This is a genomic window from Streptomyces sp. VNUA24, from assembly GCF_029167005.1.
Classification (GTDB): domain Bacteria; phylum Actinomycetota; class Actinomycetes; order Streptomycetales; family Streptomycetaceae; genus Streptomyces; species Streptomyces scabiei.
The window spans coordinates 7,181,578-7,412,263 of the sequence record NZ_CP119143.1 but is presented as its reverse complement, the minus strand read 5'-3'; the positions used below and the strand labels follow the sequence as shown (position 1 = coordinate 7,412,263).

Below are 230,686 nucleotides of genomic sequence, written 5' to 3'. Positions count from 1 at the left end.
CCGAGCTGGTCGAGAAGGTGTGGGGCGACGATCTGCGGGTCGAGGGTGTGGTGGTGGAGTACCTGGAGGGTGTGGACGACCTGCCCGCGATCGTCGAGGACTTCGCCCCGGGGCCGGACGCGCGGCTCGGCGTGCTGGTCGACCACCTGGTCCCCGGCAGCAAGGAGTCCCGCATCGCCGCGTCGGTGACCAGCGAGCACGCGCTCGTCGTCGGGCACCCGTACATCGACATCTGGGAGGCGGTGAAGCCGTCGTCGGTGGGCATCGCGGCGTGGCCGCGGGTGCCGCGGGGGCAGGACTGGAAGACCGGGGTGTGCCGGGCGCTGGGGTGGCCCTCGGAGAACACCGGGGCGGTGTGGCAGGCGATCCTGGGGCGGGTGGGGTCCTACAAGGACCTGGAGCCGGAGTTGCTGGGGCGGGTGGAGGAGCTGATCGACTTCGTCACGGATAGCGGTGGGGCCTGACGTCGGGCAAGGTGGCGAAGTCACTCGTATCCAGTTCGACTCCCAGAATCTCCAAGGCCACTGGGTCACCGAACTTGGTGATCTGTTGCGTCAGATACTTCGCGTCTTCGCCCACTCCCTCGGGTCTGGTCAGCAGGACGCATTGCCCCATGATCGGGTCCAGGATGAGATAGGCAGGCACCTTGCCTGCTGCGTAGATCGACCTCTTGACCTCGTAATCCTGATGAACACTGGACTTGGAGACGACCTCCACCACCAGGCTGACCAGTTGGGCGGGCAACAGCCGGCCCGAAGCAGGCAAGAGGTCCCGCGCGACGACCACCAGATCCGGCACCGGCTCACTGGCCTCGGTCGGAATGTCGACGTCCTGTGTCTGAAGACGAGACCAGCGCGCTCGTGGAATCTGGTCCTGCACATCGACAACGATCATGTTGTGCACGATGTCAGGGCTGACCATCATCACGATCACCCCCCGGAGAAGCTCTACCTTGACGCCCTCGGGGGGCTCGAACTCCGCGAAGAACCTGGTCATCCCACGCTCGTCCACAGCGGTCATCTCCATGGCCTACATATCTGCCGCGTGCTATTGGCGGCAGCCTACGAACCAGGTTAGGTACCGAACCTCCGTTCCGTACCGATTCACCCACCCGGATGATCAGTCCACCAGGTCCCGCACCACCGCGTCCGCCAGCAACCGCCCCCGCAGCGTCAGCACCGCACGCCCCTCCTCGTACGGCCCCGTCTCCAGCAGCCCGTCGGCGAGCGCGCGACCGGCGGCCGCACGGCCGTCCTCCTTCAGCAGCGGCAGGGGGCACCCCTCCCGCAGCCGCAGTTCCAGCAGGATGCGCTCGACCCTGCGGTCCTCGTCCGACAGGAGCTCCCGCCCGGCGCCAGGGGAGCGCCCCTCCGCCAGCGCGCCCGCGTACGCGCCGGGGTGCTTGACGTTCCACCAGCGGACGCCGCCGACGTGGCTGTGGGCACCCGGTCCCGCGCCCCACCAGTCGGCGCCCCGCCAGTACAGCTCGTTGTGGAGGCAGCGCCCGGCGTCGGACGTGGCCCAGTTGGACACCTCGTACCAGTCGAACCCGGCGGCCGACAGCATCTCCTCGGCGATCAGGTACCGGTCGGCGTGGACGTCGTCGTCCGTCATCGGGACCTCGCCGCGCCGGATGCGCCGGGCGAGCTGCGTGCCCTCCTCGACGATCAGCGCGTACGCCGAGACGTGGTCGGGCCCGGCGCCGAGCGCGGCGTCCAGGGAGGCCCGCCAGTCGTCGTCGGACTCGCCGGGGGTGCCGTAGATCAGGTCGAGGTTGACGTGGTCGAAGCCGGCGGCGCGTGCCTCCGCGACGCATGCCTCGGGGCGCCCGGGCGTGTGCGTACGGTCGAGGATCTTCAGGACGTGCTGCCGGGCGCTCTGCATGCCGAAGGAGACGCGGTTGAAGCCGCCCGCGCGGAGGGTCTCCAGGTACGCCGGGTCCACGGACTCCGGGTTCGCCTCCGTCGTCACCTCGGCGTCGTCGGCGAGGGAGAACTCGTCGCGGATCGCCCCCAGCATCCGTACGAGGTCGTCGGCGGCCAGCAGGGTGGGGGTGCCGCCGCCGACGAAGACGGTGCGGACGGGACGCGGGTCGTCCCCGAGGACCTTGCGGGCGAGGCGGATCTCGTCGACGACGGTGTCCGCGTAGTTGTCGCGGGAGGCGAGGACACCGCCGGTGCCGCGCAGCTCGGTGGCGGTGTAGGTGTTGAAGTCGCAGTAGCCGCAGCGGGTCGCGCAGTACGGGACGTGCAGATAGAACCCGAGGGGCCGCTCGGCCGCGCCGGCCAGGGCGTGGGCGGGCAGCGCGCCGTCGTCGGGGACGGGCTCACCGTCGGGGAGTGCGGAAGGCATGTGCTCCATTGTCCCGCACCCCCGCGGGTCCTCATTCCGCCCGCAGCACCAGCAGTGCGAGGTCGTCGTCGGGGGGCCGGTCACCGAACTCGTGGACGAGCCGCCGGATGCGTTCGGCGGTGAGTTCGGCGTCGAGCCCGGCGCAGCCGGAGAGCGCGGTGGCGAGGCCGTCCTCGTCGTCGAACATGCGGGGGCCGCTGCGGCGCTCGGTGACCCCGTCGGTCACGCACAGCAGGGTGTCGCCGCGGCGCAGCTCGAAGGTCTCGGAGACGTACGCGGTGTCCTCGATCACCCCGAGCAGCGTCTGCGGCTCGGCCACGGCCCGTACGTCGCCGTCGGGGCCCAGCAGCAGCGGCAGCGGGTGCCCGGCGGAGGCGAGGGTGCAGCGGACGCCGCCGTCGACGGGGACGAGTTCGCCGTAGAGGAGGGACAGGAAGCGGGTCTGCGGGCCGTCGGGGTCGACGAGGCCGGGGTCGCCCGCCGTGACCAGGGCGCGGGCGGCGGCGTCGGCGGCCTCGGTGGCGTCGTCGAGGAGGAGCTGGTTGAGCCGGTCGAGGACGTCCGCGACGCCGTAGCCCTCGCGGGCGAGCAGCCGCAGCCAGGGCCGGGCGAGGCCGATGACGACGGCCGCCTCGGGGCCCTTGCCCTGGACGTCGCCGATCGCGAAGCACCAGCGGCCCCGGCCCGCCGGGAAGAGGTCGTAGAAGTCGCCGCTGGGTCCGCCCTTGTCGCACGGCTCGTAGACGAGCGCGCTGGACACACCGGGGATCTCGGCGACCGCGCCCGGCAGCAGTCCGCGCTGCAGGACACGGCTGATGGTGGCCTGGCGGGCGTACTGGCGGGCCGCGCCGATGGACAGCGCGATCCGCCGGCTGAGGTCCTCGACCAGCCCGGTCACCTCGTCGGGAAACCGCGGCAGCCCGGCCCGCCCGATGACGAGCGTCCCGAGCGGGCGTCCCCCGGCGATCAACCGGTACGCGAGCGCGGCACCGGGTGCGTCGCCTGCGCGAGCCGGGGCTTCGTCTCCTGCGCGAGCCAGGGCTTCGTCTCCTGCCCGGGCTGCGGCTTCGCCTCCTGCGCGCGCTTGAGCTGCGGTTGCGCCGCGCGCTTGAGCTGCGGTTTCGCTTCCGAGCACGGCTTCGTCGCCGGGTGCGGGGGCGTTGCCGCGTGCCGCTCGGGGGTCGGTCCCGGGTTCGGCCCCGGGCCCGGTCACGGCGTTGGACTCGGCTGTGGTCTCGGCTGTGGTCTCGGCTGTGGTCTCGGATGCGGCCCGGGTTTCGGCTCGGGGGTCGGTTTCGGGCCCGGCGGCGGTTCGGGCGTGGACGGCGTCGGCTGCCTCGGCCTCGGGCGCGGCTCCGGTGTCGGCCTCGGCCCCAGCCGTGGCTTCGGCGCAGGTCCCGGCCCGGGTCCCGGCTTCGGCACAGGCCCCTGCCCCTGCCCTTGCCCCTGGTTCGGCTGCGGGTTCGGCCCAGGTGCCGGCTCGGGCCCCGGCCTCGGCCTCCCGCTCCCCCGCCGGCCCGGCCCCGCCCCCGAACGAGCCCCCGTCCTCCGCCGGCCTCGGCCACGGCACAGGTACCGCCCGTGATCTCACCGAGTCGGGCAGTCTCGGGGGGTCCTTCTCCAGGGCCCGGCGGAGTTCCTCGATGCGGTTCTCGCTGCCGTGCCACACACGGGCGAGGCGGGGCGCGGGGCCGAGCGAGCCGTCGCCGCCGCGCCAGCCCAGCCCCTCCTCCTCCAGCCACACCGCGCACCAGTCGGCCAGTCTCGGCACGAGCAGCTGCCCGGCGAGCGCGGCGACGAGGTCCTCGTCCAGCTGTCCGGTGAGCAGGTCGGACGCCTCCGCGAGGAAGGAGAGCGCACCCCGGTTCAGCCACTCCCGGTCGTGCTCCCCGCCGGGCCGGGGCACGGGCGCGACGAGGCCGCCCGGGTCCACGTCCTGTCCGGGGCCCGCCGCACCGGCGTACGCCCGCGCATCCCCGGCGTCGTACCCCTCGGCCCCCTCGGCCCCCTCGGCCGACGAACCGCCCGCATCGCCGCCGTACGGCTCGAACACCCCCTCCACCGCCCCCACCGCCATCGCCCCGTCGACCGACAGCCGGGCCCAGACGGTCTTGGCGCCGGTCCGGTAGGTGATCCCCCAGGCTTCGCAGAGCGCGGCGACCAGGCGCAGGCCACGCCCGTACTCGGCGGCGCCGTAAGGCCGTTCGAGGAGGTACGGCCGCTCGGCGCCCTCGCTGCGTACCTCCCGGGAGGGATGGTGGTCCGAGACCTCCAGGAGCAGCCATCCGGCGGCCGCCGGGGCGTCCCGGCCGAGCCGGCAGACCAGGTCGACATCGGTGCCCGCGTGGACGACCGCGTTGGTGACCAGTTCGCTGACCACCACGAGCGCGTCCTCGACGACACGGGCCGGGAGCGCGGCGGCACCGGGCAGGCCCAGCTCGGCCCACTCCGCGAGCGCGGCGGAGACGAAGCGCCGGGCGGCTCCGGGCGCGAGCGGCCCGCCGGGAAGCGACAGATGCGCCGTCGCACGCCGGTCGAGTCCGGCGTACGCGGGCGCGGCGTGCAGGGACTCGGACCCGACGCGCGCCGGCGCATCAGAAGCGCAGGACACGATGTCCCGTTGCGTCGGAATGGCCCCCACTGAGCGGCTCCCTGAGAAAGTTCGGACGAATAGGCCTCAGGCGGCACGGCCAGAGTGACAGACTGACCACGCCCATAAGCGCCGAGTTACCGAAGTGGGCCACCATGAGCGAGAACAGTGGTACACGGATGTCCGAAAACGGCCGGAAGAACGGTCAAACGGACAGCCAGACGGACAGTCGAACGGACGGACTGATCCGGGCGGCCGATCTCCGCGCGCTGACCGCCGCCATGACCGCCGCGCGCGACGGCAGCTTCACGAAGGTCCCTCAGACGGGCCCCGCACCGGTCGCGGAGCTGTGCGCCCTCTTCAACCAGATCATCGACCGCAGTACCCACTTCGGCTCCGAAGTGCAGCGCGTACGGCGCGAGTTGGTCCGTCACGGCCGCCTCGACGAGCGGCTGTCGGCCAGTCCGGGCCAGGGCGCCTGGGCGACCCGGGTCGACGACGTGAACCAGACGCTGGACGCCCTGGTCGCCCCCGCCGCGAACGCCACGCGCGTGCTGGACGCGGTGGCGGGCGGCGATCTGACCCAGCGCGTCGACCTGCACGACGGCAACCGTCAACTGCGCGGCGATCTGCGGCGGTTGGGCCGCGCCGTGAACAAGATGGTGGACCAGCTGTCGCTGTTCACGGGCGAGGTGACCAGGGTGGCCCGCGAGGTCGGCACGGAGGGGCGTCTCGGCGGCCGGGCCAAGGTCCGTGGCCTGTCCGGGAGTTGGCGGGACGTGACGGAGGCGGTCAACACCATGGCCGCCCGGCTGACCGCGCAGGTGCGGGACATCGCCCTGGTGACCACCTCGGTGGCGCGCGGCGACCTCACCCGGACGGTGACCGTGGAGGCGACCGGTGAACTGCTGGAGCTGAAGCTCACCGTGAACACGATGGTGGACCAGCTGTCCGCCTTCGCCGACGAGGTCACCCGCGTCGCCCGCGAGGTCGGCACCGAGGGCCGGCTGGGTGGCCGGGCCCAGGTCCGGGGCGTCTCCGGGGTCTGGAAGGACCTCACCGACAACGTCAACTTCATGGCGTCCAACCTGACTTCGCAGGTCCGCAACATCGCCCAGGTCACCACCGCCGTCGCCAACGGCGACCTGAGCCAGAAGATCACGGTCGACGCGCAGGGCGAGATCCTGGAACTGAAGTCGACGATCAACACGATGGTGGACCAGCTCTCCGCCTTCGCCGGTGAGGTCACCCGCGTCGCCCGCGAGGTCGGCACCGAGGGAAACCTCGGCGGCCGGGCCCAGGTCCGGGGCGTCTCCGGCGTCTGGAAGGACCTCACCGACAACGTCAACTTCATGGCGGACAACCTGACCTCCCAGGTCAGGAACATCGCCCTCGTCTCCACGGCGGTCGCGCAGGGAGACCTCGGCAAGAAGATCACGGTCGAGGCGAAGGGCGAGATCCTCGAACTCAAGTCGACGATCAACACGATGGTCGACCAGCTCTCCGCCTTCGCCGACGAGGTCACCCGCGTCGCCCGCGAGGTCGGCACCGAGGGAAACCTCGGCGGCCAGGCGCAGGTCAGAGGCGTCTCCGGCGTCTGGAAGGACCTCACCGACAACGTCAACTTCATGGCCCTGAACCTGACCTCGCAGGTCCGCAACATCGCCCAGGTCACCACCGCCGTCGCCATGGGCGACCTCTCCAAGAAGATCACCGTCGACGCCCGCGGCGAGATCCTGGAGCTCAAGGACACCGTCAACACCATGGTGGAGCAGCTGCGGGCCTTCGCCGACGAGGTGACCAGGGTCGCCCGCGAGGTCGGCACCGACGGCGCGCTCGGCGGCCGGGCCCAGGTGCAGGGCGTGTCCGGTGTGTGGCGGGACCTGACCGACAACGTCAACTACATGGCGGACAACCTGACTTCCCAGGTCAGGAACATCGCACAGGTGACCACGGCGGTGGCCAACGGCGACCTGTCCAAGAAGATCGATGTGGACGCCCGCGGCGAGATCCTGGAGCTGAAGACCGCCATCAACACGATGGTCGACACCCTGTCCTCCTTCTCCTCCGAGGTCACCCGCGTCGCCCGCGAGGTCGGCTCCGAGGGCCAGCTCGGCGGCCAGGCCCGGGTCGAGGGCGTGTACGGCACCTGGAAGCGCCTGACGACGAACGTCAACGAACTCGCCCTGAACCTGACCACCCAGGTCCGCGCCATCGCCGAGGTCGCCTCGGCCGTGGCCCAGGGCGACATGTCCCGCTCGATCACCGTGGAGGCGCGCGGCGAGGTCGCCGAGCTGAAGGACAACATCAACCTGATGGTGGCCAACCTCCGCGAGACCACCCGCGCGAAGGACTGGCTGGAGTCCAATCTCGCCCGCCTCGCCGCGCTCATGCAGGGCCACCGCGACCTGATGGAGGTCGCCGACCTGATCCTGCGCGAGCTGACCCCGCTGGTGAACGCCCAGTACGGCGCCTTCTACCTGGCCGACCCCGACGAGGACGGCGCGGCCCCGCTCCCGGTGGCGCCCACCAAGGGCCTCGCGTTCATCGCGGGCTACGGCTCGGCGCAGGGCGCGACCGTGGAGACCGGCGGCCTTCCCGTGCACGGCCTGGTCGCGCAGGCCGCCCGCGAGAAGAAGCGGATCCTGGTGGAGGAGGCCCCACCGGGCTACATCAAGATCAACAGCGGTCTCGGGGAGGCGTCCCCGTCCAGCGTCGTGATCATCCCGATCCTCTTCGAGGACAAGCTCCTCGGCGTGATCGAACTGGCGTCCTTCTCCCGCTTCTCCGACGTCCACCTGGCGTTCTTCGACCAGTTCGTGAACACCATCGGCGTCGCCATCAACACCATCATCGCCAACTCCCGCACCGAGTCCCTGCTCGGCGAGTCCCAGCGCCTGGCCATGCAGCTCCAGGAACGCTCCGACGAACTCCAGGCGCAGCAGGCGGAACTGCGGCGCTCCAACGCCGAACTGGAGGAGAAAGCGGCCCTGCTGGCCACTTCCTCCCAGTACAAGTCGGAGTTCCTGGCGAACATGTCCCACGAGCTGCGCACGCCGCTGAACTCGCTGCTGATCCTGGCCCGGCTGCTCTCCGACAACCCGGACGGCCATCTCACCGACCAGGAGGTGCAGTTCGCGACGACGATCCACCGCTCGGGCTCGGACCTGCTGCAGCTGATCAACGACATCCTCGACCTCTCCAAGATCGAGGCGGGCCGGATGGACGTACGCCCCAAGCGTCTGCCGCTCATCAAGCTCCTGGACTACGTCCACGCCACGTTCCGCCCGCTCACCCTCGACCGCGGCCTGGCCTTCGAGGTCGCGGTCGGCGAGAGCGTGCCGCGCGAGATGTACTCGGACGAGCAGCGCCTCCAGCAGATCCTGCGCAACCTCCTGTCCAACGCGATCAAGTTCACCGCGTCCGGCCGGGTCGAACTGACCGTCGACCGCGTCAAGGACCCTGACCACCGCTTCACCCGCGAGCACCACGACGAGGTCATCGCCTTCGCGGTCTCCGACACCGGGATCGGCATCGCGGCCGAGAAACTCCCGGTGATCTTCGAGGCGTTCCAGCAGGCCGACGGCACCACCAACCGCAAGTACGGCGGCACGGGCCTCGGTCTGTCCATCAGCCGGGAGATCGCCGGTCTGCTGGGCGGCCGCATCATCGCCGAGAGCGTCCCCGGCAAGGGCTCCACCTTCACCCTGTACGTCCCCGTCTTCAGCCCCGGCCACGGGGTGACGGGCCCCGCCGACGAGGATCCCGGCAGCCTCGTACCCGAGCAGCTGACCACCGAGCCGTACCTCGCCGCGCACGACGGCGGCGCACACGACGGCGTCCACGACGACGCGCACGACGACGACACCTGGCCGGCCCCCACCAAGCTGGAGGCGTGGAGGGCGGGCCGCGCCGGCCAGGTCCTGCCCGGCCGCCGGGTGCTGATCGTCGACGACGACATCCGCAACGTCTTCGCGCTCACCCACGTCCTGGGCCGCGTCGGCATGCCCGTCCTGTACGCGGAGAACGGCCGCGAGGGCATCGAGACCCTGGAGCGCAACCCGGACGTCGAACTCGTCCTGATGGACATCATGATGCCGGAGATGGACGGCTACGAGACGATCTCCGCCATCCGCCGCACCCCCCGCTGGGCGGGCCTGCCCATCGTCGCCCTCACCGCCAAGGCCATGCCCGGCGACCGCGACAAGTCCATCGCCCGCGGCGCCAACGACTACGTCCCCAAGCCCGTGGACGTCGACCAGCTGCTCACGGTCGTCTGCGCGGTCCTGGACCCGGAGGGCACCCGCGAACCGGCGGACCCGGCACCCGGGCCGCGCACCGACGAGAACGAGGCACCCTCACCATGACCACTCGGGACCGGACCGACGGACGCGCGGGCATCCTCCTCGTCGACGACATGGAGGACAACCTGGTCGCCCTGGAGGCCGTCCTGGCATCCCTCGACGAGCCGCTGACACGCGCCCGTTCGGGCGAGGAGGCCATGAAGGCCCTCCTGCGGCAGCGCTTCGCCGTCGTCCTCCTCGACGTCCGGATGCCGGGCATGGACGGCTTCGAGACCGCCGCCCACATCAAACGCCTCGACCAGACCAAGGACGTCCCGATCATCTTCCTCACCGGTACGGACGCCGACGCCGGCTACGCCTTCCGCGGCTACGCCACGGGCGCGGCGGACTACGTCACCAAGCCCTTCGACCCCTGGGTGTTACGGGCGAAGGTGAGCGTCTTCCTGGAACTGCACCGCAAGACCCGCCGGCTGGAGACCCTGCTGACGAGCCGGCGGGAGCACGCGGACCAGGTCGACGCCCGGCTGGCGGCCCTGGAGAAACAGCTGACCCAGCCGGCCCCGGACCTCCCGGAGGTCCTCATACAGCTGCGGGACCTCCGCGCCCTGGTGACGAGGGACCGCGGCGACTGAAACCGAAGGGCTGAAACCGAAGGGGGCGGGGCCGCATCCGTACGCGGCCCCGCCCCCTTCACACCGTGCTACGCCTCGCGCGCACCGGCGTACATCTCCTCGATGAGGTGCGTGTACTCCTTCTCCACCACCGGCCGCTTCAGCTTCAGACTCGGCGTCAGCTCACCGTGCTCGACGTCGAGATCCCGCGGCAGCAGCCGGAACTTCTTGATCGTCTGCCACCGCTGCAGCCCCTCGTTCAGCTGCGTGACATGCCCCTCGATCATCTCCACCGTCGCCGGTGCCGAGATGACCTCCTCGTAGGACTTCCCCGCCAGCCCGTTCTCCGCGGCCCACGCCTGGATGGCCAGTTCGTCGAGTGCGATGAGCGCGGTGCAGAAGTTACGGTCGGCGCCGATCACCATCACGTTGGACGTGAACGGGCACAGCGCCTTGAACTGCCCCTCGATCTCGGTCGGCGCGATGTACTTGCCGCCGGACGTCTTGAACAGGTCCTTCTTCCGGTCGGTGATCCGCAGGTACCCGTCGGGCGACAGCTCCCCGATGTCACCGGTGTGGAACCACCCGTCGGCCTCCAGGACCTCCGCGGTCTGGTCCGGCAGCCCGTGGTAGCCCTCCATGATGCCGGGGCCGCGCAGCAGGATCTCGCCGTCGTCCGCGATGCGCACCTCCGTGCCGGGCAGCGGCTTGCCCACCGTGCCCGTACGGAAGGCCTCGCCCGGGTTGAGGAAGGACGCGGCGGAGGACTCGGTCAGGCCGTAGCCCTCCAGGATCGGGATGCCCGCGCCGGCGAAGAAGAAGCCGATCTCGGGCGCCAGCGCCACCGAACCGGAGACACAGGCCCGCAGCCGCCCGCCGAACGCCTCACGCAGCTTCTTGTAGACCAGCGCGTCGGCGACCTTGTGCTTGGCCTCCAGCCCGAACGGGACGGACGCGGTGCCGGTGCGCCGGAAGTTGTCCTGGCTGACCTTGGCGTACTCGCGGGCGACCCCGGCCGCCCACTGGAAGATCTTGTACTTGGCCGGGCCGCCCGCGCGCGCCTTGCCGACGACACCGTTGTAGACCTTCTCGAAGATGCGCGGCACCGCGGCCATGTACGTCGGCTGCACGACCGGCAGATTCTCGATGATCTTGTCGACCCGGCCGTCGACGGCCGTGATGTGCCCGACCTCGATGTGCCCGGCGAGGAGCACCTTGCCCATCACGTGCGCCAGCGGCAGCCACAGGTACTGCACGTCCGCCGGCTCCAGCAGACCGGTCGCGCCGATCGCCTTCGCCATGTACGCCCAGTTGTCGTGCGGCAGACGCACGCCCTTGGGACGGCCCGTGGTGCCCGAGGTGTAGATGAGGGTGGCGAGCTGGTCCTTGGTGATCGCGCCGACCTTGTCCTTGATCAGGTCGGGGTTCTTCTCCAGGTGGGCGGTGCCGCGCTTCTCCAGGTCGGCGAGGGAGAGCACCCAGTCCTCGGAGAGGTCCGCGCCCTCGGGGTCGATGACGACGACATGGGTCAGCTCGGGCAGCTCGGCCTTCTTCTCCCGGGCCTTGGCGAGCTGCGCGGCGTTCTCGGCGATGAGGATCCGGCTGCCGGAGTCGGACAGGATGTACGCCGATTCCTCGGCGTTCGTCTGCGGGTAGACCGTGGTGTTGGCCGCGCCCGCGCACATGATGCCGAGGTCGCAGAGGATCCACTCGATCCTGGTGGCCGAGGACAGGGCGATCCGCTGCTCCGGCTGGACGCCCAGCTCGACGAGTCCGGCCGCGATGGCGCTGACCCGTTCGGCCGCCTGGGTCCAGTTCAGCGACTTCCAGTCCGAGGGGCCCTCGCCGGAGGCCGGCGGCACGGGGTACCGGAAGGCCTCGGCGTCCGGTGTGGCCGCCACGCGCTCCAGGAAGAGGGCCGCCATGGACGGCGGGCGGTTCTCGATCAGGGTCTGTGTGTCGCTCACGACATCCTCCGGGGCACGCGACAGCGCGGCTGGCTCATGGACTGTGTGCTCAGGACTGCGCGGCTGGCTCAAAGCGGCTGTTGTTTAACTCGCGAGTAACCATCGAGTGGTGATCAGGGTAGAGCGCGACCGGCCGGTTCGTAAGGGGCGGCGGGCAGTCACTTTCCACCGGGAACGACCCTACGAACACGCACCGGCGTCTCCCCGACGACCTGCGGGCCCGTCACGCCGAAACGCGACGGGCCCGCATCATGCCCGAGTTTCCGGGGGTAACGGCGGCCGCCCCGCGGTCCGCCGCCCCCGCCGTCCGGTGGCTACTTCTTGCCCTTGCCGCCACCGGCGTTGTCGTCACTCGACAGAACGGCGATGAACGCCTCCTGCGGAACCTCCACGGAGCCCACCATCTTCATCCGCTTCTTGCCCTCCTTCTGCTTCTCCAGCAGCTTCCGCTTCCGGGAGATGTCACCGCCGTAGCACTTGGCGAGGACGTCCTTGCGGATGGCGCGGATGGTCTCGCGGGCGATGACACGGGACCCGATCGCGGCCTGGATGGGCACCTCGAACGCCTGCCGCGGGATCAGCTCGCGCAGCTTGGCGACGAGCCGCACCCCGTAGGCGTACGCGGCGTCCTTGTGGGTGACGGCCGAGAAGGCGTCCACCTTGTCGCCGTGCAGCAGGATGTCGACCTTCACCAGGCTGGAGCTCTGCTCACCGGTGGGCTCGTAGTCCAGGGAGGCGTAACCGCGCGTCTTCGACTTCAGCTGGTCGAAGAAGTCGAAGACGATCTCCGCGAGCGGGAGGGTGTAGCGGATCTCGACCCGGTCCTCGGAGAGGTAGTCCATGCCGAGCAGGGTGCCGCGCCGCGTCTGGCACAGCTCCATGATCGACCCGATGAACTCCGAGGGCGCGAGGATCGTGGCGCGTACGACGGGCTCGTACACGGAGTCGATCTTGCCCTCGGGGAACTCGCTCGGGTTCGTCACCGAGTGCTCGGCGCCGTCCTCCATGACCACGCGGTAGACCACGTTCGGCGCGGTCGCGATCAGGTCGAGCCCGAACTCGCGCTCCAGCCGCTCACGGATCACGTCGAGGTGCAGCAGCCCCAGGAAACCGACGCGGAAACCGAAACCGAGCGCCGCGGAGGTCTCCGGCTCGTACACCAGCGCGGCATCGTTGAGCTGGAGCTTGTCGAGGGCGTCGCGCAGCTCCGGATAGTCGGAGCCGTCCAGCGGATACAGACCCGAGAAGACCATCGGCTTCGGGTCCTTGTAGCCGCCGAGCGCCTCGGTGGCGCCCTTGTGCAGGGTGGTGATCGTGTCACCGACCTTGGACTGGCGGACGTCCTTCACACCGGTGATCAGATAGCCGACCTCGCCGACGCCGAGGCCGTCGGCCGCCTTCATCTCGGGGGCCGAGACACCGATCTCCAGCAGCTCGTGAGTGGCGCCGGTGGACATCATGCGGATCCGCTCACGCTTGTTGAGCTGCCCGTCGATGACACGCACGTACGTCACGACACCCCGGTAGGAGTCGTACACCGAGTCGAAGATCATCGCGCGCGCGGGCGCGTCCTGGACACCGACCGGGGCGGGAACGTCCGCGACGACCCGGTCCAGCAGCGCCTCGACACCCAGACCCGTCTTCGCGGAGACCTTGAGCACGTCCTCCGGGTCACAGCCGATGAGGTTGGCGAGCTCCTCGCTGAACTTCTCCGGCTGCGCGGCCGGCAGGTCGATCTTGTTCAGTACGGGGATGATCTTGAGGTCGTTCTCCATCGCCAGGTAGAGGTTGGCGAGGGTCTGGGCCTCGATGCCCTGGGCCGCGTCGACGAGGAGCACCGTCCCCTCACAGGCCGCCAGCGACCGCGACACCTCGTACGTGAAGTCGACGTGCCCAGGGGTGTCGATCATGTTCAGGATGTGCGTGTTGCCCGGATCGTCGGTCGGCGCCCAGGGCAGACGGACCGCCTGGGACTTGATCGTGATGCCGCGCTCACGCTCGATGTCCATGCGGTCGAGGTACTGAGCACGCATCTGCCGCTGCTCGACCACACCGGTCAGCTGGAGCATCCGGTCGGCGAGCGTGGACTTGCCGTGGTCGATGTGCGCGATGATGCAGAAGTTGCGGATCAGAGCCGGGTCGGTACGGCTCGGCTCGGGCACATGGCTAGGGATCGCGGGCACGCAGGGTCCTGATTCTTGAGGTGTCCGCAGCCGTCTGCGGTCTCGGGTCGGATCTGGCGGGTCTGGTACGTAGGCACCATGGTCCCACGGGCGGAGAACTGCGACCGGTTTGGGCCGACCCGTGGGCTGCTGGTAGCGTGGGCGGCTGTGTCTCATGCCCTCTCAGCAGGAGACACATCCCAAGGAAATCAAACGGTGTCCGAGGCATGTGCGGCGTGTCCTGCACGACCTCCATGGTCTCGTACACCTGTAGCTGAAAAGGCTCATTCGTGGCGAACATCAAGTCCCAGATCAAGCGGAACAAGACCAACGAGAAGGCGCGCCTTCGCAACAAGGCCGTCAAGTCGTCGCTCAAGACCGCGATCCGCAAGGCCCGTGAGGCCGCTGCCGCGGGTGACACCGTGAAGGCCACCGAGTACCAGCGCGCTGCCGCGCGTCAGCTCGACAAGGCCGTCTCGAAGGGCGTCATCCACAAGAACCAGGCCGCCAACAAGAAGTCGGCGCTTGCTTCCAAGGTCGCTTCCCTCCAGGGCTGAGCTTCACCTTTGATCTGACCGCCGGCTGGACCCAGAGCGGGCCCTCTCTCATCCGCTCCCACCCGGCACCCCGGACCCGTACGCGGCCTGCGTTCGCCACGCGGGTACAGGTCCACCTTCTTGAACCGAGGCCCCGCCTCCACCCCTTCCCCGGGGTGGGGGACGGGGCTTTCGGCACGGGAGCAGACCACCACCTGGGCCTACCAGAGGCTGGGGCCCGGTGTCTTTCAGGGGCGCGGGGAACTGCGCGACAAGCCCCAACGCTCCCGCACGTACGAACTCACCGCACCCCCATCCCCCTCCTGGGGTCGAAGGGGCAGCGCCCCTGGAGGATGGGACGGGCAGGGGCGGCGGGGGCGAGAAAACTCAGCCCCGCCGAGACCGAGCCGCCCGCGCGATCACCACAACCGCCTTCTCCAACGCGTACTCGGGATCATCTCCCCCACCCTTGACCCCCGCATCCGCCTCGGCCACGGCCCGCAACGCCACAGCCACCCCGTCCGGCGTCCACCCCCGCATCTGCTGCCGCACCCGGTCGATCTTCCACGGCGGCATCCCCAACTCCCGCGCGAGATCCCCCGGCCGCCCACCCCGCGCCGACGACAGCTTCCCGATCGCCCGCACGCCCTGGGCCAGCGCGCTGGTGATCAGCACCGGCGCCACCCCGGTCGCCAACGACCACCGCAGCGCCTCCAGCGCCTCCGCCGCCCGCCCCTCCACGGCCCGGTCGGCCACCTCGAAGCTCGACGCCTCGGCCCGGCCCGTGTAGTACCGCCCGACCACGGCCTCGTCGATCGTCCCCTCGACATCCGCGACCAGCTGCGACGCCGCGGCCGCCAGCTCCCGCAGATCACTCCCGATCGCGTCGACCAGCGCCTGGCACGCCTCGGGCGTCGCCGACCGGCCGAGCGTCCGGAACTCTCCCCGCACGAACGCCAGCCGATCCCCCGGCTTGGTCATCTTGGGGCACGCCACCTCCCGCGCCCCCGCCTTGCGCGCGGCGTCCAGCAGCGCCTTCCCCTTGGCCCCGCCCGCGTGCGACAGCACCAGGGTGATCTCCTCGGCGGGGGCCCCGAGATACGCCTTCACGTCCTTGACGGTGTCGGCCGACAGATCCTGCGCGTTCCGCACGACCACGACCTTCCGCTCCGCGAAGAGCGACGGACTCGTCAGCTCGGCGAGCGTGCCGGGCTGCAACTGGTCCGAGGACAGATCCCGTACGTCCGTGTCCGCGTCGGCGGCCCGCGCGGCGGCCACCACCACCTGCACGGCACGGTCGAGCAGCAGCTCCTCCTGCCCCACGGCAAGCGTCACGGGGGCGAGAGGATCGTCTTGGGCAGTCTTCTTGGCCATCCCGGACAGCATCCCACGCCCCACTGACAACCCGACCGCGTACGGTCCGCTCCCCCAGGGGGTGCGGGGACACCCGCGAGCACCCCCGGCGGAGCACTACGGCTCCTCCCGCCACCCCTCCCACTCCCCCGCGAACTCGTCCAACGCCACCGGATCGAGCCGCCCCCGCTCGTCCCGCAGCACCAACAGCCACTGCGCGTCCTCGGCGTCGTCCTCCCCCGCCAGCGCGTCCCGCACCAGCTGCGGCTCCTCGTCCAGCCCGAACCTCGCCCCGAGCGCCTCCGCCGCCTCCTCGGCCGCATCACGATCAGGCAGCACCAGCACATGTCTCACATCACTCACAGCCCCTATTCTCCGCCGCCCTTCTCCACGCTCCTCGGGGGCCTCCCCTCCGCCGGGAAAGCTTCTTCACGAGGATCGCCCGCGCCCTCCACCGTTATCGGCGGCTCGTCTGCTGATGTGGGCCTGCAGCAGTTTCGCGGCCGGACCGTGGCCGTAGTGGCGGGCCATGTCCATGGGTGTGCGGCCGTCCGGGTCTGCAAGCTCCGGATCAGCCCCGAAGGCCAGCAACACGGCCGTGGTACGCACCGTCAACGGCTGCCCGCTCTGCAGGGAGCCATCGCCCTCGGCGTCGATCGCGTGCGTCAGCAACGTCATGTTGCTGAAGACCTCGTCGGGATCGGAACCAGCGGCCAGCAACCGGGCCAGGGCCTCAGCATCCTCCTGCTCGACCGCTTGATGCGCGGGTGTCCAGTGGTCGCTCACCACGTCATTCAACCGCCCCCACCTCCGGCACCCGTCCCAACTCGATCCCGAAGCTCTCCCGGTACACCGCCAGCACCTCCGCGTCCGTCGTCGGCTCGGTCACCTCGCGGGCGCCCTTCGGCGAGGTGACCGTGAGGGTGCGGCCGCTGAGGGTGAGGCGGCCGCCGTCCTCGGTGACGCGGGAGCAGACCAGGGACCGGGTGAAGTGGGACTCCGGTGACGTGCTGTGCCACCAGGCCCCGGCCACGAAGTCCCCGAGCACGCGCGGCCTCACCTCCAGCCGGTACTGCGGCTTGCCGTCCCGGAACACATCCAGGTCCCCGAACTCACGCCCTCCGCCCTCCCGGTCCGCCTCGGCCACCCTGAACGTGCCCCCCGGGTCCGGCTGCTCCTCCCGGTTCCCGAACTCCAGCGGACGCTGGCTGTTCGCCCCGAACCCGACGTCGACCAGCCGGTCACCCCCGTCCACCGTCCGCACGCGCAGCGCCAGATGGTCGTACGGGATACCGAGCCGCTCCTGCTCGCCGTACACCCGCGCCGCGAGCAGCGTCACGTCGAACCCGAGTGCCGTGAGCAACGCCCCGAACAATCCGTTGAGTTCGAAGCAGAAGCCACCCCTGCGGCGCCCCACGATCTTGTCCAGCAGTTGCTTCTCCTCCAGGACGATCTCCTCGCCCAGGTGGATCGACAGGTTCTCGAACGGCACCGCCCGCAGATGGCGCAGCTGCAGTTCACGCAGCGCGTCGACCGTGGGCCGGGCCGGCTGCTCGGCTCCGAGGCGGCGAAGGTAGGCGTCAAGCTCTGCGGTGTCCATGACGTCAGTCTCTCGCCACGAGCAGCTCCTTCGCCGTCCCCGCGACAGCGATCGCGCCGTCCTCGTCCGTCCGCAGCACCGTGGCACCCCCGGCCCGCAGCGCGGCGACCGTACCGGGCGCCGGGTGCCCGTACGGGTTGTCCGCGCCCACCGAGATGAGGGCCAGCCGTGGAGCCATGGCACGTATCAGCCCCGGATCCTGGTAGGCCGACCCGTGATGGGCGACCTTCAGCACGTCCACGGCTCCCAGGGCCGCGGCCTCGGGGGAGCGTGCGAGCTCCCGCTGGCCCGGTGGCTCCAGGTCGCCCAGGAGCAGCAGGGTCAGCCCGGCCGTGCGGACCAGCATGGTCACGCTGGCGTCGTTCGGGCCGTCGGGCGTGGGGGCGTCGCCCGGTGGCCACAACACCCGCCAGGTGAGGCTTCCCGTGCGCCGCTCCTCACCGGCCACGGCCCTCGTCAGCGGGATACGGCGGGCCGCGGCCTGCTCGCGGACGAACGCGGCCTGTTCCGCGGGCTCCTCGAACCCGGTGGCCGCGATCGCCCCCACCGCGCGCCCTCGCAGCACCCCCGGCAGCCCCGTCACGTGGTCCGCGTGGAAGTGGGTGAGGACCACGAGCGGGATCTCGGTGATGCCCAGTGCCGTGAGGCAGCGGTCGGCCAGCACCGGATCGGGGCCGACGTCCACGACCACTCCGGCGCCCTCGCCCGCCGCCAGGACGGTCGCGTCCCCCTGTCCCACGTCGCACATCACCAGGCGCCAGCCCGGTGGCGGCCACCCGGTGATCACTCTGGTCAGCGGCGGTGGCTGCACCACGACCAGCAGGAACGCCACCAGACAGGCCCCCGCCAGATACGGATGGCTGACGATCCGCCGCCCGACGAGGACGACGACCACGGTGACCAGGGCGAGGAGCGACGCACCGGCCCAGCTGCCCGGCCAGTCCACTCCCGCGCCGGGCAGCGACGCCCCGGTGCGGGCGATGTCCGCGATCCAGCCGGCGGGCCAACTCGCGCACCAGGCAAGGCGTTCGGCGACCGGCATCGCCACCGGGGCCGTCGCCAGTGTGGCGAAACCCAGCACCGTGGCCGGGGCCACCGCGAACTCCGCCAGCAGATTGCACGGCACCGCCACCAGGCTCACCTTCGCCGACAGCACGGCGACGACCGGCGCGCACACCGCCTGTGCGGCCCCCGCCGCGGCCAGCGCTTCGGCCGGACGCGGTGGCACCCGGCGCCGCTGGAGCGCGGCACTCCAGCGCGGGGCGAGGGTGAGCAGTGCTCCGGTGGCGAGGACGGACAGGAGGAAGCCGTAGCTGCGGGCCAGCCAGGGGTCGTACAGCACCAGCAGCAGGACCGCTGTCGCCAGTGCGGGGACGAGGGACCTGCGGCGTCCCGTGACGATGGCCAGCAGTGCGAGGGAGCCGCAGGCGGCGGCCCGCACCACGCTCGGCTCGGGCCGGCACACGATCACGAATCCCAGGCTCAGCACACCGCCCGCCAGCGCGGTGGCCCGCAGCGGGATGCCGAGCCGGGGCGCGAGTCCCCGTCGCTCGGCCCGCTGTGCCAGCCCCGGCGGCCCGATGAACAGGGCCAGGAGGATGGTGAAGTTGGCTCCGCTGACGGCCAGGAGGTGGGTGAGGTCGGTGGCCCTGAACGCCTCGTCCAGCTCGGCCGGGACCCGCGAGGTGTCGCCGACGACGAAGCCGGGCAGCAGCGCCCGCGCGTCGGGGTCCAGTCCGTCGGTCGCCTCCCGCAGTCCGGCGCGCAGTCGTCCCGCGAGCCGCTGCACCCTGCTCGGTTCCTGCACCACCGCCGGCGCCCCGGCGCCCCGCACCCGCAGCACGGCCGCCACCCGGTCTCCCCCGGTCGTGGCGGGCCCGGCGTGCGCGTCCACCCGCACGCGGGCGGACGGCAGAAGCGACAGCCATGCCGCCCGGCTCTGCCGGTCGTCCGCGTCGACCAGGACCAGCACCGGTGTGCGTGTCGTCACGACCGTCCCGTCCGGGCCGCGCACCCGTCGTACCTCGGCCTGGAGAAGCACGGCGGACGGGGCCGCGTGGTTGCCGTGGATGCGGGGGCGGGTGAGCCGTGGGTCGGATGTCAGCTCGACCTCCGCGGTCACCCGGGCGTACCGCTCGGCCAGGGCGGGGACGGGTCCCCGCCGCAGATCCGCCCCGTGCAGCCCGGCGGAGGCGGCGGCCGCTCCGGCACACAGCAGCACGGCGGCGAGGGACACCTTCGTCCGAGCCCCGGCGTCTCTCCCCTGCGGTTCCCTGCTCCTCTCACGCCCCGGCTCCGGCCCCCGCCCTGATACCGGCCCCGACCTCGGCCCCAACCCCGACCCCGGCCGAGGGACCAGCAGGGCCGAGCCCAGCATCAGGCAGGCCACGACCACTCCCGTGGTCCACCCGAGCGAGGCGTGCACCATGAGTGCCGCCGTCCCCCACGCGGCCAGCGCCGGTGGCACGAGACGCAGATCCGTGGGGCCCTCCTGTCTGGGGTGGGCGTCGCCGAGCCGGGTGCCGGAGGCCGCGTGCACGGCGGGCCGGGGCGGAACGACCACCGCTGAGGCCGCCGCCGTGGCCCTCTCCCCCGTGCTCATGGCTGGACGAGGTCGCGCAGGTCGGCGAAGCGGCGGTCGCCGATGCCGTTCACCTCGCGCAGTTCGTCGACCGAGCGGAAGCCGCCGTGCCGGGTGCGGTGGTCGATGATGTGCTGGGCGAGGACGGGGCCGACGCCCGGCAGGGTGTCCAGCTGGTCGGCGGTGGCCGTGTTGAGGGAGACGGGGGTCGCGGGTGCGGTCCCACCGACGGCCGCACCCGCCCCGGCCGTCACGCCGGGCCCGTTCGGCGGTGCCGGACGTCCGACCAGGATCTGTTCGCCGTCCACGAGGATGCGGGCGCGATTGAGCCCGTCGGTGTTCGCGCCCGGTCGGACCCCGCCCGCGGCCCGCAGCGCGTCGGCGACCCGGGAGCCGGCCGGCAGTCGTCGGACGCCCGGCCTGCGCACCTTCCCGCCCACGTCCACCACGACCGACGGCCCGGTCGAGGCGACCGCTCCGGCCGGGTCGCCCGGCGCGGCCGCCGCCCGGCCTCTCCCGGGCTCGCCGAACGAGGCCGCCGAACCTCCCGAAGCGTCCGGGGCCCCGGCCCGTACCACCTCGGGTGCGCTCACGGACTGGGTCCGGCCCGCCCAGAAGTGCTGTGCCGCGAACACCGCCGCGACGAGCAGCACCACGCTCAGCGCGACGACGCTCTTCCGTTCGGTGGCGCACCGCGCCTGCAGCCAGAGCGGCAGCCGCTCCCGCAGGGCAGGCCCCATCCGCTCCCGCCACGCGCCTGCCGTCTCGCGCCCGCCGACACCCCCGCCGCCGGCGTCACGGCCGGACACGGACCTGCTGGTGGCGGCAGCCGTGTCGACGGCAGACACCTCGTCGATGCCCGCGGCCCTGTCGACGGCAGACACCTCGTCGATGTCCCCGGCCCTGTCGACGGCAGACACCTCGTCGATGTCCCCGGCCCTGTCGACGGCAACGGCACCCCTGACGGTGGCAGTCGCCCGTGTGGAGGTGCCAGGTCCCGTGGCGCGACCCACGGCCGCCCTGCCCCCACCGGGAGCCCCCGCATCCCCAGCCCCCTGCGCACGGAGCCCCCGAACGGCGGAGCCCCCGCCCGCTTCCCTCGTCATCCCTCCGGGCGCGCCCGGAGGCCCGTGTCCCGACTCCCTCGGTTGCCCGGCCCGCTCGGGGAACAGTGCCTCCGCGCGCAGGCGGAGCGTCTCCGCCGCTGCCCGGCGGCGGTCGGCCCTGCCGCGGGGCTGTCGGGGGCGGTGCCGGTCGCGGCCGTCGGAGGACGGGCCGCGGCCCGGTCCGCTGGTGAGGGTCGAGCTGCGTGAACGTGGTCGAAGTGCCATGCGACGAGGATCGGACACCTCCACCGACTGGCGATGATCTTGCTCGATTCCGGTGGATTACTCCCCGGTTGTGGATAACTCTGTCACCCACACGAGCGGTGAACGGCTCGGCGAGCCGGCTCAGCGGGGCGAGACGACCGCCGCGAGCAGCCCGGGTCCCGTGTGCGCCCCGATCACCGCCCCGACCTCGCTCACGTGCAGATCGGCCAGTCCGGGCAGCCGGGCCCGCAGCCGTTCCGCGAGCGCCGCGGCCCGTTCGGGCGCGGCGAGGTGATGGACGGCGATGTCGACCGGCGCGCTCCCCGCCCGCTCGGCGACGATCTCCTCCAGGCGGGCGATCGCCCTGGACGCCGTGCGGACCTTCTCCAGCATCTCGATGCGGCCGCCGTCGAGCTGCAGCAGGGGCTTGACTGCGAGCGCGGAGCCGAAGAGTGCCTGGGCCGCGCCGATCCGTCCGCCCCGGCGGAGATACTCCAGGGTGTCGACGTAGAAGAAGGCGGAGGTGCCCGCGGCCCGCTTCTCGGCGGCGGTGACGGCCTCGTCCGCCGTGCCGCCCGCCTCGGCGGACTCGGCGGCGGTGAGGGCGCAGAATCCGAGGGCCATCGCGACCATCCCGGTGTCCACCACGCGTACCGGCACGGGTGCCTCGCGTGCGGCGAGCACGGCCGCGTCGTAGGTGCCCGAGAACTCGGCGGAGAGGTGGAGGGAGACGATGGCCGTGGCGCCCGCCTCCGCGATTCTGCGGTAGGTCTCCGCGAAGAGTTCGGGGCTGGGGCGGGAGGTGGTGACGGATCGTCGCTTCTGCAGTGCCTGGGCGAGGGACCGTGCGGAGATCTCGGTGCCTTCGTCGAGTGCCTGGTCGCCGAGGACCACGGTCAGGGGCACCGCGATGATGCCGTGACGCTCCATCGCCGGCGGCGGCAGGTAGGCCGTGGAATCGGTGACGATCGCGACATGGCGGGACATGAGCTGGAGGTTACCCGCCGAGCGCCGTCGACGGCAGCCCGGCCCCTGTCAGCCGGGGCCGTGCGGGGCGGGCCTGCGGGTGGACGAGCCGGGTCAAGTCGTGCTCTCCGGGCGGGGCTTCTTCTGCCACGGGTACGTCGGCCGCGCGGCGGGTGGGGCGATGGCGGGCTGGGGCGGCGCCTCGGCACCACGGGAGTCATCGGCACGGGACTCGCCTTCGCGGGAGTCCCGGGACCCGCTCACGCGTGGGTCGGCCGGGCGGGCCTCGGGGGTCTCCTGCCAGGTCTGTCCCGTGGAGGTGGCGGGCTCGGGTTGGGGCGCCTCGGGCCAGACCGCGGCGGGTTCCGTCGTCCAGTGCCGCAGTGCGCCCGCTTCGACGTCGATGCGCGCGCTGAGCGTGTCCAGGTCGTCCTCGGCGAACTTGCGGGCCCGGTCGTGCGCGGCCCAGCGCAGCGAGTCGGCGGACTTCACGACCCGCTCCGTGCGCTCGCGCAGTGCGGGCAGGCGCTGGGCCAGCTTGCTCCGGTCCGGTTCGGGCTCCAGGCGCCGGAGTTCGTCGTCGAGCTCCCGGCCGTGCTTGCTGAGCTGTTCGAAGAGGGCCAGCGACTCCTTCAGGGACTCGTCCTCGCCCACTCCCGCCTGCAGGGCCTCCTGGGTGGCCCGCATCGACGTGCGCAACTTCAGCCGCAGGTCCGCCAGTTGTCCCGCCGGGCCGGGCTGGGCCAGGCTTCTGGCGCGCAGGGTGGTGTCCTCGACGGTCCGCTTGGCCTGGGTGATCGTACGGTCCACGCCGCGCTTGGCCGCGCCGACCGCCTTCACCGTGGCGTAGGCGCCCAGCACCACGAGCAGCACGAAGAGCAGGGCGACGACTGCGATGACGGCTTCCACGACGCGCTCCTCCTCCGACCGGCACGGCATGTGCTGCGGCGCTCTTCAACGGTAAACGCAACGGGCAGGTCCCGAGTTCCACCGGAACCCTGAACCTGCCCGTAGGGGACGACCCCGAACCGCTGCCGACGGCGGCCGCCGGACGACGCGCACCGCCACGCCGCCGGTGCCCCGTCACCAGCAGCCCGTCACCAGGTAACCGTCACCAGTCACCAGCCGCCCGGCACCCCGGACCCTCAGTCCGGACCCCGCAGCCCGCAGCCCGCAGCCCGCAGCCCGCAGCCCGCAGCCCGCAGCCCGCAGCCCGCAGCCCGCAGCCCGCAGCCCGCAGCCGACCGACTACCACCCGTGGCCCCGCCCGTGCTCCCACGGAGCGCCCCCGCAGAGCGCCCCCGCTCAGGTGACGATGTTCACCAGCTTCGGCGCCCGCACGATGACCTTGCGGATCGGTGCGCCGGCGAGCGCCGCGACCACCTTCTCGTCGCCCAGGGCCACCTTCTCCAGCTCCTCCTCGGAGATGGCCGGCGACACCTCCAGGCGGGCCTTGACCTTCCCCTTGATCTGGACGACGCAGGTGACGGCCTCGTCGACGACGTACGCGGGGTCGGCGACGGGGAAGTCCCGGTGGACGACCGAGTCGGTGTGGCCCAGCCTGCGCCACAGCTCCTCGGCGATGTGCGGGGCCAGCGGGGCGACCAGCAGGACCAGGGCCTCGGCGACGGGACGGGACACCGGGCCGCCCACCTTGGTCAGGTGGTTGTTCAGCTCGGTGACCTTGGCGATCGCGGTGTTGAACCGCATGCCCTCCAGGTCCTGCCGTACGCCGTCGATGGCCTTGTGCAGCGCGCGCAGGGTGTCCTCGCCGGGCTCGGTGTCCACGACGGTCACCTCTCCGGTGGCCTCGTCGACGACGTTGCGCCACAGCCGCTGCAGCAGCCGGAACTGGCCCACCACCGCGCGCGTGTCCCACGGCCGGGAGACGTCCAGGGGACCCATGGCCATCTCGTACAGCCGCAGCGTGTCGGCGCCGTACTCCTCGCAGATCGACTCGGGCGTGACGGCGTTCTTCAGGGACTTGCCCATCTTGCCCAGCAGACGGCTGACCTTCTCGCCCTGGTAGAAGTAGGCGCCGTCGCGCTCCTCCACCTCGGCGGCCGGCACCGCGAAGCCCCGGCTGTCGCGGTAGACGAAGGCCTGGATCATGCCCTGGTTGAACAGCTTGTGGAACGGCTCGGCCGAGGAGACGTGGCCCAGGTCGAACAGGACCTTGGACCAGAAGCGCGCGTACAGCAGGTGCAGCACGGCGTGCTCGGCGCCGCCGACGTACAGGTCGACACCGCCGTGCGGCTGTCCCTCGCGCGGGCCCATCCAGTACCGCTCGATCTCGGGGTCGACCAGCTTCTCGGTGTTGTGCGGGTCCAGGTAGCGCAGCTCGTACCAGCAGGAACCGGCCCAGTTGGGCATGGTGTTGGTCTCACGCCGATACCGCTTGGGGCCGTCGCCCAGGTCCAGCGTGACGTTCACCCAGTCCTCGTTGCGCGACAGCGGCGTCTCGGGCCGGGTGTCGGCGTCGTCCGGGTCGAAGGTGCGCGGCGAGTAGTCCTCGACCTCGGGCAGCTCCAGCGGCAGCATCGACTCGGGCAGCGGGTGCGCGACGCCGTCCTCGTCGTAGACGATCGGGAAGGGCTCGCCCCAGTAGCGCTGGCGGCTGAACAGCCAGTCGCGCAGGCGGAAGTTGACGGTGCCCTGACCGATGCCGGTCCGCTCCAGCCATTCCGTGATGCGTGCCTTGGCCTCGACGACACCCAGACCGTCCAGGGACACGCCCTCACCGGTGGAGTTGATGATCTTCGCGTCGTACGAGGCGAAGGCGTCCTCCCAGGTGGAGGTGTCCGTGCCGCGGCCGTCGGTGGGCTCGACGATGCAGACGACCGGCAGTTCGAAGGCGCGCGCGAACTCGAAGTCGCGCTGGTCGCCGGCCGGGACGGCCATGATCGCGCCGGTGCCGTAGCCCATCAGGACGTAGTCGGCGATGAAGACCGGGACACGCTCGCCGTTGACGGGGTTGGTGGCGTACGAGCCGGTGAAGACGCCGGTCTTGTCCTTGGCCTCGGCCTGCCGCTCGACATCGGACTTCGAGGCGGCCTGCGCGCGGTAGGCGGCGACGGCCTCGGCAGGGGTCGCGTGGCCGCCGGTCCACACCTCGTGGGTGCCCTCGGGCCAGGCGTCCGGGGTGAACTTGTCGACCAGCGGGTGTTCGGGGGCCAGGACCATGTAGGTCGCGCCGAACAGGGTGTCGGGGCGGGTGGTGAAGACCGTGATGTGCTCGCCGTCGACGGGGAAGTCGACGCGGGCGCCCTCGGAGCGGCCGATCCAGTTGCGCTGCTGCAGCTTGATGGCCTCGGGCCAGTCCAGCTCGTTCAGGTCGTCCAGCAGACGGTCGGCGTAGGCGGTGATGCGCATGTTCCACTGGCGCAGCTTGGCCTTGAAGACGGGGAAGTTGCCGCGCTCGGAGCGGCCGTCGGCGGTGACCTCCTCGTTGGCCAGCACGGTGCCCAGGCCGGGGCACCAGTTGACGGGTGCGTCGGAGGCGTACGCCAGTCGGTACTCGCCCAGGACGTCGGCGCGTTCGGCGGCGCTCAGCGCGCTCCAGGAACCGCCGCCGGGCAGGGCGCGCTCACCGGACTCGAACTGGGCGACCAGTTCGGCGATCGGACGGGCCCGCCCGGTCTCGTCGTCGTACCAGGAGTTGAAGATCTGCAGGAAGATCCACTGGGTCCACTTGTAGTAGTCCGGGTCGATCGTGGCGAACGACCGGCGCTTGTCGTGGCCCAGGCCCAGCCGGCGCAGCTGGGACTTCATGTTGGTGATGGCCGCTTCGGTGGTGACGCGGGGGTGCTCGCCGGTGGCGACGGCGTGCTGTTCGGCGGGCAGGCCGAAGGCGTCGAAGCCCAGGGTGTGCAGGACGTTGTGGCCGGTCATCCGCTGGAAGCGGGCGGAGACGTCGGTGGCGATGTAGCCCAGGGGGTGGCCGACGTGCAGTCCCGCTCCGGAGGGATACGGGAACATGTCCATGATGAACTTCTTGGGCTTGGCGGCCAGCTCGGCGTCGCCCGCCAGGTCGCCCGTGGGGTTGGGGGCGGCGTAGGTGCCCTCGGCGTCCCAGAAGTCCTGCCAGCGTGCCTCGATGTCGGCCGCGACGGTGGCCGTGTAGCGGTGGGGGCTGGCGTCCGCCGCCACGTCAGCGGCGGCGGGGTTCGTCTCGCTCATGATCCTCAAGGCTCCATCGATCGTCTCTGCCAGCGGCTGTGTCGTCGGGAAACGAAAAATCCCCTCACACAGGAGGGGACGCCGCGCCGATGCCGACCATGCCGTCTCGTCGGCGGTCGGGACTGATCAGCGCGGCTCACTAAGCAGAAGGCGTACGGCACGCATGCGTTCAGAGTACCGCAGCCCCCACAGCCGTCGCGACGAGGTTCGAGGCTTCGAGGGGTGCGGACCAGCGGCGTGTCCGCCACACGTTCCGGCCAAATAAGTTGAACTTTATTCAAAACTTACTTCGCGTAACCGCCGCTAACGGGCATCCTCGATGTGAGATTGGTCCTGGGTAACAGCGCAATAACTCAAACCTCGTACCGCTCGGTATTGGCACCACTTACAGTTCGACGAACGGGACCGCTTTCCCGAACTGTTCGGAGTTGCCCCCATGAACCCTCGTCGCAGTAACAGCTCGCTGCCCCAGACCGGCCGTTCGGCCTACGGGATGGCCACGGCTGCCGCTCTGCTGCTGATACCCGTAAGTGTGCTGGTCGGAGGTGACGCGTACCGGGAGTTCCTCGACTTCGGAGCGGGCGTGCTCTCGCTCGTCTCGCTAACCTGCTCGGTGCTCTGGGGGCTCGTCGCCCAGGACCGGACGCTGCTCACCGTGCGCCAGCGCATCATCGGCCAGGCCGTCCACCGGACGACCGCCATCGCCTCGGTCGCGTTCCTCGTGCTGCACGTGACGGTCAAGCTGGCGCTGGACCACGTCTCCGCGATCGCCCTGTTCCCCTTCGCCCTCGGCGTGACGGGCACGGGAGCGCTCATCGGCTTCGGCGCGACCGCCGGCTCCATGATGGTCTTCGTCGCCATCACCGGCGCGCTGCGCAGCAACTTCGCGTCCCCGGCGCCGGTCGCGGCGCGCTGGCGCGCGATGCACATGATGGCCTACCCGGCCTGGTGTTTCGCGCTCGTGCACGGACTCTACGCGGGTCGCGAGGCCAAGCCGGTCTTCGTGATCCTCTACTCCGCGGGCCTGATCGCCGTCGCCGCCGCCCTGCTGCTGCGCGCCGCGCCGCGCGAGGTCAAGCGCCAGGTGGTCGAGCGGGTCGCCGCCGTCCTCGGCACCGACGGCCAGCGGCCCCCCGAGGTCGACGAACTGGTGAAGTCCCGTGCCGCCCGGCAGGGCATGGACGAGTCCGGCGGCGGTCGCCGTGAGGGCGGCCGGCGCGACCAGATGCGCGACAGCGGCCAGTTCCCCCTGCCCGGCTTCGGCGGCGGACAGGGCAACCCTCCGCTCGGCGACCCGCTGGTGCCCCCGCAGCGCGGGGCGGCGGCCGCCGCCGACAGCGGCCCCGGTTTCGCGGCCGCGTACCGCGCGGTGTCGATGACGCCGCGTGCGCAGGAGCAGCCCACGGCGGCCTATCTGACCCAGCAGCAGCCGCCGTTGGACATGCAGCCCACCCAGGCCATGCCCCGGATGGACGACGGCTCGACCACGGGGAGCACCCGTTGGCCGGCCCCGTCCCCGCCGCCGGTCGGCGAGGCGCCCCCGTCGTCGTACGACCCGATGCAGGACACGTTCGCCGGACAGCCGCTGGGCGGGCAGAGCTACCCGGGCCAGACGTACCCGGGTCAGACCTACCAGGGCGAGACGTACAACACGGGCGCTTCCGAAACTTCCTACGGAACCCCTGAGACGAACGCCCCCTACGGCACGTACAACCCGAACGACACGTACAACAGCGGTCCCGCCACTGAGTCGCTGTCCGGCTACGACGACTACAACCAGCCGGGCTCGGGCGAACCCTGGAACGCGCCTTCCGGAGGATTTAAGTGAACGAGGCCCTTCCCGACGTCCCCGAAGTCCGAGTGGTGGGCCTTCCCCAGCTCACCTCGGGCTTCGACCTCGTCGAGAGACTCGACCTCCCCATGCACCTCAAGGTGCACGGTCCGCTCGAACCCATGGGCGGTGAGGCACTCGCCCAGCTGTCCGAGCGGATCAACCTCAAGGGCAGGGGCGGCGCGGGCTTCCCGTTCCACAAGAAACTGCGGTCGGTCGCCGAATCGGCGATCAAGCGCGGCATCCGGCCCGTCGTGGTCGTCAACGGCAGCGAGGACGAACCCGCCTGCCGCAAGGACACGGTCCTCATCAACCGTGCCCCGCACCTCATCCTGGACGGCGCCCTGCTGGTCGCCGAGGCCCTGGGCGCCCGTCAGCTCGTCATCGGGGTGACACGTGAATCCACCGAGCGCTCGATGGAGGCGGCGCTCGCCGAGCGCGGGCTGAGCAACCGGCGCGGCGCCGCCATCCGCGCGAGCGTGCAGCGCAACCCGGTCCGGATGGTCACCGGCGCCGCCGGCTCGCTGATCCGGTCCATCGACGGCGGGCCGCCCATTCCGCCGGGCCGCAAGACCAGCGCGTCCAAGAGCGGTGTCGGCGGCGCGCCGACCCTGCTCTCCAACGCCGAGACCTTCGCCCAGCTCGCCATCGGCGCCCGCATCGGCTCCGAGCGGTACGGCAACACCGGCCTGTACGACGAGCCGGGCACCGTCATGCTCACCGTCTCCGGCGCGGTCGCCCGCCCCATGGTGATCGAGGCGCCCACCGGCGTGCCGCTGCGCTACATCCTGCAGCTCGCGGGCGCACCGCCGGTCCCGCAGGGCGTGCTGACGGGCGGCTACCACGGCAAGTGGATCGACGCGGCGACGGTCAACGAGGCGGTCGTGTCGCGGAACTCACTGGACGCGGTGGGCGGTGCGCTCGGCGCGGGCGCGATCCTGCCGATCAGCCAGGAGACCTGCCCGCTCGGCGAGTCCCTCCAGGTCGCCAAGTGGCTCGCCGAGGAGAGCGCGGGCCAGTGCGGTCCCTGCTACCTCGGTCTGCCGGCCGCGGCGCGCGGTATGGAGGACATCCTCAACGGCGGCGGTCCGGCCGCCCTGGAGGCCCTGAAGCAGGTCGCCAAGAACGTGAAGCGGCGCGGCGCGTGTTCGCACCCGGACGGCTCCGCGATGTTCCTGGAGTCGACCATCAAGGCGTTCACGGACGACCTCGCCGCGCATGTCCTCGGCAACGGCTGCGGGCGCCCCGTCGAGGGCGTGCTGCCCCTCTTCGAGGGCGGCAGGATGCCGACCGGCCTCCCGGGCGGCGCCGGTCCCGAGGACACCAGCAGCCGGCAGAAGATCTTCGTCGACTGGACGCTCTGCCGGGGTCACGGCCTGTGCGCCGACATCCTCCCGGAGGTCTTCCAGCTCGGCGCCGACGGCTTCCCCACCGTCGCCCAGGCGAAGGTCCCGCAGTACGCCGAGGCCAAGGCCCTGCGCGCGGTGCGCCGCTGTCCCGCGCTCGCCCTGCGCCTGGAGGAGGACAACCGCGCCTCGGCCCCGTCCCGGAACCTCCCGGTCCTCTCCCAGGGCCGTGGCCGCCGGGCCCTGGGCAGCGGCCGCTGACGCACGGCACGGCGAAGGGCGGGTCACTCCGGTCGGGGTGGCCCGCCCTTCGCCGTCGGGCCCCTGTCGATCCGTCGCCGGTCGGGCGCCGGCAACGCAAAAGACCCCGTCCGTGTGGACGGGGTCTTCTCTGTGGAGCTAAGGAGAATTGAACTCCTGACCTCCTGCATGCCATGCAGGCGCTCTACCAACTGAGCTATAGCCCCTTGCCGTGCTGTCCGCCCGGTCTCCCTGGCGACGACGACAACATTACCGGTCCCCACGCGCACCACCAAATCGATTCCGGCGGACCGACACGCGAGGGCGATTTGCCCGGTTGTGCCGGATTCCGAACCGCCGTTTCCCCGACCGGCGTTCACGCCCCGCCGCCACGGCCACGACAAGGCCGCCGGGGCGGCCCTGGAGGCCCCGCGGCGGACAGGAGCAGGGCAGGGACGCGGAGTTGACGCTCAGGCCGTCACGAACGAGTAGAAGCGCTTGAGCGTGCAGTGCTCTTCGAGGAGCCGGCCGTAGATCGGCTCACCCTCCAGCTCGCGGTACGTCTCGATGGGATCGCCTTTTATGATCAGCGCCCGTGCGCATTCCTCGCACCAGTACTGGTAGTCGGCGTTGACGGGCTCCATGTCGCGGACGATGGGCGTGCCGCTGCCGCACCAGTCGCACTTCCTCCTGTGTGCACCCATCGTTCAGCTCCAGCTGTGGCCGCAGGCCGTGCACACGTAGGAGATCCCTCCGTTGTCACCGAGGACTTGGGCCACGTGGAGCGAGCCGCAGGAAGGGCAGAGGAGGGTGGTCTTGCTCCGCATCACCACCTTCACGGGAAGGTCGTGGACCCTCCCGCGGATGCTCGCAGGCATCGCTTCTCCCTCCCGTCGGGCCGCGCCCCCTTCCGGCCGTTTGATTCTGCCACGGCCGGACCAATACGGTCAGCGACGCCTTCGTACCAGTCCGGGCGAGGGCGGGAAGAAGACGTCGCAGAGCTATACGCCTGCGGGACGGGGACTGCTCAAGAAGGGACGCAGGTCACACACGAAAAATCCCGCTCCCTGACGGGAACGGGATCTTCTGTACCGATCTGTGGAGCTAAGGAGAATTGAACTCCTGACCTCCTGCATGCCATGCAGGCGCTCTACCAACTGAGCTATAGCCCCTTGCGTCACGCGGTGAACCGCGTGGTGTCCGGTCCCGCTCGGCGGGGCGAACAAGAAGAACTTTAGCCTGCGACCAGCCGGAAAGTGAAATCCGGGCCGCGGCCCCGGTGCGGGGCCGCGTACGGGAGTCAGTCGTCGTCGCCGAGCACCGGCTCGGGCAGCGTGCCGGCGTTGTGCTCCAGGAGCCGCCAGCCGCGGGCGCCCTCGCCGAGGACGGACCAGCAGCAGTTGGAGAGGCCGCCGAGGCTCTCCCAGTGGTGCGGCTCCAGACCGAGGAGACGCCCGATGGTGGTGCGGATGGTGCCGCCGTGGCTGACGACGACGAGGGTGCCGCTCTCCGGGAGCTTGTCGGCGTGCCGGAGCACCACGGGGGCGGCGCGGTCGGCGACCTCGGTCTCCAGTTCGCCGCCGCCGCGGCGGACCGGCTCGCCGCGCTTCCACGCGGCGTACTCCTCGCCGTGCCGGGCGATGATCTCCTCGTGGGTGAGCCCCTGCCAGACGCCCGCGTACGTCTCGCGCAGGCCCTCGTCGTGGCTGACCTCCAGGCCGGTGAGGGCGGCCAGCTCGGCGGCCGTGTCGGCGGCACGCCGCAGGTCGGAGGCGACGATCGCGTTCGGCCCCAGGGAGGCGAGCAGCCGGGCGGCGCGGCGGGCCTGGCCGAGACCGGTCTCGGTCAGCTCGACGTCCGTGGTGCCCTGGAAGCGGCGCTCGACGTTCCACGAGGTCTGGCCGTGCCGCCAGAGGATGAGGCGGCGGCCCTTCCCCTTGCGTCCTGCCGTGTCGGTGCCCGCGGTCACCGCAGCTCCTCGCCCGGCTCGGTGTCCTCCTCGGCGGCGCGCAGCTTGGCGTGCTCCTCGCCCTTGCCGCGGGTGGCCTTGGCGTCGGCGGGCAGGTCCAGCTCGGGGCAGTCCTTCCAGAGCCGCTCCAGGGCGTAGAAGACGCGCTCCTCGCTGTGCTGGACGTGGACGACGATGTCGACGTAGTCCAGCAGCACCCAGCGGGCCTCGCGGTCGCCCTCGCGGCGGACCGGCTTGGCGCCGAGCTCCTTGTTCAGCCGCTCCTCGATCTCGTCGACGATCGACTTGACCTGGCGGTCGTTGGGCGCGGAGGCGAGCAGGAAGGCGTCCGTGATGGACAGCACATCGCTGACGTCGTACGCGATGACGTCGTGCGCGAGCTTGTCGGCGGCCGCCTGCGCGGCGGTGGTGATGAGCTCGAGGGAGCGGTCGGTGGCGGTCACTACACGGCTTTCGGTCGTCGGTCAGGAACCCTCACGGGCTGACCCAAGGGTCTCACGGCCCACCGACGCCGCCCCACGTGTTAATCGATCAGGCCCCGGAGCGAGGCCGGTGCGGCGGCTCCGGGGCCTGATCCCGATCATGTTCGACGGGGTCGGCCGGGGGTCAGCCCGTGGTCCCGGTCGTTCCCGCCGCTCCGGTCGTTCCCGTCGTCCCCGTGGCTCCGGTGGTCCCCGTCGCTCCGGTCGTCCCGCCCGTGCCGGTCGTCTCGTAGTTCTGGCCGAGGACGACCGAGACGTCGGCGTTGGAGGTGGTCTCGCCCTTCCTCACGGCGCCGGCCGGGAGGCCGAGGGTCTTGGCGACCTCGACGGCGTCCTGCTTGCGGGACGCGTCGGAGTAGGTGACCCGGGAGGTGGCCTCGGGGGTGGCGGTCGTGCCGGCGTCGAGGAAGGTGTAGCCGCCGTTGAGGACGACGACGCGGGCCTGTTCGGTGGCGTCCTTCTCGCCGGTGGCGTTGCGGATGCCGACGCGGACCGCGTCCCCGGCGTCGGGGCTCTTCGCGGCGCCGCCGAGCAGGTCCTTGACCACGCTGTCGGAGTCCTCGGCGCTGAGCGTGCCGTCCTGCTGGACGGGCAGCAGCTCGGTCGCGTAGTCGCCGCCCTTGGCGTGGTCGGCGAGCTTGGCGAGGAAGGTGCCGAGGTCCTTGTCGCTCAGCGAGGGGTCGAGGATCTGGGCCAGGGTCTGCACGGTGACCGTGGCGGCCTGCGCGTCGGACGACAGCTTGCGCAGGACACCGCGCATGACCTGCCCGAACCGCTTGAGCTGCGCGTCCTGCGACTCGCCGGACGCCCGGTAGGTGGCGTAGGCGACGGCCATCTTGCCGCTGAGGGTCTGTGCCTTGCCCTTGGTGACGAGGGGGGCCGCCCCCTTCTTCTTCGCCTCCGGGTCGGGCACGTTCGCGTTCGTGTCGATGTCGATGTTGCCGACGAGCCCGACGAGGTTGTTCAGGTAGGGGGTGTCCAGCCGCCAGGTGCCCTCGATGTCGGTGCCGAGGACGGTGTCGAGCGCGTCGCGGGTGCCGGAGGAGCCGTCGTCGTCGACGGACTTGGCGAGGGTGGTCGTGGTGCCGTCGTCGGCGGTGAGGGCGAGGGCATTGGGGATAAGAACGGTGGCGCCCCGCTCGGTGGTGGTGTTGTTCACGAGCAGTGCCGTGGAGGTGCCGCCGCCCTTGGTGTCGTGCAGGTGGACGACGATCACGTCCCGTTTCTGGGCGGCCGCGGAGGTCGTGGTGCCGGTCCGCTGCTCGGAGGAGGAGCCGGGCAGCATGCCCGCCCACCACAGGGAGCCGACCCCGCCGACCACGACGAGGGCGAGGACCACCACCAGGGCGACCAGCCGGCTCTTGGCCCGCCGCTTGGCCTCCTCGCGGCGCTCGGTGCGGTTCTCGGTGAAGTTCAGCCAGTCGATGACGTCCTCGGAGTCACCGTCCGGCTCCTCGACGAAGGCGAACTGCTCGGTGCGGTACTCCCGTTCCCCGGCGCCGCCCTCCGGGGGGCCGTCGTCGGCGGGGGGCCCGCTCTCCCCGGCGGTCGTCGGCGGTGCCGACTGCTGCGGGATGTAGGGGGTCTGCTCGGTGACGGGCGTCTGCAGGCCGGTGGCGGCCGTCTGCCCGTAGGGGTCGTACGGGTCGTAGCCGGGCCCCGCCGTCTGGTGGCCCGGGTCGTAGCCCGCGCCGACCGTGCCGTACCCCTGCGGGTACTGCTGCTGGGCCTGCTGGGTCTGGCCGCTCGCGTACGGGTCGTAGCCGTAGCCCTGGCCGTAGCCCTGCTCCTGGGGCTGCTGTGTCCCGTAGGGGTCGTACGCCTGTTGCTGAGGCACCTGCTGGGCGGGCGCCTGTCGGTACACCGGCTGCCCGTACTCGTCGTAGCCGACGAGTTCGTAACTCTGGTCGCCGCCCCCGTAGCCGGCGTCGTATCGGTCGTTCACCGGTGCCCCTCTCGGCTCACTCGCCGCGGTACAGCTGCCGCTTGTCGATGTAGCGCACCACACCGTCCGGCACCAGGTACCAGACGGGGTCGCCCTTGGCGACTCTCGCACGGCAGTCCGTGGAGGAGATGGCCAGCGCGGGCACCTCGACCAGCGAGACCCCGCCCGCGGGCAGGCCGGGGTCGGTCAGGGTGTGACCCGGACGGGTGACCCCGATGAAGTGCGCGAGGGAGAAGAGCTCCTCGGCGTCGCGCCAGGTGAGGATCTGGCCGAGCGCGTCGGCGCCGGTGATGAAGAAGAGGTCCGAGTCCGCGTTCAGCTCGTGCAGTTCACGCAGGGTGTCGATGGTGTAGGTGAGGCCCTTGCGGTCGATGTCGATGCGGCTCACGGAGAAATGGGGGTTCTCCGCCGTGGCGATGACCGTCATCAGATAGCGGTCCTCGGCCGCCGAGACCGACTGGTGCGACTTCTGCCACGGCTGGCCGGTCGGCACGAACACGACCTCGTCGAGACCGAACTGCGCGGCGACCTCCTGGGCCGCCACGAGGTGCCCGTGGTGGATCGGGTCGAACGTTCCGCCCATGACGCCGAGACGGCGGCGGCCGGGTGCCGACGGGCGGTTTCCCGGTGCGCCGGAGGCACTGCCGGCCCGGCCGTCCGCGGTGTCGTGCGCCTGGTCCGCCGCCTTGTCGTGCTCGGGACCGGTAGGCATGTCCTGCTCTCCCATGCGTGGAGAGCCTACCGGCCCGGCCGACGCGCGCCGTTCGAACGTCTTTTTGCGCGGATTAGCGATCGCGGTTGAAACGGGTGGTGATCCACAGCAGCAGCATCAGGGCGAGGAAGGCTCCACCGCCGGTCAGGTAGGGGCTCAGGCTCTCGTGGTTGCCGCCGTGCTCCCCGCCGCCCTCGGCGGCGAGAGTGACCAAGTCGGCAGCGGTGCTGTGGAAGCTCATCGTCGGCGTGACCTATCCGGTGGTGGGATCGGGATGAAGACCCGCCCATCGTAAGCGGGAGCCTTCGCCGCGATCACGCCGACTCCGCCCAGGAGTGAACGCGGGCGGCGCCGGGCGCGTACTACGCGTGCGAGCAACCGTTCGCGGACGCGGCACGTCCTTCCCGTCGGCGGGCGTCAGTCGTCCCGCTTGTATCCCCGCAGCAGGAACCACGCCATCAGGACGGAGCCCAGGACCATCACGATCAGCACCACACGCAGCAGGTTGCCGGCTCCCTGTTCCTTCGCGGCGGCGTCCGCGGCATCGGTGAGCCAGGCGGACGCGGGCAGGTGCGGGAGATGCCCCATGAGATCGCTCCTTACGGTTGATGCCCTGTCACGGTAACTCCGCCTAGGCTGGACCCCGCTTCGGGGGCACCTTGGGCAATCAGACGCATGGGGGAAACATGCCGGAAGACAGCCACGAGCAGAACGGGCGCGAGAACGTGCCGAGCAGGCAGCGCAGGCGCTTCGAGGGGATCTCCTCCCGGGCGTACGAACACCCCGCGGACCGCTCGGCGCTGGTGGCGCTGCGCAAGCTCAGCGGCTTCGACACGGTGTTCAAGGCACTCAGCGGCCTGCTGCCGGAGCGCAGCCTCAGGCTGCTGTTCCTGTCCGACTCCGTACGGGTCTCGGACCAGCAGTTCACCCACCTCAACGACATGCTGCGGGACGCGTGCTACATCCTGGACCTGGAGAAGGTCCCGCCGATGTACGTGAACCAGGACCCGCAGCCGAACGCGATGTGCATCGGCCTGGACGAGCCGATCATCGTCGTCACCACCGGCCTCGTCGAGCTGCTCGACGAGGAGGAGATGCGGGCCGTCATCGGGCACGAGGTGGGCCACGCGCTCTCCGGGCACTCGGTGTACCGCACGATACTGCTCTTCCTGACGAGCCTCGCCGTGAAGATCGCCTGGATCCCGCTGGGGAACATCGCGATCATGGCGATCGTGACCGCGCTGCGCGAGTGGTTCCGCAAGTCGGAGCTGTCCGCCGACCGCGCGGGGCTGCTGGTCGGCCAGGACGTCCAGGCGTCGATGCGCGGTCTGATGAAGATCGCGGGCGGCAACCATCTGCACGAGATGAACGTGGACGCGTTCCTCGCGCAGGCCGAGGAGTACGAGGCCGGGGGCGATCTGCGCGACTCCGTCCTCAAGATCCTCAACGTGCTGCCCCGCTCGCACCCCTTCACGGCCGTGCGCGCGGCGGAGCTGAAGAAGTGGGCGGAGTCCCGTGACTTCCAGCGGATCATGGACGGGCACTACCCGCGGCGCAGCGAGGACAAGGACGCCTCGGTGACCGACTCCTTCCGCGAGTCGGCCAGTCACTACACCAGCAGTGTGAAGAACTCCAAGGACCCGCTGATGAAGCTGGTCACCGACATCGCGGGCGGTGCGGGCGACCTCGGCGGCCGGGTCCGCCGCGGGTTCGGCGGAGGCGGTGCGGCTACCGCCCAGGAGGACCGGCCCCGCGACGACGAGTAGGACGTCGGGTGCGGGTGCGGGCGCGAGAAGCGCCCGCACCCGCACCCGGCCTCACACCTTCGGCTGCGCACTCTCCGCCAGCGTCCCGCACAGCGCCGTCGCCGCCCCCGTGCCGTACGGGTCGGTCCCGGCGGCCGGGCCGCCGGCCTTCGCGGTCTGCCCCGCCAGCAGCGGTCGCAGATGGTTCGTGGTGTCGTCGGCGCAGGCCAGCGGCCCGGCCTGGACGTAGGAGACGACGACCTCGACCTGGTGGGTGCGCAGGTCGTCCTGGTCGAAGCGGAAGTGCAGCTCGCGCCGGACGGTGAACAGCGATGCCTCGGCGTCGGCCTTCTCGCCGGGTGGCCGCAGCGCGTACACCAGGGTGTGGGCGGCGACGACCTCCAGGGTGCCGGAGTCGAACTCGGCGGCCTGGAGGGTGCCCTGGACGCGGATCCGGTGGTCGGCGAGTGTCGCGCGGGACGGGTCGAAGCGGACGAGCCAGCCGGTGGGCGCGTGCCGTCCGTCGGCCGCCGGACGGTCGAAGCTCTGCTGGAACTGGTCGAGCTGCTCGGAGTCCAGCAGCCGTCGCACGGGCTGGACGGTGGTGCCGCCGAGCACCTCCGGGTCGAGTGCGGAGGCGACCAGGTACTCCTTGGCGATGGTCAGCGCGGAGACGACCTGGCTGTCGGTGAAGTGGGCGGTGCGCCGGGTGGCCGGCATCGTGATGCCCTCGGCGCCGATCCGGAACTGGGCGGCCGGGCTGTGGGCGTACAGCGTCTCGGCGTTCTCGGCGCCGGGCACGGCGGACTGCGGGGAGAGCGGGATCACGGTCATCCGCAGCGGCTCGGTGGGCTTGGCGGCCGGGGTGTCGTACGGGTGGCGGACGCCCATGTAGATCGCGGTGCCGAAGGCGAGGGCGACCAGCAGGACGAGGATCAGGACCTGCCGGGAGAGGCCGCGGCGGACGGCCGGGCGGCGCCGGACGGCGGGGGCGTGGTCGGAGAGGCGCTCGTGGGCGGAGAACTCCTGGATGCGGGCAGCGCGGACGAACGACTCGTCGAAGACGACGGATCGGTATTCGTCCTCTCCACCGCCGGGGGCGCCCTCAGGAGTCCCCTCAGGTGGGTTTCCTGGCCCGCCCATACCTTGAGAGTAGGTTCTGGGGCGCTTCGGTAAACGCGTCGGTGCACGACAACTTCTGACAGGTCCTCACCAGGTTCGCCCCTACGGGGCGGGCCGCCGGGGGCCCTGTCAGGGGGTGCGGGGGTCCGCGGAGACCGCCGGCTGGGAGAAGTCGGCGGAGGCGGAGGGTCCGGTCGGGATGCCCTGCTCCACACCGGTGGTGGCGGGGGGCGGGATCCGTTCGCCGCGGCCGGAGGAGGTGCCCCGGTAGACGGCGGTGAAGGCCAGCGCGACCATGCCGATGCCCATCACGAGGGCGAGGATCCAGGCGACGGGCCGGTGCCAGCGGGTCTGTTTGCCGTACGGCCTGCCGTAGGCCCCGTCGGCGGCGTAGCGGGCCTCCAGGACCTCGGGGTCGTCGAGGTCGTCCAGGTCGTCGTCGTGGCCGAATCGCGAGCCGAAGCGGTCGCCGTAGCGGTCGTCGTCGCCGTGCACGCCTCTGGAGCGCGAGCGGCGGGCCTCGGCCTCCTGGGCCGCGGCACGGGCCTCCGCGGCGGCGAGCAGGCGCTCGACCGCGGTCGGCTCGTGGACCTCGGCGGCCCGTACGAAGTCCTCGTCGAAGACCACGGAGGCGAACTCTTCGTCCATACCCCCGCGGTCGCGGTCGTCGTCGGGCTCCCAGCCGTCAGGGAACGGCGTGCCCCCCACGTCCTCCGGCACGGATCCAGAGTAGACCGGGGTGGTCAATTTGGGCAGACGGTAAGGAAATTCATCCGGTCCGCCAGCAGGGGCGCCTGGGCCGTTCGCGGGAACGGGCCGGCGCCCCGGGGGCCGCGTGCGGCTAGCGGCGGATGTGTCCGTCGCCGGTGACGATGTACTTCGTGCTGGTCAGCTCGGGCAGGCCCATCGGGCCCCGGGCGTGCAGCTTCTGCGTGGAGATGCCGATCTCGGCGCCGAAACCGAACTGACCGCCGTCGGTGAACCGGGTCGAGGCGTTGACGGCGACCGTGGTGGAGTCGACCAGCTGGGTGAAGCGGCGGGCGGCCTGCTGGGAGGTGGTCACGATCGCCTCGGTGTGGCCGGAGCTCCAGAGCCGGATGTGCTCCACGGCCCGGTCGAGCGAGTCGACGACGGCGGCGGCGATGTCGTACGACAGGTACTCGGTCTCCCAGTCCTCCGTGGTGGCCTCGACGACCGTGGCCCGGCTCTCCTTGGCGTAGGCGAGGACGCGCTCGTCGGCGTGCACCGTCACGCCCGCGTCGGCGAGCGCGTCGAGGGCGCGGGGCAGGAACTCGGGGGCGATGTCCTGGTGGACCAGGAGGGTCTCGGCGGCGTTGCAGACGCTGACGCGGTGGGCCTTGGAGTTGATGAGGATCTCGACGGCCGTGTCGAGGTCGGCGCCGGCGTCGACGTAGACGTGGCAGTTGCCCGTGCCGGTCTCGATCACCGGGACGGTGGACTCCTCGACGACCGTGCGGATCAGGGAGGCGCCGCCGCGCGGGATGAGCACGTCGACCAGGCCGCGGGCGCGCATCAGCTCGCGGACGGAGTCGTGGCTGTCGCCGGGGACGAGCTGGATGGCGTCGGCCGGCAGGCCCGCGCCGCCGACGGCGTCGCGCAGCACCCGGACGAGGGCGGCGTTGGACTCGTAGGCGGAGGAGGAGCCGCGCAGCAGGACCGCGTTGCCGGACTTCAGGCAGAGGGCGGCCGCGTCCACGGTCACGTTCGGGCGGGCCTCGTAGATGATGCCGACGACGCCGAGGGGGACGCGGACCTGGCGCAGGTCGATGCCGTTGGGGAGGGTGGAGCCGCGGACGACCTCGCCGACCGGGTCGGGCAGCGCGGCCACGTCACGGACGTCGGCGGCGATGGCGCGGATCCGCTCCGGGGTGAGCGTCAGCCGGTCGATGATCGCCTCGCTGGTGCCCGCCGCACGGGCCCGCTCGATGTCCTTGGCGTTGGCCTCGACGACGTCGCTCGTACGGACCTCCAGCGCGTCGGCGACGGCGAGCAGCGCGTCGTCCTTCTCCGCGCGCGGGAGCGGCGCGAGGTCGGCGGCTGCGGCCTTGGCGCGGTAGGCGGCCCGAGTGACCGGCGTCATGGAGTCGTACGGAGAGAGCGAGGTCATACAGGAAGGGTAGTGCGCCCGGCGGGGCGGTTCAGCGCGTGGTCCGAACCGCGAGACACCCGGCGCGGGGCGGCCCCGGGCCCTCCTTCCACGCCGTGCGGCCGCGGGGCGGTCAGAAGGGGTGGACGCCTACGGGTGTGGCCGGGGGCGACCCGTACCCCTCGGCGATGCGCTGGTGGTACGTCTGGCGGTCGATGACCTCCAGGCCGACGATCTCCCAGGGCGGCAGCCCGGCCGTCCGGCGGTGCTCGCCCCACAGGCGCAGGGCGACGGCGGCCGCGTCGTGGAGGTCGCGGGCCTCCTCCCAGTAGCGGATCTCGGCGTGGTCGTGGGCGTAGCGGCTGGTCAGCAGGAAGGGGTGGTCGTGGGCGAGCTGTTCCAGGCCGCGCCGCACCTCCTTGAGAGGGGCCTCGGGCCCCGAGACGCTGAGCGTGACGTGCCACAGCCGGGGCAGGTCCTGCGGCTTCTCGGCGCTCTCGCCCTCGTAGGTGTCCGAGGCGGCGACGCTGGTGAGCTTGCGCTCCTCGCCGGCCGCACGGGAGGGACCACCACCGCGGGACGCCGCGGCCCCGGGGCGCACTCGTCTCACGACGGCCTCCTTCGCAACGATCGGGGCTTCGCAACAGGTCGTGCGGAATCTCCCTGCGTCAAAGTTGAGCAGGCTCAGGAGCTTCGCGTGGTGGTTTTACGGAACGTGCACCGCGGGGGCCCGTGCTCTGCTCTCCCCACGGGGCCGCTGGTCAGGGGTGCAGGAGGACGAGATCGTCCCTGTGTACGACCTCTCGTTCGTACGCGGGACCCAGCTCGCGCGCCAGTTCCCGGGTCGAGCGGCCGATCAGCCGGGGGATCTCCTTGGCATCGAAGTTGACGAGGCCGCGGGCGACCGCCCGGCCCGTGCCGTCGCGCAGTTCCACGGGGTCGCCGGCGGTGAAGTCGCCCTCGACGCCGCCGATGCCGGCCGGCAGCAGCGAGGTGCGGCGCTCGACGACCGCGCGGACGGCGCCGTCGTCGAGGATGAGCGCGCCCTGCGGGGTGGAGGCGTGCTGGAGCCAGAGCAGCCGGTCGGCGGACCGTCGGCCGGTCGGGTGGAAGTAGGTGCCGGTGTCACGGCCGGCCAGGGCGTCCGCCGCGTGGACGGCGCTGGTCAGGACCACGGGGATGCCCGCGCCGGTGGCGATCGCGGCGGCCTCGACCTTGGTGACCATGCCGCCGGTGCCCACGCCCGCCTTGCCGGCGCTGCCGATCTCCACGTGCGCGAGGTCCTCGGGACCCCGTACCTCCGCTATCCGTGACGTGCCCGGCCTGCTGGGGTCCCCGTCGTACACGCCGTCCACGTCCGACAGCAGGACCAGCAGGTCCGCCCGGACGAGATGGGCGACGAGGGCGGCGAGGCGGTCGTTGTCGCCGAAGCGGATCTCGTCCGTGGCGACGGTGTCGTTCTCGTTGACGACGGGCAGCGCGCCCATCGCGAGGAGCTTGTCGAGGGTGCGGGAGGCGTTGCGGTGGTGGGCGCGGCGGCTCATGTCGTCGGAGGTGAGGAGCACCTGGCCGACGCGGATGCCGTAGCGGGCGCAGGAGGCCGTGTAGCGGGCCACGAGGAGGCCCTGGCCGACGCTGGCGGCGGCCTGCTGGCGGGCGAGGTCCTTGGGCCGGCGGCGCAGGCCGAGCGGCGCGAGCCCGGCGGCGATGGCACCGGAGGAGACCAGCACGACCTCCCGCTCTCCCCCGCTGCGGGCCTTGGCGAGGACGTCCACCAGGGCGTCCACCCGGTCGGCGTCGAGGCCGCCGGACGCCGTCGTCAGCGACGAGGAGCCCACCTTGACGACGATCCGGTGCGCCTTCGCCACTGCCTGCCTTGCCGCTGACACGCCTATCCCCAATGCTCCGAACAGCCCGGTGTGTGCACTTCGCAATCTACGGGAGCGGGCGGACCGGACGCGTCCTCATTTCGAGGGGCGGACGGCACGGTACCCGCCGGGGCGGGGGGCGGCGGCCGGTCGCCGGGCCGGGGGAGGAGGATGCAGGGACCGCACTCCAGGTCCCGCCCGTTATGTGCGGCTTCCGGTGATTGTTCCCACGGCGGATTGCTCCCCGGCCTCCCTAGGTCATACGGTCAGGGATCGGCCTTCCGCAGGCCGCCCCCGGAGTCACCCTCCCCCTCTTTGTCCGTCACCCCCTCCGCAGGAGCCCAGCCCGTGCCCTCCGCAGGCCCCCGTACCCGCCGCGTCGCGCAGCTCTCCGCGCTGTTCGCGATGTTCGCGCTCTTCACGGCCCAGATCGTTTCCGCGCTGCTGCCGAACATTCCCGTGTTCGTCGCCGCGAGCGCGGCGGGCCTTCTCCTGGACACGTTCCTGCAGTACCGGGACCCCGGACTGCTGGCACTGCTGGGCAAGATCCGCTTCGACGCGCTGGTGCGCCAGCTGATGCGCGACATGCTGATCCTGGTGGGGCTGCTGCGCATCGACGGGATCGACCCGTTGAGCGAGCAGGCACCGCTCCTGGTCGGCCTCCTCCTCTTCTACGGGGTGCACTTCGCCTGCCAGGCCGTCTCGGTGCTCGTGCGCCGCAGCCGGACGCTGCCGATCGTGACCCGCAACATCGACGCCTCCGCGCTGCGCCTGACGGCCGCGCCGCCGCGCATCCTGGCCCGCCGCCAGGCCCACCGGCTGCTGACCTTCTCGCTGCCGATCACGGCCGGCCTGGTGCTCACCGCGGCCACGCAGGACGCCACCTGGGGCGGCGTCGGCATCGGCGCCGGTCTCACCCTCCTGGCCGCGGGCACCGCGTACCTGGCGACCTGGCTGCTGCCGAGGAAGCGCGCGAAGAACGAGCAGCAGGTCATGGAGTGGCTGGACGCGTGGCTCGCCGACTACCGGCCGACCACCGCGATGTACTTCTCCGGCGGTACGACGTCGGCGTACCAGGCGAACATGTGGCTCTCCACGCTCTCGCAGCTGGAGAAGCCGCTGATCGTGCTGCGTGAGCGCTTCATGGTCCAGAAGATCGACGCGACGGACGTGCCGATCATCTGCTTCCCGAAGGTCGCCACGATGTTCTCGCTGGAGACCTCCACGCTGAAGATGATGCTGCACCCGGCCAACGCCGCGAAGACCTCCCAGGTGCTGCGCATCCCCACCGTCAAGCACGCCTTCATCAACCACGGCGAGAGCGACAAGCTGTCCTCCTGCAACCCGTACGCGAAGGCGTACGACGAGGTGTGGGTCGCCGGCCCCGCGGCGCGCGAGCGGTACGCGCTCGCCGAGGTCGGCGTCGAGGACAAGGACATCGTCGAGGTCGGCCGGCCGCAGCTGGCGCCGATCCGCCCGTACGCGGGCCCGCCGGCGGGCACGTACACCACCGTCCTGTACGCCCCCACCTGGGAGGGCTGGGACGGCAACCCGGGCAACACGTCCGTGGTGCTGGCCGGCGAGAACATCGTCCGGCAGCTCCTCGCCGACGACAAGGTACGGCTGCTGTACAAGCCGCACCCGATGACCGGCTCGGTCGACCCGCGCGCGGGTGTGGCCAACGAGCGCATCAAGGCGATGATCCGCGAGGCCAACGCCCGGCGCTCGGGCGCCCGGCCGGGTGCGGAGGCGGCCGCCGAGCTGACCCGTCGCGCGGCCGAGCTGGACCGGCTGACCTCCACGTCGTTCCGTTCCAGCGCGGACGAGATGGAGCGGATGCTGCTGCAGGGCACGCCCAGCGGGGACCGTGCGACGGCGATCGCCGAGGCGACGCTCGCCTGGGAGAGGGCGTACTGGGCGTCGTTCCCGGAGTGGGAGCACGGCATCGTGACCGAGGCGCGGCCCGCGATCTTCGCCTGCTTCAACGTGTCGGACCTGCTGATCAGCGATGTCTCCTCGGTGGTCTCCGACTGGCTGTCGAGTGAGAAGCCGTACTCGGTCGCCAACACGTCCGGGCTGCCGGAGGCGGCGTTCCGTGCGGCCTTCCCGACGGTCTCCGCGGGTGTCGTCCTGACGCCCGGGGCGGACGGTGTCCCCGCCCTCCTCGACGCGGTCCGCAACCCCGAGAAGGACGGTTTCGCCAAGGCCCGCGCCGAGCTCAAGGAGCAGCTGCTGGGTCCCTCCGACCCGCCGTCGCCGGTCCGCTTCGGCTCCGCGGTGAAGGCGCTCTGCGCCAAGGCCGACGACCGCCGTGTGCGGATGGAGTCGCGGATCGTCAACGACATGCCGTCGCCCCGGGAGGCCGGAGACGAGCTCACCGAGGGCGAGCCGAGCGAGACGAGCGAGGCCCTCGCGTAGGGACACGCCGACCGTACGCCGAAGGGCCCCGGAGAGATCCCGGGTTCTAGTGGTCGTCGCAACACCCCAGTTCAAGGGGTGCGATGGACTTCGAGGTTCGTGAGGAACGGGGCAACTACGGCGCCAAGCCTCTGGTCCGGGAGCGGGAGGAATACCTTCGGCTTGTGGATCTTGGGATAAGCAACACGGAAGCCTGCCGGATCGTCGGCATCAACCGCCGCACCGGCACACGATGGCGTTACGGCCGGCAGGCATCCGGGAAGAAGAGGGCGTACGCGCCCATCGCCGACACCGGGATTCCGTGGGAGCCCCATGAGGTGCCTGCCCGATCGGCGGCAGAGCCCGAAGCGGCTGGCCCGTCCCGGTACCTGGGCGAGGCCGAGCGCATCCACCTCGCCGACCGGCTGCGGGAGAAGGCGTCCATCCGCACGATCGCGGCCGAGCTGGGCCGCAGCCCCTCCACCATCAGCCGGGAGATACGCCGCAACCGGCGGCCCATGCCCAGGGGCGGCTGGGCCTACCAGCCATTCCACGCCCACCGTCGCGCCGAACGGCGACGCCCCCGTCCCAAGCCCGGCAAGATCGGGCAGAACCCCGAGCTGCGGGACTTCATCCAGGACCACCTCACCAAACGGTGGAGTCCGGAGCAGATCTGCCACGCTCTGCGCAGGCGCTTTCCCGACCGGCCGGAGATGCACGTGGTCCACGAGACGATCTACCAGGCCCTCTACGTCCAGAGCCGCGGTGAGCTGAAGCGGGAACTGACACGAGCCCTGCGGACCGGACGCGCCATGCGACGGCCCCGCCGTCAGGCTGCGAGCCGCAGGCAGCGGTTCCCGCACCCGATGGTCATGATCAGCGAACGGCCCGCCGAAGCCGCCGACCGCGCCGTTCCCGGCCACTGGGAAGGCGACCTCATCATCGGCGCCAACACCCGCTCCGCCATCGCCACCCTGGTCGAACGCAGCACCCGCTACCTGATGCTCCTCCACCTTCCCCACGGCCACAGCGCCGCCGCCGTCCGCACCGCGCTGGTCGACACCGTCCAGACCCTCCCACCCCACCTGAAACGATCTCTGACCTGGGACCAGGGCACGGAGATGGCCTACCACCACAACTTCACCGTCACCACCGACGTCCCGGTCTACTTCTGCGACCCGGCCAGCCCCTGGCAACGCGGCTCCAACGAGAACACCAACGGCCTGCTGAGGCAGTACTTCCCCAAGGGCACCGACCTGTCCGTCCACACCCGCGAGGACCTGGACGCCGTCGCCGCCGAACTCAACAGCCGCCCACGCAAAACGCTCGGCTGGGAAACCCCAGCCGAGCGTCTGTCTAAACTGCTCGCGGCTTGATCAACTCACCGCGGTGTTGCAACGACCCCTGGAATTCGCCGATCCGGGGCCCTTCGGCGTACGCGGTGCGCTCGGGACCTGCCCGGCGGCAGCCCTAGAACGGCTCGAAGTCGTCGTACTCCTTCTGGAGTTCGTCCCGCGCCGCCTGGCGGTCACGGCGACGCGTGACGGCCGGGCGGGGCTCCTCGAAGCGGTGGTCCTCGCCGCGGCGGCCGAGCATCTCCGCGCCGGCCATGACGGTCGGCTCCCAGTCGAAGACGACCGCGTTGTCCTCGGGGCCGATGGCGACGCCGTCGCCGGAGCGGGCGCCCGCCTTCATCAGCTCGTCCTCGACGCCCAGGCGGTTCAGGCGGTCGGCGAGGTAGCCCACCGCCTCGTCGTTGTTGAAGTCGGTCTGGCGGACCCAGCGCTCCGGCTTCTCGCCCCGGACGCGGAACAGCCCGTCCTCCTCCCGCACGACCGTGAAGCCCGCGTCGTCGACGGCCTTGGGCCGGATGACGATCCGCGTCGCCTCCTCCTGCGGCTTGGCGGCGCGTGCCCGGCCCACGAGGTCGGCGAGCGCGAACGACAGCTCCCGCAGGCCCGTGTGGGCGACGGCGGACACCTCGAAGACCCGGTAGCCGCGGGCCTCCAGGTCCGGCCGCACCATCTCGGCGAGGTCCTTGCCGTCGGGCACGTCGATCTTGTTGAGGACGACGATCCGGGGCCGCTTGTCGAGACCGCCGTACTGCGTCAGCTCCTCCTCGATGATGTCGAGGTCGGAGACGGGGTCGCGGTCGGACTCCAGCGTCGCGGTGTCGAGGACGTGGACGAGGACGCTGCAGCGCTCGACGTGGCGCAGGAACTCCAGACCCAGGCCCTTGCCCTGGCTCGCGCCGGGGATCAGTCCGGGGACGTCGGCGATCGTGTAGACGGTCTCGCCGGCCGTCACCACGCCCAGGTTGGGGACGAGGGTGGTGAAGGGGTAGTCCGCGATCTTCGGCTTGGCCGCGCTCAGCACCGAGATCAGCGAGGACTTGCCCGCGCTCGGGTAGCCGACCAGCGCCACGTCGGCGACGGTCTTCAGCTCCAGGACGATGTCGCCCATGTCGCCGGGCACGCCGAGCAGCGCGAAGCCGGGCGCCTTGCGGCGGGCGGAGGCGAGGGCCGCGTTGCCGAGGCCGCCCCGGCCGCCCTGCGCGGCGACGAAGGAGGTGCCGTGGCCGACGAGGTCGGCGAGGACGTTGCCCTGCCGGTCCAGCACGACCGTGCCGTCCGGCACGGGAAGGACCAGGTCCTGCCCGTCCTTGCCCGACCGGTTGCCGCCCTCGCCGGGCTTGCCGTTGGTGGCCTTGCGGTGCGGGGAGTGGTGGTAGTCGAGGAGCGTCGTCACCGACTGGTCGACGGTCAGGATGACGTCGCCGCCCCGGCCGCCGTTGCCGCCGTCGGGGCCGCCGAGCGGCTTGAACTTCTCCCGGTGGACGGAGGCACAGCCGTGGCCTCCGTTACCCGCGGCGACATGCAGCTCGACGCGGTCCACGAAGGTGGTCATGGTGGGTGCCTCCAGATACGCGTGATGCGTGGTGTACGGAAATGTCTTACCTGTAACACGTCAAAGGCGGACCCGCTTCCCGTACGGAAATCCTGTACGAGAAGTGAGGTCCGCCTCGACGAATCGCTCTACGGAAGCCTTGGCCGTGAAGACCGGGCGAGTCGGAAGACTCAGGCGGCCGGAACGATGTTGACGACCTTGCGACCACGGCTGGTGCCGAACTCGACCGCACCGGCGTTCAGCGCGAACAGCGTGTCGTCCTTGCCGCGGCCGACACCGGCGCCCGGGTGGAAGTGCGTGCCGCGCTGGCGGACCAGGATCTCACCGGCGTTGACGACCTGACCGCCGAAGCGCTTCACGCCGAGCCGCTGAGCGTTGGAGTCGCGACCGTTCCGGGTGGACGATGCGCCCTTCTTGTGTGCCATGTCTCCTCAGTCCCTTACTTCGCAGCCGCGGGGATCTCAGTGACCTTGATCGCCGTGTACTGCTGGCGGTGGCCCTGACGACGGCGGTAGCCGGTCTTGTTCTTGTAGCGCAGAATGTCGATCTTCTGGCCCTTGTGGTGGTCCACGACCTCGGCCTGGACCTTGATGCCGGCCAGCACCCACGGGTCGCTGGTCACAGCGTCGCCGTCGACGACGAGCAGGGTCGAGAGCTCGACCGTGTCGCCGACACTGGCGGTGGAAATCTTGTCAACCTCAACGATGTCGCCGACAGCAACCTTGTGCTGGCGACCACCGCTGCGCACGATGGCGTACACGCGGATCTCACTCTCTCGCTCGGGAACGGCACCCCCGCAGTCCAGCCGCCCGACATGCGAACGGCCTCTCCCACGGCGCCCGGCGCGCGGAAGGAATGAGGTTTACGGGGATGTGACGCGTCTCTACCTACGGACACGCCGACGGTCAAGGTTACGGGGCCACGGTCGAAGGGGTCAAACCGAGCCCCCCGCCCACCGCGTGACCGATGTCTCACCGCCCCCGAGCAGCCGTTTCCCGGCCGGGCCCGGGCTCCCCGCACCCGCCGGCACCCGGTACGCCGGTGCCCCTGCCGGGTGGTCTCCCACCCGGCAGGGGCACCGGCGGCAGCGGACCGTACGTCCGCCCGGGCTCAGCCCTCGTCGGTCGAGGCCGTGACCGTGGCCGACGTCTGCTCGGCGGCCACCGTGGTCTTCTTCGCGGCCGTCTTCTTCGTGGCCGCCTTCTTGGCCGTGGCCTTCTTCGCGACCGTCTTCTTGGCCGCCGCCGTCTTCTTCGTGGCGGCCTTCTTCGCCGTCGCCTTCTTGGCCGTCTTGCGCGCCGCCGTCTTCTTGGCGGGCGCCTCGGCCGCGGTCTCCCCGGTGGCCTCGGCGGCCTCCGCGACCGGCGCCTCGGCGGCCTCCCCGGCCGGGGTCGCGACCGTGTCCTCGGCGGACGCGGACGGGACCACGACCACCGCGGCCTCCGCCGACGCCGTGGGCGCCGTCGCCTTGCGCACGGCACGCCGACGCGGACGCGCCGGAGCCGCGCTCTCGGCGGTGGCGGCGGCCGCGGGCTGCGCGGCCTCGGCGGCCACGGCCGGCTCGATCTCCGTCACCGGCGCCTCGTGGACGACCGGCTCGGACACCGTCACCACGGTGTCCTCCACCGCCGCTCCGGCCGGGGCGCCCGCCGGAGCGGACACCTTCCGGGTGGCCCGGCGACGCGTACGGCCCTTGGGCGCCGCGTCCTCGGTGCTCTCGGCGGCGGGCGTCCCGACGGCTGTCGTCTCGACGACCGGTGTCTCGACGACCGGGTCCTCCACCGCCACGGGCTCCGCCTCGGCGGCCTCGCGCGGCTTCGGGGCACGGTCCTCGGAGACGGTGCCGGTCACGGACGCGCGGGACTTCGGCGCACCCGAGGGCGCGGACGCCCGCCGGGTCGCGCGGCGCCGCGAACGGCCCCGTCCGACCGCCGCCTCGGCCTCGGCGACGCTGCTGTACAGCTCCTCGTCCGGCTCGAACTCGGGGGCGGGCAGTGCCACCGGCTCGGCGACCTCGGCGGCCACCTCGGCCTCGGCCTGTTCGGTGGTCGTCTCCACCGGCTCGGCGGTCTCGTGCCCGGACACGTGCTCGTGGTCGTGCTCGTGCTCGGCGCCGCCGCGGCCGCGCTTGCGGCGCTTGCCGCCACCGCCGACGGCCGTCGGCTGGTCCATGTGCACGATCACGCCGCGCCCGTTGCAGTGGACGCAGGTCTCGGAGAAGGACTCCAGCAGGCCCTGGCCGACCCGCTTGCGGGTCATCTGGACCAGGCCCAGCGAGGTGACCTCGGCGACCTGGTGCTTCGTCCGGTCGCGTCCCAGGCACTCCAGCAGACGCCGCAGCACCAGGTCCCGGTTGGACTCCAGGACCATGTCGATGAAGTCGATGACGACGATGCCACCGAGGTCGCGCAGCCGCAGCTGACGCACGATCTCCTCGGCCGCCTCCAGGTTGTTCCTGGTGACCGTCTCCTCCAGGTTGCCGCCCTGGCCGGTGAACTTGCCGGTGTTGACGTCGACCACGATCATGGCCTCGGTCTTGTCGATCACCAGCGAACCGCCGCTGGGCAGCCACACCTTGCGGTCCAGCGCCTTCATCAGCTGCTCGTCGATGCGGTACGTCGCGAAGACGTCGACCTCGGAGGTCCACTTCTGCAGCCGCTCGGCCAGGTCGGGCGCCACGTGCGAGACGTATCCGTGGATGGTCTCCCAGGCGTCCTCGCCGCTGACGATGACCTTGGAGAAGTCCTCGTTGAAGATGTCGCGGACCACGCGGACGGTCATGTCCGGCTCGCCGTACAGCAGCGTCGGCGCGTTGCCGTTCTTCGCCTTCTTCTGGATGTCCTCCCACTGCGCCTGCAGCCGCTCGACGTCACGGCGCAGCTCGTCCTCGCTGGCGCCCTCGGCGGCGGTGCGCACGATGACGCCCGCGTCCTCGGGGACGATCTTCTTGAGGATGGTCTTCAGCCGGGCCCGCTCGGTGTCGGGCAGCTTGCGGCTGATCCCGGTCATCGACCCCTCGGGGACGTACACCAGGTAGCGGCCGGGCAGGGAGACCTGGCTGGTCAGACGCGCGCCCTTGTGGCCGATGGGGTCCTTCGTCACCTGGACGAGCACCGACTGGCCGGACTTCAGGGCGGACTCGATGCGGCGCGGCCCGTTGGCCATGCCGAGCGCCTCGAAGTTGACCTCGCCGGCGTACAGCACCGCGTTGCGGCCCTTGCCGATGTCGATGAAGGCGGCCTCCATCGACGGCAGCACGTTCTGCACCTTGCCGAGGTAGACGTTCCCGACGTACGAGGTCGACTGCTCCTTGTTGACGTAGTGCTCGACGAGCACGTTGTCTTCCAGGACGCCGATCTGGGTGCGCTCGCCGCTCTGGCGGACGACCATGACGCGCTCGACGGCCTCGCGGCGGGCGAGGAACTCGGCCTCGGTGATGATCGGGACGCGGCGGCGGCCCTGCTCCCGGCCTTCGCGGCGGCGCTGCTTCTTGGCCTCCAGACGGGTGGAGCCCTTGATGGACTGCACCTCGTCGGAGAACTCGGTCTCCTTGGCGCGGCGCTCCCGCGGCTCACGGACCTTGACGACCGTGCGCTCGGGGTCGTCGGGCGTCGCGTCGGCGTCGGTGCCGGAGTCACCGGCGCGACGGCGACGACGGCGGCGACGGCGGCTGCTGCTGGAGCCGGAACCGGAGTCGTCGCGCTCGTCGGCCTCGTCCTCGGCGTCCTCGTCCAGCTGCTCGGCGGTGTCCTCGGCGTCCTGCGCGGCCTGCTCGGCGGCGTGTTCGTCGCCCTCGGCGGCGTCGTCGGCGTCGGTCGCGTCACCCCGGCGACGGCGGCGCCCGCCCCGGCGGCGGCGACGGCGCGAGCCGGTGGACTCCTCCTCGCCGAACTCGTCGCCCTCGCCGGAGTCCTCGGCGCCCTCGTCGGGCTCCTCGGCGTCCTCGGCCTCGTCGGGCTCCTCGGTCACGACGGCGGCGGGCTGCTCGGCCGCGGCGGGTTCGCCCCGACGGCGACGGCGGCGGCGCGAACCGCCGGTGTTCTCCTCCTCGGCGAACCCGCCGAGGTCGGCGGTCTCGACGGTCTCCTCGACGTCCTCGGCCTCCACGGTCTCGGCCTCCGCCGCGGCGGCGGCCTGCGCGGCGGCCCGCTCCGGCGTCTGGAACATCGGCTCTGTGAAGACAGGGGCCTGGAACACGGCCACGGCGGGCCGGGACGGGCGGGACGGCGCGTCCTCGGCGACCGGCGCGGTCGGCGCCGAGAAGCCGCCGGCGGCCTTGCGCGCCGAGCGGCGGCGGGCGCGACGGGGACCGCCGTCCTCCGCCTCGGCGGCCGGAGCCTCCTGGACGGGCCGGGCCGGCGCGGTCTCGGCGGCGGGCGCCTCGACGGTCTTCGACGTGGTGTCCGCGGCGGCGACGGCCTCGGTGCTCTCGGGCGTCCCGGCGGGCGTGGTCACGCGGCGCGTGGCACGACGACGAGTACGGGCGGCGGGGGCCGCCTCCTCGACGGCGGCGGGCTCCTCGACGGCCGGAACCTCGGCCGGGGCCACCACCTCAGCGGCGGCGACGCTCTCCTCCACGGCCTGCGGCGCACCCGTCGGAGCCGAAGCACGACGGGTCGCACGACGACGCGGACGGGCAGCGGGCGCCGCCTCCTCGACAGCGGCGGGCTCCTCGACGGCCGGAACCTCGGCCGGGGCCACCACCTCAGCGGCGGCGACACTCTCCTCCACGGCCTGCGGCGCACCCGTCGGAGCCGAAGCACGACGGGTCGCACGACGACGCGGACGGGCAGCGGGCGCCGCCTCCTCCACAGCGGCGGGCTCCTCGGCAGTCTCCGCCACGGCGGTGGCGGTGGCGGGCACCACGGTCTCGACGACCTCGACGGCCTCGGTGTCCTTGGGCGCGCCGGCGGGCGCGGAGGCCCGGCGGGTCGCACGACGACGGGTGCGCGCGGGGGGCGCCGCCGCCTCGGCCGCCTCGGCTTCCTCGTCCGTCTCGGCTTCCGCGACGACCTCGGCGGTCGCGGGGGTCTCCTCCGCCTCGTCGGCGGACACGAGATCGTCGGTCTCGGCGGCGGGTACGGCCGGAGCGGTGCTCTCCGCGGCGGCCTCGGAGGCGGCCGACGGGGGTCCCGCGGGGCGGGACGCGGCGCGGCGGCGACGGCGCGGCGGCAGGGTGTCGCTCGGTGTGTTCTGCTCGGAGCCCTGCGCGGGCTCTGCGGATTCGATCGATTCGGGCATGCGGGCGTTTCTCCCGTCGGGCTCCCGGGCGCCGCGCCCGGTCCGGCAGAGGCCGGTGACGTCCGCGGCTCGCGTCGTGCGCGACTGCCGCCGTCCGGGGCGCGAGCGCCGCACGGGAGCTTTCCGTGTCCTGTCTCGCCGGTTCCGTACGCCATGTTGCGTACGGCCTGGCGAAAGTCTTGTGGTCGGTGCGCTGCCCGACCCAGGTGGCTCCCGGATCAGAGGGCGGCGCTACGACGTCCGTCCCTACGCGGGACCCACCGTCGCCGACGCCTTCGCGGCGGCAGTGGATTCGGCCGTTGAGAGGGCCGGCGCTGCCTCGCGGTCGGGCGCGAGCGGGTCGGTCACCGTGCCGGTCTCTTCATCGAACAGCCCCTGCGCCAGCCTGGTCACCGCTGCGGGGACCGGCGGCGCCAGGTCGGCCACGGCGCGGAGACCGGACAGGACGTCGTCGGGTCGAACGGCAGGCGTCACGTGCCGAACAACCAGGCGCAGTATCGCACAGGGCTGGTCCGTCGGCCCAGCAAGGGGCGCGGCGTCGGCCGCTCCGGCGCCCGCGTCCCGTCCGTCACGACCGGTGAGGTCGACGACGGCGGCCCTGGCGTCGAAGGTCCGCATACCGTTCTTGGTCCTGCGCTGGACCTCGACGAGGTCCGCCGCCGTGAAGGCCTCGACCGCGCGCGCGGCGTCCGCCGGATCCACGCCGTTCAGGCGCAGTTCCCACACGGAGGCCGTGAGACGGTCGGCGAGCCCGGAGGTCCGGGCCTCGACCGCGTCGACGATGTCGAGGCCGGTGGGCAACGACTCGTCGAGCAGGATCCTGAGCTTCTCCGGGTCGCGCGCCTGGGTGAGCGCGATCTCCAGATATTCCGCCTCACTGCCCGTGCCGGTGGGTGCGGCATTGGCGTACGACACCTTCGGATGCGGCGTGAACCCCGCCGAGTACGCCATGGGCACCTCGGCACGGCGCAGCGCACGCTCGAAAGCGCGCTGGAAGTCACGGTGGCTGGTGAACCGGAGGCGGCCGCGCTTGGTGTAGCGCAGTCGGATGCGCTGCACCGCGGGTGCGGGCGGCGGGCCTTCGGGCTGTCGCTTGCCCAGTGTCGTTCAGTCCTTCGTGAGAGCGGTCGTACTTCTACCAAGAGTACGTGCCCCGACGGCTCCCGGTTCCCGCCTGTGGACGGACCGCGGCTCCGCCGGCCGCCCGAGGAGTGCGGAGCGCACGGCGGCGCGGGCCTGGCGGGCGGACTCGCGAGCGGTGGTCCATGCCTGCCGGGCGATCCGGCCGGCGGCGCTCGCGGCCGCCGCGGCCGGTTTCCACACGACGTCGCGCACGACGTGGCCGGCGGGCGTGAGAACGGTCCGGTACAGCCACACCGCCGGCTCCACCAGGAGCCGGCGCAGGACGCCGGCCAGGAACCGTCCGACGGCGCGCGAGAGGTGCCCGGCGACCCGCCAGGCGTGAGCGACGGCGTCCCGGAGTTCTGGGCCCACGACCGCGAGCAGCCGCCCGGCCGGTACGAGCGCCCACCGCCACACGGCGAGCGCGGGCAGCACGAGCAGCACGCGTGCGGTCCAGTAGATCCCGAGCCAGAGCCCGGTGAAGATCATCCGTACGAGCCACAGGGCCCCTCGGCCCACCCATGCGAGCGCGTGTCCCACGGGGGTCAGCGCATACCGGTACAGCCACCCGGCCGGTACGACGAGGAGGTACCGCGCCAGCCAGGCCAGGCCGGTGAGCAGCCTGACCGCGGCGGCGGCGAGACCGGCCCCGACCGCCCGGGCGAGCCAGGCGACGCCCCGCCCGAACGGCACCAGCGTCCACCGGTAGACCCAGGCGATCGCGTGCCCCACGGGCGTCAGCGCGTACTGATACACCCACACCGCCGGCACGACCAGCAGCCGGTACCCGAGCCACGCGAGTCCCTGGGCGAGCGGCACGACGCCGTAGCGCCACAGCGCCACCCACGGCCACACGAGGACGGCCTTCGCGGCCCAGAGCGAGGCGCGCCCCAACGGCCGCAGCACGGTGTCCCGGAGGAACCGGCCGGCCACCACGAGCAGGTCCCACACCATCCGCACCGGCACGACGAGGACGAGCACGACGATCCGGACGGGGATGCGGATCGCGGCCGTGAGACATCCCTCGGGCGTCTGCTGCCGCACGGCAGGGCGTGCCGTCGAAGGCTCGGCGGACGGCTCGGCCGACGGGCGGGCTGGGGGCCTCTTCTCCAGGTCCATAGCGGTAGGGACGCCTCAGCGGCCCGTACGGATGCGGCCCGTAGGGATGAGGTCGCAGGGATGCGGTCCGACGACCGCGCATTCCCCGCCGTCCGTACGCGGGCCCGGAACCCACCTCGGGCGGCCGGCCGAGGCGGCGCTACCGCCTGCGTCCGGAAGCCCTCGCGGACTTGGCGGACCTGGCGGCCTTCCCGGTCATGGCGGCCTTCCCGGTCCTGGCGGACTGGGGGCTGCGCACCACGGCGGACAGCTCCGGCCGGGCGACGTGCGGCACGGAGAACTCCCGGTTGATCTCGACCTGGCGGCGGACGCGTTCGGGCAGGTCCCGCAGGGCCAGCAGACGGTCGCAGGCACGCAGGGCACCGGCGTGGTCGCCCACCCAGTGGGCGGTGATGGAGAACTCGAACAGCAGGCCCCAGCGGTAGACCCAGGGCCTGGTGAAGAGGAGGTCGTCCGGGGCGGGCCGGTCGACGACGTCGACGAGGAGGGCGTACGCCGTGTGGTACCGGCGGCGGAGGCGCAGCCGGGAGGCCAGTTCGTAGCAGGCCTCCAGCCGTGCGGGGCGTGCTTCCCAGGCCCGGGTGAGCGTGTCCAGGGCTCCCGGCCAGTCCTCCTCCTGCTCCGCCCGGAGGATGCCCGCTTCGAGCAGCGAGCAGTACACCTCCTCGCCCCAGCCGCCCATCGCCGCGCGCCGCTCGTACAGGGCGATGGCCTCGCGTGCGTGGCCCAGGTCGCGTTCGGTGTTGGCGAGGTAGAAGACGGTGCGGGGGTTGGTGGGGTCGCGGTCGAGCTCCCGCCTGAGCAGACGCGCGTCGCGCTCGAACTTGTCGCCGCGGCAGCCGCCGTCGGCGTGGTCCTCGATGACGATCGCGTCCAGGTTCTCCTGGACGTCGGGCGCGTCGGTGCACGGGTACTCGTGGGTGACGCCCTCGTACCGCCAGAGCAGATCCCCCCGCATCAGGTGCTTGAAGCGGTGCTGGGTGCCGGGGGTGTCGTAGCGCAGCATGTACGAGGTGGCCGTCAGCCGGGGAAGCGGCGCGTCCTGGCGCAGTACGTGGTCGGCGTCGAGGGTGAGCAGGAAGTCGGCCCTGCCCCGGGCGTGCCGGATGTTCCGCGTCCGGTTGTGGCCGAAGTCGACCCAGGGGTCCTGGCGGAGCTCGCCCGGGATGCCGTCCAGCGCCTTGCGGATCAGGTCCTGCGTGCCGTCCGTCGAGCCGGTGTCGGAGATGACCCAGGTGTCGATCAGGGGGCGTACGGAGGCGAGGCAGCGTTCGATCACGCGCGCCTCGTTCTTGACGATCATGCAGAGGCAGATGGTCTGCGGCTTCACGGCTCACCGGTCCCGGGGACGTTGGAACGCTGCCCGAGCGGCCGCGTGACATATCTCCTCATATCTCACAAATGCCTGTGCACGGCGTCGAATTAGCCCACCCGTGACTCCCGGTTGGTCCGACCTGATGATCTCCTTCCCCGTCCGGGCCAGCGCGCTGGTCGGCTCGGTGGACAGGGGTGAGGCTCACGATCGAGTGCGGGGAAAAGCCCCAAACCGGTTGAAACAAGGAGCACATAGATGAGTCCTGAGCGCAGGACGATCTCACTGATAGGCCCGCTGGCCCGCGACAGGATCACCAAGGTCAGCACCTTCGCCTCGCTCGCGCTGGTAGTGACAGCCGGTCTGGCCGCCCCCGCCGTCGCCACCACGCGGAACATGTCCGAGCACTCCTCCGTGACGAGGTCCGAGGACGAGGAATGCCCGCCCTCCGACGACCAGGAGCACCACGACGAGCACGGCGGGCAGCAGGACGACCACGACTCCTCGGCGTCCGACTGGTACGACGAGGAGGACCACGAGCGCATCGCGGCTCGCGGTGGCAACGACGACGACCACTGCGAGGAAGGTCCCGGCGGTCAGACCGGCCCCCCAGGAGCGACCGGCGCCACGGGCCCGAGAGGTGAGACCGGCCCCCGGGGCGACACCGGACCCCGAGGGGAGACCGGGCCTCAGGGCGACACCGGCGAGGCCGGCGCCACGGGTCCGACCGGCCCCACGGGGGCGGACGGCCTCACGGGCGCGACCGGGCCGACGGGAGCGGACGGTGTCGCCGGGCCCACCGGACCGACGGGCGCCACCGGCATCGCAGGACCCACCGGGCCCACCGGCCCCACCGGAGCGGGAGCCACCGGAGCCACGGGGGCCACCGGAGCGACGGGTGCCACGGGGGCCACAGGAGCGGGAGTGACCGGAGCCACGGGGGCCACCGGAGCAACGGGCGCCACCGGCACGACCGGCTCCACGGGTGCCACGGGCGCCGCGGGAACGACCGGGGCCACCGGCCCCGCCGGCCCCTGCTCGGACATCGACGCGGTGCAGGACTCGAAGAAGCTCGAATTCCGGGTCGTACTGACCAAGGGACGGGTCTTCGCCGGCATCCGCGACCTGAAGGGCGCCACCGCCCACCCGTTCCTGTGGACCGACCTCAGCACCCACCCCAACTTCCCCTCGGGCGGCCGTGATTCACAGGGCCGCCAGGTCGGCTACGCCTGCGGTGTCTCCGTCAACACCCACTCCTCCTCCGGACACGGACAGAAGGAGACGGGCAAGGACCACGGCACGGACACCGGCAAGGACCACGGCTCCGGCAGCGGCCACGGCCAGGGCACGAGCACGGGGCACGGCCAGGGCACGGGCCAGAGCCACGAACAGGGCCAGGGCCATGCCCAGAACACGGGTCAGTACCAGAACACGGGCCAGGGCCACGCCCAGAACGCGGGCCAGGCCAGCGCCCAGGCCACCGGTCACGACACCGGCAAGGAGTACACCCAGGGCACCGGCCAGAACCACGGCACGGACACGGGCAAGGACCACGGCTCCGGCACCGGCAAGGACCACGGCGGCGACAAGGGTCAGGACAAGGGCGAGCACACGGGCGCCGACAAGGGCCTCGTCAAGTTCAACGTCGTCACCACCGTGGGCCAGATCTGGGAGACCACCTGCGTGCCCGTCGACACGGCACCGCACGCCACCCTGAACTGCGACGACGCCCAGGGCAACCCGCGCCCCTGGTTCAGGGTCGAACTCCAGCCCTCGGAGAGCATCATCAACGGCGGCTCCACCGTCACACCCCGCGTGACAGGCCGATAGCACACGAACAGGGGTGCCCGGAGATCGGCCGACCCGACCTCCGGACACCCCTCACACCCGGCTCCCCGCCCCCACGCGGGGCCGCGGACACTCAGTGGCTGTGCTGCCCACTCCCCACCGGCTGCTTGACGGTCAGCGGCAGCAGCTTCTTGCCCGTCGGGCCGATCTGGATGGACGTGTCCATCTGCGGGCAGACGCCGCAGTCGAAGCACGGGGTCCAGCGGCAGTCCTCGACCTCGGTCTCGTCGAGGGCGTCCTGCCAGTCCTCCCAGAGCCAGTCCTTGTCGAGGCCCGAGTCCAGGTGGTCCCAGGGGAGGACCTCCTCGTAGGTGCGCTCGCGCGTGGTGTACCAGTCGACGTCGACGCCGAAGTCCGGGAGTGTCTTCTCCGCGCAGGCCATCCAGCGGTCGTAGGAGAAGTGCTCGCGCCAGCCGTCGAAGCGGCCGCCGTCCTCGTAGACCGCGCGGATGACGGCGCCGATGCGACGGTCGCCGCGGGACAGCAGGCCCTCGACGATGCCCGGCTTGCCGTCGTGGTAGCGGAAGCCGATGGAGCGGCCGTACTTCTTGTCGCCGCGGATCTTGTCCCGGAGCTTTTCGAGCCGTGCGTCCGTCTCCTCGGCGGAGAGCTGCGGCGCCCACTGGAACGGGGTGTGCGGCTTGGGGACGAACCCGCCGATCGAGACCGTGCAGCGGATGTCGTTCGAACCGGAGACCTCGCGGCCCTTCTGGATGACGCGGGTCGCCATGTCGGCGATCTGGAGGACGTCCTCGTCCGTCTCCGTCGGCAGGCCGCACATGAAGTACAGCTTCACCTGGCGCCAGCCGTTGCCGTACGCCGTGGAGACCGTCCGGATCAGGTCCTCCTCCGAGACCATCTTGTTGATGACCTTGCGCATGCGCTCGGAGCCGCCCTCGGGGGCGAAGGTGAGTCCGGAGCGGCGGCCGTTGCGCGTCAGTTCGTTCGCCAGGTCCACGTTGAAGGCGTCCACGCGGGTCGACGGGAGGGACAGGCCGATCTTGTCCTCCTCGTACCGGTCGGCGAGGCCCTTGGCGATGTCGCCGATCTCGCTGTGGTCGGCGGAGGAGAGGGAGAGCAGGCCGACCTCCTCGAAGCCGGTCGCCTTGAGGCCCTTGTCGACCATCTCGCCGATGCCCGTGATGGAACGCTCGCGGACCGGACGGGTGATCATGCCCGCCTGGCAGAAACGGCAGCCGCGGGTGCAGCCGCGGAAGATCTCCACCGACATGCGCTCGTGGACCGTCTCGGCGAGCGGGACCAGGGGCTGCTTGGGGTACGGCCACTCGTCCAGGTCCATGACGGTGTGCTTGGACACCCGCCACGGAACGCCGGACCTGTTCGGCACGACGCGGCCGATGCGGCCGTCGGGCAGGTACTCCACGTCGTAGAACGCCGGGATGTACACCGATCCCGTCTTCGCGAGACGGAAGAGGACCTCTTCGCGCCCGCCGGGCCGGCCCTCCGCCTTCCATACGCGGATGATCTCGGTCATGTCGAGCACGGCCTGCTCGCCGTCGCCGATGATCGCCGCGTCGATGAACTCGGCGATCGGCTCGGGGTTGAAGGCCGCGTGGCCGCCGGCCAGGACGATCGGGTCGTCGACCGTGCGGTCCTTGGCCTCCAGGGGGATGCCGGCCAGGTCCAGCGCGGTCAGCATGTTCGTGTAGCCCAGCTCCGTGGAGAAGGACAGGCCGAACACGTCGAAGGCCCTCACCGGGCGGTGGCTGTCGACGGTGAACTGCGGGACGCCGTGCTCCCGCATCAGCGCCTCCAGGTCGGGCCAGACGCTGTACGTGCGCTCGGCCAGGACGCCCTCGCGCTCGTTCAGGACCTCGTAGAGGATCATGACGCCCTGGTTGGGCAGCCCGACCTCGTACGCGTCCGGGTACATGAGCGCCCAGCGGACGTCCGCGGACTCCCAGGGCTTGACGGTGGAGTTGAGCTCACCGCCCACGTACTGGATCGGCTTCTGCACATGCGGCAGCAGGGCCTCTAGCTGTGGGAAGACCGACTCGACAGACATCGCGGAGGTTACCTTCGTGAGCGGACGGGGGGTGACCATCTAGCGTAACGCCCCCGGAGACACCCCTCGCACGCCCGGGCTCCGGCGGCCCGGCCGCCCGGTGGGGCGGGCGCCGTCTAGAAGGGCAGGCCGTCGCGGATCTCCGCCCAGGTCGACGGCAGCGCCTCCTCCGCCCGCTCCGCCCGGCGTTCCTCCCTGCCGTACAGCACCCCGTACGTGAAGGCGCTCTCCCCCGGTGCCGCATGGGCCTGGTGGGCGAGGTCGCGCAGGGCCTCGCGGGCCATCACGCTGTCCTGGTGGTCGCCCAGGAGGCTCTGCAGGGACTTCATGTCCTTGACCAGGGCCTTGGCCGGCTTGCCCAGCAGCGGCTGCGCCGCCTCGGCCGCGTACCGGGTGCGCTTGGTCTTCTTGCGGGCCTCGTGCATGGCGAGGTCCCGGTCCGCTCCGGGCGGCTGCGCCAGGGCCTCCTCCACCAGCGCCGCCACCTTGCCGACGTCCTTGCGGACCGCCTTGGTGATCACCTTCTCGGCGTCGCCCTCGGCCGCCGCGAGCAGCGGCGGGTCAGCGAGCACGGCGTCCAGGGAGGTCAGCAGGGCCAGGTACCGCGGTCCGTCCAGCGCGTCGATCAGCTCGCGCCGGGGGCCCGTGTGGCCGTCCTTCTGCGACCAGGCGCGCAGCCGTGCGTGGACCGGGCCGGTCACCAGAGTCTCGGGAAGGGCGTCCAGTGCCTCGGTGAGCCGTTCCGTCAGGACCTCCCGGTCACGGTCGACTCCCAGCTCCCCCGCGAGCCACTTCAGCTCCTCGCCGATCGGGTCCGTGACGGTCCGGTCGAGCACCTTCCCGAACGACTTGAAGGTGCTGCGCAGCCGGCGCGTGGCGACCCGCATGCTGTGGACGGAGTCGAAGACGTCCCGGCGGACGGCGGGGTCGAGCTCGACGATCGCGTCGCGCTGGACCCGGATGTAGGCGAGGACGTGGTCCCCGGGGGTGACGGGCTCCCCCGGAACCGCCGCCTCGGCCTTCTTCCCGTCCTTCTTCTGGTCCTTCTTCTTCCCCTTCTTGCCTTTGGGGGCCGTCTCCCGCAGCGCCCTGGCCAGCTTGGAGGGCGAGTCCGACGGCCGGACACCCGCCTTGCGCAGCTTCTTCTCGACCTTGTCGAGGAAGGCCGGGTCGCCGTCGTCGGCGAGTTCGACCTCGATCTCGGACCACTGGGCGGTCCGGCCGTCCTCGGTGAGCCGCTCGGCGACCACGGCGTCGACGCTGACCTCGGCGAGCAGGGTGCCGTCCGCGTCGAGCAGCTCGCTGACGTCGCGCGTGGAGAGAAGGCGGACCAGCGGGACCAGGTCGGCTCCCCGGACCCGGGAACGCACGAGCCCCGCGAGTTCGTCCGGCAGCGTGTCGGACAGCGGGGCCCGGATCTCGTCGCGTACCCCTGCGGAGACGGGGAGCTTCAGATGCCAGCCCGCGTCGCTGCCGCCCGTGCGGCGCCGCAGGGTGATGGCGGCGGCGGCCAGGCGCTCGTCCGGGGTGTCGTAGTAGACGGCGTCCAGCTCCGCCACACCCTTGTCGACGACCGTCGCGACCCCGGCCACACCGGTGAGATCGGGCAGGCCGCTCTCGTCGGACTCGTACTTCCGCTCGATCTCACGCTTGGTGTCCGCCATGAAATGAATCTAGTACGCCTTCGGGCGAAGGGGCAGACCACCGCGCTGCCGAGGGAGATCGGAAGCCTGCCCCGAGGGCGGTGCGGGGCCCGAAGCCGGTGCGGGGCCCGAGGCCGGTGCTGGGCCCTATGCGGACATCGGCCGCTCCACCCGGATGGACTGCAGCAGCCCCACTGCCACCCACACCGCGAACATCGACGATCCGCCGTACGACACGAAGGGCAGGGGCAGTCCCGCCACCGGCATGATGCCGAGGGTCATACCGATGTTCTCGAAGGACTGGAAGGCGAACCAGGCGATGATGCCGCCGGCGACGATCGTGCCGTACAGCTCGGTCGTCTCGCGGGCGATACGGCAGGCCCGCCACAGGACGACACCGAGCAGCAGGATGATCAGTCCGGCGCCCACGAATCCCAGTTCCTCCCCCGCCACCGTGAAGACGAAGTCGGTCTGCTGCTCGGGCACGAACTGTCCGGTGGTCTGCGAGCCCTTGAACAGCCCCGTGCCGAGCAGTCCGCCGGAGCCGATGGCGATGCGGGCCTGGTTGGTGTTGTAGCCGACGCCGGCCGGGTCCAGCTCGGGGTTGGCGAAGGCCGCGAAGCGGTTGATCTGGTACTCGTCGAGCACCCCGAGCTGCCAGACGGCGATCGCACCCATGGCGCCGGTGCCGATGAGGCCGAGGACCCAGCGGTTGGACGCGCCGGAGGTGAGCAGGACGCCGAGGACGATGACCACCATGACCATGACCGAGCCGAGGTCGGGCATCAGCAGCACGATCAGTATCGGTACGGCGGCGAGGCCGAGGGCCTGTACGACCGTGCGGTGGTCGGGATGGGGTTTGTCGCCCGCGTCCACCCGGGCCGCCAGCAGCATCGCCATGCCCAGGATGATCGTGATCTTCACGAACTCGGAGGGCTGGAGCGAGAAGCCGCCACCGATGACGATCCAGGCGTGGGCGCCGTTGATCGTCGCGCCCAGCGGGGTCAGCACCAGCAGGATCAGCAGGACCGAGAGGCCGTACAGGACGGGGACGGCCGTGCGCAGGGTGCGGTGGCCGAGCCAGACCGTGCCGATCATCAGGGCGAAGCCGATGCCGGTGTTGAGCAGGTGCCGCAGGAGGAAGTAGTACGGATCGCCCTGGTTGAGTTCGGTGCGGTTGCGCGTCGCCGAGTAGACGAGGGCGGCGCCGATCAGGGAGAGCGCGATGGCCGAGAACAGTATCGGCCAGTCGAGCCGGCGGGCGAGCGAGTCGCGGGCGAACAGCCGGGTCCAGCCGGAGCGCTCGGGCCCGTACCCGGAGACGGAGAAGCTGTTGCCGGTCATGGGGACGTCCTCCGCGTGAACGCTCGGCCGAGGGTGCCGGGATTCGCCGTCGCCGGTCGGCGTCGACGTCGTCGCGCCGCCCGGTTGCCGCTGCCGCCGCGCGTGCCGACGATCGCCGGGGGGCCGTCGAAGGACACCGGCCGGGCGGCGGGCCCAGCGACGGGTCCGGCGGTGAGGGGGCCGGCGGCGACGGTCTGGGTGCCGTCCTCGGCGTCCTTCTCCGTCTTCTTCGGCGGGTAGGTGCCCAGCTTCGGGCTGTCGATCGAGCCGTCGGACTCGATCTTCGGCAGGCCCTTCTGCGGGGTGGGCAGCAACGCGTTCTTCTTGTTGATCTTGCCGTCCTCGGAGACGCCGTACAGCGCGTTGTAGAGCTTGCGCACGGCGGGGGCCGAGGCGCCGGAACCCGTACCACCCTGGGAGATCGTCATGACGATCGCGTAGTCCTTGGTGTACGTGGCGAACCAGGACGTCGTCTGCTTGCCGTAGACCTCGGCCGTACCGGTCTTGGCGTGCATGGGGATCTTGTCCTGCGGCCACCCCTGGAAGCGCCAGGCGGCCGTACCTCGGGTCGCGACTCCTTCGAGGGCTTCGTCTATCTCGTCGTGCGTCTTCTTCGTCATCGGCAGCCTGCCGTGCGACTTGGGAGCGATCTCCCGCACGTTCTTGCCGTCGGCGCTGATGACTGCCTTGCCGACGGTGGGGTCGTAGAGGGTGCCGCCGTTGGAGATGGCCGCGTAGATGGTGGCCATCTGGATGGGGGTGACGAGGGTGTCGCCCTGGCCGATGGAGTAGTTGACGGAGTCACCGGCGCGCATCCGGTTGCCTTCCAGGCAGTTCTCGTACGCGATCTGCTCGGCGTACGTGCCGCCCTTCTTGCCGTACTTGCACCAGGCGTCCTTGTTGGCCTTCCAGTAGTCCAGCTTCCACTTGCGGTCCGGGATGCGGCCGGTGACCTCGTTGGGCAGGTCGATGCCGGTCTCCGCGCCGAGGCCGAACTGGTGGGCGGTCTTGTAGAACCAGTTCTTGGCGCCCTTCTTGGGCTTGATGCCTCCGTCGCGCTTCCACTCCTCGTGGGCGAGGCGGTAGAAGACGGTGTCGCAGGAGACCTCCAGGGCCTTGCCGAGGCTGATGCCGCCGTATCCCCTGGACTCGAAGTTCTTGAAGACCTGGCCGCCGATCGAGTACGAACTGGAGCACTCGTAGGGGCCGTTGAAGGAGTAGCCGGCGTTCACCGCGGCGGCGGTCGGGATCGGCTTGAAGATGGAGCCCGGGGCCGACTGGCCCTGGATCGCGCGGTTCAGCAGCGGGTAGTTGGACTTCTTGCCGGTGAGCCTGGCGTAGTCCTTGGCGGAGATGCCGCCGACCCAGGCGTTCGGGTCGTAGTCCGGGTTGGAGGCCATGGCGACGACGCGGCCGGTCTTGGCCTCCATCACGACGACGGCGCCGGAGTCGGCCTTGTAGTTGGTGCCCGTGTTGCGGTCGTTCTGCTTGCGGGCCTCCTTCATCGCCTCGTTGAGTTCGTACTCGGCGATGCGCTGCACGCGGGCGTCGACGCTGGTCACCAGGTTGGCCCCGGGCTGGGCCGGGTCCGCCTCGGCCTCACCGATGACGCGGCCGAGGTTGTCGACCTCGTAGCGGGTGACGCCGGCCTTGCCGCGCAGCTCCTTGTCGTACTGCCGCTCCAGGCCGGAGCGGCCGACCTGGTCGGAGCGCAGATAGGGCGAGTCGGTGTCCTGGGCCTTGGTGATCTCCTCGTCGGTGACCGGCGAGAGATAGCCGAGCACCTGCGAGGTCCTGGAGCCGCCGGGGCTGGCGTACCGGCGGACGGCCTGGGGTTCGGCGGTGATGCCGGGGAAGTCCTCGGAGCGCTCGCGGATCTGCAGGGCCTGCTTGGCGGTGGCCTCGTCGGTGATGGGGATCGGCTGGTAGGGCGAGCCGTTCCAGCAGGGCTGGGGCGTCTCGGAGTCGCAGAGGCGGACCTTGTCCATGACGTCCTGGGGCTTCATGTCCAGGACGCCGGCCAGCTTGGTGAGGACGGCCTTGCCGTCGTCGTCCATCTTCAGCAGGTCGGTGCGGGAGGCGGAGACGACGAGCCGGGTCTCGTTGTCGGCGATCGGCACGCCCCGGGCGTCCAGGATCGAGCCGCGCACGGCGGGCTGGACGACCTGCTGGACGTGGTTGCCGGACGCCTCCTTGGCGTAGGCGTCGCCCTCGCGGATCTGGAGGTACCAGAGGCGGCCGCCGAGAGTGCCGAGGAGGGAGAAGACGAGGATCTGGATGATGACGAGCCGGATCTGGACCCGTGGGGTCCGCCCGGTCTCCGGGATGTTGGTCACTGCCTGTCTCCCCCTCTCAGTGCGTGTGCGGGCCGTGCGCGGTGTGCCGGTACGCGGAGTGCCGGTACATGGGGTACACCGCTCGGCTGTGATCGGTTCCCGAATTCCCTTGCCCCGCCCTCACAGCCGCTTGACCCCCTTGATGCGTCCCGCCCTGGCCATTCGTGAGCGTGCGGCCTTGATGCGCAGTCCGCCGCGCTGTCTGCCGATGCGCAGTCCCGTGCCGGAGGAGAGCCAGCCGGAGGCGACGTCGGAGGTCTTGGCGGAGCTGCCGGTCTCCGCGAGCGGGTCGTTGTCGGCGCGCCGGGCCAGTGCCATGACGCCGGGGACGACGAAGGGCGCGAGCAACAGGTCGTAGAGCGCGGCGGTGAACAGCAGGCTGGGCAGGCCGACGTGGCGGGCGGCGTCGTCGCCGACGAGGGCGCCGACACCGGCGTACAGCAGGGTCGCGCCGAGGGCGGCCACGACGACCACGGCCATGGGGCCGGTCGCCGACTTCAGCCGGCCCGTCTCCGGCTTCGCCAGCCCGGCGAGGTAGCCGATGACGCAGAGGACCAGGGCGTACCGTCCGGCCGCGTGGTCGGCGGGGGGCGCGAGGTCGGAGAGCAGTCCGGCGCCGAAGCCGATGAGGGCGCCGCCGACGTGGCCGTAGACCAGGGCGAGGCCGAGCACGGTGAGGAGTACCAGGTCCGGTACGGCGCCCGGGAGGTGGAGTCTGGCGAGGACGCTCACCTGGATCACCAGGGCGACGATCACCAGGGTCGTGGAGAGCAGCATCCGGTTGAAGCGCATCAGGGGGTCAGCTCCTACTGTCCTACGTCTACTGCTCTTGCGGCTGTCCGTCGGCGCCTTCGGCGAGTTCGTCCGCGCCGGGGGTGACCGTCACCGTCACGGTCGGGGTGGGCGTGGCCTTCGGCCGGTTCGGCAGGACGGTGTCGCGCGGGTCCTTGCGGGGCGGCTGGACGACGACGCCGACGATGTCGAGCTGGGTGAAGGAGACGAACGGCTTGACGTAGATCGTGCGGGTGAGGTCGCCGCCGGAGGGGTCGACGCGGGAGACGAGGCCGACCGGGACGCCCGGGACGAAGGGCTTGTCGGCCTGCGAGCCGAAGGTGACGAGGCGGTCGCCCGCCTTCACCTTGGCCTTGCCGTTGAGGAGTTCGACGCGCAGGGGACGGTCGCCCTGGCCGGAGGCGAAACCGAGTTCGTCGGTCGCCTCCATACGGGTGCCGACGGTGAAGTCGGGGTCGTTGGCGAGGAGCACGGTCGAGGTGTTCGGGCCGACGGTGGTGACGCGGCCGACGAGCCCGTCGCCGTTGAGGACGGTCATGTCGCGGGTGATGCCGTCGTCGCGGCCGATGTCGATGGTGACGGTCCAGGAGAAGCCCTGGGCCGCTCCTATGGCGATGACCTCGGCGCCCTTGATGCCGTAGCGGCCGTTCGCGGCCGTCTTGAGGATCTTGTCGAGCTGCTTGCTCCGGCTGCGGTTGCGGTCGTCGCTGCCGAGGGACGCCTTCAGTTCGGCGTTCTCCTTCTCCAGCGCGGCGAGGCGGTCGTGGCGGGAGCCCGAGTCACGGACAGCGCTTATGGCGTTGCCGATGGGGTCCACGGCGGTCGACACGCCGTCCTCGATCGGGCCGAAGACGGCGGCGGCTCCACGTCGGGCACCGTCGACCGGTGAGTCCTCCCCGCCGCGGATGTCGACCGTGATCAGCGCGAACGCGACGGCGATCAGCAGCACCAGGAGCAGCCGGCTCTCTCGTGTGTCCCTCACGTGCGGCGGCCGTGCCTTCCTCATAGGAATTCGACAGGAATGGGGGAATTCGGGTAGCCCCTGGGAATCCCGGGACGGGAACGACAGGGGCGCTTTGTCGGAGCTTATGCCTCGATATCAACGATCCGCCGCACGAGAAGAGAACGTCCCGTACGGCGGAATCGAAGTGTTACCTCATCTGCGGGGCTGGGCGTCGAGAACCTGCTGCAGAGCCTCGAACTCCTCGACGCACTTGCCGGAGCCGAGCGCCACGCTGTCCAGCGGGTCCTCGGCGATGTGGATCGGCATTCCGGTCTCCCGGCGCAGCCGCTCGTCGAGCCCGCGGAGCAGGGCGCCGCCGCCGGTCAGGACGATGCCGCGGTCCATGATGTCGCCGGAGAGTTCCGGCGGGCACTTGTCGAGGGTCGTCTTGACGGCATCGACGATGGCGTTGACGGGTTCCTCGATCGCCTTCCGCACTTCCGCGGCGGAGATGACGACGGTCTTGGGCAGCCCGGACACCAGGTCCCGGCCGCGAATTTCGGTGTGTTCGTCAGCGTCGAGGTCGTACGCCGAACCGATCGTGATCTTGATCTGTTCGGCCGTCCGCTCACCGAGGAGGAGCGAGTACTCCTTCTTGATGTGCTGGATGATCGCGTTGTCCAGCTCGTCGCCCGCGACGCGGATGGACTGGGCGGTGACGATGCCGCCGAGGGAGATGACCGCGACCTCCGTGGTGCCGCCGCCGATGTCCACCACCATGTTGCCCGTGGCCTCGTGGACCGGCAGGGCGGAGCCGATGGCCGCGGCCATGGGCTCCTCGATGATGTGCACCTGACGGGCGCCCGCCTGGGAGGACGCCTCGATCACGGCGCGGCGCTCGACACCGGTGATGCCGGACGGCACGCAGACGACGACCCGGGGACGGGCGAGATACCGCCGCTTGTGGATCTTCAGGATGAAGTAGCGGAGCATCCGCTCGGTGATCTCGAAGTCGGCGATGACACCGTCCTTCAGCGGACGTACGGCAACGATGTTGCCCGGCGTCCGCCCGATCATCTTCTTGGCCTCCGCGCCGACCGCGAGAATTCCACCGGTGTTGGTGTTGATCGCGACGACGGACGGCTCGTTCAGTACGATCCCGCGACCCCTGACGTACACCAGCGTGTTGGCGGTCCCGAGGTCGACAGCCATGTCACGGCCGATGAACGACATTGAGTTCCCCATCAGGATTCGTGTGGCCTTCCCCAGTGGAGCACTGACGGCTTTTGAGAGCTTTTCAGGCTTTTCGGGTCGGCGAAGTGGGTGCTGTGACGTGAAGGCTTACATCGTAGTCTCGCCCGCACGAACACTGCGCGAGGGTCTTCGCCATTGTGGGCATGCGATGCGCCGCCTCGCCTCTGGAGACGATCCATCGGGGGTGCGCGTTCCCCCGATCGCCGCGCGTATGCCGTTGTACGGCCGGAATTGCACGGGTCGGCTGGTCAACAGGGGTAGGCCGGATGGGTGGTGGCCGAGTGTCACCAGCAGGGTAAGGGCGGCGGGGACGGGACTGATCACCGGCCCCCGCCGTCGGGCATGTCGCTACGCGCGCCCGGGGAAGAAGATCTTCACCTCGCGCTCGGCGGACTCCTCGGAGTCCGAGGCGTGGATCAGGTTCTCGCGCACGATCACGCCGAAGTCGCCACGGATGGAGCCGGGCTGCGCGGCGATCGGGTCGGTCGGGCCGGCCAGCGCCCGCACCCCTTCGATGACCCGCTCACCCTCGACGATCAGCGCGACGACCGGCCCGGAGGACATGAACGCGACGAGCGGCTCGTAGAACGGCTTGCCCTTGTGCTCGCCGTAGTGCTGCTCCAGCGTGTCCTGGTCCAGGGTCCGCTGCTCCAGCGCGGTGATCTGCCAGCCGGCCTTCCGCTCGATACGGCTGATGATCTCGCCGGTCAGGCCACGCCGGACGGCGTCGGGCTTGAGCAGGACGAGGGTGCGCTGGCTCACGGTGGTGACTCCTTCAATTCACACGGGTGCGGAGCTCAGAGGCTACAGGGCGCGTCCGGCCCGGTGTCACGCAGCGTCAGGAAGGCCAGGCCGCCCGTCCTGGCCGCGCCCGCCGCGGCCAGGGAGGGGCGCCGGGGCCCAGGCCCTAGGTGTATTGACCCGCAGGGTTGTTGACGCGGGTGATGGGTGGCTGGCCGCCGAGTGCGGTGTGGCAGCGGTGGTGGTTGTAGGTGTGGAGGAAGTCTGCCAGGGCTGCGGTGCGTTCGGTGTTGCTGGTGTAGGGCCGCAGGTAGGCCCACTCGTCGAGCAGGGTGCGGTTGAAGCGTTCGACCTTGCCATTGGTCTGCGGCCGGTAGGCGCGGGTGAGCTTGCCGGTCGCGCCGAGGTCGGCCAGGGCCTCCTGCCAGGCGAAGCTCTTGCGGTAGGGCCAGGCGTTGTCGGTCAGCACCCGCTCGATGCGCTCGATACCCGCGGCGGCGAAGAAGGCGGCGGCCCGGCGCAGGAAGGCCGCGCAGGTCGCGGCCTTCTCGTCGCCGTGGATCTCGCTGTAGGCCAGGCGGGAGTGGTCGTCGACGGCGGAGTGGACGTAGTCGAAGCCCATGCCGCTGCGCCGGGCCCGGCCGGCCTGGCGGCCCAGCACCTTGTGGCCGCCGCCGTCGGGGATCCGGCCGAGCTTCTTGACGTCGACGTGGACGAGTTCGCCGGGCCGGTCGCGTTCGTAGCGGCGGATGACCTGACCGGTCGGCCGGTCCAGGTGGGCCAGACGGTTCAGGCCGTGGCGGACCAGGATGCGGTGCACGGTCGAGGCGGGCAGGCCCAGGATCGGGCCGATGCGGGCGGGGCCGAGTTTGCGGGTCTGGCGCAGCCGGCACACCCGGGCCTCCACGGCCGCCGCGGTGCGGTGTGGTGTCGTCCGGGGGAGGCTGGAGCGGTCGTGCAGCCCCTGTTCGCCCTCGGACCGCCAGCGCCGGATCCACTTGTGGGCTGTGGGACGCGAGATACCCATCTCTGCCGCGACATGCGCGACCGGACGGCCGGAACTGACACGCTCGACCAGCAGCCGCCTGCCGTGAACGGTCAGGCGGGCATTACGGTGGGACACGAAGGCCTCCGTGCGGTGAAGATTCGACACCTCCACCACACACGGAGGCCTTCGCCACGATCAAGACCGACCCGCGTTAACAACGCTCGTGATCAATACACCTAGGAGGCTCCGGCCTCGGCGGACGTCTGGGCCGCGAACCGGGCCTTCGCCTCGTCGACCTTCCGCCCGAAGTGGACCGAGGCCCACCAGAGGGCGGCGAAGACCGCGCCCATGAAGAACATGGTCGGGACGACGAAACCGGAGAGGATCAGCGCGATCTGCAGGGCCCAGCCGAGCTGGACGCCGCCGGGCCGGGTGACGAGGCCGCAGAGCACGACGCACAGGAACATGGCGATGCCGCTGACCGTCCAGACCGTCGACATGGTCAGGGCCGGATCCTTCATGGCGACCAGACCCGCGAAGCCGATCACGAAGAACTCGCCGATCAGGGTCGAAGCACAGAGAGTACGCATGTCGTGGAACTCAGCCCTTCCCCAGCAGCAGCCGGGCCTCGCCGACGGTGATGACGGAACCGGTGACGAGGACGCCACCGCCCGTGAACTCGCCCTCCTCCTCGGCGAGCGTGATCGCCGCCTCCAGGGCGTCGGGCAGCCGCGGCTCGACCTGCACCCGCTCCTCCCCGAACACCTCGACCGCGATCGCGGCCAGCTCGTCGGCGTCCATCGCCCGGTGGCTGGAGTTCTGCGTGATCACGACCTCGGCGAAGATCGGCTCGAAGGCCTCCAGGAGCCCCCGGACGTTCTTGTCGCCGCTGGCGCCGACCACACCGATGAGCCGGCTGAAGTCGAACGCCTCTCCGACCGCCTCGGCCGTGGCCCGTGCGCCCGCCGGGTTGTGGGCCGCGTCGAGGACGACGGTCGGGGACCGGCGTACGACCTCCAGCCGGCCCGGGGACGACACCGCCGCGAACGCCTTGCGGACCGTGTCGATGTCGAGCGGCTCGGGACGCTGCGAGCCGACGCCGAAGAACGCCTCGACCGCGGCGAGGGCCACGGCCGCGTTGTGCGCCTGGTACGGGCCGTGCAGCGGGAGATAGACCTCGGGGTACTCGCCGCCGAGCCCGCGCAGGGTGAGCATCTGCCCGCCGACCGCGACCTGCCGCGCCACGACACCGAACTCCAGGCCCTCCCGGGCCACCGTCGCGTCGACCTCCACGGCCTTCTTCAGCATCACCTGCGCCGCGTCCACCGGCTGCTGCGCCAGGATCACGGTCGCGTCCTGCTTGACGATCCCGGACTTCTCCACGGCGATCTCGGCGGGTGTCGTCCCCAGCCGGTCGGTGTGGTCGAGGTCGATGGGGGTGACCACGGCCACGTCCCCGTCGATGACGTTGGTGGCGTCCCAGGTGCCACCCATGCCGACCTCGACGACCGCCACGTCCACGGGCGCGTCCGCGAAGGCGGCGTACGCCATGCCGGTCAGCACCTCGAAGAAGGAGAGCCGGTACTCCTGCGCCGCGTCGACCATCTCGATGTACGGCTTGATGTCCTCGTACGTCTCGACGAAGCGCTCGGCGGAGATCGGGGCGCCGTCCAGGCTGATGCGTTCGGTAATCGACTGGACGTGCGGGGAGGTGTACCGGCCGGTGCGCAGCTCGAAGGCGCCGAGGAGGGCCTCGATCATGCGGGCGGTGGAGGTCTTGCCGTTGGTGCCGGTGATGTGGACGGAGGGGTACGAGCGCTGGGGCTCGCCCAGGACGTCCATCAGCGCGGCGATCCGGGTGACCGAGGGCTCCAGCTTGGTCTCGCCCCAGCGGCCGGCCAGTTCCGTCTCGACCGCGCGCAGCGCCTTGTCGACGGCCGGGTCGGCGGGGCGGGCCGGTACGTCGGCCTGCGCGGCGCCGCCCTGGGCACGCAGGGTGCGACTGCCGGCCTCGATCACCGCGAGGTCCGGATCCCGGTCGGTCTCCGCGGCGATGATCTCCTCGAACGGGTCGATCGGGTCGGGCTGCGTGTCACTGCGTTCGCTCACGGGGCCCAGTCTACGGACCGGGCGCCTGAGAGCTCGGGGGTACCCGCTGTAGGGCGACTGCGGGTGGTGGGTGGTTCCTCGCGCAGTTCCCCGCGCCCCTTACGGGGCACGGTCGGCGGAAGCCCTCGGTGCCAGGAGGGCACCGAGGGCTTCCGCCGACCAACGAGGCGGGCTACGCCTGCGGCAGCCGGTCCAGCTGGGCGGCGATGCGGGCGATGTCCTCGTCCGCCTTGGCGAGGCGGCCGCGGATCTTGTCGACCACCTGATCGGGGGCCTTCGCGAGGAACGCCTCGTTGCCGAGCTTGGCCGTGGCCTGGGCCTTCTCCTTCTCCGCCGCGGCAAGGTCCTTGGCCAGGCGCTTGCGCTCGGCGGCGACGTCGATGACGCCGGAGAGGTCGAGCGCGACCTCGGCGCCCGCCACCGGCAGGGTCGCGGTGGCCGAGAAGCCCTCGCCCTCGGGCTGGAGGCGCAGCAGCTGACGGATCGCGGCCTCGTGCGGGGCGAGGACCGTACCGTCGAGCGTGAGGCGGGCCGGGACGCGCTGGCCGGGCTGGAGGCCCTGGTCGGCGCGGAAGCGGCGGACCTCGGTGACGACCTGCTGGACCAGCTCGATCTCGCGCTCGGCGGCGTCGTCGCGGAAGCCACTGTCCTTGGGCCAGTCGGCGATGACCAGGGACTCGCCGCCGGTCAGCGTGGTCCACAGGGTGTCCGTGACGAACGGGACGACCGGGTGGAGCAGGCGCAGCGTGACGTCCAGGACCTCGCCCAGGACGCGCTTGCTGACCTCGGCCGGCTCGCCGCCCGCCTGGAACGTCGTCTTGGACAGCTCGACGTACCAGTCGAAGACCTCGTCCCACGCGAAGTGGAACAGGGCGTCGCTGAGCTTGGCGAACTGGAAGTCCTCGTAGTACGCGTCGACCTGCTCGACCGTCTCGTTCAGACGGGCGAGGATCCAGCGGTCGGTCGCCGAGAGCTTCGACGCCTCCGGCAGCGGGCCCTCGACCGTCGCGCCGTTCATCAGGGCGAAGCGGGTGGCGTTCCAGATCTTGTTGGCGAAGTTGCGGGAGGCCTGGACCCAGTCCTCGCCGATCGGGACGTCGGTGCCCGGGTTGGCGCCGCGCGCGAGGGTGAAGCGGAGCGCGTCGGAGCCGTACTTGTCCATCCAGTCGAGCGGGTCGACGACGTTGCCGAAGGACTTCGACATCTTCTTGCCGCGCTCGTCGCGGACCAGGCCGGTCAGCGCGATGGTCTTGAAGGGGACCTCTCCGTCCATCGCGTAGAGGCCGAACATCATCATCCGGGCGACCCAGAAGAAGATGATGTCGTGGCCGGTGAGCAGGACGTCGGTGGAGTAGAACTTCCGCAGGTCCTCGGTCTGTTCGGGCCAGCCGAGCGTGGAGAACGGCCACAGGCCGGAGGAGAACCAGGTGTCCAGGACATCGGTGTCCTGGGTCCAGCCCTCGGCCTCCGTGCCGGGCGGCTGCTCGTCGGGGCCGACGCAGACCGTCTCGCCGTCCGGGCCGTACCAGACGGGGATGCGGTGGCCCCACCACAGCTGGCGCGAGATGCACCAGTCGTACATGTTGTCGACCCAGTCGAAGTAGCGCTTCGACATGTCCTCGGGGTGGATCTTGACCCGGCCGTCGCGGACCGCGTCGCCGGCCGCCTTGGCCAGGGGGCCGACCTTGACCCACCACTGCATGGACAGACGCGGCTCGACCGTGGTCTTGCAGCGCGAGCAGTGGCCGACGGAGTGGGTGTACGGGCGCTTCTCGGCGACGATCCGGCCCTGCGAGCGCAGCGCGCCGACGACGGCGGAGCGGGCCTCGAAGCGGTCCTGGCCGAGGAAGGGGCCGTGGACGGTGATGACGCCGTGCTCGTCCATGATCGTCATGGAGGGCAGGTCGTGGCGCTGGCCGATGGCGAAGTCGTTCGGGTCGTGCGCCGGGGTCACCTTGACCGCGCCGGTGCCGAACTCCGGGTCGACGTGGGTGTCGGCGACGACCGGGATGGAGCGGTCGGTGAGCGGCAGCTTGATGAGCTTGCCGATGAGGTGCCGGTACCGCTCGTCGTCCGGGTGGACGGCGACGGCGGTGTCGCCGAGCATCGTCTCCGCGCGCGTGGTGGCGACGACGAGGCTGTCCTCGCCCTCGCCGTAGCGGATGGAGACCAGTTCGCCGGCGTCCTCCTGGTGCTCGACCTCGATGTCGGAGATCGCGGTGAGACAGCGGGGACACCAGTTGATGATGCGCTCGGCGCGGTAGATCAACTCGTCGTCGTAGAGCCGCTTGAAGATGGTCTGGACGGCCTTGGACAGGCCCTCGTCCATGGTGAACCGCTCGCGGTCCCAGTCGACGCCGTCGCCGAGGCGGCGCATCTGGCCGAGGATCTTGCCGCCGTACTCCTCCTTCCACTGCCAGACGCGCTCGACGAACTCCTCGCGTCCCAAGTCGTGGCGGGACTTGCCCTCTTCGGCGAGCTGCTGCTCGACCTTGTTCTGGGTGGCGATGCCGGCGTGGTCCATGCCGGGGAGCCACAGCGACTCGTACCCCTGCATGCGCTTACGCCTGGTCAGGGCGTCCATGAGGGTGTGCTGGAAGGCGTGCCCGAGGTGCAGGCTGCCGGTGACGTTCGGCGGCGGGATGACGATGGTGTACGCGGGCTTGTCGCTCTTGGCGTCGGCCGCGAAGTAACCACGCTCTACCCAGCGCTCGTACAGCGCCCCCTCTACATCGGCCGGCGCGTACTGGGTCGGCAGATCGGTGGCGGGCGCTGGAGGCTGCTGATGAGCGTTCTCGGTCACCCGCCCAGTTTAGGGGTGTCACGGGGTGGTCCCGAAACTCGATTCTTCCGTAACGGTGTGGCCCCCGGTGCGTGGGGCCCGTCGAGATTGCGCCAGGATGTCAGGAACACATAAGCATCTGGAGGGGAACCCAGAACATGAGTTACAACCAGCCGGGCCCGTACGGCGGGCAGCCCCAGCAGCCCGGACCGTACGGTCAGCCGGGCCCCTACGGCCAGCAGCCGCCGCAGGCCGCCCCCCAGCCCGGCTACGGCTACCCCCAGCAGGCGCCGCCGGCGCAGCCGGGTTACGGGTACCCCCAGCAGGCCCCCCAGGGCGTTCCGCCCCAGACCCCGCCGTACGGCCAGCCCCAGGCCCCGTACGGCCAGCAGCCGTACCCCACCGTGCCCCAGCCGCCGGTCCCCTCGGGCGGCGGCGGCAAGAAGGTCGGCATCATCCTGGGCGCGGTCGCCGTGGTGGCGGCGGTGGCGGTGGGCGCGTACTTCGTCCTCGGCTCGGGCGGCGGAGCGGACATCGCGGACGACGGTCCGCACAAGCTGACCACGCCGGCGACTGTTCTGGGGGACTACAAGAAGGGCAGCGGCTCCGGCGACGAGATGACCACCGAGGAGTTGAAGAAGGCCGAGGCTTTCGGCATCAAGAACCCCAAGGATGTCAGCGCCAACTACCAGTCGGGGGACGAGAGCAACCCCCTGGCCGGGAAGGCGATCACGTACGGCGGCGTCTACGGCGAGATCGAGGACCCGGAGAAGGCGGTCGACAGCTTCCTCGCCATGCAGAAGGAAGAAGCCGAGAAGAACGACATCACCTTCGTCGGCGAGGCCGAGGAGTACACGCCGGACTCGCTCGACGGCGCCATCATGAAGTGCCAGAAGGCGAAGGGGAAGCTGGGCGAGAGCGAGACGACAAGCGGCGGACCGAGCGAGATGAACCTGGTCTACTGCGTGTGGGGCGACCACAGCACTCTTGGTTTCGTGATGCCCATGGAGTACTCGGACCTCGCGGCCGGCAAGTCGACCGATCCGAACGAGGCCGCCGAGACCGCCGCCAAGCTCCGCAAGGAAGTTCGCGTCGCGGTCTGACATCCCTCGCACGTGACGAGGGGCACCCGACCCGGGGTGCCCCTCCGTTGCTTCCGGCCTCAGCCGCAAGCAGGCCGGCTCAGGCCAACGTGCATGCCCTGTTGGCGTGTCCGGGCCTCACACCGACGTCCTGCAGCTTGACTATGCACACGGGATGGAATCCGATGACGCTGTGGTAACCGCACGCGCTGGTCACCACCGGACCCACCCTGTACCCCTTGTCCTTGAGGTACTCGACGCAGTCGAACGCATCAGCGTGCGCCGTGCCTGCTGCCGCGACCGGCACTATCCCCGCCGCTGCGGCCACGCCCAGGGCCGCCAGGAAGCGTCTTACCTTCATCGTCATGATCCTTCCTTCACCGCCCCGGAGTGGTCGGTCCCGGGGCATCACCAGAAGATCACTTGAGGCGCTCATGACACTAGAGTCTGCGGATGCACCCAGCCTGATCTGGTTGATGACTGACTGAAAAGAGCACCCGACTCTTGTCGGGTGCTCTTGTCGGGTGCTCTTGTCGGTAAGTGCCCGGCGGTTACGCCGTCTTCTGCTCCCCCGGGCCCCGTCCGCGTGCGTCCCTCGGGATCAGGGTCGGGTTGACGTTGGAGCGGACCACGTCTGCTGTGATGACGACTCGGGCGACGTCCTTGCGGGACGGGACCTCGTACATGACCGACATCAGGACCTCCTCCATGATGGCGCGCAGGCCGCGCGCGCCGGTCTGGCGGAGGATGGCCTGGTCGGCGATGGCTTCGAGGGCCTCGCGCTCGAAGTCCAGCTCCACGCCGTCGAGTTCGAACAGGCGCTGGTACTGCTTCACCAGCGCGTTGCGCGGCTCGATGAGGATCTGGAGCAGTGCCTCGCGGTCCAGGTTGTGGACCGAGGTGATGACGGGCAGACGGCCGATGAACTCCGGGATCATGCCGAACTTGACCAGGTCCTCCGGCATGACGGCCTCGAACTGGTCCTTGGACTCCAGCTCGCGCTTGGAGCGGATCGTCGCGCCGAAACCGATGCCCTTGGCCCCGGCCCGGGATTCGATGATCTTCTCCAGGCCGGAGAAGGCACCGCCCACGATGAACAGCACGTTCGTCGTGTCGATCTGGATGAACTCCTGGTGCGGGTGCTTGCGGCCGCCCTGCGGCGGGACCGACGCCGTGGTGCCCTCCAGGATCTTCAACAGGGCCTGCTGGACGCCCTCGCCCGACACGTCGCGCGTGATGGAGGGGTTTTCACTCTTCCGCGCGACCTTGTCGATCTCGTCGATGTAGATGATCCCGGTCTCGGCCTTCTTGACGTCGTAGTCGGCCGCCTGGATGAGCTTCAGCAGGATGTTCTCGACGTCCTCGCCGACGTACCCCGCCTCCGTCAGCGCCGTCGCGTCCGCGATCGCGAACGGGACGTTCAGCATGCGCGCGAGGGTCTGCGCGAGGAGGGTCTTGCCCGAGCCCGTGGGGCCCAGCAGCAGGATGTTGGACTTCGCCAACTCGATGGCGTCCTCGCGGCTTTGGCCGCCGCCGTTCTCACCGGCCTGGACGCGCTTGTAGTGGTTGTACACCGCCACGGAGAGCGCCTTCTTGGCCGCCTCCTGGCCCACCACGTAGCCCTCGAGGAACTCGTAGATCTCGCGCGGCTTCGGGAGTTCCTCCCAGCGGACCTCACTGGTCTCCGCGAGCTCTTCCTCGATGATCTCGTTGCAGAGGTCGATGCACTCGTCGCAGATGTACACACCGGGCCCTGCGATGAGCTTCTTGACCTGCTTCTGGCTCTTGCCGCAGAACGAGCACTTGAGCAGATCGCCGCCGTCACCGATGCGTGCCACGGTGTGCTTCCCCTTCGCCTGGGAGTCGACTGGACCATTGGATTCCAGCGGCTCCTGGTGCTGCCTTATGTCGACGGTACCTTGCCGGGCCCCCCGTTCGGGCCCCCCTTGGCACGGTTCGCTTTGACGTGCACCTTGTCGTGCACTGGGTCAAACGGTGCCAACCATGCCAAGGGGCGGCAGACGATACATCCTTTTCGCGGTCAGCGGACGCTGTTGTTGTTCATCTTGCGCGTGGAGATGATCTGGTCGACCAGGCCGTACGCGAGCGCGTCCTCGGCCGTGAGGATCTTGTCGCGCTCGATGTCCTCGCGGATCTTCTCGATCGGCGTGGTGGAGTGCTTGGCCAGCATGTCCTCCAGCTGGCCACGCATCCGGAGGATCTCGTTGGCGGCGATCTCCAGGTCGGAGACCTGACCGCGGCCCGTCTCGCTGTACGGCTGGTGGATCAGGACGCGGGCGTTCGGCAGCGCCATGCGCTTGCCCGGCGTACCGGCGGCGAGCAGGATCGCGGCGGCGGAGGCCGCCTGGCCCATGCAGACCGTCTGGATGTCGGGCTTCACGAACTGCATCGTGTCGTAGATCGCGGTGAGCGCCGTGAAGGAGCCGCCGGGGCTGTTGATGTAGACGGAGATGTCCCGGTCGGGGTCCATCGACTCCAGGCACAGCAGCTGCGCCATGACGTCGTTGGCGGAGGCGTCGTCGATCTGCACCCCGAGGAAGATCACCCGCTCCTCGAAGAGCTTCGCGTACGGGTCGTACTCGCGGATGCCCTGCGAGGTGCGCTCGACGAAGCGCGGGATGACGTAACGGGACTCGGCCGTCGGGCCCGAGTACTGGGAGCGTGCGCTGTCGTAGAGGCCGCTGCCGGGGAAGTCGTTCACTGTGGTCTCCTGGGAGCCTGAGAAGGGCTGAGGCGGTCGGCTGGGGGCTTCGCGGGGGCGAGGGTGGCGGCGGGTGCCGCCACTACTGCCCGGCCCCGGTGCCGCCGCCGCCCGGCATGCCGGCGGCCGTGGGGATCACGTCGTCGATGAGGCCGTACTCCTTGGCCTCGAAGGCGTCGAACCAGCGGTCGCGGTCCGAGTCACGGGTCACCTGCTCGACGGTCTGACCCGTGTGCTGGGAGGTGAGCTCCGCCATGCGCTTCTTGGTGTGCAGCAGCCGCTCGGCGTGGATCTTGATGTCCGAGGCCGAACCGGCCAGGCCGGCGGAGGGCTGGTGGATCAGGATCTCGGCGTTCGGCAGCGCGAAGCGCTTGCCGGGGGTGCCCGCGCTCAGCAGGAACTGGCCCATCGACGCCGCGAGACCCATGGCGATGGTCACGACGTCGTTCTTGATGAACTGCATCGTGTCGTAGATCGCCATACCGGCCGTGATGGAGCCGCCGGGGCTGTTGATGTAGAGGTAGATGTCCTTGTCGGGGTCCGCGGCAAGGAGCAGCAGCTGTGCGGTGATCTTGTTGGCAATGTCGTCGTCGACCGGCTGGCCGAGGAAGATGATCCGCTCGTTGAGCAGCCGGTTGTAGACCTGGTCGCCGAGGCCACCACCGATGGAAGGCTCGCCGGCGGCTGAGGGCATCAGATTCGTCACGTATCCACCTGCTCGTCTTACGACGGCGCCGGGCCGTCTTCACGTTTCCCTTCCGGGGACCGGGCCGTTAGCCGACAGCCCAGCCCTCGTCTTCATGGACCCTAACGCGGTGGCTGCGCCGGTGAATCCCGCAAAGGGAACTGTTCGCTGTCAGCGCATGTGCTGCGCCGGCCGGGCGGGGGTGACTGGTCGCCCCAGGACGCCGAAGGGGCGCGGGGAACTGCGCGACCAGCCCCCTACAAGCCGCAGACGCGTCTGCCACCGTCTGCGAAATGGCGAGTGCGGCTCGTACGTGGTTGCTCGCGCAGTTCCCCGCGCCCCTGGGTAGGCCGACGGGCCCCCGGGTCACGAATGATCCGGGGGCCCGTCTCAAGCCAGCATGTGCTGTTCGCGGAGCGATCAGGCCTCGGGGGCCTTCTCCTCGGCCTCGGCGGCGGCCGGGGTCTCCTCGGTGGCCTCGGCGGAGCCCTCGGCCTCCGTCTCGTCCTCGTCGTCGTCCAGGTCGACGACCTCGCCGTTGGTGTCCTTCACCGTGGCGGACTCGACGACCAGGGCCAGGGCCTTGCCGCGGGCGACCTCGCCCACGAGGAGCTGGACCTGGTTGTTCTGGACGACGGCCTGGGCGAACTGGTCCGGGGACATGCCGGAGGAGGCCGCGCGGCGCATGAGGTGCTCGGTGAGCTCCTCCTGGTTGACGTTCAGCTTCTCCTTGGAGACCAGCTCGTCGAGGACGAACTGGGTCTTGATGCCCTTTACGGCCGCTTCCTTGGTCTCGGCGTCGAACTCCTCGACCGTCTTGCCCTGGATCTCCAGGTACTTCTCCAGGTCCAGGCCCATCTGGCCGAGCTGGTGGTGCTCCAGGTTGTGCTTGCGGGTGTTGATCTCGTCCTCGAGCAGCTTCTCGGGGACGGGCACCTCGACGATCTCCAGGAGCTTCTCGAGGACGCGCTCCTGGGCCTGGGTGGCCTGGTCGTACTGCTTCATGTTCTCCAGGCGCTTGCGGCTGTCCGCGCGCAGCTCCTCGAGGGTGTCGAACTCAGAGGCGAGCTGGGCGAACTCGTCGTCCAGGGCGGGGAGTTCACGGGCGGCGACCTGGGAGACCTTGACGGTCACCTCGGCCTCCTTGCCGGCCGCCGAGCCGCCCTTGAGCTCGGAGGCGAAGGTGGCCTCGCCACCGGCCTCCAGGCCCTTCACGGCGTCGTCGATGCCGTCCAGCAGCTCGCCGGAGCCGATGGTGTAGGAGACACCCTCGGCGACGCCGTCCTCCAGGACCTCGCCGTCGACCTTGGCCTGCAGGTCGAGCGTCACGACGTCGCCGTCCTCGGCGGCACGCTCGACCGGGGAGGTGGAGGCGAAGCGCTCGCGCAGCTGCTCGACCGCCTTGTCGACGTCCTCCTCGGTGACCTCGACGGCGTCGACCTCGACCTCGATGCCGGAGTAGTCCGGGATCTCGATGGCCGGGCGGACGTCGACCTCGGCGGTGAAGTTCAGCGTCTCGCCGTCCTTCAGCTCGGTGATGTCGACCTCGGGCTGGCCCAGCACGTTGAGCTCGGCCTCGTTGACCGCGTCCGTGTAGAACTTCGGGAGCGCGTCGTTGACCGCCTCCTCCAGCACCGCACCGCGGCCGAACCGCTGGTCGATGACGCGGGCCGGGATCTTGCCCTTGCGGAAGCCCTTCACCGTGACCTGCTGGTTGATCTTCTTGTACGCCGCGTCGAGGCTGTCCTTGAGCTCCTCGAAGGGCACCTCGATGCTGAGCCGAACCCGGGTCGGGTTCAGGGTCTCCACGGCGCTCTTCACGGTTCGGTCTCCTTGGGGGCTGACTTCTTGGGGTTCTGCTGACGTCCCCCGCCGGTGCGGCGGGGCTTCAGCGGATTAGCGGCCCTTGAGAGACGTGAGAGTGCAGACACACGGGCGCGCAGCTTGCATAGTAACCGCAGGCGGTACACGCCCCAAAAGGCGATCTTGCCGGTGGCGGGCGACGCCTGCCGGCGCGGTGGTCGGGGTGGCGGGATTTGAACCCACGGCCTTCCGCTCCCAAAGCGGACGCGCTACCAAGCTGCGCCACACCCCGTCTGGTGCGACACGTAGGGTACATGCCCGCAGGCCATGGGGTTGCCGCATTAAGCCAGTGCGCGGGCGCGTGCGACGGCGCACGACGACGGACGCGGCCGGGAAGGGGTGTGCGGCGGCGGCGCCGGACCCGCTACGATGCCTTCTGTGCCGCGGTCACCCGACCTGCGGCGCGAGCTGTGCGGGCGTAGCTCAATGGTAGAGCCCTAGTCTTCCAAACTAGCTACGCGGGTTCGATTCCCGTCGCCCGCTCCAACGGCCTCCGGCCCGGTCGAGGGACTCCCTCGACCGGGCCGGAGGCTTTTCGTCGTCCGTTGGAGGCTTTTTGTCGTCTCGTGGCCGTCGGGCGGCCGTGCGGACGTGCACGGCGCGTGTTCGGGCGGTCACTCCGGACACGGTCTAGAACTGGATCGAGTTGATGGTGTCCGCTATCGAGTTCAGGAAGCGTTGGATGTCGTCGGCCATGCCCGTCGAGGCGAGGAAGAAGCCGAAGAGGATGGCGACGACGGCCGGTCCGGCCTTGATCGTCCCTCCTCGCATCAGCACCACCAGGATGATCCCCAGCAAGAGCACCACTGACAGCGAAATGGCCACACAGATCACACCCTCGGTCGGTCCGCACCCGGCCCGGGGTGCCGACCCCACGCGCACCCCGCCAGAACCATCGTGCCACCAACCAGGCCGTCCTATGCAGCGGCTGAGGCAACGTCGGCCACGTCACCGCACGCACGCCACCCCCGCCCCCGGTCAACGGGACCGCACCCCGGGTGAATTCGCGATGATCGTTTCCGTGCACACACAACCCGTGCGCAGGTAATTCGAATTGTTGCCACCGACACATCAAGAGGCCCGGGCAGGACGGTAATTAACCGGACATTTCACCGGAGTCGCCTGCGCACGGTATGCACCATTTAGTCGGGATGAATGCGGACAGACCGGTGGTTGCCATCTGCCGTCCGGTGGACACGTTGTGACGCTTCACCTGGTCATGACTTCACGAATCCCGGGTACGCGGGGAGGACACGTACCCCTCAATACAGGATTCACGTGGGTGGTTTTACGTAATCGCACAGACAACGCTAGGGTGCCTCAGATGTTCACCGCTGCCTCGTCCCCCGCTTGCGCAGCGAGTGCTCGGACCGTCCTCCGGAGTTTCCGGAGGGAGGGTCTGTGACGAACTCGCTGCGACCGCACGGCCGGCCCGGGACGCCGCTCCCGCCGGCACAGCCACTACAACCGTCCGCAGACGGAGTGCCGAGTCCGCGCTCGCTGAAGTCCTCGTCTCCCCAGCCGACGCCAGGTGGTGCCTCCCCCGAGGCCAGACCGGCCAAACAACGTGACGCGTTCTTCGACAACGCCAAGTACCTCGCCATCGTGTTCGTGGCGATGGGACACGCGTGGGAGCCGCTCACCGACCACAGCCGCGCCGCCGAGGCGCTGTACATGTTCGTGTACACGTTTCACATGCCGGCGTTCATCATCATCTCCGGTTACTTCTCGCGCAGTTTCGACATGCGGCCCGACCGGCTCCGCAGGCTGGTCACCGGCATTGCCGTGCCGTACGTCCTCTTCGAGATCGCCTACTCCTTCTTCAAGCGGTGGGGCGACGACGACCCCTCCCACCCGATCAGCCTGCTCGACCCCTGGTACCTCACCTGGTTCCTGATCGCGCTGTTCGTGTGGCGGCTGACGACACCGCTGTGGAAGGTCGTGCGCTGGCCCGTCCCCGTGGCGCTCGCCATCGCGGCGCTCGCCTCGGTCTCGCCCGACATCGGTGACGACCTGGACCTGCAGCGTGTCCTGCAGTTCCTGCCGTTCTTCGTCGTCGGCCTGTTCATGAAGCCCGCGCACTTCCAGTTCATGCGGCGCCGTGAGGTGCGGATCCTGTCCCTGCCGGTGGCCGGGTGCGCGCTGGCGATGGCGTACTGGCTGGGCCCGGACATGAACTCGGCCTGGTTCTACCACCGTGACAGCGCGCAGGAGCTGGGTGCGCCGTGGTGGGCGGGCATCGTCATGACCTTCGCGCTGTTCGGCTGCTCCATGGTGCTGACCACGTGCTTCTTCGCCTGGGTGCCGCGTCGGAAGATGTGGTTCACCGTGCTGGGCGCGGGCACGCTGTACGGCTACCTGCTGCACGGGTTCCTCGCGAAGGGGTCGCGCTTCTGGGACTGGTACGACGCCAACGCGTGGGTGTACCAGCCGCTCGGCGAGCTGTTCGCCACGTTCCTCGCCGCCGCCGTCATCACCGTGTTGTGCACCCCGCCGGTGCAGCGGATGTTCCGGTTCGCGATGGAGCCGAAGATGGAGTGGGCGTTCAAGCGGGATGCCGCCGAGCTGGCTCGCGAGCGGGGGAAGGTGGGGGCCAGGACGTAGGCGCGGGGTCTCCGACCCTCGCCTCCGACGCCGGGGTCCGTCGTTCCCGTTCGCTCTCGTTCGCTCCCGTTCTCTCTCAGGTGTTGTCCGTGGCCTCCTCGGCCGCCGGTTCGTCCGGCAGGCCGAGGAGGTTTCGCATGTGGGCGTACTTGCGGGTCAGGCGGGTGCGGGTGGGTTCGTCCAGGACGGCGAGGCGGGCGGGGTTCGCGTTGTGCGCGAGGTCCGACTGCTTGACGAGGAGGGCGCCCGGGGTGTCGAGGATGCGGGTGGCGTACGTCTCCGGGGTTTCGCCCTCGCGCTTGGTGAGGGCGAGGACGATGGACTTGGTGCGGGCGGTCAGTGGGGCCTCGGTGAGCCAGGTCTCGGTGAGGGCGTCGTCCTCGACCGCGTCGTGCAGCCAGGCCGCGGCGATCTGGTCCTCGTCGCCGCCTCGTGCCGTGACGCCGGCCGCGACCGCCTGGAGGTGCTCGGTGTAGGGGCGGCCGGCCTTGTCCTTCTGGGCGGCGTGGGCCGTTCTGGCCAGGGTTTCCACTTCCGGGAGGGAGAGAGGGGTCGAGGGCATGGGGTCTGGGCTCCTTCGTGTGGTGGGTGTGGGGTGCGGTGGGGTGGTGACTGGTGGGTGCCGATCCGGGTTTCGCCCCCGCCGCCCCTACCCGTCCCTCCCCCAGGGGCTGCGCCCCTTCGACCCCCATGTTCCGGTCCGGTGGGGGTTTTCGCGCAGTTCCCCGCGCCCCTGAAAAGCAGGGGGCTGCACCGTCGAGAACCACGTGTACGTCCGGTGGGGGTTCTCGCGCCGTTCCCCGCGCCCCTGAAAAGCGGGGGGCTGCGCCGTCGAGAACCACGTGCACGTTCAGTGGGGATCTTGCGCCGTTCCCCGTGCCCCTGGGTGGCAGGGGCTTCGACCTGTGCTGTTCAGGGGCGGGTGGCTGTGGGGCCTTCTCGGCAGATCAGGAGGAGGGCTCGGTCGTCGTTGACGTCCTTGGCCACGGCTTCGATGAGGTGCCAGGCGGCGCCGTGGAAGCCGCCCGCGACATAGCGGTCGGCCTCGCCGGTGAGGCGGTCGATGCCTTCGACTATGTCCCGGTCGGAGGTCTCGACGAGGCCGTCGGTGAACAGCATCAGGACGTCGCCGGGGCGCAGGGAACCCTTGACGGGGTCGAACTGGGCGCCGTCGTAGACGCCGAGGAGGGGGCCCTCGGCGGCCTTCTCCTCCCAGCGGCCGGTGCCCGCGCTGAGCTGGAGGCCGGGCGGGTGGCCGGCGGAGAAGAGTTCGTAGTCGCCGGAGTCGAGGTCGAGGACGAGGTGGATGGAGGTCGCGAAGCCCTCGTCCCAGTCCTGGCGGAGGAGATAGCCGTTGGCCGCCGGGAGGAAGGCGTGCGGTGGGAGCGATCCCAGAAGACCGCCGAAAGCGCCGGAGAGGAGCAGGGCGCGGGAGCCCGCGTCCATGCCCTTGCCGGAGACGTCGGTGAGGACGACTTCGAGGGTGCGGCCGCCGTTCGTGCGGGCGGCCACGACGAAGTCGCCGGAGAAGGACTGGCCGCCCGCCGGGCGCAGGGCCATCTCGCGGTGCCAGCCGGCGGGCAGTTGCGGCAACTTGCTCTGGACCCGGATGCGTTCGCGCAGGTCGAAGAGCATGGTGCCGCCGCGTCGCCAGGGCACGCCGACCCGGCTGCGGAACTGGGCGATGAGCAGGCCGAAGAAACCGCAGGCGGCGACCACGAGCACGACACCGGGGGTCACCCGGGCCGGGCCCTCGGTATAGGGGCCGAGCCGTACCGACTCCACGATCAGCGCGGTCGCGGCGGCCGCGTACAGGCCGAGAAGGCTGGCGGGGCGCAGCAACAGGCCGCCCGCGACGATGGGAAGGACGAGGACGGCGGGTGAGAACCACACCTCGTTGACGAGGGTGAGGCAGGCGATCAGCGGGATCATCAGCAGCAGGCCGACCAGGGCGATCCAGTCGGAGCCGTCCCCGCGGAAGTAGTCGACGGCGGATTTGCGCACGCCGGTGCGGACCCGGTGAACCAGCTTCTTCATCCGGGCCGTGAGCGTATCGGCCGCCGCGCGCCGCTCTCGTCCTGCTGCCATTGTTCGGGACCTTATCCATCGGACCAGCCCCTGTGCACAGGAGGTCCTACTTGTCCCCCTTCCGAGGGCCGGTTCACGACGAATCTCACACAGATCTCACACCGGAACGCGTCGTTCGGCCCCCGTGCGCCCTCCGTGCGGCACCTGTGAAGGATCCCACGTCGAACGGCGACGCGCGGGTCAAATTCGTTCGCCCGTACAGGATCGTGCTGCTAGGCATGGCGTATGACGACTGAGCTGCGGGCGCTGCGCAAGGAAGACTGGGACCCCTGGTACGACAACCTCATCCGCGCCTTCGGCGGCACCCCCGAACCGCCGGAGGAGCGCGAGTTGTGGGACGCGCTCACCGTGCACGACCGTTGCGTCGGCGTGTGGGAGGGCGACCGGTGCGTGGGTACGGCGGGGGCGTTCGACTTCCGTCTCACCGTGCCCGGCGGCTCGGCCGTTCCCGCGGCCGGGGTCACGATGGTCGGAGTCGCGGCCACGCACCGGCGCCGCGGGGTGCTGACCTCCATGATGCGGCGGCAGTTGGACGACATCCGTTCCTGGGGCGAGCCGCTGGCCGTGCTGACCGCGTCCGAGCCGGCGATCTACGGCCGGTTCGGGTACGGCCTGGCCACGCGCCGCCTGGCCGCCGACATCGACAGCGCCCGGGTGCGGCTGTCCGTGCCGCCGGGCACCGACGACGTACGACTGCGCTACGCCGAGCCGTCCGAGGTGCTCGACGTGTGCGAGGCGGTGTACGCCCGCCGGGTGCCGGAGCGGCCGGGGATGCTGGCCCGGCAGCCCGGCTGGGAGCGGGTGGAACTGCTCGACACGGAACGCCACCGCGGCGGTGCCTCACCCCTGCAGTGCGTGGTGGCCGAGCGGACCGACGGCGAGGGCACGGATGTGGTCGGGTACGCGCGCTTCCGGGTCAAGTCCGACTGGGGGCCGCGCGGGGCGGACGGCGTCGTCCAGTTGAGCGCGCTGGAGGCCCTCGACCCGGCCGCCCGTGCCGCGCTGTGGCGGTTCCTCTTCGACATCGACCTGACGTCGAGCGTCGTCGCCCACCGGCTGCCCGTCGACGAGCCGCTGCTGCACCTGGTGTCGGACATCCGGCGCTGCGCGCTGCGGTTCACCGACGATCTGTATCTGCGGCTCGTGGACGTGGGCGCGGCGCTGCGCCTGCGGACCTACCAGGCCCCGCTGGACGTGGTGTTCGAGGTCGAGGACTCCTTCTGCCCCTGGAACGAGGGGCGTTGGCGGCTCACCGGCGACCCGAAGGGCGCGACCTGCGAGCGCACCGCGGACGCCGCCGATCTCTCCCTCGACGTACGGGAGTTGGGCGCGGCCTATCTGGGCGGGGCGAGCCTGTCCGCGCTGGCCGGGGCGGGGCTGGTGCGGGAGCTGCGGCAGGGCGCGCTGGCGGAGGCGTCCGTGGGGTTCCTCGCGTCCGGGCCGGCGCCCTGGCTGCCGCACGGCTTCTAGTGACCTGAGTCAGAGATTCGTCGGCAGTAGGCGGCTACTTTGTCGAGGATTTCGTCGGCGGTCTTCGTCCAGATGAACGGTCTGGGGTGTTCGTTCCAGTCGGCGAGCCAAGCGCGGATGTCGCGTTCAAGGGCCTGGACGGAGCGGTGAACGCCTCGCTTGAGTTTCTTCTGCGTGAGCTCGGCGAACCACCGCTCCACCAGGTTCAGCCAGGACGAACTCGTCGGTGTGAAGTGCAGATGGAAGCGCGGGTGCGCAAGCAGCCACTTCTTGATGACAGGCGTCTTGTGGGTGACATAGTTGTCGAGGATCAGATGGACATCGAGGTCGGCGGGGACTTCCTTGTCGAGCTTGGTCAGGAACTTCTTGAACTCCACGGCCCGGTGGCGCCGATGCAGGGAGCCGATCACCTTGCCGGTGGCGACTTCCAGTGCGGCGAACAGCGTGGTGGTGCCGGCGCGGACGTAGTCGTGGCTGCGGCGTTCGGGAACGCCGGGAACCATCGGCAGCACGGGCTGGGACCGGTCGAGGGCCTGGATCTGGGACTTCTCGTCCACGCAGAGGACCAGAGCCTTCTCCGGCGGGTCGAGATACAGGCCGACGACATCACGGACCTTGTCGATGAACAGCGGGTCCGTGGAAAGCTTGAAGGTCTGCGACCGGTGCGGCGCCAGGGCGAACGCGCGCCAGATCCGCGGGATCGCCGACTGCGACATGCCCGTGGCCGCCGCCATCGACCGAGTCGACCAGTGGGTGGCGTTCTTCGGCTTCTCTTCAAGTGTCTTGACGATGACCCGCTCGACGTCAGCGTCGGTGATCTTCCGCGGGACGCCGGGCCGCGGCTCGTCGGACAGGCCGTCCAGGGCCCCGTTCGAGGAAACGTCGCCGCCAGGTGCGGACGGTGTCCGCAGTGACCCGCAGCCGGCGTGACACCTCCATGATCGAGTGCCCGTCGGCGCACTCCAGCACGATCCGCGACCGCTGGGCCAGCGCCTGAGCCGTCGTGCGGCGACGCACCCAGCCCTCCAGCACGGCTCGCTGGGCATCGGTCACCGACAACGGCGGAATCTTCGGACCCGGACGACTCATACCAAACCAACGACGAATCTCCGACTCAGGTCACTAGGTGTATTGACCCGCAGGGTTGTTGACGCGGGTGATGGGTGGCTGGCCGCCGAGTGCGGTGTGGCAGCGGTGGTGGTTGTAGGTGTGGAGGAAGTCTGCCAGGGCTGCGGTGCGTTCGGTGTTGCTGGTGTAGGGCCGCAGGTAGGCCCACTCGTCGAGCAGGGTGCGGTTGAAGCGTTCGACCTTGCCATTGGTCTGCGGCCGGTAGGCGCGGGTGAGCTTGCCGGTCGCGCCGAGGTCGGCCAGGGCCTCCTGCCAGGCGAAGCTCTTGCGGTAGGGCCAGGCGTTGTCGGTCAGCACCCGCTCGATGCGCTCGATACCCGCGGCGGCGAAGAAGGCGGCGGCCCGGCGCAGGAAGGCCGCGCAGGTCGCGGCCTTCTCGTCGCCGTGGATCTCGCTGTAGGCCAGGCGGGAGTGGTCGTCGACGGCGGAGTGGACGTAGTCGAAGCCCATGCCGCTGCGCCGGGCCCGGCCGGCCTGGCGGCCCAGCACCTTGTGGCCGCCGCCGTCGGGGATCCGGCCGAGCTTCTTGACGTCGACGTGGACGAGTTCGCCGGGCCGGTCGCGTTCGTAGCGGCGGATGACCTGACCGGTCGGCCGGTCCAGGTGGGCCAGACGGTTCAGGCCGTGGCGGACCAGGATGCGGTGCACGGTCGAGGCGGGCAGGCCCAGGATCGGGCCGATGCGGGCGGGGCCGAGTTTGCGGGTCTGGCGCAGCCGGCACACCCGGGCCTCCACGGCCGCCGCGGTGCGGTGTGGTGTCGTCCGGGGGAGGCTGGAGCGGTCGTGCAGCCCCTGTTCGCCCTCGGACCGCCAGCGCCGGATCCACTTGTGGGCTGTGGGACGCGAGATACCCATCTCTGCCGCGACATGCGCGACCGGACGGCCGGAACTGACACGCTCGACCAGCAGCCGCCTGCCGTGAACGGTCAGGCGGGCATTACGGTGGGACACGAAGGCCTCCGTGCGGTGAAGATTCGACACCTCCACCACACACGGAGGCCTTCGCCACGATCAAGACCGACCCGCGTTAACAACGCTCGTGATCAATACACCTAGGGCGGGGGGCTCACCTCTGCTGGCAGGCCGGGCACCAGAAGAGGTTGCGGGCGGCGAGGTCGGCGGTGCGGACCTCGCCGCCACAGAGATGGCAGGGCAGGGCCGCCCTGCGGTACACGTACACCTCGCCGCCGTGGTCGTCGACGCGGGGCGGGCGGCCCATGGCCTCGGGGGTGTGTTCCGGGCGGACGGTGTCGATGCGGTTGTGCCGGACGCCCTCGCGCATGAGGCCGACGAGGTCGGTCCAGACGGCGTCCCATTCCGCGGGGGTGATGTCCTTGCCGGCGCGGTAGGGGTCGATGCCGTGCCGGAAGAGGACCTCGGCGCGGTAGACGTTGCCGACGCCCGCGATCACCTTCTGGTCCAGGAGGAGCGCGGCGATGGTCGTACGGCTGCGGGAGACACGGGCGTACGCGCGGGCCGGGTCGGCGTCGGCGCGGAGCGGGTCGGGGCCGAGGCGGGCGTGCACGGCGCGTTTCTCGGCCTCGGTGATCAGGGCGCAGGTCGTCGGGCCGCGCAGGTCCATGTACGACGTGTCGTCGCGCAGCCGCAGGCGGACGGTGTCCGTGGGCGGGGGCGCGGGGGCCGGGCCGAAGGTGACCTTGCCGAACAGGCCCAGGTGGATGTGCACCCGTTCCTCGGCCTCGGGGTCGCCGAAATGCAGGAAGAGGTGCTTGCCGTGGGCCTCGGCGGTGTGCAGCGGGGTGCCGGTGAGGAGGGCCGCGGCGTCGGCGAACTTGCCCTGGGGGCTGGTGACGTGGACGGGCCGAGCGACGCCGTCGCCTGCCGGGCCGAAGTGGGTGCGGCAGTCCTCGGCGAGGCGGTGGATGGTGTGCCCCTCCGGCACGGGGGTCCTCCGGGGGTTCGGCAGGGTGGGTGGGGGCGGTCGGGGCGCGTTCTCGGGTGCCGGTCGGTGGGGGTGCTCGCGCAGTTCCCCGCGCCCCTGAGAAGCGGGGGCTGCGCCCCCTGCTTCTCAGGTCCGTACGAACGCCGGATCGCTACGGCTGGGGGTGGTGCGCCGGGATGGGGGGCAGGTCGCCCGTGGTCTCGTACGCCGCCAGCATGTCGATGCGGCGGATGTGGCGCTCGTCACCGGAGAACGGGGTGTTGAGGAAGGTCTCGACGAACTTCGTCGCGTCCTCCTGCGCGTGCATGCGGGCGCCGACGGCGACGACGTTGGCGTTGTTGTGCTCGCGGCCCAGCGCGGCGGTCTCGGCGCTCCAGGCGAGGGCGGCGCGGACACCGGCCACCTTGTTCGCGGCGATCTGCTCGCCGTTGCCGGAGCCGCCGATGACGACGCCGAGGGACCCGGGGTCCGCGGCCGTGCGCTCCGCCGCGCGGAGGCAGAACGGCGGGTAGTCGTCCTGGGCGTCGTAGATGTGGGGCCCGCAGTCGACGGGCTCGTGGCCCGCGGCCTTGAGCCACTCCACGAGGTGGTTCTTGAGTTCGTATCCGGCGTGATCAGAGCCGAGGTAGACGCGCATGGTCCGAGTGTGACACGCGTGTTTCGGCGTGGCACGACGGGGTGCGGACCCAACGAAACGTGAGCTGCCCGACGAATCCTCAAGTAAACCTCAAGTAACGATCTGGATTCAAAGGTTCTGGAATCCTTTCACCTCCGATTCACTGGACCGATCTTTACAACGGCTCAGCCGGACCCTCACCGCCGCCTCTCGTTTCCCGCTCGGACGAGAGTCGATCGGTCGGTCACTGGGCAGACGCACGGAAGTCCCCACCACGGCGCAAAGGAAACCTCCCCCCATGACCTCGCAGCCGACCCTGCCGCCCCAGGCGGATTCCCCTGGCTCGTCCTCACCTCCCTCCCCCGGTCTGCACGCCGGTCTCAAGAACCGCCATCTGTCGATGATCGCGATCGGCGGTGTGATCGGAGCCGGCCTGTTCGTCGGGTCGAGTTCCGGCATCGCCACCGCGGGCCCCGGCATCCTCCTGTCGTACGCGCTCGTCGGCACGATGGTGGTGCTGGTGATGCGGATGCTCGGTGAGATGTCCGCCGCGAACCCGACGTCGGGGTCGTTCTCGGCCCACGCCGACCGCGCGCTCGGCCGCTGGGCCGGGTTCTCGATCGGCTGGCTGTACTGGTTCTTCTGGGTCGTCGTGCTCGCGGTCGAGGCGACCGCGGGCGCGGTGATCCTGGAGGGCTGGATCCCGGCGGTGCCGCAGTGGGGCTGGGCGTTGATCGTGATGGTCGTCCTGACCGCGACGAACCTGGTCTCGGTCGGCTCCTACGGTGAGTTCGAGTTCTGGTTCGCCGGGATCAAGGTCGTCGCGATCGCCGCGTTCATCGTGGTGGGCGGTCTCGCGGTGTTCGGCGTGCTGCCGGGGGCCGACACCGACAAGGCCGGGCTGTCCAACCTGACCGACCACGGCGGGTTCCTGCCCCACGGGGCGGGCGCGATCCTCATCGGTGTGCTGCTGGTCGTCTTCTCCTTCATGGGCAGCGAGATCGCCACGCTGGCCGCCGGAGAGACGGAGAACCCGCAGCGGGCCGTCACCAAGTCGACCAACAGCATCATCTGGCGCATCGGCGTCTTCTACCTCGGCTCGATCTTCGTCGTGGTCACGCTGCTGCCGTGGAACGACCCGTCGATCAAGGAGAAGGGCTCCTACGTCGCCGCCCTCGACTCCCTCGGCATCGCGCACGCCGGCCAGATCATGAACTTCATCGTGCTGACCTCGGTGCTGTCCTGTCTGAACTCGGGTCTCTACACCGCGTCGCGCATGGCGTTCTCGCTGGGCGAGCGCGGGGACGCGCCGCGCGCGTTCGGCCGCACGAACAGCCGGGGCGTGCCGATGGCCGCCATCCTCTCCTCGGTCGTCTTCGGGTTCGTGGCCGTCATCTTCAACTACTTCTTCCCCGAGGGTGTCTTCCTCTTCCTCGTCAACTCCTCCGGCGCGGTCGCCCTGTTCGTGTGGCTCGTCATCTGCTTCTCGCAGCTGCGCATGCGCCGGATCATCGAGCGGGAGTCGCCGGAGAAGCTCGTCGTGAAGATGTGGCTGTACCCGTATCTGACGTGGGCCACGATCGGGCTGATCCTCTTCGTCCTCGGCTACATGCTCACCGACACCGAGCACGGCAACCGGGAGATCCTGCTGCTGTCGCTGCTGGTCGCGGCGGTCGTCGTCGGCATCGCGGTCGCCAAGGAGCGGCTGGGCGCCCGGAAGTCCGCCGCTGCCGAGGTGTCCGACACGGTGCGCTGAGCGCGGGCGGCCGAGGCCGTCGACGCAGGGCCGGGGTCCGGTGGCGGTTCGTCCGCCGCCGGGCCCCTTTTCGTCGTCGGGGGGTGCCTCTATGTCTTTCGTCAAGGCGCCCAGGTTGGGGTGGATTGGCTGGCTGGGGTCATGCGGCGAGTTCGACGTCCTTGGGGATGCGGGGTTCGTAGAAGGTGCCGTCGCGGAGCATGGCGAACAGGACGCTGATGCGTTGACGGGCGAGGCGGAGGAGGGCCTGGGTGTGGGTTTTGCCGCGGGCTCGCTGGCGGTCGTAGTAGGTGCGGGAGGCCGGGTCGGCGTTCATGCAGGCGAAGGCGGAGAGGAACATGGCGCGTTTGAGCTGCCGGTTTCCGCCTCGGGGTGCGTGTTCGCCGTGGATCGAGGTCCCGGACGACTTCGTGGTCGGGGCGAGGCCGGCGTAGGAGGCGAGGTGGGCGGCGGTGGGGAAGCCGGTGCCGTCGCCGACGGTGACCAGCAGGACTGCGGCGGTCCTGACGCCGACGCCGGGCATCGACGTCAGGACCGGGGAAAGAGGGTGGGCCTCCAGCAGGGCGTTGATCTGGGCTTCCAGGGCCCTGCGCTGGGTGTGGACGGTGGCGAGCGAGGCGGCCAGGGAGGGGATCACGATGTCGAGGGTGCCGGTGCCGGGGACGACGACGGTCTGCTCGTCGAGGGCATCGAAGACATCGTCGATCAGTCGTGCGGCCATGCGCGGTGCCTTCGGACGGATCACCTCGACCAGCCGACGGCGGCCGGCCTTTCGCAGTGCGGCCGGAGAGCCGTAACGCTCCAGCAGCCAGGTGACGGCGGGGTGGTCGAGGCGGGGGCCGAGGACGCGTTCCAGTGACGGGTGGAACTGGGTGAGCAGGCCGCGTATCCGGTTGGAGGTGCGGGTGGCCTCGGCCGCGAGGTCCTGGTCGAAGCCGGTCAGCACGGTCAGCTCGGCGGTGATCTCGTCGGCCAGCTCCAGGGTGCGCAGGGTGTGGGGCATGGTGCGGGCGGCGTCCGCGATCACCGCGGCGTCCTTGGCGTCGGTCTTCGCCTCGCCCGGGTAGAGGTCGGCGATCCGGCGCATGGCCAGTCCGGGCAGATAGGCGACCTGGCAGCCCGCATCCCGGGCGACGGTCAGGGGCAGGGCTCCGATCGAGGCGGGCTGGTCCACGATCACCAGGACGGTGCCGAACTTCTCGGTCAGTTTGTCGAAGACGGCCCGCAGTTTCGGCTCGCTGTTGGGCAGCTGCTTGTCGAAGACCTTCTTCCCGGCCGGGGTGAGCCCGTGGCCGTGGTGGGCCGTCTTGCCGACGTCCAGGCCGAGGAACACGCCCACGTCTTCGGTGTCGACCATCGTGCCCTTCCAGGGGAGTTGAGTGTGCCGGCCTCGGCAGTGGTGTCGTACGCGCGCATCCACGTTATGCAGACCTGCCGCCCGCGAGCTGTCCGGCATTGCGCCGGACCGGACGGTGGCCGGACCTCTCATCAGCGTCTCCGACGGCACCTTCCGGGCCCGGTGACATCACCCCCCAGGTCATCCGTTCGACAGGGGGACACAGTCATGCCGGGCCCGGAGGCCAGCGGCCCTCTTGCAGGACCGCGGAAAACATAACGGGGAACTACGGCAGGGGGTCTACAAGGGGGTGAAGGTCTTCTCGACCTTCTCGTAGACCGGGAGGGCGCGGTCCCCGATGTCGGGGTGGTACCAGGTGGTGAGCTGGTAGGACTTGCCGCCAGTGTCGAAGCCGAGCGAGCGGACGTGCCAGGGCAGTTCCTGGGCGATCACGGTGTACTCCCACACCACGGCGGGCCGGCCGCGGAACTCGGTCTCCTCCAGGCGGATCCGTTCGTATCCCGGCCCCTCGGCGGTGCTCCTCTCCTTCTTCCGCCACTGCTCCAGGAGATCGCCGCGCGCGAGGGACGCCTTGCCGACGATCTCCTGGCGGGCGTCGGGCGAGGTGTAGTGCACCTCCGCCCCGGCGTGCACCTCCCGCGAGAACCCCTCCGGCGGCACCCAGGCGAACACTCCGGCCTCCGTCCGTGCGCCGGGCGGCAGTTCGGGCGGGCGCGAGGTGCCGGCGACGGTGGGGTCGGGGGTGCGGGTGGGGGTCTTGGGGGACGGGGAGGCCGAGGTCGATGTCCCGCCGCTCTTGCCGTTGTTGTCGTTCTCGTCGTCGGACGCGCCGTTCATCGCCGGTACGACGACCGCGGCCACGGCGGCTGTCACGGCGAGGGCCGTGACCGCGAGGAGTCCGGCGCGGCGGTGGTCCCGCCGGGGCGGCGGAGATACGGCGGGTGGCGCGGGCCGGGGGCGGGTCGGCAGTTCGGCGCCGTCGGGGGGTGCCGGAGCGGTCGTCGGGGGGAGCTCGGGGGTGCTCGTCGGCGGGGGTGCGGAGGAGGTGGGGGGCGTCGGGACGGGGGTGCGGTGCAGGACGGGGGTGGTGGGGCGGTCGGTGAGAGGCGTGGGCCGGTTCCGTATCGTCGGGGTCGGATGCGTCGGGGTCGGGGGTCCGGCGGGTGGGGGCGGTGCCTCGGCATCCGGGGTGGGGGCGGGCGACGGGCGTGCCTCGGCGCTCAGAGGAGTCGGGCCCGCCGAGGCCAGCTCCGGCCGCCTTGCAGAAGGTCGTCCGGCCACGGGCACGGGCACGGGCTCCGATGCCGTGGGGGCCGGCCCCTCGGGTGCGGCGATACCGTCCTCCGGCGTGCCGCCGGGGTCTCCTTCTCCCCCGGGCCCGGTCACCGTGTCCCCCGCTCCGGTCGCGGGGCTCGTGGCGCCGACTGCGGAGCGCGTCGCGGGCTCGGCGAGGCCCGGAGCTGCCGGTCCGGGGGCCGCCCCAGCCGTGCCCGCCGGCTCCTGCGCTCCCGGTGGCCTCGGCTCGGTCGTCCGCGTGGCCGGGGCCGGGCTCGTGGCGAGGCGGCGGAGCGTCTCCGTGAGCTCGGGCACGCCGGGCCGGGACTCCGGCTGCTTGGCGAGGAGGGCGGCGAGGACGTCGTGGAGGGGGCCCGCGGCCGGGGGCAGTTCCGGCTCCTCGTAGAGGACGGCGTGCAGGGTGGCGAGGGTGGTGGCGCGGGAGAACGGGGAGCGGCCGCCGAGGGCGGCGCAGAGGGTCGCGCCGAGGGACCAGAGGTCGGAGGGCGGTCCCTGGGGGCGGCCGGAGACCCGCTCCGGGGCCATGTAGTCGGGGGAGCCGACGAGCATGCCGGCCATGGTGAGGGCCTCGGCGTTCTGGATGGCGGCGATGCCGAAGTCGGTGAGGACGGCGTGGTGGGCGCCCGTGCGCTTGACGAGGACGTTGGCCGGTTTGATGTCGCGGTGCAGGACGCCCTGCGCGTGCACCTGGCCGAGGGCGTCGACGAGTTCGAGGCCGATCCGTGCGGTGTCCCGCACGCCGAGGGGGCCGTCCTGCGCCACGACCTGCTCCAGGGAGCGGCCGTCGACCAGTTCCATGACGATCCACAGCCGGTCGCCCGCGTCGACGACGTCGTAGACGCGTACGACATGGGGGTGGTCGATACGGGCCGTGGCCCTGGCCTCCCGCAGGGTTCGCTCGCGTCGGGTGCGGCTGTCCTCCGGGTCGAGACCGTCGATACGCATTTCCTTGACGGCGACCTGCCGGTCGAGCATGTCGTCGGTGGCCCGCCATACCCGGCCCATTCCGCCTTGGCCGATTCCGGCGACCAGGCGATATCGGCCGGCCACCACAAGACCCGGAACACCACCCCACGCTATTTCCGGCATCCCCCTGACCCCCTTCACCAACTGACCGTCATGCACCAGCAGAAACAAAAAGTCGCGCATTGGTCACACTTCGCCCCGCACCAGCATAGTGCGGAGAAATCTTGTGGTACCTCTTCATAGGCCGTGAATTCAGGCACGGTCAGGGGGACGCAAGGGGGAGGGAACATGAGTTCTCATCGGAGGACCGTCATCGCCGGATCGCTGGTCGCCGCTTCGTTCACGTCGGTGCTGCTCCTGGGCTTCGCGGCGGCGGCCGACGACCAGGGGGGACTGAGCGGGCACGGGGGAAAGGCCGTGGACGCGGCACCGTCCGGAGTGCGGCTCTCGACGCTGCTGTCCAAGGAGATCAAAGTCGACAACACGTCGCAGGAAACGAATATCACCGGCGTCGTGAAGAACGCGGGCAGCAAGGCGAGCGGTGAAATCCGATTGCTCGTGGTCGGTTTCGACGGCCTGACGGTCAAGAATGTCGAAGGATGTTCAGCAATTCCGGACGGAGATCTTCCCGAGGGTGCGAACAGTGGTTTCGCGTGCGGGATCGAGGATCTACCGGCCGGAAATTCGAAGACGTATGCGATCGATGCCACGTACGACCTGGGAAAGAAGGGCAGGATCTGTCTGCCCGTCCAGAACTCCGACGGCTCGAAGACCTTCTGGCAGCAGGGTCCGGTGCCGTTCGGCGCGACCAACCAGTCACCCAACGAGCCCGCCACCCCGCTGCTCCTCGGCACCGACAACAGCCCGGTCACCCCGGGCGGCGGTGACGGCGGCGGGAGCGGTGACGGTGGCGCGGGCGGCGGGAAGGACGACGCCCCGGACGAGCTGCCCCAGACGGGTCCGGCCGACCGTGTGGTGCCGCTCGGCCTGGCCGGCGCCGCGCTCGTCTCCGCGGGCGCGGCGGGCCTGTGGTGGGACCGGCGCAGGGCCCGTCAGGAGTCCTGAACGCCGAAAGAGGTCCGCCGGGCGCGGTCGCGGTGACCGGCCCGGCGAACCTCTGGGCGAGGGGCGTTGCTACCTGGCGGTGCTCCTTCTTCAGGTGCTCCGTCCCGAACCGCGCCGCGTCACTTCTTCACGAGCTTCCAGGCCGTGGGCAGCAGCCCCATGGCCAGGAGCGCCTTGAGGGCGTCACCGATCAGGAAGGGCGTGAGGCCGAGCGCGACGGCGGAGGAGAGGCTGATGTCGGCGGTGGCGGCGAGGTACGGGACGCCCACGGCGTAGATGATCGCCTCGCCGACGAGCATCGTGCCCGCCGTGCGCAGTGTCGAGCGGTCGCCGCCGCGACGGGCCAGGGCGCCCACGGCGGCGACGGCCAGGATCATGCCGAGGATGTAGCCGAAGGAGACGCCGACACCGGAGGTGCCGTTCGCGAACCACGGCACACCGGCGAGCCCGGCCAGCGCGTACAGGCTCAGCGAGGCGACGCCCCGGCTCGCGCCCAGGGTGGTGCCGACGAGCAGGGCGGCGAAGGTCTGACCGGTGACCGGGACCGGGGAGCCCGGCACGGGCACGGCGATCTGCGCGGCGAGCCCGGTGAGCGCGGCGCCGCCGACCACGAGAGCGAGGTCGCGCACGCGGGCGCCGGAGACGGGCAGGAGGTCGGCGAGGACCTCGCCGGGGCGGGCTGACGTGGCGGCGGTGCTCATGTTCGGGCTCACTCCGGCGGGTGAAGTCGGCTGGGACACCGTGACGCTATCCCCGGTCCCGTGCGCCGGGCACCGTCAGCATGCGACAAAGGAGGGAACGACGGCTTGATGGGCTTCCGACAAAGGATGCCTGTTACACCCGGTACGGCGTGACGCCGGTCACTGAGGTGGGATGGCCTGAGGCCGGGAAAGCGCCTGCCAAGGGATCTGTAGGGTTTCACCAATCCGGTGAGCGGCGTGGACAGACGCCGTCTCGCCCGTCGGTCGCCGTCTGGGCAGCGGTGGGCCGTTTTGCTAGCTTCGGGCGCATGGTTGCTCAGGCCCGGTACTTCTCGTCGCGTCGCTATGTCGACCTGCGACGCGTGGGCACGGCCACCTGTCGCCGTCCCGGGTGAGGCGGCTCCGGCACGCCTCGCCCTTCGAGACGGCGCAGTGTCGGACCCGTTCCCGAGGATGATCGTCATGCCCCATGCCGCGGCAGCACCCACCCTGTACGCTCCCGCCCCCTCCTCCGCCTCCCCTTCTCCCGCCTCGTCCCCCGTGCCGCGTGCCGCCGACAGCGACCGGCGGCGGACCAGTGCCAGCGTGGTGCTGCGCTCCGTGCTGGAGCACGGGCCCGTGGCGCGGAGCAACATCGCCCGGGTGACCGGGCTCTCCCCCGCCTCGGTGACCGACTACTGCGCCCGGTTCACGGGGCTCGGCCTCATCCGTGAGGCCGAACCGCCCCGGCGGGCCAAGGGGACGGGGCGTCCGCACGTGCCCCTCGACCTGGACGACTCGCGGTTCGTGGTGGGCGGTGTCCATGTGGCCGTGCCCTACACGACCGTCGCCCTGCTCGACCTGCGCGGACGGGTCGTCGAGGAGCGGCGGCTGAAGCACGGCTCCACCGATCCCGCCCCGGTCCTGGCGCGGGCCGCCGACGAACTCCGGGCCCTGCTGGACGCGGCGCCGGACTGCCGGCCCCTGGCCGTCGGCTTCGCGGCCGGCGGCTGGGTGGACCGGGAGACCGGGACGGTCGTCGAGCATCCGCTGCTGGGCTGGCGCGAGGTGCCGGTACGGGAGATCCTGACCGCCCGGACCGGGCTGCCGGTCCATGTGGACGGGCACGCGCGGGCGTTGGTGGGCGCCGAGCAGCTGTTCGGGCGGGCGCGGGGCAGCCGGAGCGTGCTGCATCTGTTCGTCGGCAACATGGTCGACGCGGCGTTCGCGACCAACGACGAGGTGCACCACGGGCCCCGCTCGCAGGCCGGGGCGATCGCCCATCTCCCGCTGCCGGGCGGCACCGAAACCTGCGCGTGCGGCCGGACCGGGTGCCTCCAGGCCGAGTTGAGCGAACGCACGCTGTGCCGGCGGGCGCGGGCGGCCGGGGTCATCGACGGCTCGAACCCGGTGCGGGTGCTGGAGGCGGCGGCCGGCGGCGACGCGGTGGCCGCGGGGCTGCTGGTGGAGCGGGCGCGGCTGGTGGGGCGGGCGGTGGAGCTGCTGCTCGACGTGCTGAACCCGGAGACCGTCGTCGTCACCGAGATCGGGATCATCGGCCGGGAGGACTGTCTCACCGCGCTGCACGAGGCCGTCGGGCCGGACCGGGCGGCGGCCGTGAGGTCCACCAGCTTCCCCGACGCCGTGCTGGCCGTGGCGGGCGGGGCGGTGGCCCTGGACGTGCTCTACCGGGACCCGCTGGGGGCGTTGGCCCGTCTCGACCGGGTCTCGGCCGAGGCCGGTTAATTCAGAAACTCCGAATGTTGACAGGCAATACCGAGGACCGGGAACATCGTATTCATGCTGCTCACGAGTTGTCGCACCCTCTGTTGCTGACACGTTGACGTTCCGAAGTGCCTCTCGCACTCCGGCCGACGCGGCTCTTCCTCCTGCGTGAATTCTCCTTCCGCAGCTTCGCTCCACCGTTTCCTCACCGCTCCACCGTTTCCCTCACCGCTTCACGGCTTCGCTCCGCGGCGGCTTTCGCGCCGTCCGCATGGGCGGCGGTGCCCGCACCGCTTCCGTGCGCCTTCCCATCGTTCTCCTCATTCCTCCGGGGGTTCTCCCATGTCCTCTTCCGCCGCGCCCGGTCTCGACCGGCGACTCTTCCTCACCTCCCTGCTCGGCGTCACGGCCGCGGCGGCCGGCCTCAGCGGGTGCGCCGACAGCAGCGCGGCGACCGCCCGCACGGCCGCGGACGCGCCCCTGCCCACCAAGGTGCCCGCGGGGACGAGCCTGAAGATCGCCTCCTTCCAGAGTCAGCAGGAATTGCAGCTCAAGCTGGCGAAACTCGACGATCTGCCGTTCAGGGTGAGCAGTTGGGCGAACATCGGCGCGGGGCCCGACGTCATCAACGCTTTCCGCGCCGGTTCGCTGGACGTGGCCAACAATGCGGGTATTCCGCCGATCCAGGCGCATTACCAGGGATACGACGCGAAGATCGTCGCGATCAACGTCACCCGCAAACCTAACTATCTCTTCGCGACCAAGCCCGGGAGCGACATCAGGTCGGTCAAGGATTTCCGGGGCAAGAAGCTCGCCTTCTCCCAGGGGCAGGCACAGGGTGTCGTCCTGCTGCGGGCGTTGAAGGAGGCGGGCCTCGCGTACGACGACGCGGAACTCGTCCCGCTCACCAGCAACCAGTTCCTGACCGCCCTGCAGTCGGGCCAGGTGGACGTCGCGCCGCTCGCCAACCAGCAGGCTCCCGCCTATCTGCAGCAGTACCGGGCCAAGGGCGCCCGCACGATCCCCACCGACGTGGTGGACCTGCTCAACCTGCTGTGGGCGCCGGCCTCCGTGCTGGGCGACTCCGCGAAGGTGGCCGCCGTCGCCGCGTACATCCCGTACTGGGCGAAGGGCGCGGTCTGGCAGTACGAGAACCCGGACATCTGGAACAAGGAGTTCTACGTGAAGACCCAGAACCTGACGCTCCCCCAGGCCGAGTCGATCACCGCGCTCGCCAACAAGCCGCTGTTCCCGCCGAGTTGGGACGAGGCGATCAGGTGGGAGCAGGAGACCGCGGATCTGCTGGCGGAGGGCGGCTTCGTGAAGAAGTTCGACGTCGGCTCGCTGTTCGACCGGCGGTTCGAGCGGATCGCGGCGAAGGCCGTGCCCGCGGAGTACCGGAAGTGAGCGCCGTGACCGCGGGCGCCTCGACGGCCACCGGGGGCCCCACGACCGTCGCCGCCTCTCCCGCCGAAGCAGTCCCTGACACAGCCCTCGCCACGGCTCTCCCCACCGCCCCCGCCACGGCTCTCCCCACCGCTCCCGCCACCGAGCGGACCTCCCAGGTCCGCAGGCGTCGGCGCCTCTCCCCCGGCAAGCGGCTGCCCGCCTCCCGGCTCGTCGGGCCGGTGCTGTTCCTCGCCCTCTGGGCTCTCGCCTCCGCCGCCGGGCAGCTCGACCCGGCCGCGGTCCCGGCGCCCTGGACGGTGCTGGAGACGGGCGTCCACCTGTGGACCGACGGCACGCTGAGGACCGACATCCTGACCTCGTTGCAGCGGGCCGGGACCGGGTTCGCGATCGGGCTGACCGCCGGTGTCGCGCTCGCGCTGGCCTCCGGGCTCAGCCGGGTCGGCGAGGCCCTGATCGACGGAACCGTCCAGCTCAACAGGGCGATCCCGACGCTGGGTCTGATCCCCCTGTTCATCCTCTGGCTGGGCATCGGCGAGACGTTCAAGATCGCGATCATCGCCATCGTCGTCTACATCCCGATCTACCTCAACACCCACGCCGCGCTGGCCGGCATCGACAGCCGCTTCGTCGAACTGGCGGAGGTGCAGGGCCTGTCGAGGTTCCGGTTCGTCCGGCAGATCGTCATCCCCGGCGCGCTGCCCGGCTTCTTCGTGGGCCTGCGGCTCGGAGTGACCGGCTCCTGGCTGGGCCTGGTCGTGCTGGAGCAGATCAACGCCACCAACGGACTCGGCTACATGATGTTCCAGGCCCAGAACTACGGCCAGAGCGACGTGATCCTCGTCGGCCTGGTCGTCTACGGGATCTTCGGCCTGATCTCCGACAGCGCGGTCCGTCTCATCGAACGGAGGGTGCTGTCATGGCGACGCACACTGAGCAGCTGACGACCACCGGACCCGCATCGCCGTCGGCTACGGCGCCGGCCACCGCGACGGCCACGGCCGCCGCCACCGCCACCGCCACCGCCACCGTCGACCGTCCCGCCGTACAACTGCGGTCGCTCACGCGCTCGTTCGACGGCCGCACCGTCCTCGACGGCATCGATCTCGACATCCCCGCCGGACAGTTCGTCGCCCTGCTCGGCCACAGCGGCTCCGGCAAGAGCACGCTGCTGCGGGCGGTCGCGGGGCTCGACCACGAGGTGGCCGGCAGCGGGCGGCTCACCGCGCCGGACCGGGTGTCCGTCGTCTTCCAGGACTCCCGGCTGCTGCCCTGGCGGCGGGTGCTGGACAACGTGCTGCTCGGCACCGAGGGCAAGGAGGCCGCCGGCCGGGGCCGCGAGGCGCTCGCCGAGGTCGGGCTGAAGGGCCGCGAGCGCGCCTGGCCGAACGAGCTGTCCGGCGGCGAGGCCCAACGCGCGGCACTGGCACGCTCGCTGGTCCGCGACCCCGAACTGCTGCTGGCCGACGAGCCGTTCGGCGCCCTGGACGCGCTCACCCGGATCCGGATGCACACCCTGCTCCGGCAGCTGTGGGAGCGGCACCGGCCCTCCGTCCTGCTCGTCACCCACGACGTCGACGAGGCGATCGTGCTCGCCGACCGGGTCCTCGTGCTCGAAGAGGGCCGCATCGGCCTCGACCTGACCATCGACCGCCCGCACCCGCGCTCGTACCGGGACCCCCTGCTGGGCGACTACCGCGAACGGCTGCTGGCCGCGCTCGGTGTGAAAGAGGACCACCAGTGACCCGGGAGAACAGACCAGTGCCCGCACGACAGCTCCACCTCAACGCGTTCCTGATGAACACCGGTCACCACGAGGCGTCGTGGCGGCTGCCGGAGTCCGACCCGTACGCGCACGTCGAGCTGGACCACTACGTACGGCTGGCCCGGATCGCGGAGCGGGGCACCTTCGACTCGCTCTTCCTGGCCGACGGCCCGCAGCTGTGGGGCAGCGTGGGCCAGCGTCCGGCGGGCGCCCTGGAACCGCTCACCCTGCTGACCGCGCTGGCGACGGCCACCGAGCACATCGGTCTGATCGCCACCGCCTCCACCTCCTACAACTCCCCCTACAACCTGGCCCGCAAGTTCGCCTCGCTCGACATCCTCAGCGGCGGCCGGGCCGGCTGGAACATCGTCACGACCGCCGGTGCGGAGGCGGCCCGCAACTTCGGCCTGGACGCCGAGCCCGCACACGCCCAGCGGTACGCGCGGGCCGCCGAGTTCCTCGACGTGGCGCTGAAGCTCTGGGACAGCTGGGAGGACGACGCGATCGTCGCCGACAAGGAGTCCGGGGTCTGGGGCGACGACTCGAAGATCCATCCGCCCCGGCACAGCGGGACGTACTTCAGCGTCGAGGGTCCGCTCAACGTGCCCCGTTCGCCCCAGGGTTATCCGCTGCTCGTGCAGGCGGGGTCGAGCGAGGACGGCAAGGCGTTCGCGGCCCGGTACGCGGAGGCCGTGTTCACCGCGCAACAGACCGTCGAGGACGCGCGGGCCTTCTACGCCGACCTCAAGTCCCGCACGGCGGCGGCCGGCCGGGACCCCGAGCACATCAAGGTGCTGCCCGGGATCGTCCCCGTCCTCGGGTCCACGGAAGCGGAGGCGCGGGCGGCCGAGCGGGTGCTGGAGGACCACATCGTGTACACGCATGGGGTGGGCAATCTGGAGCGGCTGCTGCAACTGCCCGCCGGCTCGCTGGACCTGGACGCCCCGCTGCCCGCGGACCTGCCGCCCGAGAGTGCGATCGAGGGGGCCAAGAGCCGCTACACGCTGGTCGTCGAGCTGGCCCGGCGCGACCGGCTCACCGTGCGGGAGCTGATCGGACGGCTGGGCGGCGGACGGGGTCACCTCACCTTCGCCGGGACGCCCGAGCAGGTCGCCGACACGATCGAGACCTGGTTCACGCAGGGCGCGGCCGACGGTTTCAACATCATGCCCGCGGTCCTGCCCTCCGGCCTCGACGCCTTCGTGGACCACGTCGTACCGATCCTGCGCGCCCGCGGTCTGCTGCGCACCGACTACGGCCCGCGCCGGACCCTGCGGGACCGCTACGGCCTGCCGCGCCCCGCCAACCAGCACGTCCTCGCCTCCGCGCCCGCCCTCGTCTGAGGCCGCGAGCCCGGCCCCGACCGGCCACGGTCGCCCTCTCCCCTCGCAGTCCCGCCCATGAAAGGAAGCACGCCATGACCATCGAGATCCAGAAGGTCACCGCCCGCATCGGTGCCCGTGTCTCCGGCGTCGACATCTCCCGGCCCCTCGGCGAGGAGACGGTCGCCGCCCTCCGTGAGGCGCTCAACGTGCACAAGACACTCGTCCTCGACGACGTGCACCTCGACGACGCGTCCCATCAGAGCTTCGTCCGCCACTTCGGCGACATCACCACCGCCCATCCGACGGTGGCCGCCGTCGAGGGCGCGGCGAGCGTCCTGCCCGTGGACAGCGAGCGGGGGCGCGCCAACCACTGGCACACCGATGTCACGTTCGTCCTCAACCCGCCGCAGGCGACCACGCTGCGCAGCATCACGATCCCGCCGTACGGCGGCGAGACCCTGATCGCCAACGCGGCGGCGGCCTACCGGGACCTGCCCGAGCCGTTGCGGCGGCTGGCCGACGGCCTGTGGGCCGAGCACACCAACGACTACGACTACGCGGTGCCCGACGAGGAGATCGACGCGGAACGGGCCGAGCAGCGCGCCCGGTTCACCTCGATCAAGTACCGCACGGTCCACCCGGTCGTCCGCGTCCACCCCCTCACCGGTGAACGCGGGCTGTTCATCGGCGGGTTCGCGCAGCGGATCGTGGGGCTCTCGCTCGGCGAGTCCCGCAAGATCCTCGACCTGCTCCAGTCGTACGTGACCCGGCCCGAGAACGTGCTGCGCCACCGCTGGTCGGAGAACCAGCTGGTCGTCTTCGACAACCGCATCACCCAGCACTACGCCATCGACAACTACGACGGCCTGCCGCGCCGGCTGCACCGGGTGACCGTCGCCGGGGACGTGCCGGTGGGGATCGACGGCCGCGAGAGCCACTCGATCGAGGGCGACGCCTCGCACTACACGTCCGTGGCCGCCCGTGAGGAGAGGGTCGCCGTGGCCGCCTAGAGCCGGTTCGGCCCGCACGCTTCAGGGCCCTCGCGCGAAGGACGGACGGTCGGTCCGCGCGAGGGCCCTTTCGCGTGCCCGGGCACGCCCCCACAGTCTCTTGCTGTTAGCCTGCAGTTGCAAGTACTTTGCAACAAGAGGTCGGAGGGGACCCCCATGCCCGTCTACACACTCCCGGAACTTCCGTACGACTACGCGGCGCTCGCCCCGGTGATCAGCCCCGAGATCATCGAGCTGCACCACGACAAGCACCACGCGGCGTACGTCAAGGGCGCGAACGACACCCTGGAGCAGCTGGCCGAGGCGCGGGACAAGGAGAGCTGGGGGGCCGTCAACGGCCTGCAGAAGAACCTCGCCTTCCACCTCTCCGGGCACATCCTGCACTCGATCTACTGGCAGAACATGACCGGCCCGAAGGAGGGCGGCGGCGAGCCGCTGGCCGCGGACGGCCTGGGCGAGCTGGCGGACGCCCTCACCGAGTCCTTCGGCTCCTTCGCGGGCTTCAAGGCGCAGCTGACCAAGGCGTCGGCGACGACACAGGGTTCGGGCTGGGGCGTGCTGGCGTACGAGCCGCTGAGCGGGCGCCTGATCGTCGAGCAGGTCTACGACCATCAGGGCAACGTCGGCCAGGGCTCCACCCCGATCCTGGTCTTCGACGCCTGGGAGCACGCCTTCTACCTGCAGTACCGGAACCAGAAGGTCGACTTCATCGACGCCATGTGGGCCGTCGTCGACTGGCAGGACGTGGCCCGCCGCCACGCCGCCGCCAAGGAGCGCGCGGACGTGCTGCTCCTGGCCCCCTGAGCCGGGGCCCGCCCGGGTGTCCTGCTCGTGATCGTCTTCTCACCCTTCACGGCAGGCAGAAAGAGGAGAACCCCCGCGAGGACGTGACTCGCGGGGGTTCTCGCCTTCCGGGGCGGCGGAAAACGCCTCCGGCGGGACGGGTTCCGGTCTGACGGATTCCCGGCTTTTCGCCCTATGCTCCCGATTCCGGCCGGATTCCCGATCCGGCCGACCGGACCCGGGAGGTCGCATGGAGACGAGCTACAAGCACTGCCCTCCGTGTGGGGGAAGCAAGCCCCTGCCGTTCCACAAGGCCGACAAGGAGGTGCGGGCGTACCTCACGTCCCTGGGCAGGAACCCGGCCGGCTGGTGGCGCTGCGCCAACCACGGGGAGAAGGGCCGCTGCCTGTTCGTCCAGCCGTACGGGAACCAGGGCGAGGGACTGAACCTCCCCGAGCACTTCCGGTGACGGGCGGTCAGACCAGGTTGCTGAAGTCCGGGCCCTTGGTGCGGCTGCGCTTGATCTCGTAGAAGCCGGGGACCGAGGCGACGAGGAGGGTGCCGTCCCAGAGCTTGGCGGCCTCCTCGCCCTGGGGGGCGGGGGTGACGACCGGGCCGAAGAAGGCGATCTGCTCGCCGTCGGCGCCGGGGACGGCGATGACGGGGGTGCCGACGTCCTGGCCGACCTTGTCGATGCCCTCCTGGTGGGAGGCGCGCAGCTGCGGCTCGTAAGGAGTGGCGTCCCAGTGGTCCATGAGGGAGTCGGGCAGGCCCACGTCCTTCAGAGCGGCGGCGACCGTCTCCTTCTCCGGGCCCTCGCCCTGGTTGTGGATCCGGGTGCCGAGCGCGGTGTAGAGGTCGCCGAGAACCTCGGCGCCGTGCTCCTCCTGGGCGGCTATGACGACCCGTACCGGACCCCACGCCTTCTTCTCCAGCAGCTCGCGGTACTCCTGGGGCAGCTCGTCGATCTTGGGCTCGTTCAGCACCGCGAGGCTCATCAGGTGCCAGCGGACCTCGATGTCCCGGACCTTCTCCACCTCCAGGACCCACCGCGAGGTCATCCAGGCCCAGGGGCACAGCGGGTCGAACCAGAAGTCGACAGGGGTCTTGACGGAGGTCTGCTCGGACATGGTTCTCCTCGGAAGCGCGTTCGGAAGGCAGTCGTCTCAGCTGGCAACACCGACGGCCGGGCGTCGCATTCCCCACTGCCCGGCGTCAGGTGCGCATGGCAGGATCGGGCCTGTCCGCATGTTGAACACCGCTTGAAATCCACCCTGAGGGAGTGCCGTGCCCGGTGAGAATCTGTCCCGCGACGAGGCCCAGGAACGGGCCGCGCTGCTGTCCGTCGACGGCTACGAGGTCTCTCTCGACCTGCGGTCCGCCGTCGGCGACGCGGGTGGCGCGGCAGGCGAGCCGCGCACCTTCCGCTCGGTGACGACGATCCGCTTCCGCTGCGCCGAGCCGGGCGCCGGCAGCTTCGCCGACCTGATCGCGCCGAGTGTGACGGCCGTCTCCCTCAACGGCAAGGATCTCGACCCGAGCGAGGTCTTCGACGGCTCCCGGATCACGCTCGACGAGCTGGCCGCCGAGAACGAGCTGGTGGTCGACGCGCAGTGCGCCTACTCCCGCACGGGCGAGGGCATGCACCGCTTCGTCGATCCCGAGGACGGCGAGGTCTACCTCTACACCCAGTACGAGCCGGCCGACTCCCGGCGGGTCTTCGCCAACTTCGAGCAGCCCGACCTCAAGGCCCCCTTCCGCTTCGAGGTGCGGGCGCCCGAGGACTGGGTCGTATGGAGCAACGGCGTCGGCGAGCTGACGGACGGGGTGTGGCGCTTCGCGGAGACGAAGCCGATCTCGACGTACATCACGGCGTTCGTCGCGGGCCCGTACCACTACGTGACGGACACCTACGAGCGGGTCTTCGAGGACGGTACGCGGCTGGAGATCCCGCTCGGCGCGATGTGCCGCAAGGGTCTCGCGCCCTACTTCGACTCCGACGACGTCTTCCTCATCACCAAGCAGGGCCTGGACTTCTTCCACGACCACTTCGACTACCCGTACCCGTTCGGGAAGTACGACCAGGCGTTCGTGCCCGAGTACAACCTCGGCGCGATGGAGAACCCGGGACTCGTCACCTTCCGTGAGGAGTTCATCTTCCGCGGCAAGGTCACCCGGGCGTCGTACGAGCGGCGGGCCAATGTGATCCTGCACGAGATGGCGCACATGTGGTTCGGCGACCTGGTGACCATGGTGTGGTGGGACGACCTGTGGCTGAAGGAGTCCTTCGCCGACTTCATGGGCACCTTCTCCATGGTCGAGGCCACCCGTTTCACCAACGGCTGGGTCACCTTCGCCAACAACCGCAAGTCCTGGGCCTACCGCGCCGACCAGCTGCCCTCCACCCACCCCGTCACGGCCGACATCCGCGACCTGGAGGACGCCAAGCTCAACTTCGACGGCATCACCTACGCCAAGGGCGCCTCCGTGCTGAAGCAGCTGGTGGCGTACGTGGGGCGCGACGCCTTCCTGGAGGGCGCCCGGCGCTATTTCAAGCGGAACGCGTACGGCAACACGAAGCTGGGCGACCTGCTGTCGGTCCTGGAGGAGACCAGCGGGCGGGACATGGTGTCCTGGTCGCGCGCGTGGCTGCAGACGGCCGGCGTCAACTCCCTCACCCCGCAGGTGCTGCTGGCCGCCGACGGCCGGATCGACGAGCTGGCGGTGGTGCAGGAGGCCGCCGAGTCGCACCCCGAACTGCGGCCGCACCGGGTCGCGATCGGCCTGTACCGGCGGGGCGCCGAAGGGGGTTCGCTGGAGCGGTACGCGCGGGCCGAGGTGGACGTGGACGGGCCGCGCACGGTCGTGGGCGAGCTGGCCGGGGCCGAGGCGCCCGAGCTGGTGCTGGTCAACGACGACGACCTGACGTACTGCAAGATCCGGTTCGACGCGGGGTCGCTGGACGCGCTGCGGGCCGGGCTCGGGGACGTCTCGGACCCGCTGGCCCGGGCGCTGTGCTGGTCGGCGCTGTGGAACCTGACGCGGGACGCGCTGCTGCCGGCGCGCGACTTCGTCGACCTCGTCCTGCGGTTCGCGGGGCGGGAGTCCGACATCGGGGTGCTGCAGATGCTGCACGCCTGGGCCGGGTCGGCGCTCACGCACTACGCGGCGCCCGGGTGGCGGGAGACCGGCGGCCGGCTGCTGGCGGAGGGCGCGCTGCGGGAGCTGCGGGCGGCGGAGGCGGGCAGTCAGCACCAGCTGACGTGGGCCCGTTTCTTCGCCTCGGTGGCCTCGGGCGAGGGCGATCTGGACCTGCTGCGGGGACTGCTGGCCGGGACCGAGAAGATCGACGGGCTGGACGTCGACCAGGAGCTGCGCTGGGCCTTCCTGGAGCCGCTGGCGACGCACGGGGTGGCCGACGAGGCGATGCTCGCCGCCGAGCTGGCACGCGACGACACGGCCTCCGGGAAGCGGCACCAGGTGCGGTGCCTGGCGGGGCGGCCGTCCGCGGCGGTCAAGGCGCAGGCGTGGGTCTCGGTCGTGGAGTCGGACACGATGTCCAACGCGCTGGTCGAGGCGACGATCGCGGGGTTCGCGCGGCCCTCCCAGCGGGAGCTGGTGGCGCCCTACGCCGCGAAGTACTTCGAGGTGATCGAGCGGGTGTGGGCCGAGCGGTCCATCCAGATCGGGATGGACGTGGTGCGGGGGCTGTTCCCGTCGCTGCAGGACTCCCCGGACACGCTGGACGCGACGGACGCGTGGCTCGCCGCGCACGAGAAGGCGGCGCCGGCGCTGCGCAGGCTCGTGCTGGAGGCACGGGACGATCTGGCGCGGGCGCTGCGGGCGCAGGCGTGTGACGCGGCGGCGGAGTCCGTGGCGTAACTGCCGCCGGGGCGAGGTGTGTTGGGCGCTCGGCGGTTGCCGTACGGCAGCCGCCGGGCGCGCGTGAGCGGCGCTCGCGGGCGCGGGCCGGCCCGGTTGAGGGTTACCGAATTCGGGTAATCGGAGCCGTAACCTTTTCCGATCGCGTCCGGACCAGCGGATATCGGCAGTCGAACGCACGTACTTTAGTGCGGTCTTGTCCGGATTTGTCGACGAGCCTGTAACAGAGGTTCATCCACGGCTCCGGAGCGGGAACCTCCGGACCATGACCCACAACACCCCGCTCTCCCCCCGCCCCCTCCGTCGCCTCTCGGACGTCACGCGCCGGGTGCTGACGGCCGCGCAGCTGCGCGCGCAGGGTGTCACCGCCGCCGAGACGAACGAGCGGTGCCGGCCCGGCGGTTCCTGGCAGCAGCTCCTGCCGGGCGTGTTCCTGTTGCACCCGGGCCCGCCCACCTCCGAGGAGCGCCTGCACGCGGTGCTCTCGTACGCGGCCCGCTCACCGTTCCGCGAGACGGTCACCGGGGTCGCGGCGCCCGTCGGGGTGCCCGCGCAGCCGAACGCCGACGAGCCCCGCCCGACGCCCCGCTACCCGGAGGCGGTGATCACGGGCCTGGCCGCCCTGACCCTGCACGGGTTCACGTCCGCGCCGCCGCTCCCCTCCCTCGACACGATCGACGTGCTCGTACCGCGTCTGCGCCGGCTGCGGACCACCGGCTGCGCGCGGATCGTCCGCACCCCGGTCATGCCGACCCCCTCGTACGTGACCGGCCTGCCCGTCGCCCCCGTGCCGCGTGCCCTCGCCGACGCGGTCGGGGAACTCACCGACGCGGGCGCGGTGCGCCGGCTGCTGACGGAGGCGGTGCGCGCCGGGCACACCGAACCGGTCGCGGTGGTAAGGGAGTTGACCGCGGCGCGACTGCTGAACCGGCCGCACGTGGCCGACGCGGTGGACTCGCTGCTCGCCGAGGGCCGGGCGGTCGCGGAGGATCACCTCTACCGGATGGTGCGCGAACACGCCCTGCCCGACCCGGTCTGGAACGTCGACCTCCGGCTGCCCGGCGGCCCGCACCTCGGCGGACTCGACGCGTACTGGCCGGAGCAGGCCGTCGCGGTCGAGCTGGACACCCGCGCGCCCCGGCAGGACGAGGACGCGCTGTGGTCCGAGTACGCCCGTAAGCGCGAGATGCTGGAGCGGCTCGGCATCACCGTCGTCCACATCAGCCCCAGGAAGCTGCGTGACTCCCTGGAGCAGCAGGCGACCGTCGTGCGTACCGCGCTGATGGCGTCGTGCGACCGCGATCCGGCCGCCTATGTGGTGGTGCTCCCCCGGTAGATCGGGGTAACCCGGGGACATCAGGAGGGGAGAGGAAGGGCCGCCGGCCTCGTTCGGCGGCCCTTCCTCGTGCTGCGGGACGGGCGCGTGCGGACGGGGGAACCGCTACTTGCGGCAGAACTCCGCCTCCATGATCGGCATGCTGTCACCCGCCCAGTCGCTGTTGAAGTTGTAGGTGAGGGTGTGGCGGCCGTCGGCCGTGGTGACGGCTTCGGAGAGGGAGCCGTGGATACCGCCGCTGTGACCCCAGAGCCGGACACCGCAGGAGAGCTTGTAGGTGATGAGGCCGAGGCCGTAGCCCCCGCGGTCGCCGTCGACCGGGATCACGTCCTTCATCTCGGCGAGCTGCTTCTTCGGCAGCAGCCTGCCCCGCAGCAGGGCCGAGACGAAGCGGCCGAGGTCGTCGGCGTCGGAGACCATCCCGCCCGCCGCGCCCGCGATCGAGGGGTTGAGCCTGGTGACGTCGTAGGTCCTGCCCTCCGCCGTCTCCGCCAGCTTGGAGTAGGCGCGGCTGTGCGGGCCCGGGAGGGTGGGGGTCGTGCCGGGGACCCTGGTGTCGCTCAGGCCGAGCGGCTCGATGACGCGGGCGCGGATCTCGTCGCCGTAACCGCGGCCCGTGGCCTTCTCGATCACCATGCCGGCGAGCACGTAGTTGGTGTTGGAGTAGCTCCAGTCGGTGCCGGGGGCGAAGGTGGGCTCGTGCTTCATCGCGATGGCGACGAGTTCGCGCGGGCTCCAGGTGCGGTAGCGGTTCTTGAGGAAGCCCTCGGCGAGGAAGACGTCCTTCACGAACCGCTCGTCCGAGGTGTACTCGGCGATCCCGCTGGTGTGGTTGAGCAGTTGACGCAGGGTCACCTTGCGGCCGTCGTGGCCCTTGCCGCGGACCACGCCCGGCAGCCACCTGTCGACCTTGTCGTCCAGCGACAGCCTGCCCTCCGCCTCCAGCTGGAGCAGCACGGTGGCGACGAAGGTCTTCGTGATGCTGCCGATGCGGAAGTGGTCGCGGGCGGAGCGGGGCGCGCCCGTCCTGAGGTCTCCGATGCCCGCGGCGGCCTTCCAGACGCCGTGGGCGTCCTTGGCCTGGACGGCGACGCCGACGACGCCGCTCTCCACGTTGGCGTCCATCGCCTTCCGGGTGGCGCGGTGATCGCCTCCGGTCGACGTCCCCGTGGGCACGGCCGCCACCGCCGGGGCGGCCAGCGCCAGTGCGGCGGTCACGGCGGTGGCGACCAGCAGCGCCCCGCGCCGGCCTGTGCGTACCGTCATGTCGTTCTCCCCCTTCGCCCGGCGTTCCCGGCGACTCCGGGAACGACTCGGTCGGGGAGGGGGACACCGGCGGTGCGTCGCAGGTTGTGCGGGGCGCGCCGGTTGAGCCGTTTTCAGCCCTTGCGCAGGACGAGTTCCGTGTTGCGGTCGCGGGGGGTGCCGGTGAGCGTGTCGCGGCGGCCGGGTGCGTTGTAGGACAGCTCGCGGTAGAGGGCGGCGAGACCGGTCTGCGAGAGGTCGGTGAAATCGGTGGCGTGCGGGGCGGCCGATTCGATCAGGGTGGTGAAGAGGGAGAGCGTGCCGTCCTTGTTGTCCACCAGCTCGATGACGCGGGCGAGTTGGGGGAAGTCGATGTGGGAGGCGGTGGAGATCTCCCAGAAGGAGCCGCCGCCCGAGGCCGTGTGCGGGGTGATGCGGTTGCGGTGGCTGTGGCCGTTCACCCAGGCCAGAACGTTGCGGTGGCGGCCGAGCAGGGACAGCACCTCGTCACCGCTGTGGCGCGCCTCGCCGGGCCGCGCGGGGTCCTTGCGCAGGTTGCGCATCGAGGCGCTGGTGTGGTGGCTGAACACGACGGCGTACGAACCGTCCTTGGCCGCCTCCTTCAGCGTGCGGTCCAGCCACTTGAGCTGGGCCGTGCCGAGGGAGCCCTCGTAGTGGCCGCCGGGGTCGGTGGAGTCGAGGCTGATGCCGATGACGTCGTCGGCTATGCGGAAGGCGTAGTACTGGGTGCGGGCGTCCAGGTTGGCCTGCGAGTAGCCGTGGCCGACCGGGCCGGGGCCCGTGTGGGCCGGGTCCAGGTGGGCCTTGAGGTAGTCCCGCGGGGTGAAGGGGGCGCGGCCCTCGTCCGGGGTGACCGCGCGCATCTTCTTCGCCTGGGCCTTGAGGAGGGCCTTCCACTCGGCGCCCCGGGGGTCGCCGCCGCTCTTGACGTTGTCCCAGAGGGCCTTGCCGGCCCGCTCGTCCAGGGTCATCAGCTTGCGGCCGCCGACCGCGAAGTCGGCGAACCAGGAGTCGCCGGGGGCGTAGCAGCCGCCGGGGAGGGAGTCGTGGTTGCCGACCGTGGAGTACCAGGGGACGTTCAGACCGGGGCTGTTGACCTCGCGGATCGCGGCGGCGAGGAAGCCGTTCAGGCGGGGGAAGCCGAGCTGCTTGTCGGCGTCGCGCAGGGCGGCGTCGGGCTGCCAGTAGAGCTTGAGGCCGCTGTTCTGGACGCCCTCGTAGCGGCGCGGGTCACCGGAGTTGGGGGTGACGCGGCCCCCGCTCATCACCTTCAGGAACCAGTCCAGCTCGGTCTTGGAGTTGTTGTCGGTGTTGTCGCCGGTCGTCATGACGAAGTGCAGGGGGGAGCCGGTCACCGGGGCTCCGCGCAGCGCGTTCACCCGCTCGACGAGCGAGACCGCGCCGGCCACGGACAGCGCCTCCTGCGGACGCCAGGCGCTGGCGGTCTGGGCGCGCAGGTACTCGTAGCGCAGCGGGTGCTGGACGTCCACCACGTGCAGGTCGGTGAACTGCACGAAGGACGCCAGTGCCGTACGGCGCTTCTCGCGGCCGGACTTGGGAGCCGCCAGGTCGCTGCGGACGACCCGCGCCCAGGCCGGGCCGGAACCGAGGCGGCGGTAACCGGAGGAGTTGCGCGGGGCGGCGACCGAGGCGAGGGTCGTGCCCCGCGTGTACGGCGCGAGGGGGGCGGCGGGGGCCTGTCTGCTGGAGAGGTTCGTCAGGGGGATCTCGCCGGTTGCGGCGGCGGAGGTGGCGGCGTGGGCGGCGGTCTCCGGCCGCAGGGCGAAGCCGGCCCCCGCGGCAAGGCCGACCGCACCGGTGGCGGCGAGGAAGGCCCGGCGGTCAGGGTGGGTGGCGGCGGCAGCGACTGAGCGTATGCGCGACATTGGCGCGGTCTCCCCGAGTGCGAACGCGTCGGAAGTGGTCGCGGGGGCCGCTGCGCGGTGGGGGCCGCAGTGGGGTTCCCGCTCTCCCTCGATGCTTGGCAGCGGGGGTGGCCTGGACGTTAACGACGTCGCAACGGACAGCGCCGATCACCGTACGTCGATCTACGGCCACGGTGTGCGTCACCGGAGGTTCCCGAATGTGAGCGGGAGCGAAGGGAAGCGGTCACTCCGTGTTCATCTGCCGGGGTAGGGCACCGGCACATGGCCGCTGCGGGGGCGTTCCCTCCACAGGCGCAGGCCCACGTCGACCAGGCCCACCCGGTCCAGGTCCGGGACCTCGGCCAGGGGGTGCCAGGCGGCCATGTCCGTGGAGCCGCCGGTCTCGTGGCGGAGGTCGCCTCCGGTGATCCGGGCCTCGTAGACGATGCGCAGGGCCTGGAAGTCGACGCGGGTGCCGAGGCGGCGGGGGTCCTGGCGCCGGGTGGTGTCGATGCCGAGGAGCGTGGTGGGTTCGACGGTGTAGCCGGTCTCCTCGGCCGCCTCGCGGACGACCGTGTCGTAGGGGTCCTCGCCGTGCTCCATGCCGCCGCCGGGCAGGGTCCACCTGCGCAGGCCGTCCCGGGAGACCCAGCGGGCCAGCAGCAGACGCTCCTCGCGGACGCACACGGCGTAGGCCGCCACCCTCAACTGCTCACGCATGCGCAGACGTTACCCGCAATGTCCGCCCATACGCGGTCATTGCGCTCATGACGGGTTGAGGGTTTACCCCATGAATTGGATCCGTAGCGGTCAGCACTCCCCAAACAACTATCACTTTGGTAAGACTGAGCGATCATCCGGGACCGCATAACGGACCGGATCGATCCGAACCTGCCGCTCGGATCACCCCTGCCTGCTCACTGAATTCCTTACCTACAAGGGATGTCGATGACCCTCACCCCCCAGCCCGGCCCCCGGTCGGGTTCGAGACGTGTGGCCCGCATTGCCGTGGCCGCGGGTCTGGTCGCCGCGCTCTCCGCGGCCGGGCCGATACCCATGGCCTTCTCGGCGGACAACCCGTCCACCGCCGTCCCGTCCGACGGTGGTGTCAAGTCCGCGCACGACAAGCTCGGCTCGACCGACGCCGACCTCCTCGCCGAGGCCAAGGCCGACGGCGACAAGAACGTCACGATGATGATCGCCACGGCCCCCGGCAAGACCGAGCAGGTCGCCGAGCAGCTGGACGCGGTCAAGGGCGGCTCCGTGGGCCGTACCTACGACAAGCTCGGCTACGTCCGCGCCACCGTCCCGACCAAGAACGCCGACGCGGCCATCTCGGCCGCCGCGAAGCTCTCCTCGGTGCAGGGCATCGACCTGCGCCACGAGATCGTCCTCGACGACCCCTCGCCGGCCGCGGACACCGCGAAGGGCGCGAAGAAGCAGGCCACGGTCGCCGAGACCTACCCGGGGCCGGACAAGAACACCCCCGCCAAGAACCCGTACAACCCGTCCTTCGAGACGGGCGCCGTGGACTTCGTGCGGAAGAACCCGACGGCCGACGGCCGGGGCATCACCATCGGTGTCCTGGACTCCGGCGTCGACCTCGCGCACCCCGCGCTGCAGAAGACCACCACCGGCGAGCGCAAGATCGTCGACTGGGTCACGTCCACCGACCCGATCGTCGACAACGACCTCAGCTGGCGCCCGATGACGAACTCGGTCTCCGGCCCGACGTTCACCTTCGGCGGCCGCACCTGGAGCGCGCCCGCGGGCACCTACTCCGTCAACACCTTCCGCGAGTCCGCCACGGCGGGCGGCGACGCGGCGGGCGACGTGAACCGCGACGGGGACACCACCGACGCGTGGGGCGTGCTCTACGACGCGGCGGCCGGCACGGTCACCGTCGACGTGAACCAGAACTTCGACTTCCGCGACGACAAGCCGATGAAGCCGTACAAGGACGGCTACCAGATCGGCTACTTCGGCACCGACAACCCGGCGACCGACGTCGCCGAGCGTCAGCCGTTCGTCGTGGAGTACCGCAAGAACGTACCCATGGACCCCTTCGGGGGCGACTGGGTCGGCAAGAAGGCCGACTTCGTCAACATCGGTCTCATCTCCAGCGAGCACGGCACCCACGTCGCCGGCATCACCGCCGCCCACGGCCTGTTCGGCGGCAAGATGAACGGCGCCGCCCCCGGCGCGAAGATCGTCTCGTCCCGCGCCTGCGAGTTCGGCCCCGGCTGCACCAACGTGGCGCTCACCGAGGGCATGATCGACCTCGTCGTCAACCGCGGCGTCGACATCGTCAACATGTCCATCGGCGGCCTCCCGGCGCTGAACGACGGCAACAACGCGCGCGCCGCGCTGTACACGCGCCTCATCGACACCTACGGCGTGCAGCTGGTCATCTCGGCCGGCAACTCCGGCCCCGGCGCCAACACCATCGGCGACCCCGGCCTGGCCGACAAGGTGATCTCGGTCGGCGCGTCCATCTCCAAGGAGACCTGGGCCTCGAACTACGGCTCCGAGGTCGCCAAGGGCTACCAGCTGTTCAACTTCTCCTCGCGCGGCCCGCGTGAGGACGGCGGCTTCACCCCGACCCTGGTCGCCCCGGGCGCCGCGGTCAACACCGCGCAGACCTGGCTGCCCGGCGTCATCGCGCCCGAGGCGGGTTACACCCTGCCGGCCGGCTACCAGATGCTGAACGGCACCTCGATGGCCTCCCCGCAGGCGGCCGGCGCCTCCGCGCTGCTGCTCAGCGCCGCGAAGCAGAAGGGCATCGCCCTGCCGCCCGCGAAGCTGCGCACCGCGCTGACCTCGACGGCCGACCACATCCGCCGCGTGCAGGCGTACGCCGAGGGCGCGGGCCTGATGGACATCGAGGCCGCCTGGAAGTCGATCAAGGCGGGCGCCTCGGCGCACGAGTACACCGTGAAGGCCCCCGTCGACACGGCCATCGACTTCGCGCTGAAGACCCCGGGCTTCGGCACCGGCGTCTACGACCGTGAGGGCGGCCTGAAGGCCGGGCAGTCGAAGACGTACGACGTCGTCGTCACCCGTACCTCCGGCGCCGACAGCGCGATCCGCCACGACCTGCGCCTGAAGAACGACGAGAACGACACGTTCTCGATCGTCGGCGGCAACGAGGTCTCCCTGCCGCTGAACAAGCCGGTCACCGTGAAGATCGCCGCCAAGCCGGAGGAAGCCGGCATCAGCAGCGTGATCCTGGAGGTCGACGACCCGAAGACCGTGGGCGTCGACAAGCAGATCCTCAACACGGTGGTCGTCTCCAAGCCGCTGAACTACACCCACTCGGTGAAGAGCACGGTCCAGCGCAACGCCTTCAAGTCGTACTTCGTCACCGTCCCCGAGGGCGCCAAGACCCTTGAGGTCGCGATCAGCGGGCTGAAGGACAAGAGCCAGACCCGGTTCATCGCCAACCACCCGTACGGTCTGGCGGTCGAGAGCACCAGCTCGCTGACCTGCTACAACAACTTCCAGGACGGCGGGGGCTGCAAGCCGGACGTGCGCTCGTACGCCAACCCGCAGCCCGGTGTCTGGGAGTTCGAGGTCGAGTCGCGCCGGACCTCCCCGCTGCTCGACAACCCCTTCAAGCTCGACTTCGCGATCTACGGGGCGACCTTCGACCCCGAGGTCGTCACCGTGCCCGAGGCCAAGGTCGGCACGCCGACCACCGCCTCCTGGAAGGTCACCAACAAGCTCGCCGCCATCGACGGCAAGCTGACGGGCGGCCCGCTCGGCTCCGCCAAGACCGGCCGGCCGACCATCGCGACCGGCGCCACCCAGACCTCCACGGTCACGGTCCCCGCGGGCGCCAAGTCCCTGGACGTCTCCATCGGCAACACCGCCGACACGGGCGCCGACCTCGACCTGTACGTCTACGACGCCGCGGGCACCCAGGTCGGCAGCTCCGCGGACGGTGACTCCGAGGAGTCCGTCTCCCTGCCCTCGCCGGCCGCCGGTACCTACACCATCGAGGTCGTCGGCTACGCGGTCCCGTCCGGGTCCACCGCCTACGACTACCGCGACGTGTTCTTCTCCTCCGCCCTCGGCGAGGTGAAGGTCTCGGGTGCCGCCGTCAAGCTCGGCACGGGTCAGTCGGCCACCGTCTCCGGTGAGGTGGTCGCGGCCGCCGAGGCCCCGGCCGGCCGGGAGTTCTTCGGCCAGGTCCAGCTGGTCAACGCGCGCGGCACCGCCGCGGGCACCGGCAGCGTGCGGATCGAGAAGGTCACGCCGTAGCGCTCCGGTAGTGCGTGAGTGACGTGAGGGGCGGGTGTCCACCGGGACACCCGCCCCTTCGTCGTTCAGCGGGTCACTCGCACGACAGCTTCTCCGAGCCGGGGAGCGCATCCTCCATCCAGGCCCGGTCACGGGCGATGTCCGCCTCCTTCGTGGTCCAGACGTCCGGGTGGGCGTCGTGGCTCGGGATGCCGACGAGGACGTGGTCGCCCTCCTTCAGCCGCGGGTCGACGTCCTGGTCCATGGGGAAGACGATCTGCTCCCCGCCCTTGTCGGGCTTGATCCAGCGCCGCACCTCGACCGTGATCCGGTCCTGCGCGGCCCCGGGCACGGGCTGGACCTCGGTGACGGTGCCCTCGACGATGACGCGGGAACAGGCGACGTACCCCTCGCGGGAGAGCGATCCCGAGTCGCCGCCGCCCTCGCTCTGCTGGTCGGGGGCCCGGCTCGCCGATGCCTCGTCGGCGGCGGAGCCGGACTTGTCCGTGCTGCTCGACCCTTCCGTCTGCGTGAAGCCCCAGCCCAGGACGAGGACCACCGAGGCGACCGCGGCGGCGGCGAGGCCCTTGTAGGTGAGGCTCAGGGCCCGCCGGGCGCGGTCCGGCCGCGGCAGCAGGGGCGTCACCGACGCGGTGGGGGCCGTCGCGGTCCCGGACACCCGCCCGGGGTCCGTCTCGGCACCGGCCGCGTCCCCCGGCCGCGCGGCCGCGGGTCGCCCCGGCGGGGCCCCGGCCCTGGCGTCGTCACCCGTCACCGCCAGCGCCTCCCCGAGGAGCCCCAGCTGCTCCCGCAGCAGCGCCACGTCGGCGGCGGCCGCGTCCCGCGCCGCCATGAACTCGGCGTCCTCCAGGGCCTGTTCGGGCAGCGGCTCGTCGAGAAGGGCGGCCATGAGCGCGTCCATGCCGGCGTAGACGCGGCCGTCGCGGCCGTCGCGGCCGATGTCTCCGTTGCCGAAGTCTCCGTGACCGATGTCCCCGTGACCGATGTCCCCGTGACCGATGTCCTCACGACCGGTGACATCGCGACCGGTGACGTCACGACCTGTGACGTCACGACCGGTGCTGCTTGCGTACCGCCGAGCGCCGCTGTCCTCGCGCTCGACGCCGTTCCGCGCGACGCCCTCGTTCTCGGCGTCGCGCCTGCTGTCGTCCCGGGCGGCCACGTCACACCACCTCGTCCTCGTGCAGGCGGGTGCGCAGGGCGCGGACCGCCGAGTGGAGCCTGCTCTTGACCGTGCCCTCGGGGATGCCGAGCTCGTCGGCGATCCCACGCACCGGCAGGTCGGCGTAGAAACGCAGGACGAGCACCTGACGCAGGGCGTCGGGCAGCTCGTCCAGCCCTCGGGCGACGGCGAGCGAGAGCACGCTGGAGTCCTCGCCGGAGGGCAGCTCGTGCTGGCGCAGGGAGGCCAGGCGCTCCCCCAGCCGCTCCTGGCGCCGCTTGGCCCGGTGCCAGTCCATCGCCAGGTTGGAGGCGACCACCGCCGCCCACGCGGACACGTCCCGCGGTGCCTCCTGACCGTTCGCGGCCCTCTCCAGCAGCCGCAGCCGTACCTGCTGTACCCCGTCCAGCAGGTCCGACTGCGGCACGCCGCCGAGCGCGAGCACCGCTCGCACCCGCCGTTCCTGGGCCTCGTCCAGCGGGTCGCGCGTCTCCCGGACGTCCTCGACCCCCCGGACGCTCTCCACCCCCCGGACGCTCTCGACGTGGCGCGCCTTTCTGCGCAGCACAGTCCCCCCTCCCCTCCCGCGTTTCCCCTACGACGCCGGCACGGGCCGAAACGTTCGGCGGGTCCGGCCCCGGTTTCCGGCGGAGCGCAGAGGCGTACGTCACACCTTCGCGTGCACCCGGATGCCGTGGGCAGGGTCGGAGCAGCACAGCTTGCGGTACGGAGCCGCCGTAGGGCGAATTTCTCCAGCTCAGCCGGGGTGGCGGTCGAAGAAGCGGCTCCGGTGCCGGGGCCTGCCGCGTCTCGGCCGTCGGACCCGCCGGTCAAACGATTGGACAGGCGGGCACGGCCTGACCGCATGATGGAAACGTCTCGGCCATGCCGCAGACACGGACAAGTCACGTAGAAGGAGTCGCCGTGAGGGTCGGAATCGTCGGAGCCACCGGTCAGGTCGGCACGGTCATGCGCAGGATCCTCAAGGAACGCGACTTCCCGACCACCGAGCTGCGCCTGTTCGCGTCCGCCCGCTCGGCCGGTTCGGTCATCGACGGTGTGACGGTCGAGGACGCGGCGACGGCCGACTACTCCGGCCTCGACATCGTCCTGTTCTCCGCGGGCGGCGCCACCTCGAAGGCGCTGGCCGAGAAGGTGGCCTCGCAGGGCGCGGTCGTGATCGACAACTCCTCCGCCTGGCGCCGCGACCCCGAGGTGCCGCTGGTGGTCTCCGAGGTGAACCCGCACGCGATCGCCGACCGCCCCAAGGGGATCATCGCCAACCCGAACTGCACGACGATGGCCGCGATGCCGGTCCTGCGTCCGCTGCACGACGAGGCGGGTCTGGAGGCGCTGGTCGTCGCCACCTACCAGGCGGTGTCCGGTTCCGGCGTCGCGGGCGTCGCCGAGCTGCACGGCCAGGTCCAGAAGGTCGTGGCGGACGCGGACAAGCTGACGCACGACGGCTCGGCCGTCGACTTCCCCGAGCCGGGCGTCTACAAGCGACCCATCGCCTTCAACGTCCTGCCGCTCGCGGGTTCGATCGTCGACGACGGACTGCACGAGACGGACGAGGAGCAGAAGCTCCGCCACGAGTCCCGCAAGATCCTGGAGATCCCCGGCCTCAAGGTCTCCGGCACCTGCGTCCGCGTCCCGGTCTTCTCCGGCCACTCCCTCCAGGTGAACGCCCGCTTCGCGCGCCCGATCTCGGTGGAGCGCGCGACGGAGCTGCTGGCCGGCGCCCCGGGCGTCGCCCTCTCCGAGATCCCGACCCCCCTCCAGGCCGCCGGCCAGGACCCGTCCTTCGTGGGCCGCATCCGCGCCGACGAGACGGTCGACAACGGCCTGGCCCTCTTCGTCTCCAACGACAACCTGCGCAAGGGCGCGGCGCTGAACGCGGTCCAGATCGCGGAGCTGGTCGCGGCGGAGCTCAGCGAGTAGCAGGCGGTGCACGACACCGAGGGGCGCCCACCGGAAGCTGCCGGGGGGGCGCCCTTTCGTATGCGCGGAGAGCCGGCGGACGCGCGGCGCATGCCCGTCGGCGGCCTCCTCGAATGCCACCTGCCCGCGCACCACCCTCCCCATGGAAGGATGGCGCAACCCACACATACCGAGGAGATGACCGCGTGCCTGGCACAAACCTGACCCGCGACGAGGCTCAGCAGCGGGCGGCGCTGCTCACCGTCGACTCGTACGAGATCGATCTCGACCTCTCCGGCGCGCAGAGCGAGGGAGGGACCTACCGGTCCGTGACCACGGTGCGCTTCGACGTCACGGAGAGCGGCGCGACGTCCTTCATCGATCTGGTGGCCCCGGCTGTCCACGAGGTGACCCTGAACGGTGACGCGCTGGACCCGGCGGAGGTCTTCGCGGACTCCCGGATCGCGCTCCCGGGCCTGCTGGAGGGCCGCAACATCCTGCGGGTCGTGGCCGACGCGGCGTACACCAACACGGGTGAGGGTCTGCACCGGTTCGTCGACCCGGTCGACGACCAGGCGTACCTGTACACCCAGTTCGAGGTCCCCGACGCCCGCCGTGTCTTCGCGAGCTTCGAACAGCCGGACCTGAAGGCCACGTTCCAGTTCACCGTGAAGGCCCCGTCGGGCTGGACCGTCATCTCCAACTCGCCGACGCCGCAGCCCCAGGACGACGTCTGGGTCTTCGAGCCGACGCCCCGGATCTCCACCTACATCACGGCGCTCATCGTCGGCCCGTACCACTCGGTGCACAGCGTGTACGAGAAGGACGGGCAGAGCGTCCCGCTCGGCATCTACTGCCGGCCGTCCCTCGCCGAGCACCTGGACTCCGACGCGATCTTCGAGGTCACCCGGCAGGGCTTCGACTGGTTCCAGGAGAAGTTCGACTACGCGTACCCGTTCAAGAAGTACGACCAGCTGTTCGTCCCGGAGTTCAACGCGGGCGCGATGGAGAACGCGGGCGCGGTGACCATCCGCGACCAGTACGTCTTCCGCTCGAAGGTGACGGACGCGGCGTACGAGGTCCGCGCCGAGACCATCCTCCACGAGCTGGCCCACATGTGGTTCGGCGACCTGGTGACGATGGAGTGGTGGAACGACCTGTGGCTGAACGAGTCGTTCGCCACCTACACGTCGATCGCCTGCCAGGCGGACGCGCCCGGCTCGCGCTGGCCGCACTCCTGGACCACGTTCGCCAACTCCATGAAGACCTGGGCGTACCGGCAGGACCAGCTGCCGTCCACGCACCCGATCATGGCGGAGATCAACGACCTGGACGACGTCCTCGTCAACTTCGACGGCATCACCTACGCCAAGGGCGCCTCCGTCCTGAAGCAGCTGGTGGCGTACGTCGGGCAGGACGAGTTCTTCCGGGGCGTACAGGCGTACTTCAAGGCGCACGCGTACGGCAACACGCGCCTGTCCGACCTGCTGGGCTCCCTGGAGAAGACCTCCGGGCGTGACCTGAAGTCCTGGTCGAAGGCGTGGCTGGAGACGGCGGGCATCAACATCCTGCGTCCCGAGATCGAGACGGACGAGCACGGGGTCATCACGGCGTTCGCGATCCGTCAGGAGGCCCCGGCGCTGCCCGCGGGCGCGAAGGGCGAGCCGACGCTCCGCCCGCACCGCATCGCGGTCGGCCTGTACGAGCTGGACGACGACAGCGGCAAGCTGATCCGCGACGAGCGGGTCGAGCTGGACGTCGACGGCGAACTGACCGCCGTCCCCGAGCTGGTGGGCCGGCGCCGCCCGGCGGTGGTCCTCCTCAACGACGACGACCTGTCGTACGCGAAGGTCCGCCTGGACGAGCGCTCGCTGGCGTTCGTCACCGAGCACCTCGGCGACTTCGAGGCGTCCCTCCCCCGCGCGCTGTGCTGGGCCTCGGCCTGGGACATGACACGTGACGCGGAACTGGCGACCCGCGACTACCTGTCGCTCGTCCTGTCGGGCATCGGCAAGGAGTCCGACATCGGTGTCGTCCAGTCGCTGCACCGTCAGGTGAAGCTGGCGATCGAGCTGTACGCCGACCCGACGGCCCGTGAGGCGCTGCTGACCCGCTGGACGGACGCCACGCTCGCGCACCTGCGTGCGGCAGCCGCCGGCTCCGACCACCAGCTGGCCTGGGCCCGCGCGTTCGCCGCGACGGCCCGTACGCCGGAACAGCTGGACCTGCTGGAGGCGCTGCTGGAGGGCACGCAGACGATCGAGGGCCTCGCCGTCGACACCGAGCTGCGCTGGTCCCTCGTCCAGCGGCTCGCGACGGTGGGCCGCTACGACGAGGCGGAGATCGCCGGCGAGTACGAGCGCGACAGGACCGCCGCCGGTGAGCGCCACGCCGCCACCGCCCGCGCCTCCCGTCCGACCGCCGAGGCCAAGGCCGAGGCGTGGTCGCAGGTCGTCGAGTCCGACAAGCTCCCCAACGCCCTGCAGGAAGCGGTCATCGGCGGCTTCGTCCAGACCGACCAGCGCGATCTCCTCGCCGCGTACACCGACCCGTACTTCGAGGTGGTGAAGGAGATCTGGGAGTCCCGCTCCCACGAGATCGCCCAGCAGATCGCGATCGGGCTCTACCCGTCCGTCCAGGTCTCGGCCGACACCCTGCACAAGACGGACGCCTGGCTGGCCGCGGCCGAGCCCAGCGCGGCCCTGCGCCGTCTGATCTCGGAGTCCCGCTCGGGCGTGGAGCGGGCCCTGCGCGCCCAGGCCGCGGACGCGGCGGCCGCCACGGCGTAACGGCGACCGGTCGTACGACGACGGGGGCGCCCGGTGAGGTTCACCGGGCGCCCCCGTCGTGTTCAGCGGCCGGATTGGCCGGCGAGCGGGGCTTTCGGGGCGTCGGCGAGGCGAGGCGCTTCCCGTACCCCGGCGGCCGGGGCCGGCCTGCGGGGCTGGAGCTGGCCGACGATCGTCGCGCCGAAGGCGATGGCCATGCCCACGAGCTGGAGGACCCCCAGCGACTGGCCGAGGGCCGCCCAGCCGACCACGGCCGCGGTGAGGGGGGACAGGGGGCCGAGGAAGGTGACCTGGGTGGCGGAGAGGCGGCCGATGCCCCGGAACCAGAGCCAGTAGGAGACGGCGGTGTTGCCCAGCATGAGGTAGAGGTAGCCGCCGACCGCCGGGCCGTCCAGGGCCGGGGGCGCCCCCTCGACCAGCAGGGCGAGCGGGGCGATCAGGAGGCCGCCCGCGGTCAGCTGCCAGCCGGTGAGGGCGAGCGGGCTGACACCGGCCGGGCGTCCCCACCGCTTGGTCAGGACCGTGCCGGTGGACATGGAGGCGGTGGAGGCGAGCGCCGCGAGCAGTCCGACCGGGTCCAGCGCGCCCGCCGCCTTCAGGACGACCAGGCTGACGCCGAGGGCGGCGGCGACGCCGGTGAGCAGCGTGCGTACGGTCGGGCGGTCCCCCAGCAGCAGGGCCGCCAGGCCCGCGACGAACAGCGGCCCGACCGAGCCGACCACCGCCGCCATCCCGCCCGGCAGCCGGTACGCGGACAGGAACAGCAGCGGGAAGAAGGCGCCGATGTTCAGCGCGCCGAGGACCGCGGCCTTGCCCCACCAGGCCCCGCGCGGCAGCGTGCGCGAGATCGCCAGGAGCAGCAGGCCCGCCGGGAGGGCCCGCACCAGGCCGGTGAACAGGGGGCGGTCGGCCGGCAGGAACTCCGTCGTCACGGCGTAGGTGGTGCCCCAGGAGAGCGGGGCGAGCGCGGTCAGGGCGATGAGGGGGAGCCGACTCGCGGTGTGCGCGGGCTGCGCGGTGAGCGCGGTGTGCGCGGTCATGGGAGGCGTCCTTCGCGGCGAGGGCCAGCTGGATCGGCAAGCCGCATGAGCTAGCTTGCTTGCAATTAGCTTAGCGCTAAGCGACTTTCCGTCAAGCTACTTTCTTGCGGCCGACCCATCGGCGCCCGATACTCACCCCATGAACGCGCGCCCCGAGCCCGACAGGCCCCTTCGCGACCCCGTCGACACGATCATCGACCAGTGGGCCGCCGCCCGGCCCGACCTGGACACCACCGCGATGGAGGTCTTCGGCCGGGTCTACCGGCTCTCGCGGACGCTGGGAGACCGCATGGAGAAGGCGTACGCGCGGTTCGGGATCTCGCGCGGGGAATTCGACGTGCTCGCGACCCTGCGGCGGTCCGGGGAGCCGTACACGCTCTCGCCCCGCCAGCTCTCGGCCACCCTCATGCTCACCACCGGCGGGATGACCGGCCGGCTCGACAAGCTGGAACGCGCGAACCTGCTCCGCCGCTCACCCGACCCGCACGACCGCCGGGCCCTCCAGGTCACCCTCACGGACGAGGGGCTGCGTCTGATCGACGAGGCGGTCGTGGCGGGCCTCGCCGTCCAGACCGAGGCGCTGTCCGCCCTGGACGACGAACAGGCCGGCCGACTGGCCGACCTGCTGAGGCTGCTGGTGGTGGGCACGGGGGCGTGAGAGAACGCGTCGAGGGCACCCCCGGCGCACGCGGGTACGGGTGCGGGTGCGCGTTGCGCCGGGGGTGCCCTCGAGGGAAGGTCTCGGTGGGTGGAGCGGGGGTTAGACCTTGGCCTTGGCCTTCGGCTGACGGTCCGTGGATCCGTCGAGGACCCACACGAGGCCGGCGATCAGCAGGAACAGGGCGATCGGCGCCACGACGAAGAGGCCGAGCGTCTCGAACACGCTGAGGCCCGGGCCCGGGTCGTCGCCGTCGTCGGGCGTCAGCGCGAGCGCGGGGGACGACATGAGCAGCATCATCAGCGTCGTACCGGCAGCCAGGGCGCCGGCGCGCAGGGCGTTCTTCTTGTCCACGCGCTAAAGGTAACGAACGCGCCTGCGCTCCGCTCGGGCGGGGGGGGCGCCCAGGGGGGTGGGGGGTGCGGTGCGTAGGCGAGTGCGGCCGAGTGGGGGCTGGTCGCGCAGTTCCCCGCGCCCCTAGAAGCCCAGGCCCTGCGGGCCTGAAAAGCACGGGGCGCAGCCCCTGCTTTTCAGGGGCGCGGGGAACTGCGCGAGAAGCCCCACCGGGCCGGTAGCCGCCCACGCACCGCACCCCCACCCCCCTAGGCGCCCCCCGCTCCCGGGAACGCACCGCTACGACAGCCCCCGCACCACATCCACCAGCGCATACAGCCGGGGCGACGCGGCCAGGTCTTCCAGGGCCGCCGGACGGCCCCCCGCGTCGGCGATCGGCAGCCGCCAGTTCGGATACTGGTCCCACGTGCCGGGCAGGTTCTGCGGACGGCGGTCGCCGAGCGCGTCGGGCAGCCACAGTCCGACCATGCGCGCGGGCGTCCGCAGCAGGAAGCGGTGGACGGCCTGGATCCGCTCCTCCTCGGACGTCGTGGAGATGCCCCCGCCGGCACCGTCCAGCAGGCCCAGCTCCGCGAGAAGGGCCAGCCATTCGCCCGCGTCGGCGGCGGCCTCGGCCCGCTCCACCTCCAGGGACCGGGTGAGCAGCCCCAGGTCGTGCCGCAGCTCGACATGGTCGCCGGTCAGCCGGGACGCGGTGGGCGGAAGGTCGTGCGTGGTGGCGGTGGCGAGACAGTTCGCCCGCCAGCGCTCGGGCGGCAGGGGCCGGCCCGTGCCCTCCCAGTCGCGCTCGAACCACAGCACGGACGTGCCCAGCACACCCCGCGCGTCGAGCGCCTCGCGCACCCCCGGCTCGACCGTGCCGAGATCCTCGCCGATCACCAGCGCGCCGGCCCGCGACGCCTCCAGGACCAGGATCGCGAGCATGGCGTCGGCGTCGTAGCGGACGTACGTGCCCTCGGTCGGGGCCTGGCCCTGCGGGACCCACCAGAGCCGGAACAGGCCCATGACGTGGTCGATGCGCAGGGCGCCCGCGTGGCGGAGGAGGGCGCGCAGGAGGTGGCGGTAGGGCGCGTAGCCGGACTCGGCGAGGCGGTCCGGGCGCCAGGGCGGCAGCCCCCAGTCCTGGCCGCGGGAGTTGAAGGCGTCGGGGGGCGCGCCGACGGACATGCCGGACGCGAAGTACTCCTGCTGGGCCCAGGCGTCGGCGCCGCCGGGGTGCACACCGACGGCCAGGTCGTGCACCAGCCCGATCGGCATACCGGCGTCGCGCGCGGAGCGCTGCGCGGTACCGAGCTGGGCGTCGGTCAGCCAGGCCAGGCGGGTGTGGAAGTCGACGCGGTCCATCAGCTCACCGCGGGCGCGGGCGGTCTCGGCGGAGCGCGGGTCGCGCAGACCGGCCGGCCAGTTCTGCCACTCGGGGCCGTGGACCTCGGCGAGCGCGCACCAGGTGGCGTGGTCCTCCAGCGCCGCGCCCTCCTCGGCGAGGAAGTCCCAGTAGGCGGCCCGCCGGCCGGGACCGAGCGGCACGTCGCACACGCGTTCAAGGGCCGTGCGCTTGAGGGCCCACACCGCGTCCCGGTCGATCAGCTCGCCCTTGACCAGGACGGACTCCCGCAGCAGCGAGGCCCGCTCCAGCAGCGCGCCGACGTGGTCGCGTTCCTCGGGCGAGGCGAGGACGTACGGGTACTCCGGTACGTCCTCCACCCGCAGATGGACCGGGTCGGGGTAGCGACGGGAGGAGGGGCGGTACGGGGAGGGGTCGGTGGGCGGGCCGGGGACGGCCGCGTGCAACGGGTTGACCTGGACGAATCCGGCGCCGAGGGCGCGGCCGGCCCAGGAGGTGAGTTCGCCGAGGTCGCCCAGGTCACCCATGCCCCAGCTGCGGCGGGAGAGGAGGGAGTACAGCTGGACGAGCAGGCCGTAGGTGCGGCCGGGCGGGGCGGGCAGCCGGGCCGGGGCCACCACCAGGTGGGCGTCGGCGGTGCGCCCGTCGGGGGCGGTGACCCGCAGGGTGTGGACGCCCGGGGGGAGGTCCTCGACGTCGGAGCGGAGTTCGCCCTCCTCGGTCTCGACGCGCAGCCGGGTGCCCTCCGGGAGCGCGGCCAGCGCGGCGGGGGGTTCCCCGTCGGCCCAGCGGACGACGGTCGGCGGCAACAGCCGCTCGCCCTGTCGCCGTTCGCGGTCCGCGAGGGCGGCGGTCACGGACTCGGGGGTGCTCGCGTCCACGTCCAGCGCGGCGAGAGCGGCCACGACCGCGCCGTGCGAGGCCGCGACCGTACGGTCCGGGGAAGGGCTGTAGGAGGTGGCGACGCCGCACAGGGCGGCGAGCCGGGCCAGCGGGGTCTCGGCCATCGGGCTCGGACCCCCTGGGTCTTCGTGCATCTAGACCCCCGCTGCGGCGCCGTGGGACGTGGGTTCACTGGTGAGGGGAGCCGCGTCGGTGAGAGGCGGCTCGCTGGTGAGGGGTTCCGCGTCCGGGAGCGGGGGCTCACTGGTGAGCGGCACGTCGGCACAGGGCCCCTCGGCGCTGAACACGCAGAAGTGCGGCTCGTGGAGCTCGTACGGCTCCGCGGTGCGTTTGGAGCGGGTCGGGGTCGGAAGGTGGGTCCGTGCGGCCACGGGGGCCTCCTGGTCGTCGTACGGCGGTGATGCCGGTGGGGGCGATGGGTGCGGGTCCGGGGTTTGGAGCTGCTGTCACTGGAGTGTGTCCGGAGTGATGCGGTGGGGCATCGGACCGTCCAGGCCGGACCAGGCGTCCCCGGGCGTGAGGGAACCCGCCCCCGCATTCCCGGACCACGGACACGATCCGTGCCGCCCGGACGCGGAGCGAACGCGGGCAACCAGAACGCCCAGCACCGTCCGAGGCGCTCGGCCGAGCATGGGTTCTGGCAACAGGACTCACTCCCGCTCAGTCTCTAGGATCGGTACTCCAGCCCTACCCAGCGGGCGCCGCCGCAGACGTGGGCGGGCGGACATCGTGGTGCGGGTCACCCCGGGGACATCCTGCTGGGGCTGCTCGCCGGTGGGCCGAGCCATGGCTACGACCTCAAGCAAGGGCACGACGAACGGTCCGCAGGCCCGTCCTCTGGCCCTGCCGCCGGCGCCGTCGGTACTGGTCGTCGCCGGTCTCGGCGGCACGGCGACCGCCGTCACCGACGCCACCGCTCTGGGCGGCACCCCGGTCGCCCTCTACGGCGCCTTCCTCGTGCCTCTCGGGGTGTACGGTGCCTACCTCCTCGCGGCGGCCACCTCGCTGCCCCTGCTGCGCCGCACGGTCCGCCCCGCGGAGCTGCGGTACGCCTAGCACGCGAGGCGCGGCGGACCAGGGGACACGGGGGTGCTCCTGGGCCGCCGCGCGGCGCGTGCGCTACTTCGGCACCCCCGAAGGCGCGATCGGGGTCGCCCGCTCCGACTGGGGTGAGGTCGTGTTGGAGTACACGGACGGGGCCGACACGCCGGCCGTGGGGTCGGCGTCCGGGTTGTCGGCCGCGAGGGCCTGGGTGCCGCCGACGATGGGGATGTCGGCGGCGTCGAAGGCCTTCTTGATGCGCCAGCGCAGTTCACGCTCGACGGTGAGGGCCTTGCCGGGCATGGTCTTGGCGGAGACGCGGACGACCATCGACTCCAGGAGCAGGTCGTCGAGGCCGAGGACCTCGATGGGGCCCCAGAGCAGCTCGTTCCAGGGGTCCTCCTTGCTCATCGCCTCGCCGACCTCCGTCAGGGTGCGGCGGACCTTGTCGAGGTCCTCGTCGTAACGGACGGTGACGTCGACACCTGCCGTGGCCCAGCCCTGGGAGAGGTTGCCGATGCGCTTGACCTCGCCGTTGCGGACGTACCAGATCTCGCCGTTGTCGCCGCGCAGCTTGGTGACGCGCAGGCCCACCTCGATGACCTCGCCGGAGGCGACGCCCGCGTCTACGGTGTCACCGACGCCGTACTGGTCCTCCAGGATCATGAAAACGCCGGAGAGGAAGTCCGTGACCAGGTTCCGGGCACCGAAACCGATGGCCACACCCGCGACACCGGCGGAGGCCAGCAGCGGCGCGAGGTTGATCTCGAAGGTGGCGAGGACCATCAGCGCGGCGGTGCCGAGGATCAGGAAGGACGCCACCGAGCGCAGCACCGAGCCGATGGCCTGGGAGCGCTGACGGCGGCGCTCCACGTTGACCAGCAGTCCGCCGAGGGTGCTGCCCTCGACGCCCGGGACGGACCGGTTCATCCGGTCTATGAGCTTGGTGATGGCCCGCCGTACCACCACTCTCAGCACCGCCGCGATCACCACGATCAGCAGGACGCGGAGACCGATCGCCAGCCATGTGGACCAGTTCTCCTCCACCCAGCTGGCGGCGTTGGTCGCGCTCTCCTGGGCGTCCTCCAGCGACGGCACCGCGGGGGTCGTCGACGTCTCCGAGGGGGACGGCGACGGCGTGGCGGCGGCCAGTAGGAGGGGCAGGGAAGAAACGGACGACACGGCGGGTACCTCCAGGTGCGTTATCTGCCCTCCGGTACGGCGGTCAAGATCCGTCGGGTCACGGATGGGTCACCGGACGGGCAGGCCCACCACACTAACGGGGCATTGTGTGGAGGTCGTCGCCATGTTCGAGGGAGACAAGGCGCTCACCAGGGAGTGAAGGGCGCACACAGCGGGGGATGAATCACGGTGTGGTCGAAAACACTCCCAGCCCGTTACCGGGACATGGTGGCGCTTCCACCAGGCATGAGGGGAGACTGACTACGGATCGTCCACGGCGCGAGCCACGCGCCGCCGGCGTACAAGGAGGCATCCGTGCCGCACGTCCTGGTCCTCAACGCGTCGTACGAGCCGCTCGGTGTCGTACCGCTCCGCCGCGCGCTCGTCCTCGTCCTGGAGAACAAGGCGGTCTCCCTGGAGGAATCCGGCGCCTATCTGCACAGCGCGACCGTCACAGTCCCCGCACCCAGCGTGGTCCGGCTCAAGCGATTCGTCCGGGTTCCCTATCGGGGGCCCGTTCCTCTGACCCGTCGGGCGCTGTTCGCCCGTGACGGGGGCCGGTGCATGTACTGCGGTGGCGTCGCAACCAGCGTCGACCACGTCATCCCGCGCAGTCGCGGGGGCAAGCACGTCTGGGACAACGTCGTCGCGTCGTGCCGCCGCTGCAACCACGTCAAGGCCGACCGCCATCTCGTCGAGATCGGCTGGCGGCTCCGCCACGCCCCCGCTCCGCCGTCCGGGCTGGCCTGGCGCATCATCGGCACCGGGCATAGGGACCCGCGCTGGCTGCCCTACCTGCAGCCGTTCGGCGCGGACGACGCGATGGCCCGGATCGACGGCATCTCCGCCTGACGGTCCGGGTTTTTGCATGGCCGGATACCGGCCGGGTGCCCCTTGACACGGGGCACCCGGAACGCCCACATCCGTTTGACCTGGGCTTTCCTTCCCGCCTTCACAGGTACCCCACTTCCCCCTCGCACAAGTGATCGCCTAGTGTCACCTGCACAGGCGGCCCTTGTTCTGGAGCGCAACGCCCAGGGGCCCGCCTCGAATGTGGGGACTCATGCGCAAGCTCGCCATAGGCGTCGCCGTGTCCGGCGCCCTGGCTCTCACCGGCCTGGCCGCGCCGAGCGCGCTGGCCGATACGCCGGCTCTGACCTTCGGGGGCGTCACGGTCAACAACGGCAAGCCGATCGTGGTCGGCACCAAGGCCAAGGTGACCGTGCCGGTCTCGTACAGCTTCACGCGGCCGACGGATCTCGTCATCGACTACAAGAACACCATGCTGGGCATCGCCCTCTACCGGGGCAAGCTCTCCGACCCCGGCAACGCCATCGAGGGCTCCGCCAAGAAGCCCGCCTGCACGACGACGGCGACGACCGACACCACGGTGACCGCCGCCTGCACGACGACGCTCACCGTCGATCCCCGGGAATCCCTCTTCCAGGGCGCGGACGCCACCACCTGGAAGGCGGCCGCCCTCTACACCGAGATGACGAGCGACGAGGACGACTCCGACGACCACATCGGCTTCCACATGGGGACCGACGTCTGGGGCAACCTCGGCACCGCCAAGATCCAGCGGCTCGCCAAGGCCACCGCCAACGCCACCCCGGAGCCGGTCGCCAAGGGCAGGACCCTGACCGTCAAGGGCTCCCTCACCCGCGCCGACTGGAACGCCGGCCGCTACGCGGGCTACCAGGGCCAGAAGGTGACCCTCCAGTTCAAGGCCCAGGGCGCGAGCGCCTACACCGACGTGAAGACGGTGACCTCCGGCACGGCCGGCGCCCTGTCCACCACGGTGAAGGCGGCGAAGGACGGCACGTTCCGCTACGTCTTCGCGGGCACGTCCACCACGGCGGCCGTGAAGTCCGCGGGGGACTTCGTCGACGTGAGGTGACATGAGGTGACGTGAGACCGCGCGGCCCCGCGCGAGCCCCGTGCGAGCCCCGCGCGAGCCCCGCGCGGCTCCGAAACCGCCCCCGGGTGACGACCTCGTCGCCCGGGGGCGGTTTTTTACTGGCCGGATATTGACGTCCTCCTGGTCTAGTCCTATCGTCCTGGCATCCGACAGGAAAGTTTCCTAACAGTTGACAGGTGGCGGACCATGGCAGGAACACCCCGCGTACTGCGCGCCATGAACGACCGTGCCGCACTCGATCTGCTGCTGGAGCACGGCCCGCTCTCCCGGACGCGCCTCGGCAAGCTGACGGGACTGTCCAAGCCGACCGCCTCCCAGCTGCTGGCCCGCCTCGAAGCCGCCGGACTCGTGATCGCCACGGGCACCGGCACGGAAGGGTCCGGGGACAGCGGCCCCGGCGCGGCCCGGCCCGGCCCCAACGCCCAGCTCTACGCGGTCGACCCGACCGCCGCCTACGCCGCCGGCCTGGACGTCACCCCCGAACGCGTCCTGGCCGCCGTCGCCGACATCACCGGCCGTACGGTCGGCGAGTTCGCCGTCCCCACCCCCGGACGTCGTCCCGCCGAACCCGTCGTACGCCAGGTCACGGCCGCCCTCGACGGGGCGGTCAAGGCCGCCGGGCTGGTCCGGGCGGACGTGCGCCGGCTGGTCATCGGCACACCCGGCGCCTTCGACCCGAACACCGGGCGGCTGCGGTACGCCTCGCACCTGCCCGGCTGGCACTCCCCCGCCCTCCTCGACCGGCTCGCGGCCTCACTGCCGATGCCGGTGGAGTACGAGAACGACGTGAACCTCGCCGCCCTCGCCGAACAACGGCTGGGCGCGGCCAGGGGCCACGAGGACTTCGTCCTGCTGTGGAACGAGGGCGGTCTCGGCGCGGCCGTGGTGCTGGGCGGACGGCTGCACCGGGGGTTCACCGGGGGCGCCGGCGAGGTCGGGTTCCTGCCGGTCCCCGGCGTACCGCTGGTCCGCCACGTCACCAAGGCGAACAGCGGGGGCTTCCAGGAGCTCGCCGGTTCGCAGGTCATCCCCCGGCTCGCCCGTGAGCTGGGCATCTCCCCGATCCCGGAGGGGCCGTACGCCGAGGTCGCGGCGGAGCTGGTGAGCCGCGCCGCCGCCGACCCCGACTCCGGACCCCACCGACACCTTCTGGCCACCTACGCCACCGGGCTGGCCACGGGTGTCGCCGCGCTCGTGGCCGTACTCGATCCCGAACTGGTCGTCCTCAGCGGTACGGCCCTGACCGCCGGCGGCGAGCCGCTGCGGGCGCTCGTCGAGGCCGAGCTGGCCGAACTGGCCGCGTCCCGGCCCCGGCTCGTGCTCGGCGACGTACGCGAACACCCCGTGCTGCGGGGTGCGTTGGAGAGTGCGCTCACGGCGACCCGTGACGAGGTCTTCGACACGTTGACGCTCCGCTGATCTCAGCCGCTTCCAGGTCGTTCGAACACTGCCGGCCCGTCGTGGCTGGTCGCGCCCACGCGGCGGAGCCGCACCCATCGATACAGCCCCGCGCCCCTTCAGGGCGCTTCACCCCTCCCCTCCCCTCCCCCAGGAGGCTCCACCATGTCCGGAATATCCAAGAAAGCGGCGATCGCTCTCGCCGCCACCGCATCCCTCGCCCTCCTCACGACCGCCTGCACCGGGCAGGCCGACACCACCTCCTCCGACGACCCGAACGCGAAGACGACCATCACCTTCTGGCACGGGTGGAGCGCGCCCGGCGAGGTGAAGGCGATCCAGGCGAACGTGGACCGGTTCGAGAAGAAGCACCCCAACATCACGGTGAAGGTCGTCGGGAACATCAACGACGACAAGCTCAACCAGGCGCTGCGGGCGGGCGGTTCGAACGGGCCGGACGTGGTGTCCTCGTTCACCACGTCCAACATCGGCAAGTTCTGCTCCTCCGGGGCCTTCGCCGACCTGAAGCCCTTCATCGAGAAGTCGAAGCTCGACCTCGACAAGATCATCCCGAAGCCGATGCTGGACTACACGCAGTTCGAGGGCACCCGGTGCGCGCTGCCGCTGCTGGGCGACGCGTACGGGCTGTACTACAACAAGGACGCGTTCGAGAAGGCGGGCATCAAGTCCCCGCCGAAGACGTGGTCCCAGTTCGCCGCGGACGCGAAGAAGCTGACGAAGAGCAAGGGCGACGGCTACGCGCAGCTCGGGTTCATGCCGAACTACCACGGCTACGAGACGGTCGTGGACCACTACATGGCGCAGTGGGACCACTCCTACTTCACCTCCGAGGGCAAGTCGAACATCGCCGACGACCCGGCGTTCGCGGAGATGTTCACCTACCAGAAGAAGCTGGTGGACTCGCTCGGCGGCTTCGCGAAGCTGGAGAAGTACCGGAACACCTTCGGTGACGAGTGGGGCGCCAAGCACCCCTTCCAGACCGGCCAGGTGGCCATGCAGCTGGACGGCGAGTGGCGGCTGGGGATGGCGAAGGAGGCGGGGACCGACTTCGAGATCGGCACCGCGCCGATGCCCGTGGCCGACGACGAGGTCGACGAGTACGGCAAGGGCTTCCTCTCCGGCACGGTGATCGGCATCGCCCCGCAGAGCCGCAAGCAGAACGCGGCCTGGGAACTGGTGAAGTACCTGACGACCGACACCGGGGCCGTCGTCTCCTTCGCCAACGCCATCCACAACGTGCCGTCCACGTTCGCCGCCCTGAAGTCGCCCGACCTGAAGGTGGACGAGGGCTTCAAGACGTTCCTGGACATCGCGCAGAACCCGCACTCCAACACCCCGCCCGCCTCCATCAACGGCTCCACCTACCAGACGACGCTCCAGGACTTCGGCTACCAGTACGAGTCCGGCAAGGTGAAGGACCTGCACCAGGGGCTGGAGAAGACGGCCGCGCAGATCGACACCGACATCGCGCAGGCGAAGTAGCGGCAGGGGAACGGGATCCCGCCGATGTCCACGCTCTCCCCGCGTGCGGCGCTCGCGTCCACGCACACGCACACGCACACGCTCCGCGCGAAGCGCCGCCGGTCGGCGCTGCGCACGGTGGCCTTCCTGTCGCCCTGGCTGATCGGGTTCGGCGTCTTCTTCGCCTATCCGCTGGTGTCGACCGTGTACTTCTCGCTGATGAAGTACGACGGCTTCGGTACACCGGTCTTCCGGGGCCTCGGCAACTGGACCTACGTCTTCGAGGACTACCCGCTGTTCTGGCCGGCCCTGCGCAACACGCTCTGGCTGGTCCTGGTGATGGTGACCTGCCGGGTGCTGTTCGGCCTCGGTGTCGGGCTGCTGATCACCAAGATCAAGACCGGTACGGGCGTCTTCCGGACTCTCTTCTACCTGCCGTACCTCGCGCCGCCGGTCGCCGCGACGCTGGCCTTCGTCTTCCTCCTCAACCCCGGGACCGGGCCGGTCAACTCCGTCCTCGAAGGGCTGGGCCTGCCGGCACCCGGCTGGTTCACCGACCCCGCCTGGTCCAAACCGGCGCTCACCGCGCTCGCGCTGTGGGGCGTGGGCGACCTGATGGTCATCTTCATGGCCGCGCTGCTCGACGTGCCGAAGGAGCAGTACGAGGCCGCCGAGCTGGACGGGGCGTCGGCCTGGCAGCGGTTCCGGTTCGTCACCCTGCCGACCATCTCGCCGATCGTGATGTTCGCCGTGGTCACGGGCGTGATCCAGACCATGCAGTACTACACGCAGCCCCTGGTGGCCGGAAAGGTCGCCTCCGGCGTCATCGGCGGCTCCGGGCAGCAGTTCGAGCCGGGCTACCCGGACAAGTCGACGCTGACCCTGCCGCAGCTCGTCTACAACCTCGGCTTCCAGCGCTTCGACTACGGCTCCGCCTGTGTGGTCGCCCTCGTGCTGTTCGCCCTGTCGATGGTGTTCACGGCGCTGCTGATGCGGCGCCGGGGCGGACTGATCGGAGCGGGTGACCGATGACCCAGGTACTCGAAGCACGCGACACGTCCGTGCGGCCGGCCACCGCCGCGGCGAGCGGGCGGACCGCCCGCCGCCGGGCGCTGCTGGAGTGGATCGCCGTGCACGCGCTGGGCGTGGCCGCCGCCCTCTTCTTCACCCTGCCCTTCGTCTTCGTCGTGCTGACCTCCCTGATGGGCGACCAGCAGACGCTCACCCGCGATCTCGTCCCGGACACCTGGGAATGGGGCAACTACCGCCAGGTCCTGGACACGCCCGGCTTTCTGACCTGGTGGCGGAACACGCTCCTCTACGCCGGCCTCGGGACGGTCCTCACCGTCGTGTCGTCCGTCCCCGTGGCCTACGCGCTCGCCAAGTTCCGCTTCCGGGGCCGGAATCTGGCGCTGATGCTGGTCATCTCGATGATGATGCTGCCGCCGCAGGTCGTCGTGATCCCGATGTACCTGTTCTGGGCCAAGCAGATGGACCTGTCCGGCTCGCTGTGGCCGCTGATCATTCCGATGGCGTTCGGGGACGCGTTCTCCATCTTCCTGCTGCGCCAGTTCCTGACGACCATCCCGGACGAGTACCTGGACGCGGCCCGGGTCGACGGCTGCGGCGAACTGCGCACCCTGCTGCGGGTCGTCCTGCCGATGGCGAAGCCCGGCATCGCGGCCGTCGCGCTCTTCCAGTTCTTCTACGCCTGGAACGACTACTTCGGCCCGCAGATCTACGCCTCCGAGAACCCGGCCGCCTGGACGCTCAGTTACGGCCTGGAGTCCTTCAAGGGCGCGCACCACACCGACTGGAACCTGACCATGGCCGCGACCGTGCTGGTCATGGCCCCCGTGATCCTCGTGTTCTTCTTCGCACAGAAGGCGTTCGTCGAAGGCGTCACCCTGACCGGAGTTAAGGGTTGATACAGCTATGAAGCTCACCGTGGTCGGCGGAGGCTCGACCTACACCCCCGAACTCGTCGACGGGTTCGCCCGGCTCAGGGACACCCTGCCGATCGAGGAGCTGGTGCTCGTCGATCCGGCGGCCGACCGGCTGGAGCTGGTCGGCGGGCTGTCCCGCCGGATCTTCGCCCGCCAGGGGCACCCCGGACGGATCGTCACCACCGATGACCTGGACCGGGGCGTCGAGGGCGCCGACGCCGTCCTCCTCCAGCTCCGCGTCGGCGGCCAGGCCGCCCGTGAGCGGGACGAGACCTGGCCGCTGGAGTGCGGCTGCGTCGGGCAGGAGACGACCGGCGCGGGCGGCCTGGCGAAGGCGCTGCGGACGGTCCCGGTCGTCCTGGACATCGCCGAACGGGTCCGCCGGACCAATCCGGACGCCTGGATCATCGACTTCACCAACCCGGTGGGGATCGTGACCCGCGCCCTGCTGCGGGCCGGGCACAAGGCGGTCGGCCTGTGCAACGTGGCGATCGGCCTGCAGCGGAAGTTCGCCGCGCACCTCGGCGTGGCCCCGGCCGAGGTCCACCTGGACCACGTGGGCCTGAACCACCTCACCTGGGAGACCGGGGTCCGTCTCGGCGGCCCCTCGGGCGAGGACGTCCTGCCGAAGCTGCTGGCCGGCCACGGCGACACCATCGCCGCCGACCTGCGGCTGCCCCGCCCGGTCCTGGACCGCCTCGGCGTGGTCCCCTCCTACTACCTGCGGTACTACTACGCCCACGACGAGGTCGTCCGGGAGCTGGGCACCAAGCCCTCCCGGGCCGCCGAAGTGGCCGCCATGGAGCGGGAGTTGCTGGAGCTGTACGCGGACCCCGCGCTCGACGAGAAGCCCGCGCTGCTCGGCAGACGGGGCGGGGCGTTCTACTCGGAGGCGGCCGTCGACCTGGCCGCGTCGCTGCTGGGCGACGGGGGAAGTCCCTACCAGGTGGTGAACACGCTCAACGGCGGCACACTGCCCTTCCTCCCCGCCGACGCGGTGATCGAGGTGCAGGCCGCCGTGGGCCGTCAGGGGGCGGCACCACTGCCGGTGGGGACGGTGGACCCGCTGTACGCGGGCCTGATGGCGAACGTCACCGCCTACGAGGACCTGGCCCTGGACGCGGCCCTGCGCGGCGGCCGGGACCGGGTGTTCCGCGCGCTGCTCGCGCACCCCCTGATCGGGCAGTACGCGTACGCCGAGGACCTCACGGACCGGCTGGTCGCCCACAACCGGGAGCACCTCGCGTGGGCATGACCGACGGCGCACACGCCGGCGCCGGGACCGGCGGCCGGGGCGGGCATGACCGGCCGGGCGGGCCCGGGGGCGCGACCGGCGGTCCGTGCGGGCCCGGGAGCGTGCTCGCCGTCGACGCGGGCAACAGCAAGACCGACGTCGCCGTGATCGCGCCGGACGGGGAGGTGCTGGGCGCGGCGCGCGGCGGCGGGTTCCAGCCGCCCTCCGTGGGGGTGGGGGTCGCGGTCGACGGCCTCGCGGAGGTCGTACGGCGGGCTTTCGCCGCGGCCGGGACCGGCTCCGTCGACCATGTCTCGGCGTGTCTGGCGAACGCGGACTTCCCCGTCGAGGAGGAAGGGCTCGCGGCGGCGCTGCGGGCCCGCGCATGGGGCGCGACCGTCGAGGTCCGCAACGACACCTTCGCCATTCTGCGGGCCGGCGTGGCCGAGCCGCGGGGCGTGGCCGTGGTGTGCGGCGCCGGCGTGAACTGCGTGGGCATGCGCCCCGACGGGCGCACCGCCCGCTTCCCCGCGCTCGGCCGTATCTCCGGCGACTGGGGCGGCGGCTGGGGGCTGGCCGAGGAGGCGATGTGGCACGCGGCCCGCGCGGAGGACGGCCGGGGCGGCCCCACGGCCCTCGCCGCCGCGCTGCCCGCGCACTTCGGTCTGGACTCCGTGTACGCCCTGGTCGAGGCCCTGCACCTGGAGCGCATCCCGGCCGTCCGCCGCCACGAACTCACCCCGGTCCTGTTCGCCACGGCGACCGCCGGCGACCCGGTGGCCCGCTCGCTGGTGGGCCGCATGGCCGAGGAGGTGGTGGCCATGGCGACGGTGGCCCTGACCCGTCTGGACCTCCTCGGCGAGGAGACGCCCGTCCTCCTGGGCGGCGGTGTCCTCGCCGCCCGGCACCCCCTGCTCGACGGCCGGATCCGCGAGGCACTGGCCGCGGCCGCGCCCAAGGCCGTCCCCCGGGTGGTCACGGCCGCCCCGGTGCTGGGCGCGGCGCTGCTCGGGCTGGACCGCGTGGGCGCGCCGGGCACCGTGCACGCGCGCGTGCGGGCGCACTACGAAGGAGGGTGACCCGGCGGCCCCGCCACCCCCGCCCCGCCCCCTCGAACACGTTCGAACCGCAGGGAACCGAACCCGGCCGAACCGCGTATTCATGGGCGGGGGGTGGTGCGGGAAGCCTTGTGCTGCGCCGGAATCCGGCAGGCACGGCACGTACGGACACGATCGGGGAACAAGATCGAGTCAAGGTCTGTGCGTGGTCACCCCCCGGCGGCGATACTTGCGGCCGTGCACCCGCGTCCGCGCGAGCGGGCGGCGGTGCCGGACGGATGACCAGGGGGAGGTCGGGTGACATTCACGCCGGAGGGCAGCACGCCACCGTCGGCACCGCCCGCGGGGCCGGGCCCGGTCGTGCCGTCCCAGGTCTCGCACGCGCCGAGGCCCCCCGTACCGACAGCGGACCCCGACGGCGGCCCGCCCCGCCGGACGGCGTTCGCCGAGGGAGTCGACCAGCTGCGCGCCGCCGCGACGACCGAGCCGGGCAGGCTGCGCATCATCGGCGCGCTCCTCGCCCTCCTCGTCGTCGCGTTCGGCTCGGTCACCGCCTGGCAGATGAACGACCGCTCTGCCGCCGCCGACGACGTGCTCCACGGCAGCCAGCCCCTCAGCTCGGCGGCGGCCGAGATCTACAGCTCGCTGGCCGCCGCCAACACGGCCGCCTCCAGCGGATTCCTCGCGGGCGGCCAGGAGACGGACCGGTCGCGCAAGGACTACGAGCGGGAGATGCGGGAGGCCGCCAAGCAGCTGGCCCTCGCCGCGACCGCCTCGGAGTCCGGCTCCGACTCCGAGGAACGCATCGCCAAGCTGAACACCCTGCTCCCCGAGTACAAGGGCCTGGTCGAGCGGGCCCGCGCCAACAACCGCCTGGGCTACCCGCTGGGCGGCGCCTATCTGCGCTACGCCAACGACAAGATGCAGGGCATGCTCGCCGAGGCGCGCAGCATCTACGACAACGAGAACGAGCGGCTCCGTGACGACTACGCGGACGCCACCGCGTACCCGTGGGCCGCGATCGGTCTCGGCGTCCTCGCCCTCGGCGGCCTCGTCTGGGCCCAGCGCCGTAACTACCGGCGGACCAACCGGGTGCTGAACCAGGGGCTCGTCGCGGCGACGGCCGCGTCGACCGTCGTCCTGCTCTGGCTGGCCGGCGGTCACACGCTCGCCCGGTCGGGACTCAACGACTCCTACGACAACGGGGTGCGGTCCCTGACCGTGCTGAACGACGCCCGGATCGCCTCCCTCACCGCACGCGGCAACGAGAACCTGACCCTGATCAGCCGGGGCGCGGAGACCATCAAGATCACCAAGGACAAAAGCGTCGACAAGTTCGACTACGCGTTCGACAACAGCATGGCGACACTCGAGAAGCGGCTGGCCGCCGCCGAGCGGGTCGCCGACGACGCCGGCGGCGAGAAGCCGCTGAAGGCCGCGGGCGCCGCCATGGAGGCGTGGAAGGATCGGCACAAGGACGCCCGTAAGGCCGACGACCAGGGCGACTACCAGTGCGCTCTCGCCCAGGTGATCGGCGGCAAGGCCACCGACAGCTGCAAGAACGGCGACAAGCCGACGGGCGAGTGCTTCGACCAGGTCGACAAGAACCTGGGCGTCGCGAGCGCCTACGAGGCCAAGGAGTTCAAGCGGGCGGCCGAGGACGGCCGCGCGGCGATGCTCGGGCTCCCCGTGGGCGCGGCGGTCCTGGCCGTGCTCGGCGCGGCGGGCGCGGTGCTCGGCATCGGGCGCAGGCTTTCGGAGTACCGGTGACGGCGGCGGGAGGAGGCGCGGTGGAAGGAGTCGCGATGAACGCGGTACGACGCCTGCGGGCCGGTCTCAGGGGCTGGGGCGGTGTGGGCGCCATGGCGGTCCTCTGTGCGCTCGCCGTGGTCTTCGCCCTGGTGCTGCCGGTGAGCGGAACACGCGGCGACGGCGTCGCGACCGCCGGGAGCCAGGGGGTCGCCCGCGGGACGCAGGCACGGGTGGACCGGGACTGCCAGAAGAAGAACGACCCGCAGGACCGCAGCCTCAGACCCTCCTCGGACGAGTCCGGAAACACGATTCAGCGGATCAAGGACAAGGGCTACCTCACGGTCGGCGTCGACCAGAACAGCTACCGCTGGGGCTACCGCGACCCGAACGCCAAGGACGACGGGGCCCAGCTGGAGGGCTTCGACATCGACATCGTGCGCCGCATCGCCAAGGAGATACTCGGCAACCCGGACAAGGTGCACTTCAAGGCGATCCCCACCAGCCGGCGCATCCCCGCGCTCCAGGAGAGGGAGGTCGACATGGTGGTCCGCACGATGACGATCAGCTGCGAGCGCATCGAGCAAGTCGCCTTCTCGCAGCCGTACTTCAGGACCGGACAGCAGGTCCTGGCCCCCAAGTCCTCGAAGATCGAGGGTTATGGCAAGAGCCTGGCGGACAAGAAGATCTGCACGGCGGCCACGTCCACCGCTCTGACCGCCCTCACCGCCGGCAAGGAAGCGGGCGAGGTGCCCGCCTCCACCGACATATCCCTGCAGGTTCCCAACCAACTCGACTGCCTGGTCCGGCTCCAGCTCGGCCAGGTGGACGCCGTGGTCACCGACGGCGCGCTCGCCGCGAGCCAGGCGGCGCAGGACCCGACGGTCGATCTCAAGGGTGAGCCGTTCACGACCGAGTACTACGGCGTGGCGATGAACCTGAAGGCGGACGATCTGGTACGCCGGGTCAACCAGGTGCTGGTGGACTATCTCAAGGACGGCTGGCAGGACTCGTACACCACCTGGCTGTCCGCCACGATGCGCGGGGGCGCCGAGAAGTCCCGGCCGCCCTCCACCCAGCGGTACAAGGACTGACACGGCCGGACCGGCGTACGAGGACCGTTTTCCAGAGGACTGTTTTTCAGGGACTGTTTTTCAGAGGACCGCATCCAACTGACGGACACCGACAGCAGCGAGAGGTGATCGATGGGCGTCGCGGGATCCACCGGGCCGGTGATGGACCGGGACGAGGTGGACCGTGCGCTCGCGCGGCTCGGCGCGGAGCACGAGGCCATCGAGACCTCGCTGCTCGCCCTCCAGGACCACGCGGGCCGCAGGCTGCTCGAAGGCGCCGCGCTGACCGGTGTCACCCAGGAGCGCTGGACGGCCGCGGACGCCTCGATCACGCTGCTGTGGGCGTACTTCGACGCGTACTCGGACGCGCTGCGCTCCGCCCGGGAGATCCGCTCGCGGCGCCGCTGGTCGAGCCGTGAGGACCTGGTGGAGCTGACCGAACTGCTGCGCGGCGAGGCCGTGACGGTGGCGGGCAGCGCCACCGCGATGGCGAACGCGCCGACGCTGCAGGGCACGAGCCGGCTCAGCGAGCAGTTCTCGCTGGTCACCCTCGTGGACCGGATGAACGATCTGTACGCGTCCTCGCTGGACATGGTCGTGGCCGCCGACGCGGTGTGGTCGGCGCTGCCCGCCCGGATCGATTTACTGGCCGCCGAGCTCCAGCGCACCCGCCGGCTCGCGCACTCCGTCGGCGTACGCCCCGGTGAGCACCCGGCCGGTGACGACCTGGAGCGGATCACCCGCACCCTGACCCGGCTCCGCGAACAGGTCGTCTCCGACCCGCTGGCCTTCTGGGTGCCCTCGCCGGGCAGTTCGGCGCCCGGCGGCGGCCGCCCGGACACCACGGCGTACGACCGTGAGGCGCGGGCCCTGGACGAGGTCCGGCGGGAGATCGACGCCGTGCTGACGGTCCGGCAGGACGCGGAGTCGCGGCTGGTGAAGCTGCGGGACGTGCTGAGCCGCGCGGACCGTACGCTCGCCGAGGCGCGCAGCGCGCGCGGGGAGGTGCTGGCGAAGATCGCCGCGACCGAGGTGCCCGCGGTGAGCGGTCCGCCGACGGTGCTGCAGGAGCAGTTGGCGATGGCGGCCGAGTACCGCAGACACGCGCAGTGGCACCGGCTGTCGCCGCTCCTGGAGTCCCTGGAGCAGAAGGCGGACGACGAACTGCTGCGGGCCCGGGAGTCGTTGACGGCGGTCACCGCGCCGCTGGCGGTCCGCGCGGAGCTGCGCGGCCGGCTCGACGCGTACCGGGCGAAGGTCGCCCGGCACGGTTTCGCGGAGGACGCGCTGCTGATCGAGCGGTACGACGCGGCGCGGCGCATGCTGTGGAGCGCCCCCTGCGACCTGCGGGTGGCGGAGACGGCGGTGCTGCGCTACCAGCACGCGGCCGCCGAGGTGCTGGGCCAGTCGGTGCCGGCGCAGCGGGAGCCCCAGGACCGGAGGGAGGAGGAATCGTGAGTCAGACGGAGGAGGGCCTGACGGCCGAGGACCCCGCGGGCGAGGCCCCGGCGGGCGAGGAGGCTCCGCAGCAGTCGTGTCAGCGGCCCGGTTGCCCGGGATCGTACGAGGACATGGGCGGCGGCGAGCTGTACTGCGACACGTGCGGGCTGGCCCCGGTGGTCTCCACGAACGGCATGGTCAACTCCCCGCCCACCGGCATCACCGGGGGCGGCCGGGGTTCACGCGGCTCCGGATCCGCCAGTTCGCGCTCCGCGCGCACCTCCGCGCGCTCCTCGCAGTCCCGGCGCTCGGTGTCCGGACGGCTCTCGCGCGCCCTGTCGGGCAGGACCACGGGCCGCTCGGTGTCGGTGCGCAGCTCCGGCAAGACCTCCGGCTCCTCGGGGCGGGCCAGGCTCGGCGTCGGCCTCGTCCAGGTGCCGGACGTACCGCGCCCGGACCCGCGCTCGATGGTCCTGGAGGCCGCCGAGGTGCCCGAGCGCAAGCGGTTCTGCTCGCGCTCGGACTGCGGGGCGCCGGTCGGCCGGGCGCGCGGTGAGCGGGCGGGGCGTACCGAGGGCTTCTGCACCAAGTGCGGCCACCCGTACTCGTTCGTGCCGAAGCTGCACTCGGGCGACATCGTGCGCGGCCAGTACGAGGTCGTGGGCTGTCTCGCGCACGGCGGTCTGGGCTGGATCTACCTGGCCATCGACCGTGCGGTGTCGGACCGTTGGGTCGTGCTGAAGGGTCTGCTGGACACCGGCGACCAGGACGCGATGGCCGCCGCGATCTCCGAGCGCCGCTTCCTCGCCGAGATCGAGCACTCCAACATCGTCCGCATCTACAACTTCGTCGAGCACCTCGACCAGCGCACCGGTTCGCTGGACGGGTACATCGTGATGGAGTACGTCGGCGGCAAGTCCCTCAAGGAGATCGCCAACGGCCGTCGCACGGCGGACGGGCGCCGGGACCCGCTGCCGGTCGAGCAGGCGTGCGCGTACGGCATCGAGGCGCTGGAGGCGCTCGGCCACCTCCACAGCCGCAACCTGCTGTACTGCGACTTCAAGGTCGACAACGCGATCCAGACCGAGGACCAGCTCAAGCTGATCGACATGGGCGCGGTGCGCAGGATGGACGACGACGAGTCGGCCATCTACGGCACGGTCGGCTACCAGGCGCCCGAAGTCGCCGACGTGGGGCCGTCGGTGGCCTCCGACCTGTACACGGTCGCGCGCACGCTCGCGGTCCTCACCTTCGACTTCCAGGGCTACACGAACGTGTTCGTGGACTCCCTGCCCGACCCGGACACCATCGAGGTCTTCCGCCAGTACGAGTCCTTCTACCGGCTGCTGGTACGGGCCACCGACCCCGACCCGGCCCGCCGGTTCGCCTCCGCCCAGGAGATGTCGGAGCAGCTGACGGGTGTGCTGCGGGAGGTCGTCTCCCTCCAGACGGGCCGGGCGCGCCCCGCCCTGTCGACGATCTTCGGGCCCGAGGTGCGGGTCACGGACACGGAACTCTTCGCGAAGCTGGACGGGGACGTGTCCCGGCTGGGCAGGCGCCGCGACCCCGCCAAGGCCGGCACGAGGAACGGCGGTTCGCCTCTCGCACCGGCCGCGCCCCTGCTGACCGCCGGTGCCGCCGCCCCCGTCCGGCTCACCAGGGCGCTCGACACGGCCGCCGCGGCCCTCGCGCTGCCGGTCCCGCGGGTCGACGCGGGCGACCCCAACGCCGGGTTCCTGGCGGGGCTCATGACCTCCGCGCCGGCCGAGCTGATCACGGCCCTGCACGCGGCCCCCAGCGGCTCGCTGGAGCTGCGGCTGCGGGAGCTGCGGGCGCGGCTGGAGATGGGCGAGTTCACCGTCGCGCTGGCCACCCTGGACGCACTGGAGCGCGACCACCCCGACGACTGGCGGGTGGTCTGGTACCGGGGCGTGGCCGCGCTGGCCACCGGCGACCACGAGAACGCCGCACTGTCCTTCGACGCGATCTACGACGCCTTCCCCGGCGAGCCCGCCCCCAAGCTGGCCCTCGGTCTGTGCGCCGAGGTGCTCGGGCAGCTGGACAACGCCGCCGAGTACTACCGTCTGGTGTGGACGACCGACCCCAGCTTCGTCAGCAGCGCGTTCGGGCTCGCCCGGGTGCGGCTGACCGCGGGGGACCGGCAGAACGCCGTCCACACCCTGGAGTCCGTACCGGAGGCGTCCATCCACTACACCGCCGCCCGGGTCGCGGCCGTACGGGCGCGGCTCAGACACCGCCCCGAGGCGACCCTCGGCAATGGACCGGCGCCCGCCCCGGCCGGGGCCGCGCCTGCCGTACCGTTCCTGGACGACCTGACCGCGGCCGCCGGGCAGATCGAGGCGCTCGGCGGGTACGGTCTGGACCCGGTGCGCCGCGAGCAGTTGTCCACGGAGGTCCTTGGCTGTGCCCTGGACTGGGTACTCTCCGGTAGCCAGGGTGCCGCGCCCCCGGCCGGTGCGCGGGTGCTGCTCGGCAGCGCGCTGGACGAGCGCGGCCTCCGCTTCGGACTGGAGCGGTCGTACCGCACTTTGGCCCGGCTCGCCCCAGGCGGCGAGGAGAGGATCGACCTGGTGGAACGTGCCAACCGTTACCGCCCCCGGACGTGGGTGTAGTTGATGTCGCAGATGCCCCAGCCGACCGCGCTGACGAAGTGCCCGATCTGCGACTGGCCCGTCGCCTCGGACGACCGCTTCTGCGGTGCGTGCGGCCATGACCTCTCGGCGGTGCCCGCACCGCCGGCGGACCAGCCGACCGTCACCCTGAACGGGGTGACGGGCGACGCGCCCGGGGAGGCCGCGCCCGTGGACTGGCCCCTCGCCTCACCGCCCAGCTCCGACACCCCGGCGCCGGTGGTCCGTCCCACCGACATCGCGGGCACCGACTCCGGCGGCGGCGAACTGCCCGGCCCCGGGCGGGGCGTACGGTTCGACCGGCCCCGGGAGCCCGACGAGTACCCGCTGGCCGCGCCCCAGCCGCCGGATCCGCGCACCGCCGATCTCGCCACCCCGCCGGCCGGGACGAAGGTGTGCGTGGCCTGCCGCGCGGGCCACGTCGACCGGGACGGCTACTGCGAGAACTGCGGGCACGCCCAGCCGCGGGAACGCGACCACATGGAACTGCAGTTGGGCGCGGTCGCCGCGGTCAGCGACCGAGGGCTGCGCCACCACCGCAACGAGGACTCGTTCGCGATCTCCTCGACCGCGCTGCCCGACGGCTCCCCCGCGGTCGTCGCGATCGTCTGCGACGGCGTGTCCTCCGCGACCCGCCCCGACGACGCCTCGCTCGCCGCGGCGCGCACCGCCAACGAGACGGTGCTGGAGTCGCTGCCGCGCGGCACCCATCCGCAGCAGGCGATGCACGAGGCGATCGTCGCCGCCGCCCGTGCCGTCAACGCCCTGGCGGAGGAACCGGAGACGGCCCAGGAGCACGCCCCGCACCAGAACGCGCCGGCGTGCACCATCGTGGGCTCCGTCGTCACCCCGAACCTGCTGGTGGTCGGCTGGGTCGGCGACAGCCGCGCCTACTGGGTCCCGGTGGACCGCAGCGCGCCCCCGGCCCGGCTCACCGAGGACGACTCGTGGGCGGCGCAGATGGTGTCCGCGGGCCTGATGAACGAGGCCGAGGCGTACGCCGACGAGCGCGCGCACGCGATCACCGGCTGGCTCGGCGCGGACGCGTACGAACTGGAGCCGCACACCGCTTCCTTCAAGCCGGACCGGCCGGGTGTAGTGGTGGTGTGCACCGACGGACTGTGGAACTACGCGGAGGCCGCCGAGGAGATGGCCGAGGCCGTGCCCCCGGACGCGGCCGAGCGGCCGCTGCACTGTGCGCAGGTGCTGGTGGGCCGGGCCCTCGACGGCGGGGGCCACGACAACGTAACAGTGGCCGTCCTGCCGTTCCCGGCCCCTCCCCAGGGGGCAGGATCGGCCTGAGCGCGCTCGCCGGGCGGGATGCCCGCGGGCGCCTCGGCGGCCGGACGGGCCGACGAACGAGAGGCGCCGACGGACCGGAGGGGACCGGTCCGTACGGGCACGCACAGTCATCACCCCACGGGCCGTGGGGCCAACAGTGGTGCTGCTAGGGGGATCAGAGTAGGCATGGCCAAATTCTCGAAGTCGAACGTGCCGCAGTTCTCGGTCGAGGTGTACCAGAACGAGTACCTGCCCGAGGGCGGACGCGAGGTCAACGCCATCGTCACGGTCAGCGCGACCGGCGGCGGAACCATCGGCAGCGCGGTCGCCGCGCCGCACCTGTACTCGCCCGGCCAGGGCCCGTCCGCCGCCGTGGCACTCATGGTCGACTGCTCGGGGTCGATGGACTACCCGCCGACCAAGATGCGCAACGCCCGGGACGCCACGGCCGCCGCGATCGACACCCTGCGCGACGGTGTCCACTTCGCGGTGATCGACGGCACCCACGTGGCCCGCGAGGTGTACCCCGGCGGCGGGCGGCTCGCGGTGGCCGACTCCGCCACCCGGGGCCAGGCCAAGCAGGCGCTGCGCCGGCTCAGCGCGGGCGGCGGCACCGCCATCGGCACCTGGCTGAAGCTCGCGGACCGGCTGCTCGCCTCGGAGGACGTCGCCATCCGCCACGGCATCCTGCTGACCGACGGCCGCAACGAGCACGAGTCGCCGGAGGACCTGAAGGCCGCGCTGGACGCCTGTGCCGGACGGTTCACGTGTGACGCGCGCGGAGTGGGAACCGACTGGGAGGTCAGAGAGGTCACCCAGATCGCCTCCGCGCTCCTCGGCACCGCCGACATCGTCGCCGACCCGGCCGCGCTGTCCGCCGACTTCACGCAGATGATGGAGGCGGCCATGGGCAAGGAGGTCGCGGACGTCGCGCTGCGGCTGTGGACCCCGGTCGGCACCCGGATCAAGTTCGTGAAGCAAGTGGCGCCCACGGTCGTGGAGTTGACCGAGCGTCGTACGGAGGCCGGGCCGCGCGCCGGCGACTACCCGACCGGTTCCTGGGGGGACGAGTCCCGCGACTACCACGTGTGCGTCGAGGTCCCGGCCGCCAACCTCGGCCAGGAGATGCTCGCCGCCCGCGTCTCCCTCGTGATCCCGCAGCCCGACAGCACGGCGCAGAACCTCGGCGCCCAGGGCTTGGTGAAGGCCGTGTGGACCGACGACATGGCCGCCTCCACGTCGATCAACCCCCAGGTCGCGCACTACACGGGTCAGGCCGAACTGGCACAGGTCATCCAACAAGGGCTGGATGCCCGCAAATCAGGCGATGTCGACGGAGCGACGGCCAAGCTCGGGCGGGCCGTGCAGCTCGCCAGCGCGTCGGGGAACGCGGATACTGCGAAACTGCTTGCGAAGGTGGTGGACGTGGTCGACGCGGCGACAGGTACTGTGCGACTGAAGGCGAAGGTCACGGAGGCCGACGAGATGACTCTCGAAACGCGGTCGACAAAGACTGTTCGTGTAAAGAAGTAGGTAGAAACAACCCGAAGCACCGCCGCGCGTCAGCCTGGCTTCCCCACCGGGAATCCGGACAGAACAGGCGATACCGGCCCGTCGTGGCCACAGGAACCGGCCGCGAGGTCGGAAAGGAGAGGGGGAAGCGCCGACATGCCGACCTGCCCGAACGGACACCAGTCGGGTTCCGACGACTGGTGCGAGGTCTGCGGTCACCGTATGGCCGGTGCCGTACCCCCGCCGCCACCGCCGCCGCCTCCGGGCGCCGGTTACGGATACCCGCCGCCCGGTTCGCCTCCCCCGCCCCCGGGCGGGGGCGGTCCCGGCCCCGGGGGTCCCGGCGGACGCCCGCACCTCGCCGCCCAGACCGAACTCTGCCCGCAGTGCCGCACGCCCCGCGAGGGCGGCGCGCCCTTCTGCGAGGAGTGCCGGTGGAACTTCCTGACCAACACCGCCACGACGTACACCCCGGCCGCACCCCGGCCGTCGACACCCGGCCCGGGTCAGGGTCCGGGCGGGCCCGGTCCCGGCCCCGGCGGCCCCGGTCAGGGCCCCGGCGGGAACCCCGCGCTCCGGTTCCAGCAGCAGCAACCGCCCGCCCCGTCCTACGGCGGCGGTGACGCCTACGACTACCAGAGCTCCCGCCCCTCGCAGATGAACCGTCCCGCCGAGCCGATCCCGCCGGGACCCCAGTTCGGCGGCGAGCCGTCGGGCCCGGGCGGGCCCGGCCAAGGCGGAGGCGGCGGGTACGGCGGGCCAGGTGGACCGGGCGGACAGGGTGGCCAGGGCGGTCCCGGTGGACCCGGCCGTCCGGGCGGGCCCGGTGGTCCGGGCGGCCCGACGGGGTCCGGTGGTCCCGGTGGTCCCGGTGGGTTCGGCGGCGGGCCCGCGGGGCAGGGTGGCCGGCCCGGTCCGGGGCAGTCCGGTCGGCCCGGCGAGCCCGGCCCGGCCGGTGCGCCCGGTGCGTCCGCGTTCGGGCAGGATCCCTCGCGCCCCGGCGCCTCGGCCTTCGGCGGCGACCCCTCACGCCCCGGCCCCTCGGGCTTCGGCGGCGACCCCTCACGACCGGTTCCGCCGCCGCCCGGCCCTACGCCCGGCGGCTCCGGTGGACCCGGCGGCTCCGGATTCCCCGGCGGACCGGGACCGGGCGGTCCCGGTGGCCCGGGCCCGGGTGGCCAGGGTCCCGGCGGCCGACAGGCGTTCCAGCAGGCGGGAACGTCCGCTCCGCCCGGCTACCCGCAGGAGACCCGGCGACCCCAGCCCGGAGGGCCCGGCGGCGCCGGTCCCGGTGGGCAGGGCGGTCCCGGCGGCGGTCCCGGCTTCGGCGACGACGACTGGGTGATCTCCCCGCCGTCCACCGGCCCCGGTGGCCCCGGCGGTCCGGGTGGCCCCGGCGGTGCGGGTGCCCGGCCCGGTGGCTACGGCTACCCGCAGCCGGCCGTCACCCAGGCTCCGCCCGGCCCCGCGTACCCGCAGGCGCCGACGTCCTGGAGCGCGACCATCGGTCCCGACCGCGACTACTTCATGGCGATGATGCAGCGCTCGGGCCCCGAGGCGGCGGGCCTGAACCTGCCCGCGTACTCCCCGGAGCAGAGACGCGCCCTCACCGGCAACCAGATCACCATCGGGCGCCGCCGCCACTCCACCGGTGACACCCCCGACATCGATCTCTCGGTGCCGCCGGAGGACCCGGGCGTCTCCCACCAGCACGCCGTGCTGGTGCAGCAGCCGGACGGCAGCTGGGCCGTGGTGGACCAGAACTCCACCAACGGAACCACCGTCAACGGTTCCGAGGACCCCATCCAGCCGTTCGTCCCGATCCCCCTCCAGGACGGGGACCGGGTGCACGTGGGCGCCTGGACGACGATCACGATCCGCCGGGGCTGACCCGCCCCACCGGCGAGAGACCGGGGCCGGCCGAGCGACTCGGCCGGCCCCGGCCGTTCGTCCGGGTCCGGCTCGCCCCCCGGACAGGCTCCTCAGTCCGGGAGAGGCCAGGCGTACGGCCCTTCCGGGTCGTCCAGCCACGCCCAGGCGCGGTCGCCGCGCACCGTGATGCCGTAGCGCTCGCGGGAGGGCATGCCCTCCCGCTGCCACAGGGCGAGCGCCTCGTGAGGGTCGAGGCTGCCCGTCGTCAGCGCGAGCAGGAACCGGAAGAGCTCGTGGTCCCTGGCCCGGCTCGGCAGCCCGCCGAGATGCGGATGCATCGCCTCCGGCTCGCTGCCCCCGCGCAGCGGCACGAAGTACGCCGACGTGTGCAGGAAGCGCCCCTCGGCCCGCTCCGCGTCCTGGACCTGCAGCCGCACCAGACCGGTGGCCAGCGGCGTCAGGACGAGCGCACCGGGGACGCACTGGGCGAGCCAGGCGCGCGGGATCGACGGCAGGGTGCAGGTCGCGATGATCCGGTCGTACGGCGCCCGCTCGGGCACCCCGCGCGCCCCGTCCGCGGTGACGACGGCCGGGTGGTAGCCGGCGGCGTCCAGGTGCCTGCGTGCCGCCTCCGTGATGTCGGCGTCCAGGTCGACGGTCGTGACCTGCTCGTCCCCGAGCCGGTGCGCGAGCAGGGCCGCGTTGTACCCGGTGCCGGCCCCGATCTCCAGCACCCGGTCGCCGTCCTCCACCTCCAGTTCGGCCAGCATCTTCGCCATCAGCGACGGCTGGCTGCTGGAGGAGATCAGCCGGCCGTCCCGCAGCCGCGTGGCGAGCGGGGCGTCGGCGTACGCACCGCGCACCCAGCGCTCACGCCGCCTCGGGTCGCGTTCCTCGCCCCACAGCCGCTCGAAGCCGCCCACGGCGCTCACGTAGTAGTAGGGCACGAACAGGTGCCGGGGAACGCTCTCGAACGCCTTGCGCCACCGCGGGTCCGCGTCCCATGCCCCACTGGCCCCGATCTCGCGCACCAGCGCCGACCGGGCCTCGGCGGCGAGACGTTCCAGGTCGTGGTCCACAGCGCGCGTGCCCATACCTCCACTGTGCGGCCGGAGGCCCCGGGAGGCGAGTACCACGCCGCGTCCGACCGGATTCGTCCACTCCGCCCGCCCGCTCGGCCCGCCCGACGTCGTCGGCCCGCCCGACGTCTCGTGGATGGTCCTAGGCCTGGAGTCCTCCGCCCAGGCGTCTGAGACCATGGGTGACGTGAATGAGATTCGGCGCGGCACGCTGCAGGAGCAGACCTTCTACGAGCAGGTCGGTGGCGAGGAGACCTTCCGGCGCCTCGTGCGCCGTTTCTACGAGGGCGTCGCCGAGGATCCGATCCTGCGGCCCATGTATCCCGAGGAGGACCTGGGCCCGGCCGAGGACCGCCTCACGCTGTTCCTGATCCAGTACTGGGGCGGCCCCACCACGTACAGCGAGAACCGCGGCCACCCCCGGCTCCGTATGCGCCACGCCCCCTTCACCGTCGACCGCGCCGCCCACGACGCCTGGCTGAAGCACATGCGCGACGCCGTCGACGAGCTCGGGCTCTCCGAGGAGCACGAGCGCATCCTGTGGAACTACCTCACCTACGCGGCCGCCTCGATGGTGAACGCCCCGGGCTGAGCCGGCCGGGGCGGCGCGGGGTCAGCGGACGCTGACGTCGAGCGCCCCGAGCCCCGCCCTGCGGACGGCGACCGACCCGTACGGCGTGCGCAGCCGCAGCCACGCGCCCGACGCGAGAAGTTCCGGCGACGCCTGCCCGGGCGCGCCGGCCGCCGTCCGCGCGGTGCGCAGGAAGCCGAGCGACTGGGCCGCGTGCACGGCCCGGACCGGCAGCGGGGTGTCCCCGACCGTCCGGGACCAGATCTCCCGCCCGATCCGGTCGAGCTCGGCCCGGGTACGGTGCTCGGGCGGCAGTTCCTCGGTGCGGGAGCGGAACTCGCGCACCGCAGCGGAGACCATCGCCCGCAGCGCATCGGGCTCCGGCAGCCCGGCCTCGGGCCGCCAGCCGCCGCGCGGGGGGAGCACCCCGGCCCACGGAGGTCCGGTCACCGCCTCCGGGACGACGGCCGTACCGGCCGACTCGTCGACGGACTCCAGGAGTTCACCGGCCGACACGGTCACGTCGAGCGTGACGTCGAGCCCGTTCTCGTACGGCTTGGCGAGGCGGGCGGCCCTGATGGCCAGGACCTCGAAGGACGGCGGCCGCCCGAAGACGGCCAGCGCGGTGCCCGCCGCCTGGAGGCGCACCGCGGCTCCACGGTCGTAGTGGAGCAGCCGGGAGAGGAAGGCCGCGAGGTCCGCCGCCTCCCCCTCGTCGGCGAGGTGGAGCACCGTCATGCGGCGACGGCCCTCTCCTGGTCGTCCCGGTACTCCTCCAGGAACGCGCGTTCCTCGGCGGTGATCCGGCGGGGCCGCTGGGTCGCGAAGTCGAACGGCACGATCACCGTCGAGGCCCGGACGTAGACCTGCTCCGGATCCTTGACCTCGTAGGTGATCGTGAACGACGCCGCTCGTATCTCCGTGACCCACAGCTCGATGTCCACCGGCTTGTGCCGGTGCACGAGCTGGCGCTTGTAGTCGATCTCGTGCCGCGCCACCACGGACCCCTGCTTGAAGTCCTTCTCCGGGCGGAACAGGAAGTCGATACGGGCTTCCTCCAGGTAGCGGAGGAAGACCACGTTGTTGACGTGGCCGTACGCGTCCATGTCCGCCCAGCGCAGCGGGCAGCGGTAGATGTGGCGCAAGATCAGCCCCGGGTCAGCTTCTTGTAGGTGGCGCGGTGCGGACGAGTGGCGTCGGCACCGAGGCGCTCGATCTTGTTCTTCTCGTACGACTCGAAGTTGCCCTCGAACCAGAACCACTTGGACTCGCCCTCGTAGGCGAGGATGTGGGTGGCCACCCGGTCCAGGAACCAGCGGTCGTGGGAGACGACCACGGCGCAGCCGGGGAACTCCAGGAGCGCGTTCTCCAGCGACGACAGGGTCTCGACGTCGAGGTCGTTGGTCGGCTCGTCGAGGAGCAGCAGGTTGCCGCCGAGCTTGAGGGTGAGCGCCAGGTTGAGGCGGTTGCGCTCACCGCCGGAGAGCACTCCGGCGGGCTTCTGCTGGTCCGGGCCCTTGAAGCCGAACGCGGACACGTAGGCGCGGGAGGGCATCTCGACCTGGCCGACGTTGATGTAGTCCAGTTCGTCGGAGACGACGGCCCACAGCGTCTTCTTGGGGTCGATGTTCTCGCGGCTCTGGTCGACGTAGGAGATCTTGACGGTCTCGCCGACCTTGATCGAACCGGAGTCGGGCTCCTCCAGGCCCTGGATCATCTTGAAGAGGGTCGTCTTGCCGGCGCCGTTCGGGCCGATGATGCCCACGATGCCGTTGCGCGGCAGCGTGAAGGAGAGGTCGTCGATCAGGACCTTCTCGCCGAAGGCCTTGCTGAGGTTGTTGACCTCGACGACCACGCTGCCCAGACGCGGGCCCGGCGGGATCTGGATCTCCTCGAAGTCCAGCTTCCGCATCTTGTCGGCCTCGGCCGCCATCTCCTCGTACCGGGCGAGACGGGCCTTGGACTTGGCCTGGCGGCCCTTGGCGTTGGAGCGGACCCACTCCAGCTCTTCCTTGAGCCGCTTGGCGCGCTTGGCGTCCTTCTGGCCCTCGACCTTGAGACGGGTCTGCTTGGTCTCCAGGTAGGTGGAGTAGTTGCCCTCGTAGCCGATCGCGCGGCCGCGGTCGAGCTCCAGGATCCAGCCCGCGACGTTGTCGAGGAAGTACCGGTCGTGGGTGACGGCGACGACGGTGCCGGGGTACTTCGCGAGGTGCTGCTCCAGCCACTGCACGGACTCGGCGTCCAGGTGGTTGGTGGGCTCGTCGAGGAGCAGCAGGTCGGGGGCTTCGAGCAGCAGCTTGCACAGGGCTACGCGGCGGCGCTCACCACCGGACAGGTTGGTGACGGGCCAGTCGCCGGGCGGGCAGCCCAGGGCGTCCATGGCCTGCTCCAGCTGGGTGTCCAGGTCCCAGGCGTTCGCGTGGTCCAGGTCCTCCTGGAGCTTGCCCATCTCGTCGAGGAGCGCGTCCGAGTAGTCGGTCGCCATGAGCTCGGCGACCTCGTTGAAGCGGTGGAGCTTGCCCATGATCTCGGCGGCGCCGTCCTGGACGTTCTGCAGGACCGTCTTCGACTCGTCCAGCGGCGGCTCCTGCAGGAGCATGCCGACGGTGTAGCCGGGCGACAGGAACGCGTCACCGTTGGAGGGCTGTTCGAGGCCCGCCATGATCTTGAGAACGGTGGACTTTCCGGCACCGTTCGGACCGACCACACCGATCTTCGCGCCGGGAAGGAAGCTCAGCGTGACGTCGTCAAGGATCACCTTGTCGCCGTGCGCCTTGCGTGTCTTGCGCATCGTGTAGATGTACTCAGCCAAGAGAAACCGTCCGGCAACTTGAAATCTGGCAGTGGGCAGTACCACCCATCTTGCCGCACGGCCAGCCCTCGACGGAAACCGGATGGTGAGGCCCCCGGAGGAACGACGCGGCCCCGGCGCCGAGAGGGCGTACCGGGGCCGCGTCGCACGCGTGTGTCATCGCGCGGTCACGCACTGTCGAGTTGTCAAGGAGCGCTGTTCCTCACGGGTTCCGGCGACGCAGAAGGATCATCACCGCGCCGCCGATCACGACCAGTCCGATGGCGATGCCGCCGATCACCGGGGTGGCGCCGGAGCTGCCGGTCTCGGCGAGGTCGGTGGCGGTGTCGAGGGCCTCGCCCCCGCCCACCGTCGCCGGGCTCGGCTCGCTCAGGGTCTGGACCGAGTCCCCGCCGGCCCCGGCCGCGGTCCGCGTCCGGCAGTCCAGCACGCCCCTGAACCGCTTCGCCTGGCCGTTCGGCCCCTCGATCGTGAAGTCGTACGCCTGGTCCTCCTGCAGGGGGATCGTCACCGTGCGGGTCTCGCCCGCCTCGATGGTGTAGGTGATCCCCATCAGTTCGAAGGTGAAGGGCTCGTCGCCCTCGTTGGCGGCGGTGAGGTCCAGGCCGCCCGCGGCGCAGTTCTTCTCGGCGGACAGGGCCGGTATCGCGCCCTTCCCGGCCCAGTGCGCGGTCGCCGTGGCCGTGACGGTGGACTCGCTGGAACCGGCGAGGATCTGGGTCTGGCTGCGGGTCTCGGAGGCGAACGCGCGGCCGACCGGCACGGTCGTCGAGGCCTGCACGGTCAGCTCGGCCGAGCCGTCCGCCGCCTTCTCGGGCACCTCGAAGTACAGCTCGCTGCCGTCCCCGGCCGCGGTGACGTCCTCGCCCTGCGCGTCGACGACCCGCACGCCGTCCGCCGTGGCGTCCGAGGGCGGGGTCACGGTCACGGCGTCCGCGTCGGTGCGCACCGTGACCGGGCCGAGCCGTTCCCCGGGACGGCCGGAGACCGCGGATGTGTCGAGGGTCAGGGAGGCGGTCGGTTCCGCCAGGTCCCGCGCGTTCTTCTCCAGGTAGTCCGCGAGCTTCTCCGCCTCCGGGTCCAGGGCCGTCACCTCGGCCCCGTCCGAGTACCGCCAGATCGCGACCTGGGTCCCGGTGGCCGCGTCCTCCTCGGTGAGCCCGCCGGCCCCGGCCTTCGCGGCGAGTGCCGCGAGGTCGTTCACCTGCGGATAGGAGTTCTGCAGGATCCAGCGGATCCTGCCCGCCTGCTTGTTGGCGCCGAGCGACGTGCCGCTCCAGGGCGTCTCCCGGTACTCGGCGTCCTTCTGCGTCGGGTTCTGGACGTCCACGCAGTAGGTCTGCAGAGTGCCGCCGCCGTCGACGAACATCTCGAACAGCCCCGCGGGAAGCTGCTGTTCCTGGCCGTCCTCGGTCCTGAGCACGGCCGTTCCGAACGTCTTGAGACCGTCCATGGTCGCCGTCGCCCCGCCCGAACTCCCGACCGTGTCCTCGGCGGCGGCCGGTCCCGCGGTGACGACCGCGCCCGCGAGGACCAGGCCGGACGCGAGGGAGACGGCGGCGAGGCGGGCCGCCCCTCGCCTGCGCGCGGCCCACCCGGACCACCCGGAGAACGACGCCGAGAACGAAGAAAGCACAGAATTTCCCTTCGAGCAGGACCCGTTGACGTGGGGGGTTGTGGTCCCACCAGCAGAATCAGAAGCCCCGTGAGCTATGCCCGGCATCCTAGGGACGAGGCGCACCACCTTTCCCAGTCGTATCGTCGGACAACCGATCCGAATCGGAATCGTTATCGCGTGCACAGCCCATGGACAGCTCTTGTCGACAAATCACCCGGGTGTGCACACGGAGCCTTCACCATCCGTACGCCGCTGCCCCACGCCCGCCTCCGCCTCCGCCTCCGCCTCCGGAGTGACGTCACGTCACCCCGGCCGGTTCCGGCCTGAGTTCGGCGGCGGGGTCGAGTCGGCCTCCGGGCGGCGGTGTCTCCCAGGTCGGCTCAGGCTGGAGCAAGGACCTGTCGGCACCCGGCGCCTCTCCCCGGGACGTCCGCCGGAACGCCGAGGTGCCCCGCGAGAGATCGTGGCCGATGGCGACCGCGTCGACGTCCGCCGAGGCCCAGCTCTGCCCGTCCCGCTGCTCGGTACGCACCTTCAACCGCCCCTGCACCACCACCGGATCACCCAGCGACACGGACGACGCCACGTTGGCGGCGAGCGTGCGCCGCGCCCACACGGTGAAGAAGTTGGTGTGCCCGTCGGTCCACTCGTTCTTCTCCCGGTCCCAGTACCGCGAGGTCACCGCCAGTCGGAACCGGGCCGACGAACCCGTCGACAACTCCCGGCAGACCGGCTGGGTCGCCACGTTACCCACCACGCACACCATCGTCTCGTTCATCTCTCGAACCCCTCCTCGACGCCGGCCCCGAAACCGGCGCCGACCGGACACGCGTACGGGCCCGTCCCGTACGGCTGCTGCGTCTGTCGTGCGGCGCTGCCGTGCTCGCCGCGTGTTCAGACTGCCGCCGCCGGGACGAGCCCGCCGAGCCCTGTGCACTACCCACCGGTTGTGGACAACTCCGTCACCCGACGGGGTGAAGCACCCGCGAGAAGGCCACCCCTCACCCCACCCCTCCGAGACTGCCCCCTCACCCCACAGGCGCCGTCCCCAGCACCCGCCCGTACTGCTCCCGCACCTCCCGGTACCGCAGCAGTTCGGCGGCCACCGGATCCAGCACCCGGGCCCGGCCGCACCCGGCGGCAGCCTCCCGCAGCCGCCGTTCCGCCTCGTGGCCGTACCGCCGTGCCGGACCGCGCGCGGCCATGCGGCAGCCCCACTCGACGGCCGGTCCACCGACGATGCCGATCACCATCAGCAGCACCGGCACCCCGAGATTGGGCGTCATGAAGCCGATGATCTGCCCCAGCAGCCACAGACCGCCGACGACCTGGAGCAGGGTCATCGACGCCTGCGCGAGCACCGCCGCGGGCCACCAGCCCGGCCGCGGCGGCCGCCCCGTCGGCGCCCCGACCCGCACGGCAAGCTCGTCCAGCGCCTCCGGCAGCCCCTGCGCCCCGCGCACGGCCGCCTCGCGCACCGCCTGGGCCCAGGGCACGGGCAGTCCCACGGCGGCGCGCTCCGACAGCGTGCGCACCGCCTGTTCGACGCGCTGGCGCGCGGTGGACTCCTCGTCCACGGGCGCGGCCAGGGCGAGCCGCCCGGTGGTGGGTTCGGCACGGCCCCGGTACCACCGCCACAGCCGTAGCCAGGGGGTACCGCACGCGCGGTTGGCATGACGCAGCCAGAGGCGTTCCGCGGCCTCCCCCGCGGCGGTGGCGCCGACGGCGTCCGCGAGCCGCGCGGCGAACTCGTCCCGGGCCCGCTCGCTGAGCCCCGCGCGCCGCTGGTTCGCGTACACGGGCCACAGCCGCGCGGCCGCCGCGTCCAGATCGGCGCGCACCCGGCGGGCCGGGGCGCCCCGCTCGGCCACGAACTGGCCCAGCGTGTCGCGCAGTTCCCCCACCCCGTCCCCGGTGAGCGCGGACAGCGCGAGCACGGTGGCGCCGGGTTCGCCGTGCTCCCCCAGCGCGATCCCGTCCTCGTCGAGCAGGCGCCGCAGATCGTCCAGCACCTGGTGGGCCGCCTCCCCGGGCAGCCGGTCCACCTGGTTGAGGACGACGAACATGACCTCCGCGTGACCGGCCAGGGGCCGCAGATAGCGCTCGTGGAGGACGGCGTCGGCGTACTTCTCCGGGTCGACGACCCAGATGACCGCGTCCACGAGCGCCAGGATCCGGTCCACCTGCTCCCGGTGCTGCACCGCCGCCGAGTCGTGGTCGGGCAGGTCCACCAGGACGAGCCCGCGCAGCTGGGCCTCCGCCTCCGGACTCTGCAGCGGCCGCCGCCGCAACCGCCCCGGGATGCCCAGCCGGTCGATGAGACTCGCGGCTCCGTCGCTCCAGCTGCACGCGATGGGCGCGGCCGTGGTGGGCCGGCGTACGCCCGTCTCCGAGATCGTCACTCCCGCGAGGGAGTTGAACAGCATGGACTTGCCGCTTCCGGTGGCGCCCGCGATGGCGACGACCGTGTGCTGACCCGAGAGCCTGCGTCGCGCCGCGGCCTCGTCCAGCACCCGTCCGGCCTCCGCCAGGGTCGTGCTGTCCAGCCGTGTGCGGGACGCCCCCACCAGCTCCCGCAGCGCGTCGAGCCGCGACCTCAGGCGTCCGTCGTACGCGAGCGGGGCCGGCTGGGCGACCGGGGCCCTGTTCTCCGTGCCCGGGGCCCGCTCGGTGGCCCCCGCCTCCGTGACCCGCCGCGCGATGAGCCCGTCGTCCCACGGATCGCCGGACTCGGCCCGCGCGGACGAATCAGCGGACGGATCACCGGACGGGTCAGCGGACGGATCAGCGGCCGAGTCATCGGACGAACCCCCCACCGAAGCACTCGCCGGACGACCGGACGCGCCACCGCCGAAGCGGTCGGGCACGCGCGCGTGGGCATCGCTCCCGCCCCGGGCACGCTGCTCGCGGCCCGGCCCGGCCGGTGCGTCGGCGCCCCGGTCCGGCGCCGCCGCGCGCCTCTCCTCGCACCGCGCGCCCGGAGCCCTCTCCGACGGCCCCCTGTCGCCCTTCCTCCCCCCCGGCCTCTCGAAGGTCCTCTCACCCGTCCTGTCGTCACCCTTCTCGGGCACGTCGTCTCCGGTCTGATCCGTGTGGTCAGTGACGGCGGTCACGGCGGTCACCTCTCCTTCTGCAGTACGGACAGGGCGGCGATGAGTTCGGCCTGCGGTTCGGGGTGCACGTCGAGCGCGTCGAGCGGGGCGAGCCGGCGTTCGCGCTCGGTGTCCAGGGCCCGCTCCAGGTACTCGGTGAGCAGCCGTCCGCCCCGGTCGCGCAGCCGCAGCGCGCCGTGCGCCCCGATCCGTTCGGCGAGCCCCTCGCCCGCGGACCGCGCCCGCCGTCCGCCCAGCAGGGCCGTGGCGCCCAGCGCGGCCACCGCCTCCACGTCCGGCGCGGCGCTCCGGTCGAGGTCGCGCACCTCTTCCTCGGCGTACTCCTCCAGCACGCGCCGCCAGCGTCGTACGGTGATCCCGATCCGGTCCTCGACGCTCTCGCGCGCGGCGTCACGTTCCGTCAGTCCGGCGGCCACGGCGGCCGGTTCGCGGCGCCAGGTCTCGCCGATCCGCTCGTCGGCGGCGGTGACGGCGCAGAGCAGCAGGGTGCCGAGGCTTTCCACGAGGGCGTCGAGCAGTTCACCCGCGGTGCAGTCCAGCGGGTAGCTGCGCCACCGTTTGAGGGCGTCCCCCGCGAGGACCGCCCCCGCCTGCAGCCGCCCCTTCACGCGCGCGTACTCGCTGTCGTACGCCGTGTCGACGGCGGCGGTGAGCCGCAGGGCCGTGGAGTACTGCTGGGCCGCCGCGCTCGCCAGTTCGGGCATCCGGGACCTCAGCGAGTCGAGGACGCCGTGCGCCGTGCGGGCCACGGTCTCGTGCCGGGCCGCCGGGTCGGTCGCCTGCTGGACGAGCCAGGCACGCAGCGGAGCGACGGCGGTGCCCGGCAGCAGCCCCCCGCCCCAGGCGGACTCGGGCAGCTCGGGCACGGTGAACCGGGGCACGTCGCCGAGCCCGGCCTTGGTCAGCAGTGCCCCGTACTGCCGGGAGACCTCGGACACCACCTGGTGGGGCACCCGGTCCAGCACGGTGACCAGGGTCGCCCGGTGTTCCTTCGCGGACCGCAGCAGATGCCAGGGCACGGCGTCGGCGTAGCGGGAGGCCGTGGTGACCATCACCCAGATGTCGGCGGCGCAGATCAGTTCGGCGGCGAGGACGCGGTTGTCGGCGTCCAGGGAGTCGACGTCGGGGGCGTCGAGCAGGGCGAGACCGGGCGGAAGGCTGTCGGCGGTCTCGACGCGCAGGACGCGCCGGCCCTCCTCGCCGCCGTCGCGGCCCGGCGGGAACGACCCGTCGTCCGGATCCTGACCGGGTTCCCGCCGCACCGGCCGGGCGCGGGTGAGGTGCGGCAGGACCCGCATCCCGCTGAACCAGTGGTGGTCCTCGGGATGGCAGATCAGTACGGGCGTACGGGTCGTCGGCCGCAGCACTCCGGCCTCGCTGACCTTCCGCCCCACCAGGGAGTTGACGAGAGTGGACTTGCCGGCTCCGGTCGACCCCCCGACCACGGCCAGCAACGGCGCTTCGGGTTGCCGCAACCGGGGCACCAGGTAGTCGTCGAGTTGCGCGAGCAGTTCGTCGCGGTTGGCACGCGCGCGCGGGGCCCCTGCCAGGGGCAGCGGGAAGCGCGCGGCGGCGACACGGTCGCGCAGGGCGGAGAGCGCGTCGAGCAGCTGGGGCCGTACGTCCAAGGTCACCACATGCGAAGAATGCCCAATTTTGGGAACATTCTGAAGCATATAAGTACGCCTGCGCGCCGAGCGGACACAGAGGGACGGAAGGGGCGAGAGGGGCACAGGCATAACGAGTGCACAACATGCGGGCCCCGAGCCGCGAAAAGAGGTGCACGATTCGTACCTGCCTGCGATTATCAGGACCGCTTCACCGAACCTCCACATTGAGCCACGGAGGCGAAGCAACAGGGGCAAGGACTCGGGAGCCCTATCCTTGTCCCCGGCGACGTCACGGATCCGCCCACACCCGGGCACCAGACAGAGGCCACCACACCCGGCCCCCGTAGCTCAGTGGATAGAGCAGGCGCCTTCTAAGCGCTTGGCCGCAGGTTCGAGTCCTGCCGGGGGCGCAAGTCTCCGCCCTCCCTCCGGGAGGGCTTTTTTACTGGTCACGACAGGTAGCACCCGCCACGACAAAAACCCTGGACACTCCCCCGACGGCCAAGGGGGGATTCCGGGGCCGTCCGGCTGTCACCGGGTTCTCTCGGGTGGCCCCGTCGAATACGTGTCGAAATTCTCGCCGTGAAGCCTCGGCTTCCGTCGGCTTCCGGCCCGGGACGGTCCCCGACGGCCTCCGGGCACCGTTTCAGGTCAGGCAGCCGTCCCTCGACGCCACCGTGCGCATGCGGCCGACGGCACCGGCACCGGCACTACCTTCGGCGTCGGACGCACCGACCGGCCACGAGCACGACGAGGATCGCAACGACGAAGGCCCATACGGTCGTTGCGCCGTGGTACACGGGCCGAAGGCGCCGCTCGCCCTCCCCGGCGGAGGGGCCCTGTTCTCTGTCCGGATTCCGGCGTCGGTGAGCGCCGGCCCCACACTCCCGTTCGGAACGGGTGATCCACCGGCCGACGCCGTGACCCCCGGTGCGCGGGCGCGTTGAAGGGGCGTGCGGCCACGAAGTGGGGGTCGTGCTCACCGATCAAGAAGGAGAACGTGATGTCTCGCATCGCGAAGGCAGCCGTCGTCACCCTCGGCACGTCCGCCGTCGTGCTCAGCGGCGCCGGCCTGGCCTCGGCGGACGCGGGTGCCGAGGCCAAGGCCGTCGGCTCGCCGGGTGTCCTCTCGGGCAACGTCGTCCAGGTCCCCGTCAACATTCCGGTCAACCTGTGCGGGAACACGATCGACATCGTCGGCCTGCTGAACCCCGCCTTCGGCAACGTCTGCGTCAACAAGAGCGACGACAGCCACAAGGGCAACCCCGGCCCCTCCGGCTACGGCCACTGACACGGCCGACAGCCCTGAGTGCCACAGCGGCGACACGGCAGTGACGCGAAGCCCCCGACGGTGGGACACCCGCCGGGGGCTTCGCGCCGTTCCGGGACCGCCCGCCCCGGGCCACCGCCAGGGACGACGGGCCGCGGTCACCCGTACCGGTACACGTGCCCGATCGACTCCAGCGACCCCGGAGTCACGTTCCACGGCGGCATCCGCTCGTCGCGCGCGACGATCCGCCCCCGCTGGGCATCGCCTTTGCCCGGCGGCTTGGCCGGCAGATAGCGGGCGCCGCGGTGACGCTGCTGCCAGCGCGTCCACTGCAGGTCGACGAAGGCGTGGTGCAGCCAGAAGACGGGGTCGTTGACGGAGGCCCCGCCGACCATGTGCCCGCCGACCCACCGGTGCACCCGGTTGTGGTTCAGCCAGGAGCCGCTCCCGGTCCCCTGGCCCCACCCTTCGAGCCGGTTGCGGAAGCCCCCGCGGGTGACCGAGTTCCAGGGGGCCTTGTCGTAGACGGACTCGGCGAGGGCGGCGTCCAGGTCACGGGCGGTGGGCAGGGCCACCGGGTTGCGCGGGTAACCGAAGTCCCGGGTGAGGTACTCGATGTCCGTGAGCCCCTCCGTGATGGTCCACCGGCCCGTCCCGTAGGCGAACGGGCCGGTCGTCACCCGCAGGTCGGAGCGCCGCCCGTTGCCGCCGAGCAGATCGGCGGTCCAGGGCGCGGACGTCGTCGTACGGTCCCGTGTCCAGTCCCAGTACGGGACGGTCACCGAGTCGTCGATCCGGCGCAGCGCCTTCTCCAGCTCCAGCACGAACCGGCGGTGCCAGGGCAGGAAGGAGGGCGCCATGTGGGCCGTCCGCAGACCGCCGTCGCCGTCGGAGACGTAGTGGTCGATGTGCATCCGCACGAACTCGTCGTACTCGCCGCGCTGTTTGAGCTTGAGCAGCGCGTTCACGAACCGCCGGCGCTCCGTGCGGGTGAGCGTGCTGACGTCCTTACGGGTGTAGGCCATGGCCGACCGCTCCCTCCGCCGTCTCCGCCACGCGCAGGCGCTGGGTGGCTCCCAGTTCCTCGACCGCGGCGCGGGTCGCCGCCAGGGCCGTCGGGTACGAGCGGTAGTGGTCGATCATGCTCAGGTACGTGCCGTCCGCACGGCGCATGAGGTGCAGGGGGCGCCCGTCGACGGTCACGTCCCATGCGCCGGGGCCGGGCGTCCGGGCCCCCAGATAGGCCGTCTGGCCCGTGTCGGCCTTGATCCCGCGGATACGGCGGCCCCGGTACGTCTCGTCGAAGTCGGCCTCCGCGGGTCCCGCCGACCGGCGCGGCCACACGGCGGCGACCACGGGGGTCACGGCCAGGGCGACGGCCGACGCTCCCAGGGCGCGCAGCGCGTTGCGGCGCGTTCTGCTCCGGCCGGCTTCGGGGTCCACCGTCACTCTGCTGACGAACAACACTCTCTCCTCGTCGTGTTCGGTAGCGGTGACCCCCGGACGGCCGGGCCCGGGCCGGTACGGCCCCGGGCCTCGTCTGTCGTGTCGCCGCGGGCTCAGACGAGCCCGAGGTTCGCGGTCGGCGCCGTCCGCAGCAGCGGGGCGAGCACGGCCACCTGGGGGTCCTTCAGGCTGGGCAGGCCCAGCGCGTGGGGGTCTGGCGCGGTCAGCGGGGTGTCCACGTTCAGCCCGGGGGTCAGGGTCCGCAGATCGGCGGCGGGCGCGTCGAGGCCGACCCGCTCGAAGCCCTCCCCGACCAGCCGGGGCAGCGGGGTCTCGGCCTTCAGCCCCGGCAGCGCGGTGCCGAGCGGCACCTGCGGCAGGCTGCTCGCGGGCAGCAGCCGCCCCTCGACGTACTTCGGGCCGCCCTGGGGAGCGCCCGGCATGAGCAGGGGCAGCTCCCCGCTCAGCCTGGGAGCCTTGACGTTCAGGGAGTGCTCCACCCCTTCGAGCGGCAGGGGGACGGGGACCGTCTCGGCCGCGACGGCGGGGGCGGCGGAGGCGCCCATCGCGGCCGCCACACCGGTGACGACGGCGGCAAGGGTTCCTCGTGTGGTCGGCTTCATCTCGGTACGGTCCCTTTCAGGAATGGGCGGATCCGGGATCGGCGCTCGTGGGAATCGGCCGGATCGACGGATACGGAATCGGTGGTGCGCCGGCTGTTCTGCGGGCTCGGCGCCCGTACCGGGTGAACGATCCGGAGATCTCCCTCAGTTCAAGATTCGCCCGACTGCCGCAATGGTCCGAGAGGCTTACCTGCTCATTTCCCTATTGCATCACCGGCCCGTCGATCACATGGTCAGCTCGTCCAGAAATCCCACCAACGGGTCAGGATCAGCATGCCGATCACTCCGAGGTGCAGCACCGGGAGCACCCAGGTGAACTCGACGAGAAAGCCGCTCAGCCAGGCCGGCGCGGGCAGGAAACCGTTGCGGACGTTGAACGAGGCCAGGTACCAGAAGAGGACGATCGTGGCGATCCAGGCCAGGCAGCACCACAGACAGAGCGAGTTGATCCGGTACAGCGACTCGAACTGCAGCCAGGTCACGAAGCCGACCCCGAACAGCGTGCCCGCGCCGAAGGTCAGCCAGTACCAGCGCGGGAACACCGCACCGGCCAGCAGGCTCATGCCGACGCAGACCACGATGCCGTAGGCCACCAGGCCGAGCATCGGGTTGGGGAACCCGAAGGCGGAGGCCTGGTCGCTCTTCATGATGTTGCCGCAGGAGACCACCGGGTTGAGGCTGCAGCCCGGCGTGAAGTCCGGGTCCTCCAGCAGCTTGAACTTGTCGATCGTGATGACCCAGGACGCGAGCAGCCCGGCCGCGCCGGTGATCAGCAGCAGGATCGCGAAGGCACGCCCGGCGCCGGCCGTACGCACCGGCCGTCCTGCCGGGGCGGCCATCAGCCGCGCAGGCTGCGGGCCGGCAGGAGGACGTGCGCGGCGCTGGTCAGCGTCTCGGGGTCGCCGGCGAAGGCGGCGAGGGCCTCGGGCGCGACGGGCATGCCGGGCCGGGCCTCGGGCCAGGGGCGGGTGGCGAACAGCAGGTAGGCGAAGCCGCGGGCGCCGACGGCGGCGAGCCACTCCGGCGGAGCCGGGCACTGGGCGTTGAGCTGCGGCAGGGTGACGACGGCCTGGCCGGCCTCGACGAGCAGGGTGACCGGCAGGCTGGAGTTGGCGGTGCCGTCGACGACCTTCTCGCCGATGGAGAGGCCGAGGCTGGTCAGCAGGTCCGCCACGGCGGCCGTGGAACCCTCCGGGCCGCTGCGGCCGTCGCCCAGGGTGTAGGCGAGCAGATAGGGCATGTCTCCGTCGGGGGCTTCACCGCTCCACGCCATGACGACGAGCGTGCCGAGGTCGGCGGGACGGAAAGGGCGAATTTCAGCGGAAGTTGAAGTCACCGCGGAACCCTATCCACGCCCGCCAAACGACTCGGCCGCCTTTTCACCCGACCGGGCGACAGGCGACGACCGACCACACGAATGAGGGACACGTCTCGAACAGTGCGGAATTCACCCGTCCGAGGATCGTGAAAGAGGGCCGGAAAGGCGTCGGGCCGGTTCCGCGCCTTCGCGGAACCGGCCCTGGGGCCGTGCAAGGAAATGTCAGCCCTGGAGGGGCAGGCCGCCGAGGAGCTTGGTGGCGCCGCCGGGGGCGTTGAGGGCCTTGGTCGCGCCGCTCACCGTGTGGAGCACGGAGTCCTTGTTCTCCGTGTCGAGCGCGTTCGACTGCTGCTGCAGCGGAGCGGGCTCGATGGGCCCCTTGAAGAGCGTGTTCACCGCGCCGTTGAGGCTGGTGGGCGTGACGTCCGTGGCGTCGTAGGCAAAGGCGGGCGCGGCGGCACCGGCGATGGCCAGGGACCCTGCGACGACGGCGGCGGCCTTCAGCGACTTCATCGTGTTCCTCTCCTCGGATACTGGAAGCACTGCGCCGTGTCCAACGAGCCCTCGCGCCGGCGGAAACCCCGTTCGGGACAGGTCATATCTGACGCCGAACAACAGGTCATACGAAACAGGCGCCGGACCTGTCGCCGGACCTGTCCCGGCCGGCTCGCCCCGGCCGCTCCGTCTCGCTCTCAGCGACCGGGCGCCGCGGCCGGCGGCCGTACCGGCAGGGTGTCCGTGGCGGGTGTGACCGGCAGTTCCGCCGAGGGCGCCACCGGCGGCACGGCGAGCGGGGCGGGCAGACCGCTGCCCAGGAGGGTGGCCCCGACGAACCGGACCAGGCCGGCGACCACTCCGTCGACGGCGGGCGGCACCTGGGCGAGGTCACCTGAGGTGGCCGCCTCGATCAGGCTGTCGACCGCCGTCTGCAGGGCGGTCAGCGCGTCGGACACCGGGTCCGCCGCGACAGAGCGCATGGGCTCGCGGTCGAACGCCGGCAACGTGACGGCCGACTGCGCCGCCGGCGGGGCGGCAGGCACCAGGGGGACGGCCGGGGCGGCAGGCACCACAGGGGCGGCGGGGGCGGCAGGCACCACGGGGGCGGCCGGCACCGAGGGGAGCGACGGAGCCGATGGGACCGTCGGGGCGTCCGCGGCGGGCGGGACAACTGGCGGGGCCGGGTCCGCCGGCAGGGTGACGGGAGGGTCGACCGGCGGTGCGACCGGCAGCACCACCGGAGGCACGGCGGCCGGCGGGGTCGCCGGGGCGCTCGTCCTGGCCTTGTCGATGGCGTCCCGCACGGCCTTGCCCAGCTCGGCCGCCCGGTCGGCGGAGAGCCGGCCGTCGTCCGCCTTCAGTACGGCGTCGAGCAGCTCGGTCACCGGCTTCAGCACCCCGCCGAGGTCGCCGAGGCCCTTGAGCTGGGCCCGAATCGCGTCCGCGCCGGGAACCGGGGCCGCCGACCGGGCGCGCTCGGGCGCCGACCCCACGTCGGCGGCCAGGACGGCCGGGGCGGTGACGCCGAGGAGGAGCGCGGCGCCGAGCGCGGAGGCCGCGAGACGCCGTACGGGCAGAACACGCATGGATGTTCCTTTCCATCGGTGCGGGAGATCGTCTTCTCACCGTGAAATCGGTGATCGCCGTCTGCAACCGAGGGGCACCATCCGGAGCAACACGAACCGGCCGCCCTCCCGAAGGGAGAACGGCCGGTTCGTGTTCAACGCGCGAACGTCAGTGCGGGGACGTCGGTGCGGGGACGCGAGTCCTCGAACGTCAGTCGTTGAAGCACTTGTTGCCGAACGCCGGGTTCAGCAGACCGATGACGTTGATGGTGTTACCGCACACGTTGACCGGCACGTGGACCGGAACCTGCACGACGTTGCCCGACAGCACGCCCGGGGAGTGAGCGGCGAAGCCCTTCGCCTCGCTGTCGGCGGTGGCGACGCCGGCGGTGCCCGCCACGGCCGCGGCAGCAACGGAGGTCAGGGCCAGGCCCTTCGCGATACGCGACATGGAGAGGTGCTCCTTGGAGTTGATGCAAAACAGTCGGGCGGGGGTGCCCGGCGGTGAGTCAACGCGTGGCATGCGTCCGGGGTTGTGCCTCCAAAGGAGTGATCTCGCAGAACGCCCGCTCCACCGATCCGACACAGGCGGCACGCTCCGCAGATAAATACGCATAGAGGGATAGAGTTGCCCATATCCCCACAACACCGCGGCCTTTATCAGATCCGCACATTTTCCTCACTTCGACGGTCCGCGGCATTTCCCCGTCAAGCACTCGAACCAGCTCCCGAAAGGGCACCGCCGGTCATGCGAATTCACCCGGGTCCTCTGCTGCGCCGCGCCATGGTGGGCTGCTGTGCCGCCGCCGTCCTCTGGGGGCCGGGCGCTCCCGCGACGGCGGCGCCGCCCGCGCCCTCGCCCGAGGCCGAGCGTCTGGCGTTCGGACAGCGGTACCGGGCGCTGCAGCACGGCGGGATCGTCCGCGCGGCCAACTCCTCGATCACCTGCCGTGCGACGCCGGCGATCGTCCCACCGACGGCCGCGCCCTCCCCCCTCACGGTCGCCCCCGCCCCCCTCGTGGCCGCGTCCGCCTCGGCACCGACCGTGCCCCCGGTGCTCGCGCCCCCTCCGGCGGTGACCTCGTGCGCCGACGCGCGCGGGGGACGTACGGCCGTCAACGGCGACTTCGACATGTTCTACATCGACGTCGACCGGGACCCGAACACCTACAACTCCAGCCGGGGCGAGGTCCGTCTGCCGCCGGGCGCGCGGGTGTCGTACGCGCGGCTGTACTGGGGCGGGAACCTGCGCGTGGGTGAGCAGAAGCCGCCGAAGGACAACGGACGGGTGCTGATCGCGGAGCCCGGCGGCGCGTACAAGGAGGTGCTCGCGGACACGGTGGTGGGGCACCGGGTGGCCCGGGGCGCGGACGCGTTCCAGGCATCGGCGGACGTGACGGAGCTGGTGCGGTCCAGCGGTTCGGGGCTCTACACGGTGGCGCAGGTCAATGTGGCCATGGGCCGTTCGGCGGCCGGCGCCTGGGGCGGCTGGACCTTGATGGTGGCCTACGAGAACGCGGCGGAGCCGTTGCGGCACCTGGCGATGTGGGACGGCTTCGACGCCCTCGCCCGGGGCGGCGAGCAGCGGGTCGGGCCGGTCACGATGCCCCTGCCCGAACGCGCGCGCGGCACCGTGGGGCTCGTCGCCTACAACGGGGACCGGGGGAGCCGGGGCGATTCGCTCACCGTTTCGACCGGCCGGGGCCCCGCGGTCGCGCTCGGGGACGCGGCCAACCCGCGTGACGACGTCCTGAACTCCACGATCAGCGAGCCCGCGGCGCTCGCCGCCGGGCGTACGCCGGCGTACGCGAACACCCTCGGATACGACTCGGACGTGCTCGAACTGGGCGACGAAATCCGGCACGGCGGTGACCAGTTGGCCTTCCGGATCGTTTCGCAGCGGGACGCGGCTTGGGTCGGGGCGCTCTTCGTCGCCGTCGACGCCAAGCCGTGACGAGCGCCGCCCGGCGCCGCCTCTGAGCAAGGAACCCGCATGCGACTGTCACCATCCGACCCCCCTTCGCGGGTCCTGCACGTCACCCAGCCGGTCGACGGCGGCGTGGCCCGTGTCGTGACGGACCTGGTGCGGGCCCGGCTCGCCGACGGCCTGCCCACCACGGTGGCCTGCCCCGAGGGCCCGCTCGCCCCGGCCCTGCGCGCGCTCGGCGCCGAGGTGCGGCCCTGGGCGGCGACCCGGTCGCCGGGCCCGACGCTCGTCTCCGAGGTGCGCGGGCTGCGGCGGATCCTCGACGACGTGCGGCCCGGCCTGGTGCACCTGCACAGCGCGAAGGCCGGTCTGGCGGGCCGACTCGCCGTCCGGGGCCGCGTTCCGACCGTGTTCCAGCCGCACGCCTGGTCCTTCGAGGCGGTGGACGGCAGCATGGCGGCGCTGGCGCGCGGATGGGAGCGGGCGGGCGCGCGCTGGGCCTCCCGGGTGGTGTGCGTCAGCGAGGCCGAACGGGTCACCGGGGAACGCGCCGGGGTACGGGCGCGGTGGACGGTGATCCCCAACGGGGTCGACGCCGGGCGCTTCTCCCCCGCCGCCGCGGACACCGTGCGCGCCGGGATCCCGCTGCTCGCCGGGGTCGCTCCGGCCGCTCCGCTGGTGGTGTGCGTGGGGCGGCTGTGCCGGCAGAAGGGGCAGGACGTGCTCCTCGCGGCCTGGGAGGCGGTGCTGCGGCGGGTGCCGGCGGCGCGTCTGGTGCTGGTCGGCGACGGACCGGAGGCCGAGCGGCTTCGGACCCTGGCCCCGGAGGGCGTGCTGTTCGCCGGGGCTGTCGCGGACGCGGCGCCCTGGTACCAGGCCGCCGATCTGGTCGTCCTGCCGTCGCGCTGGGAGGGCATGGCGCTGGCGCCGCTGGAGGCCATGGCGTGCGGGCGGCCGGTCGTGCTCACCGATGTGGACGGGGCCCGCGAGAGCCTGCCGCCCGGCCGGGAGCCGGTGCCCGTGGAGGACCCCGCCGCACTCGCCGGGGCCGTGGTCAGCCTGCTGCTCGATCCGCCGCTGCGCGAGTCGCTCGGCCGGCAGGGCCGCCGTCACGTACTGACCACGCACGACGTGCGGCACACGAACAAGGCCGTCGCGGACGTGTACCGCGAACTGCTCGGCGGTGCGGACGGCCGACGCGGTAAAGCCACCGAGTGCAGGGAGTCCATCCACACGTGACTGCGGAACGTACGGAAAGCACCGTCCACTCCCCCGGTGGACAGCAACGCGAGTTCGGCGGCTCGTCCGTCTCGGTGGCCCCGCCGCGCGACACCGTCGGCGGCCCGGTCCTCACGGCCGGGCGGCGGCCCGTCGCCCGGCCTCCCTCGGGACTGCCGCTGCTGACGGCGGACGGCGGCGCGGCCCTGCTCGCGGTGCTGGCCCTCACCGACGACACGACGCCCGGGCGGCCGCTGATGGTCGCCGTCCTGGCCCTGGCCGTGGCCGTGCTCAACGCCCGGGCGCGCCTCTACCGGCCCCCTGCCGTGCCCGCCGTGCTCGACGAACTGCCCGCCGTGTGGGGGCGGATCGTGCTCGGCTGGTGCGTGCTGGGTGCCGGGGTCGCCGCACACTCCCCCGACCACGCGCTCGCCGCCCACGAGCTGGCCCTCGGCTGCGCCCTGCACTCGGCGGCGGCCTGCCTCGGCCGGGGCTCGGTGCACTGGCACCGGCGCCGGGCGCTCGTCAGACGGCCCGGCGCGGCCCTGGTGGTGGGCCCGGCGGCGACCGCGCAGCGCGTGGCCGCCGCGTTCCTGCGCCACCCCGGGTGCGGTGTCCGGCCCGTCGGCGTGGTCGCCGACCAGGCGGCCGGGACCGAGGGCCTGCCCGTGCTCACCACCCCCGAGGAGGTACGGCGGGCGGCCGTGCAGAACGGTGTCCAGGTCGTGCTCGTCGTCGGCTCCCGCACCGAACGCGCCCCGCTGCTGCGCACCTTGGAGGACGACGGCTGCGCGCTGTGGGAGGTCGACCCCGAGACCCCCTCGTACGACCGGGACGGTTCGACCGAGCTGCTCGCCGGGTTCGCCTGTCGGCGGCTGGAGCTGACGATCACTCATGAGGCGTTCGGCAAAAGGCTGCTGGACGTGGTCGTGTCCGGGGCGCTGCTGTTGCTGGTGAGCCCGCTGCTGCTGGTGTGCGCGGTGGCGTTGCGGCTGGGCGACGGGCCCGGGGTGGTGTTCCGGCAGGAGCGGATCGGCCGGGACGGGCTGCCGTTCACCCTGCTGAAGTTCCGCACCCACCGCCCGGCCGACGCGCACGAGGCGGCGACCCGGTGGAGCGTGGCGAACGACGGGGAGATGGGCTGGTTCTGCCGCTTCCTGCGGCGCAGCTCGCTGGACGAGCTGCTGCAGCTGTGGAACGTGCTGCGCGGCGACATGAGCCTGGTCGGCCCGCGCCCCGAACGGCCCTACTTCGTGGCCAAGTTCGGCCAGACCTACCCCGGTTACGCGGCCCGGCACCGGATGCGGACCGGGATCACCGGCCTGGCCCAGGTCACCGGGCTGCGCGGCGACACCTCCATCGAGGACCGGGCCCGCTTCGACAACGCCTACATCGACAACTGGTCGCTGTGGCAGGACCTCTGCATCCTGGTGCGCACGGCCGCCGCGCTCGTCCGCCCGACGGGGAGCTGACCTTGACGTCTGTGCGCGCTGCGGCGCCCGTCCTGCCCGTGGTCGCCGTGGTGGCCGCGCTCGCGCTGCCCGTCACGCAGAGCGCCGAGGGCGGAGCGACCCCGGCCGACGCCGTCTCGGGGCTGCTGGTGCTGTGGTGCGCCGTACGGCTGCTGCGGGAGCGGCGGCGCCCGCTGACCCGTACGGCCGCGGTGGTCCTCGGGCTGCCGGTGGCCGGGCTCGCGCTGGCGGCGGCCGGGGCGGGCGACCCCGGGGCCGGTGTCGAGGGGTTCGGCCGGTATCTGCAGATCTTCGTGCTGGTGCCGGTGTCGGTGCTGGTCAGCGTGCGCGGGCGGGCCGACTTCCGGGTGGTCGCCTGGTCGTTCGTGGGGCTCGCGCTGTGGCAGGGCGCCGTCGGGGTGCACCAGTTCGCCACCGGGACCGGCGCCAGTTACGCCGGTGAGGACATCCGGGCCGTGGGGACCTTCGGGGCCGGGGACGTCATGGGGATGGCCACCGTGGTGTCGTTCGGGCTGGTGTGCGCGGTCGGGCTGGCGCTGGCGCCCTCGACGGCGCGGCAGCGGGTGTGGGCGGTGGTCTGCTCGGTGCTGCTGGTGCTGCCGCTCGCGGTGTCGTTCAGCCGGGGCGCGTGGATCGCCACGGCGGCGGCGTGCGGACTGCAGGTGCTGCTGGCCGGGCTGCGACGGGCGGTGGTGGTCTGCGCGGCCGTCACCGCCGTGGGTGTGGTCCTCGTCGGCGGACTCGGGATCGGGTCCGCGATGCTCCAGGACCGGATCAGCAGCATCACCCAGGTCGCCGACGCGCCGGACCAGTCGGTCACCGACCGGTACACCATGTGGGCCGCCGCCGAGGACATGTGGCGCGAGCAGCCGCTGGCGGGCGTGGGGCTGAAGGGCTTCCCCGAACACCGCGACGGACACGCCTCGCTGGCGCTGTCCGCCGGCAGCGACATCGCCGGTGCCGGCACCGCCTACCAGAAGCAGCCGCTCCTCTCCCCGCACAACATGTACCTGCTGGTCCTGAGCGAACAGGGTCTGATCGGCCTGACGGCGCTCGCGGGGTGCTGGCTGGCGCTGGCGGTGTGCGGGGTGCGGGGGCTGGTGCGGGCCCGGCGCGAGACCGCGAACGGCGGGAGCGGCGGGACCGGTGGCACCGGCGGCACCGGTGGGTACGACTGCGGGCTCGTCGCCTGCGGGCTGATCGCCTGGGTGCTGGTCGACTTCGTGTACGCGGACATCGGCGGGCCGACGACCGTGCTGACGGCGGTGTGCTTCGGCCTCGTGGCGTGGTGGGCGCTGGCGGACCGTACCGCCACGGGTGCCGCCACGGCCGGGGCCGTCGCGTCCCGCGCACCTCAGGAGGCCGGGGTTCGATGACCGGAACACCTCAGGGGCAGACACCTCCCGTGTCAGCGGCCGGGCCGGCTGCGGACGCGGCGGCTTCCGTTTCCGGCACCAAGGGTCCGGGCGCCGGCGGCACGCTGCCGTCCCCCTCTCCCACCTCCGTTCCGCCGGCCCCCGGACCCTCGGTGCCGGGCGCGCGGGCCCCCGAACCCTCGGAGGTCGCGCCCCCCACCGGGCGGTTCCTCGCGAAGGCGACACTCGTCACGGCGGCGCTCACCGCGGCCGCCGCGCTGCTGGGGCTCGGCCGGGACCAGTCGCTGTCCTATCTGTTCGGGGCCGGCAGCGAGACGGACGCGTTCCTGGTGGCGTGGACCGTGCCGGAGTTCGCGGCGACGCTGCTGATCGAGGACGGCATGGCCTTCGTGCTGGTGCCCGCGTTCAGCGTGGCGGTGGCGCGCCGGGCCCGGGGCGGCGCGGGCCCCGACCCGGTCCGCGCCCTGGTCGCCTCGACACTGCCCCGGCTGGCGCTGGCCTTCGCCGCGGCGGCCGTGCTGCTCATCCTCGGCGCGCCCTATCTCGTCGAGGCCCTCGCTCCCGGGCTCCCCAACCCCCGGCTGGCCGTCGACTGCACCCGGCTCACCGGCACCTGCGTGCTGACCTTCGGCCTGGCCGGCTACTGCAGCGCGGCCCTGCGGGCCCACCGCCGGTTCACGGCACCCGCCGCGATCTACGTGGCGTACAACGTCGGGATCATCACGGCGATGTTCGTCCTGGGCGGACGCTGGGGGGTGCGGGCGGCGGCCCTGGGGGTCGCGGTGGGCGGGGTGCTGATGATCGCCACGCAGCTGCCGGCCCTGCTGCGGCAGCTGCGCCGCACGAAGCGCGGCGCCGGGAGCGCCGAGGCACTCGCAGACCCCGAGGCGGCCGCCGACCAAGCCGCGGACCGGGCCGCGGACCGGGCCGGCGACGCTCACGGTACCGACGCCCGAGGCGCCGACGACAAGGCCGCCCGGCCCGTCGAGCTGACCCTCATCACCACCGTCCTGCTCTTCGCGCTGTGCCGTCAGTCCCAGGTCCTCATCGAACGCTTCCTCGGCTCGACGCTGCCGGCCGGGGCCATCTCGCATCTCAACTACGCGCAGAAGGTGGCCCAGATCCCGATGACGTTCTCGCTGATGCTGTGCACCGTCACCCTGCCGGTGGTGGCGCAGGCGATGGCGGAGGGCGACACCGAACGGGCCCGCAGCCGGGTGGAGAAGGACCTCGCGCTGGTGTCGTGCATCGTGCTGCTCGGCGCGGCCGCGATCTTCGCGTGCGGACCGCAGTTGATCGAACTGCTCTTCCAGCGCGGCGCGTTCACCGCGCGGGACACCGCGGCCACCGCCGCCGTGATGCGGGTGTACGCCCTCGGGCTGCTCGGTCACGCCCTGGTGAGCGCGCTGACCCGCTCGTACTTCTCGGCGGGCCGTCCCACCTGGTACCCGCTGGCCGCGATGGCCGCGGGGATCGTCGCCACCTCGTGGATCGGCGCGGCGACCGTCGACTCCTGGGGCGTCCTCGGCATCGCCGCCGCCAACGCCTTCGGCATCACCCTCACCGCGCTGATCCTGCTGCACGGCATGCGCGGCCGGGCGGTGCCGATCCGCACCCGGCAGGTGGTCGGCGAGATGACCCGGCCGGTGCGGGCGGCCGTGGCCGCCGGCGTGGTGGGGATGTACTGCGCCGACCGGTTCGACTCCCCCGTCCTCGGCCTCGCCGTCGGCGGCGCGGTCGTCGCCCTCGTCTTCGTCCTGCTGGCCTCGGCCCTGGGCGCCTCCGGCGTCACCCCCGCACTCCGTTCCGTCACACGAAGGCTGTCGCATGTCCGTAACCGCTGACCCCAGACCGAAGACCACCACCGCCCCGCTGTGGGTGGCGATGTACCACTCGGTGGGTGACTGCTCCGACGACCCGTACCGCATCACCGTCTCGCCCGACCGCCTCGACGCCCAGCTCGGCTGGCTGCGGCGGCGGGGCCTGCGCGGGGTCGGCATGTCCGACCTGCTGGCCGCCCGTGCCCGGGGCGAGGGCCGGAACCTGGTGGGGCTGACCTTCGACGACGGGTACGTCGACTTCGTCGACACCGCGCTGCCGCTGCTGCGCGCCCACGGCTTCGGGGCCACCGTCTTCGTGCTGCCGGGGCGGCTCGGCGGCGAGAACGCCTGGGACCCGCTGGGCCCGCGCAAGCCGCTGCTGGACGAGGAGGGCATCCGTACGGCCGCCGGGACGGAGGGCATCGAGGTCGGCTCGCACGGCCTGACCCATGTCGACCTCACGACGGCGGACGCGGAGACCCTGCGCGCCGAGACCGCCGACAGCAGGGCGCTGCTCGCGGAGCTGACCGGAACTCCCGTCCCGGGCTTCTGCTACCCCTACGGCACCCTCGACCGGCGCGCCGCCGACGCCGTGCGGGACGCCGGGTACACGTACGCCTGCGCCATCGACCCGGGTCCGCTGAACGGCCCGTACGCGCTGCCCCGGGTGCACATCGGCGAGGAGGACACCGCCCTGCGGCTGCTGCTGAAGCGGAAGCTGCACCGGCTGCGCCGCCGTCCCGTCGAAGGGGTCTGAGCCGACGTGAAGGCGCTGCACATCATCACCGGTCTCGGTGTCGGGGGCGCGGAGCAGCAACTGCGGCTGCTGCTGCGCCATCTGCCGGTCGACTGCGACGTGGTGACGCTGACCAATCCGGGCCCGGTCGCCGACGGTCTCACCGCCGACGGGGTCCGGGTCACCCACCTGGGCATGGGCGGCAACCGCGACCTGGCGGCGCTCCCCCGTCTGGTGCGGCTGATCCGCGGGGGCGGCTACGACCTCGTCCACACCCACCTCTACCGTGCCTGTGTCTACGGCCGGTTCGCCGCGCGGCTGGCGGGGGTCCGCGCGGTCGTCGCCACCGAGCACTCCCTGGGCGATTCGCAGATGGAGGGGCGCCGGCTCTCCGCCGGAGTGCGCGCCCTGTATCTCGCCAGTGAGCGCCTCGGCCGGTCCACGGTCGCCGTCTCGCCGACCGTCGCCGACCGGCTCAAGCGCTGGGGCGTGCCGGCCCCCCGCATCGAGGTCGTCCCCAACGGCATCGACCTCGCCGGTTTCCGCTACGACCCGGACCTGCGCGAACTGACCCGGCGGCGACTCGGACTGCCGGAGGGCGCGTACGTCGTCGGCGGTGTCGGGCGGCTCGCGGCCGGCAAGCGGTTCGACGTGCTGGTCCGGGCCCTCGGCCGGCTGCCCGACGACCACTGGCTGCTGATCGTCGGCGGCGGCCCCGAGGAGAGCGTGCTGCGGCGGGCCGCCCAGCGGGCCCAGGTCGCCGACCGGGTGCTCCTCACCGGGGAGCGGCCGGCCGCGGGCGCCCCCGGCACCGATCTGCCCTCGCTGATGAACGCCATGGACGTGCTCGCCTCGCCCAGTGCCGAGGAGGCGTTCGGTCTCGCGGTGGTGGAGGCGATGGCGTCCGGGCTGCCCGTGCTCTACGTCTCCTGCCCGGCGATCGAGGACCTGCCGCCGGAGGCGACCGCCGGTGCCCGCCGCGTCCAGGGGGGCGCGGAGTCTTTCGTACGCGCCCTGCTGGACCTGCGCGCGCAGGGCGAGCGCACCCGGGCCGTCCCCGCCGCCGCCCAGCACTACTGCATCACCCGCAGCGCCGCCCAGCTCATGGACGTGTACGCGGCCGCCGTCTCCCGCACGCCCTCGCCGACCCCGCCCCTGGGAGTGAGTTCCGTATGACCGACCGTACGTCCGAACGTATGCCCGAAAACTCTCATCGTGGACCGGCCCACGGCGCCCGTGGCAGGTCCCTTCCCCCCTGGTCCCTGCTCGCGGCCGGCGCGCTGCTCGGCGGGGTGGCCGGGGGCGCGTACGGCGTGGTGAAGGCACCCGTCTACACCGCCACCAGCTACGTCGTCGTGGTGCCCGGCGAGGGGTCGGACACACAGTCGGCGCTCGGCTTCGCCCAGGCGTACGGGCGGGTGGCGACGCAGGTCGCCGTGCTCGGGGACGCCCAGGTGTGGGCGGGGGTGCCGGTCGAGACGCTGCGCAAGGACGTGCGGACGGCGACCTCGCCGGACGCGCCGATGGTGGCCGTCTCCGCCACCTCCTCGCGGCCGGACCTCGCCGCGGACATGGCCAACGCCGTCTCCCGGGCGCTGACCCGGCACGCGAACGACACCAAGAGGTCCACGCGCGTCGAACTGCAGCAGTTCGCCCGCGCGACCCGGCCGACCGAGGCGTCCTCGGCGTCCCCGGCGGTCACCGGTCTGGTGGGCGCCGCGGCCGGCGGACTGCTCGGCGGACTCGCCCTGCTGATCCGGCCCCGGCGCACCCCCGACGCCCCGCCGACGGCCTCCGTGCCCGGCCCCGCCCACTCCGCCGACGCCCACGGCCAGCTGTGACCAGCACCCTGCACGCGGGGGCGAGCACCACCCTGCACGCCGAACTCTGCACCGACGAACGCGAGTTCGGCGAGCTGGCCGGGCCCTGGGACCGCCTCTACCGGCGGTGCGGCACGGCCACTCCCTTCCAGAACCACGCCTGGCTGCACTCCTGGTGGCTGTCGTACGGCACCCCCGGCAGGCTCCGGCTGATCGTCGTCCGCGACGGCACCGAGCTGCGCGCGGTCGCCCCGCTGATGCTGGTACGGCGACCGCTGCCCGCCCTCGTCCCGCTCGGCTGCCCGATCTCGGACTTCGCGGACGTGATCGTCGACGACGAGTACGCCGAGGAGGCGTCGACGGCGCTCGCCGAGGGCCTGGCCGCCGCCGCCCGGACCGCGCTGATCGACTTCCGCGAGGTACGGCCGGGCGCCGCCGTCGAGCAGATCTACGACCGCTGGCCGGGCCCACGCCGGAAGGTGGCGGACTCCGTCTGTCTGGAGCTGCCCGCACGGCCCATGGACGAGCTGCTGAAACGGCTGCCCAGCTCCCGGGCCCAGCGGGTGCGGGCCAAGCTCCGCAAGCTCGGTGACCTCGGCATCGAGCCGCGGGCGGTGGGCGCCGACGAGGTGGACGCGGCCCTGCGGACCATGCTGGACCTGCACCGCCTCCAGTGGCAGGACCGCAAGGTGACCACCGAGCACATGCGGCCCCGCTTCTCCGAACACCTGACCAGGGCGGTCGGGCCGATGGTGCGCTCGGGGGATGCCGTGGTGACCGAGTTCCGGCTCGACGGCGACGTCCTGGCCGTCGACGTCACCCTGCTGTCGCGCCGGCTGGCGGGCGGCTACCTCTACGGGGCCCATCCGCGCCTGCGCGAACGCAAGGCCGACGTCGCCACCATGCTGCTCGACGCCTGCGCCGGGCACGTCGGTTCCGGCGTCCACCAGGTGCTGAGCCTGCTGCGGGGCGCGGAGCCGTACAAGCTGCGGTGGCGCCCGGACACCGTCGTCAACCAGCGGCTGCTGCTCGCCCGCCGCCGCACCGCGCCCCTGCTGTCGGCGGTCGCCTGCGACGCGGCGGCCCGGCTGCGCGGCAAGGAACTCCTCCACCGGTGGCGGGCCCGCAGGGACGCCGAGCAGAACCGGGAGCGAGGAGACCGGCCGGAGCGGAAGGAACGCGGTGGCGGCGGGCCCTGAGCGGCCCGCCGCCGGTTCCGGATCACCGGTAGCGCGACCACCAGTCGGTGCGGACGCAGAGCTTCCCGCCGAGCCAGTACTCCACCCAGTCGCCCAGCTCCAGCGGCGAGCAGTTCGGCGGACGGACGGGCGTGGTGGGAGCCGGCTTCGGCGTGGGGGACGGCTTCGGTGTCGGGGTGGGCGTGGGTGTCGGGGTCGGTGTCGCGGTCGCGCCCGTGTCGCGTCCGAAGAGCATCGACCGGTACACCTGCGCCGCCTTCGGGTTGCTCGCGCACTGCCAGACACCGTGCGGGCAGTAGTCCGTGAGCGTGTTGTAGAGCGGCTTGTGCTCGTCCATCCAGGCGAGCATGCGCCGCATGTACTCCGGGTTGTCGCCGTTGCGGAAGAGTCCCCATTCCGCATAGGAGATGGGCTTCTTGTGCTCCTTCGCGAAATCGACGTGCGCCTGCAGACCGTACGGCTCCTTCACCTGTTCGTCGAAGGTGATGCCGCGCGGCTGGTCGTAGGAGTCCATGCCGATGATGTCGACCGTGTCGTCCCCCGGATAACACTGCGTCCAGGGAATGGCGTCCCGGCCCCGGTTCGGGGTCCAGTCGAACTTGAATTTCTGCCCCGGCACCGCGCGCATCGTGGTGACGATCCTGTTCCAGTACTTCTTCCAGCTCTCCGGGTCGGGCCCGCAGCGATGGGTGTACGTGATGCCGTTCATCTCCCAGCCGAGCACGATCACCGTGTCCGGGATCCTCAGCTCGACCAGCCGCTCCGCGAGCCGGCGGTAGTGGTGGTCGAACTGCCCGGCGGCGGCGCGGCGCAGCAGAGCCCGGACCTCCCAGTCGGAGACGCCCTCCTCGTTGCGCTCCATCATGGGCACGTTGAGGACGAACATCCGGTCGTCCTCGTCGCGCCGCCACTCGGCCCACGAGTCCAGGAAGCCGGGCAGGCCCTCGATGTTGGACCAGCGGTCGCCCGGCAGGTAGGTGTGCGCCACCCGCAGGTCGGAGCCGCCGAGCCAGTCGCTCAGCTCGGCGATCCGGGCGACGCCGCGGGGGCCGTAGTGCAGGTAGGCGCCGATGGCCGGCAGTTGCTCGGGGACCTTCGGGGTCGCCGCGGGCGTGACCGGTACGGGCGTTCCGGCCGACGGCTGCACGGAGGCGGCCGATGCGGACGGTGCCGTCGGGACGGCGGGGGCGGGCGTCTGAGCGACCGGGGTCTGGGCCACCGGGATCTGGGCGGCCGGCACCGGGGTGGCGGCAGCGGGTGCCGCCGGGGCCGTGGGCGCGGCCGGGACGGCCGGTGCCGGTGGGTCGGTCACCCGGCCCGCCGGGCCGACGGCGTACACCGGCACCGACGCGAGGGCGAACGACGCGACCACGCAGGCCGCGACCAGCGCCGGCCGTCTGTCGCGGGGCCGCCTCTGCCGGGGCCGCCGCTGTTGTGGAGCCATGTCCGCTCCCCTCTCCGCTCTGTTCACTTCACTGCTTTCCGCCGCCGAATTCCACCTACTGACAATCAGTCATACGAATACGGATTCCGCCAACCGGGGCTCCGGCCTTCGGGTGCCCGAATCGCCCGCACGGGTGACCCGACGTCAAAGAAATGTGCGAGGACCCCGACGAAATGAACGTGTCGCCCTTCGACACCCGCGTTCCGGCCGTTCTGCTGCGAACGGACCGCAATCCCTTCCACCACGGAACACTGGGCGCCGTCCGCTCCCTGGGGCGCGCCGGTGTGGAGGTGCACCTGGTCGCCGACTGCGCGGGAAGCCCCGTGGGCAGCTCCCGGTTCCTCCACACGACGCACGCCCCGCCCCGCCTCGGGGCCTGCCCCGAGGAGTTCGCCGCCGTACTGCGCCGGGTGGCGGTCCGGGTCGGCCGGCCGGCCGTGCTGGTCGCCCTGGACGACGCGAGCGCCGTGGCCACCGGCCGGCTGCGCGAGGAGCTGACGGACCGGTACCTGCTGCCCGCCGGGCCCGCCGGGCTCGCCGAACAGGTGGCCGACAAGGCGGAACTGGCCGCGCTGTGCGGAAGGTTGGACCTCCCCCACCCGGCCACGGTGGTCCCCGGCAGCCCGGCGGAGGCGGCGGCCGCCGCGCGGGAGCTGGGTCTGCCGGTGGTGGCGAAGTGGAGCCGCCCGTGGCTGCTGCCCGCCGACGCGGGGCTGCGCAGCACGACGGTGGTGCGGTCGGCCGGGGAGGCCGCGGCCCTGCACCGGCGCTCGGCGCAGGCCGGCAGCCGGCTGCTGCTCCAGGCGTTCCTGCCGCCGGGGCTCGACCGCGACTGGTTCTTCCACGGGTACGCCGACCGCGCCGGCGTCGTGCGCGCCGGCGGCGCCGGCCGCAAGCTGAGCGCCTGGCCGCGGGGCGCGGGCCTGACCGCCGTCGGCCGCTGGACCCCGAACCCGGAGGTGCGGGCCCTCGCCGAGCGGCTGACCGGCGCGCTCGGCTACCGGGGTGTCCTCGACCTCGACTTCCGCCTCGACCACCGCACCGGCGCGTACCATCTGCTCGACTTCAACCCCCGCCCCGGCGCCCAGTTCCGCCTCTTCACGGACACGGCCGGCCTGGACGTCGTCCGCGCCCTGCATCTGGACCTGACCGGCCGCCCGGTCGTGGACGGGTCCCCCGTGCCGGGCCGGACGTTCGTGGTGGAGAACTACGCGCCGCTCACCGCGCTGCGCCGGCCGTCCCTGCCGCTCCCGCCGTCCCGCCCGGACGCGCGCGAACTGGCCTGGTACGCGCGGGACGACCGCGCCCCCGGCCTCGCGCTGTGGTCGCTGTGGCCGCGCCGCGCGCTCGGCCGCCTGCTGGCACCCCGTACCCCCCTCCCCCTCCAGCGCGACTCCGCTCCCGGCGAGGACCGCGCCGGGAGCCGTGCCGACAACCGCGCCGAGAACGAGAAAGCGAGCAGCCCCTGATGTACGACCTGCTGGTGGTGGGCGCCGGCCCGTACGGCCTGTCCATCGCGTCCCACGCCGCGGCCGCCGGGCTCAGCCTGCGCGTCCTCGGCCGTCCCATGGCGTCCTGGCGCGACCACATGCCGCCCGGCATGTTCCTCAAGTCCGAGCCCTGGGCGTCCAACCTGTCCGATCCCGAGGGGCGTTGGCGGCTCGACGCGTACTGCGCCGAGCAGGGCTTCGAGGCCCGCCACGGCCGGCCGATCCCGGTCGGCACGTTCGCCTCGTACGGCCTGTGGTTCGCCCGCAACGCCCTTCCGCCCGTCGACGAGCGGATGGTGACGCTGCTGCGGCGTGGCTGCGGCGGTTTCGAGGCGGTGCTGGACGACGGCGAGACGGTCCGCGCCCGCGCGGCCGTCCTCGCCGTCGGTGTCGTCCCGTTCACCGAAGTCCCGCCCGTGCTGCGCGGGTTGTCGCCCGAGCGGGTCTCCCACAGCAGCCACCACGGCGATCTCGCCCGCTTCCGGGGCCGGGACGTCACGGTGGTCGGCGGCGGCCAGGCGGCCCTGGAGACGGCCGCCCTCCTGGCCGAACAGGGCACGCGCGTGCGGGTACTGGCCCGCGCCGGCGCTCTGCGCTGGAACGACGTACCGCCCCCGCTGGAGCGCCGGCCGTGGGCCTCCGTCCGCTCCCCGCACAGCGGTCTGGGCTGCGGCTGGCGCAACTGGTTCTACGCGGAGCGTCCGGGCTGGTACCGCCGCCTGCCGGAGGCGAGACGGGTGCGGACCGCGGCCGAGGCGCTCGGCCCCGCGGGCGCCTGGTGGATCCGCGACCGCGTCGAACCGGCCGTCGAGGTACGGCTCGGCCAGGAGATCGCGGTGGCGTACGAGACGGGGGGCGTCGTCCGTCTGGAGACGGTCGGCCGCAGTGGCGAGCTGACCTCGCTGGACACCGAACACGTCATCGCGGCCACGGGGTTCCGGGCCACCTGCGAGCGGCTGGACCTGCTGGCCGGTGACGTCCGCGCGGAGCTGGTGCCGCTCGCCGACGGCTCCCCCTCGGTCGGGCGGGACTTCGAGTCCTCGGTGCCCGGCCTGTTCCTCGCGGGTCTCACCACCGCGGCCGGGTTCGGCCCCGCGATGCGCTTCGTGCACGGCGCGTCGTTCACGGCGCCGACCCTGGTCCGCGGGGTACGGCGGCGGCTGCGCTCGGGCGTGCCGGGCGGGCGGATCCCGGTGCCGGGGGCACGGGCGGACCTGGCCTCCACCACCGGGTCGTGACACGGGCGGGTGCCGGGCGGCGCGCTGCGCGTCCCGGCACCCGCCGCGGCTCAGCGACCGGAAGCGGCCCGGCCCCGCCGGTACAGGATGCTCCCGCCCGCGATCAGCGCGAGGCCGGCGGCCCCGGCCGCGAGCAGCACCTCGGGGTCGCTGCCGGTCTCGGGGAGGGTGGGCGGGTGGTCCGTCGGGGGGTGGCTGGTGGAGGGCCCGCCCGTCGGCGGCTTGTCCGTGGGGCTGGGGTGGCCCGTCGGGGGCTTGGTCGTGGGGGGCGTGGTCACCGGGGGCTTCGTCGGCGGCTTGCCCGTGGGGCTGGGGTGGCCCGTCGGCGGCTTGGTCGTCGGGGGCTTCGTCGGAGGCTTGGTCGTGGGCGGCTTCGTCGGCGGCTGGTGCGGGGGCTTGGTGGGCGGGGTGTCGCCGTAGCCGACCTCGGTGTCCTCGTCGGTGTCCGGGGCGTCGCCGTAGTCGCCCGGGGTGTCCTCGTGGCCGCCCTGCGATCCGCCGTCGTGCCCGTAGCCCTCGTTCCCGTGGCTCTCGTCGTCGCCGTAGCCGTCGTTCCCGTGGCCCTCGTCGTCGCCGTAGCCCTCGTCGCCCTCGTCGTCCCCGTACTGCGGGTGCTCCGCGGGCTGGATGTACTGCTCGTGCGTGTCCGGCGGCGTGGCCTCCTCGTAGGCGTCCGGCCGGGTGTACTCCTCGTACGCCTGCTCCCAGGAGTCGTCCGGGTCCGCCGCCGCGGCCGGCGCGTACTCGGGCTCCGCCACCGGGGTTGCGTGGCGCTGCGGGGCGTCCTGGGCGTCCTGGGCGCTCCGGGCCTTCTCCGGGGCGTGGTCGCCGGTGTTGCCGCACTTGTTGCCGACGGACGGATTGCCGAGGGACGCGGCGTCCACGGTGTTGCCGCAGATGTTCACGGGGACGGTGACGGGCACCTCGACCGCGTTGCCCGACGCGACACCGGGCGAGTTCGAGGCGGCGCCGTGCGCGCCCGTGTCCGCGAGCGCCGACGTGCCGTAGAGGGACAGCAGTCCCGTCGCCGCGGCGGCCACGACCATTCTCTTGCGCAGGTCCTGTCGCATCTCTTTCTTCCTGCTCGAAGAAGGGGGAAAAGCCGGCCTTGGAGCCGTTGCGAACACTCCAAGACCGGCTGAGGCACAGCCGAACGGCTGCTGCGATGCGCTACGACGTCAGTCGTTGATGCACACGTTGCCGGCGGTCGGGTTGAGCAGACCGATGATGTTGATGGAGTTGCCGCACACGTTGATGGGCACGTGGACGGGGATCTGCACCACGTTGCCCGAGAGGACACCCGGGGAACCGATGGCGGCGCCGTGGGCCTCCGCGTCGGCGAAGGCCGGGGTGGCCAGACCCATGGCCATGATCACGCCGGCGACGACAGCAGCGCTCTTCTTGAGCTTCACGTCATATCCCTTCTCTGCGGTCATGCCTCAATTGACGGCCGAAACCGAGCGAGCACAGCATGAACGGCTCGCATCATGACCCGCAGTCTGCGAACGAGGAATAGACACCGGAGGAAACTGAGGAACGCCGGGGGCAGGGTAATTCACCCGATCGCCCCGCAATATTGTCGGAAAGTCTTATCGGTGGCACTCCATCGGCCCATACGGTGAAAGACGACAAGCCCGGGCCGCCCGCACCCATGGTGCGGGCGGCCCGAGCCGCGTTTCGGTCCGGCGGTCAGCCGTTGTTGTTGCCGTTGCCGTTGTCCGAGAGGATCGGGATGTCGGACAGGATGTGCGACAGCGGCTCGTCACCCTTGGCCTGGGTGGAGTTCTCGGTGCACTGCTGGTTCTGCGGGGCCGACAGGATCGGGATGTCCTGGGCGGCGATTCCGGCGAGCAGGCCGATGCCGCCGACGTTGAGCTTGGCGGGCAGGCCGACGCAGGGCTTGTTGAGCGAGCCCTGGACCAGCGAGAGCTGCGGGCTCATGTCGCCCTTGGTCACCGAGTTGCCGAACGCCTGGCTGGCACCGTTACCGCTGAAGGACGTGGTCCCACCGTCGTCGGCGAGCGCCTGCGTGGCGGTGGCGGCCGCGAGGCCGGTGATGGAAGCGGCGACCGCGACTGTGGCCATTGCCTTCTTGAGCATTTCGCATTCCTTTCCTGGCGGACCCGCGGGTCCATGCTCTGGCAGCAACGGCCGGATGCCCGCCGCGGTTTCGGCACATCACCCGTTCGGCCCGCTCACGGCGGCGAATTCCCGGGGATCGAAAACACTTCGCGCGCCCCCTCGCTCACTCCCTCGCGTGGGCCGACGGAGTGAATCAGAGCAACCGGACGGTCCGGAGAGAAGTTGTCCATGGCGCTCCGGTGGAACGGGGTTCTTCCATGAAGGGACATCGCAAGTGATCAAGAAGTTCATGGCCGCAGCGACGATCGCCGCCTCCGTCGTCGGAGCCTCGGCCGCCACCGCGCCCCAGGCCCTCGCCGACGACGGCGGCACCACCACCTTCAGCGGGAACGACGCCCACCAGGTGTACGGAAACTCGGCGACCTACGGCAACATGAGCCCCCAGATGGCGCTGATCCAGGGCTCGTTCAACAAGCCCTGCATCGCCCTGCCCGCCAAGCTCAACCTCGGCGGCATCGGCGCCCTGGGAGTCGCCCTCCAGGACATCCCGGTCCTGTCGGCCCCGCAGAACCAGCAGTGCACCGAGAACTCCACCCAGGCCAAGGGTGACGAGCCGCTGTCGCACCTGCTGTCCGACATCCCGATCCTCTCGGACAACGGCAACGGCAACAACAACGGCAACAGCGCCGCGAAGAAGCACTGACACCACGGCCGCGCGAGTGGGTCGCCGATCTCCCGGCGGCCCACTGCGAGATCGAAATGTCGCGATAAGCCGCCTAATGCGCCGATCGGGGCAATGGGCGCAACTGTTGGCCGGACATCCTGTTGATCAGGGCGCAACTCCGCAACGGAGTCCGCTTTCCGAAAGGGATCGAACATGAAGAAGCTGTGGGCCACCGCGGCTGTTGCCGCCTCCATCACCGGCCTCGCGGCCGGCGTCGCGCCCCAGGCTCTCGCCGACGACGGTGGGACCACGTCCTTCAGCGGCAACGGTGCCAGCCAGGCGTTCGGCAACTCCGTGACCAAGGGCGACATGAGCCCGCAGCTCTCGCTGGTCCAGGGCTCGCTCAACAAGCCCTGCATCGGCCTGCCGGCCAAGATCAACGCCGGTGGCATCGGAGCGATCGGAGTCGCCCTCCAGGACATCCCGATCCTGTCCGCCCCGCAGAACCAGCAGTGCACCGAGAACTCCACCCAGGCCAAGGGTGACGAGCCGCTGTCGCACATCCTGTCCGACATCCCGATCCTGTCCGACAACGGCAACGGGAACGGCAACGGCGGCGGCAACGGCGCCAAGCACCACTGACGCCTCCACCGGACACACCGGAGCGGGTCGCCGAGTCCATCGGCGGCCCGCTTCGCCGTGCTCCGGCAGGTGGCGGCCCCGGCTCACTTCCTCGCGTACAGGGACTCGATCGCCGCCGCGTACGCCGCCACGACGGCTTGGCGTTTGACCTTCATCGAGGGGGTGAGCAGGCCGTTCTCCTCGCTGAACTCGCCTTCCACCACCTTGAACTCGCGAATGGACTCGGCGCGGGAGACGGCCTGGTTGGCGTGGTCCACGGCCTGCTGGACGTCGGCGCGCATCCGGGGGTCGGCCACGATCTCGGAGAGCGGGGTGTCGGGGGACATGCCGCGTACGTGCAGCCAGTGGGTGACGTCCTCGGGGTCGAGCGTGATCAGGGCGGCGACGAAGGGGCGGTTGTCGCCGACCACGATGCACTGGCCGACCGGCGGGCGGCTGCGCAGCCGGTCCTCCAGCACTGCGGGGGAAACGTTCTTGCCGCCGGAGGTGACGAGGATGTCCTTCTTGCGGCCGGTGATGGTGAGGTAGCCGTCCTCGTCGAGTGCGCCGAGGTCGCCGGTGGCGAACCAGTCGTCGGTGAGGGCGGCGTCGGTGGCCACCGGGTTGTTCCAGTAGGTGCCGAAGACGATGCCGCCCTTGATGAGGACCTCCCCGTCGTCGGCGATCCGGACGGCGGTGCCGGGGACGGGGCGGCCGACGGTGCCCGGGCGGGGCTCCAGGGGCGGGACGATGGTGGCGGCCGCGGTGGTCTCGGTGAGGCCGTAGCCCTCGTAGACGATGACGCCGGCGGCGTAGAGGAAGAGGTTGAGGTCGCGGTCGAGCGGGGAGCCGCCGCTGATGGCGTAGCGCATCCGGCCGCCCAGTTCCCTGCGGATGCGGCGGTAGACCAGCAGGTCGTACAGGGCCCAGGCGGCGTACAGGCCGGGCGTCGGGCCGGGGCCGCGGTCCAGGAACTTGTCCAGGTGTGCCTGGGCGAAGCGCACGCCGACGCGGTGGGCGCGGTCGAAGGAGGCGCCGCGGCCTATGCGTTCGGCGGTGGCGCGGCCGGTGGCGTGGATGCGCTCGAAGAGGTACGGGACGCCGACGAGGAAGGTGGGGCGGAACCTGCGCAGGGCGGGGCGCAGTTCGTCGGGCTTGATGCTCGGGCAGTGGCCGATCTCGATGCGGGCCATCAGGCAGGCGATCTGGATCGCGCGGCCGAGGATGTGGGCCAGGGGGAGGAAGAGGAGTGTGGAGGCGGTCCGGCCGGTGATCTCCTTGAAGATCGGGTGCAGGAGCTCGACCGTGTTGGCGGCCTCCGCGTGGAGGTTGGCGTGGGTGAGGACGCAGCCCTTGGGGCGGCCGGTGGTGCCGGAGGTGTAGCAGATGGTCGCGGCCGTGTCCGGGGTGAGGGCGGCGCGGCGCTTGGTCACCTCGTCGTCGGGCACACCGCGGCCCAGGTCGGCGAGGTGGGCGAGGGCTTCCCGGTCGATCTGCCAGACGTGCGGGGGCTGGGAGTGCCCGGCGGTGGCGGTGGCCACGGCCTCCGCGTTCTCGGCGCTCTCCGCGACCACGAAGCGCGAGCCGGAGTCACGGACGATCCACTCGATCTGCTCGGGCGAGGACGTGGCGTAGACGGGCACGGACTGGCCGCCGGCCGCCCAGACGGCGAAGTCGAGGACCGTCCATTCGTAGCGGGTGCGGGACATCACCGCGACGCGGCCGCCCGGTTCGAGGCCGGCGGCGATCAGCCCCTTGGCCGTCTCGGTGACCTCGCGGGCGAAGGCGGCGGCGGTCACCGGGTGGAAGGTGCCGTGGTGGTCGGCGCGGCGCAGGACCACCGCGTCGGGTGCCTCGGTGGCGTTGACGAAGGGCAGGTCGGCGATGCTGCCGCCGGCCGGGCGGGGCGCGAGGGCGGGCGTGCGCGCCTCGCGGACGACACCCCGCGCGTCCCTGACGACCTCGGTCCTCGCGCGGTCGGTCAGGCCGCCGCGCTGTTTCGCCCGGTTCAATTCCCCGCGTACGCCCATCACCACTCCCCGAGGCCCCATAAATGACGTTACCGGCGAGTCAACTTACCGGTACGTAAGGAAATATCAATGCTTTGGTATGACTGCGAAGGTCGAGAAGGGGCGCGTGATAGGTGTGGATCATGCGCCCCCACCGCTTCGGCCTCACCCTGATCTCGGCAGTCGCCTCCCTCTCCGTCTGCCTCTCCGCCGGTTCCGCGTCCGCCCTGGCTCCGCACGGTGCTTCGCCGGTCGCCGCCGAGTCGCCCTCCGCTCCTCCTCGTACGGCTCCCGGCGCCCGGTCGCTCACCGTCCTGACGGATCTGTTCGCCGAGCGGCTGCTCGTCGCGGACAAGGTCGCGGCGGCGAAGTACGGGACGACCACGCCGATCGACGATCCCGTGCGGGAGAAGGCGATCCTCGACGACGTGGCGGCACGGGCGGTCGGGCTCGGCCTCGACCCGGATGCCGTCACCGCCGTGTTCCGGGACCAGATCGAGGCCAACAAGCTGGTGCAGCGCGGCCTGTACGCCCGGTGGGACGCGCACCCCGAGGAACGGCCCACCGAGCGGCCCGACCTGGTGAAGGAGGTCCGGCCGGTGCTCGACCGGATCACCACCCAGTTGCTGAGCGCCCTCCAGGAGACGGCGTCCCTGCGGGCCGGGGCGTCGTGCGGGCCCCGCCTGCGGGTGGCGGCGGTGTGGTCCGCGGTCGACCACCGGCTGGACCGGCTGCACGGGCAGGGCCTGGTGCGAGCACTGCCCTCGGTCTGCGGACCGGGCCCCGCGGCTCGGGGATGAACGGCGGCGACACGGCCTAGCCCATCAGCACGTCCGCCGTCCTGATCGCCCCCGCGAGGCCGGTGAGGTCCTCGTCCTCGCGCTCCCTGGCCAGATCGTCCGCCCGGTGGCCCAGCCGGCTCAGGGAGGGGCGGCCCGGGATGCCGGGCCGGCCGTCGTCCTGCCCGCGGAGCGCGTCGGCGAAGTAGGCGGCCGCGGCGGCCACCCGGAGGCCGTACGGGGAGTCGGACCACAGGTTCGCGTGCAGGGCCGACGCCTCCAGGCCCTTCGACTCCTCGTGCGGGGTCCGGGTGTCGGGGTCCAGCCAGCGGACGGTGGCGGTCGCGAGATGGCCGCCGCCGGTGCCGCTGCGGGTGCGGACGGCGTAGAGGGCGGTGACGGTGTGGCCGGGGCCGATCTCGCCGCCGTCGACACGGTCGTCGCGGAAGTCCTCGTCGGCGACCCGCCGGTTGTCGTAGCCGATCAGACGGAACTCCTCGACCGTCGCCGGGTCGAAGGAGACCTGCGCCTTGGCGTCGCGGGCGGTGAGGTCGACGTGGCGCGGGAGTTCCTCGCAGAACACCTTCTCCGCCTCCTTCTCGGTGGAGACGTACGTGGTGTGGCCGTCGCCCTTGTCGGCGAGCCGTTCCATGAGCGCGTCGCCGTAGTCGCTGCCGACGCCCACGCCGAACAGGGTGATGCCGTGCTCCCGGCGCTCGCCGGCGATGCGTTCGAGGATGGTGTCGGCGTCGGTGGAGCCGGTGTTGGCGAGGGCGTCGGAGAGGAGGACGACCCGGTTCGTCGCGCCCTCGCGCAGCCCGTCGACGGCGGTCTCGTAGCCGGTCTCCACACCCGCGGCGAGGTTGGTGGAGTCGGTGGGCTCCAGGCCGGCGACGGCCTCGCGGATCTCGCCCCGGTTGCCGTCCAGACGGGTCATCGGCAGCACGGTCTCGGCCTCGTCGCTGAAGGTCACGAGGGCCACGGAGTCGTCGTCGCGCAGCCGGTTCGTCATCGTGCGCAGGGCGTCCTGCGCGAGGTCGAGGCGGCCCGGTTCGGCCATGGAGCCGGAGACGTCGATGACGAAGGTGAGGGCGGCGGGCGGGCGTTCGCGGTCGCCGGCGGCCCGGGTGGCGAGGCCGACACGGACCAGGGACCAGTTCCCCGGGCCGGTGCGGGCGCCGTCGACGGTCACCGAGAAGCCGTCGCCGTCCGGGCGTTCGTAGTCCTGGCGGAAGCTGTTGACGAACTCCTCCGGCCGGACCGTCGACGGGTCGGGCAGGTCGCCGTCGTCCAGGGTGCGGCGGGCATAGCCGTAGGAGGCGGTGTCGACGTCGAGGGCGAAGGTGGAGAGGTGGTCGGGGGCCGGGGCGAAGTCGCCGGAGCCGTCGTCCTGTTGTTTGCCGCGCTGCTCTCCGGAGTCCGGGCCGTCGGGCGCGGGGGCAGGGAAGCCGTCCGCCTTGCCGCCGTTTCCTCCCCTGTCGTACGAGGAGGAGTCGCCCCGGTCGCCGCTGTTGCCGCAGCCGGTGAGGAGCAGGGCGCAGGCGGCGCCGAGGGCGAGGAGCGCGGTGCCCGCCCGCCGCCCCGCCGTCCGCCTCGGCCCCGTCGTCCTGGTCCTCGTCCGGGTCCTCGTCCTGGTCGTCGTCCTGGTCGTCGGCGTGCTCCTGCGATACGTGTGCATCCGGGCCCCCTCGCCACGTCGTCGTCCGCCGTTCCGCGGGTTCTCGCGGCCGGCTGTTGTGACTGTGACGGCGCGGGGGGCCCGGATGTGCGCCACGGGGTGTTGCGGATGCGTCTCGAAGCGGCCACGGCGGGCGGCCGCCGAGACCGGTGGGTGATCCTCCGGTGACCTAGGAGACGACGTCCTTGCGGCCGAAACCGCGGAAGGCCAGGGCGAACAGCACCAGCGCGTACGTTACCGAGACGGAGACGCCCTGGATCATGTCGGTGTACTCGGGCTGCGGGCGGACCACGTCCAGCCAGGCGTACTGCCAGTGCGCCGGCAGGAAGTCGCGCCAGTCGCCGAGAGCGGTCACCGAGTCGAGCACATTGCCGACGATGGTGAGGCCGACGGCGCCGCCGACCGCGCCGAGCGGGGCGTCCGTGCGGGTGGAGAGCCAGAACGCCAGGGCGGCGGTGACCAGTTGGGACACGAAGATGTACCCCACGGTGACGGCCAGGGCCTGCGCGGCGGCGCCCGTGGCGAGTGCGCCGCCGGTGGGCAGCTCCAGCGGGCCCCAGCCGTAGGCGGCCGTGCCGACCGCGAGGGAGACCACCGGCAGCAGCACGATCGCCGCCAGGCTGAGGGTGAGGCCCACGACGAGCTTGGACCACAGCAGCCGGGCGCGCGGCACGGGCGCGGCGAGGAGGTAGCGCAGGGAGGACCAGCTGGCCTCCGAGGCGACCGTGTCGCCGCAGAACAGCGCGACGGGGATGACGAGCAGGAAGCCCGCCGCGGCGAACAGGTTCACCGCGGCGAAGTTCGCGCCGGACGCGGTGGCCGTGTCCATCAGGTTGACCCGGTTGTTGCCCTCGCCGGGCGTGCCGCCGATCTGGAAGGCGATCAGCAGCACGAGCGGCAGGGCGAACAGGATGCCGAACATGACCATCGTGCGGCGGCGCTTCAGCTGGCGGACCAGCTCGACCCTCAGCGGCAGGGTGCGGCCGGCGCGGTAGCCGTCGGCGACCTCGACGGGCCCGCCGGACCCGGGGCTTGCGTGCTCGGCACGCTCGGCCAGCGTGCTCATGCGGACTCTCCGATCAGGGTGAGGAAGGCGTCTTCGAGGCGGCGGTGCGGGCCGACCGACTCCACGGGGACCTCCAGCCGGACGAGTTCGGCGACCAGGCGCCGAGCACTGCCGTCGGCGTCGAGACGGACCACGAGGCCGTCGTCGGCGCGGACGGCCGAGCCGACACCCGGCAGTGCGGCGATCTTCTCGACGAGCGGTTCGTCCACGGGCTCGGACGTGCCGACCAGCAGCGTGTCGCCGGAGCCGACGATCTCGCTGACGGGGCCCGCCTGGACGAGCTGCCCGTGGTCCATGACGACCAGGTGCGTACAGGTCTGCTCGACCTCGGCCAGCAGGTGGCTGGAGACGATGACGGTACGGCCGGCCGCCGCGTACCGGATCATGACCTCGCGCATCTCGCGGATCTGCGGCGGGTCGAGTCCGTTCGTCGGCTCGTCGAGGATCAGCAGGTCGGGCAGGCCCAGCATGGCCTGGGCGATGGCCAGGCGCTGGCGCATGCCCTGGGAGTAGGTGCGCACCGCGCGGGCCAGCGCGTCGCCGAGACCGGCGATCTCCAGGGCCTCGTCGAGGTGCGCGTCCTCGGCGGGGCGGCCGGTGGCGGCCCAGTACAGCTCCAGGTTCTCGCGGCCGGACAGGTGCGGGAGGAAGCCCGCTCCTTCGACGAACGCGCCGACGCGGGAGAGGACCGGGGCGCCCGGCACGATCGCGTGGCCGAAGACGCGGATCTGGCCGCCGTCCGGCTGGATCAGGCCCATCAGCATGCGCAGGGTCGTCGTCTTGCCGGCGCCGTTCGGGCCGAGCAGGCCGAGGACCTGGCCCTTCTCGACACGGATGGAGAGGTCGCGGACGCTGTAGCGGTCACCGTTCCTGTACTTCTTGCTCAGGTCGGTGATCTGCAGCGGGACCTCGGCGAGCGCCGGGTCGGGGGCGGGGGTGACGGTCCTGCGGCGGCCGGTGACGAGGAGGACGGCCGCGATCGCGGCGCCGGCGACCGGCAGGTACCAGACCCAGGCGGGCAGGACGTCCGTGCGGTCGGCCCCGCCGAGGGGCGTGGGCACCTCCAGACCGCCCTTGAGGGAGACGGTGTACGTCGCCGGGGTGGTCGGGGAGGCGTAGCCGAGGTCGGTGGAGGCGAGGACCAGGCGGAGGCGGTGGCCGTCGTCGAGTTCGTGGTCGATGGCGGGGAGGGTGAGCGTCACGTCCTTGCCGGACTTCGCGCCCTCCACCCGGACCGGGTCGACGAGCTGCGCGGGCAGGACCTGGGACCTGCCGTCCGGGCCGACGTCGTACACCTTGGCGAAGAGGACGGCGTCCTCGGTGGTCGACCTCACATGGACCGTGGCCCTGGGCGAGCCGGTGATCTGCAGGTCGTCGGCGACCGGCTTCGACTGGAACGCGGCGAACTGGCCGGGGAAGTCGAGGGAGATGCCGACGCCGAGGGAGGACAGCTGGGCCAGGCCGCCGCCGGCGCCGAGGCCGGGGAGGGCGGAGATGGCGGGCGGGTTGGCGCCGGCCGGGTTCTCGAAGCTCTGCTCGCGCCCGGTGAGGGCGATCTTCGTGAGGTCGCCCTCCAGGCCCGGGTAGGTGTCGTCGGTCGTACCGGCGAGGCGGGGCTCGCCGTCGCCGGAGCCGGTGCCGAGGGTGCGGGTGACGCGGAACGCGGAGCCGGTGTCGGCGCCCTTGTCGTCCTTCAGGTAGCGGTCGAACCAGGCCCGTGTGCGGGCCTGGACGCGGCTGGTCTCCATGTCGCCGCCGTCGTGGCCGCCGGAGATCCAGTCGACGTCCACGGGGGCGCCGTTGGCCTTGATCGCCTTGGCGGCGGCGTCGGCCTGGCCGAGCGGGAAGAGGGAGTCGGTCTGGCCCTGCATGAGCAGGGTGGGCACCTTGATGCGGTCGCCGACGGCCTCGGGGCTGCGTTCCGCGAGGAGCTTCACGGCCTGCGCGTCGGGCCGCCCCGACTCGGCGACCCGCTGGTACATCTCGCACAGCTGCGTCTCGAACTTCTCGCAGCCGCCGCCGGTGTTGACGAACAGGCCGGCCCACAGCTTCTTGAAGACGCCGTTCGGGAACAGGGCGTCCGCCAGGTTCCAGTACGTGATCGCGGGCGCGATGGCGTCGACCCGGTCGTCGTACCCGGCGGTCAGCAGCGAGATCGCCCCGCCGTAGGAGGCGCCGGCCATGCCGAGGCGCGGGTCGCCCTTCTTGTCGAGCTGCACCTCGGGGCGGGTCGCGAGCCAGTCGATCAGCTTCGAGACGTCGGCGACCTCGCCCTTCGGGTCGTTCAGCCCGATCTTTCCGGTCGACCCGCCGAAGCCGCGCGCGGACCAGGTCAGCACGGCGTAGCCGTCGCGGGCGAGGTCCTCGGCCTGCTCGCGGACGTCGTTCTTGCTGCCGCCGAAGCCGTGGCCGAGCAGGACGGCCGGGCGGCGGCCGTCACCGCCGGAGGTGAAGTACGAGGTGTCGATGCGTACGCCCTCGGCCGTGTCCACGGCCCGGTCGGTGCGCTTCACCGGCGCCGCCTCGTCCGAGGCGGTGGCCGTCCAGGTACCGGCGCCGGCGAGCACGACCACGGCGGCCGCGGCGGCGAGGGTACGACGCGGCCTCCGCCGGAGCGCTCCGCGCAGGCGCGGGCCGGTCAGTCGAAGATCCATGCGTCAACGGTACGGGGCCGTGCCGGTGCCCCGAGGCCCCCTCAGGGGGGAAGCGTGGGGCATCCCACGGTCGTACGGGGGGATTCCGGCATACAGCGGGTGCGGTATGTCGTTGGCTGACAGCAACCTGATAATTCGCCCCCGCCGCCCCTACCCGTCCCATCCCCAGGGGCTGCGCCCCTTCGACCCCCTTCGCGCTCCGCGCGGGGGTGGGTGGGTATGTGCTGGCTCGGTGGGGCTTCTCGCGCAGTTCCCCGCGCCCCTTTCGGGGCGCGGGGAACCTTGTCCGGATCAGTGGTTGCGCGGGAAGCCCAGGTCCACGCCCGTCGGGCCGTCGGCCGGGTCGGGCCAGCGGGTGGTGACGACCTTGCCTCGGGTGTAGAAGTGGGTGCCGTCGTTGCCGTAGATGTGGTGGTCGCCGAAGAGGGAGTCCTTCCAGCCGCCGAAGCTGTGGTAGCCGACGGGGACCGGGATCGGGACGTTGACGCCGACCATGCCGGCCTCGACCTCCAGCTGGAAGCGGCGGGCGGCGCCGCCGTCGCGGGTGAAGATCGCGGTGCCGTTGCCGAACGGGGAGGCGTTGATGAGGGCGATGCCCTCGTCGTAGGTGTCGACGCGCAGCACGGTCAGCACCGGGCCGAAGATCTCGTCCTGGTACGCCTTCGCCGAGGTGGGGACCTTGTCGAGGAGCGAGATGCCGATCCAGTGGCCGTCCTCGTGGCCGTCGACCGTGAAGCCGGTGCCGTCGAGGACGACCTCGCAGCCCTCGGCCGCCGCGCCCGTGACGTAGGAGGCGACCTTGTCGCGATGGACCGCCGTGATCAGGGGGCCCATCTCGGACGTCGGGTCGTTGCCGGGGCCGATCTTGATCTTCTCGGCGCGCTCGCGGATCTTCTCCACCAGCTCGTCGCCGATGGCGCCCACGGCGACCACGGCCGAGATCGCCATGCAGCGTTCGCCCGCCGAGCCGTAGGCCGCCGAGACCGCGGCGTCGGCCGCCGCGTCCAGGTCGGCGTCCGGGAGGACCAGCATGTGGTTCTTGGCGCCGCCGAGGGCCTGGACGCGCTTGCCGTTCGCCGAGGCCGTGGTGTGGATGTAGCGGGCGATCGGGGTCGAGCCGACGAAGGAGACGGCCTTGACGTCCGGGTGCTCCAGGAGGCGGTCCACGGCCACCTTGTCGCCGTGGACGACGTTGAAGACGCCGTCGGGCAGGCCGGCCTCGGAGAGCAGCTCGGCGATCTTGATGGAGGCCGAGGGGTCCTTCTCCGACGGCTTCAGCACGAAGGTGTTGCCGGTCGCGATGGCGATCGGGAACATCCACATCGGGACCATCGCCGGGAAGTTGAACGGCGTGATGCCCGCGACGACACCCAGCGGCTGGCGGATCGAGGAGACGTCCACCCGGCTGGCGACCTGCGTCGACAGCTCGCCCTTCAGCTGCACGTTGATACCGCAGGCCAGCTCGACGATCTCCAGGCCGCGCGCGACCTCACCGAGGGCGTCCGAGTGCACCTTGCCGTGCTCGGCGGTGATCAGCTCCGCGATCGCGTCGCGGTTGGCGTCCAGCAGGGCGCGGAACTTGAACAGGATCGAGGTGCGCTGGGCCAGCGAGGACTGGCCCCAGGTCAGATACGCCTCCTTGGCGGTGCGGACCGCCGCGTCGACCTCGTCGACGGTCGCGAACGCGACCTTGGTGGTGACCGCGCCGGTCGCCGGGTCCGTGACCGGCCCGAACGTACCCGACGCGCCTTCGACGGTCTTGCCGCCGATCCAGTGGTTGACGATCTTCGTCATGCCGAGAAACTCCTTCTCACAGATGGCGGCGTCGGGTTGAGACGTGCCGGTCGTACTCCTCGCGTGCCTTGACCGCCGACGCGCGGGTCGCGGTCTCGGCCACAGGTACATCCCACCAGGCCTGCGCGGGGGGCGGGCCCGACACTGTGTCTGCCGTTTGGGTCTCCACGTAGACACAAGTGGGAGTGTCGGCCGCCCGGGCCTCGGCGAGGGCGGCGCGCAGGTCACGGACCGTCTTGGCGCGCAGGACGCGCATGCCGAGACTGGCCGCGTTGGCGGCGAGATCCACGGGCAGCGGGGCGCCCGTGAACGTGCCGTCGTCGGGGTCGCGGTGGCGGTACGCGGTGCCGAACCGCTCGCCGCCGACCGACTCGGAGAGACCGCCGATGGAGGCGTACCCGTGGTTCTGCACGAGCAGCATCTTGATCGGGACGTTCTCCTGGACGGCGGTGACGATCTCGGTCGGCATCATCAGATACGTGCCGTCGCCGACCAGCGCCCACACCGGGCGCCCGGGAGCGGCCAGCCCGACGCCGATCGCGGCCGGTATCTCGTAGCCCATGCAGGAGTAGCCGTACTCCAGGTGGTACTGGTCCCGGGACCGGGTCCGCCACAGTTTGTGCAGGTCGCCGGGGAGGGAGCCGGCCGCGTTGATGAGGATGTCGCTCTCGTCGGCGATCTCGTCGAGGAGGCCGAGCACCTGGGCCTGGGTGGGCCGGGTGTCGGGCTCGTCGGCCTCGTAGCAGGCGTCGACGCGGTGCTCCCAGCGCTGCTTGTCCTCGGCGTACTCGGCCACGTAGTCGTCCGCGACCCGGTGCCCGTGCAGTTCCAGGGCCTCGCTGAGCGCCTCCAGGCCCGACCGCGCGTCCGCGATCAGCGGCAGTGCGGAGAGCTTGTGGCCGTCGTACGGCGCAATGTTGAGGTTGAGGAAGCGGACGGCGTCGGCGGCGAAGAGGGTGTTCGACGCCGTGGTGAAGTCCGTGTAGCGGGTGCCGACGCCGATGACCAGGTCGGCGGTGCGGGCGAGTTCGTTCGCGGTCGCGGTGCCGGTGTGGCCGACGCCGCCCACGTCCTGCGGGTGGTCGAAGCGCAGGGAGCCCTTGCCGGCCTGGGTGGAGGCCACGGGGATGCCGGTGGCGGCGGCCAGTTCGGCGAGCGTCTCCTCGGCGCGGGCGTGGTGGACACCGCCGCCGGCGACGATCAGGGGGCGGCGGGCCTCGCGGATCGCGGTGATCGCGGCGGCCAGTTCGGCGACGTCGGCCGCCGGGCGGCGCACGTTCCAGGTCCGCTCGGCGAAGAACTCCTCCGGCCAGTCGTACGCCTCCGCCTGCACGTCCTGCGGCAGGGCGAGGGTGACGGCCCCGGTCTCCACCGGGTCGGTGAGCACACGCATCGCCTGGAGCGCGGCCGGGATCAGCGCCTCGGGGCGGGTGACCCGGTCGAAGTACCGCGACACCGGGCGCAGCGTGTCGTTGACGCTGATGTCGCCCGCGTACGGCACTTCGAGCTGCTGGAGGACGGGGTCCGCCGGCCGCGTGGCGAAGGTGTCGCCGGGGAGCAGCAGCACCGGGAGGTGGTTGATGGTGGCGAGGGCGGCGCCGGTGACCAGGTTGGTGGCGCCGGGGCCGATGGACGTCGTCACGGCGTGCGTGGACAGCCGGTTGGACTGCCGGGCGTAGCCGACGGCGGCGTGGACCATCGCCTGCTCGTTGCGGCCCTGGAGGTAGGGCATGTCGTCGGCGTACTCGACCAGCGCCTGGCCGAGGCCGGCGACGTTGCCGTGGCCGAAGATGCCCCAGGTGGCGCCGATCAGCCGCCGCCGCTCGCCGTCGCGCTCGGTGTACTGCGCGGACAGGAAGCGGACGAGGGCCTGGGCGACGGTGAGCCGCGTCGTCGACGGGGTCGTCGTGCTCATCGGTACCCCTCCGTGTGATCGGGGTGGAAGCAGATCCGCCACTGCCGTTCGGCGCCCGGACCGGCCATGACGTTGAGGTAGTACATGCTGTGGCCGGGCTGCGCGACGGACGGGCCGTGCCAGCCGTCGGGCACGAGCACCGCGTCGCCGGAGCGGACCTCGGCGAGCACCTCGGAGCCGCCCTCGCGGGAGGGGGAGACGCGCTGGTAGCCGAAGCCGTTCGGGCCGTCGATCTCGAAGTAGTAGATCTCCTCCAGGGCGGTCTCCTCCCCCGGCCGGTTCTCGTCGTGCTTGTGCGGCGGGTACGAGGACCAGTTGCCGCCGGGGGTGATGACCTCGACGGCGATCAGCTTGTCGCACGCGAAGGCGTCGGCGGAGGCGAAGTTGCGTACCTGGCGGGCGCAGGTGCCGCTGCCCCGGTCCTCCACGGGAACCTCCGGCGCGGGGCCGTAGCGAGCGGGGAGTCGTCGCTCGCACTTCGCTCCTGCCAAAGCGAAGCGGCCTCCCGCGCCGGAGGCGATCTGTACCCGGGCGTCGCGGGGCGCGTACACGAAGTCGGAGACTCCGGCGAACACGCTCTCCCTGCCCAGGATTTCGAACTCGGTGACGCCGTCACCGTCTGAATTGCCCGGTTCCTCCGACACGCGCACCGTACAACCGCCGCTCAGCGACAGCACGATCCACTCGCTGTCCCCGGTCGTGAAGGTGTGCGTCCCGTCCGGCCCCAACTCCACGACGCGCAGGCTGCTGTGGGTCCAGCCGGCCCGCTTCGGGTCGATGTCGACGGCGTACCGGGCGTTCGCCGTCGCGCCCTTGGGTACGTACAGCTCGGTCTTCTGTGTCATGCGGCCCTCACAACAGTCCTACGGCGGTGTCCACGGCGGCGGTCACGTCGTCGTCCGCCGGGTAGAGCAACGAGCGGCCGACCACCAGGCCCTGCACGGTGGGCAGTTGCAGCGCGCCCCGCCACTTCTCGTACGCGCCCTCCTGGTCCTCGCCGACGTCGCCGCCGAGCAGGACGGCGGGCAGCGTGGACGTCTCCATCACCTGGGCCATGTCGTCGGGGTTGTCGGTGACGGGCACCTTCAGCCAGGTGTACGCGGACGTGCCGCCGAGTCCGGCCGCTATGGCGATCGACTTGGTGACGGCCTCGGCGCTCAGATCGTTCCTGACCTTGCCGGTGACCGGGTCGCGGCGGCTGATGAACGGCTCGACGAACACGGGGAGCCGGCGCTCGGCCATGGCGTCCACGGCACGGGCGGTGGACTCCAGGGTGGTGAGGGAGCCGGGGTCGTCGTAGTCGACGCGCAGCAGGAGCTTGCCGGCGTCGAAGCCGAGGCGCCGCATGTCCTCGGGACGGTGGCCGGTGAAGCGGTCGTCCAGTTCGAAGCTGGCGCCCGCGAGGCCGCCCCGGTTCATGGAGCCCATGACGACCTTGCCGTCGAGGGCGCCGAGCAGGAGCAGGTCGTCGAGGATGTCGGCGGTCGCGAGGACGCCGTCGACGCCGGGGCGGGACAGCGCCAGGCACAGCCGTTCGAGAAGGTCGGCACGGTTGGCCATGGCGAGCCTGCGGTCGCCGACGGAGAGGGCGCCGCGGGCCGGGTGGTCGGCGGCGACGATCATCAGCCGGCCGCTGTCCCCGACCAGGGGGCGCCTCACGCGCCGGGCGGCGGCCTCGGCGATGGCCTCCGGGTGGTGGACCCGGGTGCGCACGAGGGCGGAGACGTCGATGCTCACAGGACCGCTCCCGCAGCGACCGCCGCCTCGATCTCGTCCACCGTGGGCATGGCGGACGAACACTCCAGGCGGGAGGCGACGATGGCCCCGGCGGCGTTGGCGTGCCGCATGATCTTCTCCAGGCTCCAGCCTTCGAGCAGGCCGTGGCAGAGGGAGCCGCCGAAGGCGTCGCCGGCGCCGAGACCGTTCAGGACCTCGACGGGCAGCGGCGGGACCTCGGCGGACTCGCCCTCGCTGTTGACCGCGAGGACCCCCTTGGGGCCCTGCTTGACGACCGCGAGTTCGACCCCGGCGTCGAGGAGCGCGCGGGCGGCGGCGTGGGGTTCGCGGACACCGGTGGCGACCTCGACCTCGTCGAGGTTGCCGACCGCGACGGTGGTGTGCCGCAGGGCCTCCTCGTAGAACGGGCGGGCCTCGGCCGGGTCGCTCCAGAACATGGGCCGCCAGTCGAGGTCGAAGACCGTGGTGCCGGCCTTGGCCCGGTGGGCCAGCGCCGCGAGCGTCGCCGTACGGCTGGGCTCCTCGCTCAGGCCGGTGCCGGTCACCCAGAAGATCCGGGTCACGGCGATGGCGTCGAGGTCCAGCTGGTGGGCGTCGATCTCCAGGTCCGGGGCCTTCGGGCGGCGGTAGAAGTAGAGCGGGAAGTCGTCCGGCGGGAAGACCTCGCAGAAGGTGATCGGGGTCGCGAGGCCCGGGACCGGGGTGACCCAGCGGTCGTCCACGCCGAAGTCGCGCAGCGCCTGGTGGAGGTACTCGCCGAAGGGATCCTCGCCGGTGCGGGTGATGACGGCGGTGGAGCGGCCGAGCCGGGACGCGGCCACCGCGACGTTCGTGGCCGATCCGCCGAGGAACTTCCCGAAGGACGTCACCTGCGGCAGCGGGACCCCCGTCTGCAACGGGTAGAGATCCACACCGATCCGCCCCATGGTGATCAGGTCGTACGCCATCGAGTTCCCTTCACGCGCCGGTTCGGTCAAGGTCTAGTCCCGTCGGAGCGACCCTGTCAATACTTTGTCCAGACATTCGGACTACCTATTGACACCTTCTGCTCCGAGGCTGAAGCTGACTCCCATGACGTCGTTGTCACCTCAGTCCTCACTCTCGCGCATCCGAGTCGGCTCGGCGCCCGACTCCTGGGGCGTCTGGTTCCCCGACGACCCCCAGCAGGTCCCCTGGCAGCGCTTCCTCGACGAGGTCGCCGCTTCCGGCTACGAGTGGATCGAGCTGGGCCCGTACGGCTATCTGCCGACCGATCCGGAGGTCCTCGCCGAGGAGACCGCCAAACGCGGCCTGAAAGTGTCGGCCGGCACGGTCTTCACCGGGCTGCACCACGGCCCCGACGTCTGGGAGAAGACCTGGGCGCACGTGGCCGACAACGCGGTCCTCGCCCAGGCCATGGGCGCCGAGCACCTCGTCGTCATCCCGTCGTTCTGGCGGGACGACAAGACGGGCCAGGTGCTGGAGCCCAGCGAGCTGAACGTCGAACAGTGGCGGCACCTCACCCAGCTCACCGAGCGGCTCGGGCGGGAGGTGCGGGAGAAGTACGGCCTGAAGATCGTCGTCCACCCGCACGCCGACACCCACATCGACAGCGAGGAGAACGTCGTCCGCTTCCTGGACGGCACCGACTCCTCGGTGGTCTCGCTCTGCCTCGACACCGGGCACTACGCCTACTGCGGCGGCGACAGCGTCAAGCTGATCGAGACCTACGGCGAGCGCATCGGGTACCTGCACCTCAAGCAGGTGGACCCCGAGATCCTGGCGGACGTACGGGCGAACGAGGTGCCCTTCGGGCCGGCCGTCGCCCGGGGTGTGATGTGCGAGCCGCCCAAGGGCGTGCCGGAGCTGGGGCCCGTGCTCGCCGCCGCGGCGAAGCTGGACGTGGACCTGTTCGCGATCGTCGAGCAGGACATGTACCCGTGCGAGCCGGACGCCCCGCTGCCGATCGCGCAGCGCACGCGGGCGTTCCTCCGGTCCTGCGGGGCGTAGACGCTCCGCTGAATGCCGGACGCCGAGCAGCGCAGGGGAACTGCGGGTCGTCGGCGGGCCACAGGTGGTTCGTGGCCGGTCGCGCAGTTCCCCGCGCCCCTGACAGGGGCACGGCCGTCGGGCCTTGGCTTCAGGTGCTCGGCACTCGTGTCACAAAAGACGCCCTTCTGTCACGGATGTCACGTGTACGCGGGTCTTTCGTCACGTGTGGACGACGGGCCCTGCCGGCGGTCACCGAGGGTCGTTGGGCGGTCACAGGCTTGTGATCGCCAGCGCAGCGCCCGGCTCCCCCGACGGCTTCCCGGCCGCCTCCGTGGCGTGCGCGGGGAGGTTCCTTCCGATGACCGACCGTCGGCTCTGGTCGTACCAGGACATCGCGGCGCACATCCGTGTGCGGCCCGACACCGTCCGCTCGTACCGCAAACACGGGCTGCTCCCGCCGCCCGACCACACGGAGAACGGCAAGCCCTACTGGTACGCCGACACCGTCCGTGCGTGGGTCGCCTCCAGACCGGGCAACCGGGGGCGCGGGGCCGACTGAAGCCCGGCTTCCGGTAGCCAATTCGTTTGTCCCCGGGTCCGTTCGGCATCGAGGATCCGGGGATGAGCCTTTCCCGGAAACCCGTACTCACCGGTGAGCGGGCCGTGCTGCGGCCGTTCACCGTGGACGACGCGCCCGTGATGGCGCGGATCCTCGCCGACCCGGAGGTCGTGCGGCTCACCGGCAGCCCGGCCGAGGAGTTCGGCGCGGAACGGCTGCGTTCCTGGTACGGCAGCCGCAACGACCACACCGACCGGCTCGACCTCGCGATCGTGGACCGGGCGAGCGGCGAGCTGGTGGGTGAGGCCGTGCTGAACGAGTGGGACGAGGCCAACCGCAGCTGCTGCTTCCGCATCCTGATCGGGCCCGGCGGGCGGGGCCGGGGGCTGGGCACGGAGGCCGTGCGGCTGACCGTCGGACACGCCTTCGAGGAGGTCGGGCTGCACCGCGTCTCGCTGTACGTCTTCACCCACAATCCCCGGGCCCGGCGTGTCTACGAGAAGGCAGGTTTCGTGGCCGAGGGGGTCGAGCGGCAGACGTTGTGGCAGGGCGGGACGTGGATCGACGCCGTGCGTATGTCGGTCCTCGCGCCGGAGTGGGCCGACCATCGGGGGCGGCCCGGTCGGGTCAGCTCCACGGGTCGATGACCGTCACTCCGCCGCCCGGGGCCGTGCCCATCGCCGCGAGGGCGGCGGGGGCCGCATCCAGCGGGATCGTGGACGTCACCAGGAGGTCGGGGCGCAGGACGCCCGCGCGGACCAGCTCCAGCATCCTCGGGTAGGCGTGGGCCGCCATCCCGTGGCTGCCCAGCAGCTCCAGCTCCAGGGCCACCGCCCGGGCCATCGGCACGGGGGTGGTCCCTTCCGGTGACGGGAGCAGGCCCACCTGGACGTGGCGGCCCCGGCGGCGGAGGCTGTTGACGGAGGCCGCGCAGGTGGCCGGGGAGCCGAGGGCGTCGAGGGAGAGGTGGGCTCCGCCGCCGGTCAGATCGCGGACGGCCGCGGCGGTGTCGGGTGCGGCCTTTCCGGGTGCGGCCTTTCCGGGTGCGGCCGGGTCGGGTGCGGCCGGGTCGGGTGTGGCCGGGTCGGGTGTGGCCGGGTCGGGTGTGGCCGGGTCGGGTGTGGCCGGGTCGGGTGTGGCCGTTGCGGCTGACGCGTTCACGCAGGCCGTCGCGCCGAACGTGCGGGCCAGGTCCAGTGCCTGGGGAGACACGTCCACGGCGACCACCCTGGCTCCGGCGGCCGCCGCGATCATCACGGCCGAGAGGCCGACGCCTCCGCAGCCGTGGACCGCGACCCACTCCCCCGGCGCGACACGGCCCTGCGCCACGACCGCGCGGAACGCCGTGGCGAAGCGGCAGCCGAGGGCGGCGGCCGTGGCGTACGAGAGTTCCTCCGGGAGGGCCACGAGGTTCACGTCGGCGTGGTCCAGGGCGACGTACTGGGCGAACGAGCCCCAGTGGGTGAACCCCGGCTGGGTCTGGCGCTCGCACACCTGCTGGTCTCCGGCGGCGCAGGTGGGGCAGGTGCCGCAGGCGCACACGAACGGGACCGTGACGCGGTCGCCGGGGTGCCAGGCGGTCACCGCGCCGCCGGTCGCCTCCACGATGCCGGCCAGTTCGTGGCCGGGGACGTGGGGGAGGGTGATGTCGGGGTCGTGGCCCTGCCAGCCGTGCCAGTCGCTGCGGCAGAGGCCGGTGGCTTCGACGCGGACGACCACTCCGTGGGGGGTGGGGGTGGGGGTCGCGAGGTTCTGCACCATGGCCGGCTCTCCGAAACGCTCGAACACGACTGCGCGCATGGGCGCCCGCCTCTCGGATCGTGGCTGGTGATCGCTGGCCGGCCGCCCGGCCCGGTCAGCATCGCATGGGGGGTCGGGTGGGGTTTCCTCGCCCCCGCCGCCCCTACCCGTCCCTCCCCCACTCTCGGCTTCGCTCGAGCGGGAGGTGCCCCCACCCAGGGGCTGCACCCCTTCGACCCCCATACGTCCGCCCGGTGGGGGCTGGTCGCGCAGTTCCCCGCGCCCCTGAAGGGGGCGGGGGTGCGCACCCATCGAGTTTCACGTGCAGGTCCGGTGGGGGTTCTCGCGCGGTTCCCCGCGCCCCTTGAAAGCAGGGGGCAGTCAGGAGCTGGAGTGGGTCGGGACCGGTTCTGGTTCCGGTTGTGGTTTCGGTTTTGCTGCTGGGGTGGGGGTGGGGTTGTCCGCCTCGGTCAGGCCGAATCTGGCGTGGAACTTTTTCAGGGGGGCCGGGGCCCACCAGGTCGCTCGGCCGGTCAGGCGCATGACCGCCGGGACCAGGAGGCTGCGGATGACCATGGCGTCCATGAGGACGGCGAGGGCGATGCCCAGGCCGAGCATCTTGGTGTTGGTGACCCGGGAGGTGCCTATGGCGATCATGACGACGGCGAGGATCACCGCGGCGGCGGTGATGAGGCCGCCGGTGCGCTGGAGTCCGAAGCGGACGGAGCCGACGTGGTCGCCGCTGTGGTCGTACTCCTCCTTGATGCGGGAGAGCAGGAAGACGCCGTAGTCCATGGAGAGACCGAAGGCCACGCAGAACATCAGGACCGGGAGCGTGGTCTCTATGGAGCCGGGGCTGGTGAAGGCGAGCAGGCCGGAGAGGTGGCCGTCCTGGAAGACCCAGACCAGCGCGCCGAACATCGCGGTGAGACTCAGGGCGTTCAGCAGGACCGCCTGGAACGGGATCAGCACGCTGCCGGTGAGCAGGAAGACCAGGATCAGGGTGACCGTGGCGATGAAGGCGAGCGCCCAGGGGGTGCCCTCGCCTATCGCCGCCTTCGTGTCGACCAGGACCGCCGCCGTACCCGTCACCGAGGTGTCGAAGGGGGCGTCCATGGCCCGGATGTCGTCCACCAGGCGCTGGGCGCCCTCGTCGACCGCGTCGCCCTCGGGCTGCACGGTGAAGTAGGCCCAGTCGCCGTGCACCAGGGGCCCCTCCACGCGGAGCACGTCGGGCAGGTCCGCCAGGCGCTGCTTGTAGCCGGCGTACTCCGTCTTCGTCGCCTCTCCTTCCGCCAGCACCGCCAGGCCGCCGCCGGGAGAGCCGGGGAAGCCTTCGCGCAGATGCTGCTGGACGACGTGGGACTCGGCGGTCGAGGGAAGCTGGCGGTCGTCGGCCGTGCCGAACTTCACGCCCAGGAACGGGAGGCCGAGCAGCAGCAGGCCCGCTGTCGTGGCGATGGCGAAGTAGGGGGCCCGGCGCATGACCAGGGCAGCCGTACGGCCCCAGGCGGCGCCCTCCTCCTTGGCCGGGGAGGCATCCGCCCCGGTGTCCGCGGCCTTGCGGCGCCGGAACAGTTTGCGCAGGTCGAAGGCGTTGACGCGGTCGCCGAGCAGGATCAGGGCGGCCGGCAGCAGGATCAGGGCGGCCCCGGCCGCGAGCAGGACCACCGCGATGCCCGCGTAGGCGAAGGACTTCAGGAAGTACTGCGGGAAGACCATCATGGCGGCCAGCGAGACGGCAACCGTGAGGGCGGAGAAGAGGACCGTGCGGCCGGCCGTGCGCAGGGTGGTGGCGATGGCGGTCAGGGAGTCGGCGCCGCCCGCCAGTTCCTCGCGGAAGCGGCGCACGATGAACAGGGCGTAGTCGATCGCGAGGCCGAGGCCCATGGCCGTGGTGAGGTTCAGGGCGAAGACCGAGACGTCGGTGACCTCGGTGAGGCCGCGCAGGATCGCGTTGGTGCCGAGGATCGCGACGATGCCCACACCGAGTGGCAGCAGGGCGGCGACCGCGCTGCCGAAGACCATGACCAGCAGGACGAGCGTCACCGGAAGGGCGATCAGCTCGGCCCGCAGCAGGTCCTCCTGGATGGTCGTCTGCATCTCGTGGCGCACGGCGAGGATGCCGCCGACCCTGACCTCCACCGGGCCGCGGGTGCCGCGCAGCTCGGGCGCGATGCGGTCGAGGGTCTTGTTCGCCGCCGTCTCGTCCCCCGTGAGGCGGGCCGCTATCAGTGCCTCTCCGCCGTCCTTCGCGCGCAGGGTCGGGGCGCCGGTCTGCCAGTAGGAGGCGACACCCCTGACGCCCTTCTCGGCGGCGAGCCGCTCGGTCAGCCGCTTGCCCTCGGCGGCGACGGCCGGATCGTCGACCGACGCCTCACCCGCGTCGACGAGCAGCAGGAAGTTCGGCTGGGAGTCGGGGAACTCACGCTCCAGTGCCTTCGTCGCGTAGGTGGACTGGGCGGCCGGGTCCTCCCAGCCGCCGCTGTCGAGACGGTCGGCCACGTCGCTGCCCGCCACCACCGCGAGCGCGGTGAGCACCAGGGCGACCAGCAGGGAGAGCCGGGGGCGGGCGGTCACGAACCGGGTCCAGCCTCCCGCTCGGGGTGGCCGGTTGACTTCGGTCATGGTGCGGTGTCCCCTTCAGTCTGATCCGGTTCAGCCTGATCCGTCGCTCGATCCGTGCCGCGCGCAGCTCTGCGGTACGGGAGCACGAGCCATACACTGGAAAACACGAGAGATCGCTCGTGTTTCTCCAGAATGCGAGCGACCACTCGTTTTTGTCAATCACGATCCGGAAAGCCGGTGACGACGCGTGCCCGTGAACCAGGAGAAGGAACAGCCGCGCCGCCGCCAGGCCCGCGGCGAGCGCCGCATCGCGCAGCTCCTCGAAGCCGCGGCCACGGTGTTCTGCTCGACGGGGTACGCGGCCGCCAGCACCAACGCCATCGCCCGCGAGGCGGGCGTCTCACCGGGCACGCTGTACCAGTTCTTCCCGAACAAGGAAGCGATCGCGATCGAGCTGAGCGGGCGGCTCATGCACGAGATGCGCGAGACGTACGGCGAGGCGCTCGCCCCGGTGGACCCGGCGACCCCGCTGGAGGAGGCCGTCGCGGCCGCCGTCGACCGCTTCATCGACTTCAACTGCCGGCACCCGGTGGTCTTCACCCTGATGCACGGGCCGGACGTCCCCGGCCGGATCGCCGAGCAGCACGACGCCGTGCACGCGGCCCTGCTCGCGCGGATCGAGACGCTGCTCACCCCGTTCCTCCCGGACGCCTCGGCCGCCGACATCTCGCGCACCGCGCACGTCTGCGTGGCCATGTACAAGGCCGGCCTGGAGCTGGTGCTCACCCGCGAGGGCGAGGAGCGCGCCGCCTACGTGCAGGAGCTGAAGAACGTGCTGTTCCGCTACCTGGAGCCACTGGCGGGCGGCGACTGCACGCCGGAGAGCCCGGCCGGCACACCCACACCCGCACCCGCGGCCCCGGCCCCCTGACCCGAGGGCCCCGCCCACCCGGGCGGACCTCTCTTGGATTCATACCCCTAGGGGGTATAAGCTGGACGCCAGGAAGGGTTACTCGAACCCCACCCGCCCCGACAAGGAGTAACGACATGGCCGCCGAGACCGACACCCAGGGTTCCGTCACCGCCGTCTACAAGGTGAGCGGCATGAGCTGCGGGCACTGCGAGGGCGCCGTTTCGGGCGAGATCACCCAGCTCCCCGGCGTCTCCTCCGTGAAGGCCGTCGCCTCCACCGGCGAGGTCACCGTGGTCTCGGCCGCCCCGCTCGACGAGGAGGCCGTACGCGCCGCCGTGGACGAGGCGGGCTTCGAGCTGGTCGGCACGGTCTGAGACCGGACACGGACACGGACACCGGCCCAGGGATGTCACGGACACCGACATGACGAGTACGGACACAGCGAGCACGGACACGACGAGCACCCTCGCGGCGGTGCCGACGGGCGGACCCGTCCGCGAGGTCGAGCTGACCATCGGCGGGATGACCTGCGCCTCCTGCGCGGCCCGCGTCGAGAAGAAGCTGAACCGCCTGGACGGGGTGACCGCCTCGGTGAACTACGCGACCGAGAAGGCGAAGGTCAGCTACCCCGCCGGGGTCGAGGTCGCCGAGCTGATCGCCACGGTCGTGAAGACCGGCTACACGGCCGAGGAACCGCCGCCCCCCGCTCCCCCGGCCACCACCGCGCACGCGGCGGCCACCGGGAGCGGCGAGGAGGGCGCCGACCCCGAGCTCGCCGCCCTGCGGCAGCGGCTCACCGTCTCGGTGCTGCTCTCCGTACCCGTGGTCCTCATGTCCATGGTCCCCGCCCTGCAGTTCGACAACTGGCAGTGGCTCTCGCTGACGCTCGCCGCGCCGGTCGTGGTCTGGGGCGGGCTGCCGTTCCACCGGGCCGCGCTCACCAACCTGCGGCACGGCGCGGCCACCATGGACACCCTCGTCTCGGTCGGCACGCTCGCCGCCTTCGGCTGGTCCCTGTGGGCGCTCTTCCTCGGCCACGCGGGCATGCCGGGCATGCGGCACGGGTTCACGTTCACCGTCACGCGCGAGTCGGCCTCGTCGGCGATCTACCTCGAAGTGGCCGCCGGGGTCGTGGCGTTCATCCTGCTCGGCCGCTATCTGGAGGCCCGCGCCAAGCGCCGCGCGGGCGCCGCGTTCAGGGCACTGCTGGAGCTGGGCGCCAAGGACGTCGCGGTGCTCCGCCAGGGGCGCGAGGTACGGATCCCGGTGGCGGACCTGGCCGTCGGCGACCGTTTCGTCGTCCGCCCCGGTGAGAAACTCGCCACCGACGGGACGGTCGTCGAGGGTGCCTCCGCCGTCGACGCGTCCATGCTGACCGGCGAGTCGGTGCCGGTGGACGTGACGGTCGGCGACCCCGTCACGGGCGCGACCGTGAACGCCGGGGGCCGGCTGGTCGTGGAGGCGACACGGGTCGGCGCGGACACCCAGCTGGCACGGATGGCACGTCTCGTGGAGGACGCGCAGAACGGCAAGGCCCAGGCGCAGCGGCTCGCCGACCGGATCTCCGCGGTGTTCGTCCCGGCCGTCGTCCTGATCGCGGTCGCCACCTTCGGTGTCTGGCTCGGCGCCACCGACGACACCACCGCCGCCTTCTCGGCCGCCGTCGCGGTGCTGATCATCGCCTGTCCGTGCGCGCTCGGCCTCGCCACCCCGACCGCCCTGATGGTCGGCACCGGCCGCGGCGCGCAGCTCGGCATCCTCATCAAGGGCCCCGAGGTCCTGGAGTCCACCCGCCGCGTCGACACCGTCGTCCTGGACAAGACCGGCACCGTCACCACCGGCCGGATGACGCTCGGGGAGGCGCACACCGCCGAGGACGTCACCGAGGAGGACGTCCTCCGCCTCGCGGGCGCGGTCGAGCACGCCTCCGAGCATCCCGTGGGCCGGGCGATCGCCGCGGGCGCCGAGGAGCGTCTGGGCCCGCTGCCGCCCGTCGAGGGCTTCGAGAACCTGCCCGGGAAGGGCGTACGCGGGCGCGTGGCGGGCCGTACGGTCCAGGTGGGCCGGATGATCCCCGACAGCCCCCTTCCCGAGCCCCTGAGGGCCGCCAAGGAGGCCGCCGAGGCCGAGGGGCGCACGGCGGTCGTCGTGACCCTCGACGGCGTGACACTCGGTGTCGTCACCGTCGCCGACGCGGTCAAGGAGACCAGCGCCGAGGCCGTACGGCGGCTGCGGGCGCTCGGGCTCACCCCGGTCCTGCTGACCGGGGACAACACCCGGGTGGCCCGGTCCGTGGCCGCCGCGGTCGGCATCTCCCCGGAGCATGTGATCGCCGAGGTGCTGCCCCAGGACAAGGTCGACGTCGTGCGGCGCCTCCAGGGCGAGGGCCGTACGGTCGCGATGGTCGGGGACGGGGTCAACGACGCGGCCGCGCTGGCCGCCGCCGACCTCGGGCTCGCCCTCGGCACGGGGACGGACGCGGCGATCGAGGCGGGGGACCTGACGCTCGTCCGCGGGGACCTGCGGGCGGCCGCAGACGCGATCCGGCTGTCACGGCGCACCCTGTCCACGATCAAGGGCAATCTGGCCTGGGCCTTCGGCTACAACGTGGCGGCGCTGCCGCTGGCCGCCGCGGGACTGCTCAACCCGATGATCGCGGGGGCGACTATGGCCTTTTCGTCCGTTTTCGTGGTAACGAACAGCTTGCGACTCAGGACATTTTCATGACCGCCGGGCAAAAGTCCCTCTAGAGTCCGGAAGCAGCCTCACATAAGCTCTTCACAAGGCTCGCGCATCATCCTTACGCTGGGGTCTCGATCACCGATTCGCGTCGCTTGCGTATCTTCAGGGGATATGGCGAGAGACGCAGATCACAGTGGTGTGAACGTAACCACCGAAGGGGTTCGTGAGTCTAAGTTGGCGATGTCAGAAGCGTCTTGGGGGGCGTGACTGACATCTGGGGATGTCTTGGGGGACGTTCCCGGAATTGCGTTGCCGGGGCACGTGCACCGGGGAGCTTTGAGCGGCCCTCCCGTACGTACGCGTCCCGGCAGACCGCACACCGCCACGCACGCACAACAGCTTCATAGACAGCAGGCCGGCTTCCGCTCGGCCCGCTCAGCGATTCAGGCGCTGGTCCACCAGACGCCCGGCCGGATCCCGTGGGGGGAATCCGCACCGGGACATGGGAAGGCGCCCTGCTCGCCGGCCCGTGGGGGGACCAGCGTTGCAGGGCGCCTTCTCGCTACTTTTTGAGGCTCGGTTCGCCTCCGGGGCGCCTTTTGCCTGTGTCGAGACGGCGAACGTGCTCGGCCCTCCTTCGTCGGGCGCTGCGCGCGATCGCCGTCTCGACACAGGCGCGCCCCTTCGGCTCACTCGCCGTAGGGCGCCCTCTTGTGCAGTAGGACGACATGCGGGGCGTGGCCGCCACAGGTCGGGCCGGCAAAGACAGTGGGCCCGTACGGACGGCTCTCCGTGCGGGCCCCTCTGCTATGGGTACTCGGCTCAGCGGGCCTCGACCGGGACGAAGTCGCGCTCGACCACGCCCGTGTAGATCTGGCGCGGGCGGCCGATGCGGGAGCCGGGCTCCTTGATCATCTCGTGCCACTGGGCGATCCAGCCGGGGAGGCGGCCCAGGGCGAAGAGGACCGTGAACATCTCGGTCGGGAAGCCCATGGCGCGGTAGATCAGACCCGTGTAGAAGTCCACGTTCGGGTAGAGGTTGCGCGAGACGAAGTAGTCGTCGGAGAGCGCGTGCTCCTCCAGCTTCAGCGCGATGTCCAGCAGCTCGTCGGACTTGCCGAGGGCCGAGAGGACGTCGTGCGCGGCGGCCTTGATGATCTTGGCGCGCGGGTCGAAGGACTTGTACACCCGGTGGCCGAAGCCCATCAGGCGGACGCCGTCCTCCTTGTTCTTCACCTTGCGGATGAAGGAGTCGACGTCGCCGCCATTGGCCTGGATGCCCTCCAGCATCTCCAGGACGGACTGGTTGGCGCCGCCGTGCAGCGGGCCCCAGAGCGCGGAGATGCCGGCGGAGATCGAGGCGAACATGTTCGCCTGCGAGGAGCCGACCAGGCGGACCGTGGAGGTCGAACAGTTCTGCTCGTGGTCCGCGTGCAGGATGAGCAGCTTGTCGAGCGCGGAGACGACGACCGGGTCGAGGTCGTACTCCTGGGCCGGGACCGAGAAGGTCATGCGCAGGAAGTTCTCGACGTAACCGAGGTCGTTGCGCGGGTAGACGAACGGGTGACCGATCGACTTCTTGTACGCGTACGCCGCGATGGTCGGCAGCTTGGCGAGCAGGCGGATCGTGGAGAGGTTGCGCTGCCGCTCGTCGAACGGGTTGTGGCTGTCCTGGTAGAACGTCGACAGGGCGCTGACCACGGAGGACAGCATCGCCATCGGGTGGGCGTCGCGCGGGAAGCCGCGGTAGAAGTTCTTGACGTCCTCGTGCAGCAGGGTGTGCTGCGTGATCTCGTTCTGGAACGTGGAGAGCTCGTCGACGGTGGGCAGCTCGCCGTTGATCAGCAGGTACGCCACCTCAAGGAAGGTGGAGCGCTCGGCCAGCTGCTCGATCGGGTAGCCGCGGTAGCGGAGGATGCCCTGCTCACCGTCGAGGTAGGTGATGGCGGATTTATAGGCAGCGGTGTTGCCGTAGCCGCTGTCCAGGGTGACCAGACCGGTCTGGGCCCGGAGCTTCCCGATGTCGAAGCCCGTGTCGCCGACGGTGCTGCCGATCACCGGGTAGGTGTACTCGCCGTCGCCGTACCGCAGTACTACAGAGTTGTCGCTCACGTCATCCCTCACCGACGTAGTGCCTCTTCTTCGAGGTGCCCTGACTGTCTCTACCATCCCCCAATTGGCTCTGGAGAGTGCACTCGGGGTCGACCATCGGGCCCATCGGCGGCACTGAGTGCCGCCAACTTGCCCATCCTGCCCCCTCCGTCCGCCATCCGGAAGGGCTGTGTGACCTTTACGACTCGTTTGATCGATCAAATTTCACTCACGGGTCGCACGATCGGCACGAGAGGTTCTCACGAAGCGGGCCCAGGGCTACAAAACCCGTGGTGCGAGCCGGAAGTCGAGAGCCGTGCACCGACGGCCCGCGGAGACCGTGCGGACCGCCTGGCCGATGGCCTTGCGGGAGCCGACCAGGACCACCAGTTTCTTCGCCCTGGTCACCGCCGTATAGAGCAGGTTGCGCTGGAGCATCATCCAGGCTCCGGTGGTGACCGGGATCACCACGGCCGGGTACTCGCTGCCCTGGGAGCGGTGGATGGTCACCGCGTAGGCGTGCGCCAGCTCGTCCAGTTCGTCGAACTCGTACGCCACCTCCTCGTCCTCGTCGGTGAGGACGGTGAGCCGCTGGTCGACGGGGTCGAGGGCGGTGACGACCCCGACGGTGCCGTTGAAGACGCCGTTCTCGCCCTTGTCGTAGTTGTTGCGGATCTGGGTGACCTTGTCGCCGACGCGGAAGACCCGGCCGCCGAACCGCTTCTCGGGCAGGTCGGGGCGGGCGGGGGTGATGGCCTGCTGGAGCAGTCCGTTGAGGTTGCCGGCGCCCGCGGGGCCCCGGTGCATGGGCGCCAGCACCTGGACGTCCCGGCGCGGGTCGAGCCCGAACTTGGCCGGAATACGACGGGCCGCGACGTCGACCGTGAGCCGGCCGGCCTCCTCCGTCTCGTCCTCGACGAAGAGGAAGAAGTCCTTCATACCGTCGGTGACCGGGTGCTGCCCGGAGTTGATCCGGTGCGCGTTGGTCACCACACCGGACTGCTGGGCCTGACGGAAGACCTTGGTGAGCCGGACCGCCGGGATCGGGCTGCCGTCCGCCAGCAGGTCCCTGAGGACCTCGCCGGCGCCGACGCTCGGGAGCTGGTCGACGTCCCCGACGAAGAGCAGGTGCGCTCCCGGCGCCACCGCCTTCACCAGCTTGTTGGCCAGCAGGAGGTCCAGCATGGACGCCTCGTCGACGACCACGAGGTCGGCGTCCAGGGGGCGGTCCCGGTCGTAGGCCGCGTCGCCGCCGGGCTTCAGCTCCAGCAGGCGGTGGACGGTGGAGGCGTCGGCGCCGGTCAGCTCGGCGAGGCGCTTGGCGGCGCGGCCGGTGGGGGCGGCCAGCACGACCTTCGCCTTCTTGGCGCGGGCCAGCTCCACGATCGAGCGGACGGTGAAGGACTTGCCGCAGCCGGGGCCGCCGGTCAGCACGGCCACCTTCTCGGTCAGCGCGAGTCGTACGGCGGCCTCCTGCTCGGGGGCCAGCTCCGCGCCCGTACGTCCGCGCAGCCAGGCCAGGGCCTTGTCCCAGGCCACGTCGTGGAAGCCGGGCATGCGGTCGTCGTCGGTGCGCAGGAGGCGCAGCAGCTGGGCGGAGAGGGAGAGTTCGGCGCGGTGGAAGGGGACGAGGTAGATGGCGGTGACCGGGTCGCCGCCGTCCTGGCCCGGCACCTTCTCGCGGACGACGCCGGGTTCGCCGGAGTCCTCGTCGGGCAGGGCGAGTTCGGCCAGGCACTCGATGACCAGGCCCGTGTCGACCTGCAGGAGCTTGACCGCGTCGGCGATCAGGCGCTCCTCCGGGAGGTAGCAGTTGCCCTGGTCGGTGGCCTGCGACAGGGCGTACTGCAGGCCCGCCTTCACGCGTTCCGGGCTGTCGTGGGGGATGCCGACGGACTGGGCGATCCGGTCGGCGGTGAGGAAGCCGATGCCCCAGACGTCGGCGGCGAGCCGGTACGGCTGGTTCTTCACCACCCCGATCGAGGCGTCGCCGTACTTCTTGTAGATGCGTACGGCGATCGACGTGGACACCTCGACGGTCTGGAGGAAGAGCATGACCTCCTTGATCGCCTTCTGTTCCTCCCAGGCGTCGGCGATCTTCTTGGTGCGCTTGGGGCCGAGACCGGGGACCTCGATGAGGCGCTTGGGCTCCTCCTCGATGATCTGGAGGGTGTCCAGGCCGAAGTGCCGGGTGATGCGGTCGGCGAAGACGGGCCCGATGCCCTTGACGAGGCCCGAGCCGAGGTAGCGGCGGATGCCTTGCACCGTGGCGGGGAGGACGGTGGTGTAGTTCTCCACCGTGAACTGCTTGCCGTACTGCGGGTGCGAGCCCCAGCGGCCCTCCATGCGCAGGGACTCCCCCACCTGGGCCCCGAGCAGCGCGCCGACGACGGTGAGCAGGTCACCGCCGCCCCGCCCGGTGTCCACGCGCGCGACGGTGTAGCCGTTGTCCTCGTTGGCGTAGGTGATGCGTTCGAGTACGCCTTCGAGTACGGCAAGACGCCGCTCCGTGGGCTCGGTGTTCCCCGCCTGCTTGGACATGATCCGACGGTACCGGGAGGGTCTGACGGGCGGGGTGGGAGGAGCGGGGGCGAGGCTTCGGCGGCACCTGGCCGGGACCGTCGGCGCCTACTCCAGCGCCTCCACGTACCTCGCCACGACATCCGTTCCGGAGACCTGGCCGCTCTCGATCTGCGAGACCCTGCCCTTGGTCACGCCCATACGCTCGGCGACCTGGGCCTGGGTGATCCCGCGTTCCTGGCGCATGTCGGCCAGGCGCCGGGCACGGGCCTCGGCGAGCATCCGGTGGGCGCCTTCGAGGAACGCGTCCCGGCCGCCGGCCAGCTCCTCCGCCCGCTCACGATGTCCGCTCGCCGACCATGTGACGTGTCCGCTCACTTCCCCGACTCCTTCTTCGATCAGCGACGTACTCGGCGTACCGGCGTGCAGGGTGCGGCATTCAGCTCTCGGTGCGCCCCTTGAGGGCTTCGAGGAAGGAGGTGAAGGCGGGGGTCGTGAAGGTGAGCGTGGCTCGGGAGGGAGTTTTGGAGTCGCGGACGGCTGTGTGGGTGGGGGTGGGGGATATCTCGACGCAAGCGTTGCCGTCGTCCGGGCCCGAGTAGGACGACTTCCGCCAGTTGCACATGGGCGCCTCACAGCTCTTTCGCCAGCCGGTCGATGAAGTCGCGCGACTGTTCGGGGTTGAGCGACACGGCTTCCACCTTACGGAAACGCCTTCGGAAGGCGTTGAGCTGCGCTTCGGAGTCGATGAACGCCGAGCCGGTGGGCACGTCTCGCACCACCGTGTCCAGTCTGGGCACCGAACCGCACGCGTACGTCATCGTGCTGGCGGCACTGGCGAAGCCGTCCAGGTCAAAGGGGACGACACGCACCGTGATGTGGTCCGCGCCGGAGTGATCCAGAAGCCTGGCGAGTTGAGCTCGGGAGGCGGCGCGATCACCGACCCTGATACGCAGGGCCGCCTCGTGGATCACCAATTCGTACGGGATCACACGCCGCTGGCGCGCCATCCGGTGGCGGACACGCAACTCAAGCTCGGTAGTCGTGAGTTCGGGGACTCTGGATGAGAAGACCGCCCGGGCGTAGTCCTCCGTCTGGAGCATGCCCGGGACATACAGGATCGCCACTTCCCGCAAGGACTCGGCGTGGTGTTCCAACTCGGCGAGATCCAGGAACGGCGTGGGCAGCAGCCCCCGGTACTCCTCCCACCAACCACGCGACCTGTCCGCGGCCATGGTCACCAGGGCGTCGATGAACCGCGTGTCGGTGCAGGCGTAATGCGACGCAAGTCGGCGCAGCCGCTCCTCGCTCACCCCGATGAGTCCCAGCTCGATGTGGCTGATCTGCACCCTGTTCGCCCCAAGGAGCGCCGCCGACTGGACGGTTGTCAGGCCGGCGGCTTCACGGAGCCTGCGCAGTTCGGTGCCCAGACGTACCTGCCTGGCGGTCGGTTCGCTCCGCTGGACCATGTGCAGTCCTCCTCTTTCGGGGCCGGATCCCGCGACCGGCTTGATTCGGGTTACACGTTACCCATACTGTCGGTCACGCGACGAACACGCTACGGAAGCGCACCGTCCCGCCGTGCACCGGCGGTGCACGGCAATGCCACCATGCGCGAAATCCCCCCTCACCCAACGGAGTTGATGCCCCATGCCCGAAACCTGGGACTACACCCTCCAGATCCCCAACGACCCCAGAGCCGTCCCCGTCTGCCGTCGTACGCTGCGGCTGATCCTCACCGTGCACGGGCTCATCGGGCTCGTGGACGTCGCCGAGCTGCTCGCGACCGAGCTGATCTCCAACGCCGTACGGCACACGAAGGGGCCCGCCGCGCTGCGGGTGCGGCGGTCCGCGGAGGGCGTGGTGTGGATCGGGGCCTGGGACGCCGATCCCGAACCGCCCCCGCCTCCCGGGCCGTTGGACGGGGTGGGTGAGCGGGAGGACGGGCGGGGGCTCGGGCTCGTCGTGGCCTGCACGCCGTACTGGGGGTGGACGCCGTCGGCCAGGTTCGGCGAGCGGGGGAAGTATGTGTGGTGCGAGCTGGCGGCGGCGTAGAGCCGGGGGCGGCCCGGGGCCGGCTAGCGCGCCACCCGGTAGCGCAGAAAGACGAAGCGTGAGCCGAACGTGCGGGTCTCCACGAGGTCGAGATCCACCCGGCGCTCGTCCCGGGAGAAGAACGGGATGCCGCCGCCGACCAGGACCGGGTAGACCATGGCCTGGTACTCGTCGATCAGGTCCGCCTCGGCCGCCTGGGCGGCCAGCGTCGCGCCGCCGATCGCGATCTCGCCCTCTCCCGGCTCGGCCCGCAGGCGTTCGATCTCCTCCGCCAGGCCGCCGGAGGCCAGGCGGGCGGTTCCCCGCACCTCCGAGAGCGTGGTCGAGAACACCACCTTGGGGAGCGGGTTCCAGAGCGACGTCCACTCGCGCTCCGCGTCGTCGAGCGCCCCCTCCTGCTCGGCCGTCTCCCAGTACAGCATCGTCTCGTACAGTCGCCGCCCCAGCAGGTGGACGTCGACCCCGCGGATCTGGTCGATCCAGAAGCGGAAGACCTCCGGGTCGGGGGCCGACCAGTCGAAGCCGCCGTCCGGCCCGACGATGTAACCGTCGAGCGAGACGTTCATCGAATAGGTCACTCTGCGCATCGGGAGTCCTCCTCGGTGACGGGGTTCGTCACTATGACCGCCGGACGCGGCCGGACTCATCGCGGCTCGCGGGATTCTCCCGGCCGGTCAGCCTCACGAGCCCCGGCCGGTCACCTCACGAGCCTCGGGCCGGTCACCTCACACGCCTCGGTCACGATTGGATTTCAGCCACCGCCGGCCTCTTGTTCCCCGCCGTGTAATCGATTCCAATCCTCCGTACACGTCGATGTAATCGATTCCACGAGGAGGTGGAACGGCGATGGCGAGCATCAAGGACGTCGCGGCCGAGGCGCGGGTGTCCGTCGCCACGGTGTCGCGGGTCCTGAACGACCATCCGTCGGTCAGTGAGGACGCGCGGGCGCGGGTGATGGCCGCCGTCGCGGCACTGGGGTACCGGCCCAACGCCGTCGCCCGGTCCCTGCGCACCGACCAGACCCACACCCTCGGGCTCGTCATCAGCGACGTGATGAACCCGTACTTCACGGAGCTGGCGCGGTCCGTCGAGGAGGAGGCGCGGGCGCTCGGGTACAGCGTGATCATCGGGAACGCCGACGAACGCCCCGAGCTGCAGGATCACCATGTACGGACCCTGCTGGACCGGCGGATCGACGGGCTGCTCGTGTCGCCGACCGACGGGGGCTCGCCGCTGATGCTGGACGCCGTGCGGGCGGGGACGCCGATGGTGTTCGTCGACCGGTGGATCCCGGGGGTGGACGTGCCGGTGGTCCGCTCCGACGGGCGGGCGGCCGTACGGGACCTCGTCGCGCATCTGCACGGGCTCGGGCACCGGCGGCTCGCGATCATCGCCGGTCCGGCCGCGACCACCACCGGCCGGGAGCGTGTGGAGGCGTTCCGGGAGGCCCTCGCCGAGCACGGGCTGCCGCTGCCGGACGCCTACACGGGGCAGGGCGACTTCCAGGCCGAGAGCGGACGGCGGGTGACCGAGGGGTTCCTCGACCTGCCGGAGCCGCCCGAGGTCGTCTTCGCCACCGACAACCTGATGGCGCTGGGCGCGCTGGACGCCGTACGCGCGCGTGGACTGCGGGTTCCGCAGGACATCGGGCTGGCCGCCTTCGACGACATCCCGTGGTTCGTGCACACCGACCCGCCGATCACGGCGGTCGCCCAGCCCACGGCCGAGCTGGGACGGGCCGCCGTACGGGCGCTGGTCGACCGCATCGAGGGGCGGCCCCCGCAGTCCGTCACCCTGCCCGCCCGTCTCATCGTACGCCTCTCGTGCGGCGAACCCCCTCCCCCCGAGAAGTCCCCCGCAACGAACAGGAGCACGTCGTGAGCGACCCGGACGAGTTGCTGCGCATCGAAGGCATCCGGAAAACCTTCCCCGGAGTGGTCGCGCTGGACGGCGTCGACTTCGATCTGCGCCGGGGCGAGGTGCACGTCCTGCTCGGGGAGAACGGCGCGGGCAAGAGCACGCTGATCAAGATGCTCTCCGGCGCCTACACCCCCGACGCCGGACGGATCCTGGCCGGCGGCCAGGAGGTGCGCATCCATGGCGCGCAGGACTCCGAGCGCCTCGGGATCGCCACCATCTACCAGGAGTTCAACCTCGTACCGGATCTGACGGTCGCCGAGAACATCTTCCTCGGGCGGCAGCCGCGCCGCTTCGGGATGATCGACCGCAAACGGATGGAGGCGGACGCCGCCGCGCTGCTGGAGCGGGTCGGGGTCAAGGTGTCGCCGCGCGCGCGGGTGCGTGAACTCGGCATCGCGCGGCTGCAGATGGTCGAGATCGCGAAGGCGCTGAGTCTCGACGCGCGCGTACTGATCATGGACGAGCCGACCGCCGTGCTGACGACCGAGGAGGTCGACAGGCTCTTCGCGATCGTGCGCCGGCTGCGCGAGGACGGGGTCGGCATCGTCTTCATCACCCATCACCTGGAGGAGATCGCCGCTCTGGGGGATCGCGTGACGGTCGTCCGGGACGGGAAGAGTGTCGGGCAGGTGCCCGCCACCACCCCGCAGGACGAGCTCGTACGGCTCATGGTCGGGCGGTCCATCGAGCAGCAGTACCCGCGGGAGCGGGGCGAGTCGGGCGAGGCGCTGCTCGTCGTCGAGGGGCTCACCCGGGACGGCGTCTTCCACGACGTGAGCTTCGAGGTGCGGGCCGGTGAGGTCGTCGGCATCGCGGGGCTCGTGGGCGCCGGGCGTACGGAGGTCGTGCGGGCCGTGTTCGGCGCCGACGCCTACGACGAGGGTGCCGTGCGGGTCGGTGGTTCCGCCGTTCCCCGGGACGACGTGGGCGCCGCCCTGGCCGCCGGGATCGGGCTCGTCCCCGAGGACCGCAAGGGCCAGGGGCTGCTGCTGGACGCGTCCGTGGAGGAGAACCTCGGTCTGGTGACCCTGCGGGGCGCGACCCGGGGCGGTTTCGTCGACCTCAAGGGGCAGCGGGCGAACGCGGCCCGGGTCGCCGAGCGGCTCGGGGTGCGGATGGCCGGGCTGCACCAGCACGTGCGCACGCTCTCCGGCGGCAACCAGCAGAAGGTCGTCATCGGCAAGTGGCTGCTCGCGGACACCAGGGTGCTGATCCTCGACGAGCCGACGCGCGGCATCGACGTCGGCGCGAAGGTCGAGATCTACGAACTGGTCAACGAGCTGACGGCCGCCGGTGCCGCCGTGCTGATGATCTCCAGTGACCTGCCCGAGGTGCTCGGTATGAGCGACCGGGTGCTGGTCATGGCCCAGGGGCGGATCGCGGGCGAACTCGCCGCCGCCGAGGCCACCCAGGACGCCGTGATGGCGCTCGCCGTCTCGAACCCGAACATCTCTGCGACTGAAACGGAGGCCCCCGATGGCCGCTGACACGCTCAAGAGCACGCCGGGCGCGAGGGGCGCCTCGGGACCGTCGGGGCTGCGACAGCTCCTGCTCGACAACGGCGCGCTGACCGCGCTCATCGTCCTCGTCGTCGCCATGTCGGTGCTCTCCGGCGACTTCCTGACGGCCGACAACCTGCTCAACATCGGTGTCCAGGCCGCCGTCACCGCGATCCTCGCGTTCGGTGTGACCTTCGTGATCGTCTCGGCGGGCATCGACCTGTCGGTCGGCTCGGTGGCGGCGCTGTCGGCCACCGTCCTGGCGTGGAGCGCCACGTCGGAGGGCGTACCGGTCCCGATAGCGGTGCTCCTCGCCGTCGTCACCGGCATCGCGTGCGGTCTCGTCAACGGCTTCCTGATCTCGTACGGGAAGCTGCCGCCGTTCATCGCGACGCTCGCCATGCTGTCGGTGGGACGCGGTCTGTCGCTGGTGATCTCGCAGGGCAGCCCGATCGCGTTCCCCGAGTCGGTGTCGCACCTCGGGGACAACCTGGGCGGCTGGCTGCCGGTGCCGGTCCTGGTGATGCTGGTGCTGGGCGGGGTGACGGCCGTGATCCTGGGCCGTACGTACATCGGGCGTGCCATGTACGCGATCGGCGGCAACGAGGAGGCGGCCCGCCTCTCCGGGCTGCGGGTGAAGCGGCAGAAGCTCGTCATCTACGCCCTGTCGGGGCTGTTCGCGGCCGCCGCGGGCATCGTGCTCGCCTCCCGGCTCTCCTCCGCACAGCCGCAGGCCGCGCAGGGCTACGAGCTGGACGCGATCGCGGCGGTCGTCATCGGCGGCGCCTCGCTGGCCGGTGGCACGGGCAAGGCGTCGGGGACGCTGATCGGCGCGCTGATCCTGGCGGTGCTCAGGAACGGCCTCAACCTGCTGTCCGTGTCCGCTTTCTGGCAGCAGGTCGTCATCGGTGTCGTCATCGCGCTGGCGGTGCTGCTCGACACCGTGCGCCGGAAGGCGGGGGCGACCCCGGTGGCGGCCGGTGCCGGTGGCGCCGGGGACCGGAAGAAGCAGGCGCTGACCTATGTGCTGGCCGCGGTGGTCGCGGCGGCCGTCGTGGGCGCGACCTCCTTCCTGCACGGCGGGTCGTCGGCGGCCAAGAGCGAGAAGATCGGGCTGTCGCTGTCGACGCTCAACAACCCCTTCTTCGTGCAGATCCGGGCGGGCGCCCAGGACGAGGCGAAGAAGCTGGGCGTGGACCTGTCCGTCACCGACGCGCAGAACGACGCCTCCCAGCAGGCCAACCAGCTGCAGAACTTCACCAGTGAGGGCCTGGGCACGATCATCGTGAACCCGGTGGACTCCGACGCGGTGACCCCGGCGGCGAAGGCCGTCAACAAGGCGGACATCCCGCTGGTGGCCGTCGACCGCGCGGTGAACGGCGCGAACACGGCCGCGCTCGTCGCCTCCGACAACGTCAGCGGCGGGAAGCTGGCCGCGAAGGCGCTCGCGGAGAAGCTGGGCGGCAAGGGCGAGATCGTCATCCTCCAGGGCCAGGCGGGCACCTCCGCCAGCCGGGAGCGCGGCGCCGGCTTCGCCGAGGGCCTGAAGGACTACCCGGGCATCAAGGTCCTCGCGAAGCAGCCCGCCGACTGGGACCGCACCAAGGGCCTCGACGTGATGACGAACATGCTGCAGGCCAACTCCGGCGTGGACGGCGTCTTCGCGGAGAACGACGAGATGGCGCTCGGCGCGATCAAGGCCCTCGGCTCCAAGGCCGGGAAGTCCGTGCAGGTCATCGGCTTCGACGGCACGGCCGACGGGCTGAAGGCCGTCAAGGCGGGCACGCTGTACGCGTCGGTCGCGCAGCAGCCCGCCGAACTCGGCAGGATCGCCGTGCGCAACGCGGTGAAGGCCGCCGAGGGCGAGAAGGTCGCGGAGTCGGTGATGGTGCCGGTGAAGGTGGTCACGTCGGAGAACGTGGCCGGGTTCGGCGGCTGACACGATGCGGTGGCCGGACGGGGAGCACACGCGCCCCGTCCGGCCGCCCCAGTCCACCTGCACAGGGAGATGGATCATGTACGACTACGACCTCCTGGTCGTGGGATCGGCCAACGCCGACCTGGTGATCGGCGTCGAGCGGCGGCCGGGGGCCGGGGAGACCGTGCTCGGTTCCGACCTGGCCGTGCATCCGGGCGGCAAGGGCGCCAACCAGGCCGTCGCGGCGGCCCGGCTCGGGGCGCGTACGGCGCTGCTGGCGCGGGTCGGCGACGACGGCCACGGGCGGCTGCTGCTCGACTCGCAGCGCGCGGCCGGGGTCGACACGGCGGGGGTACTGGTCGGCGGGGCCCCGACCGGAGTCGCACTGATCACGGTGGACCCGTCGGGCGACAACAGCATCGTGGTGTCGCCGGGCGCCAACGGAAGGCTGACCCCCGAGGACGTACGGGCGGCGGACGCGCTGCTGCGGGCCTCGCGGGTGGTCTCGGCGCAGCTGGAGATCCCGCTGGAGACGGTGGTGGAGGTCGTACGGCGGCTGCCGGAGGGCACGCGGTTCGTGCTGAACCCGTCGCCGCCGCGGGAGTTGCCGGCCGAGGTGCTGGCCGCCTGTGATCCGCTGATCGTCAACGAGCACGAGGCGCGGGTCATCGTCGGGGGCGAGCCGGCGGGTTCGCCCGCACCGGAGGACTGGGCGCGGGCGCTGCTGGCGCTCGGGCCGCGGTCGGTGGTGGTGACGCTGGGCGCGGAGGGGGCGCTCGTGGCCGGCGCCGAGGGGAGCGTGCGGGTGGCGGCCGTGGCGGTGGACGCCGTGGACACCACGGGGGCCGGGGACGCGTTCACGGCGGCGCTGGCGTGGCGGCTGGGGGCGGGCTCGGAGCCGGCCGAGGCCGCGGCGTACGCGGCCCGGGTGGGGGCCGTCGCCGTCACCCGGGCCGGGGCGCAGGTGTCGTTCCCGACCGCGGAGGAGGTCGCGGCGCTGTGAAGCGGGCCGGGATACTGAACCGTCAGCTGGCGGGCGCGGTCGCCGAGTTGGGGCACGGGCACGGGGTGCTGGTGTGCGACGCGGGGATGCCGGTGCCGGACGGGCCGAGGCTGGTCGACCTGGCGTTCCGCGCCGGCGTGCCGTCCTTCGCGGAGGTGCTGGACGGGCTGCTCGACGAACTCGTGGTGGAGGGCGCGACCGCCGCGCGCGAGGTCCGGGGCGCCAACCCGGAGGCGACGGCGCTGCTGGAGGACCGCTTCCCGGACCTGGAACTGGTCTCGCACGAGACGTTGAAGGAGCTGTCGGCCGGTGCGCGGCTGATCGTGCGGACCGGGGAGGCGCGGCCGTACGCGAACGTGCTGCTGCGGTGCGGGGTGTTCTTCTGAGGGGGCGCTTCCTCGGCGGCTGCTGCTGGGCGGGTCGTTTCCGCGAGAGGCACGCGCGAACGTTTCGAGGGGCCCGGTCCAGTGGACCGGGCCCCTCGGCTTTCCCCTCCCCGTCAGGACTTCCGCGATCCCCCCGGATCCCCCGTCGGAACGTCCTGATGCCACTTACGACACTCGGAGTGCCGGGAGGGTTGCACCGGGTGCGGAAAATTCTTTGGTATGCCAACGCGGGTGGGTGGTACGGCCGTTGAGGTGGCCGCACGGCCGACGGGACGGCGGCACAAGACTGTTCGAATTATGTCCCGATGATGTCACTTCACCGGCATGTGCGTTGCGGGTGCAACGGGTTGTGGGAGAGCATGTTCGGGACGTAGGTGAACCGACACACGGGGGTGGACACGACGTGAAGTTCGACATGGGGTCGACGACCCTGGCGGACCTCGGCAAGAGCACGCTCGGATCGAGCGACGACCTCGGAACCCTGATCCAGCTGCTGATCAGCGCGGCGGAACCGCTGGAGGGCAAGTTCAACGGCGCGGGCAAGCTGGCGTTCGACTCGTTCAAGAGCCGGGCGGACGAGATCACCGCCGATCTGAACGGCTCGCTCGCCGCGATCCTGGGCGGTCAGTCGGGCATGGACAACGCGTTCGGCACCGGTGACGTGGAGTCCCAGGACAACGCCAACCAGAACATGGGCCTGGCCAACTTCGACGCGGCCCGCTTCGGCGCCCGATAAGCAGCGACGAGCAGCGACGAGCAGGAAACTAGGGGGAAGTACTCATGGCTCAGAACCAGGACCGCCGTTCGTACGACACCGGCGCCTCCGGCGAGGTGCAGACCGCGCTCGGCACGATCGTGGGACAGCTGGAGCGGGTCCTCGGCGACCGTGACGCCGCCGTCAAGGCCGCGATGACCGAGTTCCAGGCCGACGGCGTCTCGGACGACTACCACGGCAAGGAAGAGCGCTGGAAGAAGGCCGCGGGCGAGGTCCGCGAGATCATCCGCCTGGTGCGCACCACGCTCGAACAGAACGACGGCACCGCCCAGTCCACCCTGGCGAAGGCCCGCGCGGCGGTCGACCAGATCGGCTGACGGGCCGGCTCCGAGAGACGAAGCGAACGGGGTTCCGTAGCCGTGGCAGCGCAGGATTACGACAGCCAGTTGCTGGAGTCGGTGTCGGTGCGGCGCCGACGGCTGCGGGACGCCCTGCTGTTCGGGGCGCAGCGGCAGCGGCGCTCGGTGGACGAACGGATCGGGAGGGTCTTCGCCGGGATCGTCATCGCGGCGGTGCTGTGCGCGGGGTGTGTGGGGTGGTCCTTCGTGTCGAACCGCATCATCGGCAAGAGCCCGTACGGGGGTTCGGTGCAGCCGTCCGGCACCCCTTCCCCTTCGGTCTCCACAGCGGTCTCCACGGCCCCGACCAGCACTTCTACCCGGTGATAGGTTCGATCAAGTGATGTCTACGGGGACGTTGGGGCAGGCCGCCGGCGGGGCGCGGAGCGCGCTCAGCCGGGTCACGCTGGTCGGTGAGCGACGGCGGGTGGACCTGGTGCTGCCCTCGCGCGAGCAGGTCGGACTGCTACTGCCGGAGATCATGCGGCTGCTGGACGACCGGGTCGGCGGCCGGCCCGAGTTGCGGCATCTGGTCACCGCGGACGGTTCCGCGCTGGCCCACGACAGCACGCTGGAGTCGGCCGGGGTTCCGGACGGGGCCGTCCTGCGCCTCGTCCGGGCCGAGGACGCGCCGTCGGCGCCCGTCGTGCACGACGTCACGGACGAGGCGGCCGACGATCTCGACGCCCGCGGCGGGCGCTGGCGGCCGGCCACGCGCCGGGTGACCGCCGGGTTCGCCACGGTCGGCTGGGCCGTGGCCGCCGGGGTGTTCGCACGGAGCGCGTACGAGCCCGGGGTGGTCGCCGCCACGCTGCTCGGCGTCGCGCTGGTGGCCGCGCTCGCGGGCGCGCTGCTGGGGCGGGCCGGGAAGCGGGGCCTGGCGACGACCCTGATCGCGACGGCGGGCGCGCTGGGGCTGCTCGGCGCGTGGACGTCGGCGGAGGCGCAGGACTGGTCCGGGGCGGTGCGGCTCGCGGCCCTGGCCACGGCCGGGGTCGGCACGCTCGCCCTGCTCGGGCTGTTCACCCCGCTCGGGCGGGGTGGGCTGGTCGGCGCGGGGGCGCTGGGCGGGATCTCGGTCTGCTGGCTGGGGGTCGCCGCGGCGGTGTCGGGAACGGGGTCGCCGTCGGCGGCGGAGCAGGCCGAGGCGGGGGCCGTTCTCGCGGTGGTCTGTGTGGTCGTGCTCGGGCTGCTGCCCCGGCTGGCGCTGATGGCCTCGGGCCTCTCCGGCCTGGACGACCGGCGCTCCGGCGGCACCTCCGTGAGCCGCTTCCAGGTGTCGGCGGCGCTCACCGCCACCCACCGGGGGCTGGCGCTGGCGACGGTCACGACGGCGGTCTCCGCGACCGCGGCCGGGGTGTTCGCGCTGCGCGCGCCCACCATGTGGACGGTGCTGCTCGCCGTGGTGACCATGGTCGTCCTCGCGCTGCGCGCGCGGGCGTTCCCGCTGGTCGCCGAGGTCGTGGTGCTGCTCGGCGCGGCGGCCGTGTTCGCGGTGCGCCTGGTCTCGGCGTGGCTCGACCATTCCGGCGGGGCGGCCGGTCCGCTCGCCGTCCTCGTCGTGCTGGCCGCCCTTCCGCTGCTGGTGCTCGCCGTGCAGCCCGCCGAGCATGTACGCGTACGGCTCAGGCGGTTCGGCGACACCCTCGAATCCATCGGCGTCATCACTCTGTTCCCGCTGCTCATCGGAGTGTTCGGCGTGTACGGACGACTGCTCGACACGTTCGCTTAGGGGCTGGGGGCCGGACATGGCGCAGGCAGGGGACTGGCAGCGGGATGTGCTGCGCGAGCTGGGCGGACAGGAACCGGCCCCCGGGGGCGACGACACCGCCCCCGCCCGACGGGGCGAACCGACACTGAGGTTGGTGCGATCGGTGCCGCCCGAGTCCGCGGACGGGCCCGGGGAGGCGGCCGGGCCGGGAGCACCGGATGCGTCCGGCGGCACGGTGGCGCCGGGGGCGGCCGGGGAGCCGGGGCTCGCCGGAAGCGGGAGTTCCGCGCGGCGGGCACCGGAGTACGGCCCGGCAGCCGGGGAGGCGCCGACGCCAGACGCAGAACGGCCGCGACCGACGGCGCGGCCCGCGCGGCCGCCTGTACAGCAGGGGCGGACGATGCCGCCCGCACAGCCAGCGGGACGGCCGTCCGAGCAGGGCGCGCCGGGCGCGCGGCCACCGGGACAGCCGGGGCACGGCACGTGGGCCTCCGAGCAGAGCACGCCCGGCGCACAGCAACCCGTACAACCCGAGCCCGTCACACAACAGCCCGGACAGCACGCACCCACCGCGCAGCCACCGGCACCGCCCGGCCACGGCACCTGGCCGTCCGAGCAGAGCGCGCCCGGCGCACAGCAACCCGTGCAGCCCGAGCCCGCCGCGCAGCAGCACGGGCAGCACGCGCTCCCCGCGCTGCCGCAGCACCATGCCCAGCCGCCCGTACAGGCAACCCCCCTCGGGCAGGCGCCCGTCGAGCGACCGGTGGCTCAGGCATCCCCCGCCGCTCAGCCCCCGGAGGGGCCCGTGCCGGGGGACGGAGGTTCGTCCGGGGTGCCGGTGGGGCGGGGGGCGCGGGCGCCGCAGACGCCTTTGCGGGTGCCCGACTCCGTGCCCACCATCGATCCCCGGCTCGCCCACGCGCTCGGGCGGCCGCAGCACGGGGACTCCGTGGTGCGGCGTACCGGGCGGTCGATCCGTAGGCTCGCCTCCTCCGCCGCGCAGGACGTGGCCGAGGAGACGCGGATCGCTCGGGAGCTGCAGCAGCCGGTGACGACGGGGCGGGTGATCGCCGTGACGTCGATCCGGGGCGGAGTCGGAAAGTCGACGACGGCCGCGCTGCTGGGGCGGACGTTCAACCACTACCGGCACGACCCGGTGCTCACCATGGAGGCGGACGCCGCCCTCGGCACGCTGCCGGTGCGGATGGGCGCCGACTCGGTGCGCTGGGCCGCGGCCGACCTGGCGCGCATCGTCAACCCGGCGATGCAGCTCACCGATGTCACCGGGTACCTGGTGCCGGTGTCCGACGGCGGCTGGCTGCTGCCCGGCAGCCAGGGCCGGGTCGGGGCCCCGCTGGACATCCGCACGTACCGCACGGTGACCCTCGCCCTGCGCCGCTACTTCGCGGTGACCGTGGTGGACTGCGAGACCCTGCCGGGCGAGGTGGCCCGTACGGCGATGGACACGGCCCACGCGCGCGTGGTCGTCGCGCCGATGACCGCCGAGGGCGTCAACGGCACCCGCCAGGTCCTGGACTGGCTCGGCCGGCTGCCGCACGCGGCGCTCGGCTCCACCGTCGTCGCACTGACCGCCACCTCCCCGGACGTCACCCTCGACCGGGACACGGCCGTCGCCCACCTCAAGGAGTCCGGCGTCCACGTCGTCCCCGTCCCCTACGACCGTCATCTCGCCCAGGGCGGCCCCATCCGGACCGCGCTGCTGGGCCGGGAGACCCGGGCGGCGGCGATCACGCTGGCGGCGGAGGCGATGACACGGGCGGTGCGGATGCGATGAGCGACCACCGGTACGAAGAAGAAGGGGTCCGTCCGTGACCCAGCAGTTGATCCACCGGCCCGCCCGGAGCACCCGGCCGCTCGGGGCGGCCGGAGCCCGGACGATCGAGCCGCCGCCGAACCTCCCGGAGGGCAAGGCCGGGACGGCCGCGACCGCGCTGCTGCCGATGGCGGGCGTGATGGGCTCGGTCGTGATGATGACCGTGATCCGCAACAGCCAGTTCGCGGCACTCGGCGCGATCGTGCTGGTGTTCGCGCTGCTCGGCGCGGTCGCCCTCTTCCTCTCCCAGCGCGGCAAGGCCCAGCGCACCCGGCGCACGCAGCGGGAGCGGTATCTGGAGTATCTGGAGGAGCTGCGCGAGGAGTTCGGCGCCGGGGAGCGGGAGCGGCGGGCGCTCGCGCGGGTGCTGAACCCGCCGCCGGAGGCGCTGTACGACCTGGTGCGCGACCCCGCCCGGCTGTGGGAGCGGCGGCGGCAGGACCCGGACTTCCTGCGGGTGCGGGTCGGCACCGGTGACGTACCCGTGGCGGACCTCGCCATCGGGCAGAACCAGGGCGGGGTGATGACCCCGCCGGACCCCTTCATGCTGAACGAGGCCCGTGCGCTGCTGGCCCGCTACTCGGTGGCCAACGACTGCCCGATCACCGTGCCGCTGGACCGCGCGGGCAACGTCAGCGTGGTCGGCGACCGGGAGGGCGTGCTGCGGGTGGCCCGCGCGCTCCTCGTCCAGGTGGCCGTCACGCACGCGCCGGACGACGTGGCCGTGGCGCTCGGGGTGCC

Annotated in this window: 186 protein-coding genes, 5 tRNA genes and 3 pseudogenes (2 of these 194 running past the window's edge); 82 read left to right on the top strand and 112 right to left on the bottom strand. The window is 71.7% G+C overall.

Annotated features, from left to right (window positions below; all coding sequences use genetic code 11):
- Nucleotides 1-464, top strand: partial view of a DUF3097 domain-containing protein gene (locus tag PYR72_RS31730; protein WP_275458447.1) — the 3' portion only. Its footprint begins 352 nt before the window's first position; only the last 464 of its 816 coding nucleotides appear in the window; the start codon falls outside the window, past its left edge; its stop codon occupies nt 462-464.
- Here the strand turns inward: PYR72_RS31730 and PYR72_RS31725 are convergent.
- From PYR72_RS31725 to PYR72_RS31715, 3 genes are all read right to left on the bottom strand, one after another.
- Nucleotides 442-1,020, bottom strand: coding sequence for a Uma2 family endonuclease (locus PYR72_RS31725; protein WP_275458446.1), 579 nt, complete (start codon nt 1,018-1,020; stop codon nt 442-444). The genes PYR72_RS31730 and PYR72_RS31725 overlap by 23 nt on opposite strands.
- Nucleotides 1,021-1,119: 99 nt before the next feature.
- Nucleotides 1,120-2,352 carry a radical SAM family heme chaperone HemW gene (gene hemW, locus PYR72_RS31720; protein ID WP_275458445.1) on the bottom strand — a complete coding sequence of 411 codons (1,233 nt, stop codon included), beginning with the start codon at nt 2,350-2,352 and terminating at the stop codon, nt 1,120-1,122.
- A 31-nt stretch (nt 2,353-2,383) separates the two neighbouring features.
- On the bottom strand, nt 2,384-4,993 hold the full coding sequence (locus PYR72_RS31715; protein ID WP_275458444.1) for a SpoIIE family protein phosphatase: 2,610 nt from the start codon (nt 4,991-4,993) through the stop codon (nt 2,384-2,386).
- A 128-nt stretch (nt 4,994-5,121) separates the two neighbouring features.
- Between PYR72_RS31715 and PYR72_RS31710 the strand changes: the two genes are divergently transcribed.
- Entirely contained in the window at nt 5,122-9,309 is a 4,188-nt protein-coding gene (locus tag PYR72_RS31710) for a HAMP domain-containing protein (RefSeq protein ID WP_275458443.1), read from the top strand.
- A complete protein-coding gene (locus PYR72_RS31705) occupies nt 9,306-9,878 on the top strand; it encodes a response regulator (protein WP_275458442.1) in 573 nt (190 codons plus the stop codon). The genes PYR72_RS31710 and PYR72_RS31705 overlap by 4 nt, the downstream gene beginning before the upstream one ends.
- A gap of 68 nt (nt 9,879-9,946) precedes the next feature.
- Here PYR72_RS31705 and PYR72_RS31700 read toward each other — a convergent pair whose 3' ends face one another.
- Nucleotides 9,947-11,824, bottom strand: coding sequence for a long-chain fatty acid--CoA ligase (locus PYR72_RS31700; protein ID WP_275458441.1), 1,878 nt, complete (start codon nt 11,822-11,824; stop codon nt 9,947-9,949).
- Nucleotides 11,825-12,138: 314 nt separating this feature from the next.
- Nucleotides 12,139-14,007: a translation elongation factor 4 gene (gene lepA, locus PYR72_RS31695; RefSeq protein WP_275458440.1), complete on the bottom strand. Its 1,869-nt coding sequence runs from the start codon at nt 14,005-14,007 to the stop codon at nt 12,139-12,141.
- 269 nt (nt 14,008-14,276) lie between these two features.
- Here lepA and rpsT point away from each other — a divergent pair, with 269 nt between their 5' ends.
- On the top strand, nt 14,277-14,543 hold the full coding sequence (rpsT, locus tag PYR72_RS31690) for a 30S ribosomal protein S20 (protein WP_037723851.1): 267 nt from the start codon (nt 14,277-14,279) through the stop codon (nt 14,541-14,543).
- Nucleotides 14,544-14,909: 366 nt separating this feature from the next.
- Here the strand turns inward: rpsT and holA are convergent, their stop codons facing one another.
- The 9 genes from holA to leuS all read right to left on the bottom strand — a co-directional run bounded on the left by holA (nt 14,910) and on the right by leuS (nt 26,511).
- A complete protein-coding gene (gene holA / locus PYR72_RS31685) occupies nt 14,910-15,896 on the bottom strand; it encodes a DNA polymerase III subunit delta (protein WP_275458439.1) in 987 nt (328 codons plus the stop codon).
- Between the two features lie 96 nt (nt 15,897-15,992).
- Complete coding sequence (locus tag PYR72_RS31680; RefSeq protein ID WP_013003726.1) at nt 15,993-16,238, bottom strand: hypothetical protein; 246 nt, start codon at nt 16,236-16,238, stop codon at nt 15,993-15,995.
- Nucleotides 16,239-16,304: 66 nt separating this feature from the next.
- Nucleotides 16,305-16,661 carry an ankyrin repeat domain-containing protein gene (locus PYR72_RS31675; RefSeq protein WP_275460579.1) on the bottom strand — a complete coding sequence of 119 codons (357 nt, stop codon included), beginning with the start codon at nt 16,659-16,661 and terminating at the stop codon, nt 16,305-16,307.
- 4 nt (nt 16,662-16,665) lie between these two features.
- Complete coding sequence (locus PYR72_RS31670) at nt 16,666-17,475, bottom strand: arylamine N-acetyltransferase (protein WP_275458438.1); 810 nt, start codon at nt 17,473-17,475, stop codon at nt 16,666-16,668.
- A gap of 4 nt (nt 17,476-17,479) precedes the next feature.
- Entirely contained in the window at nt 17,480-20,014 is a 2,535-nt protein-coding gene (locus tag PYR72_RS31665) for a ComEC/Rec2 family competence protein (RefSeq protein WP_275460578.1), read from the bottom strand.
- Nucleotides 20,015-20,073: 59 nt separating this feature from the next.
- A complete protein-coding gene (locus PYR72_RS43000; RefSeq protein ID WP_343245565.1) occupies nt 20,074-20,865 on the bottom strand; it encodes a ComEA family DNA-binding protein in 792 nt (263 codons plus the stop codon).
- 642 nt (nt 20,866-21,507) lie between these two features.
- Nucleotides 21,508-22,353: a DegV family protein gene (locus PYR72_RS31655; RefSeq protein ID WP_275458436.1), complete on the bottom strand. Its 846-nt coding sequence runs from the start codon at nt 22,351-22,353 to the stop codon at nt 21,508-21,510.
- A gap of 93 nt (nt 22,354-22,446) precedes the next feature.
- The gene (locus PYR72_RS31650; protein WP_275458435.1) at nt 22,447-23,271 is read right to left on the bottom strand and encodes a hypothetical protein; all 825 of its coding nucleotides are present in this window, start codon (nt 23,269-23,271) and stop codon (nt 22,447-22,449) included.
- Between the two features lie 366 nt (nt 23,272-23,637).
- Nucleotides 23,638-26,511: a leucine--tRNA ligase gene (gene leuS, locus PYR72_RS31645; protein WP_275458434.1), complete on the bottom strand. Its 2,874-nt coding sequence runs from the start codon at nt 26,509-26,511 to the stop codon at nt 23,638-23,640.
- A 436-nt stretch (nt 26,512-26,947) separates the two neighbouring features.
- On the opposite strand from leuS, the gene PYR72_RS31640 reads away from it, so the two are divergent.
- Nucleotides 26,948-28,339 (top strand): cytochrome b/b6 domain-containing protein, encoded by a 1,392-nt coding sequence (locus PYR72_RS31640; protein WP_275458433.1) that lies wholly within the window; start codon nt 26,948-26,950, stop codon nt 28,337-28,339.
- Nucleotides 28,336-29,949: an NADH-quinone oxidoreductase subunit NuoF family protein gene (locus PYR72_RS31635; RefSeq protein WP_059081043.1), complete on the top strand. Its 1,614-nt coding sequence runs from the start codon at nt 28,336-28,338 to the stop codon at nt 29,947-29,949. The genes PYR72_RS31640 and PYR72_RS31635 overlap by 4 nt, the downstream gene beginning before the upstream one ends.
- A 133-nt stretch (nt 29,950-30,082) precedes the next feature.
- On the opposite strand, the gene PYR72_RS31630 is transcribed toward PYR72_RS31635, so the two are convergent.
- The 10 genes from PYR72_RS31630 to PYR72_RS31585 all read right to left on the bottom strand — a co-directional run bounded on the left by PYR72_RS31630 (nt 30,083) and on the right by PYR72_RS31585 (nt 35,624).
- A tRNA-Ala gene (locus tag PYR72_RS31630) sits at nt 30,083-30,155 on the bottom strand.
- A gap of 243 nt (nt 30,156-30,398) precedes the next feature.
- A complete protein-coding gene (locus tag PYR72_RS31625) occupies nt 30,399-30,632 on the bottom strand; it encodes a hypothetical protein (RefSeq protein WP_005479297.1) in 234 nt (77 codons plus the stop codon).
- Between the two features lie 3 nt (nt 30,633-30,635).
- Nucleotides 30,636-30,806 (bottom strand): hypothetical protein, encoded by a 171-nt coding sequence (locus tag PYR72_RS31620; protein WP_013003613.1) that lies wholly within the window; start codon nt 30,804-30,806, stop codon nt 30,636-30,638.
- Nucleotides 30,807-31,027: 221 nt separating this feature from the next.
- Nucleotides 31,028-31,100: transfer RNA gene (locus PYR72_RS31615), tRNA-Ala, on the bottom strand.
- Between the two features lie 128 nt (nt 31,101-31,228).
- Nucleotides 31,229-31,897, bottom strand: coding sequence for a histidine phosphatase family protein (locus PYR72_RS31610; protein WP_275458432.1), 669 nt, complete (start codon nt 31,895-31,897; stop codon nt 31,229-31,231).
- Nucleotides 31,894-32,340, bottom strand: a complete 447-nt coding sequence (rsfS, locus tag PYR72_RS31605) for a ribosome silencing factor (protein ID WP_275458431.1) — start codon at nt 32,338-32,340, stop codon at nt 31,894-31,896. The genes PYR72_RS31610 and rsfS overlap by 4 nt, the downstream gene beginning before the upstream one ends.
- 163 nt (nt 32,341-32,503) lie before the next feature.
- On the bottom strand, nt 32,504-34,324 hold the full coding sequence (locus tag PYR72_RS31600; RefSeq protein WP_275458430.1) for an LCP family protein: 1,821 nt from the start codon (nt 34,322-34,324) through the stop codon (nt 32,504-32,506).
- Nucleotides 34,325-34,340: 16 nt separating this feature from the next.
- A complete protein-coding gene (nadD, locus tag PYR72_RS31595; RefSeq protein WP_275458429.1) occupies nt 34,341-35,051 on the bottom strand; it encodes a nicotinate-nucleotide adenylyltransferase in 711 nt (236 codons plus the stop codon).
- Between the two features lie 58 nt (nt 35,052-35,109).
- Nucleotides 35,110-35,277 (bottom strand): hypothetical protein, encoded by a 168-nt coding sequence (locus PYR72_RS31590; RefSeq protein ID WP_275458428.1) that lies wholly within the window; start codon nt 35,275-35,277, stop codon nt 35,110-35,112.
- 176 nt (nt 35,278-35,453) lie between these two features.
- Nucleotides 35,454-35,624: a hypothetical protein gene (locus tag PYR72_RS31585; protein WP_013003607.1), complete on the bottom strand. Its 171-nt coding sequence runs from the start codon at nt 35,622-35,624 to the stop codon at nt 35,454-35,456.
- A 98-nt stretch (nt 35,625-35,722) separates the two neighbouring features.
- On the opposite strand from PYR72_RS31585, the gene PYR72_RS31580 reads away from it, so the two are divergent.
- The gene (locus PYR72_RS31580; RefSeq protein ID WP_275458427.1) at nt 35,723-36,802 is read left to right on the top strand and encodes a M48 family metallopeptidase; all 1,080 of its coding nucleotides are present in this window, start codon (nt 35,723-35,725) and stop codon (nt 36,800-36,802) included.
- Between the two features lie 51 nt (nt 36,803-36,853).
- Here PYR72_RS31580 and PYR72_RS31575 read toward each other — a convergent pair whose 3' ends face one another.
- From PYR72_RS31575 to proB, 5 genes are all read right to left on the bottom strand, one after another.
- The gene (locus tag PYR72_RS31575) at nt 36,854-37,924 is read right to left on the bottom strand and encodes a hypothetical protein (RefSeq protein ID WP_275458426.1); all 1,071 of its coding nucleotides are present in this window, start codon (nt 37,922-37,924) and stop codon (nt 36,854-36,856) included.
- Nucleotides 37,925-38,032: 108 nt separating this feature from the next.
- On the bottom strand, nt 38,033-38,623 hold the full coding sequence (locus tag PYR72_RS31570; protein ID WP_275458425.1) for a hypothetical protein: 591 nt from the start codon (nt 38,621-38,623) through the stop codon (nt 38,033-38,035).
- Between the two features lie 121 nt (nt 38,624-38,744).
- Nucleotides 38,745-40,031, bottom strand: coding sequence for a glutamate-5-semialdehyde dehydrogenase (locus tag PYR72_RS31565; protein WP_275458424.1), 1,287 nt, complete (start codon nt 40,029-40,031; stop codon nt 38,745-38,747).
- 112 nt (nt 40,032-40,143) lie between these two features.
- Nucleotides 40,144-40,611, bottom strand: a complete 468-nt coding sequence (locus PYR72_RS31560; RefSeq protein WP_275460577.1) for a hypothetical protein — start codon at nt 40,609-40,611, stop codon at nt 40,144-40,146.
- A gap of 160 nt (nt 40,612-40,771) precedes the next feature.
- Nucleotides 40,772-41,878: a glutamate 5-kinase gene (gene proB, locus PYR72_RS31555; protein WP_275460576.1), complete on the bottom strand. Its 1,107-nt coding sequence runs from the start codon at nt 41,876-41,878 to the stop codon at nt 40,772-40,774.
- A 348-nt stretch (nt 41,879-42,226) separates the two neighbouring features.
- Here proB and PYR72_RS31550 point away from each other — a divergent pair, with 348 nt between their 5' ends.
- Both PYR72_RS31550 and PYR72_RS31545 read left to right on the top strand, forming a co-directional pair.
- On the top strand, nt 42,227-44,296 hold the full coding sequence (locus tag PYR72_RS31550; protein ID WP_275458423.1) for a hypothetical protein: 2,070 nt from the start codon (nt 42,227-42,229) through the stop codon (nt 44,294-44,296).
- Between the two features lie 83 nt (nt 44,297-44,379).
- Nucleotides 44,380-45,651, top strand: coding sequence for an IS30 family transposase (locus PYR72_RS31545; RefSeq protein WP_275456303.1), 1,272 nt, complete (start codon nt 44,380-44,382; stop codon nt 45,649-45,651).
- 94 nt (nt 45,652-45,745) lie between these two features.
- Here the strand turns inward: PYR72_RS31545 and obgE are convergent, their stop codons facing one another.
- The 7 genes from obgE to PYR72_RS31510 all read right to left on the bottom strand — a co-directional run bounded on the left by obgE (nt 45,746) and on the right by PYR72_RS31510 (nt 55,967).
- Nucleotides 45,746-47,182 carry a GTPase ObgE gene (gene obgE, locus PYR72_RS31540; protein WP_275458422.1) on the bottom strand — a complete coding sequence of 479 codons (1,437 nt, stop codon included), beginning with the start codon at nt 47,180-47,182 and terminating at the stop codon, nt 45,746-45,748.
- A gap of 170 nt (nt 47,183-47,352) precedes the next feature.
- Nucleotides 47,353-47,607, bottom strand: a complete 255-nt coding sequence (rpmA, locus tag PYR72_RS31535; RefSeq protein WP_013003598.1) for a 50S ribosomal protein L27 — start codon at nt 47,605-47,607, stop codon at nt 47,353-47,355.
- A gap of 14 nt (nt 47,608-47,621) precedes the next feature.
- Nucleotides 47,622-47,942, bottom strand: coding sequence for a 50S ribosomal protein L21 (gene rplU / locus PYR72_RS31530; RefSeq protein ID WP_005479329.1), 321 nt, complete (start codon nt 47,940-47,942; stop codon nt 47,622-47,624).
- Between the two features lie 350 nt (nt 47,943-48,292).
- The gene (locus tag PYR72_RS31525) at nt 48,293-52,423 is read right to left on the bottom strand and encodes a ribonuclease E/G (protein WP_275458421.1); all 4,131 of its coding nucleotides are present in this window, start codon (nt 52,421-52,423) and stop codon (nt 48,293-48,295) included.
- A 246-nt stretch (nt 52,424-52,669) separates the two neighbouring features.
- Complete coding sequence (locus tag PYR72_RS31520; protein ID WP_275458420.1) at nt 52,670-53,482, bottom strand: TIGR03936 family radical SAM-associated protein; 813 nt, start codon at nt 53,480-53,482, stop codon at nt 52,670-52,672.
- Between the two features lie 48 nt (nt 53,483-53,530).
- Entirely contained in the window at nt 53,531-54,664 is a 1,134-nt protein-coding gene (locus PYR72_RS31515; protein ID WP_275458419.1) for a hypothetical protein, read from the bottom strand.
- Nucleotides 54,665-54,803: 139 nt separating this feature from the next.
- Nucleotides 54,804-55,967 (bottom strand): glycosyltransferase, encoded by a 1,164-nt coding sequence (locus PYR72_RS31510; protein ID WP_275458418.1) that lies wholly within the window; start codon nt 55,965-55,967, stop codon nt 54,804-54,806.
- Nucleotides 55,968-56,234: 267 nt separating this feature from the next.
- Here PYR72_RS31510 and PYR72_RS31505 point away from each other — a divergent pair, with 267 nt between their 5' ends.
- Nucleotides 56,235-57,806 (top strand): collagen-like protein, encoded by a 1,572-nt coding sequence (locus PYR72_RS31505; RefSeq protein ID WP_275458417.1) that lies wholly within the window; start codon nt 56,235-56,237, stop codon nt 57,804-57,806.
- Nucleotides 57,807-57,897: 91 nt separating this feature from the next.
- Here PYR72_RS31505 and PYR72_RS31500 read toward each other — a convergent pair whose 3' ends face one another.
- From PYR72_RS31500 to PYR72_RS31445, 12 genes are all read right to left on the bottom strand, one after another.
- Nucleotides 57,898-59,850 carry a TIGR03960 family B12-binding radical SAM protein gene (locus PYR72_RS31500; RefSeq protein ID WP_275458416.1) on the bottom strand — a complete coding sequence of 651 codons (1,953 nt, stop codon included), beginning with the start codon at nt 59,848-59,850 and terminating at the stop codon, nt 57,898-57,900.
- Nucleotides 59,851-59,966: 116 nt separating this feature from the next.
- Nucleotides 59,967-61,514 carry a CYTH and CHAD domain-containing protein gene (locus PYR72_RS31495; protein ID WP_275458415.1) on the bottom strand — a complete coding sequence of 516 codons (1,548 nt, stop codon included), beginning with the start codon at nt 61,512-61,514 and terminating at the stop codon, nt 59,967-59,969.
- Nucleotides 61,515-61,640: 126 nt separating this feature from the next.
- A complete protein-coding gene (rodA, locus tag PYR72_RS31490; RefSeq protein ID WP_275458414.1) occupies nt 61,641-62,837 on the bottom strand; it encodes a rod shape-determining protein RodA in 1,197 nt (398 codons plus the stop codon).
- Nucleotides 62,834-65,173, bottom strand: coding sequence for a penicillin-binding protein 2 (mrdA, locus tag PYR72_RS31485; RefSeq protein ID WP_275458413.1), 2,340 nt, complete (start codon nt 65,171-65,173; stop codon nt 62,834-62,836). The genes rodA and mrdA overlap by 4 nt, the downstream gene beginning before the upstream one ends.
- Before the next feature lie 120 nt (nt 65,174-65,293).
- Nucleotides 65,294-65,965, bottom strand: coding sequence for a rod shape-determining protein MreD (gene mreD, locus PYR72_RS31480; protein WP_275458412.1), 672 nt, complete (start codon nt 65,963-65,965; stop codon nt 65,294-65,296).
- A 28-nt stretch (nt 65,966-65,993) separates the two neighbouring features.
- Nucleotides 65,994-66,947, bottom strand: a complete 954-nt coding sequence (gene mreC, locus PYR72_RS31475; protein WP_275458411.1) for a rod shape-determining protein MreC — start codon at nt 66,945-66,947, stop codon at nt 65,994-65,996.
- Nucleotides 66,948-67,121: 174 nt separating this feature from the next.
- Nucleotides 67,122-68,141 carry a rod shape-determining protein gene (locus PYR72_RS31470; RefSeq protein ID WP_275458410.1) on the bottom strand — a complete coding sequence of 340 codons (1,020 nt, stop codon included), beginning with the start codon at nt 68,139-68,141 and terminating at the stop codon, nt 67,122-67,124.
- A 369-nt stretch (nt 68,142-68,510) separates the two neighbouring features.
- A complete protein-coding gene (gene ndk, locus PYR72_RS31465; RefSeq protein ID WP_013003585.1) occupies nt 68,511-68,924 on the bottom strand; it encodes a nucleoside-diphosphate kinase in 414 nt (137 codons plus the stop codon).
- 145 nt (nt 68,925-69,069) lie between these two features.
- Nucleotides 69,070-70,026 (bottom strand): IS481 family transposase, encoded by a 957-nt coding sequence (locus PYR72_RS31460; protein ID WP_275458399.1) that lies wholly within the window; start codon nt 70,024-70,026, stop codon nt 69,070-69,072.
- Nucleotides 70,027-70,127: 101 nt separating this feature from the next.
- Nucleotides 70,128-70,481 carry a DUF4233 domain-containing protein gene (locus PYR72_RS31455; protein ID WP_275458409.1) on the bottom strand — a complete coding sequence of 118 codons (354 nt, stop codon included), beginning with the start codon at nt 70,479-70,481 and terminating at the stop codon, nt 70,128-70,130.
- 10 nt (nt 70,482-70,491) lie between these two features.
- Nucleotides 70,492-72,000 carry a folylpolyglutamate synthase/dihydrofolate synthase family protein gene (locus PYR72_RS31450; protein ID WP_275458408.1) on the bottom strand — a complete coding sequence of 503 codons (1,509 nt, stop codon included), beginning with the start codon at nt 71,998-72,000 and terminating at the stop codon, nt 70,492-70,494.
- A 172-nt stretch (nt 72,001-72,172) separates the two neighbouring features.
- Complete coding sequence (locus tag PYR72_RS31445) at nt 72,173-74,803, bottom strand: valine--tRNA ligase (protein ID WP_275458407.1); 2,631 nt, start codon at nt 74,801-74,803, stop codon at nt 72,173-72,175.
- A 137-nt stretch (nt 74,804-74,940) separates the two neighbouring features.
- Between PYR72_RS31445 and PYR72_RS31440 the strand changes: the two genes are divergently transcribed.
- Nucleotides 74,941-75,885, top strand: a complete 945-nt coding sequence (locus PYR72_RS31440; RefSeq protein WP_275458406.1) for a hypothetical protein — start codon at nt 74,941-74,943, stop codon at nt 75,883-75,885.
- 79 nt (nt 75,886-75,964) lie between these two features.
- Here PYR72_RS31440 and PYR72_RS31435 read toward each other — a convergent pair whose 3' ends face one another.
- The 6 genes from PYR72_RS31435 to PYR72_RS31410 all read right to left on the bottom strand — a co-directional run bounded on the left by PYR72_RS31435 (nt 75,965) and on the right by PYR72_RS31410 (nt 81,366).
- On the bottom strand, nt 75,965-76,231 hold the full coding sequence (locus tag PYR72_RS31435) for a hypothetical protein (RefSeq protein WP_275458405.1): 267 nt from the start codon (nt 76,229-76,231) through the stop codon (nt 75,965-75,967).
- 184 nt (nt 76,232-76,415) lie between these two features.
- Nucleotides 76,416-77,702 carry an ATP-dependent Clp protease ATP-binding subunit ClpX gene (gene clpX / locus PYR72_RS31430; RefSeq protein ID WP_013003579.1) on the bottom strand — a complete coding sequence of 429 codons (1,287 nt, stop codon included), beginning with the start codon at nt 77,700-77,702 and terminating at the stop codon, nt 76,416-76,418.
- A 203-nt stretch (nt 77,703-77,905) separates the two neighbouring features.
- Complete coding sequence (locus PYR72_RS31425) at nt 77,906-78,586, bottom strand: ATP-dependent Clp protease proteolytic subunit (RefSeq protein WP_275458404.1); 681 nt, start codon at nt 78,584-78,586, stop codon at nt 77,906-77,908.
- An 82-nt stretch (nt 78,587-78,668) separates the two neighbouring features.
- Nucleotides 78,669-79,280, bottom strand: a complete 612-nt coding sequence (locus PYR72_RS31420; protein WP_037729632.1) for an ATP-dependent Clp protease proteolytic subunit — start codon at nt 79,278-79,280, stop codon at nt 78,669-78,671.
- 411 nt (nt 79,281-79,691) lie between these two features.
- Complete coding sequence (gene tig, locus PYR72_RS31415) at nt 79,692-81,092, bottom strand: trigger factor (RefSeq protein WP_210551364.1); 1,401 nt, start codon at nt 81,090-81,092, stop codon at nt 79,692-79,694.
- A 197-nt stretch (nt 81,093-81,289) separates the two neighbouring features.
- Nucleotides 81,290-81,366: transfer RNA gene (locus tag PYR72_RS31410), tRNA-Pro, on the bottom strand.
- Between the two features lie 180 nt (nt 81,367-81,546).
- On the opposite strand from PYR72_RS31410, the gene PYR72_RS31405 reads away from it, so the two are divergent.
- A tRNA-Gly gene (locus PYR72_RS31405) sits at nt 81,547-81,620 on the top strand.
- A 144-nt stretch (nt 81,621-81,764) separates the two neighbouring features.
- On the opposite strand, the gene PYR72_RS31400 is transcribed toward PYR72_RS31405, so the two are convergent.
- Entirely contained in the window at nt 81,765-81,959 is a 195-nt protein-coding gene (locus PYR72_RS31400) for a hypothetical protein (RefSeq protein WP_033526477.1), read from the bottom strand.
- 576 nt (nt 81,960-82,535) lie between these two features.
- Here PYR72_RS31400 and PYR72_RS31395 point away from each other — a divergent pair.
- A complete protein-coding gene (locus tag PYR72_RS31395) occupies nt 82,536-83,738 on the top strand; it encodes an acyltransferase family protein (RefSeq protein WP_275458403.1) in 1,203 nt (400 codons plus the stop codon).
- Between the two features lie 76 nt (nt 83,739-83,814).
- Here the strand turns inward: PYR72_RS31395 and PYR72_RS31390 are convergent, their stop codons facing one another.
- Both PYR72_RS31390 and PYR72_RS31385 read right to left on the bottom strand, forming a co-directional pair.
- On the bottom strand, nt 83,815-84,300 hold the full coding sequence (locus tag PYR72_RS31390; protein WP_275458402.1) for an HD domain-containing protein: 486 nt from the start codon (nt 84,298-84,300) through the stop codon (nt 83,815-83,817).
- Nucleotides 84,301-84,650: 350 nt separating this feature from the next.
- On the bottom strand, nt 84,651-85,826 hold the full coding sequence (locus PYR72_RS31385) for a PP2C family protein-serine/threonine phosphatase (RefSeq protein ID WP_275458401.1): 1,176 nt from the start codon (nt 85,824-85,826) through the stop codon (nt 84,651-84,653).
- Between the two features lie 225 nt (nt 85,827-86,051).
- Between PYR72_RS31385 and PYR72_RS31380 the strand changes: the two genes are divergently transcribed.
- Nucleotides 86,052-87,296: a GNAT family N-acetyltransferase gene (locus PYR72_RS31380; protein ID WP_275458400.1), complete on the top strand. Its 1,245-nt coding sequence runs from the start codon at nt 86,052-86,054 to the stop codon at nt 87,294-87,296.
- Here the strand turns inward: PYR72_RS31380 and PYR72_RS31375 are convergent.
- From PYR72_RS31375 to PYR72_RS31360, 4 genes and pseudogenes are all read right to left on the bottom strand, one after another.
- A pseudogene (locus tag PYR72_RS31375) lies at nt 87,293-88,385 on the bottom strand (IS630 family transposase). The gene PYR72_RS31380 and the pseudogene PYR72_RS31375 sit on opposite strands and share 4 nt — an antisense overlap.
- A 33-nt stretch (nt 88,386-88,418) precedes the next feature.
- The gene (locus PYR72_RS31370) at nt 88,419-89,375 is read right to left on the bottom strand and encodes an IS481 family transposase (RefSeq protein ID WP_275458399.1); all 957 of its coding nucleotides are present in this window, start codon (nt 89,373-89,375) and stop codon (nt 88,419-88,421) included.
- Between the two features lie 115 nt (nt 89,376-89,490).
- The gene (locus tag PYR72_RS31365; RefSeq protein ID WP_275458398.1) at nt 89,491-90,327 is read right to left on the bottom strand and encodes a DNA-formamidopyrimidine glycosylase family protein; all 837 of its coding nucleotides are present in this window, start codon (nt 90,325-90,327) and stop codon (nt 89,491-89,493) included.
- 151 nt (nt 90,328-90,478) lie between these two features.
- On the bottom strand, nt 90,479-90,964 hold the full coding sequence (locus PYR72_RS31360) for a ribose-5-phosphate isomerase (protein WP_275458397.1): 486 nt from the start codon (nt 90,962-90,964) through the stop codon (nt 90,479-90,481).
- A gap of 277 nt (nt 90,965-91,241) precedes the next feature.
- On the opposite strand from PYR72_RS31360, the gene PYR72_RS31355 reads away from it, so the two are divergent.
- Nucleotides 91,242-92,699 (top strand): amino acid permease, encoded by a 1,458-nt coding sequence (locus tag PYR72_RS31355; RefSeq protein WP_275458396.1) that lies wholly within the window; start codon nt 91,242-91,244, stop codon nt 92,697-92,699.
- A 139-nt stretch (nt 92,700-92,838) separates the two neighbouring features.
- Here the strand turns inward: PYR72_RS31355 and PYR72_RS31350 are convergent, their stop codons facing one another.
- Both PYR72_RS31350 and PYR72_RS31345 read right to left on the bottom strand, forming a co-directional pair.
- Complete coding sequence (locus PYR72_RS31350; RefSeq protein ID WP_275454541.1) at nt 92,839-94,056, bottom strand: IS110 family transposase; 1,218 nt, start codon at nt 94,054-94,056, stop codon at nt 92,839-92,841.
- A gap of 279 nt (nt 94,057-94,335) precedes the next feature.
- Nucleotides 94,336-96,501 (bottom strand): serine/threonine protein kinase, encoded by a 2,166-nt coding sequence (locus PYR72_RS31345; RefSeq protein ID WP_275458395.1) that lies wholly within the window; start codon nt 96,499-96,501, stop codon nt 94,336-94,338.
- Between the two features lie 105 nt (nt 96,502-96,606).
- Between PYR72_RS31345 and PYR72_RS31340 the strand changes: the two genes are divergently transcribed.
- A complete protein-coding gene (locus tag PYR72_RS31340) occupies nt 96,607-97,383 on the top strand; it encodes an LPXTG cell wall anchor domain-containing protein (RefSeq protein ID WP_275458394.1) in 777 nt (258 codons plus the stop codon).
- A 119-nt stretch (nt 97,384-97,502) separates the two neighbouring features.
- Here PYR72_RS31340 and PYR72_RS31335 read toward each other — a convergent pair whose 3' ends face one another.
- Nucleotides 97,503-98,084 carry a biotin transporter BioY gene (locus tag PYR72_RS31335; protein WP_041669753.1) on the bottom strand — a complete coding sequence of 194 codons (582 nt, stop codon included), beginning with the start codon at nt 98,082-98,084 and terminating at the stop codon, nt 97,503-97,505.
- Between the two features lie 462 nt (nt 98,085-98,546).
- Here PYR72_RS31335 and PYR72_RS31330 point away from each other — a divergent pair, with 462 nt between their 5' ends.
- The 8 genes from PYR72_RS31330 to PYR72_RS31295 all read left to right on the top strand — a co-directional run bounded on the left by PYR72_RS31330 (nt 98,547) and on the right by PYR72_RS31295 (nt 106,547).
- The gene (locus PYR72_RS31330) at nt 98,547-99,809 is read left to right on the top strand and encodes an ROK family protein (protein WP_275458393.1); all 1,263 of its coding nucleotides are present in this window, start codon (nt 98,547-98,549) and stop codon (nt 99,807-99,809) included.
- A gap of 321 nt (nt 99,810-100,130) precedes the next feature.
- Nucleotides 100,131-101,195, top strand: a complete 1,065-nt coding sequence (locus PYR72_RS31325) for an ABC transporter substrate-binding protein (protein WP_275458392.1) — start codon at nt 100,131-100,133, stop codon at nt 101,193-101,195.
- Nucleotides 101,192-102,139, top strand: a complete 948-nt coding sequence (locus PYR72_RS31320; RefSeq protein WP_275458391.1) for an ABC transporter permease — start codon at nt 101,192-101,194, stop codon at nt 102,137-102,139. The genes PYR72_RS31325 and PYR72_RS31320 overlap by 4 nt, the downstream gene beginning before the upstream one ends.
- Nucleotides 102,115-102,939 carry an ABC transporter ATP-binding protein gene (locus PYR72_RS31315; RefSeq protein ID WP_275458390.1) on the top strand — a complete coding sequence of 275 codons (825 nt, stop codon included), beginning with the start codon at nt 102,115-102,117 and terminating at the stop codon, nt 102,937-102,939. The genes PYR72_RS31320 and PYR72_RS31315 overlap by 25 nt, the downstream gene beginning before the upstream one ends.
- A 17-nt stretch (nt 102,940-102,956) precedes the next feature.
- Nucleotides 102,957-104,303, top strand: coding sequence for an LLM class flavin-dependent oxidoreductase (locus tag PYR72_RS31310; RefSeq protein WP_275458389.1), 1,347 nt, complete (start codon nt 102,957-102,959; stop codon nt 104,301-104,303).
- 74 nt (nt 104,304-104,377) lie between these two features.
- On the top strand, nt 104,378-105,295 hold the full coding sequence (locus PYR72_RS31305) for a TauD/TfdA family dioxygenase (RefSeq protein ID WP_275458388.1): 918 nt from the start codon (nt 104,378-104,380) through the stop codon (nt 105,293-105,295).
- 156 nt (nt 105,296-105,451) lie between these two features.
- The gene (locus tag PYR72_RS31300) at nt 105,452-106,099 is read left to right on the top strand and encodes a superoxide dismutase (RefSeq protein WP_275458387.1); all 648 of its coding nucleotides are present in this window, start codon (nt 105,452-105,454) and stop codon (nt 106,097-106,099) included.
- Between the two features lie 229 nt (nt 106,100-106,328).
- Nucleotides 106,329-106,547, top strand: a complete 219-nt coding sequence (locus tag PYR72_RS31295; protein ID WP_275458386.1) for a hypothetical protein — start codon at nt 106,329-106,331, stop codon at nt 106,545-106,547.
- Nucleotides 106,548-106,554: 7 nt separating this feature from the next.
- Here the strand turns inward: PYR72_RS31295 and PYR72_RS31290 are convergent, their stop codons facing one another.
- Nucleotides 106,555-107,208 carry a DsbA family protein gene (locus PYR72_RS31290; protein WP_275458385.1) on the bottom strand — a complete coding sequence of 218 codons (654 nt, stop codon included), beginning with the start codon at nt 107,206-107,208 and terminating at the stop codon, nt 106,555-106,557.
- Between the two features lie 157 nt (nt 107,209-107,365).
- Here PYR72_RS31290 and pepN (PYR72_RS31285) point away from each other — a divergent pair, with 157 nt between their 5' ends.
- Together pepN (PYR72_RS31285) and PYR72_RS31280 are read left to right on the top strand one after the other, a co-directional pair.
- Nucleotides 107,366-109,960 (top strand): aminopeptidase N, encoded by a 2,595-nt coding sequence (gene pepN / locus PYR72_RS31285; RefSeq protein WP_275458384.1) that lies wholly within the window; start codon nt 107,366-107,368, stop codon nt 109,958-109,960.
- A gap of 265 nt (nt 109,961-110,225) precedes the next feature.
- Nucleotides 110,226-111,296 (top strand): hypothetical protein, encoded by a 1,071-nt coding sequence (locus PYR72_RS31280; RefSeq protein ID WP_275458383.1) that lies wholly within the window; start codon nt 110,226-110,228, stop codon nt 111,294-111,296.
- Between the two features lie 105 nt (nt 111,297-111,401).
- On the opposite strand, the gene PYR72_RS31275 is transcribed toward PYR72_RS31280, so the two are convergent.
- The 3 genes from PYR72_RS31275 to PYR72_RS31265 all read right to left on the bottom strand — a co-directional run bounded on the left by PYR72_RS31275 (nt 111,402) and on the right by PYR72_RS31265 (nt 115,147).
- Complete coding sequence (locus tag PYR72_RS31275) at nt 111,402-112,562, bottom strand: serine hydrolase domain-containing protein (protein WP_275458382.1); 1,161 nt, start codon at nt 112,560-112,562, stop codon at nt 111,402-111,404.
- A 113-nt stretch (nt 112,563-112,675) separates the two neighbouring features.
- A complete protein-coding gene (locus PYR72_RS31270; protein ID WP_275458381.1) occupies nt 112,676-114,448 on the bottom strand; it encodes a TIGR03767 family metallophosphoesterase in 1,773 nt (590 codons plus the stop codon).
- Between the two features lie 234 nt (nt 114,449-114,682).
- The gene (locus PYR72_RS31265; protein ID WP_275458380.1) at nt 114,683-115,147 is read right to left on the bottom strand and encodes an NUDIX hydrolase; all 465 of its coding nucleotides are present in this window, start codon (nt 115,145-115,147) and stop codon (nt 114,683-114,685) included.
- Between the two features lie 222 nt (nt 115,148-115,369).
- On the opposite strand from PYR72_RS31265, the gene PYR72_RS31260 reads away from it, so the two are divergent.
- Nucleotides 115,370-118,690, top strand: coding sequence for a S8 family serine peptidase (locus tag PYR72_RS31260; protein ID WP_275458379.1), 3,321 nt, complete (start codon nt 115,370-115,372; stop codon nt 118,688-118,690).
- Between the two features lie 73 nt (nt 118,691-118,763).
- On the opposite strand, the gene PYR72_RS31255 is transcribed toward PYR72_RS31260, so the two are convergent.
- Nucleotides 118,764-119,852, bottom strand: a complete 1,089-nt coding sequence (locus PYR72_RS31255; RefSeq protein WP_275458378.1) for a hypothetical protein — start codon at nt 119,850-119,852, stop codon at nt 118,764-118,766.
- A 1-nt stretch (nt 119,853) separates the two neighbouring features.
- Nucleotides 119,854-120,378: a sigma-70 family RNA polymerase sigma factor gene (locus PYR72_RS31250; RefSeq protein ID WP_275460575.1), complete on the bottom strand. Its 525-nt coding sequence runs from the start codon at nt 120,376-120,378 to the stop codon at nt 119,854-119,856.
- Nucleotides 120,379-120,776: 398 nt separating this feature from the next.
- On the opposite strand from PYR72_RS31250, the gene PYR72_RS31245 reads away from it, so the two are divergent.
- Together PYR72_RS31245 and pepN (PYR72_RS31240) are read left to right on the top strand one after the other, a co-directional pair.
- Entirely contained in the window at nt 120,777-121,793 is a 1,017-nt protein-coding gene (locus PYR72_RS31245; RefSeq protein ID WP_275458377.1) for an aspartate-semialdehyde dehydrogenase, read from the top strand.
- 185 nt (nt 121,794-121,978) lie between these two features.
- The gene (gene pepN, locus PYR72_RS31240) at nt 121,979-124,561 is read left to right on the top strand and encodes an aminopeptidase N (RefSeq protein ID WP_275458376.1); all 2,583 of its coding nucleotides are present in this window, start codon (nt 121,979-121,981) and stop codon (nt 124,559-124,561) included.
- Nucleotides 124,562-124,623: 62 nt separating this feature from the next.
- On the opposite strand, the gene PYR72_RS31235 is transcribed toward pepN (PYR72_RS31240), so the two are convergent.
- Nucleotides 124,624-125,601 carry an EamA family transporter gene (locus PYR72_RS31235; protein WP_275458375.1) on the bottom strand — a complete coding sequence of 326 codons (978 nt, stop codon included), beginning with the start codon at nt 125,599-125,601 and terminating at the stop codon, nt 124,624-124,626.
- Between the two features lie 139 nt (nt 125,602-125,740).
- Here PYR72_RS31235 and PYR72_RS31230 point away from each other — a divergent pair, with 139 nt between their 5' ends.
- Nucleotides 125,741-126,259: a MarR family transcriptional regulator gene (locus PYR72_RS31230; protein WP_275458374.1), complete on the top strand. Its 519-nt coding sequence runs from the start codon at nt 125,741-125,743 to the stop codon at nt 126,257-126,259.
- A 102-nt stretch (nt 126,260-126,361) separates the two neighbouring features.
- On the opposite strand, the gene PYR72_RS31225 is transcribed toward PYR72_RS31230, so the two are convergent.
- The 3 genes from PYR72_RS31225 to PYR72_RS31215 form a co-directional block, all read right to left on the bottom strand.
- Complete coding sequence (locus tag PYR72_RS31225; RefSeq protein WP_059080880.1) at nt 126,362-126,613, bottom strand: hypothetical protein; 252 nt, start codon at nt 126,611-126,613, stop codon at nt 126,362-126,364.
- A 279-nt stretch (nt 126,614-126,892) separates the two neighbouring features.
- Nucleotides 126,893-128,965: a 4-alpha-glucanotransferase gene (malQ, locus tag PYR72_RS31220; protein WP_275458373.1), complete on the bottom strand. Its 2,073-nt coding sequence runs from the start codon at nt 128,963-128,965 to the stop codon at nt 126,893-126,895.
- 30 nt (nt 128,966-128,995) lie between these two features.
- On the bottom strand, nt 128,996-129,232 hold the full coding sequence (locus PYR72_RS31215) for a hypothetical protein (protein ID WP_275458372.1): 237 nt from the start codon (nt 129,230-129,232) through the stop codon (nt 128,996-128,998).
- A 90-nt stretch (nt 129,233-129,322) separates the two neighbouring features.
- On the opposite strand from PYR72_RS31215, the pseudogene PYR72_RS31210 reads away from it, so the two are divergent.
- Together PYR72_RS31210 and PYR72_RS31205 are read left to right on the top strand one after the other, a co-directional pair.
- Nucleotides 129,323-129,532: pseudogene (locus tag PYR72_RS31210) on the top strand (IS200/IS605 family accessory protein TnpB-related protein); the annotation flags it as partial.
- An 81-nt stretch (nt 129,533-129,613) separates the two neighbouring features.
- A pseudogene (locus PYR72_RS31205) lies at nt 129,614-129,682 on the top strand (PadR family transcriptional regulator); the annotation flags it as partial.
- 298 nt (nt 129,683-129,980) lie between these two features.
- Here the strand turns inward: PYR72_RS31205 and PYR72_RS31195 are convergent.
- Nucleotides 129,981-131,084 (bottom strand): mechanosensitive ion channel family protein, encoded by a 1,104-nt coding sequence (locus PYR72_RS31195; RefSeq protein ID WP_059080886.1) that lies wholly within the window; start codon nt 131,082-131,084, stop codon nt 129,981-129,983.
- Nucleotides 131,085-131,399: 315 nt separating this feature from the next.
- On the opposite strand from PYR72_RS31195, the gene PYR72_RS31190 reads away from it, so the two are divergent.
- The 15 genes from PYR72_RS31190 to PYR72_RS31120 all read left to right on the top strand — a co-directional run bounded on the left by PYR72_RS31190 (nt 131,400) and on the right by PYR72_RS31120 (nt 151,719).
- Nucleotides 131,400-131,936, top strand: a complete 537-nt coding sequence (locus PYR72_RS31190; protein ID WP_013003534.1) for an HNH endonuclease — start codon at nt 131,400-131,402, stop codon at nt 131,934-131,936.
- Nucleotides 131,937-132,147: 211 nt separating this feature from the next.
- A complete protein-coding gene (locus tag PYR72_RS31185) occupies nt 132,148-132,984 on the top strand; it encodes a hypothetical protein (protein WP_275458371.1) in 837 nt (278 codons plus the stop codon).
- A gap of 207 nt (nt 132,985-133,191) precedes the next feature.
- Nucleotides 133,192-134,424, top strand: a complete 1,233-nt coding sequence (locus PYR72_RS31180) for an ROK family transcriptional regulator (protein ID WP_275458370.1) — start codon at nt 133,192-133,194, stop codon at nt 134,422-134,424.
- Nucleotides 134,425-134,568: 144 nt separating this feature from the next.
- Entirely contained in the window at nt 134,569-135,906 is a 1,338-nt protein-coding gene (locus tag PYR72_RS31175; protein WP_275458369.1) for an ABC transporter substrate-binding protein, read from the top strand.
- 24 nt (nt 135,907-135,930) lie between these two features.
- Nucleotides 135,931-136,917, top strand: a complete 987-nt coding sequence (locus PYR72_RS31170; protein WP_275458368.1) for a sugar ABC transporter permease — start codon at nt 135,931-135,933, stop codon at nt 136,915-136,917.
- On the top strand, nt 136,914-137,813 hold the full coding sequence (locus PYR72_RS31165; protein ID WP_275458367.1) for a carbohydrate ABC transporter permease: 900 nt from the start codon (nt 136,914-136,916) through the stop codon (nt 137,811-137,813). The genes PYR72_RS31170 and PYR72_RS31165 overlap by 4 nt, the downstream gene beginning before the upstream one ends.
- A 7-nt stretch (nt 137,814-137,820) precedes the next feature.
- Nucleotides 137,821-139,086 (top strand): 6-phospho-beta-glucosidase, encoded by a 1,266-nt coding sequence (locus PYR72_RS31160; RefSeq protein ID WP_275458366.1) that lies wholly within the window; start codon nt 137,821-137,823, stop codon nt 139,084-139,086.
- Between the two features lie 101 nt (nt 139,087-139,187).
- Nucleotides 139,188-140,144, top strand: coding sequence for a BadF/BadG/BcrA/BcrD ATPase family protein (locus PYR72_RS31155; protein WP_275460574.1), 957 nt, complete (start codon nt 139,188-139,190; stop codon nt 140,142-140,144).
- 276 nt (nt 140,145-140,420) lie between these two features.
- The gene (locus PYR72_RS31150) at nt 140,421-141,893 is read left to right on the top strand and encodes a hypothetical protein (RefSeq protein ID WP_275458365.1); all 1,473 of its coding nucleotides are present in this window, start codon (nt 140,421-140,423) and stop codon (nt 141,891-141,893) included.
- A gap of 35 nt (nt 141,894-141,928) precedes the next feature.
- Nucleotides 141,929-142,966 carry a glutamate ABC transporter substrate-binding protein gene (locus PYR72_RS31145; RefSeq protein WP_275458364.1) on the top strand — a complete coding sequence of 346 codons (1,038 nt, stop codon included), beginning with the start codon at nt 141,929-141,931 and terminating at the stop codon, nt 142,964-142,966.
- A gap of 111 nt (nt 142,967-143,077) precedes the next feature.
- Nucleotides 143,078-144,403: a hypothetical protein gene (locus tag PYR72_RS31140; RefSeq protein ID WP_275458363.1), complete on the top strand. Its 1,326-nt coding sequence runs from the start codon at nt 143,078-143,080 to the stop codon at nt 144,401-144,403.
- Nucleotides 144,400-147,018 carry a serine/threonine-protein kinase gene (locus tag PYR72_RS31135; RefSeq protein WP_275458362.1) on the top strand — a complete coding sequence of 873 codons (2,619 nt, stop codon included), beginning with the start codon at nt 144,400-144,402 and terminating at the stop codon, nt 147,016-147,018. The genes PYR72_RS31140 and PYR72_RS31135 overlap by 4 nt, the downstream gene beginning before the upstream one ends.
- Nucleotides 147,019-148,338, top strand: a complete 1,320-nt coding sequence (locus tag PYR72_RS31130) for a protein phosphatase 2C domain-containing protein (RefSeq protein WP_275458361.1) — start codon at nt 147,019-147,021, stop codon at nt 148,336-148,338.
- A gap of 165 nt (nt 148,339-148,503) precedes the next feature.
- Nucleotides 148,504-149,850, top strand: coding sequence for a VWA domain-containing protein (locus PYR72_RS31125; RefSeq protein WP_275458360.1), 1,347 nt, complete (start codon nt 148,504-148,506; stop codon nt 149,848-149,850).
- Nucleotides 149,851-149,985: 135 nt separating this feature from the next.
- On the top strand, nt 149,986-151,719 hold the full coding sequence (locus PYR72_RS31120; RefSeq protein ID WP_275458359.1) for an FHA domain-containing protein: 1,734 nt from the start codon (nt 149,986-149,988) through the stop codon (nt 151,717-151,719).
- A 92-nt stretch (nt 151,720-151,811) separates the two neighbouring features.
- Here the strand turns inward: PYR72_RS31120 and PYR72_RS31115 are convergent, their stop codons facing one another.
- A complete protein-coding gene (locus tag PYR72_RS31115) occupies nt 151,812-152,795 on the bottom strand; it encodes a methyltransferase domain-containing protein (RefSeq protein WP_275458358.1) in 984 nt (327 codons plus the stop codon).
- Between the two features lie 163 nt (nt 152,796-152,958).
- On the opposite strand from PYR72_RS31115, the gene PYR72_RS31110 reads away from it, so the two are divergent.
- Nucleotides 152,959-153,372 carry a globin gene (locus tag PYR72_RS31110; RefSeq protein ID WP_275458357.1) on the top strand — a complete coding sequence of 138 codons (414 nt, stop codon included), beginning with the start codon at nt 152,959-152,961 and terminating at the stop codon, nt 153,370-153,372.
- Between the two features lie 21 nt (nt 153,373-153,393).
- On the opposite strand, the gene PYR72_RS31105 is transcribed toward PYR72_RS31110, so the two are convergent.
- The 7 genes from PYR72_RS31105 to PYR72_RS31075 form a co-directional block, all read right to left on the bottom strand.
- Nucleotides 153,394-154,089: a hypothetical protein gene (locus PYR72_RS31105; RefSeq protein WP_275458356.1), complete on the bottom strand. Its 696-nt coding sequence runs from the start codon at nt 154,087-154,089 to the stop codon at nt 153,394-153,396.
- Nucleotides 154,086-154,496 carry a thioesterase family protein gene (locus PYR72_RS31100; protein ID WP_275458355.1) on the bottom strand — a complete coding sequence of 137 codons (411 nt, stop codon included), beginning with the start codon at nt 154,494-154,496 and terminating at the stop codon, nt 154,086-154,088. The genes PYR72_RS31105 and PYR72_RS31100 overlap by 4 nt, the downstream gene beginning before the upstream one ends.
- 2 nt (nt 154,497-154,498) lie before the next feature.
- Entirely contained in the window at nt 154,499-156,163 is a 1,665-nt protein-coding gene (ettA, locus tag PYR72_RS31095) for an energy-dependent translational throttle protein EttA (protein ID WP_059080901.1), read from the bottom strand.
- 202 nt (nt 156,164-156,365) lie between these two features.
- The gene (locus PYR72_RS31090) at nt 156,366-157,799 is read right to left on the bottom strand and encodes a TQXA domain-containing protein (protein WP_275458354.1); all 1,434 of its coding nucleotides are present in this window, start codon (nt 157,797-157,799) and stop codon (nt 156,366-156,368) included.
- Nucleotides 157,800-158,079: 280 nt separating this feature from the next.
- Nucleotides 158,080-158,559: a single-stranded DNA-binding protein gene (locus PYR72_RS31085; protein ID WP_275458353.1), complete on the bottom strand. Its 480-nt coding sequence runs from the start codon at nt 158,557-158,559 to the stop codon at nt 158,080-158,082.
- A gap of 250 nt (nt 158,560-158,809) precedes the next feature.
- Nucleotides 158,810-160,903, bottom strand: coding sequence for a GTPase (locus PYR72_RS31080; protein ID WP_275458352.1), 2,094 nt, complete (start codon nt 160,901-160,903; stop codon nt 158,810-158,812).
- A complete protein-coding gene (locus PYR72_RS31075) occupies nt 160,900-162,570 on the bottom strand; it encodes a dynamin family protein (RefSeq protein WP_275458351.1) in 1,671 nt (556 codons plus the stop codon). Before PYR72_RS31075 ends, PYR72_RS31080 begins: the two co-directional genes overlap by 4 nt.
- A gap of 271 nt (nt 162,571-162,841) precedes the next feature.
- Between PYR72_RS31075 and PYR72_RS31070 the strand changes: the two genes are divergently transcribed.
- Together PYR72_RS31070 and PYR72_RS31065 are read left to right on the top strand one after the other, a co-directional pair.
- Nucleotides 162,842-162,914, top strand: a tRNA-Arg gene (locus PYR72_RS31070).
- A 593-nt stretch (nt 162,915-163,507) separates the two neighbouring features.
- Nucleotides 163,508-163,795 carry a chaplin gene (locus PYR72_RS31065; RefSeq protein WP_275458350.1) on the top strand — a complete coding sequence of 96 codons (288 nt, stop codon included), beginning with the start codon at nt 163,508-163,510 and terminating at the stop codon, nt 163,793-163,795.
- 137 nt (nt 163,796-163,932) lie between these two features.
- On the opposite strand, the gene PYR72_RS31060 is transcribed toward PYR72_RS31065, so the two are convergent.
- The 8 genes from PYR72_RS31060 to chpG all read right to left on the bottom strand — a co-directional run bounded on the left by PYR72_RS31060 (nt 163,933) and on the right by chpG (nt 169,174).
- Complete coding sequence (locus tag PYR72_RS31060; RefSeq protein ID WP_275458349.1) at nt 163,933-164,799, bottom strand: tyrosinase family protein; 867 nt, start codon at nt 164,797-164,799, stop codon at nt 163,933-163,935.
- On the bottom strand, nt 164,783-165,223 hold the full coding sequence (locus PYR72_RS31055; protein WP_275460573.1) for a tyrosinase family oxidase copper chaperone: 441 nt from the start codon (nt 165,221-165,223) through the stop codon (nt 164,783-164,785). The genes PYR72_RS31060 and PYR72_RS31055 overlap by 17 nt, the downstream gene beginning before the upstream one ends.
- Before the next feature lie 110 nt (nt 165,224-165,333).
- Nucleotides 165,334-165,843: a hypothetical protein gene (locus tag PYR72_RS31050; protein ID WP_275458348.1), complete on the bottom strand. Its 510-nt coding sequence runs from the start codon at nt 165,841-165,843 to the stop codon at nt 165,334-165,336.
- A 233-nt stretch (nt 165,844-166,076) separates the two neighbouring features.
- Nucleotides 166,077-166,682 (bottom strand): vitamin K epoxide reductase family protein, encoded by a 606-nt coding sequence (locus PYR72_RS31045; protein ID WP_041669741.1) that lies wholly within the window; start codon nt 166,680-166,682, stop codon nt 166,077-166,079.
- Nucleotides 166,682-167,179 (bottom strand): DUF5949 family protein, encoded by a 498-nt coding sequence (locus PYR72_RS31040; protein WP_275458347.1) that lies wholly within the window; start codon nt 167,177-167,179, stop codon nt 166,682-166,684. The genes PYR72_RS31045 and PYR72_RS31040 overlap by 1 nt, the downstream gene beginning before the upstream one ends.
- 204 nt (nt 167,180-167,383) lie before the next feature.
- Complete coding sequence (locus PYR72_RS31035) at nt 167,384-167,674, bottom strand: hypothetical protein (RefSeq protein ID WP_275458346.1); 291 nt, start codon at nt 167,672-167,674, stop codon at nt 167,384-167,386.
- 179 nt (nt 167,675-167,853) lie between these two features.
- Nucleotides 167,854-168,744, bottom strand: coding sequence for a hypothetical protein (locus tag PYR72_RS31030; RefSeq protein ID WP_275458345.1), 891 nt, complete (start codon nt 168,742-168,744; stop codon nt 167,854-167,856).
- A gap of 190 nt (nt 168,745-168,934) precedes the next feature.
- Nucleotides 168,935-169,174, bottom strand: coding sequence for a chaplin ChpG (chpG, locus tag PYR72_RS31025; protein ID WP_013003502.1), 240 nt, complete (start codon nt 169,172-169,174; stop codon nt 168,935-168,937).
- Nucleotides 169,175-169,471: 297 nt separating this feature from the next.
- Between chpG and PYR72_RS31020 the strand changes: the two genes are divergently transcribed.
- Genes PYR72_RS31020 through PYR72_RS30980 form a run of 9 tightly spaced genes read left to right on the top strand, consistent with a single transcriptional unit; the run spans nt 169,472 to nt 180,291 of the window.
- A complete protein-coding gene (locus PYR72_RS31020) occupies nt 169,472-170,677 on the top strand; it encodes a DUF3344 domain-containing protein (protein WP_275458344.1) in 1,206 nt (401 codons plus the stop codon).
- Nucleotides 170,678-170,716: 39 nt separating this feature from the next.
- Nucleotides 170,717-171,889: a glycosyltransferase family 4 protein gene (locus tag PYR72_RS31015; protein WP_275458343.1), complete on the top strand. Its 1,173-nt coding sequence runs from the start codon at nt 170,717-170,719 to the stop codon at nt 171,887-171,889.
- Nucleotides 171,886-173,340 (top strand): exopolysaccharide biosynthesis polyprenyl glycosylphosphotransferase, encoded by a 1,455-nt coding sequence (locus tag PYR72_RS31010; RefSeq protein ID WP_275458342.1) that lies wholly within the window; start codon nt 171,886-171,888, stop codon nt 173,338-173,340. Before PYR72_RS31015 ends, PYR72_RS31010 begins: the two co-directional genes overlap by 4 nt.
- A gap of 11 nt (nt 173,341-173,351) precedes the next feature.
- Nucleotides 173,352-174,716 carry an O-antigen ligase family protein gene (locus tag PYR72_RS31005; RefSeq protein WP_275460572.1) on the top strand — a complete coding sequence of 455 codons (1,365 nt, stop codon included), beginning with the start codon at nt 173,352-173,354 and terminating at the stop codon, nt 174,714-174,716.
- Entirely contained in the window at nt 174,713-176,560 is a 1,848-nt protein-coding gene (locus tag PYR72_RS31000) for a lipid II flippase MurJ (protein ID WP_275458341.1), read from the top strand. Before PYR72_RS31005 ends, PYR72_RS31000 begins: the two co-directional genes overlap by 4 nt.
- A 40-nt stretch (nt 176,561-176,600) precedes the next feature.
- Complete coding sequence (locus PYR72_RS30995) at nt 176,601-177,293, top strand: polysaccharide deacetylase family protein (protein ID WP_343245564.1); 693 nt, start codon at nt 176,601-176,603, stop codon at nt 177,291-177,293.
- A 6-nt stretch (nt 177,294-177,299) separates the two neighbouring features.
- Nucleotides 177,300-178,448 (top strand): glycosyltransferase, encoded by a 1,149-nt coding sequence (locus tag PYR72_RS30990; protein WP_275458339.1) that lies wholly within the window; start codon nt 177,300-177,302, stop codon nt 178,446-178,448.
- 20 nt (nt 178,449-178,468) lie between these two features.
- Nucleotides 178,469-179,113: a lipopolysaccharide biosynthesis protein gene (locus PYR72_RS30985; protein WP_275458338.1), complete on the top strand. Its 645-nt coding sequence runs from the start codon at nt 178,469-178,471 to the stop codon at nt 179,111-179,113.
- On the top strand, nt 179,110-180,291 hold the full coding sequence (locus tag PYR72_RS30980) for a GNAT family N-acetyltransferase (protein ID WP_275458337.1): 1,182 nt from the start codon (nt 179,110-179,112) through the stop codon (nt 180,289-180,291). Before PYR72_RS30985 ends, PYR72_RS30980 begins: the two co-directional genes overlap by 4 nt.
- 22 nt (nt 180,292-180,313) lie before the next feature.
- Here the strand turns inward: PYR72_RS30980 and PYR72_RS30975 are convergent, their stop codons facing one another.
- Nucleotides 180,314-181,735, bottom strand: coding sequence for a glycosyl hydrolase (locus tag PYR72_RS30975; RefSeq protein ID WP_275458336.1), 1,422 nt, complete (start codon nt 181,733-181,735; stop codon nt 180,314-180,316).
- Nucleotides 181,736-181,914: 179 nt separating this feature from the next.
- Between PYR72_RS30975 and PYR72_RS30970 the strand changes: the two genes are divergently transcribed.
- Entirely contained in the window at nt 181,915-183,204 is a 1,290-nt protein-coding gene (locus PYR72_RS30970) for an ATP-grasp domain-containing protein (protein ID WP_275460571.1), read from the top strand.
- On the top strand, nt 183,204-184,463 hold the full coding sequence (locus PYR72_RS30965) for an NAD(P)-binding domain-containing protein (protein ID WP_275458335.1): 1,260 nt from the start codon (nt 183,204-183,206) through the stop codon (nt 184,461-184,463). The genes PYR72_RS30970 and PYR72_RS30965 overlap by 1 nt, the downstream gene beginning before the upstream one ends.
- Nucleotides 184,464-184,513: 50 nt before the next feature.
- On the opposite strand, the gene PYR72_RS30960 is transcribed toward PYR72_RS30965, so the two are convergent.
- From PYR72_RS30960 to PYR72_RS30950, 3 genes are all read right to left on the bottom strand, one after another.
- Nucleotides 184,514-185,533, bottom strand: a complete 1,020-nt coding sequence (locus tag PYR72_RS30960; RefSeq protein ID WP_275458334.1) for a chaplin — start codon at nt 185,531-185,533, stop codon at nt 184,514-184,516.
- A 108-nt stretch (nt 185,534-185,641) separates the two neighbouring features.
- Complete coding sequence (locus PYR72_RS30955; protein ID WP_275458333.1) at nt 185,642-185,899, bottom strand: chaplin; 258 nt, start codon at nt 185,897-185,899, stop codon at nt 185,642-185,644.
- Nucleotides 185,900-186,152: 253 nt separating this feature from the next.
- The gene (locus PYR72_RS30950) at nt 186,153-186,563 is read right to left on the bottom strand and encodes a rodlin (protein WP_275458332.1); all 411 of its coding nucleotides are present in this window, start codon (nt 186,561-186,563) and stop codon (nt 186,153-186,155) included.
- Between the two features lie 256 nt (nt 186,564-186,819).
- On the opposite strand from PYR72_RS30950, the gene PYR72_RS30945 reads away from it, so the two are divergent.
- Both PYR72_RS30945 and PYR72_RS30940 read left to right on the top strand, forming a co-directional pair.
- Nucleotides 186,820-187,248, top strand: a complete 429-nt coding sequence (locus PYR72_RS30945; RefSeq protein WP_013003486.1) for a rodlin — start codon at nt 186,820-186,822, stop codon at nt 187,246-187,248.
- 174 nt (nt 187,249-187,422) lie between these two features.
- Nucleotides 187,423-187,851 carry a rodlin gene (locus tag PYR72_RS30940; protein WP_275458331.1) on the top strand — a complete coding sequence of 143 codons (429 nt, stop codon included), beginning with the start codon at nt 187,423-187,425 and terminating at the stop codon, nt 187,849-187,851.
- Between the two features lie 83 nt (nt 187,852-187,934).
- Here the strand turns inward: PYR72_RS30940 and PYR72_RS30935 are convergent, their stop codons facing one another.
- Nucleotides 187,935-189,860, bottom strand: a complete 1,926-nt coding sequence (locus PYR72_RS30935) for an AMP-binding protein (RefSeq protein ID WP_275458330.1) — start codon at nt 189,858-189,860, stop codon at nt 187,935-187,937.
- Between the two features lie 122 nt (nt 189,861-189,982).
- Here PYR72_RS30935 and PYR72_RS30930 point away from each other — a divergent pair, with 122 nt between their 5' ends.
- Nucleotides 189,983-190,639: a chorismate mutase gene (locus PYR72_RS30930; RefSeq protein WP_275458329.1), complete on the top strand. Its 657-nt coding sequence runs from the start codon at nt 189,983-189,985 to the stop codon at nt 190,637-190,639.
- Nucleotides 190,640-190,655: 16 nt separating this feature from the next.
- Here the strand turns inward: PYR72_RS30930 and PYR72_RS30925 are convergent, their stop codons facing one another.
- The 8 genes from PYR72_RS30925 to iolC form a co-directional block, all read right to left on the bottom strand.
- Nucleotides 190,656-192,296 (bottom strand): VWA domain-containing protein, encoded by a 1,641-nt coding sequence (locus tag PYR72_RS30925; protein WP_275458328.1) that lies wholly within the window; start codon nt 192,294-192,296, stop codon nt 190,656-190,658.
- A 169-nt stretch (nt 192,297-192,465) separates the two neighbouring features.
- Nucleotides 192,466-193,362, bottom strand: coding sequence for an ABC transporter permease subunit (locus PYR72_RS30920; RefSeq protein ID WP_275458327.1), 897 nt, complete (start codon nt 193,360-193,362; stop codon nt 192,466-192,468).
- Complete coding sequence (locus PYR72_RS30915; protein ID WP_275458326.1) at nt 193,359-196,016, bottom strand: alpha/beta fold hydrolase; 2,658 nt, start codon at nt 196,014-196,016, stop codon at nt 193,359-193,361. Before PYR72_RS30915 ends, PYR72_RS30920 begins: the two co-directional genes overlap by 4 nt.
- Before the next feature lie 291 nt (nt 196,017-196,307).
- On the bottom strand, nt 196,308-197,810 hold the full coding sequence (gene mmsA / locus PYR72_RS30910) for a CoA-acylating methylmalonate-semialdehyde dehydrogenase (protein WP_275458325.1): 1,503 nt from the start codon (nt 197,808-197,810) through the stop codon (nt 196,308-196,310).
- A gap of 16 nt (nt 197,811-197,826) precedes the next feature.
- Complete coding sequence (gene iolD / locus PYR72_RS30905) at nt 197,827-199,725, bottom strand: 3D-(3,5/4)-trihydroxycyclohexane-1,2-dione acylhydrolase (decyclizing) (protein WP_275458324.1); 1,899 nt, start codon at nt 199,723-199,725, stop codon at nt 197,827-197,829.
- A complete protein-coding gene (gene iolB, locus PYR72_RS30900) occupies nt 199,722-200,570 on the bottom strand; it encodes a 5-deoxy-glucuronate isomerase (RefSeq protein ID WP_275458323.1) in 849 nt (282 codons plus the stop codon). The genes iolD and iolB overlap by 4 nt, the downstream gene beginning before the upstream one ends.
- Nucleotides 200,571-200,577: 7 nt before the next feature.
- Nucleotides 200,578-201,462: a deoxyribose-phosphate aldolase gene (locus tag PYR72_RS30895; protein ID WP_275458322.1), complete on the bottom strand. Its 885-nt coding sequence runs from the start codon at nt 201,460-201,462 to the stop codon at nt 200,578-200,580.
- The gene (gene iolC, locus PYR72_RS30890) at nt 201,459-202,409 is read right to left on the bottom strand and encodes a 5-dehydro-2-deoxygluconokinase (protein WP_275458321.1); all 951 of its coding nucleotides are present in this window, start codon (nt 202,407-202,409) and stop codon (nt 201,459-201,461) included. Before iolC ends, PYR72_RS30895 begins: the two co-directional genes overlap by 4 nt.
- A gap of 124 nt (nt 202,410-202,533) precedes the next feature.
- Between iolC and PYR72_RS30885 the strand changes: the two genes are divergently transcribed.
- The 3 genes from PYR72_RS30885 (at nt 202,534) to PYR72_RS30875 (ending at nt 204,639) form a co-directional block, all read left to right on the top strand.
- Nucleotides 202,534-203,451 carry a sugar phosphate isomerase/epimerase gene (locus PYR72_RS30885; RefSeq protein WP_275458320.1) on the top strand — a complete coding sequence of 306 codons (918 nt, stop codon included), beginning with the start codon at nt 202,534-202,536 and terminating at the stop codon, nt 203,449-203,451.
- A gap of 340 nt (nt 203,452-203,791) precedes the next feature.
- Nucleotides 203,792-203,992 carry a MerR family DNA-binding transcriptional regulator gene (locus PYR72_RS30880; protein ID WP_037729589.1) on the top strand — a complete coding sequence of 67 codons (201 nt, stop codon included), beginning with the start codon at nt 203,792-203,794 and terminating at the stop codon, nt 203,990-203,992.
- Between the two features lie 62 nt (nt 203,993-204,054).
- Nucleotides 204,055-204,639 (top strand): GNAT family protein, encoded by a 585-nt coding sequence (locus PYR72_RS30875; RefSeq protein ID WP_275458319.1) that lies wholly within the window; start codon nt 204,055-204,057, stop codon nt 204,637-204,639.
- Here the strand turns inward: PYR72_RS30875 and PYR72_RS30870 are convergent.
- Both PYR72_RS30870 and PYR72_RS30865 read right to left on the bottom strand, forming a co-directional pair.
- Nucleotides 204,620-205,792, bottom strand: a complete 1,173-nt coding sequence (locus PYR72_RS30870; protein WP_275458318.1) for a zinc-dependent alcohol dehydrogenase family protein — start codon at nt 205,790-205,792, stop codon at nt 204,620-204,622. The genes PYR72_RS30875 and PYR72_RS30870 overlap by 20 nt on opposite strands.
- Before the next feature lie 321 nt (nt 205,793-206,113).
- Nucleotides 206,114-208,360 carry an MMPL family transporter gene (locus tag PYR72_RS30865; protein WP_275458317.1) on the bottom strand — a complete coding sequence of 749 codons (2,247 nt, stop codon included), beginning with the start codon at nt 208,358-208,360 and terminating at the stop codon, nt 206,114-206,116.
- Nucleotides 208,361-208,547: 187 nt separating this feature from the next.
- Between PYR72_RS30865 and PYR72_RS30860 the strand changes: the two genes are divergently transcribed.
- The 3 genes from PYR72_RS30860 to PYR72_RS30850 all read left to right on the top strand — a co-directional run bounded on the left by PYR72_RS30860 (nt 208,548) and on the right by PYR72_RS30850 (nt 211,940).
- On the top strand, nt 208,548-209,231 hold the full coding sequence (locus PYR72_RS30860) for a TetR/AcrR family transcriptional regulator (protein WP_275458316.1): 684 nt from the start codon (nt 208,548-208,550) through the stop codon (nt 209,229-209,231).
- Between the two features lie 116 nt (nt 209,232-209,347).
- Nucleotides 209,348-209,587: a heavy-metal-associated domain-containing protein gene (locus tag PYR72_RS30855; RefSeq protein ID WP_275458315.1), complete on the top strand. Its 240-nt coding sequence runs from the start codon at nt 209,348-209,350 to the stop codon at nt 209,585-209,587.
- 49 nt (nt 209,588-209,636) lie between these two features.
- A complete protein-coding gene (locus PYR72_RS30850; RefSeq protein WP_275458314.1) occupies nt 209,637-211,940 on the top strand; it encodes a heavy metal translocating P-type ATPase in 2,304 nt (767 codons plus the stop codon).
- A 777-nt stretch (nt 211,941-212,717) separates the two neighbouring features.
- Here the strand turns inward: PYR72_RS30850 and PYR72_RS30845 are convergent.
- From PYR72_RS30845 to PYR72_RS30825, 5 genes are all read right to left on the bottom strand, one after another.
- The gene (locus tag PYR72_RS30845; RefSeq protein ID WP_275458313.1) at nt 212,718-214,007 is read right to left on the bottom strand and encodes a citrate synthase; all 1,290 of its coding nucleotides are present in this window, start codon (nt 214,005-214,007) and stop codon (nt 212,718-212,720) included.
- 258 nt (nt 214,008-214,265) lie between these two features.
- Complete coding sequence (locus tag PYR72_RS30840; RefSeq protein WP_275458312.1) at nt 214,266-216,527, bottom strand: ATP-dependent RecD-like DNA helicase; 2,262 nt, start codon at nt 216,525-216,527, stop codon at nt 214,266-214,268.
- An 87-nt stretch (nt 216,528-216,614) separates the two neighbouring features.
- Complete coding sequence (locus PYR72_RS30835) at nt 216,615-216,884, bottom strand: helix-turn-helix transcriptional regulator (RefSeq protein WP_275458311.1); 270 nt, start codon at nt 216,882-216,884, stop codon at nt 216,615-216,617.
- A 61-nt stretch (nt 216,885-216,945) separates the two neighbouring features.
- Complete coding sequence (locus PYR72_RS30830; RefSeq protein ID WP_275458310.1) at nt 216,946-217,131, bottom strand: DUF397 domain-containing protein; 186 nt, start codon at nt 217,129-217,131, stop codon at nt 216,946-216,948.
- Nucleotides 217,132-217,138: 7 nt separating this feature from the next.
- Nucleotides 217,139-217,975, bottom strand: a complete 837-nt coding sequence (locus PYR72_RS30825) for a helix-turn-helix transcriptional regulator (RefSeq protein WP_275458309.1) — start codon at nt 217,973-217,975, stop codon at nt 217,139-217,141.
- Between the two features lie 181 nt (nt 217,976-218,156).
- On the opposite strand from PYR72_RS30825, the gene PYR72_RS30820 reads away from it, so the two are divergent.
- Nucleotides 218,157-218,561, top strand: coding sequence for an ATP-binding protein (locus PYR72_RS30820; RefSeq protein WP_275458308.1), 405 nt, complete (start codon nt 218,157-218,159; stop codon nt 218,559-218,561).
- Between the two features lie 23 nt (nt 218,562-218,584).
- Here the strand turns inward: PYR72_RS30820 and PYR72_RS30815 are convergent, their stop codons facing one another.
- Nucleotides 218,585-219,148: a dihydrofolate reductase family protein gene (locus tag PYR72_RS30815; protein WP_275458307.1), complete on the bottom strand. Its 564-nt coding sequence runs from the start codon at nt 219,146-219,148 to the stop codon at nt 218,585-218,587.
- Between the two features lie 259 nt (nt 219,149-219,407).
- Here PYR72_RS30815 and PYR72_RS30810 point away from each other — a divergent pair, with 259 nt between their 5' ends.
- The 11 genes from PYR72_RS30810 to eccCa form a co-directional block, all read left to right on the top strand.
- Nucleotides 219,408-220,442 (top strand): LacI family DNA-binding transcriptional regulator, encoded by a 1,035-nt coding sequence (locus PYR72_RS30810; RefSeq protein ID WP_275458306.1) that lies wholly within the window; start codon nt 219,408-219,410, stop codon nt 220,440-220,442.
- A complete protein-coding gene (locus tag PYR72_RS30805) occupies nt 220,439-221,968 on the top strand; it encodes a sugar ABC transporter ATP-binding protein (RefSeq protein ID WP_275458305.1) in 1,530 nt (509 codons plus the stop codon). Before PYR72_RS30810 ends, PYR72_RS30805 begins: the two co-directional genes overlap by 4 nt.
- On the top strand, nt 221,958-223,919 hold the full coding sequence (locus tag PYR72_RS30800; RefSeq protein ID WP_275458304.1) for a substrate-binding domain-containing protein: 1,962 nt from the start codon (nt 221,958-221,960) through the stop codon (nt 223,917-223,919). Before PYR72_RS30805 ends, PYR72_RS30800 begins: the two co-directional genes overlap by 11 nt.
- 76 nt (nt 223,920-223,995) lie before the next feature.
- A complete protein-coding gene (locus PYR72_RS30795) occupies nt 223,996-224,901 on the top strand; it encodes a ribokinase (protein WP_275458303.1) in 906 nt (301 codons plus the stop codon).
- Nucleotides 224,898-225,287, top strand: a complete 390-nt coding sequence (gene rbsD, locus PYR72_RS30790; protein WP_275458302.1) for a D-ribose pyranase — start codon at nt 224,898-224,900, stop codon at nt 225,285-225,287. Before PYR72_RS30795 ends, rbsD begins: the two co-directional genes overlap by 4 nt.
- A gap of 403 nt (nt 225,288-225,690) precedes the next feature.
- A complete protein-coding gene (locus PYR72_RS30785; RefSeq protein WP_275458301.1) occupies nt 225,691-226,023 on the top strand; it encodes a hypothetical protein in 333 nt (110 codons plus the stop codon).
- 44 nt (nt 226,024-226,067) lie between these two features.
- Nucleotides 226,068-226,379 (top strand): pore-forming ESAT-6 family protein, encoded by a 312-nt coding sequence (locus tag PYR72_RS30780; RefSeq protein ID WP_005486398.1) that lies wholly within the window; start codon nt 226,068-226,070, stop codon nt 226,377-226,379.
- Between the two features lie 42 nt (nt 226,380-226,421).
- On the top strand, nt 226,422-226,727 hold the full coding sequence (locus tag PYR72_RS30775) for a hypothetical protein (protein ID WP_275458300.1): 306 nt from the start codon (nt 226,422-226,424) through the stop codon (nt 226,725-226,727).
- Between the two features lie 16 nt (nt 226,728-226,743).
- Nucleotides 226,744-228,132 (top strand): type VII secretion integral membrane protein EccD, encoded by a 1,389-nt coding sequence (gene eccD, locus PYR72_RS30770; RefSeq protein ID WP_275458299.1) that lies wholly within the window; start codon nt 226,744-226,746, stop codon nt 228,130-228,132.
- Between the two features lie 868 nt (nt 228,133-229,000).
- Entirely contained in the window at nt 229,001-229,906 is a 906-nt protein-coding gene (locus PYR72_RS30765; RefSeq protein WP_275458298.1) for a type VII secretion protein, read from the top strand.
- A gap of 34 nt (nt 229,907-229,940) precedes the next feature.
- Nucleotides 229,941-230,686, top strand: partial view of a type VII secretion protein EccCa gene (eccCa, locus tag PYR72_RS30760; protein ID WP_275458297.1) — the beginning only. Its footprint extends 3,271 nt past the window's final position; 746 of the gene's 4,017 nt are visible here — the first part of the coding sequence; the start codon lies at nt 229,941-229,943; the stop codon falls past the right edge of the window.

Coding starts and splice junctions, on each gene's coding strand:
- PYR72_RS30825 (WP_275458309.1), bottom strand. CDS start 217,975: ATGGTCCAGCGGAGCGAACCGACCGCCAGGCAGGTACGTCTGGGCACC.
- hemW (WP_275458445.1), bottom strand. CDS start 2,352: ATGCCTTCCGCACTCCCCGACGGTGAGCCCGTCCCCGACGACGGCGCG.
- PYR72_RS31020 (WP_275458344.1), top strand. CDS start 169,472: ATGCGAATTCACCCGGGTCCTCTGCTGCGCCGCGCCATGGTGGGCTGC.
- PYR72_RS31565 (WP_275458424.1), bottom strand. CDS start 40,031: ATGACCTCGCTCTCTCCGTACGACTCCATGACGCCGGTCACTCGGGCC.
- PYR72_RS31655 (WP_275458436.1), bottom strand. CDS start 22,353: ATGTCCCGCCATGTCGCGATCGTCACCGATTCCACGGCCTACCTGCCG.
- PYR72_RS30955 (WP_275458333.1), bottom strand. CDS start 185,899: ATGACCGCAGAGAAGGGATATGACGTGAAGCTCAAGAAGAGCGCTGCT.
- PYR72_RS31260 (WP_275458379.1), top strand. CDS start 115,370: ATGTCGATGACCCTCACCCCCCAGCCCGGCCCCCGGTCGGGTTCGAGA.
- PYR72_RS31340 (WP_275458394.1), top strand. CDS start 96,607: ATGAGTTCTCATCGGAGGACCGTCATCGCCGGATCGCTGGTCGCCGCT.
- PYR72_RS31585 (WP_013003607.1), bottom strand. CDS start 35,624: ATGGGGCATCTCCCGCACCTGCCCGCGTCCGCCTGGCTCACCGATGCC.
- PYR72_RS31085 (WP_275458353.1), bottom strand. CDS start 158,559: ATGAACGAGACGATGGTGTGCGTGGTGGGTAACGTGGCGACCCAGCCG.
- leuS (WP_275458434.1), bottom strand. CDS start 26,511: ATGAGCGAGACGAACCCCGCCGCCGCTGACGTGGCGGCGGACGCCAGC.
- PYR72_RS31495 (WP_275458415.1), bottom strand. CDS start 61,514: ATGGCGGACACCAAGCGTGAGATCGAGCGGAAGTACGAGTCCGACGAG.
- PYR72_RS30855 (WP_275458315.1), top strand. CDS start 209,348: ATGGCCGCCGAGACCGACACCCAGGGTTCCGTCACCGCCGTCTACAAG.
- PYR72_RS31075 (WP_275458351.1), bottom strand. CDS start 162,570: ATGCTTCAGAATGTTCCCAAAATTGGGCATTCTTCGCATGTGGTGACC.
- iolB (WP_275458323.1), bottom strand. CDS start 200,570: ATGACACAGAAGACCGAGCTGTACGTACCCAAGGGCGCGACGGCGAAC.
- nadD (WP_275458429.1), bottom strand. CDS start 35,051: ATGGGAGAGCAGGACATGCCTACCGGTCCCGAGCACGACAAGGCGGCG.
- PYR72_RS31315 (WP_275458390.1), top strand. CDS start 102,115: ATGGCGACGCACACTGAGCAGCTGACGACCACCGGACCCGCATCGCCG.
- PYR72_RS31030 (WP_275458345.1), bottom strand. CDS start 168,744: ATGCGTGTTCTGCCCGTACGGCGTCTCGCGGCCTCCGCGCTCGGCGCC.
- PYR72_RS31510 (WP_275458418.1), bottom strand. CDS start 55,967: ATGATCGTCAAGAACGAGGCGCGCGTGATCGAACGCTGCCTCGCCTCC.
- PYR72_RS31295 (WP_275458386.1), top strand. CDS start 106,329: ATGGAGACGAGCTACAAGCACTGCCCTCCGTGTGGGGGAAGCAAGCCC.
- PYR72_RS31350 (WP_275454541.1), bottom strand. CDS start 94,056: ATGGTCGACACCGAAGACGTGGGCGTGTTCCTCGGCCTGGACGTCGGC.
- PYR72_RS31670 (WP_275458438.1), bottom strand. CDS start 17,475: ATGGACACCGCAGAGCTTGACGCCTACCTTCGCCGCCTCGGAGCCGAG.
- PYR72_RS31355 (WP_275458396.1), top strand. CDS start 91,242: ATGACCTCGCAGCCGACCCTGCCGCCCCAGGCGGATTCCCCTGGCTCG.
- PYR72_RS31050 (WP_275458348.1), bottom strand. CDS start 165,843: ATGAAGCCGACCACACGAGGAACCCTTGCCGCCGTCGTCACCGGTGTG.
- PYR72_RS31185 (WP_275458371.1), top strand. CDS start 132,148: ATGCGCAAGCTCGCCATAGGCGTCGCCGTGTCCGGCGCCCTGGCTCTC.
- PYR72_RS30795 (WP_275458303.1), top strand. CDS start 223,996: ATGTACGACTACGACCTCCTGGTCGTGGGATCGGCCAACGCCGACCTG.
- PYR72_RS30830 (WP_275458310.1), bottom strand. CDS start 217,131: ATGTGCAACTGGCGGAAGTCGTCCTACTCGGGCCCGGACGACGGCAAC.
- PYR72_RS31060 (WP_275458349.1), bottom strand. CDS start 164,799: ATGGCCTACACCCGTAAGGACGTCAGCACGCTCACCCGCACGGAGCGC.
- PYR72_RS31160 (WP_275458366.1), top strand. CDS start 137,821: ATGAAGCTCACCGTGGTCGGCGGAGGCTCGACCTACACCCCCGAACTC.
- PYR72_RS31140 (WP_275458363.1), top strand. CDS start 143,078: ATGGGCGTCGCGGGATCCACCGGGCCGGTGATGGACCGGGACGAGGTG.
- PYR72_RS30960 (WP_275458334.1), bottom strand. CDS start 185,533: ATGCGACAGGACCTGCGCAAGAGAATGGTCGTGGCCGCCGCGGCGACG.
- PYR72_RS31235 (WP_275458375.1), bottom strand. CDS start 125,601: ATGACCGCGCACACCGCGCTCACCGCGCAGCCCGCGCACACCGCGAGT.
- PYR72_RS31710 (WP_275458443.1), top strand. CDS start 5,122: ATGTCCGAAAACGGCCGGAAGAACGGTCAAACGGACAGCCAGACGGAC.
- PYR72_RS30875 (WP_275458319.1), top strand. CDS start 204,055: ATGAGCCTTTCCCGGAAACCCGTACTCACCGGTGAGCGGGCCGTGCTG.
- PYR72_RS30985 (WP_275458338.1), top strand. CDS start 178,469: ATGCCCGAAAACTCTCATCGTGGACCGGCCCACGGCGCCCGTGGCAGG.
- PYR72_RS31575 (WP_275458426.1), bottom strand. CDS start 37,924: ATGGGCGGGCCAGGAAACCCACCTGAGGGGACTCCTGAGGGCGCCCCC.
- PYR72_RS30870 (WP_275458318.1), bottom strand. CDS start 205,792: ATGCGCGCAGTCGTGTTCGAGCGTTTCGGAGAGCCGGCCATGGTGCAG.
- PYR72_RS31705 (WP_275458442.1), top strand. CDS start 9,306: ATGACCACTCGGGACCGGACCGACGGACGCGCGGGCATCCTCCTCGTC.
- PYR72_RS31500 (WP_275458416.1), bottom strand. CDS start 59,850: ATGTCTGTCGAGTCGGTCTTCCCACAGCTAGAGGCCCTGCTGCCGCAT.
- PYR72_RS31515 (WP_275458419.1), bottom strand. CDS start 54,664: ATGGACCTGGAGAAGAGGCCCCCAGCCCGCCCGTCGGCCGAGCCGTCC.
- PYR72_RS31440 (WP_275458406.1), top strand. CDS start 74,941: ATGAGTTACAACCAGCCGGGCCCGTACGGCGGGCAGCCCCAGCAGCCC.
- rpmA (WP_013003598.1), bottom strand. CDS start 47,607: ATGGCACACAAGAAGGGCGCATCGTCCACCCGGAACGGTCGCGACTCC.
- PYR72_RS31000 (WP_275458341.1), top strand. CDS start 174,713: ATGACCGGAACACCTCAGGGGCAGACACCTCCCGTGTCAGCGGCCGGG.
- PYR72_RS31620 (WP_013003613.1), bottom strand. CDS start 30,806: ATGCCTGCGAGCATCCGCGGGAGGGTCCACGACCTTCCCGTGAAGGTG.
- PYR72_RS31590 (WP_275458428.1), bottom strand. CDS start 35,277: ATGAGCTTCCACAGCACCGCTGCCGACTTGGTCACTCTCGCCGCCGAG.
- PYR72_RS31120 (WP_275458359.1), top strand. CDS start 149,986: ATGCCGACCTGCCCGAACGGACACCAGTCGGGTTCCGACGACTGGTGC.
- PYR72_RS31145 (WP_275458364.1), top strand. CDS start 141,929: ATGAACGCGGTACGACGCCTGCGGGCCGGTCTCAGGGGCTGGGGCGGT.
- PYR72_RS31625 (WP_005479297.1), bottom strand. CDS start 30,632: ATGGGTGCACACAGGAGGAAGTGCGACTGGTGCGGCAGCGGCACGCCC.
- PYR72_RS31115 (WP_275458358.1), bottom strand. CDS start 152,795: ATGGGCACGCGCGCTGTGGACCACGACCTGGAACGTCTCGCCGCCGAG.
- PYR72_RS31110 (WP_275458357.1), top strand. CDS start 152,959: ATGGGTGACGTGAATGAGATTCGGCGCGGCACGCTGCAGGAGCAGACC.
- PYR72_RS31470 (WP_275458410.1), bottom strand. CDS start 68,141: ATGTCGTTCATCGGCCGTGACATGGCTGTCGACCTCGGGACCGCCAAC.
- PYR72_RS30840 (WP_275458312.1), bottom strand. CDS start 216,527: ATGTCCAAGCAGGCGGGGAACACCGAGCCCACGGAGCGGCGTCTTGCC.
- PYR72_RS30850 (WP_275458314.1), top strand. CDS start 209,637: ATGACGAGTACGGACACAGCGAGCACGGACACGACGAGCACCCTCGCG.
- PYR72_RS31640 (WP_275458433.1), top strand. CDS start 26,948: ATGAACCCTCGTCGCAGTAACAGCTCGCTGCCCCAGACCGGCCGTTCG.
- PYR72_RS30920 (WP_275458327.1), bottom strand. CDS start 193,362: ATGAGCACGCTGGCCGAGCGTGCCGAGCACGCAAGCCCCGGGTCCGGC.
- PYR72_RS31385 (WP_275458401.1), bottom strand. CDS start 85,826: ATGGCAGCAGGACGAGAGCGGCGCGCGGCGGCCGATACGCTCACGGCC.
- PYR72_RS31325 (WP_275458392.1), top strand. CDS start 100,131: ATGTCCTCTTCCGCCGCGCCCGGTCTCGACCGGCGACTCTTCCTCACC.
- PYR72_RS31230 (WP_275458374.1), top strand. CDS start 125,741: ATGAACGCGCGCCCCGAGCCCGACAGGCCCCTTCGCGACCCCGTCGAC.
- PYR72_RS30950 (WP_275458332.1), bottom strand. CDS start 186,563: ATGCTCAAGAAGGCAATGGCCACAGTCGCGGTCGCCGCTTCCATCACC.
- PYR72_RS31650 (WP_275458435.1), bottom strand. CDS start 23,271: ATGCCGTGCCGGTCGGAGGAGGAGCGCGTCGTGGAAGCCGTCATCGCA.
- PYR72_RS31045 (WP_041669741.1), bottom strand. CDS start 166,682: ATGGCCGCCCCGGCAGGACGGCCGGTGCGTACGGCCGGCGCCGGGCGT.
- PYR72_RS31455 (WP_275458409.1), bottom strand. CDS start 70,481: ATGCGTACTCTCTGTGCTTCGACCCTGATCGGCGAGTTCTTCGTGATC.
- PYR72_RS31380 (WP_275458400.1), top strand. CDS start 86,052: ATGACGACTGAGCTGCGGGCGCTGCGCAAGGAAGACTGGGACCCCTGG.
- PYR72_RS31335 (WP_041669753.1), bottom strand. CDS start 98,084: ATGAGCACCGCCGCCACGTCAGCCCGCCCCGGCGAGGTCCTCGCCGAC.
- holA (WP_275458439.1), bottom strand. CDS start 15,896: ATGGCCAAGAAGACTGCCCAAGACGATCCTCTCGCCCCCGTGACGCTT.
- PYR72_RS31270 (WP_275458381.1), bottom strand. CDS start 114,448: ATGTCGCGCATACGCTCAGTCGCTGCCGCCGCCACCCACCCTGACCGC.
- PYR72_RS31280 (WP_275458383.1), top strand. CDS start 110,226: ATGACCCACAACACCCCGCTCTCCCCCCGCCCCCTCCGTCGCCTCTCG.
- PYR72_RS30810 (WP_275458306.1), top strand. CDS start 219,408: ATGGCGAGCATCAAGGACGTCGCGGCCGAGGCGCGGGTGTCCGTCGCC.
- iolD (WP_275458324.1), bottom strand. CDS start 199,725: ATGAGCACGACGACCCCGTCGACGACGCGGCTCACCGTCGCCCAGGCC.
- PYR72_RS31545 (WP_275456303.1), top strand. CDS start 44,380: ATGGACTTCGAGGTTCGTGAGGAACGGGGCAACTACGGCGCCAAGCCT.
- PYR72_RS31305 (WP_275458388.1), top strand. CDS start 104,378: ATGACCATCGAGATCCAGAAGGTCACCGCCCGCATCGGTGCCCGTGTC.
- malQ (WP_275458373.1), bottom strand. CDS start 128,965: ATGGCCGAGACCCCGCTGGCCCGGCTCGCCGCCCTGTGCGGCGTCGCC.
- obgE (WP_275458422.1), bottom strand. CDS start 47,182: ATGACCACCTTCGTGGACCGCGTCGAGCTGCATGTCGCCGCGGGTAAC.
- rodA (WP_275458414.1), bottom strand. CDS start 62,837: ATGACCGGCAACAGCTTCTCCGTCTCCGGGTACGGGCCCGAGCGCTCC.
- PYR72_RS30885 (WP_275458320.1), top strand. CDS start 202,534: ATGACGTCGTTGTCACCTCAGTCCTCACTCTCGCGCATCCGAGTCGGC.
- PYR72_RS30815 (WP_275458307.1), bottom strand. CDS start 219,148: ATGCGCAGAGTGACCTATTCGATGAACGTCTCGCTCGACGGTTACATC.
- PYR72_RS31105 (WP_275458356.1), bottom strand. CDS start 154,089: ATGACGGTGCTCCACCTCGCCGACGAGGGGGAGGCGGCGGACCTCGCG.
- PYR72_RS31505 (WP_275458417.1), top strand. CDS start 56,235: ATGAGTCCTGAGCGCAGGACGATCTCACTGATAGGCCCGCTGGCCCGC.
- PYR72_RS30915 (WP_275458326.1), bottom strand. CDS start 196,016: ATGGATCTTCGACTGACCGGCCCGCGCCTGCGCGGAGCGCTCCGGCGG.
- PYR72_RS31275 (WP_275458382.1), bottom strand. CDS start 112,562: ATGACGGTACGCACAGGCCGGCGCGGGGCGCTGCTGGTCGCCACCGCC.
- PYR72_RS31035 (WP_275458346.1), bottom strand. CDS start 167,674: ATGAAGTCGCTGAAGGCCGCCGCCGTCGTCGCAGGGTCCCTGGCCATC.
- PYR72_RS30935 (WP_275458330.1), bottom strand. CDS start 189,860: ATGGGCGTACGCGGGGAATTGAACCGGGCGAAACAGCGCGGCGGCCTG.
- PYR72_RS30965 (WP_275458335.1), top strand. CDS start 183,204: ATGTACGACCTGCTGGTGGTGGGCGCCGGCCCGTACGGCCTGTCCATC.
- PYR72_RS31015 (WP_275458343.1), top strand. CDS start 170,717: ATGCGACTGTCACCATCCGACCCCCCTTCGCGGGTCCTGCACGTCACC.
- mmsA (WP_275458325.1), bottom strand. CDS start 197,810: ATGACGAAGATCGTCAACCACTGGATCGGCGGCAAGACCGTCGAAGGC.
- PYR72_RS30995 (WP_343245564.1), top strand. CDS start 176,601: ATGTACCACTCGGTGGGTGACTGCTCCGACGACCCGTACCGCATCACC.
- PYR72_RS31290 (WP_275458385.1), bottom strand. CDS start 107,208: ATGTCCGAGCAGACCTCCGTCAAGACCCCTGTCGACTTCTGGTTCGAC.
- PYR72_RS31435 (WP_275458405.1), bottom strand. CDS start 76,231: ATGACGATGAAGGTAAGACGCTTCCTGGCGGCCCTGGGCGTGGCCGCA.
- PYR72_RS31330 (WP_275458393.1), top strand. CDS start 98,547: ATGCCCCATGCCGCGGCAGCACCCACCCTGTACGCTCCCGCCCCCTCC.
- PYR72_RS31580 (WP_275458427.1), top strand. CDS start 35,723: ATGCCGGAAGACAGCCACGAGCAGAACGGGCGCGAGAACGTGCCGAGC.
- PYR72_RS31345 (WP_275458395.1), bottom strand. CDS start 96,501: ATGCGCGACTTTTTGTTTCTGCTGGTGCATGACGGTCAGTTGGTGAAG.
- PYR72_RS31125 (WP_275458360.1), top strand. CDS start 148,504: ATGGCCAAATTCTCGAAGTCGAACGTGCCGCAGTTCTCGGTCGAGGTG.
- PYR72_RS31725 (WP_275458446.1), bottom strand. CDS start 1,020: ATGACCGCTGTGGACGAGCGTGGGATGACCAGGTTCTTCGCGGAGTTC.
- PYR72_RS30940 (WP_275458331.1), top strand. CDS start 187,423: ATGAAGAAGCTGTGGGCCACCGCGGCTGTTGCCGCCTCCATCACCGGC.
- PYR72_RS31300 (WP_275458387.1), top strand. CDS start 105,452: ATGCCCGTCTACACACTCCCGGAACTTCCGTACGACTACGCGGCGCTC.
- PYR72_RS30865 (WP_275458317.1), bottom strand. CDS start 208,360: ATGACCGAAGTCAACCGGCCACCCCGAGCGGGAGGCTGGACCCGGTTC.
- PYR72_RS31165 (WP_275458367.1), top strand. CDS start 136,914: ATGACCCAGGTACTCGAAGCACGCGACACGTCCGTGCGGCCGGCCACC.
- PYR72_RS31360 (WP_275458397.1), bottom strand. CDS start 90,964: ATGCGCGTCTACCTCGGCTCTGATCACGCCGGATACGAACTCAAGAAC.
- PYR72_RS31525 (WP_275458421.1), bottom strand. CDS start 52,423: ATGCCCGAATCGATCGAATCCGCAGAGCCCGCGCAGGGCTCCGAGCAG.
- PYR72_RS31170 (WP_275458368.1), top strand. CDS start 135,931: ATGTCCACGCTCTCCCCGCGTGCGGCGCTCGCGTCCACGCACACGCAC.
- PYR72_RS31265 (WP_275458380.1), bottom strand. CDS start 115,147: ATGCGTGAGCAGTTGAGGGTGGCGGCCTACGCCGTGTGCGTCCGCGAG.
- PYR72_RS30925 (WP_275458328.1), bottom strand. CDS start 192,296: ATGCACACGTATCGCAGGAGCACGCCGACGACCAGGACGACGACCAGG.
- PYR72_RS31175 (WP_275458369.1), top strand. CDS start 134,569: ATGTCCGGAATATCCAAGAAAGCGGCGATCGCTCTCGCCGCCACCGCA.
- PYR72_RS30930 (WP_275458329.1), top strand. CDS start 189,983: ATGCGCCCCCACCGCTTCGGCCTCACCCTGATCTCGGCAGTCGCCTCC.
- PYR72_RS31180 (WP_275458370.1), top strand. CDS start 133,192: ATGGCAGGAACACCCCGCGTACTGCGCGCCATGAACGACCGTGCCGCA.
- PYR72_RS30780 (WP_005486398.1), top strand. CDS start 226,068: ATGGCTCAGAACCAGGACCGCCGTTCGTACGACACCGGCGCCTCCGGC.
- chpG (WP_013003502.1), bottom strand. CDS start 169,174: ATGTCGCGTATCGCGAAGGGCCTGGCCCTGACCTCCGTTGCTGCCGCG.
- eccD (WP_275458299.1), top strand. CDS start 226,744: ATGTCTACGGGGACGTTGGGGCAGGCCGCCGGCGGGGCGCGGAGCGCG.
- PYR72_RS30800 (WP_275458304.1), top strand. CDS start 221,958: ATGGCCGCTGACACGCTCAAGAGCACGCCGGGCGCGAGGGGCGCCTCG.
- PYR72_RS31390 (WP_275458402.1), bottom strand. CDS start 84,300: ATGCCCTCGACCCCTCTCTCCCTCCCGGAAGTGGAAACCCTGGCCAGA.
- PYR72_RS30975 (WP_275458336.1), bottom strand. CDS start 181,735: ATGGCTCCACAACAGCGGCGGCCCCGGCAGAGGCGGCCCCGCGACAGA.
- PYR72_RS31065 (WP_275458350.1), top strand. CDS start 163,508: ATGTCTCGCATCGCGAAGGCAGCCGTCGTCACCCTCGGCACGTCCGCC.
- iolC (WP_275458321.1), bottom strand. CDS start 202,409: ATGGCGTACGACCTGATCACCATGGGGCGGATCGGTGTGGATCTCTAC.
- PYR72_RS30820 (WP_275458308.1), top strand. CDS start 218,157: ATGCCCGAAACCTGGGACTACACCCTCCAGATCCCCAACGACCCCAGA.
- mreD (WP_275458412.1), bottom strand. CDS start 65,965: ATGCGCTTCAACCGGATGCTGCTCTCCACGACCCTGGTGATCGTCGCC.
- PYR72_RS31420 (WP_037729632.1), bottom strand. CDS start 79,280: ATGCCCTCAGCCGCCGGCGAGCCTTCCATCGGTGGTGGCCTCGGCGAC.
- PYR72_RS30880 (WP_037729589.1), top strand. CDS start 203,792: ATGACCGACCGTCGGCTCTGGTCGTACCAGGACATCGCGGCGCACATC.